The 177675-nt window shown below is 69.4% G+C and carries 161 protein-coding genes and 5 pseudogenes (1 of these 166 only partly in view); 95 read left to right on the plus strand and 71 right to left on the minus strand.

Features of this window, described 5'->3' with window-relative positions; translation table 11 throughout:
• Both PHA84_RS02065 and PHA84_RS02070 read left to right on the plus strand, forming a co-directional pair.
• Window positions 1-53, plus strand: partial view of a CDP-alcohol phosphatidyltransferase family protein gene (locus tag PHA84_RS02065; protein WP_270886424.1) — the final stretch only. 751 nt of this gene lie to the left of the window's left edge; only the last 53 of its 804 coding nucleotides appear in the window; the start codon falls outside the window, past its left edge; the stop codon is at window positions 51-53.
• Between the two features lie 38 nt (window positions 54-91).
• Window positions 92-943: a glycosyltransferase family 2 protein gene (locus tag PHA84_RS02070; RefSeq protein ID WP_270886425.1), complete on the plus strand. Its 852-nt coding sequence runs from the start codon at window positions 92-94 to the stop codon at window positions 941-943.
• Between the two features lie 80 nt (window positions 944-1023).
• Here PHA84_RS02070 and lhgO read toward each other — a convergent pair whose 3' ends face one another.
• Entirely contained in the window at window positions 1024-2217 is a 1194-nt protein-coding gene (lhgO, locus tag PHA84_RS02075; protein ID WP_270886426.1) for an L-2-hydroxyglutarate oxidase, read from the minus strand.
• A gap of 46 nt (window positions 2218-2263) precedes the next feature.
• Here lhgO and PHA84_RS02080 point away from each other — a divergent pair, with 46 nt between their 5' ends.
• From PHA84_RS02080 to PHA84_RS02095, 4 genes are all read left to right on the plus strand, one after another.
• On the plus strand, window positions 2264-3403 hold the full coding sequence (locus PHA84_RS02080) for a DegT/DnrJ/EryC1/StrS family aminotransferase (protein WP_270886427.1): 1140 nt from the start codon (window positions 2264-2266) through the stop codon (window positions 3401-3403).
• Between the two features lie 65 nt (window positions 3404-3468).
• On the plus strand, window positions 3469-4404 hold the full coding sequence (locus tag PHA84_RS02085) for an NAD-dependent epimerase/dehydratase family protein (RefSeq protein ID WP_270886428.1): 936 nt from the start codon (window positions 3469-3471) through the stop codon (window positions 4402-4404).
• Window position 4405: 1 nt separating this feature from the next.
• Window positions 4406-4894 (plus strand): acyltransferase, encoded by a 489-nt coding sequence (locus tag PHA84_RS02090; protein ID WP_270886429.1) that lies wholly within the window; start codon window positions 4406-4408, stop codon window positions 4892-4894.
• 3 nt (window positions 4895-4897) lie between these two features.
• Entirely contained in the window at window positions 4898-6088 is a 1191-nt protein-coding gene (locus PHA84_RS02095; RefSeq protein WP_270886430.1) for a glycosyltransferase family 4 protein, read from the plus strand.
• 17 nt (window positions 6089-6105) lie between these two features.
• On the opposite strand, the gene PHA84_RS02100 is transcribed toward PHA84_RS02095, so the two are convergent.
• Together PHA84_RS02100 and PHA84_RS02105 are read right to left on the minus strand one after the other, a co-directional pair.
• Window positions 6106-8118: a DUF6541 family protein gene (locus PHA84_RS02100; protein WP_270886431.1), complete on the minus strand. Its 2013-nt coding sequence runs from the start codon at window positions 8116-8118 to the stop codon at window positions 6106-6108.
• A 70-nt stretch (window positions 8119-8188) separates the two neighbouring features.
• Complete coding sequence (locus tag PHA84_RS02105) at window positions 8189-9163, minus strand: Gfo/Idh/MocA family protein (protein ID WP_270886432.1); 975 nt, start codon at window positions 9161-9163, stop codon at window positions 8189-8191.
• A gap of 366 nt (window positions 9164-9529) precedes the next feature.
• Between PHA84_RS02105 and PHA84_RS02110 the strand changes: the two genes are divergently transcribed.
• Window positions 9530-10612, plus strand: a complete 1083-nt coding sequence (locus PHA84_RS02110; RefSeq protein WP_270886433.1) for a lysylphosphatidylglycerol synthase transmembrane domain-containing protein — start codon at window positions 9530-9532, stop codon at window positions 10610-10612.
• A 46-nt stretch (window positions 10613-10658) separates the two neighbouring features.
• On the opposite strand, the gene PHA84_RS02115 is transcribed toward PHA84_RS02110, so the two are convergent.
• On the minus strand, window positions 10659-12494 hold the full coding sequence (locus tag PHA84_RS02115) for a hypothetical protein (RefSeq protein WP_270886434.1): 1836 nt from the start codon (window positions 12492-12494) through the stop codon (window positions 10659-10661).
• Between the two features lie 59 nt (window positions 12495-12553).
• Entirely contained in the window at window positions 12554-14653 is a 2100-nt protein-coding gene (locus PHA84_RS02120) for a DUF6541 family protein (RefSeq protein ID WP_270886435.1), read from the minus strand.
• Window positions 14654-14823: 170 nt separating this feature from the next.
• Between PHA84_RS02120 and PHA84_RS02125 the strand changes: the two genes are divergently transcribed.
• On the plus strand, window positions 14824-16476 hold the full coding sequence (locus PHA84_RS02125; RefSeq protein ID WP_270886436.1) for a CDP-alcohol phosphatidyltransferase family protein: 1653 nt from the start codon (window positions 14824-14826) through the stop codon (window positions 16474-16476).
• 37 nt (window positions 16477-16513) lie between these two features.
• On the opposite strand, the gene PHA84_RS02130 is transcribed toward PHA84_RS02125, so the two are convergent.
• A complete protein-coding gene (locus tag PHA84_RS02130; RefSeq protein WP_270886437.1) occupies window positions 16514-18265 on the minus strand; it encodes a hypothetical protein in 1752 nt (583 codons plus the stop codon).
• Window positions 18266-18282: 17 nt separating this feature from the next.
• Window positions 18283-20109 (minus strand): CDP-glycerol glycerophosphotransferase family protein, encoded by a 1827-nt coding sequence (locus tag PHA84_RS02135; RefSeq protein WP_270886438.1) that lies wholly within the window; start codon window positions 20107-20109, stop codon window positions 18283-18285.
• A gap of 152 nt (window positions 20110-20261) precedes the next feature.
• On the opposite strand from PHA84_RS02135, the gene PHA84_RS02140 reads away from it, so the two are divergent.
• Window positions 20262-21071: an ABC transporter permease gene (locus PHA84_RS02140; protein ID WP_270886439.1), complete on the plus strand. Its 810-nt coding sequence runs from the start codon at window positions 20262-20264 to the stop codon at window positions 21069-21071.
• Window positions 21071-21886: an ABC transporter ATP-binding protein gene (locus PHA84_RS02145; protein WP_270886440.1), complete on the plus strand. Its 816-nt coding sequence runs from the start codon at window positions 21071-21073 to the stop codon at window positions 21884-21886. Before PHA84_RS02140 ends, PHA84_RS02145 begins: the two co-directional genes overlap by 1 nt.
• Before the next feature lie 67 nt (window positions 21887-21953).
• Here the strand turns inward: PHA84_RS02145 and PHA84_RS02150 are convergent, their stop codons facing one another.
• Window positions 21954-23258, minus strand: a complete 1305-nt coding sequence (locus PHA84_RS02150; protein ID WP_270886441.1) for a hypothetical protein — start codon at window positions 23256-23258, stop codon at window positions 21954-21956.
• Window positions 23255-24301, minus strand: a complete 1047-nt coding sequence (locus PHA84_RS02155; protein ID WP_270886442.1) for a glycosyltransferase family 2 protein — start codon at window positions 24299-24301, stop codon at window positions 23255-23257. Before PHA84_RS02155 ends, PHA84_RS02150 begins: the two co-directional genes overlap by 4 nt.
• A 265-nt stretch (window positions 24302-24566) precedes the next feature.
• Here PHA84_RS02155 and PHA84_RS02160 point away from each other — a divergent pair, with 265 nt between their 5' ends.
• Both PHA84_RS02160 and PHA84_RS02165 read left to right on the plus strand, forming a co-directional pair.
• Window positions 24567-25265, plus strand: coding sequence for a glycosyltransferase family 2 protein (locus PHA84_RS02160; protein WP_270886443.1), 699 nt, complete (start codon window positions 24567-24569; stop codon window positions 25263-25265).
• Entirely contained in the window at window positions 25262-25681 is a 420-nt protein-coding gene (locus PHA84_RS02165; protein WP_270886444.1) for a DUF2304 domain-containing protein, read from the plus strand. Before PHA84_RS02160 ends, PHA84_RS02165 begins: the two co-directional genes overlap by 4 nt.
• Here the strand turns inward: PHA84_RS02165 and PHA84_RS02170 are convergent.
• Window positions 25653-26321: a class I SAM-dependent methyltransferase gene (locus tag PHA84_RS02170; protein WP_270886445.1), complete on the minus strand. Its 669-nt coding sequence runs from the start codon at window positions 26319-26321 to the stop codon at window positions 25653-25655. The two genes, PHA84_RS02165 and PHA84_RS02170, sit on opposite strands and share 29 nt — an antisense overlap.
• Window positions 26322-26591: 270 nt before the next feature.
• On the opposite strand from PHA84_RS02170, the gene PHA84_RS02175 reads away from it, so the two are divergent.
• On the plus strand, window positions 26592-28466 hold the full coding sequence (locus PHA84_RS02175) for a hypothetical protein (protein ID WP_270886446.1): 1875 nt from the start codon (window positions 26592-26594) through the stop codon (window positions 28464-28466).
• 32 nt (window positions 28467-28498) lie between these two features.
• On the opposite strand, the gene PHA84_RS02180 is transcribed toward PHA84_RS02175, so the two are convergent.
• A complete protein-coding gene (locus PHA84_RS02180) occupies window positions 28499-30490 on the minus strand; it encodes an FG-GAP-like repeat-containing protein (protein WP_270886447.1) in 1992 nt (663 codons plus the stop codon).
• Window positions 30491-30655: 165 nt separating this feature from the next.
• On the opposite strand from PHA84_RS02180, the gene PHA84_RS02185 reads away from it, so the two are divergent.
• Window positions 30656-32755, plus strand: coding sequence for a SpoIID/LytB domain-containing protein (locus PHA84_RS02185; protein ID WP_270886448.1), 2100 nt, complete (start codon window positions 30656-30658; stop codon window positions 32753-32755).
• 98 nt (window positions 32756-32853) lie between these two features.
• Entirely contained in the window at window positions 32854-33948 is a 1095-nt protein-coding gene (locus PHA84_RS02190; protein WP_270886449.1) for a DegT/DnrJ/EryC1/StrS family aminotransferase, read from the plus strand.
• A gap of 42 nt (window positions 33949-33990) precedes the next feature.
• Here the strand turns inward: PHA84_RS02190 and PHA84_RS02195 are convergent, their stop codons facing one another.
• The gene (locus PHA84_RS02195; protein ID WP_270886450.1) at window positions 33991-34629 is read right to left on the minus strand and encodes a CoA transferase subunit B; all 639 of its coding nucleotides are present in this window, start codon (window positions 34627-34629) and stop codon (window positions 33991-33993) included.
• Window positions 34630-34632: 3 nt separating this feature from the next.
• Window positions 34633-35502 (minus strand): CoA transferase subunit A, encoded by an 870-nt coding sequence (locus PHA84_RS02200; RefSeq protein WP_270886451.1) that lies wholly within the window; start codon window positions 35500-35502, stop codon window positions 34633-34635.
• A gap of 318 nt (window positions 35503-35820) precedes the next feature.
• Between PHA84_RS02200 and PHA84_RS02205 the strand changes: the two genes are divergently transcribed.
• Window positions 35821-37458 carry a peptidoglycan-binding domain-containing protein gene (locus PHA84_RS02205; protein WP_270886452.1) on the plus strand — a complete coding sequence of 546 codons (1638 nt, stop codon included), beginning with the start codon at window positions 35821-35823 and terminating at the stop codon, window positions 37456-37458.
• Here the strand turns inward: PHA84_RS02205 and PHA84_RS02210 are convergent.
• Both PHA84_RS02210 and PHA84_RS02215 read right to left on the minus strand, forming a co-directional pair.
• On the minus strand, window positions 37455-38165 hold the full coding sequence (locus tag PHA84_RS02210) for a TIGR03089 family protein (RefSeq protein WP_270886453.1): 711 nt from the start codon (window positions 38163-38165) through the stop codon (window positions 37455-37457). The genes PHA84_RS02205 and PHA84_RS02210 overlap by 4 nt on opposite strands.
• Window positions 38165-38599, minus strand: coding sequence for an adenylyltransferase/cytidyltransferase family protein (locus PHA84_RS02215; RefSeq protein WP_270886454.1), 435 nt, complete (start codon window positions 38597-38599; stop codon window positions 38165-38167). The genes PHA84_RS02210 and PHA84_RS02215 overlap by 1 nt, the downstream gene beginning before the upstream one ends.
• A gap of 133 nt (window positions 38600-38732) precedes the next feature.
• Between PHA84_RS02215 and PHA84_RS02220 the strand changes: the two genes are divergently transcribed.
• The gene (locus tag PHA84_RS02220) at window positions 38733-40847 is read left to right on the plus strand and encodes a hypothetical protein (protein ID WP_270886455.1); all 2115 of its coding nucleotides are present in this window, start codon (window positions 38733-38735) and stop codon (window positions 40845-40847) included.
• 148 nt (window positions 40848-40995) lie between these two features.
• Here the strand turns inward: PHA84_RS02220 and PHA84_RS02225 are convergent, their stop codons facing one another.
• Window positions 40996-41784 (minus strand): inositol monophosphatase family protein, encoded by a 789-nt coding sequence (locus PHA84_RS02225; RefSeq protein ID WP_270886456.1) that lies wholly within the window; start codon window positions 41782-41784, stop codon window positions 40996-40998.
• 110 nt (window positions 41785-41894) lie between these two features.
• On the opposite strand from PHA84_RS02225, the gene PHA84_RS02230 reads away from it, so the two are divergent.
• From PHA84_RS02230 to PHA84_RS02245, 4 genes are read left to right on the plus strand one after another with little or no spacing between them, the layout of a single operon-like run.
• Window positions 41895-42998: a glycosyltransferase family 2 protein gene (locus PHA84_RS02230; RefSeq protein ID WP_270886457.1), complete on the plus strand. Its 1104-nt coding sequence runs from the start codon at window positions 41895-41897 to the stop codon at window positions 42996-42998.
• 55 nt (window positions 42999-43053) lie between these two features.
• Window positions 43054-44994 (plus strand): glycosyltransferase family 4 protein, encoded by a 1941-nt coding sequence (locus PHA84_RS02235; RefSeq protein ID WP_270886458.1) that lies wholly within the window; start codon window positions 43054-43056, stop codon window positions 44992-44994.
• Window positions 44994-45998, plus strand: a complete 1005-nt coding sequence (locus tag PHA84_RS02240) for a lysylphosphatidylglycerol synthase transmembrane domain-containing protein (RefSeq protein ID WP_270886459.1) — start codon at window positions 44994-44996, stop codon at window positions 45996-45998. The genes PHA84_RS02235 and PHA84_RS02240 overlap by 1 nt, the downstream gene beginning before the upstream one ends.
• Window positions 45988-46791, plus strand: coding sequence for a class I SAM-dependent methyltransferase (locus PHA84_RS02245; RefSeq protein ID WP_270886460.1), 804 nt, complete (start codon window positions 45988-45990; stop codon window positions 46789-46791). The genes PHA84_RS02240 and PHA84_RS02245 overlap by 11 nt, the downstream gene beginning before the upstream one ends.
• A gap of 3 nt (window positions 46792-46794) precedes the next feature.
• On the opposite strand, the gene PHA84_RS02250 is transcribed toward PHA84_RS02245, so the two are convergent.
• Entirely contained in the window at window positions 46795-47496 is a 702-nt protein-coding gene (locus tag PHA84_RS02250) for a DUF3105 domain-containing protein (RefSeq protein ID WP_270886461.1), read from the minus strand.
• 88 nt (window positions 47497-47584) lie between these two features.
• Between PHA84_RS02250 and PHA84_RS02255 the strand changes: the two genes are divergently transcribed.
• Window positions 47585-48520, plus strand: a complete 936-nt coding sequence (locus tag PHA84_RS02255; RefSeq protein WP_270886462.1) for a DNA-3-methyladenine glycosylase family protein — start codon at window positions 47585-47587, stop codon at window positions 48518-48520.
• On the opposite strand, the gene PHA84_RS02260 is transcribed toward PHA84_RS02255, so the two are convergent.
• On the minus strand, window positions 48438-49601 hold the full coding sequence (locus tag PHA84_RS02260) for a coenzyme F420-0:L-glutamate ligase (protein ID WP_270886463.1): 1164 nt from the start codon (window positions 49599-49601) through the stop codon (window positions 48438-48440). The two genes, PHA84_RS02255 and PHA84_RS02260, sit on opposite strands and share 83 nt — an antisense overlap.
• Window positions 49602-49604: 3 nt before the next feature.
• On the minus strand, window positions 49605-50609 hold the full coding sequence (cofD, locus tag PHA84_RS02265) for a 2-phospho-L-lactate transferase (RefSeq protein ID WP_270886464.1): 1005 nt from the start codon (window positions 50607-50609) through the stop codon (window positions 49605-49607).
• Between the two features lie 232 nt (window positions 50610-50841).
• On the opposite strand from cofD, the gene PHA84_RS02270 reads away from it, so the two are divergent.
• From PHA84_RS02270 to PHA84_RS02280, 3 genes are read left to right on the plus strand one after another with little or no spacing between them, the layout of a single operon-like run.
• Window positions 50842-51057 carry a WhiB family transcriptional regulator gene (locus tag PHA84_RS02270; protein ID WP_153269213.1) on the plus strand — a complete coding sequence of 72 codons (216 nt, stop codon included), beginning with the start codon at window positions 50842-50844 and terminating at the stop codon, window positions 51055-51057.
• A gap of 30 nt (window positions 51058-51087) precedes the next feature.
• Complete coding sequence (locus PHA84_RS02275) at window positions 51088-54363, plus strand: glycosyltransferase (protein WP_270886465.1); 3276 nt, start codon at window positions 51088-51090, stop codon at window positions 54361-54363.
• Window positions 54364-54408: 45 nt separating this feature from the next.
• Window positions 54409-55899: a DUF5719 family protein gene (locus PHA84_RS02280; protein ID WP_270886466.1), complete on the plus strand. Its 1491-nt coding sequence runs from the start codon at window positions 54409-54411 to the stop codon at window positions 55897-55899.
• Between the two features lie 31 nt (window positions 55900-55930).
• On the opposite strand, the gene PHA84_RS02285 is transcribed toward PHA84_RS02280, so the two are convergent.
• Window positions 55931-56380 carry a metallopeptidase family protein gene (locus tag PHA84_RS02285; RefSeq protein ID WP_270886467.1) on the minus strand — a complete coding sequence of 150 codons (450 nt, stop codon included), beginning with the start codon at window positions 56378-56380 and terminating at the stop codon, window positions 55931-55933.
• A gap of 59 nt (window positions 56381-56439) precedes the next feature.
• Between PHA84_RS02285 and PHA84_RS02290 the strand changes: the two genes are divergently transcribed.
• The 4 genes from PHA84_RS02290 to PHA84_RS02305 are packed head-to-tail and all read left to right on the plus strand — an operon-like array spanning window position 56440 to window position 59762.
• On the plus strand, window positions 56440-56829 hold the full coding sequence (locus tag PHA84_RS02290; protein WP_270886468.1) for a DUF3499 domain-containing protein: 390 nt from the start codon (window positions 56440-56442) through the stop codon (window positions 56827-56829).
• A 19-nt stretch (window positions 56830-56848) separates the two neighbouring features.
• The gene (locus tag PHA84_RS02295; protein ID WP_270886469.1) at window positions 56849-58291 is read left to right on the plus strand and encodes a phosphomannomutase/phosphoglucomutase; all 1443 of its coding nucleotides are present in this window, start codon (window positions 56849-56851) and stop codon (window positions 58289-58291) included.
• A complete protein-coding gene (locus PHA84_RS02300; protein WP_270886470.1) occupies window positions 58291-58488 on the plus strand; it encodes a Trm112 family protein in 198 nt (65 codons plus the stop codon). Before PHA84_RS02295 ends, PHA84_RS02300 begins: the two co-directional genes overlap by 1 nt.
• Before the next feature lie 11 nt (window positions 58489-58499).
• Window positions 58500-59762 (plus strand): SIS domain-containing protein, encoded by a 1263-nt coding sequence (locus PHA84_RS02305; protein ID WP_270886471.1) that lies wholly within the window; start codon window positions 58500-58502, stop codon window positions 59760-59762.
• Between the two features lie 257 nt (window positions 59763-60019).
• On the opposite strand, the gene PHA84_RS02310 is transcribed toward PHA84_RS02305, so the two are convergent.
• On the minus strand, window positions 60020-60547 hold the full coding sequence (locus tag PHA84_RS02310; protein WP_270886472.1) for a YbaK/EbsC family protein: 528 nt from the start codon (window positions 60545-60547) through the stop codon (window positions 60020-60022).
• 18 nt (window positions 60548-60565) lie between these two features.
• On the minus strand, window positions 60566-62020 hold the full coding sequence (locus tag PHA84_RS02315; protein WP_270886473.1) for a hypothetical protein: 1455 nt from the start codon (window positions 62018-62020) through the stop codon (window positions 60566-60568).
• Window positions 62021-62145: 125 nt separating this feature from the next.
• Between PHA84_RS02315 and PHA84_RS02320 the strand changes: the two genes are divergently transcribed.
• Window positions 62146-63123, plus strand: a complete 978-nt coding sequence (locus PHA84_RS02320) for a cation diffusion facilitator family transporter (RefSeq protein WP_270886474.1) — start codon at window positions 62146-62148, stop codon at window positions 63121-63123.
• Between the two features lie 125 nt (window positions 63124-63248).
• On the opposite strand, the gene PHA84_RS02325 is transcribed toward PHA84_RS02320, so the two are convergent.
• Both PHA84_RS02325 and PHA84_RS02330 read right to left on the minus strand, forming a co-directional pair.
• Window positions 63249-64343: an acyltransferase family protein gene (locus PHA84_RS02325; RefSeq protein ID WP_270886475.1), complete on the minus strand. Its 1095-nt coding sequence runs from the start codon at window positions 64341-64343 to the stop codon at window positions 63249-63251.
• Window positions 64344-64490: 147 nt separating this feature from the next.
• Window positions 64491-64718 (minus strand): hypothetical protein, encoded by a 228-nt coding sequence (locus tag PHA84_RS02330; protein ID WP_270886476.1) that lies wholly within the window; start codon window positions 64716-64718, stop codon window positions 64491-64493.
• Window positions 64719-64941: 223 nt separating this feature from the next.
• On the opposite strand from PHA84_RS02330, the gene ahcY reads away from it, so the two are divergent.
• The 16 genes from ahcY (at window position 64942) to PHA84_RS02410 (ending at window position 82723) form a co-directional block, all read left to right on the plus strand.
• Window positions 64942-66375, plus strand: a complete 1434-nt coding sequence (ahcY, locus tag PHA84_RS02335; RefSeq protein ID WP_270886477.1) for an adenosylhomocysteinase — start codon at window positions 64942-64944, stop codon at window positions 66373-66375.
• 228 nt (window positions 66376-66603) lie between these two features.
• Window positions 66604-67851, plus strand: coding sequence for a hypothetical protein (locus PHA84_RS02340; RefSeq protein ID WP_270886478.1), 1248 nt, complete (start codon window positions 66604-66606; stop codon window positions 67849-67851).
• Window positions 67848-69329, plus strand: a complete 1482-nt coding sequence (locus PHA84_RS02345) for a hypothetical protein (protein WP_270886479.1) — start codon at window positions 67848-67850, stop codon at window positions 69327-69329. Before PHA84_RS02340 ends, PHA84_RS02345 begins: the two co-directional genes overlap by 4 nt.
• Before the next feature lie 87 nt (window positions 69330-69416).
• Entirely contained in the window at window positions 69417-70094 is a 678-nt protein-coding gene (gene mtrA, locus PHA84_RS02350; RefSeq protein WP_270886480.1) for an MtrAB system response regulator MtrA, read from the plus strand.
• A gap of 17 nt (window positions 70095-70111) precedes the next feature.
• Window positions 70112-71881 (plus strand): MtrAB system histidine kinase MtrB, encoded by a 1770-nt coding sequence (gene mtrB, locus PHA84_RS02355; protein ID WP_270886481.1) that lies wholly within the window; start codon window positions 70112-70114, stop codon window positions 71879-71881.
• Between the two features lie 18 nt (window positions 71882-71899).
• Complete coding sequence (locus PHA84_RS02360) at window positions 71900-73675, plus strand: LpqB family beta-propeller domain-containing protein (protein ID WP_270886482.1); 1776 nt, start codon at window positions 71900-71902, stop codon at window positions 73673-73675.
• A gap of 199 nt (window positions 73676-73874) precedes the next feature.
• Window positions 73875-74045, plus strand: a complete 171-nt coding sequence (locus PHA84_RS02365; RefSeq protein ID WP_270886483.1) for a Flp family type IVb pilin — start codon at window positions 73875-73877, stop codon at window positions 74043-74045.
• Between the two features lie 47 nt (window positions 74046-74092).
• Window positions 74093-74257 carry a Flp family type IVb pilin gene (locus tag PHA84_RS02370; RefSeq protein ID WP_270886484.1) on the plus strand — a complete coding sequence of 55 codons (165 nt, stop codon included), beginning with the start codon at window positions 74093-74095 and terminating at the stop codon, window positions 74255-74257.
• Between the two features lie 64 nt (window positions 74258-74321).
• Window positions 74322-74561: a Flp family type IVb pilin gene (locus tag PHA84_RS02375; protein WP_270886485.1), complete on the plus strand. Its 240-nt coding sequence runs from the start codon at window positions 74322-74324 to the stop codon at window positions 74559-74561.
• Window positions 74562-74580: 19 nt separating this feature from the next.
• Window positions 74581-75024 (plus strand): TadE/TadG family type IV pilus assembly protein, encoded by a 444-nt coding sequence (locus PHA84_RS02380; RefSeq protein ID WP_270886486.1) that lies wholly within the window; start codon window positions 74581-74583, stop codon window positions 75022-75024.
• Between the two features lie 29 nt (window positions 75025-75053).
• Window positions 75054-76400 (plus strand): TadE/TadG family type IV pilus assembly protein, encoded by a 1347-nt coding sequence (locus tag PHA84_RS02385; protein ID WP_270886487.1) that lies wholly within the window; start codon window positions 75054-75056, stop codon window positions 76398-76400.
• Window positions 76401-76429: 29 nt separating this feature from the next.
• Window positions 76430-77230, plus strand: coding sequence for a Flp pilus assembly protein CpaB (gene cpaB / locus PHA84_RS02390; protein ID WP_270886488.1), 801 nt, complete (start codon window positions 76430-76432; stop codon window positions 77228-77230).
• Window positions 77227-78417, plus strand: a complete 1191-nt coding sequence (locus PHA84_RS02395; protein WP_270886489.1) for an AAA family ATPase — start codon at window positions 77227-77229, stop codon at window positions 78415-78417. Before cpaB ends, PHA84_RS02395 begins: the two co-directional genes overlap by 4 nt.
• Window positions 78414-79790, plus strand: coding sequence for a CpaF family protein (locus PHA84_RS02400; protein WP_270886490.1), 1377 nt, complete (start codon window positions 78414-78416; stop codon window positions 79788-79790). Before PHA84_RS02395 ends, PHA84_RS02400 begins: the two co-directional genes overlap by 4 nt.
• Window positions 79790-81802, plus strand: a complete 2013-nt coding sequence (locus PHA84_RS02405; protein WP_270886491.1) for a type II secretion system F family protein — start codon at window positions 79790-79792, stop codon at window positions 81800-81802. The genes PHA84_RS02400 and PHA84_RS02405 overlap by 1 nt, the downstream gene beginning before the upstream one ends.
• 12 nt (window positions 81803-81814) lie before the next feature.
• A complete protein-coding gene (locus PHA84_RS02410) occupies window positions 81815-82723 on the plus strand; it encodes a type II secretion system F family protein (protein WP_270886492.1) in 909 nt (302 codons plus the stop codon).
• Window positions 82724-82834: 111 nt separating this feature from the next.
• Here the strand turns inward: PHA84_RS02410 and PHA84_RS02415 are convergent, their stop codons facing one another.
• Complete coding sequence (locus PHA84_RS02415; RefSeq protein ID WP_270886493.1) at window positions 82835-83482, minus strand: response regulator transcription factor; 648 nt, start codon at window positions 83480-83482, stop codon at window positions 82835-82837.
• Window positions 83479-85092 (minus strand): sensor histidine kinase, encoded by a 1614-nt coding sequence (locus tag PHA84_RS02420; RefSeq protein ID WP_270886494.1) that lies wholly within the window; start codon window positions 85090-85092, stop codon window positions 83479-83481. The genes PHA84_RS02415 and PHA84_RS02420 overlap by 4 nt, the downstream gene beginning before the upstream one ends.
• Window positions 85093-85365: 273 nt before the next feature.
• On the opposite strand from PHA84_RS02420, the gene PHA84_RS02425 reads away from it, so the two are divergent.
• From PHA84_RS02425 to PHA84_RS02440, 4 genes are all read left to right on the plus strand, one after another.
• Window positions 85366-85992 (plus strand): ComF family protein, encoded by a 627-nt coding sequence (locus PHA84_RS02425; protein WP_270886495.1) that lies wholly within the window; start codon window positions 85366-85368, stop codon window positions 85990-85992.
• Window positions 85993-86223: 231 nt separating this feature from the next.
• Window positions 86224-86874, plus strand: coding sequence for a ribosome hibernation-promoting factor, HPF/YfiA family (gene hpf / locus PHA84_RS02430; protein WP_270886496.1), 651 nt, complete (start codon window positions 86224-86226; stop codon window positions 86872-86874).
• An 86-nt stretch (window positions 86875-86960) separates the two neighbouring features.
• Complete coding sequence (locus PHA84_RS02435; RefSeq protein ID WP_270886497.1) at window positions 86961-87665, plus strand: response regulator; 705 nt, start codon at window positions 86961-86963, stop codon at window positions 87663-87665.
• Window positions 87662-88867, plus strand: coding sequence for a winged helix-turn-helix domain-containing protein (locus tag PHA84_RS02440; RefSeq protein WP_270886498.1), 1206 nt, complete (start codon window positions 87662-87664; stop codon window positions 88865-88867). Before PHA84_RS02435 ends, PHA84_RS02440 begins: the two co-directional genes overlap by 4 nt.
• Here PHA84_RS02440 and PHA84_RS02445 read toward each other — a convergent pair.
• Window positions 88848-90359 (minus strand): hypothetical protein, encoded by a 1512-nt coding sequence (locus PHA84_RS02445; protein ID WP_270886499.1) that lies wholly within the window; start codon window positions 90357-90359, stop codon window positions 88848-88850. The genes PHA84_RS02440 and PHA84_RS02445 overlap by 20 nt on opposite strands.
• A 140-nt stretch (window positions 90360-90499) precedes the next feature.
• On the opposite strand from PHA84_RS02445, the gene PHA84_RS02450 reads away from it, so the two are divergent.
• The 3 genes from PHA84_RS02450 (at window position 90500) to secA (ending at window position 95486) form a co-directional block, all read left to right on the plus strand.
• Window positions 90500-91957 (plus strand): MFS transporter, encoded by a 1458-nt coding sequence (locus PHA84_RS02450; RefSeq protein WP_270886500.1) that lies wholly within the window; start codon window positions 90500-90502, stop codon window positions 91955-91957.
• Between the two features lie 68 nt (window positions 91958-92025).
• Window positions 92026-92316, plus strand: coding sequence for a GNAT family N-acetyltransferase (locus PHA84_RS02455; protein ID WP_270886501.1), 291 nt, complete (start codon window positions 92026-92028; stop codon window positions 92314-92316).
• A gap of 224 nt (window positions 92317-92540) precedes the next feature.
• Entirely contained in the window at window positions 92541-95486 is a 2946-nt protein-coding gene (gene secA, locus PHA84_RS02460) for a preprotein translocase subunit SecA (RefSeq protein ID WP_270886502.1), read from the plus strand.
• Window positions 95487-95493: 7 nt separating this feature from the next.
• Here secA and PHA84_RS02465 read toward each other — a convergent pair whose 3' ends face one another.
• Together PHA84_RS02465 and PHA84_RS02470 are read right to left on the minus strand one after the other, a co-directional pair.
• Window positions 95494-96054 (minus strand): Rv3235 family protein, encoded by a 561-nt coding sequence (locus PHA84_RS02465; protein WP_270886503.1) that lies wholly within the window; start codon window positions 96052-96054, stop codon window positions 95494-95496.
• Entirely contained in the window at window positions 96054-96290 is a 237-nt protein-coding gene (locus PHA84_RS02470) for a LysM peptidoglycan-binding domain-containing protein (protein ID WP_270886504.1), read from the minus strand. Before PHA84_RS02470 ends, PHA84_RS02465 begins: the two co-directional genes overlap by 1 nt.
• Window positions 96291-96325: 35 nt before the next feature.
• On the opposite strand from PHA84_RS02470, the gene PHA84_RS02475 reads away from it, so the two are divergent.
• Both PHA84_RS02475 and PHA84_RS02480 read left to right on the plus strand, forming a co-directional pair.
• Window positions 96326-96487, plus strand: a complete 162-nt coding sequence (locus tag PHA84_RS02475; RefSeq protein WP_270886505.1) for a hypothetical protein — start codon at window positions 96326-96328, stop codon at window positions 96485-96487.
• Window positions 96488-97136: 649 nt separating this feature from the next.
• Window positions 97137-97673, plus strand: a complete 537-nt coding sequence (locus tag PHA84_RS02480; RefSeq protein WP_270886506.1) for a hypothetical protein — start codon at window positions 97137-97139, stop codon at window positions 97671-97673.
• 103 nt (window positions 97674-97776) lie between these two features.
• Here the strand turns inward: PHA84_RS02480 and PHA84_RS02485 are convergent, their stop codons facing one another.
• The gene (locus tag PHA84_RS02485) at window positions 97777-98010 is read right to left on the minus strand and encodes a helix-turn-helix domain-containing protein (RefSeq protein ID WP_270886507.1); all 234 of its coding nucleotides are present in this window, start codon (window positions 98008-98010) and stop codon (window positions 97777-97779) included.
• A 256-nt stretch (window positions 98011-98266) separates the two neighbouring features.
• Between PHA84_RS02485 and PHA84_RS02490 the strand changes: the two genes are divergently transcribed.
• Both PHA84_RS02490 and PHA84_RS02495 read left to right on the plus strand, forming a co-directional pair.
• Window positions 98267-98941, plus strand: coding sequence for a hypothetical protein (locus PHA84_RS02490; protein ID WP_270886508.1), 675 nt, complete (start codon window positions 98267-98269; stop codon window positions 98939-98941).
• Window positions 98938-100239, plus strand: a complete 1302-nt coding sequence (locus PHA84_RS02495; protein WP_270886509.1) for an AAA family ATPase — start codon at window positions 98938-98940, stop codon at window positions 100237-100239. Before PHA84_RS02490 ends, PHA84_RS02495 begins: the two co-directional genes overlap by 4 nt.
• On the opposite strand, the gene PHA84_RS02500 is transcribed toward PHA84_RS02495, so the two are convergent.
• Window positions 100229-101539: a hypothetical protein gene (locus tag PHA84_RS02500; RefSeq protein ID WP_270886510.1), complete on the minus strand. Its 1311-nt coding sequence runs from the start codon at window positions 101537-101539 to the stop codon at window positions 100229-100231. The two genes, PHA84_RS02495 and PHA84_RS02500, sit on opposite strands and share 11 nt — an antisense overlap.
• Window positions 101539-102027 (minus strand): hypothetical protein, encoded by a 489-nt coding sequence (locus PHA84_RS02505; RefSeq protein WP_270886511.1) that lies wholly within the window; start codon window positions 102025-102027, stop codon window positions 101539-101541. Before PHA84_RS02505 ends, PHA84_RS02500 begins: the two co-directional genes overlap by 1 nt.
• A gap of 40 nt (window positions 102028-102067) precedes the next feature.
• Here PHA84_RS02505 and PHA84_RS02510 point away from each other — a divergent pair, with 40 nt between their 5' ends.
• Genes PHA84_RS02510 through PHA84_RS02520 form a run of 3 tightly spaced genes read left to right on the plus strand, consistent with a single transcriptional unit; the run spans window position 102068 to window position 104915 of the window.
• Entirely contained in the window at window positions 102068-103492 is a 1425-nt protein-coding gene (locus PHA84_RS02510; protein WP_270886512.1) for a WS/DGAT/MGAT family O-acyltransferase, read from the plus strand.
• Complete coding sequence (locus PHA84_RS02515; protein ID WP_270886513.1) at window positions 103489-104496, plus strand: patatin-like phospholipase family protein; 1008 nt, start codon at window positions 103489-103491, stop codon at window positions 104494-104496. The genes PHA84_RS02510 and PHA84_RS02515 overlap by 4 nt, the downstream gene beginning before the upstream one ends.
• Window positions 104493-104915: a DUF6912 family protein gene (locus PHA84_RS02520; RefSeq protein ID WP_270886514.1), complete on the plus strand. Its 423-nt coding sequence runs from the start codon at window positions 104493-104495 to the stop codon at window positions 104913-104915. The genes PHA84_RS02515 and PHA84_RS02520 overlap by 4 nt, the downstream gene beginning before the upstream one ends.
• Before the next feature lie 58 nt (window positions 104916-104973).
• Here the strand turns inward: PHA84_RS02520 and PHA84_RS02525 are convergent, their stop codons facing one another.
• Entirely contained in the window at window positions 104974-105795 is an 822-nt protein-coding gene (locus PHA84_RS02525) for an alpha/beta fold hydrolase (RefSeq protein WP_270886515.1), read from the minus strand.
• 54 nt (window positions 105796-105849) lie between these two features.
• Between PHA84_RS02525 and pruA the strand changes: the two genes are divergently transcribed.
• Complete coding sequence (gene pruA / locus PHA84_RS02530; protein WP_270886516.1) at window positions 105850-107478, plus strand: L-glutamate gamma-semialdehyde dehydrogenase; 1629 nt, start codon at window positions 105850-105852, stop codon at window positions 107476-107478.
• A 9-nt stretch (window positions 107479-107487) separates the two neighbouring features.
• Here pruA and PHA84_RS02535 read toward each other — a convergent pair whose 3' ends face one another.
• The 7 genes from PHA84_RS02535 to PHA84_RS02565 form a co-directional block, all read right to left on the minus strand.
• Window positions 107488-107979, minus strand: coding sequence for a DUF2505 domain-containing protein (locus tag PHA84_RS02535; protein ID WP_270886517.1), 492 nt, complete (start codon window positions 107977-107979; stop codon window positions 107488-107490).
• Between the two features lie 60 nt (window positions 107980-108039).
• Window positions 108040-108945: a biotin-dependent carboxyltransferase family protein gene (locus PHA84_RS02540; protein WP_270886518.1), complete on the minus strand. Its 906-nt coding sequence runs from the start codon at window positions 108943-108945 to the stop codon at window positions 108040-108042.
• On the minus strand, window positions 108942-109628 hold the full coding sequence (locus PHA84_RS02545) for a 5-oxoprolinase subunit B family protein (RefSeq protein WP_270886519.1): 687 nt from the start codon (window positions 109626-109628) through the stop codon (window positions 108942-108944). Before PHA84_RS02545 ends, PHA84_RS02540 begins: the two co-directional genes overlap by 4 nt.
• Before the next feature lie 5 nt (window positions 109629-109633).
• A complete protein-coding gene (locus PHA84_RS02550; RefSeq protein ID WP_270886520.1) occupies window positions 109634-110404 on the minus strand; it encodes a LamB/YcsF family protein in 771 nt (256 codons plus the stop codon).
• Complete coding sequence (locus tag PHA84_RS02555) at window positions 110401-110847, minus strand: hypothetical protein (RefSeq protein ID WP_270886521.1); 447 nt, start codon at window positions 110845-110847, stop codon at window positions 110401-110403. Before PHA84_RS02555 ends, PHA84_RS02550 begins: the two co-directional genes overlap by 4 nt.
• Window positions 110844-111161 (minus strand): hypothetical protein, encoded by a 318-nt coding sequence (locus PHA84_RS02560; protein ID WP_270886522.1) that lies wholly within the window; start codon window positions 111159-111161, stop codon window positions 110844-110846. Before PHA84_RS02560 ends, PHA84_RS02555 begins: the two co-directional genes overlap by 4 nt.
• Window positions 111162-111267: 106 nt before the next feature.
• Window positions 111268-111423 (minus strand): hypothetical protein, encoded by a 156-nt coding sequence (locus PHA84_RS02565; protein ID WP_270886523.1) that lies wholly within the window; start codon window positions 111421-111423, stop codon window positions 111268-111270.
• Window positions 111424-111680: 257 nt separating this feature from the next.
• Between PHA84_RS02565 and PHA84_RS02570 the strand changes: the two genes are divergently transcribed.
• Window positions 111681-116582: an NAD-glutamate dehydrogenase gene (locus tag PHA84_RS02570; RefSeq protein ID WP_270886695.1), complete on the plus strand. Its 4902-nt coding sequence runs from the start codon at window positions 111681-111683 to the stop codon at window positions 116580-116582.
• A 71-nt stretch (window positions 116583-116653) separates the two neighbouring features.
• Window positions 116654-118147: a sensor histidine kinase gene (locus PHA84_RS02575; RefSeq protein ID WP_270886524.1), complete on the plus strand. Its 1494-nt coding sequence runs from the start codon at window positions 116654-116656 to the stop codon at window positions 118145-118147.
• A gap of 162 nt (window positions 118148-118309) precedes the next feature.
• Here the strand turns inward: PHA84_RS02575 and PHA84_RS02580 are convergent, their stop codons facing one another.
• Window positions 118310-118558, minus strand: coding sequence for a WhiB family transcriptional regulator (locus PHA84_RS02580; protein WP_270886525.1), 249 nt, complete (start codon window positions 118556-118558; stop codon window positions 118310-118312).
• Between the two features lie 360 nt (window positions 118559-118918).
• Here PHA84_RS02580 and PHA84_RS02585 point away from each other — a divergent pair, with 360 nt between their 5' ends.
• Entirely contained in the window at window positions 118919-119329 is a 411-nt protein-coding gene (locus PHA84_RS02585) for a hypothetical protein (protein ID WP_270886526.1), read from the plus strand.
• Between the two features lie 43 nt (window positions 119330-119372).
• On the opposite strand, the gene PHA84_RS02590 is transcribed toward PHA84_RS02585, so the two are convergent.
• A complete protein-coding gene (locus PHA84_RS02590; protein ID WP_270886527.1) occupies window positions 119373-123725 on the minus strand; it encodes an FtsK/SpoIIIE domain-containing protein in 4353 nt (1450 codons plus the stop codon).
• Between the two features lie 184 nt (window positions 123726-123909).
• Between PHA84_RS02590 and PHA84_RS02595 the strand changes: the two are divergent.
• The 3 genes and pseudogenes from PHA84_RS02595 to PHA84_RS02605 all read left to right on the plus strand — a co-directional run.
• Window positions 123910-124548, plus strand: a pseudogene (locus tag PHA84_RS02595) (ATPase, T2SS/T4P/T4SS family); the annotation flags it as partial.
• Window positions 124549-124648: 100 nt separating this feature from the next.
• On the plus strand, window positions 124649-126292 hold the full coding sequence (locus PHA84_RS02600; RefSeq protein WP_270886528.1) for an SIR2 family protein: 1644 nt from the start codon (window positions 124649-124651) through the stop codon (window positions 126290-126292).
• Between the two features lie 699 nt (window positions 126293-126991).
• Window positions 126992-127576, plus strand: coding sequence for a rolling circle replication-associated protein (locus PHA84_RS02605; protein ID WP_442952804.1), 585 nt, complete (start codon window positions 126992-126994; stop codon window positions 127574-127576).
• Between the two features lie 164 nt (window positions 127577-127740).
• On the opposite strand, the gene PHA84_RS02610 is transcribed toward PHA84_RS02605, so the two are convergent.
• Window positions 127741-129138 (minus strand): recombinase family protein, encoded by a 1398-nt coding sequence (locus PHA84_RS02610; protein WP_270886530.1) that lies wholly within the window; start codon window positions 129136-129138, stop codon window positions 127741-127743.
• A gap of 583 nt (window positions 129139-129721) precedes the next feature.
• Here PHA84_RS02610 and PHA84_RS02615 point away from each other — a divergent pair.
• The 4 genes from PHA84_RS02615 to PHA84_RS02630 are packed head-to-tail and all read left to right on the plus strand — an operon-like array spanning window position 129722 to window position 135681.
• Complete coding sequence (locus PHA84_RS02615; RefSeq protein ID WP_270886531.1) at window positions 129722-132484, plus strand: type I restriction endonuclease subunit R; 2763 nt, start codon at window positions 129722-129724, stop codon at window positions 132482-132484.
• 41 nt (window positions 132485-132525) lie between these two features.
• Entirely contained in the window at window positions 132526-133725 is a 1200-nt protein-coding gene (locus PHA84_RS02620; protein WP_270886532.1) for a restriction endonuclease subunit S, read from the plus strand.
• A gap of 32 nt (window positions 133726-133757) precedes the next feature.
• Complete coding sequence (locus PHA84_RS02625) at window positions 133758-134198, plus strand: hypothetical protein (protein WP_270886533.1); 441 nt, start codon at window positions 133758-133760, stop codon at window positions 134196-134198.
• Window positions 134191-135681 (plus strand): type I restriction-modification system subunit M, encoded by a 1491-nt coding sequence (locus tag PHA84_RS02630; RefSeq protein WP_270886534.1) that lies wholly within the window; start codon window positions 134191-134193, stop codon window positions 135679-135681. The genes PHA84_RS02625 and PHA84_RS02630 overlap by 8 nt, the downstream gene beginning before the upstream one ends.
• 413 nt (window positions 135682-136094) lie before the next feature.
• Here the strand turns inward: PHA84_RS02630 and PHA84_RS02635 are convergent, their stop codons facing one another.
• Window positions 136095-136790 carry a hypothetical protein gene (locus tag PHA84_RS02635; RefSeq protein ID WP_270886535.1) on the minus strand — a complete coding sequence of 232 codons (696 nt, stop codon included), beginning with the start codon at window positions 136788-136790 and terminating at the stop codon, window positions 136095-136097.
• 307 nt (window positions 136791-137097) lie between these two features.
• Between PHA84_RS02635 and PHA84_RS02640 the strand changes: the two genes are divergently transcribed.
• Window positions 137098-137469, plus strand: coding sequence for a hypothetical protein (locus tag PHA84_RS02640; RefSeq protein ID WP_270886536.1), 372 nt, complete (start codon window positions 137098-137100; stop codon window positions 137467-137469).
• A 310-nt stretch (window positions 137470-137779) separates the two neighbouring features.
• Here PHA84_RS02640 and PHA84_RS02645 read toward each other — a convergent pair whose 3' ends face one another.
• On the minus strand, window positions 137780-138664 hold the full coding sequence (locus tag PHA84_RS02645) for a hypothetical protein (RefSeq protein ID WP_270886537.1): 885 nt from the start codon (window positions 138662-138664) through the stop codon (window positions 137780-137782).
• 760 nt (window positions 138665-139424) lie between these two features.
• Between PHA84_RS02645 and PHA84_RS02650 the strand changes: the two genes are divergently transcribed.
• Complete coding sequence (locus PHA84_RS02650) at window positions 139425-139781, plus strand: Lsr2 family DNA-binding protein (protein ID WP_270886538.1); 357 nt, start codon at window positions 139425-139427, stop codon at window positions 139779-139781.
• A gap of 70 nt (window positions 139782-139851) precedes the next feature.
• Here the strand turns inward: PHA84_RS02650 and PHA84_RS02655 are convergent, their stop codons facing one another.
• From PHA84_RS02655 to PHA84_RS02665, 3 genes are all read right to left on the minus strand, one after another.
• Window positions 139852-140268 (minus strand): hypothetical protein, encoded by a 417-nt coding sequence (locus tag PHA84_RS02655; RefSeq protein WP_270886539.1) that lies wholly within the window; start codon window positions 140266-140268, stop codon window positions 139852-139854.
• A 259-nt stretch (window positions 140269-140527) separates the two neighbouring features.
• Window positions 140528-140827 (minus strand): hypothetical protein, encoded by a 300-nt coding sequence (locus PHA84_RS02660; protein ID WP_270886540.1) that lies wholly within the window; start codon window positions 140825-140827, stop codon window positions 140528-140530.
• On the minus strand, window positions 140824-141027 hold the full coding sequence (locus PHA84_RS02665) for a ribbon-helix-helix domain-containing protein (RefSeq protein WP_270886541.1): 204 nt from the start codon (window positions 141025-141027) through the stop codon (window positions 140824-140826). Before PHA84_RS02665 ends, PHA84_RS02660 begins: the two co-directional genes overlap by 4 nt.
• 132 nt (window positions 141028-141159) lie before the next feature.
• Between PHA84_RS02665 and PHA84_RS02670 the strand changes: the two genes are divergently transcribed.
• Complete coding sequence (locus tag PHA84_RS02670) at window positions 141160-141405, plus strand: hypothetical protein (protein ID WP_270886542.1); 246 nt, start codon at window positions 141160-141162, stop codon at window positions 141403-141405.
• Here PHA84_RS02670 and PHA84_RS02675 read toward each other — a convergent pair.
• Window positions 141402-142580, minus strand: a complete 1179-nt coding sequence (locus tag PHA84_RS02675) for a Fic family protein (RefSeq protein ID WP_270886543.1) — start codon at window positions 142578-142580, stop codon at window positions 141402-141404. The two genes, PHA84_RS02670 and PHA84_RS02675, sit on opposite strands and share 4 nt — an antisense overlap.
• 613 nt (window positions 142581-143193) lie before the next feature.
• Here PHA84_RS02675 and PHA84_RS02680 point away from each other — a divergent pair.
• The 6 genes from PHA84_RS02680 (at window position 143194) to PHA84_RS02705 (ending at window position 146802) form a co-directional block, all read left to right on the plus strand.
• Complete coding sequence (locus PHA84_RS02680; protein WP_270886544.1) at window positions 143194-144225, plus strand: DUF4192 domain-containing protein; 1032 nt, start codon at window positions 143194-143196, stop codon at window positions 144223-144225.
• Between the two features lie 161 nt (window positions 144226-144386).
• Window positions 144387-145259, plus strand: a complete 873-nt coding sequence (locus PHA84_RS02685) for a hypothetical protein (protein WP_270886545.1) — start codon at window positions 144387-144389, stop codon at window positions 145257-145259.
• A gap of 66 nt (window positions 145260-145325) precedes the next feature.
• A complete protein-coding gene (locus tag PHA84_RS02690; RefSeq protein WP_270886546.1) occupies window positions 145326-145595 on the plus strand; it encodes a hypothetical protein in 270 nt (89 codons plus the stop codon).
• Window positions 145592-145870, plus strand: coding sequence for a hypothetical protein (locus PHA84_RS02695; RefSeq protein ID WP_270886547.1), 279 nt, complete (start codon window positions 145592-145594; stop codon window positions 145868-145870). The genes PHA84_RS02690 and PHA84_RS02695 overlap by 4 nt, the downstream gene beginning before the upstream one ends.
• 146 nt (window positions 145871-146016) lie before the next feature.
• A complete protein-coding gene (locus tag PHA84_RS02700; protein WP_270886548.1) occupies window positions 146017-146283 on the plus strand; it encodes a hypothetical protein in 267 nt (88 codons plus the stop codon).
• 219 nt (window positions 146284-146502) lie between these two features.
• Window positions 146503-146802, plus strand: a complete 300-nt coding sequence (locus PHA84_RS02705) for a DUF6221 family protein (protein ID WP_270886549.1) — start codon at window positions 146503-146505, stop codon at window positions 146800-146802.
• Window positions 146803-147108: 306 nt separating this feature from the next.
• Here the strand turns inward: PHA84_RS02705 and PHA84_RS02710 are convergent, their stop codons facing one another.
• Entirely contained in the window at window positions 147109-147276 is a 168-nt protein-coding gene (locus PHA84_RS02710; protein WP_270886550.1) for a Flp family type IVb pilin, read from the minus strand.
• Between the two features lie 45 nt (window positions 147277-147321).
• Here PHA84_RS02710 and PHA84_RS20740 point away from each other — a divergent pair, with 45 nt between their 5' ends.
• Both PHA84_RS20740 and PHA84_RS02715 read left to right on the plus strand, forming a co-directional pair.
• Window positions 147322-147549, plus strand: a complete 228-nt coding sequence (locus tag PHA84_RS20740; RefSeq protein ID WP_442952815.1) for an ANTAR domain-containing protein — start codon at window positions 147322-147324, stop codon at window positions 147547-147549.
• 248 nt (window positions 147550-147797) lie between these two features.
• Window positions 147798-148307, plus strand: a complete 510-nt coding sequence (locus PHA84_RS02715; RefSeq protein ID WP_270886551.1) for a hypothetical protein — start codon at window positions 147798-147800, stop codon at window positions 148305-148307.
• 124 nt (window positions 148308-148431) lie between these two features.
• Here PHA84_RS02715 and PHA84_RS02720 read toward each other — a convergent pair whose 3' ends face one another.
• A complete protein-coding gene (locus PHA84_RS02720; RefSeq protein ID WP_270886552.1) occupies window positions 148432-148875 on the minus strand; it encodes a hypothetical protein in 444 nt (147 codons plus the stop codon).
• A gap of 375 nt (window positions 148876-149250) precedes the next feature.
• Here PHA84_RS02720 and PHA84_RS02725 point away from each other — a divergent pair, with 375 nt between their 5' ends.
• Together PHA84_RS02725 and PHA84_RS02730 are read left to right on the plus strand one after the other, a co-directional pair.
• The gene (locus PHA84_RS02725) at window positions 149251-149811 is read left to right on the plus strand and encodes a hypothetical protein (RefSeq protein ID WP_270886553.1); all 561 of its coding nucleotides are present in this window, start codon (window positions 149251-149253) and stop codon (window positions 149809-149811) included.
• Window positions 149812-150789: 978 nt separating this feature from the next.
• Entirely contained in the window at window positions 150790-151194 is a 405-nt protein-coding gene (locus PHA84_RS02730; protein ID WP_270886554.1) for a hypothetical protein, read from the plus strand.
• Between the two features lie 303 nt (window positions 151195-151497).
• Here PHA84_RS02730 and PHA84_RS02735 read toward each other — a convergent pair whose 3' ends face one another.
• The 3 genes from PHA84_RS02735 to PHA84_RS02745 all read right to left on the minus strand — a co-directional run bounded on the left by PHA84_RS02735 (window position 151498) and on the right by PHA84_RS02745 (window position 152984).
• Window positions 151498-151686: a hypothetical protein gene (locus PHA84_RS02735; protein ID WP_270886555.1), complete on the minus strand. Its 189-nt coding sequence runs from the start codon at window positions 151684-151686 to the stop codon at window positions 151498-151500.
• A gap of 592 nt (window positions 151687-152278) precedes the next feature.
• Window positions 152279-152485 carry a hypothetical protein gene (locus PHA84_RS02740; RefSeq protein WP_270886556.1) on the minus strand — a complete coding sequence of 69 codons (207 nt, stop codon included), beginning with the start codon at window positions 152483-152485 and terminating at the stop codon, window positions 152279-152281.
• A gap of 193 nt (window positions 152486-152678) precedes the next feature.
• Window positions 152679-152984 (minus strand): hypothetical protein, encoded by a 306-nt coding sequence (locus PHA84_RS02745; RefSeq protein ID WP_270886557.1) that lies wholly within the window; start codon window positions 152982-152984, stop codon window positions 152679-152681.
• A 457-nt stretch (window positions 152985-153441) separates the two neighbouring features.
• On the opposite strand from PHA84_RS02745, the gene PHA84_RS02750 reads away from it, so the two are divergent.
• The gene (locus PHA84_RS02750) at window positions 153442-153723 is read left to right on the plus strand and encodes a hypothetical protein (protein WP_270886558.1); all 282 of its coding nucleotides are present in this window, start codon (window positions 153442-153444) and stop codon (window positions 153721-153723) included.
• 1903 nt (window positions 153724-155626) lie between these two features.
• Here PHA84_RS02750 and PHA84_RS02755 read toward each other — a convergent pair.
• The 3 genes and pseudogenes from PHA84_RS02755 to PHA84_RS02765 form a co-directional block, all read right to left on the minus strand.
• The gene (locus PHA84_RS02755; protein WP_270886559.1) at window positions 155627-156223 is read right to left on the minus strand and encodes a hypothetical protein; all 597 of its coding nucleotides are present in this window, start codon (window positions 156221-156223) and stop codon (window positions 155627-155629) included.
• 1546 nt (window positions 156224-157769) lie between these two features.
• Window positions 157770-157931: a hypothetical protein gene (locus PHA84_RS02760; RefSeq protein ID WP_270886560.1), complete on the minus strand. Its 162-nt coding sequence runs from the start codon at window positions 157929-157931 to the stop codon at window positions 157770-157772.
• Between the two features lie 180 nt (window positions 157932-158111).
• Window positions 158112-158380: pseudogene (locus PHA84_RS02765) on the minus strand (transposase); the annotation flags it as partial.
• A gap of 156 nt (window positions 158381-158536) precedes the next feature.
• Between PHA84_RS02765 and PHA84_RS02770 the strand changes: the two are divergent.
• Window positions 158537-159160, plus strand: coding sequence for a hypothetical protein (locus tag PHA84_RS02770; protein ID WP_270886561.1), 624 nt, complete (start codon window positions 158537-158539; stop codon window positions 159158-159160).
• A 50-nt stretch (window positions 159161-159210) separates the two neighbouring features.
• Here the strand turns inward: PHA84_RS02770 and PHA84_RS02775 are convergent, their stop codons facing one another.
• Entirely contained in the window at window positions 159211-160038 is an 828-nt protein-coding gene (locus PHA84_RS02775; RefSeq protein ID WP_270886562.1) for an IS5 family transposase, read from the minus strand.
• Between the two features lie 991 nt (window positions 160039-161029).
• Between PHA84_RS02775 and PHA84_RS02780 the strand changes: the two are divergent.
• The 4 genes and pseudogenes from PHA84_RS02780 (at window position 161030) to PHA84_RS02795 (ending at window position 163925) form a co-directional block, all read left to right on the plus strand.
• A pseudogene (locus PHA84_RS02780) lies at window positions 161030-161583 on the plus strand (recombinase family protein).
• 920 nt (window positions 161584-162503) lie between these two features.
• A pseudogene (locus tag PHA84_RS02785) lies at window positions 162504-162748 on the plus strand (IS3 family transposase); the annotation flags it as partial.
• A 217-nt stretch (window positions 162749-162965) separates the two neighbouring features.
• Entirely contained in the window at window positions 162966-163295 is a 330-nt protein-coding gene (locus PHA84_RS02790) for a hypothetical protein (protein WP_270886563.1), read from the plus strand.
• A gap of 315 nt (window positions 163296-163610) precedes the next feature.
• On the plus strand, window positions 163611-163925 hold the full coding sequence (locus PHA84_RS02795) for a hypothetical protein (RefSeq protein WP_270886564.1): 315 nt from the start codon (window positions 163611-163613) through the stop codon (window positions 163923-163925).
• Here PHA84_RS02795 and PHA84_RS20745 read toward each other — a convergent pair.
• The 4 genes from PHA84_RS20745 to PHA84_RS02810 form a co-directional block, all read right to left on the minus strand.
• The gene (locus tag PHA84_RS20745) at window positions 163831-164154 is read right to left on the minus strand and encodes an ANTAR domain-containing protein (RefSeq protein WP_442952816.1); all 324 of its coding nucleotides are present in this window, start codon (window positions 164152-164154) and stop codon (window positions 163831-163833) included. The genes PHA84_RS02795 and PHA84_RS20745 overlap by 95 nt on opposite strands.
• Before the next feature lie 49 nt (window positions 164155-164203).
• On the minus strand, window positions 164204-164413 hold the full coding sequence (locus PHA84_RS02800) for an ANTAR domain-containing protein (protein ID WP_270886565.1): 210 nt from the start codon (window positions 164411-164413) through the stop codon (window positions 164204-164206).
• Between the two features lie 146 nt (window positions 164414-164559).
• Window positions 164560-164982 carry a hypothetical protein gene (locus PHA84_RS02805; protein WP_270886566.1) on the minus strand — a complete coding sequence of 141 codons (423 nt, stop codon included), beginning with the start codon at window positions 164980-164982 and terminating at the stop codon, window positions 164560-164562.
• A gap of 220 nt (window positions 164983-165202) precedes the next feature.
• Window positions 165203-165649 (minus strand): phospholipase A2, encoded by a 447-nt coding sequence (locus tag PHA84_RS02810; protein WP_270886567.1) that lies wholly within the window; start codon window positions 165647-165649, stop codon window positions 165203-165205.
• A 297-nt stretch (window positions 165650-165946) separates the two neighbouring features.
• Here PHA84_RS02810 and idi point away from each other — a divergent pair, with 297 nt between their 5' ends.
• Window positions 165947-166546 (plus strand): isopentenyl-diphosphate Delta-isomerase, encoded by a 600-nt coding sequence (gene idi / locus PHA84_RS02815; protein WP_270886568.1) that lies wholly within the window; start codon window positions 165947-165949, stop codon window positions 166544-166546.
• Here idi and PHA84_RS02820 read toward each other — a convergent pair.
• From PHA84_RS02820 to PHA84_RS02830, 3 genes are read right to left on the minus strand one after another with little or no spacing between them, the layout of a single operon-like run.
• Window positions 166543-167463, minus strand: a complete 921-nt coding sequence (locus tag PHA84_RS02820; RefSeq protein ID WP_333742192.1) for a UbiA family prenyltransferase — start codon at window positions 167461-167463, stop codon at window positions 166543-166545. The two genes, idi and PHA84_RS02820, sit on opposite strands and share 4 nt — an antisense overlap.
• Before the next feature lie 20 nt (window positions 167464-167483).
• Window positions 167484-168488: a hypothetical protein gene (locus tag PHA84_RS02825; protein ID WP_270886569.1), complete on the minus strand. Its 1005-nt coding sequence runs from the start codon at window positions 168486-168488 to the stop codon at window positions 167484-167486.
• Entirely contained in the window at window positions 168488-169453 is a 966-nt protein-coding gene (locus PHA84_RS02830; RefSeq protein WP_270886570.1) for a hypothetical protein, read from the minus strand. The genes PHA84_RS02825 and PHA84_RS02830 overlap by 1 nt, the downstream gene beginning before the upstream one ends.
• 269 nt (window positions 169454-169722) lie before the next feature.
• Between PHA84_RS02830 and PHA84_RS02835 the strand changes: the two genes are divergently transcribed.
• From PHA84_RS02835 to PHA84_RS02850, 4 genes are all read left to right on the plus strand, one after another.
• On the plus strand, window positions 169723-170598 hold the full coding sequence (locus PHA84_RS02835; protein WP_270886571.1) for an oxygenase MpaB family protein: 876 nt from the start codon (window positions 169723-169725) through the stop codon (window positions 170596-170598).
• Complete coding sequence (locus PHA84_RS02840) at window positions 170595-171524, plus strand: phosphatidate cytidylyltransferase (RefSeq protein WP_270886572.1); 930 nt, start codon at window positions 170595-170597, stop codon at window positions 171522-171524. Before PHA84_RS02835 ends, PHA84_RS02840 begins: the two co-directional genes overlap by 4 nt.
• An 11-nt stretch (window positions 171525-171535) precedes the next feature.
• Window positions 171536-172525, plus strand: a complete 990-nt coding sequence (locus PHA84_RS02845) for a diacylglycerol/lipid kinase family protein (protein ID WP_270886573.1) — start codon at window positions 171536-171538, stop codon at window positions 172523-172525.
• Window positions 172526-172709: 184 nt separating this feature from the next.
• Complete coding sequence (locus PHA84_RS02850) at window positions 172710-173483, plus strand: hypothetical protein (RefSeq protein ID WP_270886574.1); 774 nt, start codon at window positions 172710-172712, stop codon at window positions 173481-173483.
• Window positions 173484-173501: 18 nt separating this feature from the next.
• Here PHA84_RS02850 and PHA84_RS02855 read toward each other — a convergent pair whose 3' ends face one another.
• The 6 genes and pseudogenes from PHA84_RS02855 to PHA84_RS20750 form a co-directional block, all read right to left on the minus strand.
• Window positions 173502-174182, minus strand: a complete 681-nt coding sequence (locus tag PHA84_RS02855) for a CDP-alcohol phosphatidyltransferase family protein (protein ID WP_270886575.1) — start codon at window positions 174180-174182, stop codon at window positions 173502-173504.
• Entirely contained in the window at window positions 174179-174898 is a 720-nt protein-coding gene (locus PHA84_RS02860; RefSeq protein ID WP_270886704.1) for a hypothetical protein, read from the minus strand. The genes PHA84_RS02855 and PHA84_RS02860 overlap by 4 nt, the downstream gene beginning before the upstream one ends.
• 228 nt (window positions 174899-175126) lie before the next feature.
• On the minus strand, window positions 175127-175306 hold the full coding sequence (locus PHA84_RS02865) for an ATP-binding protein (RefSeq protein ID WP_270886697.1): 180 nt from the start codon (window positions 175304-175306) through the stop codon (window positions 175127-175129).
• Between the two features lie 28 nt (window positions 175307-175334).
• On the minus strand, window positions 175335-175601 hold the full coding sequence (locus tag PHA84_RS02870) for an ATP-binding protein (protein ID WP_270886576.1): 267 nt from the start codon (window positions 175599-175601) through the stop codon (window positions 175335-175337).
• Window positions 175602-175892: 291 nt separating this feature from the next.
• Window positions 175893-176867: a hypothetical protein gene (locus PHA84_RS02875; RefSeq protein ID WP_270886577.1), complete on the minus strand. Its 975-nt coding sequence runs from the start codon at window positions 176865-176867 to the stop codon at window positions 175893-175895.
• 204 nt (window positions 176868-177071) lie between these two features.
• A pseudogene (locus tag PHA84_RS20750) lies at window positions 177072-177542 on the minus strand (fibronectin type III domain-containing protein); the annotation flags it as partial.
• Between the last annotated feature and the right edge of the window lie 133 nt (window positions 177543-177675).

Here is a 177675-nt window from a genome sequence, read left to right on the forward strand (position 1 = left end):
CCATGGTCGTGATCCACCTGGCCAGCATCCTGCTGTCCCGGCGGCTGGAGTGAGCGGAGCCTCGACAGGGACGGCGCCGAAGGGGCAGTCGGTGAGCTGCGTCGTGCTCACCCTCGGTGACCGTTCGGCCGAGCTGCATCGGGCTCTCGACAGCGTCGCCGCTCAGGACGGCGATCCCGTCGAGGTGGTCGTGGTGGGTAATGGCGTCGACGTGCCTGATCTCCCCCCGCCGGTGCGGTTCGTACGGCTGCCGGAGAACGGCGGGATCCCTGCGGGGCGCAACGCCGGAGCCGCGGCGTCGTCAGGGGAGCTCGTGCTGTTCCTGGACGACGACGGCTGGCTCCCGCAGCGCGGCACCGTGGAACACCTACGCAGGTCTTTCGGCTCGCGGCCCGACCTGGGGATCGTGTCCATGCGCATCTGCGATCCCGAGACGGGCCGCAGCATGCGCAGGCACGTGCCGCGGCTTCGGGCCGGCGACCCCGAACGCTCGTCCCTCGTGACCACCTTCCTCGGCGGTGCCAGCGTGATGCGCCGCGAGGTCTGGCGGGACTGCGGGGGGCTGCCCGCCGGCTTCTTCTTCGCGCACGAGGAGACGGACCTTGCCTGGCAGGCCCTCGACGCCGGCTGGGCCATCGAGTACGACGCGGAGGCAGTCATGTGCCATCCCGCCACCGCGGCGTCCCGGCACGAGCTGTACTACCGGCTCAACGCCCGCAACCGGGTGTGGTTGGCTCGCCGCAACCTTCCGGCTGCTCTCGTCCCCGTTTACCTCGGGGTCTGGTGCGCCCTCACGGTGGCCCGGACCCGTGACGTCGCGGCCCTGCGGGTCTGGTGGCGCGGCTTCGCCGAAGGCTGGCGCACAGACCCGGGTGCGCGTCGTCCGATCTCGTGGCGCACGGTTCTCCGGATGGCTCGGCTCGGGCGTCCCCCGGTCGTCTGACCACGGAGGCTGTCGGTGGCCGGCTCCGCCGCAGCTCGCTTCGCGCCGGGCTGGCGCCGCGGGGCGGCGAGCGCCGGCCGCTAGGCCGCGAGCAGCCCGACGATGTGCTTGGCGATCTCCAGGGAGCTCGTGGCTGCGGGGGAGGGGGCGTTGAGCACATGGACGACGTTGCCGTCACGCTCGATGAGGAAGTCGTCGACCAGGCTGCCGTCGCGGTTCATCGCCTGGGCGCGGACGCCCGGCTTCGCACGCACCAGGTCCTCGTCCCGGATCTCGGGCACCAGCCGGCGGAGGCTGTCCGCGAAGAGCCGCCTGGAGGCGGAGCGCGCCACCTCCCGCGAACCGGCACGGTAGTTCTTGCGCGCGAGACGCCAGAACCCCGGGAAGGACAGCGTCTCGAACAGCTCGCGCGGACTGACCTTGCCCCAGCCGTAGCCTTCGCGGGCGAACGCCAGCACGGCGTTGGGCCCTGCGTGGACATGACCCTCGGTCCCTCGGGTCAGGTGCACGCCCAGGAACGGGAACTGCGGGTCGGGTACGGGGTAGATGAGGCCCTTGACCAGGTGCGACGCCTCAGGGCGAAGCTCGTAGTACTCGCCTCGGAAGGGGACGATCCGCGCTCGGGGGTGGTGACCCAGCCGGCGCGCGACGAGGTCTCCCTGCAGCCCGGCGCAGCTCACCACCAGGTCTGCCGCAACGTCACCGCAGGTAGTCTGCAGGACCGTGGTGTCGCCGCGTGGCACCGCGCCCAGCACCTCTGCCCCCAGGGTCAGGCGCGCTCCTGCAGCCTCGAGCCGCCGGACCAGGGCCAGGCTCACAGCACCGTAGTCGATGATGCCCGTGCTCCGTACGTGCAGCGCCGCCATCGCGTTGACGTTCGGCTCGTACTGACGGGCCTCCTGCCGGCCGAGCCGCGTCACCTCGAGCCCGTTCGCGAGCCCGCGTTCGTACAGCCTCTGCAGCCCCGGCAGCTCGTCCTCGGACGTCGCCACCACGAGCTTGCCGCAGATCTCGTGGGGGATGTCGTGCTCCTGCGCGAACGCGACCATCGACGAGGCCCCTGCCTTGCACATCAAGGCCTTCTTGGAGCCCGGCACGTAGTACAGGCCTGAGTGGATGACACCGCTGTTGCGCCCGGTCTGATGGGCCGCCCAGTTGTCCTCCTTCTCCAGCACGGTGACCCGTGCGTCAGGATGCTCGGTGCTGAGGCGGTCGGCGACGGCGAGACCGACGATGCCACCGCCCACGACGACGTAGCGGGTGGCGCGGCTCATGTGCCCTAGACTAAGGCCGCCTGGAACGCGTCCTGCAAGGAGACAGATGAACAACCCGATCGCCCTCGGTCAGCCCACGGTGGGCGCCGAGGAGCTCGCCCAGGTGCAGCGAGTGTTCGAGTCGGGGTGGCTCTCCGGTGCCGGACCCACCTGCCAGGCCTTCGAGCGGCGGTTCACCGAGGTGTCCGGTGTGGGGCATACCGTCGCCACGTCCAACTGCGGCTCGGCCCTGCACCTGGCGCAGCTCGCGCTCGGGATCAGTCGGGGCGACGAGGTGGTGGTCGGCGACTACACCTTCCCCGCCACCGGGCACTCGGTCATGTGGTCCGGCGCGACCCCCGTCTTCGCCGACGTCCGCCAGGACATCTGGAGCGTCGACCCGGACGCGGTCGAGGCGTCGATCACCGAGCGCACCGTCGGCATCATCGCGGTCGACCCGTTCGGCCAGCCTGCGGACTATGACGAGCTGCGTGCGATCGCCGACCGCCACGGCCTGTGGCTCGTCGAGGACGCCGCGTGCGCAGCCGGAGCCTCCTACAAGGGGCGCCCCGCCGGCAGCCTTGCCGACATCGCCTGCTTCAGCTTCCACGGTCGCAAGGGGATCACCGCCGGGGAGGGCGGTGCGCTCAGCACGGACGACGCAGAGCTGGCGGACCGGGCACGCAAGCTGCACACCTACGGCATCGCCCCCGCGCTGAGCCGCGAGGGTGCGGCGACGCTCCCCGTGCCGGAGTTCGACGAGCTCGGCTACAACTACCGCATGTCCGACGTCCAGGCGGGCATCATGCTCGCTCAGCTCGACCGGCTCGAGACCCTCGTCGCCAACCGGCGGGCGGTCGCCACGGCTTACGGCGAGCTCATGGGGGACCTCGAGCAGGTGGTGCTCCCGGTCGAGGCCGACGCCCGCGTGCACCCGTACCAGTCCTACGTCATCGGGATCCACCCCTCGCTGGACCGCGGGGCCGTCGCCCTCGAGCTCCGCGCCCGGGGGATCGGCTGCAACTTCGGCACCTACGCATCGCACGTGCAGCCGCTCTACGGCGAGCAGAAGCCGTTGCCGGTGTCCGCCGAGCTGTTCGCCCGCCACCTGGCCATCCCCATGCACGCCAACCTCACGCAGGACGAGGTGCAGCGCGTGGCGGAGGCGGTACGCGAGGTCGTCTCGCTCGACCTCGTCCGCGCCTGACCCGACCCGCCGGCCCGATCCGGCTCCCCTCACGGGGCCCATCACCCAAGGAGAACGAGAAACGCATGTCCGAGACCAAGACCGTCTTCTTCACCGGCGGCGCCGGCTGGATCGGCCTCAAGACCATCCCGTACCTGCTGGAGCGGGGGTACAAGGTCCGCATCTTCGACAACATGTTCCGGGGTGACCGCGACGCCGTCGCCTCCTTCGTCGAGCGAGGTGACGTCGAGCTCATCGACCAGGACGTGCGGTACGGCGGTGCGGTGCACAACGCGATGAAGGGCTGCTCGCACGTCATGCACTATGCGGCCGTGTCCATCAACAAGAGCCAGGCCGACCCGTACGAGTCCATGGACATCAACATGATCGGCAACCACAACGTCTTCGCGGCGGCCGCCGACCACCAGGTCGAGCGTCTGGTCTTCGCCTCCAGCGCCTCGGTCTACGGGCCGCCGAAGCAGCTGCCCATGTACGAGACGGACATGCTGGACCCCCAGACGCCCTACTGCATCAGCAAGCGCGCCGGGGAGGACCTGCTCGGCTTCTACCAGCGCCGCAGCGGCCTGTCGTGGCTCGCACTGCGCTTCTTCAACGTCTACGGTCCCGGCCAGAAGACGACGGCCTACTACACCTCCGTCATCAACCACTTCGTCAACCGCCTGAAGAACGGCGAACCGCCGGTCATCGACGGCCGGGGCGAGCAGTCCATGGACTTCGTCCACGTCGACGACGTGGCGCGCGCCGGCGTGCTGGCCCTGGAGTCCGAGAACGACGGACTGGCGCTCAACGTCGGTACCGGGGTCGACACCACCATCGCGCAGCTGGCGCAGATCCTGATCGACGCCGTGGGCGTCGACGTCCAGCCGCAGTTCAACCCCCGCGACGTGCTGGTCGACCGGCGTGCCGCCTCGACGAAGCTTGCGGAGCACACCATCGGCTTCACCGCGGAGATCGACGTCGTCAAGGGCATGACGGACCTGGTGCGCGAGAACCTCGGCTGACATGGGCAGCGTCGGAGGGGCGCAGGGACAGACCGGCGCGCCGGGACAGCCGAGCGCGCCGGGGCTGCCGCCGAACCCCTACAACGAGCACGCCTGGTTGGTGGGCGACCCCGAGATCGGCGAAGGGACCTGGATCGGCGCCTTCACCGTGGTCGACGGCTCGGGCGGCCTGACCATCGGCCGCGGTTGCGACATCAGCTCAGGGGTGCACGTCTACACGCACTCGAGCGCCAAGCGGTGCGTCAGCGCTCGGGCGTATCCCACGGTCGACCGGGCGCCGGTGACCATCGGTGACTTCGTCTTCATCGGAGCCAACGCCACCGTGAGCATGGGCGTGACCATCGGTGACCACGCGGTCGTGGGCGCCGGGGCTGTCGTCACCCGCGACGTCCCCTCCTACACCGTCGTCCAGGGCGTGCCGGCACGCCCCACCGCACGTGTCGTCCTCGATGGCGACGACGTGCGGTTCGCCCCCCTGACCGAGGACTGACCTGTGCGTATCGCCGTCGTCAACAACTTCTTCCCACCCCGCGTAGGCGGTAGCTCGCACCTCTCCGACTCCCTGGCACGGGGGTATGCCGCTGCGGGCCACCAGGTGCTCGTGCTCACCGCGGCGTACGAGGAGGCGCCTGAGGTGGAGGAGCGGGACGGTCTGCGGATCGTGCGCCTCCCCGCCGCGACGATCCCCAAGAGCCGACTCTCCGTCAGCTTCGACATCGCCTTCACCTTGCGGCGCGGGGCGTACCGCAACGTCGCGGCCGCTCTCGAGGAGTTCGCCCCCGACGCGATCCACCAGCACGGCCAGTTCTTCGACCTCACCTGGCTGACCGGCCTGTGGGCTCGACGCCACAAGGTCCCGACCCTCCTGTCCGTCCATACCCGGCTGGAGAACCCCGTCGCCGCCTACCACGGCGTCTTCCGCGGCCTCGACGCCGGCCTCGTGCGTCCCGTCCTGCGCGCCTACCGGCCGCGCCTGGTCGTCATGGACGTCCAGATGGAGGAGTACATCACGAGCCGGTACGCCGGCGCGTACTCCGGGCTCGAGTACATCCCGGTGGGGGTCGACGCGGAGTGGGTCAGGGGCGGCGAAGGCAAGCACATCCGGGAGCGTCACGACCTCCTCGACAACCCCATCATCCTGAGCCTGGGCCACGTGATCCCGCTCCGTGACCGGGTCACCCTCGTGGAGGCGATGCCTGAGGTGCTGCGGCGTCACCCGCATGCCCGTCTGGTCATCGTCGGAAGGGTCTACTACGACGTCTGCCTGGAGCGAGCCCGTGAGCTGGGGGTCGGCCATGCGGTCCTGGCTATCGGCGCCGTGTCCAAGGCCGAGGTTCCCGACTATCTCGCCGCGGCGGATGTCGAGACCCACGACCTGCAGGGCTACGGCCTGGGGACCGCGAGCCTGGAAAGCATGGCGGCTTCGGTGCCGACCGTCGTCGCGGTCCGTGAGGACAACTTCCCGGGCATCGAGCTGCACAGTGGCGAGAACGTCGTACTGACGCCCGTAGGGGACCCGAAGGCGCTTGGGCAGACGTTGGGTGACCTCCTCGACGACCCCGCGTGGCGCGAGCGCCTGGGCAAGGCAGAGCGCGAGCTGGTCGAGGCGCGGTTCTCGATGCAGACGGTGCTCCGCCAGCACCTCGACGTCCTCGCGGCCATGGCGGGTCGCTCGCGCGCCTGACGACCCTGCCGGCCCCCTCAGCGGCCCGTGCCGCAGAGGTGGTCCACGGCGTAGACCTTGAGTGGTCCGTCCGCATGCGCGAGCCGTAGGTAAGGGGACTCGTCCGCCAGGCGCTGCGGGCGGTACGTGCGGTGGCCGCCGGGCATGTGCAGGTCGCTGACGACGAGCCAGCGCACGTCGAACCGGTCCAGCAGGCAGGTCCCGTTCCTCCTCTTGGTCCACGCGAGCGCGTTCCACACCCGCGTCCGGTCGGTCCAGTCGGGGTTGCTCGCAGGGTCGAGCGGCACCATGCCCCGCAGGACCGGAAGGTCACTGTCGGCGTTGAGCCACGTGACGAAGTCGCGGTGCACGTCGTCGGCGACCACCCCGCCGCCGTGGGCTCGCAGCCAGCTCCCGACGCGCTGGTAGGCCGGGCCGGCCGGCAGGGAGCGACCGGCGAGGCGTGTCTGGGCCTGCCACGTGTCGGGGACACAGGCCACCAGACCGGCGATCGCCGTCGTGACGACCAGCGGGGCGACCCACGATCGGATGCGCGCCCGCGAGAGCCGGGGGATGCGCCGCAGAACCATCCAGGCGCCGATGCCGGCGGCGACCCAGCCGGCAAGGCAGAGCACGCCAGGTGCCGCGACATTGGACCACAGTGGCCGTCGGGGGTCGCCGTAGAAGAGCGCGCCCACCGCATTGCGCAGCGGTCCTGTTCCGGTGTCGATGGTCACAGCGAGGACCAGCGTCAGCAGCTGAGCCACGGCGAACGGGCGCGCCCAGACCAGGCGCGGGCTCGCGAAGCAGAGGAACAGACCGGCGACCCATCCGAGCGTGACGAGCAAGGACACGACCGCACCGAAGCCCGCGACGGTCGTGAGCGTGGTCTCCGCTCCGGGGACGGGCCGGGCCACGACCGTCGCCAGATACTGGCCCGGACTGAAGACCCACTCGGCCAGCGAGGACCAGACCTGCCCTGGATGCCTCGGCGGGGAGACCCCTCGCTCTCCTCGGGCGGCGAGCAGCCCCGGGCCCTGGGGAAAGAGGACGAGAAGCGCACCGAGCCCGATGCCGAGCACCCGCAGCACCCAGGTCCGCAGGCTTTGCCGTGGTGGCCGTGCGACGAGCAGCCCCAGAGCGACCATCGCCGCGCCGATGAGGTCGTAGGTGTGGGCCAGGGCCACGCCGGCGACCCCCACTGCGGCGACCGCTGACAGCGCCCGGGCCGCCGGGCTGCGGATTGCCAGCCACAGCAGCAGAGCGGCGGACGACGCCAGCGCGGCGCCGAGGAGGATGGTGATGCGCCCGGTGACGAGGCTCGGCCACATCGGCCCGACCAGCGAAGGCAGGAACGCGGCGCACGCGGCCAGGACGCTGCCTCCCCGACAGATCCGGACGATGGCGAAGACGCCGATGGCTCCCGTGACGGGCATGATGACCATCGTGGTGGCGAGCATGACGGTGGACAGGCGTAGCCCGGTCAGCTCGACGGCCTGGGCCCACACGACATGAGGAGCCAGCGGGTAGAAGGTGCAGGCCGGCGCGGGCAGGACGCTCCCCGTGACACAGACATCGCTGGGAGAGGCGCTGCCGGTGTCGATGATGCGTCGTGCCATGAAGGCGTGGTTCATAGAGTCCCAGCCGGGCGGTGACCCGAGCCTTCCCAGCACGAGCCAGGACACCGTGAGAGTGGCTGTCACCGACGCAGCCAGCGCGATGATGTCCCGGCGATGGGCACGCAACCGGTTGCCGATCGTCAGCGACCGCACGGCAGCACCGGGCGCTCGGCCCGCGGCTCCTGCGATCACGCGTGCGGACACCGCGAGAGCGGCGAGACCCACCTCGGCAGTCAGGACCCCCAGAGGGGGCCACGTGCGCCCGAGCAGGGTCGACCAGCCCACGGCCCCGCCCACGAGCCCATAGGTGACGGACGGCGAGGCGGCGACGGCGACGCGGCGCAGCCGCGAGTGCCGCGGCGTGGCGGCCAGCGCGACGATCCCTCCCGGACCGAACGCCAGCACGAGCAGGACCAGACTCCCCCAGAGCACCTGGCGCGGACCTCTTCCTACGCCGTGTCTTGCTTGCGCGACGCCGTGATGCGGTCGGTCCCTGGCGTCGTCACGCTCTGGCCGTTGCCCGGGCTCTGTCGCGAACCGTCTCGACGACCCGATGGGCCGGGAGGATCCCCTCTCGCTCCTCGGCGGCGTCGACCTCGCCCCGGGCCAGGGCCACGAAGCGGTCGAGCTGAGCTGCCAGTGGCTCGCGGTTGGTGACCAGCTGGGGGATCTCGATGATCGTCTGCTGTTTGTAGGACAGACCGTCCTCGGTGTTCTCGCCCAGCACATGGCGGTAGATCGTCACGGCGTTGCGCAGCATGTCGATCTCGATGAGCCGTTCGAGCTCGCTCACCACGAAGCCCCGGACCTTGCGCTGGCTCATCCGGCTGGCCGAGATGTTGGCCACCGCGTTGTTCTTGTCGAACGACAACATGGTCTCCGCCACGTCCTCGGAGCCCTCGGCAGACTCAGGGTGCAAGTAGCCCAGCGACCCTTCGACGGTGGTCGGCTCGGCACCCATCATGCGGATGACGATGTCCACGTCGTGGATCAGGAGGTCGGAAGCCACGCCGGTCCGGATCCGTGCCACATAGGGCGAGTGGCGCTGGGCGGTGATGTGCAACGGCTCTCCGAGCACCTGCATGGCAGTCACGATGCCGGGGTTGTAGCGCTCGAGGAGCCCGCACATGAGGGGTGTGTCCGACTTCGCCGCACGGAGGACGAGGTCCTCGCTGTGTGCGAGGGAGTCCGCCAGCGGCTTCTCCATCAGCAGGGGCAGACCGCGGTCGAGCACCTGCAGGCCGAGCAGGTGGTGGACCTCGGTAGCGGCAGCCACGACGACGGCGTCGACGTCCCCCAGGCCGTCCAGGTCGGCTGCCCAGGTGGCTCCGAAGCGGTCGGCCACCGCTTTGCCGGCGTCCGGGCTGGCGTCGACCACCGTGGTGAGGACCGTCGCCTCGTGGCCGCTGATCACGCGGGCGTGAAGCGAGCCCATGGACCCCGCTCCCACCAGGGCGACACGGAGGGGGGCAGCCATGAGGAATCTCCTTGCTCGGTGGAAGCCGCGCCGGCGGCGTCGAGGTCAGGCACCGACATACCACGGAGTGGGGTCGGAGCATCGTCGATGCTACCGTCACGGATTGCGGATCCCAGCATGGCCGTTGGCCGTGCCGCGCACCTGAGAGGACCCTGTGGACACGACGCCCCGAGCACCCTCGCCTTCTCGAAGGTCCGGCCCGGCGACGGTAGCATCGTCCCTCCCGCGTGGTGCCGCAGTACCGCACGGTCACCCGCGACACGACGACCGGTCCGCGGTCGGGGACGAGGACTACGGCATGAACGAGCACTCCACTGGTCGCCCACTGCACCCCGGACGCGACTGGTACAGGCCGGAGGTCCCGGCATGACGGCGGCCCTGCGGCGCATCGCCCCGCTGCTGCGTCCCCTGCTGGGTGTCCTCATCGTCGCGGCCGTCGGGTATGCGGTGGCCTCCCAGTGGTCCGAGGTCCGGGAAGCGATCGCGAACATGGCGTGGCAGAGCGTCACCCTGGCCACGGTCGCGGTGCTGCTCGGCACGATCGCAGGGGTGATGTCCTGGCGAGCACTGCTCGCCGAGGAGGGCCACCCGCTGACTGCGGTGGACGCAGGCCGGGTGTTCCTCGTGGGCCAGCTGGGCAAGTACCTGCCGGGAAGCGTCTGGTCGGTCGTGGTGCAGATGGAGCTGGCGACCCGCCTCGGTGTGCCACGTGCCCGCACCTTCACAGCGACGCTCTGCTGGATCGGCTTGTCGCTCTCGAGCGCCCTCACGGTGGGCCTGGTAGGCCTGCCGGTGATCGCCGACGCGAACACGCCATGGCTCTGGGTGCTGGTCGCCCTGCTGCCGCTGGCGCTCACCTGCTCGCACCCGAAGGTCCTGACCAGGATCGTCGACGTGATTCTCAAGCTGCTCCGCAAGCCGCCGCTGCCGCACCAGTTCACCTGGCGGGGCGTCCTGCACGCCTTCGGCTGGTTGCTGGTGACCTGGCTCTGCTACGGCTGCCACCTCTGGCTGCTGGCGAACTCCCTGGGCGCCCCGGGCCTCATGGGCTTCCTGCGCTGCCTCGGGGGGTTCGCTCTGGCCCTCGGAGCCGGCATCGTCTTCATCGTCGCTCCCTCGGGCGCGGGTGCTCGTGAGGCTCTCATCGTGGCAGCGCTCGGCGGGGTCATGACCGAAGGCCAGGCACTCGGCGTAGCCGTGGTCTCGCGGATGCTCTTCACCCTGGTCGACATCCTGCTGGCGGGTCTGGCGGCAGCCTCGGCGTGGCGGTTGCTGCGCAGGACCGCTGCTCCCCCAGGGGCGCCGACCGTGGTGACGACCACCACCACGACCACCGTCCGACCCGGCCCGGCCGGCTCGAGCGTCGCCACGCCAGCCGGTTCCGGGAGCGCCGCATCGAAGAGCGCCGGCGCCCCACGCGACCTACCGCGGAGGGCGTCCACCTCCTGAAGCGGGCGTCAGGCCGGCAGTGGCGCCTTCGGCGATACCACTGCGGTCAGGGCCCCTCGGAGCAAGACGTGATGGCGTCGAGCGCGGCCTCGAACCGTCGCCCTTCCGGGTCCGCAGGACCGAGCAGCTCCTCGCGGACCTGCGCCCGGCCCCGTTCCGTCGGGTCGTCGCCGCGAGCCAGGTCCTCCGCCAGCTCGCGCAGCCCCGCGCCACCGGGTCCCAGAACCAGGCCGGACCGGCTGCTGGGGAACCGAGACCGGAACTCAGCCGTGGGAAGCCCGCCGGGGTTCGCGACGGCGAGGGGACGGTCGAGCGCGAGCCAGTCGGAAAGGACCCCAGACACGTCGCAGACCAGCAGGTCCGCGTCCCGCAGGACGGTGGCGAGGTCGGGCCAGTCGCCGCCGGCGACGCGGTGCGTCCCGGGGTCGCGCTGAGCCCAGGACGACGCCATGGCCCGCGCCTCGCATCGGGACCCCCCTCTGATGAGGTCCACGTCGTCGAGACGGTCCGTCGGGTCCCCCCGCCGAGGACGCTGCTCGGCCGGAGCACCGGCTCGCCGCAGCTCGGCCACGACACGCTCGTGGGCTCGTCGCACACCGCGGTCCCTCGTGCCCGTCAGGGGATGCGGCCGGTAGACCACCCGTACGCCGGGGGTCTGGAGGAGGGCGCGCACGATAGGCAGGCCGTCAGCTCGCAGGGAGCTGTGGTGGGGGTCGTCGCCCCATCCCTCCCAGGTCGGGGCGTAGACCACCGTCAACCGGCCGTCCTCCCTCTCCGGCCAGGGCGTCCCGGGGGGCGCAGCCTGAGGCCGGCCCACCTCACGAACCAGGTCCACCACCGCCTGAGTCTGCGGACCGGCGTACCGCTGTCGCCCTGCAGGCCCGGCGACCCAGATCTCGTCGTACACCTTGACGAACGGGTTGCGGCTGGAGGCCTTGTCCGAGTCCCCGTGGCCGATGAAGGCCGTACGCATACCCCCCAGCCTGAGCAGGTGGATGTTCGTCGAGCCGTTGGCGACGAAGAGCGCGGCACGCACCGACCCCAGGTCGAGGTTCGTCAGGACGGTGTCGGCGGCCGCGCAGACAACGGGGAGGGTGGTGGGTGCCAGCCGGCGCCAGGACTCCCGATGGCGCATCACCACCAGCGTGCGGTGTGCGGAGCGCTCCATCACCGGCAGCCACATCTCCAGCTGGTAGAGCGTGCTCGGCGGGCCACCGTGGTACAGCACGACGTCGGGTGCGTGAGCCTTCACGGCGGCCTGGATCGCCTCTGGCAGGCGGCGGCGTAGCGTGCTGCGGCGCGCGGAGAGTACGGCGAATGCGGCCCAGCCCACGAGCGCTACCGACCCCATCATCGCCACGACAGCGCCGCCCACCGCGGTCCCACGGGGGAGCGCGCCGGCCAGGACCAGAGCAGCCGCACCGACCAGGGTGACCTGCGCCGGCCAGACCAACCCGCCGGCCCAGCGCAGCAGGGGCCGCGGCGATCTGGGCAGGTCGAGGCCTTCCAGGGCGAGGTTGCGGCTGAGCAGAGGGCTCTTGCGGAGGTGCGCCACCACCAGCGCCGCCCCCTCGAGCGCCGCGTAGGCCACCGCCGTGACGAGAGAGCCGGCCAACACCCACGAGCCGGTCGCTGGCGGCGTCCCGGGGATCGTGGTGCTGAGCAGGAGCAGCGCTCCCGTCATGACCGCCCACCGCCACACCGGCTGCAGGGTGAGCCTCGCCAGGCCCCACGACACGAGTGGGCTTCGCCGGGCGACCCAGCACTCGCCGACGGCACAGAATGCCAGCGCCACCGCGAACGCGTGGGGCGCGCCCACGACGGCCGACCCGACCAGTACCAGGTAGGCGGCCGCGGTGACGATGGCCGCGACGACGCCCATCGCGTCCGGCCTTCGTGGCACCGCTCCGGCTGGCACGGGTGAGCGATCCGGAGCCGTCATCAGCCGGCGCTCGGACACGCACGCCCGGCGTCGGTGACCTTGAAGACCCGGAGGCGGCCGTCCTGGTGCACCAGCTCGACGTTCCTGCTCTTGGCGAGGCGGGCCCGGCTGTAATGGGGGCTCCACCCCGGCATGCGGCGCTGACCGACAGCGAGGTACTCGATGTCGTACTTGCGCACCAGGCAGCCCGAGGGTTCGACGTCGGCGCTGTTGGCCAGCCACTCGAAAGCGGCGTACCGCTCGTCGTAGTTCCTCAGGCTCGAGGCCGTCAGCGGGGGGATCCCGAACAGCAGCGGCGCGTCGTAGTCCGCGTACGACCAGGTCATGAACTCCAGATGCCGGTCGTAGGCCACCACCCGGTCCCTCGCGGTGTGCTGGGCGAGCCACTGGTACGTCCTGGCGTAGCTCTGGCCCACGGGCGCCCGGGAGAGAAGGTCATGGCGCAATGGCGCACGCGACGGCGACTGCACCGCCATCGCGGTGAGGCTTGCCAGCATCAGCACCGCACTGGCGGCGCAGGCCCAGCGAGCGGTCCTGGCTCCGCGGGCAGCGTGAACCAGTCGGCTCACGAGCCACCACACGACGATGCCGATCGCGATGGCACCGGCCAGAGCGGTGAGGCCGTAGACCGGCATGATCATGTTGCGGACGCGCTCGCGGATGCCGTACCACAGGTGCGAGAGCGCTGTGGCGACAGGGTTCGTGGAGTAGGCCGTCCAGATACCGATAGCCGTCCACACCACGGCGGCTGCCACCCACGGGCGGGCCCAGCGCAACGGCCGGAGCACGAAGGCCAAGGGCGAGGCGCACAGCGCCAGAAGGGTGATGACGAGGGCGACGCGGATACTGGTGACGTCGAGGACGGAGTTCCTGGTCCCCGGGGGAGGGAAGCCGAACAGGACGTACCGGTCCACGTCCAGTACCCAGAACCGGAAGCTGGCGCCGAAGCTCGTGTACGTCGGTCTGCTCGCGGTCCGCTCCGCGTCCGCACCGAGGATCGCCCCGACGAAGGGCAGCAGGATGAGCAGACCCGAGACGAGCATCGTCGCCAGGCCCGATGCTGCCCTTCGCAGCCGGAACCGCTCCCGCACCACCAGCACCATGACGAGGGCGACGGTGCCCATGAACAGCACGTCGTAGCTGTGCGACATGACGATGCCGGCGACGGCGAGCGCTGCCAGCAGGCCCACCCGCACGGGGTGACGGCCTCGCAGCGCGAGGGCGATCAGCAGCGCCACGCCGGCGGCCATGCTGGGGGCGGCCTGTTCGGTCATCCGGCCCGTCCGCAGCGAGATCCACAACGGGCCCAGCAGGGTCGGCATCGCGGCCGCGCACGAGGCGACCACCGGCCGGCCTCCGAGGAGGCGCACGGCGGCATACACCCCGACCACCATCGCGAAGGGCGCCACCAGCATGCCCCAGGCGAGCATCGCGGTGCTCACCCGGCCGCCGGTCACGGCGACGGTCTGTGCCCAGAGCACGTTGGCGGCCAGCGGGTAGAAGGTGCACGACGGCTCCACGTGGGTCGGACCGGTCACGCAGACGTTCTGGATCGTGGTGCTGCCGGTGTCCAGGATCCGCCGGACGAAGTAGGCGTGGTTCATCGCGTCCCAGCCGGGCGGCGCCTGCACCCCGTGCAGGAAGGCGTAGCCGAAGCGCATGGAGAACGCGGCGGGCAGCGTCACGCCGGCAAGGTCGGCGAGCCGCGGTAGGCCCAAGCGGGCGAGCGAACGGTCGACCGGCCAACGGCGCGGCCGGTCCTCGGCCGGGCGGCCGAGCGCCGAGCCGGCGCTCGGCTCTGCCGCCGAAGCGTCCGCCGACCCCGGCCGGTGACGGCGGCTGCGGGAGCGCATGCTGGTGACGAGGCGGACCACGGTGACGGCAGCGGCGGCGCCGACGGCCTCTGCGACAAGCACCGCCAGAGCGCTCGTGGGCAGGCCGGCACGTGCGAGCCAGCCCATCGAGAAGGCCGCCAGGCCGAGTGTCAGTGACGGTGCCGCCGCCCAGGCCACCCACCGGTAGCGCCCGGCTGGGAGCATCCAGCCCAGCAGCGCCCCAGGCACGACTGCGAGCAGGAACGCAGCCAGGTAGGTCAGCACGCGGGTCCTTCCGGTCGGTGGGCGGGCACCCCGGGGATTGCCAGAGCGGCGCCCAGCCTAACCGTCTCGCCCGAGCGAGCAGGACGACGCGACCGGCGCGCGGGGAGGCAGGCGGGGGTCCTGGTCGGCATAGGGTGTGGCTGCCAGCACAGCCGACGCGCGAGGTGACGATGTCAAGGGCCGGAGAGCACCGCCCCGACCCCACGGTGGTCCTCCTCGTCGATGACGAGACCGCTCCCGGGGCAGTACGGCTCGTGGCGTCGCGGGCCTGCGCCGAGGCAGGGACGGTGCAGGCTGTGCTCGACCGTAGGCAGATCCGTGAGTGGCTCGGCACCGCGCCGGCCGCCGCGGACGTCGTGGTTCTGGACGGCGGCTGGCTGGCGCCGGCCACCGTCTACGGCGACCTCGTTGCGGACCCCCGTCCGGGTCCCGCCGTCCTCACCGACGGTGCCGGAGCACCCGTGGGCGTGCGCACCGGCTCCGCAGGGGCCGTGGCCCTGTCCGGGGCGGACTGTGGGACGGACCCGAGCAACGCTGCGACCCTGGCCCGCCTCGCTGCTTCCCTGCGGGCGCGTGGCCCGGTCAGAGAGGTGCAGCCAGGGCGGTTCCCCAGCGCGCGGACCGGAACAGACCCCGAGAGTGCGCGGGCGCTCACGGACGCCGTGGACGAGGCAGCCCTTCGCCTGCGCCGGGCCTCCCGCAGTGACGACGGGTTTCTCTCCGTCTTCCTGATCCGACCCCTATCGCGCCAGGTCACCGGGCGGCTCGTGACCACGTCCGTGTCTCCCGCCCAGGTGACGACCGTGTCCCTGGTGCTGGGACTCGCCAGCGCAGTGGCCTACGCCGGCGGGTCGCTCGCCTGGCTGGTACTGGGCTCGCTGCTCCTGCTCACCTCCCTCGTCGTCGACTGTGTGGACGGGGAGGTGGCGCGCTACACGCGGACGTTCAGTGCGCTCGGCGGCTGGCTCGACGTCGCCTCGGACCGGGTCAAGGAGTACGCCGTCTACGGGGGCTTGGCTGTCGGTGCCGCCCGCGCCGACGGGGGCGACCTCTGGGGCCTCGCCCTTGCGGCCATGGCCGTGCTCGTCGTGCGTCACTTCGTCGACTTCGGTTACGCGGCCTGGGCGGCGGGCGCTCCCGACCGTTCGGCAGTGGCCGCGCTCTCGGAGGCGACGTCGCGCCGCCCGCCGCTCCTGTGGGCGAAGCGCGCGGTGATCCTGCCCGTCGGCGAGCGGACCGTGCTCCTGGTGGCCGGCGTCCCGCTCCTCGGTGCCCGCGCGGCGCTGGCCGGGTTGCTCGCCTGGGGCCTCGTGGCTGCGGCGTACACAACAGCCGGTCGCCTCGCTCGAGCGTGGGCTGCCCGAGGCCGGACCGACGAGGAGGCCGCCGCGAGGCTGACCAGCCAGTGTGACGGCACACCGTGGAGACACTGGCCCGTCGGCGGAGTGCTGGGCTGGCTGTGTCCGGCAGCGTGCCGGTTGACGGAGGTGCTCGCCGTGGTGGGGGTGTGCGCGTGGGCGGGTGGAGACGGGCTGTTCGAGGGGGCGTATGCCGCCCTTGCGGCGGCCGCGTTCCGCGGGTACGACGTCGCCTACCGTCAACGGCTGACGGGAGTCGCCCAGCCCCGCGACGCCCTCACGTGGTGCGGCTGGCCGGTGCGGGTCGCAGTCGTGGCGCTGATCGGCGTCGGCGTGCGCGCAGATGTCCTGGTGGTCTCGGGCGACACGGTCCTCATCCTCGGCGCCGCCGCGTGGGGCCTGGCGGCGCTGGTCGTCAACGCCGTCTGGTGGCGGGCACGTCCGCGGTCAGCCACCGCTCCCTAGCCGTGCCACCTCGGCGGGGACGCGACCGGCGTGGCGGTCAGACGCGCCGAGCCGTGTCGGCTCGCTGGAGCGCGAGCACGGTGTCCACCGCGTCGATGAAGCGTTCCAGCGGCGGCTGGCTGGTGTCCCCGAGAAGGTACGCCGCGGTCCGCGCGCGGGCGACGCTGAGCGAGTCCCGGTGCCAGGCGTCCTGGAGAAGGCGCCCCAGCTCCGAGCCGTCCCCGCTGAGGATGTACGCGCCCTGCGCCGAGGGGAAGTGCGCGCGGAACTCGGCGTCGGCCATGGACGTCGGGTTGGTGACGACGTAGGGCTTGCCCGAGGCGAGGAAGTCCGTGATGACGCTGGAGACGTCGCTCACGAGCAGGTCGGCGCGGTTGAAGGCCGCGTAGAGCCCTTCCACCCCGGACACCACCTCGTGCGGTGGCCCGGCGGTCCGCACGATGCCCCGCAGCTGCTCGACCTCCTCGGCGAACAGCGGGTCGTCGGTCCCCGTGCCGGGATGGGGCTTGAACAGGACCCGCACGCCAGGGGTCCGGAGCAGGGTGTCCAGGATCACACCACCCTGCGAGACCACCGAGGAGTACTCCCAGCTCGCGAAGAAGCCCTCGCGGGTCGGGGCGTACAGGACCGTGTACTCCCAGGAGGACACCTCGTCGTGACCCGCGTGCGACTCGGTCAGGGGCGCCTCGTGCCTCTGGATCTCCCGAAGCTGCGGTCGGCCGACCTCCCGGACCTGTTCGTCCCGGACGCCCACGTCGGCCACGCGGTACCGGTCGCGCGCCGCCGGGCCGCTGACCCACGCCTCGTCGAAGATGCGGGTCAGGACCGTCGCGCTGCCGCCCTTGTCGCTGTCGCCGTGGCCGATGAAGACGTCGAAGATGCCCGGCAGCCGGATCAGGTGGTTGTTCTTCGCCACGTTCGACGGATACAGGGCCAGGTGCACCGAGCGTGGCAGCACACGCTCGATGTCGTTGGCGGCGCTCACCCGGACCACGGGGATGCTGTCGGTCTGGATGAGCGGCTCGTTATAGGCCTCGCGAACCATCACGACCGTGCGGTGGGGCAGGGCCTCGAGGGTGGGCATCCAGACGTTCGCGATGTAGCCGACCGCCTCCGGACGGCTGTAGTACAGCACGAGGTCGGGGGCGTAGGCCTCGAGAGCGCCCGCCAGAGCCCGGACCGCGGCGTCGGCGGTGGTGTCCCGGGCGGCGCGCAGGCCGTCGACGAGCGCGAGGCCGGCGACCGCACCGGCCAGGACGAAGGAGACGACCGCGCCGGCCTGCACCCAGCCGCTGGGGGCTCCCAGCAGCGACACCGCGACGCCCAGGGCCAACGGGAGCGAACCGCTGGACGGCCAGGTGGCGACGTCGGCGAGCGCGCCCACCCCCCAAGGCCGGCTGAGCCGGACGCCGGGGACGTCCAGGTTGCGCCACGACACGGGCAGCCGCCGCTTCTCGGCACTGCTGCGCTGCAGCAGCACCGTCACGGTGCGGAGGGCCCACAGGCCGGCCAGCGTAGGGGCCACCGTGTGGAAGGCGTCCAGCGCTCGTGTGGCTGCCGCCGCCGTCACGGCCAGCAGCATCGAGTCGCGCAGCCCGGCGCGCATGGTGGAGTCGAGCTGCAGCCGTCGCAAGGCCTGCCAGACCACGGGACGACGCCACAGCACCACCTCGGTCGCCACACTGCCGACGCTTCCCAGGAGGACCAGCAGGCCGGCCGCCCCGACAGCGGTGGCCGATAGGGCGATGGCCAGGAAGAAGGCCGCCAGGGAAGCGGCGAGTGCGGCCACCAGCGGCAGACCCTTCCTCACTCGTCGTCCCCGTCCGGGTCGTCCTGGCGCAGCGCGCCGGCAAGCACGCCCTTGGGTGCCCGCTTCAGCGCCCGGTCCACCTCGTCGGCGAAGTGCTCGATCGGGTCGGCAACCGGCTCGCCCAGGAAGTACGTGGCGAGCTGCTCACGGCGCGCACGGTGTGAGTCCGGACCAAGGGCGTCCACAAGAGCGGCACGGATGACGTCGCGGTCGGCGGTCACCAGACCGCCGCCCGCCGCAGAAGGGAAGTCGGCGTGGTACCGGTCACTGGGCGTGCCCGAAGGGTTCGTCACGAGGTAGGGCTTACGGCTCGCCAGGAAGTCCGCGACCACACTGGAGATGTCGGCGACGAGGACGTCGGCCTCGTTGAACGCCGCGTACAGCGCGTCAGGTGCTGGCCCCACCACCTGGTGGTCGCGGCCCGCCTCCCGGATGCGGCCCTCGATGGCGGCCCTGGCGTGGGCTGCGGCGGTCAGCCGGGTGCCGGTCGCGGGGTGGGCCTTGAAGAGCACCCGCACGTCGAGGGCGGGGTCGAGGAGCGTCTCGATGACCAGCTCGCCCATAGCCGCCACGGAGGAGTAGTTCACCCCTTCGAAGTTGCCCTCCCAGGTCGGGGCGTACAGCACCGTGCGGCGGGTGCCGGCCCGCGCGAGCGTGCGGTCGATGTGAGCCAGCTGCGGTCGCCCCACCGTCACCAGCTGTTCCGGCCGCACGCCCTCGCCCCGGTTGAGGTAGCGGTCACAGGCGGCCTGGCCGGCGACCCAGATCTCATCGAAGACGCGGTGCAGTGGGCTGTAGGTGACCGACTTGTCTCCGTCGCCGTGGTTGATGAAGACATGCCGTATGCCGCGCAGCCGGATCATGTGGTTGTTCTTGATGACGGTCGTGGGAAAGAGCGCGAGGCGGATGGAGGCCAGCTGGAACGCCTCGACGTCCTGAGCGCGGGGGAGCACCACCACGGGCGTCGACGTGGGCGGGAGCGCCTCCAGATGCAGGCGCTCGCGCAGGATGATGAGGGCCGGCTGGTGCAGCCGGTCGATGGTCACCAGCCACACGTTGAGCTGGTACGTCGTGTCGGCTCCGCCGCTGAAGTACACGGCCACCTCGGGGCGGTGGGCCTCGAGCGCGGCCCGCAGGTGCGCGTTCTCGAGCGCGGGCGTGGGGAGTCGGGCGATGAGGCGGGTACGGGCCACCACGCGTGCCGCAACCCACGCGAGGCCTGCCATGGACAGCGCAGCTCCGGTCACCAGGGGCCACGGCTGACGGGCCAGCCCGGAAGCCACGAGGCCGGCCACCAGGAACACGTCGAGCAGCAGCACGACGCGGGCACCCGTGACGGCTCCCGGTGCCGTGACCGTCGCGGGCAGCACCTCGGGCCCTTCCACACGCCCCTGGACGGACAGGCCCCTCCAGAAGACTCGGCCACGCCTCCGGCGCCTGTGGCGGCCCGACATCACGCGGTACCCAGCGTGGGCCGCCTGCAACGCTCCCATCGTCGCGACAGCGAGGACGATCAGGTCGACCGCAGGGTGCGTGATCACCAGCCACCCGAGCAGGCCGACGGACTGACGGAAGAGGGCGCGATCAACGGCCCCCATCTCCCGACGCCCGAGCCACAGGGCCATGAGCTGGTCGGGCGCCGCATACAGGCGGATCTCCGCGACATAGCCGGCCGCTAGCGAGGCGGCGAGCACCCACCCCCAACCAGCCAGCGCCGAGACGGCAGCGACCGCTGCAGTCGTGAACCACGCCACCGCCGCCCACGACTCGCCGCTGCGCAGCATCGGCCGCACCCGGCGCACGGTCGAGGCGAGGGCGGTCATGGCCCTCATCCAAGTGCGCTGCGGGCTGGGACCGCAAATTCGGCTGATGGCCACAGTGGCGTACTCTCGGCGCCGGGCGTCCCCACCGGGATGACCGTTGGAGACAGGCACCGCACGCGACCGTCGCGTGCGGCCGACGACCTGAAGGCTGCATGGAGCTCATCGATCGTTCGCGCGCGCTGACCGCGCGAGGAGGCGTCGTACGGACGCTCGTGGTGCGCGACCTCAGGGTGCGGTACGCCCAGAGCGTCCTGGGGTACGTGTGGACGATCCTGGACCCGCTGCTGATGTCGCTGATCTACTTCGTGGTCTTCGTGTACATCTTCCACCGCGGTGATGTCGGCCACCGGCCGTACTTCCTGTTCCTCCTCGTCGGTCTGCTGTCGTGGCAGTGGTTCTCCGGGACCCTGACGGACACCTCGCGAGCACTGATCCAGGAAGCCAAGCTCGTCCGGTCCACGAACCTTCCACGCGAGGTCTGGGTGGTGCGGGTCGTCCTCTCCAAGGGGGTCGAGTTCGTCCTGTCCATGCCTGTACTGCTGTTCTTCCTGGCCATCTACCTCGCCAAGGGTGACGCCCGGCTCAACGGCTGGCTGGTCCTCTTTCCGGTGGGGGTGGTCGTCGAGTTCGTGTCGCTGGTCGGTCTGGGCCTGCTGGTCGCGCCGGTGACCGCCCTGGTGTCGGACACCCAGCGGGTCATCCGGATCCTTCTGCGGATGCTCTTCTACGCCACACCGGTCATCTACGCGGGCAAGCTCGTGCCGCCGCCCTACGACAAGATCACCTGGCTGAACCCGATGACGGGCATCCTGGAGATGATGCGGGCGGGTCTGTTCCGTCACGACCGTTTCCCGATCGTGTGGGGGGCGATCGCCACGAGCGTCGTCATGTCGGTCGTGCTGCTGCTTCTGGGGACCACCGTCTTCACCCGGCTGGAGCGTGCCGTGCTCAAGGAGATCTGATGGCCGACCACTGGTCAGGAGTCCCCGACCCCGCGGACGACCGGGCGGGGGCCCCCCAGGACGCCACGGACAAGCCCGTCATCTCGGTCAGCGACCTCGGCATCGAGTTCTACCGGTCACGCCGTCGACAGCTGTCGCTGCGTGAGATGATCTTCCACGGTCGCAGCGGCGCGCCCGTCGAGACCTTCTGGGCCCTGCGGGACATCTCCTTCGACATCCATAAGGGTGAGGCCGTCGGGCTGGTCGGCGGCAACGGCAGTGGCAAGAGCACGCTGCTCAAGATGATCGCCGGAGTCCTCCTGCCCGACGCGGGGAGCGTCGAGGTCACGGGAGGTGTTGCGCCCCTCATCGAGCTGACGGGCGGCTTCGTGAACGATCTCACGGCGCGGGACAACATCTACCTGACCGCAGGCCTGCACGGGCTGAGCAAGGACCGGATCGAGGAGCACTTCGACGAGATCGTCGACTTCGCCGGGCCAGAGGTCCGCGCGGGTCTGGACATGCCTTACCGCCACTTCTCCTCGGGGATGAAGGTTCGCCTCGGCTTCGCGGTGATCACCACGCTCGACGAGCCGATCGTCCTCGTCGACGAGGTGCTCGCCGTGGGCGACCGGGCTTTCCGGGAGAAGTGCTATCGGCGCATGGAGGCGCTCCTGGAGACCGGCAAGACCCTCTTCCTGGTCTCGCACTCCGAAGGCGACCTGAAGCGGTTCAGCACCCGGGGGCTCTTCCTCAAGCGCGGCCTCCTCCAGCTCGACGGGCCGATGGACGACGTGCTGGCCGCCTACAACGAGGACCTCGACGGCGGGTCCTGATCCCTCACGCCGGAAGGCGCGGGAGGTCAACGCCGACGACCCGCTGGATCAGCGGCCTCTCACCCGCTCAGCGTTGCGCCTGGGAGACCGAGCCGGTGCCCGGCAGCAACCGCGGGAGGCCCCGCCCCGTGACGAGGAGAAGGAGCAGCAGCGCGCAGGCGCAGGAGACCAGGAGCGCCACCTCGACTGCGAGAAGGGGGTCGAGCGGCAACAAGCACAGCAGGGCGAACACGACGGCAGAGGCGGCCCACGCGGCGGCCGCTTGCCAGTGCATCGCCAGCGAGATGGCGGCCGGCTGGAGCACCAGGGTGCCGAGGAACAACGCCACGGACAGCGCGAGGAGCACCAGGTCGCGTTGCGAGACCTGGTAGTCGCGGCCCAGAAGGCCGAGCAACAAGGGTCCCGCAGTCGCGCAGACCAGGACGCCGAGGAGCCCGAGGCCGATCGTAGGGAGGAGGACACTGGTCAGACTTCGGACGAACGCCCGCCGGTCCCCACGGACGACGGCGCCGACGAGATGCGGGACGAGGACCGCCTGGACCGCCGCGAAGGCGAAGATGGGCAGCCTCGCCAGCAGGGCCGCCGCGAGGAACCGGCCGGCCAGAGCCTGCTGGGAGGGGCCGCTGAGCAGTCTCACCACCACGGGACCGAAGTTCACCAGCGACTGCGAGACCACAGTGCAGACCATCACGGCCGCTATGGACCGACCCAGCTCACGCAGCGGCAGCGCCGGCTCCGGCCGTGGGGTGAGCTCTCGCGCCCGAGACGTCACGGCGACGGCGAAGAGGAGGGCGAGCGGCACGATGAGCATCCATACCCACACCTGAGCCACCGCCAGGGCGGCCAGGGACAGGCAGGCCAGGACGCGCACCGCCCCTTCCACCCCCAGCTGAGCCGAGTACGCCGCGAACCGCCTCTGCCCCGAGAGACGGCCTCGCGAGATGTACATCGCGACGAGCCCGGCCAGAGCCGTCACGACGGCGCTCCACAGGCCGACGGCGTGCCTCAGGTCGCCGTGCGTCACCAGGGGAAGGGCGACAAGCATCACGACCGCCAGCACGACGACGACGAGGCCGCCGAGACGGTATGCCGTGGACATGATGGGGGCCGAACCACGGCCCGCTTCCCTGGCTTCGGACACCCTGCGGCTGAGCTCCTGTTCCAGCGGTAGGCAGGCTCCGAGACCCAGCCCGTACACCAGCCCCCAGAAGAGAGCGAAGTCCGCGTACCGGACGACGCCGAGGGTGCTCGCCGCGAAGCCGAGATACAGGTAGGTCGCGGCTCCGTAGAACGCGAGACCGACCGCGACGCGGACCGAGCCCGCTCGCAGAGACTGCGACCCCAGACGCTCGCGCACCGTGCGGCCGCTCATGCGGTCGACCGGACCGTGCCCCATTGGCGGATGGCGGACCGGGCGATGGCCCAGTACACGGACAGGGCCGCGTTGACGAACGACATCCCGGGGGGTGGCTCGATCATCGGTGGGTCGATCCTGGCCGACATCAGCCCAGCGATCACCTCGTCCGAGACCCGCAGGCCCTGCTGCACCTTGGCCCGTCGGGCGCGCAGGAGCGGGACGTTGCGCACGAGCCACCACCATGCTCGCAGTTTCTGGGGCGCCCAGCCCTGGAGCAACGCCATGACCAGCAGCGCTGGTTCGACCACCAGGAGCGCCGGTAGCACGGTACGGAGAATGACCGCCGGATAGTCGGTCAGCACGGTCAGCAGACGGTTACGCTCGACCAGGTACATCTTCCGAGGGTTCCGGGAGAACTCGTAGTAGTGGTCCGCAGTGGCCGTGGGCACGTACTCCACCGCCAGGCCGGACATCCAGCAGCGCAGGCTCAGGTCCGTGTCCTCGTGGTACGCGAAGTACGCGGGGTCGAAGCCCCCCAAGGCGTCCCAGACAGGGCGTCGCACCGCGAAGAACCCGCCAGTGGCGACGGGGATGGGGCCGGGCTGGGCGTGGTCCTCGGCAGGCTCGCCACAGCCCCCTGCCCACGTCACGCCGGTGAACTGCAGGGGGTTTCCCGCGGCGTTGACCAGATGTGGCTGGTCCGCGAGCCGCAGACACCCGCCCGCGATGCCCACGCCGTCCACCTCGAGGGCGGCGACGAGCGGAGCCAGCGAACCCGGCCGCACGATGGCGTCCGAGTTGACGAACACGAGCACGTCGCGGGTTGCCTTCTGGGCCGCAAGGTTGCAGCCCCCCGCGAACCCGAGGTTCACGCCCTCCCCGATCCGGATCACCCCGTCCGGGAGCTCGGGGCGATCCACCGTCCCCTCCTCGATGCCGTTGTCCACGAGGATCAGCTCGTCCTCCTCGCGCAGCTCTCGGTCGAGGGCGCTCAGGCACGCCGTGAGATGTGGCTCGACCCCGTACCCGAGCACGATGACGGAGATCGCGGTTCCCACGCGGAGCTCTCCTTAAGGTGACGGACTTCAGCAGCCTCAAGGGTGACGGACCTCGGCAACGCTGGCCCGCAGCAGCTCACTGTCGGCGCGCCGCGCGTCACGCCGGAGTGTGCGAGGGCAGAACGTACAGACTGTGGGCAGTCTGTAGGATACGTGCACACGGGCCTGGGCCGGAACCGGCGTCGCGCTGAAGGCGTGCAGTGGATGCCCACGGTCCACGGCCGGCCAAGGGTCCACGGACGGCCCAGGACGGAGACGAGGTTCGATGCAGGCGAACAGCGACACCTGGGTCGTTGTCCCCACCTTCAACGAAGTCACGGTCGTTCGTGAGGTCCTGCACGAGCTGCAGGAGTCATTCGCCAACGTCGTCGCCGTCGATGACGCCAGCACGGACGGGTCCGCCATGGAGATCCTGGCCTCGGGAGCGCATCTCGTGCGGCATCCCTTCAACATGGGTGCCGGCGGTGCCCTGCAGACGGGCGTGCACTTCGCGCTCCTGGACCCGCAGGCCCGCTTCATCGTCACCTTCGACGCGGACGGCCAGCACCGCGTCGAGGACGCTGTCAGCATGGTGGAGCGCCTCCGGACGGGCGAGGAGGACATCCTGTTGGGGTCGCGGTTCCTGGGCACGGCGACCAACATGAGGGCGAGCCGCCGGGCGCTGCTTCGGGCGGCACGCGTGTTCGAGCGCGCTGCTTCGGGCATCTCCCTCACCGACGCTCACAACGGCCTCCGGGCGTTCAGCCGGCGGTTCGCCGAGGTTCTCGACCTGAGCGTCCCTGACATGGGGTGGGCCAGCGAGTTCCTGGCGCGGATCGCCGAGAGCGGCCTGCGGTGTGCGGAGGTGCCCGTCACGGTGCAGTACACCGACTACTCGATGTCCAAGGGACAGTCCTCGATCAACTCGGTCAACATCGGGGTCGATGTGGTGCTCGACAGGATGCTGCGGGGGCAACGCCGATGACCTGGATCAAGATCGTCCTCATCGCGAGCTTCATGGGCATCTTGGTGGTGCTGTTCCGCAACAGGCATGGGGTCGCGCTTCGGGCTTGGTCCAGGCTGGCGGCCATCACGCTCTTCGCTGCGGCCGTGGTCTCCATTGCTGATCCGAACATCCCCCAATGGGCGGCCGAGAGGCTGGGCGTCAGCCGGGGGACGGACCTCATCCTGTACCTCCTGGTCGTCGTCTTCGCCATCACGACCCTGGGCCTGTTCTTCAGGATCCGGGAGAACGAGAACCGCGTTCGTCAGCTGGCCCGCGCACTGGCCATCTCGGAGGCCATCCGACGGGAGGAGACGAAGACCGATGGGCTGGCGGCCCGGGAGAACGCGACGCGGGACACGGAGCCTGTCACGCCGCGCGACCGCGCCGCCTCGTGAGGCCGCGCTCAGTCGTCGGCGAAGCGTCCGCTCGTCTCGCCACGACGACGAACTCGTTGTAGGCGAACACCTTTCCGACCGGGCGCGGGAAGGGGAACGAGTACGAGCGCGTGACGACGAAGCCCAGGCGTGCGGCGTGGTCCGCCAGCGTCGCGGCATCGACGAACCGCACGTGAGTGGCGTCACTGCGGTAGCCGACCTCCTGCGGCGTGATGAGTACGAGGCGCCCGTGCGTCCGCAGGAACGGCACGTACTCCCGAACCAGGTCCTCGGCGACGTCGCGCTCGAGGTGTTCCATCACGTGGGCCAGCAGGAGCGAGTCGAACGTGCCCTCTCGGGCTTCGGGCGAGGCCCGGAAGTCCTCCGGAAGGTAGGCGGTCACCCCACGGGCCCTTGCCACGGCGATCGAGTGGGCGTTGTGGTCGACGCCCACTCCGTTGCCATCGAGGTGCTGGAGGTTGCGACCGATGCCGCACCCGATGTCCAGCACCCGACCGAGGTTCAGACGCCGAAGGTTCCAGCGGTAGGGGGCCTGGACGTCGAGGGCGCGTTTCCAGGCCGCCCCCTGCAAGCGCTGCAGTCGCTCGGCGTACTGGGCGCCTGAGGTCTCCGAGCCGTGTCCTCTGTCGTTCGCTGCCACGCTACCCTCATCGGTCTTCTCGGCTGCTGGGCGTTGGGGCGCCTCGGTTGTCGCTGCTGCTGCAGAATAAGCCATCGCACGCGGCCATCGCCGACCGTCTGGGCGTGGCTGGTCCGAGCCGGCTGACCGTGTGCCCGGTCGTCCGTTCGGATGAGTGCATGGGCTCCGTTCGGTCGCGCTGGGCCGACAGCCGATCCGCGCCTGATCCTTCTCCCTAGGGTGGCAGTGTCTCACCGATCAGCTTTCGAACAGGGGAGGACAGGGACTCACATGGTGTTGTCGGCTACCCCGGCGGAGCTCGACCAGCTGCCTGGAGGGGGCGGTCAGCTGACGCTGCAGCATCAGAGGCGGCCGCACCTCGCGACAGCACGGCTGTCCAGGACCTGGTCCACCTGGCTGCTCACGGGTCTCACCGTGGCTTCGTGCCTGGCCGGCTGGGAGATCGTCACCCTCGTGCTCCTCATCACACTCGTGGCTGTCGCGTTGTCCGGGCGGCGCTCGGTCGTAGCGTGTGTGCCTTCGGCCCTGGTGTTCGTAGTCGTTGCCACGATCGTGGCGTGGTCCCTCGTTTCGGTGTGGGGCTATGGGCCGTTCTCGTCACGGACGGGCGCTCAGGTGCTGCTGGTGGCGATGACGGGCGCGTCCTCGCTGCTGTCCTTGTCACGGCGTTCATCGGCGCAGGTGCGGGTGGCGTCTCGGTCGGAGGCCGTGGTCTGCCTCCCTGCACTCGTCCTCGCTGGCTACTCGATGGCCGCGAACGTCCTGCTTCCCCTGCCCGCGGCGGCGGGGTGGTTCCTCAGCAGCATCGACAACACCTCCCACCTGCTCTTCGCCTCAGAGCTACGGCACGTCGGGAGTCTGAGCTATGACGGGTACCCGTACCCGCTGGGATGGCATGCACTCGTTGCCACCTTGATGAGCGCATCCGGGGCGCAGACGCAGGGGCCGGCCGGACTGCTTGCGTCCGTACGGCTCACCAGCGTGTTGGTGTGGGGGCTTTACGCCGTTCTGGTCCTCGCGATGTCCCTATGCGCCCTGCACCTCGCGCGAGGGCTGGGCCTTCGGGACAGGGCGGCGCTGGGTGTCGGCCTGCTCACTGGCGCCACCATGCTGACCCCCAGCTTCTTCGTCTTCACCATGGCACTGGGCTTCCAGACGACGATCCTGTTGGCGCTCGTTCTGGTCGTGGCTGCGCAGGAAGGGAGCAGGCGGGCTTCACACTGGCCGGCGTTCCTGACGGGGTGCGCTGCACTGGTGGCCGTGGCACACACGTGGCAGATGGCCCTCCCCATCGCGATGGTCCCATGGGTGACGTCCGGTGCGGCGCTGTGGCGCCGTGGACGCCCCGGCGTCCAGAGGCCGGGGATCCTCGCGACCGGCGCGGTGGCGGTCCTCCTGGCCTGGAGCCCGATGTGGGCTGTGTTGACGCAGTTCGGGCTCGGACATGCGTCCGTCCCCGGGGCGATCGCCAAGCCCCCCGTCTACTGGCTCACCGCGGGGGCTATCGGCGCAGTGGTCACCCTGAAGGGTCGCAAGCCTCAGGGGCTGGCCTGGATGCTGGCGGGTATGGCGGCGACGTCCTTGGTCACGGGGGTCCTCGTAGCGCAGGTCGTTCACACCTCCCTCGGCTCGTACTACCCGACCAAGATGACCTGGCACGCAGCTGTGCTGGCAGTCCCTCTGGCGTGGACAGCTGTCGCACAGGTGAGCGACACGCTCAGGGCCAGGTCCGGGCCTGCAGCGGGGACCTGGCTCACCCCTAGGCGTGCGCTCATCAGCGGGCTCGCGGCGATGTTCGCCGTGCTCGCGGCACTGACTCCGTTCCTCGCGGCCTTCGGTCAGGGACCGAGGGCGAACGGCGCGATACTTCGCGCGGTGACCCGCCCGGCCGCGGCTGATGCGCAGGTGACCTGGAGGCTGGGTGTGAGTCCGCGAGGGGAGGTCATCGCGCGCATGCTGCTCGACTTCTACCATGTCGGCACCGGACGCCCGAGGACGCCGGGCGCTGAGTTCGACGTGGCGCAGAGCTGCGCTGTGCTCACGCTCAGCCGCCGACCGGCAGTCCTCACTGCCGCCTCCCAGGAGGACGTCTCCGAGCACTTCAGCTGCGCCCGAGCGGTGCGGGCCATCGACGCGAACCGCTGAAGAGGGGCCCTGTCCCGGCGAGGCGCACGTCCCTACCAGCCGGTTCCCACCACCCGTCCCCGAGTCACGATGCCCTTCCCGGCGCCGTAGTAGATCCGCAGGGCGTTCGTGGAGTCGCTGCGCGCCAGCAGGTCGGGCTTGGCGTCGGGCGTCCAGCTGCCCGGCCCGATGATCGTGTCGAACTCGTTCATTCCTCTGGCCGCAAGGATCCGCGAGGTGATCCGGGTCTGGCTCGCGCCGGGGCCGGGGTAGACGTAGAGGTCTCCCGAGGTGGTGCGGCCCACGAGGTCGTCCCTGCCGTCTCCGGTGTAGTCGCCGCCGCCGGCGATCTCGTTGACGACGTACCAGCCGTTGCCGATCTCGAGGCGGGGGAGGAAGCCGCCGGTCCCGTTCCCGCCGAAGAGCCACAGGCGGCCGTCGTTGTCGTTGGCGACGATGTCGGGGAAGCCGTCACCGTTGAGGTCGCCTGCGGCCTTCACGTTGTCCATCCGGCCGAAGCCTGAGCCCACCTGGACCCGCGTCGCGTACGGCGTGTGGTCTCGCGCGGAGCCGGGGTACAGGAACAGGGCACCGGTCCGGCGCTCGCGCGCCATCAGGTCGTCCTTGCCATCGCCGTCGAAGTCGCCGACGCCCATGACGCGGTCCATCGACTGCCAGCCCCAACCCACCACGCGAGGCGGGAGGAAGCCGCCGCTCGCACGGTTGCCGGGGTACAGGCGCAGGGTGCCATCCCGGTCGATGCCGACGACGTCGCGGTTTCCGTCGCCGGTGGCGTCTCCGGCGGGGGAGAGCGAGTCGAAGCGGGGGAAGGGGCTCATCCGCGAGATCACCTTCGAGCGGATCGCGCCGAGCTGAGCGTAGAGCGCGTCACCGGGGCACTCCGTCGTTCCCATGTCGCGGTGACCGGAGATGGCGTTGTTCCCTTTGGTGTTGTAGTACGTCGTCCTGCGCGGGTCGACGCCGTGGATGGCGAACTTCCACGCGAACAGCTGGACGTAGGCCGCGATGACGACGTCCGGCGCCCGCGCCGTGTCATACGTGCCCAGCGCCGCCATGGCGAAGCCCTGGGCGTTGAACCCCGCGGTGTGCGCGCCGATGACGGCCCGGTCCACCCCGCCCTTGCGGCCCTCCCAGATCCGGCCGAAGCGGTCGACGATGAAGTTGTAGCCGATGTCGTCCCAGCCCCGGCTGTCGACGTGGAAGGCGTAGATGGAGCGGATCAGACCGGGGACGTCTGCCTGGCTGTACGTGTTGCTGTTGACGGTGTGATGGACGAAGGCGCCCTTGACGGTGCCGTACCCGGGCACGTCCCGGACCTTCGACTCGTCGGCGCCCCACGCGGCCCTGCTGCGGATCGGCGGCCGGGGCGAGGTGGAAAGGCTCGTGGTCGCGGTCGGGACCAGGGCCAACGAGGGCTCGGCCGTGGTGCGGGGTGACGCGCCCGGGTCGACGAGATCGAGGCGCAGGTCGCGCGGTACCGCGCCGGAGCGGGTGTCGACGCGGACCTGTACCCCGTCGGAGCGGGCGCCCAGCAGCGGTGCGGTCGCCTGCCGCGACCGCATCCCCTCGGCGGTGCCCGGGTCGGGGGCGTGTTCGTCGACCTCGCTAGCCAGCGCGAACCAGCCGGTCCAGCGGCCGTTGCTCCGTGTGCGCGCGTACGCGACGAGGTCGTGCTCGCCCAGCGCCTGGTCCCAGGTCACGGCCACGAGCGAGAACGGAGCGGTGTTCAGGGCGGTGGTGCTCACCGCGGGCGTCAGGCCCGCCGGCGCGCCGGCCAGGGTGCGGGCCCGGTCCGGCACAGCGGAGGGCCTGGCCCCGTGGCGCACGGACAGCGCCCGTGAGGTCAGGGGCACCGTACGCAAGGTCGTCCGGACGGGGGGTTGGGCGGTGGCGACGACGGCCTGGTGCTGGGCGCCGCCGCGCTCTGCCTGCGGTGAGGCGGTCGTCGCCGCCGCAGCGATGGCCACCGCCAGGGCGAGGAGGGAGTGCAGGGCACGTGCGAGGAGGGCAGACCTTTTGCTCATACGACGTCCAGGGGAAGCGGGGACTTGACGGCACGCCACCCTACGACGTTTTCGCATCAATCCTTGCGTTTGGCTCGGGTCACCTCGGCCATCGGCATACGATCACCGCATCACCCGCCCCCACGCGCCTGGCCTCGGACTCCGTCCGGGGCCGCCGGAGAAGTCATGTCACCTCACCCAGAGCCCGTCAGTCCCCTGCGCCGCCTCCGCCGCCATGGGATCGCCCTCGTCGCGATAGCGGGTCTGGTGGTGACCACCGTCGCGACCGCTGGCAGCGCGGCGGCGGTCGAGAGCTACGGCCGGCCCGCCTCCAGCACCATGGACCTCGTCGGACACGGCTATGGGCACGGCCATGGAATGTCGCAGTGGGGCGCCTACGGAGCGGCCAGCAGCGGGCTCACGTGGCGGCAGATCATGGCGTTCTACTACCCGGGAACCGCCGTGAGCGGGGCCTACGGGGACCCCACCCTCCGCGTCCAGCTCCGGATCCTCGGCAGCGCGGACACGGAGGTCGTGTGGGCGTCGGGGCTGACCCTCACCGACGGCACGCGGACCATCACGCTGCCTCACACCGCCGGTACCTCCACCATCGCCGCCTGGCGCATCACCGTGCCCAGCGGCGGAGGGTCGTTCCTGCTCCAGTGGCGGACGGCGACCTCGGGCTGGACGACGGACGGGGCCTTCAAGGGCTCCAGATCGCCCCTGACCTTCGCCACTCCCAGCGGCGTCCTGCGCGTCGTCCTGCCCTCGGGGAACCTGCGCGACTACCGCGGGGCCGTGACGGCGCTGCTGTCGGGCAGCGGTCTCATGAGCGTCAACCGGGTGCCGATGAACACGTACCTGAACAGCGTGGTGCCGAGCGAGATGCCGGCCGGCTGGGCCGTCGAGGCGCTGCGCGCGCAGGCGGTCGCGGCGCGCACGTACGCGGCCTTCGACAGGGCGTCCAAGTCCTCCACCGCGACCTACGACACGTGTGACACGACGGCGTGCCAGATGTACTCCGGCGTCGCCGACTACTCGCCCAGCGGCACGCTGACAGCGGCCCACGAGTTCGCCTCGTCCACCTCCGCGGTCAGCGCGACCATCGGTCAGGTCGTGACCTACGGCGGCAGTCTCGCCTTCACCCAGTTCAGCGCCTCCAACGGCGGGTGGATGTCGGCAGGCGTGCAGCCCTACCTGGTCGCGAAGGTCGATCCCTACGACGGCGTGCACCCGTCGAGCGCACACGACTGGACGTTGAGCTTCCCGGTCTCCTCGCTGGAGACAGCGTTCCCCTCGACCGGTCGGTTCGCCAGGCTGGAGATGCTCTCACGGGATAGTCACGGGGACCTCGGGGGAAGGATCACGAGTATCAGGGTGGTCGGTGCCAGCGGCTCCGAGACCATGACCGGCCCACAGTTCCAGGTGCGGCTCAACGGCGTTCTCGCCGGCCAGGGCCGGGCGACTCTGAGGTCCGAGTGGTTCGCGGTGACGAGCGCGCCGGCGGTGTCGAGCCCTGCCTTCCCACGGGACGTCTCCGACGACGGAATGGCGGACCTGCTGGCCGTGACGTCGGGTGGGACCCTGCAGGTGGTCAAGGGCAACGGCGCCTCCGGGTTCGCGTCGCCCATGTCGGCGGGCGGTGGCTGGGGCTCCTTCACCCTGGTCCGCGCGGCCGGCCCGTTCGGCGCGGACAACCGGGGAGACCTCGTGGCCCGGCGCAGCGACGGCAGCCTGTGGTACTACCCCGGCTCGAGCACTGGTGCCTTCACGACCGCGCCGGTCCCGCTGGGGACCGGGTGGAACAGCTTCGACGAGGTCGCCGCGCCTGGGGACTGGAACGGCGACCACCACAACGACCTGCTCGCCCGGGAGACCGCCACCGGGCGATTGTGGCTCTACCCCGGCACCGGGGACGGGCGGCTGGGCAGCCCGAGCGTCGTCGGGACCGGGTGGAACGGGATGCGCCAGATCCTGTCCAGCGGCGACTTCACCGGTGACGGCAAGAGCGACGTCCTGGCTCTCAGCACCACGAACATCCTGTACGTGTACCCCGGCAACGGCGCCGGCGGCTGGCTGGCCAGGCGGGTGGTCACGCGGGGCTTCGGCTCGTTCAACGCGCTGGTCGGCCCGGGCGACGTGACCGGCGACGGCAGGGCGGACCTGCTCGGCCGCCGGACCAGCGACGGGGCGATGGTGCTGTATGCCGGTAACGGTCTGGGCGGGGTCGCGACCGGCACCGTGGCGCTGACGGGTTGGGGCGGCTACTCGAAGGTCGTCCCGTAGGGCCGGCGCTGCGGGGATAGGGTGTCTGGCGGGTCCGGGACGGATCCGCCCATCCCACGGCGGCCAGGGGTCGCCACAGAGACGGAGGTCTCCGCCGTATGACCGACTTCATCCCTGCCGCCAAGCCCATCATCGGCGACGAGGAACGGGCCGCGGTGGACCGGGTCATGCGGTCGGGGATGCTGGCCCAGGGTCCCGAGGTGAAGGCGTTCGAGGAGGAGTTCTCTGCGCACTTCGGGCTCGGTCGCTCCTGCGTCGCCGTGAACTCCGGCACCTCGGGCCTCCATCTGGGCCTGCTCGCCAGCGGGGTCGGCGCGGGTGACGAGGTCATCGTGCCGTCGTTCACCTTCGCCGCGACCGCCAACTCGGTCGCTCTGACGGGCGCGACCCCGGTGTTCGCCGACATCGACCCGGACAGCTTCTGTCTGGACGCGGCGTCCGTCGAGGCGTGTGTCACCAAGCGGACGGTCGGCGTCATGCCGGTGCACCTCTACGGCCACCCGGCGCACATGCCCGCACTGCAGGCCGTTGCCGACCGGCATGGCCTGCAGCTGTTCGAGGATGCGGCGCAGGCCCACGGTGCCTCGCTGGGCGGCACGCCGGTCGGCGCTTTCGGCGCCTTTGCCATGTTCTCGCTCTACCCGACCAAGAACATGACGTCGGGCGAGGGCGGCATGGTCTCTGTCGCCACCCCGGAGACCGAGCGCCTGATGCGGCTCTACCGGAACCAGGGCATGGAGCGGCAGTACGAGAACGAGGTCGTCGGGTTCAACAACCGGATGACCGACCTCCACGCCGCCATCGGCCGCGTGCAGCTGACGAAGGTGGGCGCCTGGACCACGGGACGCCAGGAGAATGCCGCTTTCCTCTCAGCCCACCTGGAGGGAGTGACGCCGCCCCCGGTCGCCGACGGCGCGGTACACGTCTACCACCAGTACACGGTTCGCGTGCCCGAGGACCGCGACGGACTGGCGAAGGCCCTTCGCGCGGAGCACAACATCGGCTCGGGGATGTTCTACCCGATCCCCAACCACGAGCTGGCACCGTTCGAGCACTCGCCGAACGCCGTCCTCCCGCAGACCGCCCGCGCGGCGGCCGAGTGCCTTTCGCTGCCGGTGCACCCGTCGCTGTCACAGGGCGACCTCGAGCGGATCGTCACTGCAGTCAACGCCCTGGCGGCTGCAGGCGCCTGACCACCCTCGGCGACTCCTCGGCGGGCCGTCCAGGCGGTCTTGCTACGGCAGGTCGGTGCTGAAGCGCGGTTCGGTCCTGGTGCGGACCTCGTCCTCGGTGACGCCTTCGGCGAGCTCGCGCAGGACCAGGCCGTCGGGGGTGACGTCGAAGACGCACAGGTCGGTGATGATGCGTTGCACGACGCCGCGTCCGGTGTAGGGCAGCGAGCACTCGTTCACGATCTTGTACGAGCCGTCGCGGGCGGTGTGCTCCATCAGGACGATGACCTTCTTGGCGCCGTGGACCAGGTCCATCGCCCCGCCCATGCCCTTGACCATCCTGCCGGGGATCATCCAGTTCGCGATGTCGCCGGTGGCCGAGACCTGCATGGCACCCAGGATCGCGGCGTCGACCTTGCCACCGCGGATCATCCCGAAGCTGGTGGCCGAGTCGAAGAACGACGCGCCGCGACGCAGCGTCACCGTCTCCTTCCCGGCATTGATCAGGTCCGGGTCCTCCTCGCCGTCGACCGGGTACGCACCCACGCCGAGGATCCCGTTCTCTGACTGCAGGACGATCTCGACGTCGTCGGGCACGTAGTTCGGGACCAGCGTCGGCAGGCCGATCCCCAGGTTGACGTAGGAGCCGTCGGACAGCTCGCGGGCAGCCCGGGCCGCCATCTGCTCACGGGTCAGCGCCATCGCTCAGCCCTCCTGGCCGGTGCTGGGACGCAGGCTGTCGGTGGTGGCGGGGGTCTCGCTGCCCGCGCCGGCGCCAGGCGTCACGGAGGCGTCGACCGCGTCCTGACGGGGCCGGACGGTCCGGCGCTCGATGCGCTTCTCGCCCGCCTGCTCGGCGGTCAATGCCAGCACCCGGTGAACGTAGATGCCGGGCAGGTGCACCGAGTCGGGGTCCAGCTCACCGGGCTCGACCAGCTCCTCGACCTCGGCCACCGTCACTCGGCCGGCCATCGCCGCGAGGGGGTTGAAGTTGCGGGCCGACCGGTTGAACACCAGGTTGCCGTGGCGGTCGCCCTTCCACGCCCGGACCAGCCCGAAGTCGGCGACGATGGCCCGCTCCAGGACGAACTCCTTCTCCACCCCCTCGACCGTGAACACCTTCGTCTCCTTCGCCGGCGACGCCTTCGCCACGGTCCCGTCGGCGGCGTACAGCCACGGCAGGCCACCCTGCGCGACCTGCGTACCGGCCCCGGTCACCGTGTAGAACGCCGGGATCCCCGAACCGCCGGCGCGCAGCCGCTCGGCCAGCGTCCCCTGCGGCGTCAGCTCGACCTCCAGCTCCCCGGAGAGGTACTGCCGCTCGAACTCCTTGTTCTCCCCGACGTAGGAGGACACCATCCGGCGTATCCGCTTGTCCTTCAACAGGATCCCGAGCCCCCAGTCGTCCACCCCACAGTTGTTGCTGATCGCCTCCAGGTCGCCGACCCCCGCATCGTGGATGGCCCGGATCAGCACACTGGGGATGCCGCACAACCCGAACCCACCCACCGCCAGGGAGGAGCCGTCGACGATCCCTTCGATGGCCTCGGCTACCGAGGAGACGACCTTGTCCATGGCCGGACTCTATCCGCCGGGGGATCCGCCTCGTTGCCAGGTTGGCCGCTTTGCGGGAGCCGCGGCGCGTGAGAGCCCGCGACCACCTCGGGCCGTGGACCACATCGGCCGTTCGGCGGAGAACCGGCTAATTCCGCGGTTGTAGTTCACCCGAAGCCCTTGTGACTGCTGAGCACCGATGGGACAAATGTCCTGCCTGTTCCGGCGGTTGCCTCCTGTGACTGATGGTTCCGGTGCCCACTCGTTCCCCGCGCCGCGTGCCGGCGCCGTCCTCCACTGGAGAGCTTCGTGTCGCGTGTCGCCCGCGCTGTAGGGGTCTTGACGATCCCCGTCATCACCGTCCCCTTCGCCGTGACGACGGCGGAGGCGGCGGGGCTGCCCAAGCTCCCCTCGAAGTCGCTGCCCGGCGCGCTGGACGTCGCCCCTCCGTACGAGGCGCAGCGACTCTGCGACCCTGTCGCGAAGCCCGGTGTGGTGGCCTTCGCGAAGCTCATGACCTCCAACTACGGCGTCGGCAGCGCGGCCTGGGGGATAACCCGGAACTGCAACAGCGGCGTGACGGAACACTCTGAAGGCCGGGCCTGGGACTGGATGCTCAGCGTCGACAAGCCTGGCGAGAAGGCCATCGCCGACGCCGTCACGCAGTGGCTCTCGGCGCCCGACGCCCAGGGTCGGCCCGGTGCCATGGCGCGGCGGTTCGGGATCATGTACATCATCTGGAACAAGAGGATGTGGCGGGTCTACGACCCGGCTCGGGGGTGGGCGGCATACACAGGCCCGGTCCCACACACCGACCACGTCCACTTCTCCTTCTCCTGGGACGGCGCCTACGCCCGCACGTCGTGGTGGACCGGCAGAGCCCTGACCACAGTGGACCTCGGCCCGGCTGCCGCGCCGAAACCGACGACGCCACCACAGGCGCCTTCGGCCGTCTACTCGCTGCTGGTCGTGGGCTCGACCGGGGCGGACGTGGCGCTCGCGCAGCGGGTGCTGGGCGTCACGGCGGACGGCGTCTTCGGACCGAAGACGCTGGCCGCTCTCCAGACCTGGCAGCGGGCGCACGGCCTGAAGGTGACAGGGCAGCTCGATGCCGCCACCTGGGCGAAGATGGTGGCGCTCAAGCTGGTTCCGCCGCGCGGTGCCACTGCGCCGGCGACGCCGGTCCCGGCCCCCGTGACACCTGCGCCCGTGACCCCTGTGCCTCACACACCTGTGCCTCACACACCGACACCGGTGCCTGCCACGCCGACCCCCGCCACAGCCCTGGCGCCCTACGCCAAGCTGACGCTGCGCCACGGGTCGAGCGGCGCGGCGGTCACAGCGCTGCAGAAGGCGCTCGGCGTCACGGCCGACGGGCAGTTCGGCCCCAAGACGGAGGCGGCCGTCAAGGCGTTCCAGTCACGCCGCAACCTGCCCGCCACGGGCATCGTGGGGCCCACCACGTGGGCCGCCCTCATGACCGCGAGCTCGGCGGGGTCGAGCTCGACAGCCTCCCGGTCGACGACCACCCCGCGGACGAGCACGCCGTACACCGCGCTCATGTCCACGGTCCTGCGGGCCGGGTCACGCGGCGCGGCGGTCAAGACGCTGCAGCGCGCGCTCGGTGGCGTCGCGGTCGACGGTGCCTACGGTGCGCGCACCGTCGCCGCTGTGAGCGCCTTCCAGAAGGCACACCGCCTCCCGACGACAGGCGTCACGGACGCCAAGGTATGGCAGGCGCTGGAGCGACGCGACTACCCGCTGCGTGCGTACTACGCGACCGTGCTTCGGCCGGGGTCGCGCGGAGCAGCCGTCACGGCGCTGCAGAAGGGGCTGGGGATCACCGCCGACGGGAGCTTCGGGCCACAGACGCAGAATGCCGTCAAAGCCCTCCAGGGCCGTGCCAAGCTCGCTCGCACCGGCGTGGTCGCCACCTTGACCTGGCAGGCTCTCGAGGCCGAGCTCCGCCGCCGCTAGACTTCGAGCGTCACGCCCTCGGAGGCGAGCCTCGCGACCCGCCCGCCCTCCGGTTCAGGCCCTCGGGAGATCACCACTGAGCCGTCCACCGCCCAGGCGGCGAGGGCCGTGGACAGCACCTCGTCGAGGTGGGCCGCGGTGGTGTGCACCCGGGAGCCGACGGGCCAGTCGCGGTCAGGCACGACCGCGCTGTACGCCGTGCCCGCGCCGCGGTGCCGAAGCGCGACGTCGCCGGGGGCCGGCTCGGCCCACACACTGAGCTGGTCGCCATACGTGGAGAGCTCGCTCGCCTCGTCCATCACGCCGGCGGGCACCGGCGCGCCCGCCTTCCGGGCCAGGGCGGGCAGGGTAACCAGCACAGACGGCACGGTGGCCGCCGAGATGGTCTCCGGGTCGTCGCCGACCACAAGGTCGGACTCTGCCTCGCCGAGCACCAGCGTCGCGCCGACGGACCACACGGCGAGTGCCCAGTAGAGCGCGCGCCAGTGTGGCGGGAGGGCCAGCCGGACCAGCGAGCCGGGGCCGAGATCCCATTCCTCCTGCAAGGCGTTCGCTGCCTTGGCGACCCAGTTGGCCAGCACTTTGGCACTGAGCTCGATGCGCTCGCCCTTGGCGGCCCCGGGGCTGTCCTCGTAGAAGGTCACCCGCGGTCGACCCGGGTCCGAGCGCACCAGGGCCGCGAGGACCTCTGCCGGAGTGGCTGCCATCAAGCGGTGTTGGCGATGTGCTCGATGAGCTCTGTCGTCGACACCGAGGGGGTGCGCGGGAAGTAGACGACCTCGCAGAGGTCCGACACGAAGTCGAAGCGCCCCTTCCAGTCGTCGCCCATGGCCAGGACATCGGCCCGGTGCTCGACGATGTAGTCCCGCTTGAGCTCCAGGCTCTCCTCCACGAACACCTCGTCGACGAACGCGAGGCTGCTCACGATCTCGACCCTCTCGTCCTGGGAGAAGACGGGCGCACGGCCCTTCTTCTTCTCGTTGAGCGCGTCGGCCGAGACCCCGACGACCAGGCGGTCGCCCAGAGCCGCCGCGCGCTTGAGGATCCGGATGTGTCCCACATGCAGCACGTCGAACGTCCCGAACGTGATGACCGTGCGGGGGCGGGCGGCAGGGTCCGCGGACGTGTCGGCTGCAGGCATGGGCGTGAGGTTATCGCGATCACCTCACCGGCTCACCTCCTCGGATGGACGACGGCCCGCCCGCGGCGGCGGCTCAGCGACGACTTCGTACCGAGGACCGGCGACGGGGGACCGCGCAGTAGCGTTGCGGCCTGTGAGCAGCCGCGCGCCCCGCAGCTACCCGTATGTCCGCGACCCCGGTGACCTTCCCCTCCTGCGCGGCGAGGGGTGGGCGGGCTGGCTCGTCACCCGCACCGTCGTGTGGTCGGCGCTCGTGCTGGTACTCGGCTCTGTCGCTGCGGGCCTCTTGGCGCTCCTCGGGCTGTGGCACCCGGGGGTGGCCGTCCCGGTGCTGCTGCTGCTCGCCGTGGCGGCTCGGTACGGCGCCGCTGTGGTGCCCGTGCGGCCCCTGCCGGTCTGGTCGGCAGCGCTTCTCGTCACCTTCTCCCTGGCGGCGGCCACGTGGGCGGGAGTGACGCACTCCGAGCAGGTGCTGCCCCGCCGGGACTCCGGCTCGTACCTCCAGTCTGCGATCCAGCTCTCCTCCGGACATTCCCGGCCCATCACCGTCTCGCCAGACTCCGTCGGAGGGTCGGGCGTCCTCGCTGTCCCCGGCGTCACGCTGGCCAGCCCTGCGTTCTTCGCCACGGGCACCCCGAAGCACCCCACCCTCCAACCGCAGTTCCCGATCGGCGCCTCCGCCTGGTACTCCGTCGCCTGGTGGGGCGCGGGACGGGCCGGCGCGGCCTGGGCGCCGGCCATCCTGTTCGGGCTCACCGTGCTCGCGGTCGGGTGGCTCGCCTCGACCGTCGTCGGCTCCCGGTGGGGGCCGCTGGCGGCAGCCGGGACGGCGCTGCTGTTCCCCCTGGTGCATGTCGCGCGCTCGACGTACTCGGAGCCCCTCGCCCTTCCCGTCCTGGCTGCAGGGCTCGTGACCATGGGGCTGGCGGCTCGCAGTGCGCGGGTCGTGGACGTCGCGATCGCCCGGCGCACCGCGGTCGTCGCGGGCGTCCTCCTGGGCGGAGCGGTCGTCATCAGGATCGACGCTCTGCGTGAGGTGGTGCTGGTGGTGCCGGTGGTGGTGCTCGCCGCGCTCCAGCGCCAGGCCCACGCCAGGCCCCTCGGGGTGTCGACTGCAGTCTCTGCCGCCGTGGCCTTCGGCCTCACCTGGCTGACGTCGAGCCAGTACCTCGGCAGCATCGCCGGCTCGCTGCTCCCGCTGGTGGCCCTCGGGATGGCGGTCTGCGTCCTCGGTGCCGTCCTGCTGTTGGGGGCACGGCGACGGTGGGCCATGCCTTCGCTCGTCCAGGCGTGGCTCGCCCGCGCGCTGGCGGCCGCGTTCGTGGTGATCGGCCTCGTCCTGGCCAGCCGCCCCTGGTGGCAGGTCGTACGCCAGTCGGCCGCGGACCCCGGCGCCAGGGTTGTCGCCGGGCTGCAGGCCCGCCAGGGCTTGGCTGTCGACGGCGGCCGTACCTATGCCGAGCACACCGTCGTGTGGATGTCCTGGTGGGTCGGACCGGCCGCCCTGGTGCTGGCCCTGCTGGCAACCGCGGTGCTCGCGCACCGAGCGACGTCCGCGTGGGTGGACTCGCACGTGCTGCCGGCCTGGACAGGGGTGGCCATCGTGACGGTCGGGTCGACGCTGCTCACGCTCTACCGCCCGGGCATCACTCCGGACCACCCGTGGGCTGACCGACGGCTTCTCGTCGCGTTACCGACTGTGGTGGTGCTGACCGTGGCCTGCGCCGCGGTCGCGTCGCGGTGGTCCACCCGACGGCTGCCGTATGCCGTCAACGTCGCGGTGAGCGCCGGTGTGGCTGGTGCCCTGCTCGTTCCGACAGCGTGGGCCACGTGGCCGCATGCCACCGAGCGGGTGGAACGGGGCGAATGGTCGGCGGTGGACCACGTGTGTGCGGCCCTGCGGCCCGGCGACGTCGCGCTGATGGTCGACTCGAGGGCGGCGAACGAGTGGCCGCAGGTGCTGCGTGGCTACTGCGGCGTCAGCGCGCTGTCCACGACCTCGGCCCTGCGCGGGGACCCGACGCGGATGAGGGCCGTCGTCGACCAGGTCGCGCGGGCGGTCGACGCCCGCGGCGGGCGACTGGTCCTGGTGGCTGCGGACTCCCCGGACCTGGTGAGGCGGCTCGGCTCGGGCGCTCCGGTCGTGGTTGTGGACGTACGTGTCCAGGAGGACGCCCGGCTGTTGGAGCGGCGACCCGACTCGTTGGTGGAGCTCCCGGTCCAGGTGTGGCTGGGGCGCGGGGAGTGAGCCATGGGTTCGACAGCCGGGATGGCCGGGGCCGACGGCTCACCGGAAGGGCCGGCGCGCGCCTGGCCGGGCCTCGGTCAGCGCGGGAGTCAGCGCGGGAGTCAGCGCGCGGTCGGCCGGGGTCAGCGCCGGGCGAAGGCGTCGGGGGTCAGCGCCGGGCGAAGGCGTCGGGGGCCTGGCGGCGGACGGCGGCATACGTCGCGCGGTCCGCGGCCACGATGATGCCCGGTGTGAGCGACGTCGGGGCATAAGGCCTTCCGTCCGGGTGGCCGACGGCGCCGCCTGCCTCGCGAACCATGAGGGATCCGGGAGAGTGGTCCCACGGGCTGTTGCGCGCGTAGAGGATGTAGTCGGTGGCGCCCTCCATGAGGCGCGGGTAGTCGACGCCGCAGCACACCCACGACCCGACCAGGGGTGGCAGCGTCCCGAAGCTGTGCCCGCGCAGCGGCCAGATCGACGTCACGCCTCGGGGCTCGTCGGCGTCGGCCACCGGTGCCCGGGTCACGCGCTCGCCGTCGCGCCAGACGCCCGCGCCCTTCTCGGCGACCCAGGCCACCTCGTGCTCGGGCTGCCAGATCCAGCCGCGGACCGTCTCGCCACCCCTGACCTCACTCACCATGACGGCGTGGTCCGGCGAACCATGGACGAAGTTCTTGGTGCCGTCGACGGGGTCCACGGTGAAGGCATGCTCGGCCGCGACGAACTGGGCGATGGCGGTGCGGTCCGTCGCCGTGCGCTCCTCGCCGAGGATGAACGCGCCGGGGAACGCCGCCGACAGCTCCCGGGTGAGGATGACCTCCGACTCCTGGTCGGCGACGGTGACGAGGTCACCGGGGTTCTTCTCCATCACCTCGCCGTCGGCCAGCGATCGGAACCGCGGCGTGATGACCTCGGCCGCGACGTGCTTCATCAGGTCAAGCACCTGTTCGGTGTCCACGGGACCACCGTTCCATATGACCGCGGCCGTCGGGCGACTGGCCCGTGTCGGCCGGGGCCGCGGGCCGGCGAGCACGGCTCAGCGGCGTCGCCGGGTAGGCTCCTCGCGAGATGAGCGAGCACCCCAGCACCGGTCCTGATGCACCCGTCACCGAGCAGATTCCGAGCCCCTCCCCGGAGGCCACGGCGAGCTTCGGCGCCAGAGCCGGCACAGCTCCCCTGCATCAGCAGGCGCCGACGGGACGGTCCGCGCCACCGCATCCGGCCGACGCCGCGTACCTCCCAGGGCCGGCGCCCGCAGCACAGGCCTCGAGCTCCGACACGATGCATCCCTACGTCACCATCGTGCTGCCCTGCTACAACGAGGCCCAGCACGTGCTGCAGGAGATCGAGCGGATCACCGCGGTGATGAACGCCAGCGAGCTCACCTACGAGCTGCTGTGCATCGACGACGCCTCCACCGATGACACGCTCGCGGTCCTGCAGGACGCGGCGACCCGCTATGCCAACCTGCGGGTCATGCCGTTCCGGCGCAACGGTGGGTCGGGGACGGCCCGCCGGATCGGCACCCAGCAGGCCCTCGGCGACATCGTCGTCTGGACCGACGCGGACATGACGTACGAGAACGAGCGCATCCCGGAGCTGGTCCGCATCCTGCGCGACGACCCGTCGTACGACCAGGTCGTGGGGGCGCGGACCACGGAGGAGGGGACGCACAAGTGGGCCCGCGTGCCTGCGAAGTGGCTGATCCGCAAGATCGCCGAGAAGCTCACGAACCAGACGATCCCGGACCTGAACAGCGGGCTGCGCGCCTTCCGCCGCGAGGTCTCCCTGCCGTACCTGCGGCTGCTGCCTCCGGGCTTCAGCTGCGTCACGACCATCACGCTGGCGTTCCTGAGCAACCAGCACGACATCAAGTACGTCCCCACGAGCTATGCGAAGCGGGCGGGCGTCAGCAAGTTCCACTTCGCCCACGACGCGTACCGCTACATCCTCCAGGTGCTCCGGATGGTCATGTACTTCGACCCGCTCAAGGTCCTGATGCCCCCCGCCCTGTGGCTCATCGTCATCGGGCTCGTCAAGGGCGTCGTCGACATGGTGCGGCACCCGTTCTACTTCCCGGCGAGCACGGTGCTGCTGGTGGTGAGCGGCATCATGATCGGCTCCCTCGCGCTGCTGTCCGACCTCGTCGTCCGCTCCAGGGCCGGAGTGTGACCGCCCAGCCGTATGCCGCGCGGCCCGAGCGCGGCCTCCGCTCCAGGAACGCTCGGTGACCCCGGCCGCCGCGCTCAAGGTCGCCGTCGTCGGGCCCACGCATCCGTACAAGGGCGGGGTCGCCGCGCACACCACCACCCTGGCCCACGAGCTCGCTGAAGCCGGCCATGACGTCACCCTGGTCGCGTGGTCGCACCTCTACCCCAGCAGGCTCTACCCCGGCGAACAGGCGGTGCCCAGCGGCACGCCGGACGTGGCGCCGTTCCCGCGGACCGTGCGGGCGCTGAGCTGGGCCCGCCCGGACACCTGGGTCCGGACCGGCCGGCGGCTTCGCGGGTTCGACGTGGTCCTCCTCGTCCAGGTCATCCCAGCCGTCGTCCCGGCACACCTCGCCCTCCTGCGAGCGGCCGGGGTCGGCCGTCGGTCAGCGGTGGGCCGGCGCAGGCAAGGGACCCCACGCACCGTCGTCGTGGCGCACAACGTCCTACCGCACGAGCCGCACGCCGGGGAGCGCCAGCTGATGCGGCAGCTCTTCGAGCGGGTGGACTCCGTTCTGGTCCACAGTGACTCCCAGGCGCGGCTGGCCTACGAGCTGGACGCGGCGCGCGTGTCCGTGACGGAGCTACCGCCGCACCTGCCTGGCGGGGCGCCGCTGGACCGCGCTCCGCACGACGGCCCTCCCCGCCTGCTCGCGCTGGGGATGGTGCGGCAGTACAAGGGTGTGGACCTGCTCCTCGAGGCCCTCGCCCACGTCCCGGGACCGACCCTCACGGTGGCCGGGGAGATGTGGGGCTCCAGCGGTGAGCGGGTCAAGACGCTGGCCCAGGACCCGCGGCTGCGCGAGCGGGTCGAGGTCCACAGCGGCTACGTCCCGGCTGACCGCCTGGCACCGCTGCTCGCCTCGCACGACGTCCTGACGCTGACGTACCGCAGCGCGACGGCCTCCCAGAACGCCCTGCTCGGGCAGCACCATGGCCTGGCCGTCCTCGCCTCGGACGTGGGGACCTTCGCCGCGCAGGTCCGCGACGGCGTCGACGGTCTCCTCGTCCCGCCGGGGGACCGGGAGGCGCTCGTGGCCGCGCTGCGACGCCTTGCCGAGCCTGGGTACGCCGACAAGCTGCGGGCGGGAGTGCGCCCGCCCGACCTGTCCGGCCCCTGGGCACGGTATGTCGGGGCGATCGAGGCGCTCGCCTCCGTGGAGCCTGCGGCGGACGACGCAGTGGAAGCCGGCGACGGCGGGGCGACGGAGGGTGCCGCGGAAGGTGCCAGCGGGGCCGCTGTCGTGGTGGGGCACCTCAGACACCGTGCGGCCGGCCTGGCCCGCCGCGTGGTGGCCGCCTCCCGCCCGGAGGTCGTCCTGGGCCGGACGGACCTCCCCGACTGGGTGAGGGCCTCGGACATCCTGGCGGACGGGGACGACGCGGACGGGGCCAAGGACCTCGCCCGGCGCCTCGGTCTGCCGCGCTGCGGTGACGCCATCGCCGCCTGGGCCGCCCTCGGCGCTCTCGCCGCCATCGTGCGCGTGCGCGACGACGGCCGCAGGAGCGCCGTCATCGTCGACGAGTCCGGCGGCCGGTCCCCGCTGTCGCGGTGGGCCCGCGCCATCGGGTTCGCGCCGGTCGAGCTCGAGCTGACCGGGCACCGGTCCTCCGTGGAGGTCCTCGACGTGGACACCGCCTCCCTCGACGTCGTCGTCCGGCTCCATCCCGGCGGCTGCGATGCCGACGACATCGACGAGGCGATGAGCCAGGCCTCGTGGGCCCTGAAGTCGGGGGGTCTGCTGTGCGTGACCCTGCCGATCGGTCCTTCCGGCGCTGAGGGCGCCCTGGGTCCCGCGGACGTCCGTGGCGTGCTGGCGCGCGCCCACGAGCTCGGCTTCGTCCTGGTGGGGGACCTCGACGGGGACATCACCGGCAGGATGCGCCAGGCCTCGGACAGCTCGACCCGCACGGATGCGGCCTACGGGCTCCTGCGTCTGACCCTGCGGCGGCGCTGATGACGCGCGCCCGGCTCTTCACCCTCCTGCGCGTGCTGCTGGCCCTGCTCGTCGTCGTGGCCGTCGGCGTCGCGGTGGCCCGGAACTGGGCAGCCGTCTCCACGGACATCCGCCGGATCGACGCGGGCACCTTCGCCCTGGCTGTGGTCCTGGTCTGCATCCCGCCCGTCCTCACCATGCTGGGCTGGCGGGTCCTGCTCGCCGACCTCGGCTCGCCTCTGCACCTGGCACCGTCGGGTGGCATCTTCCTGGTCGGGCAGCTCGGCAAGTACCTGCCTGGCGCGGTCTGGAGCATCGTCGCCCAGGCCGAGATGGGAGCACGGCTGCACATCCCGCGCCGCCGCTCCGCCGTCGTGGCCTTCGTCACCGTCGCGCTCGCGGCCATCTGCGGGCTCATCGTCGGGTTGCCGGCGCTGCCCCTGCTCATCTCTCGCGACGACACCGCAGGCACCGGCTGGATGCTCGTGCTGGCGGTGCCGTTGCTGGCGGTCGTGCTGTGGCCCCCGCTGCTCAACTGGGGCGTCGCCACCATCCTGCGGGTGCTGCACAGGGAGCCGCTGGAGCACCAGCTCTCGGGCCGCGCCATCCTGCTGGCCACCGCCTGCTTCATCAGCGCCTGGCTGTGCTCAGGGCTCCACGCGTTCGTCCTGGCGCGGGCGGTCGGCTCCGGACAACACTCGTCGTCCCTCGCTCTGGCCACCATCTCCGGCTTCGCGCTGGCGTCGTCGGTGGCCATGTTCAGCGTCCTGCTGCCTGCCGGGGTGGGGGTGCGGGAGGGCCTGCTGGTGCTGCTGCTCGCGCCCCTGACCTCCACGTCGGCCGCCACGGCCGTCGTCGTGCTGTCGCGCTTCCTGACCGTTGCCGCCGATGTGCTGTTCGCTCTGCTGGGCTGGGGGTACGCGCGCTCCCACCACCTCATCACCTCGCGTGAGGAGCGGGCTCGGGAGGGCATCGTCGTCGGCGAGCCCGACGACGGACAGGTGGGGACCGCCCATGGGCAGTGAGCCACAGGAGCGGGCGGAGCAGCTGGCCTACTCCGAGCTCATGGCCGCCATGCTCGACGAGCGCAAGCGGCGCCAGAAGGCCCAGAAGATCCTCGCGGTCGTCCGGCATGCGCTGGGGCGGGAGAGCCTGGACGGGCTCACTGCCCTGGATGTCGGGTGCTCCGCCGGGTTCATCGCGGACGAGCTGGCGCTGGCGGGCGCGCGGACGACCGGTGTGGACATCGACGAGCCCGGGCTGGCCAAGGCGCGCGAGCGGTTCGGTCAGCGGGTGGACTTCCGGGTGGCTCGCGGTGAGGAGCTGCCCCTGGACGACGACTCCGTGGACGTCGTCGTCCTGAACCACATCTACGAGCACGTCGTCGACCCGGAGGCCGTGGTGGCCGAGATCCACCGCGTGCTGGCCCCTGCCGGCGTCTTGTACCTGGGGATCGGTCACCGGCACCAGCTGGTCGAGCCGCACTACCGGCTGCCGTTCCTGTCCTGGCTGCCGCAGCGGGCCGCCGACCGCTACCTGCGGCTGACCCGCAGGGGCGAGCAGTACTACGAGCACTACTACTCGCGCACGGGGCTGCGCCGGCTGTTCTCCGCCTACGACATCTGGGACTACACCCTCCCCGTGGTGGCCGACCCTGCGGCGTTCGCGGGAACGGACCAGATCCCTGCGTGGGTCTCACGCGTGCCGGGCAGGCTCCTCGGCGCCGCTGCGCCGCTGGCGCCGACGTACATCTGGGCCGCGTTCAAGGAGGGCGCACCGGCCGGACCGCCGTTGCGCCTGCCTCCCGCCCATCTGTAGGAGCTACGCGGCTCCGGGCTCCTGCGTGTTGGAGGCGGGGTACTTCTTGACGAAGTCGACGATGACCTGGCCGGAGAGGTCGCCGCAGAGCTGACGGTGGCCGGCATCCTTGGCCCAGTGCGAGAGCGCGTACACCTTGCCCGCCGGGAAGGCGCCGCGTGAGGCGTCCCACTCGACGACCTTGAACTTCCCCGTGCTGTCCTTGAGCTTGTTGCCCTGGTCGGCGATGTCCTTGAGCAGCGCGGTGTCCTTCACCTTGCTCCCGTCGTACCAGAGGATCGTGTAGCCGTGCTCGAGGTTGTGGACGAGCGTCTCCAGCGGCGGGCGGTCGCTCGCGGTGTAGAAGTCCCGGCCGCTGACGTCGGGGCTCACGAAGTGCGGCCCGCTGCTCGGCGGGATGGTCGCGTACTTGACCGAGGTCTGGTTGGGCTTCTGGGTCCCCGGGCCGACATGCTCACCGGAGCCGCTGCTGGGGTCCGTCGTGACCGGGTCGCACTTGGCTGCCGCGACCGAGACCCCGAGGTTGGGCAGCTGCTTGGACTTCGCGTCGCCGACCGCGAAGGCCACCACACCGCCGAGCGCGGCGAGCAGGACGAGGCAGCCGATGACGATCCCGATGACGACCTTGCGTTCCTTGGCCTTCTGCTGCTTCTGGATCTCGGCCAGTCGGGCCTTGCGGTCCTGGCTCGCACGCTTGTTGCTCACGGGGTCCTCGGGAGATGGGGGGCGGGTCCCGCCGAGTCTACGTGCCCCTCCTGCGGTGGTTGTCACAGTGGCAGGACACACTGGTCGCATGCCGTCGCTGGAGCTCTCCCGGGTGTGGTCTCCTGGCCGGCCGACGGCGGTGGGGCTGATCGTCTCCGCGTTCCGCCGTGGCGGGGGCGACCCGACCTTCCACGCGGATCGGGGTGCGGGGTCGTGGATGGGCCTGCCCACGGCGGACGGTCCTGCGACGCTGCGGCTGGTGCAGCGTTCCGACCTCGCAGAGGTGCATGCCACGGCCTGGGGGCCCGGTGCCGAGTGGGTCCTGGACCACGTACCGTCGCTGCTGGGTCGGGACGACGACGAGGGTGGCTTCGTGAGCCACCATCCGCGGGTGGCGCGGGCGCACCGCCGGTATGCGGCGTGGCACGTGCCCCGGTCCGCCCTGGTCCTGCATGCGCTGGTGCCGGCCGTGGTCGAGCAGAAGGTCACCGGCCAGGAGGCGTTCGGCGGCTACCGGATGCTGGTCCACCGGTTCGGGTCCAGGGCCCCGGGGCCCGGCGCCGCCCGCGGCCTATGGGTGGCGCCGACGGCCCAGGAGTGGGCGGCGATCCCGTCCTGGGAATGGCTGCGGGCGTCGGTCGACGGCGCCCGCTCCGGCACCGTCGTCCGCGCCGTCCGAGCTGCGGGCCGCCTCGAGGCGACCGCCAGGCTGCCGCTGGAGGAGGCGAGGAGCCGGCTGCTAGCACTGCCGGGCGTGGGCACGTGGACCGTGGCCGAGGTGGCCCAGCGGGCCCTGGGCGACGCGGACGCGGTGAGCTTCGGCGACTACCACGTGGCCAAGGACATCACCTGGGCGCTGACCGGCGAGGCGCTGGACGACGATGCGCTCGCCGAGCTGCTCGAGCCGTACCGCGGACACCGGTTCCGGGTCCAGCAGCTCCTCAGCCTCGACGGCGCGATGCGGCCGCGTCGGGGTCCCCGGATGCCGCCTCGAACGCATCTGCCGAGCCGAGTGACCCGCTGACCGGCCCCTGTCGCTCCTTCACCCTGATGGCGACCTCGGGTCCACCGGCCGCCGAGGGCACCTCGGCGTCCAGTCCCTCTCCCCACAGGGCGACCTGGAGCCTGCTGACCGCGACGCCCAGCTCGTAGGGCGTCTGCGCACACACCCGGACGAGGTCGGCACCGACGTCGCCACCCTTGTCACCGAGGTCGTCCATGCCACCAATGTCGACTGCGGCGCCCGGACACGCGCTCAGCGCCACGGCCACTGCCCTGGCCAGCCGGTCCCGTCGGTCCTCCGGGGCGGTGGACGGGATGCCCGCCTCGAGCGCTTCGGGGGAGCCGGGCGCGACGCCCAAGGCGGCCCGGACCGACTCCGCGGTGCCGAGCTCGAACCAGTCCTGGGCTCCCACCCGGACCAGTGCGGCGGCTCCGGCGCCACGCTGTGGCAGCGCCCAAGGCGTCCCCCGGAGCAGAGCGACGGGTATGGCGTCGGCCTTCCCCTTCACCAGGTCCGCAGCCGCAGCCAGCTCGTCCGCCAGCGCCCGCACCGTCACCGACAGCGGCCGGCCGTCGGCGTCGACGCCACCCCGCAGGTCGTCCAGGACCCCCACGCCCGACGCCCCGAGCGCGAAGTCCACCTGACCTGCTCGCCACGGTCGGCCCGCCGTGTCGCTGAGCACGACGCCGACGCGGCTCAGTCCCGTGAGCGCGAGGAGACGGACGCGGAGGCGGTCGGCCTCGCCGTCCGGATCGGTGGGCAGGAGGAGGACCCCGTCACGGTCACCGGTGTTCGACGCGTCGACGCCGGCGGCAGCCATGACCGGTCCGGCGGCCGCCTCGACGATCCGCGTGAGCCTGCCGCCGGAACGTCGCTCCGCCACGACGCGAGAGGTGTGCGCCTCGACGGCCGCCTCACGGGCGTCACCCTCTGCCCACAGGTTCAGAGCCTTCGACACGACCTTGCTGGACACCACGACGATGTCCCCCTCGCGCAGGGCAGCGTCGGCCGCCTGGGCGCCGGACACGACCAGTGCGGCGAGGTCCTCGCCGGCACGGACCTCGGGCAGGCCGAGCAGGGGTACTGCCGTGACTGCGGGCATGGGTCAGTCCCGCCCAGCGGAGCGCAGCTCCACACCGCCGGGCCGCAGCTCCAGGGCCAGCTCGAGAGCCGCGCCGGCCAGCCGTGCCGCGGCGTCCCGGTCGGTCATGAGCAGCGGCCGGCCCTCGACGCGGGCTCGGGGCAGCCTGACGGAGGCGGCATCCTGCTCCGAGACCAGCCAGCCGTCCAGGAAGTCCTCGTAGAGGCCCGCGACACCGGCGGCGGTCGACTCGACCCCGATGGCGGCGAGGCAGGCGTCGGCGTGCCCTCGGACCGGTATGCCGCCGATCAGCGGGGAGACCCCCACCACCGGAGCAGCGCTGCCGCGCAAGGCGTCTCGGACGCCGGGCACCCCCAGGATGATGCCGATGGACACGACGGGGTTGCTGGGTGGGAGCAGGACCACGTCCGCGGTCCGGATCGCGTCCAGTACTCCGGGGGCGGGCGTGGCGCGGTCCATCCCGACGGCCTGGAACCGCTGGGCGGGCACGGCTGCCTGCAGACGCACCCACCACTCCTGGAAGTGGACTGCGCGGCGTCCCTCCGCGTCCTCGAGCACGACATGGGTCTCCACGGGGGAGTCGCTCATCGGCAGCAGCGTCACCCGCTGCTCCGGGAGACCCCAGCGCTCTGCGAGCCGGGCGGTGACCTCGGTGAGGGAGTGGCCCTGCCCCAGCCACTGCGACCGCACGATGTGCGTCCCGAGGTCCAGGTCGCCCAGAGCGAACCACTGTGGCACGGCACCGTATGCGGCAAGCTCAGCCTGCACGCGGTGGCTCTCCTCCTCGCGGCCCCACCCCTGTCCCTCGTGGACTCCGCCACCGAGCGTGTAGAGCAGGGTGTCGAGGTCGGGGCAGACGCGAAGCCCGAACAGCGTGATGTCGTCACCGGTGTTGCCGATGATGGTGAGCTCGCTGCCCGCCAGGGCGGGAGTTCGGTCGAGGTGGGTCCGGAGGGCGCGAAGGAAACGGGCGCCTCCTACACCGCCGGACAGTGCCGTGATGCGCATGGGCGGAAGTCTTCCAGTTCGCCGCCCCAGCGGTTCAGGCGGTGTCGCGCAGTCCGTTATCAAGGCTGAGCGGATCGGGCAAATATCAGAGTTCGGCTTGACGAACCAGGTATGACACGCGTGTAATTCCCTTGTTGTGATCTTCCTGGTCACAGCAGCGGCGTACCGGGTCGAGGAGGAAGCCGTGCAGGAACTTCAGTTGGTCGCCCTTGACGGGGGCGACGAGGCGCAGATGTCCTGGCAGGAGCGCTCGCTCTGCGCCCAGACGGATCCAGAGGCATTCTTCCCTGAGAAGGGCGGCTCCACCCGCGAGGCCAAGAAGGTCTGTGTCGGGTGCGAGGTGCGGGCCGAGTGCCTCGAGTACGCCCTGGCGCACGACGAGCGCTTCGGCATCTGGGGCGGACTCTCCGAGCGGGAGCGTCGCAAGCTCAAGAAGCGTGCGGTCTAGTCGCCGCGGCGACTTCCGTGTGACCAGCGGATGACCCTTGCCCCGCCGCACCGCCTGACGGACCGCCCTGGAGCGGCCGCTCCGGTCGCGACCGTCACCGCCATGCTGGTGCTGCGCGGCTCCGCAGCGGGCCTGGCTCAGACCCTCGACTCACTCGCGCGCCAGACGCGGACCCCCGAGCGGCTGCTCGTCGTGGACGCCGGGCAGGACGGGAACGCCGTGGAGCTGGTACGCGCGCACGTCGCCCTGCAGCACGTCATACCTGACATCTCTTTCGTCACCGTCCCCGGCTCCTACTCGCTCGGTGGAGCGGTACGGGCGGCGCTGGCGCAGGGGCCCGACGCTGCGGTGGCGCCGGACGGATCGTCCACCGGGGCGTCCGACCGAGCTGAGACCCAGGCCACCGGCCCGGGCGCCGAAGCCCCCGACACCGCTCACCTGTGGATCCTCAGCTCCGACAGTGCCGCCGCGCCGACGACCCTGGCGCGGCTTCTCGACGCCGTCCGGCGCTCGCCCTCCGTCGCTGTCGCAGGGCCGAAGCTGCTTCAGTGGGACCGTCCCGGAGCCCTCCATTCCGTCGGTCTGCAGCTGACCCGCGCCGGACGGGTGCTCCCTGCTCCTGCCCAGGGGGAGCCGGACCAGGGCCAGTACGACCGCCGTTCCGACGTCCTCGCCGTGCCCGCCACGGGGATGCTCGTGGAACGGGAGCTGTTCGAGACGTTGCGCGGACCGGACCATGCACTGGGCGAGTTCGGCTCGGAGCTGGACCTCTCCTGGCGGGCGCAGCAGGCCGGCCGGCGCGTGGTCGTCGAGCCGCGCGCGACCATGCGCACTGGGGCGTCGGATGTCCAGGGAGTGGTGAGTCTGGAGGCGACCACCCGCAGGCGGCGCCAGGCCCGCCGTGTCGCGCTTGCCCGCTGTGCCTGGTGGGCCATGCCGTTGCTGAGCCTGTGGATCGCGATGACGAGCATCGTTGGCGCGCTGCTCCTGGTGCTCGCCAAGCGGCCGCGCGCCGCCTGGGCGGAGCTCTCCGACGTCGGGTCGCTGCTCACTCCCGGACGCGTGCTGGGCGCCAGGTGGCGCTCGCGGGGGACCCGCCGCGTTCGTCGGCGGGACCTGCAGGGCCTGTTCGTACCCTCAGGCGCCGTGCTGCGCCACACCGGCGACCTACTCCACGACCAGGTGCCGTCCGGGCGCGAGGGCGACCCCGGTTCCGAGCTCGGCAGTCTCGAGACCGGCCCGGTCCCGGACGAGGTCCAGGACCTCAACGTGCTGGGCTCGACGGTGGTGTCGCGGGCAGCCCGGAACCCAGGTCTCCTGGCGGCGCTGGTCATGACTGCCGTGGCCGTCGTCGCGGAGCGCAGTATGCGCGGCGGCTTCCTCGACCGGTTCCGCAGCGGCCTGTCGGGAGGCGAGCTCCCCGGCGTCCACGCCTCCGCGGGGCCTCTGTGGCACACCTGGCTCGACGGCTGGCACGGCTCTGGTCTGGGGCAGGCAGGCGAGCAGGGGCCGCACCTCGTCGTGCTGGCAGCCTTGGCGTGGCTCGTGGAGCACCTGCCCGTCGTCGCTGCGCCGGACTCATCGGTCGGGGCCGTCATCGGCCTTCTCGTCACCTTCGCCATGCCGCTCGCCGCAGTGGCGGCCTACCTGGCTGCCCGTGTGGTGACGGGCTCGCAGTGGCCGCGCGCCCTGGCGGCCGTGGCATGGTCGACCACCGCGATGCTGACCTCCGCCGTGGCCGCGGGCCGACTGGCGGCGGTCGTCGCGACGATCCTCCTGCCGCTCGTCGCCGCGGGCTTCGCGCTGGCCGTGCGTCGCTCCGGCTCCGCGACCGCCACTGCGGCGACGGTGCTCGGCGCGGCCGTCCTCGGCGCCTTCGTCCCGGCTCTGCTGGTCCTGCTCGTCGCCGCGGCGCTGGTCGGCGGGGTACTCGCGCGTGGCACCGGCAGGATCCGCGCGCTCGCCCTGGCCCTCGGTCCCGTGCTGCTCCTCGGCCCGTGGGTGCAGACCCTGCTGATCCACCCCTACCTCGTCTTCACCGGCCCCGGGCTCTCCGTCTGGGGCGCCTCCCAGGCGCTGCCGTGGCAGCTCGCCCTGCTGCATCCCGGCGGTCCCGCCTCTTACCCTGTGCTCCTGTCGGCCCCCGTGGTGGTGGCGGGCCTGCTGGGGCTGATGCGTTCGGGGAGGCGCGGGGCGGCCGGCACCGCGCTCGGGGTGGCCGGGCTCACGGGGCTCGGGTACGCCGTCGTCGCGCCGCGCGTCCGGCTGGGTACCGTCCCGCCCGGGTCGCCGCATGCGGGCGCGGACATCACCGCCTGGGCGGGTACCGGGCTGCTGGTCGCCGCCCTGGCCCTGCTCGCGGCCGCGCTGCTCGGCGCGGACGGGCTCGCGGTACGCCGTGCCCGCGGCGGCTGGCCCGCGGTGCTTCGCTGGCCGGTTGCCGCGGCCGTGGTCGTAGCGGTCCTGGGCGGTGCGTCGTGGACGGTGTGGCGCACGGTGGGCGACGCCTTGGGGAGCTGGCAGGACCCGCGCCCCGCCGTCGCCCTGGACCAGGCCGAGACCGGGCTGGGGAACCGCATGCTGCTGCTGCAGCCAGCCGGTCCGGACCTGACCTACCGGCTGCTCGGACGCGAGCCGGGGGACGTGGCGCGCGTGCTTCCACGCACGGCGTCCGTAGCTCCTGGTCAGGGTGTGCTCACGACTGCCGTCGGAGCCCTCTTCGAGCAGGGCGCTGCTCCGGGCGAGCTGGACGCGGCCGGTCAGCTGTCCGACCTGGCCGTCGGCTTCGTCGGCCTCCGTACCGATCCCACCGACCCGCGGATCCGCACCCTCGACGCCACGGCCGGCCTGAGCCGACTCGGTGAGCACCACGGTCTGCTGTTCTGGCGCGTCACGGCCGGCGGTGCGCGGGGGACGGACGACGCGCTGGCCCCGTCCCGGGCGCGCCTTGTCTGGAAGGCCGAGCAACACGGTCTGCCCGTCGTGGGAGACCACGGGCAAGTGCGTGCGACGGTGAAGGTGCCCCCAGGCGCCTCGCTCGTTCTCGCCGAGCCACTCGAGTGGGCGCGACATGCCCGCGTCACGGTCGACGGTGCCGTAACGGCCCCGGCTGCAGCGACAACGACACCGGGCGGGGCGGTGCGCCAGGCCGGGGCCGAGTACCCCCTGCCTACCGGCACGCATCTGGTACAGGTGACGGTTCTTCCGACGGACGTCGCGTGGCGGTACGTCCAGGGGCTGATCCTGCTCCTGGTCGTGTTCCTCGCCGTTCCGGTCGGGACTCGTGCTCCGCGGAGGCGGCGATGAGGCTGTCGTCCGTGAAGGTCTCGTGGAGATGAAGGTGTCGCGCAGATGAAGGTGTCGTGGAGCGGGATCGCCCGCGCCCTACTGGTCTCTGCGGCTGGGGCTGGTCTGGTCTTCGGAGCGACGCGGGCCACCGGGGCCGTGACGGTCGCGCCTGCGCAAGCGCAGCACTCGAGCGTCGCGGCGGCCACGAGCCCTGTGCGGGGCTCGCAGCTGGTGTGTCCTGGACCGGAGCTGAAGGGCGTGCCCGGGCTCAAGGACCTCGCAGTGCCCGTACGAGTCACCGCCGCAGCCGCCCCCGTGGCTGCGCTGGGCGGTCTACGCTCTGCGTCGACGGCCGGAGCGCTCAGCCTCACCGGGCTGCCGGGGGGTGACCTGGCTCCTGCTCTCACCTCGCGAGGAAAGGTCGGGTGGGCCGGCGTCGCGAAGGCGTCAGCCGTCCTGGTCTCGGGAACGCAGTCCATGGCGCCGGGCATCGCCGCGACCCAGGCGTGGCTCGTGCCCAGCGGGGACCAGCGCTCACTCGGCTCGGCGCCGTGTCAGCAGGCAGGCGCGGAGTTCTGGATCCTGGCGGGGGGCGGTGCGCCAGGTCGTCAGGAGCGGCTTGTCCTGACGAACCCGGGCGGAAACCCGGTGAGCGTCGACGTGACGTTGCACGGCGGGGAGGGCCCCGTCGCGTCGTCCAACGGAAAGGGAGTGGTGGTGCCGGCGCACGGGCGGGCGGCGGTGCTGCTCGACTCGATCTCCGGCGACCTCGGTTCTCCGGCGGTGCACGTGGTGGCGCAGGGGGGTCTCGTCTCGGCGGTGGTGAACGACCTGTGGCTCGACGGCACCCGGGCCGCAGGTTCCGACGACGCGACGCCGAGCGCGGCCCCGTCGCGGGTCCAGGTGGTCCCGGCGGTGCCGGTGGAGGGCAAGGCGGTCCTCAGGGTCGCCGTCCCGGGCAGCGGCGAGGCGGTCGTGCAGGCTCGCGTACTGACCGCGCAGGGACCGCGCGCCCTGCCGTCGGGTGCGGTCGTCCGCGTCGACGGTGGCTCGGTGGCGGACATCGACCTGTCGCGGCTGCCGGCGGCCACCGTGGGGATCCAGGTGCGCGCGGACGTGCCCGTCGTGGCGGCCGCCCTGACGTACCGGGTCAAGGGCTCGGCGCCCGGCGACCTGGCGTGGAGCGCGTCGACCGAGGGGCTGGCTGGTGTGGCGGGGCTGCCGTTGGACAGCCCTGGAGCGGGCTCCACGCCGCTCTCCCGGAACCTGTGGCTGACCGCGACCGGCGACTCCGCTGCCGTGCAGGTGGTCACGGTGGACGCACGTGGCGCGGTCCGCAGCCAGACGGCGCAGGTCGCGCCGGACACCACCAGCGCCGTGCCGGTCGCCGGCGCGACGTCCGTCTGGGTGCGAAGGCTGTCCGGGGCCGGTGAGGTCCATGCCGGCGTCGTGTCCTGGGTGAACGACGCCCAGGGCACTCTCTTCACGAGCACGCCCTTGCGGGACTCGGCGCTGCGCACCACGACGCCTGGTCTGCGCCCCGCGACACCCTAGGAAGGGCTTGGCGGACGCTGCCGGTGCCTGGTCAGTCGGAGTCGTCGCCGTACCGGGGGTCGAGGTCACCGGGCGCCATACCGAAGAGGGCTGCGACCTGCTCCACGACGACGTCCTGGACGATGAGGGCGAGCTCGCGCTGGTCCTGGGCGCGGCTCTCGACAGGGCGCCGGTACACCACGACGCGAGCGGCCCGGCGGCCCTGAGCGGGGAAGACGCGACCCAGCGGCGCGCCGTCCCGCTCCCACGGTGCCGGGTCGGTCGGAGGGACGTCCTCGACGGCGAACTGGACGTCCTGGTACCGGGGGCCGAGGCGAGCCTCGAGCCGGCTCGCACTGTCGAGCACCAGCTCGTCGAACTGTTCTCGGCGGGTCGCCATCGCCGGCACCGCCGGCCACGCCAGCGGACCTCGTACACCGCGGCCGTGCCGGTCCCGACGCGGTCCCGGTCGGCGTGGGCTGCCGGGTGCGGGTGCGCTCATGTTCGCAGCGTACGGCGTGCCGACGCACCGCCCTCCGTGCGCTGGCATAGAGTCCCCGCGTGAGTCTGTCGAGGAGGTGCTCCCGCACCGCGTGCCCCAAGGTCGCGATCGCCACGCTCACCTACGTGTACGGCGACCAGACGGCGGTCGTCGGGCCCCTCGCCACGTACGCCGAACCGCACACCTACGACCTCTGTGCCGACCACGCCGAAGGGCTCACCGTCCCACGCGGGTGGGAGATCGTCCGGCTCTCGGGGGAGTACGTCGAGCCGGAGCCCTCGCACGACGACCTGCTGGCCCTTGCCAACGCTGTCCGCGAGGCGGGTAGACCCCGGTTGGGCGAGGCGCCTCACGCGGGTCCGGCCCGGGTGCGCGCCGGCGACGAAGATGCCTCGGGTGCCGTCGAGACGGGCCGTCGTGGTCACCTTCGGGTGCTGCGCGACCTCTGACCCCGCTAGGGTTTCGGGCGTGCCCAGCCCCGTACTCTCCGATTTCGTCAAGGCCTACGACGTACGCGGTGTCGTGCCCGAACAGCTCAACGTCGACGTGGCGTGGGCCATCGGTGCCGCCTTCGCCCAGACGATCGCGCTGCCCGAGGACGCGCCCGGAGTGGTCATCGGCCACGACATGCGGCCCTCTTCGCCGGAGCTGTCGCGCGCCTTCGCGGCCGGGGTCAACGCCTTCGGACTCGACGCCACCCTGGTCGGGCTGTGCAGCACCGACGGGCTGTACTACGCCAGTGGGGCCCTGGACCTGCCGGGCGCGATGTTCACCGCCTCCCACAACCCGGCGCAGTACAACGGCATCAAGCTGTGCCGCGCCGGCGCCCGTCCGGTCGGGCAGGACTCGGGCCTGGGAACTGTGCGCGACCTCGCCCAGAGTCTCCTGGACTCAGGCACGAGCGCCGGCCCGGAGGCGACTACACCAGGACGGCTGAGCGAACATGACCTCGTCGTCGACTACGCCCGGTTCCTGCGCGGCCTCGTGGACCTCTCCGGGATCCGCCCGCTGAAGGTCGTCGTCGACGCAGGCAACGGCATGGGGGGCCATACCGTCCCGGTCGTGCTGGGCACCGAGGGCGGGCTCGACGCCCTGCCGCTGACGGTCGTGCCGCTCTACTTCGAGCTCGACGGCACGTTTCCCAACCACGAGGCCAACCCGTTGGAGCCGGCGAACCTCCGTGACCTCCAGAGGGCGGTGGTGGAGCACGGCGCCGACCTCGGCCTGGCCTTCGACGGCGACGCCGACCGCTGCTTCGTCGTCGACGAGACGGGCGCACCTGTCAGCCCCAGTGCGGTGACCTCTCTCGTCGCGACGCGGGAGATCGGCCGCGAGGTGGCGTCGGGAACGGCCGCGCGCGACGTCGCCGTCGTCTACAACGTCATCTCCTCGGCCGCCGTCCCACAGATCATCGAGGAGCACGGGGCTCGGGGGATCCGCAGCCGGGTGGGTCACTCGTTCATCAAGGACCGGATGGCGCGCGAGAACGCCGTGTTCGGGGGCGAGCACAGCGCCCACTACTACTTCCGTGACTTCTGGTTCGCGGACACCGGCATGCTCGCGGCCATGCACGTGCTGGCGGCGCTGGGGGGACAGGACCAGTCCCTGAGCGAACTGGCCGCCCAGTACAGCCGGTACGCCGCGTCCGGTGAGATCAACTCCACTGTCGCGGACGTGCAAGCGGCCACGGAGCGGGTTCGCCGCTGGGCACTGGAGCGGGAGGCCGACCTGGACGAGCTGGACGGGCTGACGGCGACCCATCCGGAACGGTCGAACGACCCCATGTGGTGGCTCAACCTACGAGCGTCGAACACCGAACCCCTGCTTCGGCTCAACGTCGAGGCGGCAGATGCAGACACGATGACACAGGTGCGGGACGATGTCCTTGCCCTCGTGAGAGGAGAAGGCTGATGGCGGACAACGGTGCCCGGATCGAACCGTGGCTACGGGACATCCTGCGCTGCCCGGCCTGTCGCTCGGAGCTGGCGGACGCCGAGGTCGGTGGACGTCCCGAGCTGCACTGCACCAACGGGGGGTGCGGTCTGCAGTACCGCATCGACGACGGCGTACCGGTGCTGCTGGTCGACGAAGCCCGCAAGCCGGCCTGAGCCCGCGCGCCATGAGCCCCTTCCTGGACGAGGCGCGGATCGACAGCGAGGCGGCCCTGGCGGCACTGGACTCCCGGGGCACGCTGCGCAGTCTCGCCACTGCGGGCGCTCAGGTGCGCGAGGCGGTCGACCTGTCTGCCGAGGGAGGCATCGCCAGGGTGGCCGGCGGGGAGCGGCCGCGGTCCGTCCTGGTCGCGTCCCTCGGGGGTTCAGCGGTGGTGTCCGACGTCCTGGAGCTGCTCGCGGAGCCGGGGTCGCCGGTGCCGGTGAGCGTGCGGCGCAACGTCCCGCTTCCGGGGTGGGTGGGGCCGCTCGACCTCGTCATCGCGGTGTCGCTGTCCGGACGGGCCGCAGGCCCCCTGGCACTGGCCGCCGAGGCGGCCCGGCGAGGCGCTGCCATCCTCACCGTGGGTGCCGCACAGTCACCGTTGGCCGATGTTGCCGCCCAGGCGCGCGGCGTGCACATCGACGTGGGCCGCGGACGCACGACCTCCAGGACGGCGCTGTGGTCGCTGCTGGCGCCGGTGCTGCTCGGGGCCGGGCGGCTGGGCATCGTCGACGTCGACGAGCGCGTGTTGATGGACACCGCCGACCGGCTCGACGAGGTCGCCGAGGGCTGCCGGCCCTCGTCGGAGTCCTTCGTCAACCCGGCGAAGGTTCTCGCATCCGACCTCGCCGAAGGCGTGCCCGTCGTGCTCGGCGACGGACCGCTCAACGGCGTCGCGGCCGCGCGCGCCGCCTCGATGCTGGCTCGGACCGCGCGCATGCCGGCCACCACCGGGGAGCTCCCCGACGACGCGGCCCAGATCGTGGCCTGCTTCGACGGGCCTTTCACCACCGCGTACGCGGCCGCTGTCAGGTCCTGGGACACGGCCCGGTTCTCCGACCGGGGCGAAGCTCCAGCTGACCCGCCGACGGTCGGGAGCACCTCCTCCGCCAGGTCGAGGGCGGAGGACGACATCTTCGCCGACCCCTACCTCGACGGGCCCGCTGCGCCGCGGCTCTCGCTGCTCATGCTTCGTGACGCTGCACCTGACCCGATGACTCGGGAGGCCGCCGATGCCCGGGCGCTGGCTGACGCAGTGGCAGACTCAGCCCGCGAGGTCGGGGTCCGGGTCTGCGAGGTGACCGCGCAGCCTGGGCATCCGCTGACGCGGCTGGCCGGTCAGATCGCCACGACCGACTTCGCGGCCACGTATCTCGCACTCGGGCTCGGCCTCGACCCCGCGGTCTCCCCACACGTGGCGGACCTTCGGGGACGCAGCGGCCGCTGAGTCGCCCACCGTAGGACGAGCGAGGGGGCGGCAGCCCCAGCCCCATCCAGGCAGCCGGCAGGAGCACCCAGCGGGCCGGTGGTCGGCGACAGCGTCGACGCCCCTCCCGGTAGGCCCCGCGATGGACGCGCACGGCGTGTTCCTACTGTGCTTCCGGCCGCGAAAGCCAACATGAGCTTGGGCCGCGGGGCTCCCCGGTGGGGTGCGCCTGGGACCAGGGCTGCCGGCTCGACAGTCGCTTCGTCCTTCGGCCGTGGCTAGAGCGTGAGGTCGAGCACCTCAGCCCGGGCGAGCGCCCCGAGGTCGGCGCCGACCACCAGCAGCTTGCTCGACCGCAGCCCGCTACCGACCACCACGTCACCGGCGGCGACGACGGCGGTGTCGACCAGCACCGGCCAGTCCGCAGGGAGCCCCACCGGGGTGATGCCACCGAACTCCATCCCCGTCAGTGCGACCGCCTGCGGCTGCGGCGCGAAGCTGATCTTGCGAACGTCGAGATGGCGACGGACAACCCCGTTGATGTCGGCGCGCATGGACGCCAACACGAGCACGGCGGCGTACCGCGCCTCTCCCGCGCGCTTGCCGGCCACCACCACGCAGTTGGCCGAGTGCTCCATCGCCACGTCGTACGCCTCGCAGAAGGCGGCCGTGTCGGCAAGGGTTGGGTCGATCGACGCCACTCGGGCGGTCGGCACCTCGGTGATCGCGTCCGCGACCACGGCCGCCAACAGCTGACGCTGCTGATGGGCGGGTCCCCAGACCAAGGTCCCTTCGGCGCTGCTCACAAGGCCCACAGTAGGCCGTCAGGGTGGGCTTACAGCCTCGAGAAGGACGAAGCCCCCGTCTCGACCGACCTCGTGCCAGCCACCACGTCGCTCCAAGCCGTCGACGAGCGGCGCTCCCTGTCCCACCAGGACGGCCTGCGGATGCAGCCGGTCGAACTGGGCTTCCCATCCCGGGCGCGCAGCGATGACCATCAGGTAGCTGCGTGCCGCTGCCACTCCATAGAGCTCGGCTCTGGTGTCGGCGGTCTGACGCAGTGAGGGATGAGAGTAGATCAGCCATCCCCCGAGGGCGTCGTCGTTCCAGACGACCGACCCGACGGGCAGGGCGTCCAGTGCGGGGGAGAGGCGTTCAGGGACGCCAACCGGGCCATGAGGGCCTGCTGCCGCCGCGGCGGCGCCGACGGCGAGAGCCAGGGCAGCGCCCAGGCCGACCACACGGTTCTGCCACCTCGACGCGCCGGCTGGGCGCCCGAGGACATGGCTCACGGCCTCCGCTGCGAGCGGAGCGAGGATGATGGCTCCCACCGGCACCGTGCGGGCGTAGAGGGCTGCCCACCCCACGCCCAGGAGCCACAGCGCCAGGCGGGACCAGGAGCGAAGCTCTCGTTGGCGCCACCACAGAAGGAGGGTTGATGTCGCGAGGGCCGCCACAGCGAGGGTCGACGGCGACGTCGGGGAGGGGTGCTGCCACTCCTGGATGTAGGGGCTCACCGCGCGGACAGCGGCGAAACCGGAGAACAGTGCCGGTCCCAGTGGCGTCAGTGTCGCGACCACCACCGACAGCATCGGCAGGAGCGCAAGCTTGACAGCCCCGCGAAGGTCGAGCCGACGCTCCAGCACGAGACCGCCGACCGTGGCGAGACCGACCATGACCCCGACGACCCACGTCCCGTGGCAGCAGGCCCACAGCCACGCCGTGCCCACGAGCCACCAGCGGGGCCGCAGGTCCGTCGCGGTTGCCAGCCAACCGCTCACCGTGACGGCGAGCAGGACGAAGGCCACCAGCTGCGGGCGAGGGCTCAAGCCGCCCGCCACGCCGACGACGGTCGCCGCCGTGACAACCGCGGCCGGGAGGCTGCCCGCACGGCGGACACATGCGGCGTACACCGCCAGGCACACGCCGATGCGGCCCACCGTCGTAAGCCAGGCCACTGCCGGCAGACCGCCCCACGAGTGCGTCACGGACATCAGCAGCTCGCCCAGCCACTGGTTGAGGATCCACCGACCGTGGGTGAACGTGCCGAGGGGGTCGTCCCCCGCGAACTGCCACCGCTGCCTCAGGACGTCGCCCGCACGGATGTGCCAGAGGGCGTCGGGGTCGCTGATGCCATCGCCCGCGTAGCGCGACAGGGCAACCATGAGGAGGGCGATGACCACGGGTGGCACGATGGTCAGCACGCGGCTGCGTGGCGCCGGCCGTGCCTCGCCGGTGCCCGTGGACGCCGCGCGCGTGCGTGCTGATGTCTCGGTCAATGCCACCACCTCATGGTGGGCCGAGGATAGCCGCGCCGTCCGGCTCCCAACGGGGCTCCACCGATGCCCCTCGTCCGAAGGGACGAGGCGGGCAGGGCCGGGACCCGCGCACTAGGGTATGGCGCATGTCTGCCGAGGGTGGGACCAAGGCGATCCTGGCGGCGCTCGCCGCCAATCTGGGGATCGCGGCAACGAAGTTCGTGGCGTTCATCCTGTCCGGCTCCAGCTCCATGCTCGCGGAGTCGGTGCACTCGGTTGCCGACGCGGGAAACCAGGGCCTGCTGCTCCTCGGTGGGAAGCGGGCGCAGCGGGCGGCGACGCCGGAACATCCTTTCGGCTTCGGACGGGAGCGCTACGTCTACGCGTTCATCGTCTCCATCGTGCTGTTCAGCGTCGGTGGGCTCTTCGCGCTGTACGAGGCGTACCACAAGTGGCACGAGGCCCAGGCAGGGCACGGGGCGATCGAGGGTCGCTGGTGGTGGGTACCCGTAGCGGTCCTCCTGGCTGCGATGGCGATGGAGGGGTTCTCGTTCAGGACCGCCATCAACGAGAGCAACCACGTTCGGGGCACACGGTCGTGGAAGGACTTCATCCGGTCGGCCAAGGCTCCCGAGCTGCCGGTCATCCTTCTCGAGGACTTCGCCGCTTTGGTGGGCCTGGCCTTCGCCCTCATCGGCGTCTCGCTGGCGCTCATGACCGGTAACGGCGTGTGGGACGCGGTGGGAACGGGTGCCATCGGGCTGCTGCTCGTCGGAGTTGCCGTGGTGCTCGCCATCGAGATGAAGTCACTGCTCATCGGCGAGTCCGCCACGGCCGCGCATCGGCAGCGCATCGAGCGCGCCATCGAGTCGACCGTCGGCGTGGAGCGGATCATCCACGCCAAGACGATGCACCTGGGCCCGGAGGAGCTGCTCGTCGCCGCAAAGCTGGCGGTGTCCCCAGGGTCGGATGCTCGCGGCATCGCCGACGCCATCAACCGCGCCGAGGCCGCGGCGCGAGCCGCGCAGCCGGACATGACCTTGGTGATGTACTTGGAACCCGACATCGACTTTCGGCACGAGCGCACAACGTCTCACGAAACGGCAAGCACCGGCCGTGAGTAGCTGACGTCATTTCGGCCGCACCACGACCAAGACGCCAAAACCCGAGTCGTCGGGGTGCGCATGGGTGCCCTTGGTGCCGGCACCTTCCGGCCGGTTTGGCGGTGTACGGCCCCGACGGTGCCATCTCACACGGAGCGTTGGCAGGCCCGGGCCTCCGAGGTGTCGGAACGGCTGAGGTGGGGGACGTCGGGATGGCCCAGAGAACGGCTGGGTGCCGATCGTCGCAGCCGCAGCGCGCGGCTTTCCACGATGGCCCACGAGGCCCAGGCGCACGGAAGGGTGGCGGCCAGACTGAGCAGGAGGAAGGCATGGCTTCCCAACGCCGATGCGCCGAGGAGGTAGAGCGTGGTCTGCACTGGCCACCCGAAGATGTATAGACCGTAGGAAAGGTCGCGCACCGCTCCGATCCGTATCGGAAGGGCTGCGCCCAGCGCGAGGACCAGATAAGCCAGCGGGAGCGCCGCGAGCTGGTTCGCTGCCCCGGCTGCCCCTACGACGACGAGGGCGCAGAACGACAGGGCTCCGAGGGACCACCTAGCGTGCACGTGCTCTCGCAACGCCCAGAGCAAGGCACCCGCCAGGAAGAACCCGAGCAGATGCAGCAGGTCTATGGCGCGTCGCCCGGTGCCCACGCCCAGCTCGTCCAGGATGAGGGAGGCGGCCGTCACCGCGGTCAGGGCACCGGCCGCGCACACGCCGGGGCGACTCCGGACGAGACGCCATGTAAGGGCAACGCCAGCCACGACATAGCAGAGCATCTCGTGGGTCAGGGTCCACAAGGGGCCGTCCCAAGCCTCGGGGCGGGCCGCTTGACCGATGGCATCTCCGAACGCCCATTGCACGGGCACGAGCACGTTGACGGCCACGAACCGAAGGCCCCCGCCCAGGTCAACCGGTGAGCCCGTCGCGACGGCACCGATCGGAGCGAAGCCGAGCGCCACCGCGCACAAGGCGCCCCAGTAACCGGGATAGATGCGAAGCATGCGCGCAAGCGCGAAGTCCTGCCAGCTGAGGCGCTCGCGTGACCCAGAGACCAGGTAACCCGAGATGGCGAAGAATCCGGCCACGGCCCACGCCCCAAGCGTTCCGCCGCCCACCCGCGGCTCAGGTCCGAAGCCTCCGATGGAGGGGGCATGAGAGGCGATGACGATCCCGGCCAGGAGCAGCCGCAAGGAGCTCAGCGCGTTGTCTCTCGAGCCGAGGTGATCGCCCAGAGTCATCTGTGCAACGTAGGCACCGGTGCGGGACCGACGTGGCGAACTGCTGCTGGCATCGGTCGAAGGTGCTATGGACAACGCTGCTGCCGGTGTGGCTTGGCTGAGTATGCCTCGATCCTCTGCCGTTTGGTGCCGTGAAGCCTGAAAGCCTCAGGGTGCGGCAGCCTCCGTGTCGCCGGTGTCCATGCTGTTCGGCACGGGCTTCCCGCCCGGTTCCACCTCGTAGTCGCCCTTCACCTCATCCCAGGCCGCCACCTGCTCCTCGTTCAGCTCGAGGTCCACGCCCTCGGCCTGGTCGTCCTGGCCCCCTTCGGCGTCACTCCGCTCGACCTCCGCGTCCGCGATCTCGCTCGGGACTGCGCTGCTCGGCTCGCTCATGGCTTCGCTTCCTTCCGTGTCGGTCGGTCCGGTCTATCACCTCGGTCGCCCCGGTGCGCGACAGCCGTCTCCGCACGCCTCCCGCCACCCGCCGCACTGGGGGAGCAGGGCGACCTCGGCTAGACTGGCAGCACCGCCGGCGCGGGTGATACCCCGCTCTCGTGAACGCCCAGATGGGCTGCGCCGGGTCTGCAGACCACACACTCAACGGAAGAGATTTCGCATGTCCTTTGACTACAAGGTTGCCGACCTGGGCCTCGCCGAGGCAGGCCGTCACCAGATCCGCCTGGCCGAGCACGAGATGCCCGGGCTGATGAGCCTGCGCGAGGAGTTCGGGGCGGCCCAGCCGCTCAAGGGCGCCAGGATCGCAGGATCCCTGCACATGACCGTCCAGACGGCGGTCCTCATCGAGACGCTCGTGGCGCTCGGGGCAGAGGTCCGCTGGGCCTCCTGCAACATCTACTCCACCCAGGACGAGGCCGCCGCAGCGGTCGTCGTCGGCACCGGCACGCCGCAGGCTCCGGCCGGCGTCCCGGTCTTCGCCTGGAAGGGCGAGACCCTGCCGGAGTACTGGGACTGCACCGAGCAGATCCTCACCTGGCCGGGTGAGGAAGGTCCGAACATGATCCTCGACGACGGTGGCGACGCCACGATGCTGGTCCACAAGGGCCGCGAGTGGGAGCTTGCCGGGCAGGTGCCGGCCACCACCGAGGACGACTCCGAGGAGTTCGGCGTCTTCAAGGAGCTGGTCCGTAAGACGGTGGCCGCCGAGCCGCAGAAGTGGACCAAGGTCGCGGAGCAGGTCAAGGGCGTGACCGAGGAGACCACCACAGGGGTGCACCGGCTCTACGAGCTGGCCAGGTCCGGCGACCTGCTCTTCCCTGCGATCAACGTCAACGACTCGGTCACCAAGTCGAAGTTCGACAACAAGTACGGCTGCCGTCACTCGCTCATCGACGGCCTCAACCGGGCCACCGACGTGCTCATCGGTGGGAAGGTCGCGGTCGTCTGCGGCTACGGCGACGTCGGTAAGGGCTGCGCCCAGTCCCTGGCCGGCCAGGGTGCGCGGGTCATCGTCACCGAGGTCGACCCGATCTGCGCCCTGCAGGCAGCGATGGAGGGCTTCCAGGTCGCGCGGATCGAGGACGTCGTCGACAGTGCCGACATCTTCGTCACCACGACCGGCTGCTACGACGTCATCACCGCCGAGCACATGCAGCAGATGAAGAACAAGGCGATCGTGGCCAACATCGGCCACTTCGACAACGAGATCGACATGGCGGGTCTCGCCAAGGTGCCCGGCATCACCAAGACCGAGATCAAGACCCAGGTCCACGAGTGGACGTTCGCGAGCGGCAGCTCGATCATCGTCCTCTCCGAGGGCCGCCTCATGAACCTCGGCAACGCCACCGGTCACCCGAGCTTCGTCATGTCGAACTCGTTCTCGAACCAGACCATCGCCCAGATCGAGCTGTGGACCAAGCCCGGCGAGTACAAGAACGAGGTCTACGTCCTGCCCAAGCACCTGGACGAGAAGGTGGCTCGCCTGCACCTCGACGCCCTTGGTGTCCGGCTCACCGAGCTCAGTAAGGGCCAGGCCGAGTACCTCGGCGTGGACGTCGTCGGCCCGTACAAGCCCGAGCACTACCGCTACTGACGCAGCCTGGCGGGCCCGTGCTCCGCGGCCCTTCCCGCGCAATACTCGTAGGCCGCCCACCTGGTGTGGGCGGCCTACGGCCTGCGCGGCTCCGTCGTGCGGGGGCTCCCGCGTCGGACGGCCGGGATCGGATGGGCCGAACGTACGAGAAAGAACGACTGCGCGCTCCCGGGCTCGCGGGCCCCGGCATACTCGTCGGGTCCGAACGAACGCCCGGAGGAGCTCACCTTGGCCGTCCTGAGCGCCGACGCGACGCCAAGCCGACCTCGTACCGCAGCGGTCGCGGTCCTCGGGTGGCGGTACGCGCTCGCGGTGCCTGTCGCCGTCTTCCTGGTCACCAGGGTCGTGGCGGCGGTGCTCGTGCTGGTCAGCTCCCGGCACCAGATCGCTCTGGGACCCAGCACGATCCCCGGTCTCTTCGTCTACGAGGGGACTCCAGCGGATCCGGGGTACCTTGCGGTCACGAGGAACTGGGACGGCCAGTGGTACCAGCTCATCGCCACCGAGGGGTACCACCACGTCGGTCCGGGTGAGGTGCCTTCCCACGCCACGGTCTGGGCGTGGGCGTTCCCGCCGGTCTACCCCCTGGTGGTGGGTGGACTCATGCACGCCGGCGGGCTCTCGTTCGCGGTGGCGTCCACACTGCTGAACCTCACGGCCGGTGCCGCTGCCATGGTGCTGCTCCACCGACTGCTGGAGGAGACCGGAGGCCGATGGGTGGCCACCAGCGGCGTCATCCTCTCGTGCTGCTTCATGAGTGCCCCGTTGTTCCAGGCGGCCTACAGCGAGTCCCTGGCGTTCCTCTTCCTTCTCGCCGCGTTCCACCTCGTGAGGCGTCGCGCCTACTGGCTTGCCCTGCTGCCGACCGGCCTACTGTCGTTCACCCGCCTGATCACACCGGTCCTGGCTGTCGTGGTCGTCGCAGCCCTGGTGCACCGGGTTCGGACGCACGGCTGGTCCTCGGTCTCGGGCAGCCAACGCCTGGGGGCCGCAGCTCTGGCTGCCTACTCCGCGGCCGGGGCCCTGGCCTGGCCCACGCTCGCCTCCTCGCTGATGGGTGACACGGCGCGGTTCAACCGGGGTGCCGACGTCGTTTCCGGACTTGGCGCCGACTGGTTCGCGACGAGCTGGGCCTCACTCGGTCTCCCGGGCATCGTCCTCGTGCTGAGCGTGATGGCGGTCCTGGTCATCAGCGCTGTCTCCTCGCGAAGTGCAGCATGGGGTTTCGAGCTGCGGGTGTGGTCGGTCGCCTACCCGCTGTACGTCATGGCTGTGACACCCATCACCGCCGGCGTTCTGAGGTACGCCCTCCTGGCGCCGACGTTGGGACTGCTGGCGGTCGGGATCCCGCGGTCCGGTCGTCCGACGCGTGGCCAGATGGCCCTGGTGGTCCTGGCCGCGGTGGTGGGGCTGGTGTGCCAGTGGCTCTTCGTGAGGTACCTGCTCGTGCTCGACCTGCACCCCCTCATGCCGTGACCGCGGGCCCCTCGACGGACACCGTGGCCAGCGCCGCACCGCGTCGCAGGACCGGGGCGGTGGGTCACCTGTGGAAGTCCCCGATCGCGATCCTGCTCGTCGTGGCCTTCATGGCGTGGCAGGCCACCCTCGGGGCGGACGCCTTCTGGGTGGTCGCGCTCGGCCGGCATATCCTGCGGACCGGCAGCATCCCTGAGGGCATCCCCTTCGCGACGGCGGACTCCACGGGGTGGCACAACGTCCCTGTCCTCGCAGAACTCGTCTTCGCGCTTGCCACGGCCCCTGGCGACCGCGGGCTGGCCTATCTTCAGCTGGTGCTCGGCGGTGGAGCGCTCCTGCTCTTGGGCGCCACGGCCCTCCGCCGGGGTGCCTCCGACGGGAAGATGGCCCGCGTCATCCTCCTTACAGCGCTCATGTCGCTCCCGGCACTCGTGGTCATCCGCCTGCAGATGCTCTCCGTGCTGCCCTTCGCCGTGCTGATGGCGGTGATCACCGGGGAGGCTCGCCGGCCCAGCCGACGAGCCTGGTGGGTTCCGGCCATCGTTGCGCTGTGGTCGAACCTGCACGGGGCGGTGCTCGTCGGTGTGGCCGTCACCGGGTGCTACCTCGTGGTGGAGCGCCTGCCTCGACGGCCTGCGGAGTCCGTCGCGCTGGGAGCCGCCACCATCGGGGCCCTGTTCCTGACTCCCGCCGGGCCGCGCACCCTTCACTACTATCTGGGCGTCCTCTCCAACCAGGCGGCCCAGCGTGGGTCGGAGCTGTGGGCGGCACCGGACCTCACGCGTCCGCTGGATGCGGTGATGGTGGCCGCGGGAGTGGTTCTGCTGGTGCTGGTGCTACGCCGCCGACGGGCCGCTTGGGAGTATGCCGCGGTCGGTTCCTTGTCGCTGGCGACCGTCCTCGCTGCACGCAACGGAGTCTGGCTGGCCTTCGCCTCGTTCCTGCTGGCAGCATCACCCGACCTGCGTCTGGCCCCAAGCGGTGCTCGCTCTGACGAGGGGCAACAGCCGCGTACGGACGCGACGCCGGGGCTGCGACATCCTGACGTCACGGCGCGCCCCGCCCTGCGGCACTGGGCCGTGACGGGGCTGGTGGCCGTGGCTCTGTCGGCGTCCATCATCGCCGCGAAGCCTCTCGTTGCGGGCTTCGTCCCGGCGGACGTCTCCCGGGCCGTCGAGGCGCAGGTGGTGGGGCAGGGCGTGGTTCTGGCCTCCGAGCCGGCGGTGGAGCAGCTCGCCGCGGACGGCATCACGGTGTGGCTCAGTGACCCTATCGACGCCTTCCACCCGGCCGACCAGGCGACGTACCTGGACTTCCTGCTCGGCCTGCCCTCCGGCCGCCGCGCCCTCGACCACGTCGATGTCGTCCTGGTGGACAGGAGTCGGCCGGCGCACCGTCTGATGGTCGGACAGCCAGGCTGGCGCTCAACTGGCGTGATGGGGCAATGGGAGGTCTTCACCAGAGACACCCCACGGTGACCCGGGGCAGGTGAGACAACCGTGCCTCGTCATATGTGATGATGCGAGCCGGAGGCTTTGCTCATTGCCGAAAGTGGGTTGACGCAGGTGAAGGGTCGCGTGCTCATCGTCGACGACGATCTCGCGCTGGCGGAGATGCTCGGCATCGTCCTGCGCAACGAGGGCCTCGACGTGTCGCACGTGGCGGACGGCAGCAACGCCGTGGCGGCCTTCCGGGACTCCCGGCCCGACCTCGTCCTGCTCGACGTGATGCTTCCCGGGCTGGACGGCATGGAGGTGTGCCGTCGCATCCGGGCGGAGTCCGGGGTCCCGATCGTCATGCTCACGGCGCGGACCGACACCGTGGACGTCGTCGTAGGGCTGGAGTCCGGCGCCGACGACTACGTGGTCAAGCCCTTCAAGCCGCAGGAGCTCATCGCTCGGATCCGCGCCCGCCTTCGGCGCGGGGACGAGCCGGAGCCGGAGCGGCTCGAGATCGGGGACCTCGTCATCGACGTGGCGGGTCACTCGGTCAAGCGCGAGGGCGAGCCGCTGTCCCTCACCCCGCTGGAGTTCGACCTGCTGGTCGCCCTCGCCCGGAAACCGTGGCAGGTGTTCACCCGCGAGGTGCTGCTCGAGCAGGTCTGGGGCTACCGGCATGCCGGCGACACTCGCCTGGTGAACGTCCACGTGCAGCGGCTCCGGTCCAAGATCGAGCACGACCCCGAGCGACCCGAGATCGTGGTCACCGTCCGCGGCGTCGGCTACAAGGCTGGCCCGAGCTAGCGATGTCCGGTTCGCCGGTGTCCGCCCGCCCCGCCACTCAGCGGACTCCGCATCCCCGGCTCCCCGACCGCCGGGAGCTGGCGCGCGGTGGTCGCCGCCTCCTCAGCCGCGCACGTGCCGTATCGTCGGCCTCCCTGCGCGGCCTGGTGCACGCGTGGCGTTCGTCGCTGCAGTTCCGCGTCGTGAGCACGACCATGCTCCTCGGCCTCGCCGTCGTGCTGATGCTCGGCTCCTACCTGTTCCAGTCGATCTCCAACGGCCTGGAACAGGACCGTATGGCGTCCGCCCAGGTGGAGGCGTCACGGCTCACGACAGAGGTGCAGGGCCGGTTCGACGAGAGCGACCGCACGAGCAACGAGCCGCAGCTCAACCTGCTCGCTCGCGACGTGATCAAGGGCGCCGCTGCCGCAGGTGGTGACAACGAGCGCTACCTGCTGCTCGTGCGAAGCCTCGCCAACACCTCACCCACGGTGGTCCAGACGGTGCTCAGCGGCAGCGTCGGCCTCACGAGCATCCCCAGCCAGATGCGCCAGGCCGTCTCGGCGGACCAGCGCCACCAGCAGGTGACCCTCATCGGCATACCGGACGCGCGGAGCGACCGCACGGTCCCCGCCGTGCTGGTGGGTTCCCAGGTCGAGCTCCCGGTGGCCGGCAAGTACGACCTGTACGCGGTGTTCCCCATGCAGCGGGAGCAGGCCACTCTCGACCTCATCACCCGGACGTTCACCCTCGGTGGACTGGCGCTCGTCTTCCTCGTGGGCGCGATCGCCTGGGTCGTGGCCCGTCAGGTCGTGATTCCCGTCCGCCGGGCCGCGGTGGTCTCGGAGCGCCTGTCCTCAGGTCGACTCCATGAACGGATGCGTGCGAGGGGGGAGGACGACCTCGCGCGGCTAGCGAAGTCGTTCAACGAGATGGCGGACAGCCTGCAGACCCAGATCCGTCAGCTGGAAGGCCTGTCCCGCGTGCAGCAGCGGTTCGTCTCGGACGTCTCCCACGAGCTCCGGACCCCGTTGACGACGATCCGCATGGCAGCCGACCTCATCCACGACTCCCGCAACCAGTTCGACCCCACAGTGTCCCGGTCGGCCGAGCTGCTGCACGCCGAGCTCGACCGGTTCGAGGAGCTGCTCGGCGACCTCCTGGAGATCAGCAGGTTCGACGCCGGCGCCGCCGCGCTCGACGCGGATCTCACGGACGTACGCGACACCGTGGCGCGCGCGGTGCATGCGGCGCAGCCGATCGCCGACCGCTGGGGCAGCACCGTCACCATGACCGCCCGTGGGTCCTGCACCGCCGAGATGGACGCTCGCAGGGTGGAGCGGATCCTGCGCAACCTGGTCGTGAACGCCCTGGAGCACGGCGAGGGCCGGCCCGTCGAGATCGCGGTAGCCGGGAACGAGACCGCCGTCGCCGTGACCGTCCGCGACCACGGCGTCGGGCTGCGCCCGGGGGAGGCGGCCCTGGTGTTCAACCGCTTCTGGCGCGCCGACCCTGCCCGGGCCCGGACGACCGGCGGCACGGGCCTGGGTCTGGCCATCTCGCTGGAGGACGCGCGGCTGCACCAGGGGTGGCTGCAGGCGTGGGGCGAGCCGGGGGAGGGGTCGGTCTTCCGGCTGACTCTTCCGCGGCGCGCGGGAACGCCGATCGTCGAGTCGCCGCTCCCGCTCCGCCCTGCCGACGTGCCCGCCGCGCAGCCTGGGTCTCCGGACCGGCGTGAGACCACGCTGCCTCCGGCCCCCGGTGACCCTTCGCGGGCCACGCCCGCTGCTCGTGGCACCGCCCGATGAGAGCCCGATGAGGGTCCGATGAGGGCCCGGTACGCCGCTGTGGCGTCTCTGCTCGCCGCGTCCACGCTGGCCGGTTGCGGCGGCCTGGCGACCTCCGCCCCGATCCAGCCGGGGCTGGACGTGGGATCCGTGCAGGAGAACGAGGTACGGGTGGAGGCCAACCCCGTGGCGCCGGGCTCGTCACCCAGCCAGGTGGTGGCAGGGTTCATCCGGGCGGCGGCAGCCAGCGACGACCAGTACCAGGTGGCTCGCTCGTACCTGGCACCCAAGGCGACCTGGCGACCCGACTCCAGCGTCGTGGTGTTCCGTGACGACTCGGTCCTCAACGTCCGGCAGTCCGGCGAGGGCACGGTCGAGGCCATTGCCAGGGCGACCGCCACGGTCGACGGGAGCGGCCGCTACCAGGAGGTCGGCGGGTCTCCCGCGCAGAAGGCCACCTTCGGCCTCGAGCGAGCCGGCGGCGAGTGGCGGATCAGCAGGGTGCCCGACGGGTTCGGCACGTGGCTGAGCGAGTCGGACTTCAACCGGCTGTACGACCCGTTCCGGATCTACTTCGTCTCCGCCGTCGAGCGCCGGCTGGTGCCCGACGTACGGTGGTTCCCGCTGGGCACCGGGGTCGCCACCCGCCTGGCCCGCGCACTCCTCGCCGGGGTGCCCGACTACCTGCGCGGCGCGGTGCGCACGGACATCCCGGCGGGCGCGAGGCTGGCGGTCGACGCCGTCACCATCGACTCGGGCCTGGCCACGGTGGACCTCAAGGCAGCCCGCCTGAGCAGCGATCCCGGCTCTAGGCAGAACCTGGGCGCACAGTTCTTCGCGACGGTGGGCCAAGCGCCAGGAGTCGACCGCGTGGCGCTCCAGCTCGAGGGTGCCGAGCTGGAGGTGCCCGGGGCTGACAGGTCGCTGGACTCCCTGGCAGCGCTCGGCTTCGGGACGCCTGACGTGGCTGTCGTCAAACCGCTCCTACGGCTGGGCACGAGACTGGTCCCCGTCGCACCGGAGCGGGTCGGCGACCTCGGTGACCCCGGCGAGCGCACCCCCACGGAGCCGTCGTCCGACCTCCCCGAGCTAGCCACGGGGTGGGCCTACCCGGCGTTGTCCGCCGATGGCAGGGAGGTTGCCGCGGTCAGCGGTGACCGTGCCGAGCTCGCGCGCTGGCGTGGCGCCAAGCAGGTCCAGGTCGTGACCCTCGGCTCGCAGCTCACGAGGCCGACGTACGACACCCAGGGGATGGTGTGGGTGGGCGGTCAGGACGCCGGTGGCGGTGCGGCGAGGCTCTGGGTGGTCAATGCGGCTGCGGACCCGGCCGACCCGACCAGGGCCAAGCCCCAGCCCGTGGCAGCGCCCTGGCTCGCGGGTCGGACAGTGGTCAGCGTCCGGCTCGCGCCGGAAGGTCAGCGGGTCGCCGTCATGACGACCAGCCGGGCCGGGACGGACCCCCGGCTCGACGTCGCCGGGGTGGTTCGCCAGGCCAACGGTGTCCCGACGGCGCTGTCCGGACGGTTGACGCTGGCCCCGTCCCTGTCCTTGATGCGGGACGCGGTCTGGGTGGACGATGCGACGCTCGCCGTGCTCGGCCGCAAGACCACCTCGCAGGTCATCCGGCCGTGGTTCGTTCCGCTGGGCGGCGAGATCACGGCGGGGCCGGGAGTCGTTGGGGCACAGTCGATCTCGACCATCAACGCGGAACGGGGGCTGGTCGTCACCACCGACGGGCAGCAGGTCCTCGTCAGGGCCGGGAACCTCTGGCGCCGCGTCGGCGAGGGCACTGACCTGCTCGTTGCCGGCCGCTGAGGCCCTCGCTCCGCGGAGCCGGCGGCGAGTGTGACGCCAGGAGACCGGTCGTGCACATCGGCCGTTCACCTGATATCCGCGGGTTCGAAAGTCCTACACCGGTGTGGCTTGACGGGGGATTTGGTGGCGTGCCGCGCTTGGAAGGCTATGGGTCGCAGCCAAAACGGTTGTCCTGTCGGTCTTGAAAGGATCCATCGCAATGATCAAGTACGTCGCCAAGTTCCAGTCCCGCCTCGCTCAGGAGGAGGGCGCCACCGCTGTCGAGTACGGCCTCATGGTCGCACTGATCGCGATCGTCATCATCGCCGCGGTCACGCTCCTCGGCACCAACCTCAGCAGCCTGTTCAACCGGATCGCCGGCAGCGTCTGAGCCGGTCCCGGCTCAGGACAGTCCACGCGAGACGAAAGGAAGAGCTCATGTCGAAGGTCATGGCACGAGTGCGCTGGTCCGACGAGGACGGTGCTACGGCGGTTGAGTACGGACTGATGGTCGCGCTCATCGCGATCGTCATCATCGCTGCGGTGACCCTCCTGGGTACCAACCTCAGCAGCCTGTTCAACAGCATCGCCGGAAGCGTCTGAGTCAGCCACAACCGCAGTAACCGCACCGACGGGTCGCCCCGCCGGGCAGAGAGGAAGCGTTGTCGTGAGAAGTCTCGAGAAGTCGAAGAACTGGGCTCTTCGGGGCGTTGGCATCGCCATCCTCAGCGCATGCTCGGTGCGCGGCGGTCGCGGTCGTCCCGGGGCATCCCGGGACGACCGCGGCGCCACTGCGGTCGAGTACTGCATCATGGTCGCCTTCATCGCGCTCGTGATCATCGCGTCGGTGACGGTCTTCGGCCAGAACGTCATCCGCTTGTTCCAAGTGCCCTCAAGTGCCCTCTGAGACAGTGCCCTCTGAGACGATGACCGCCCCCCGAAGGACGATGCGCGAGCGCGGAGCCGCAGCCGTCGAGATGGCCCTGGTGCTGCCCGTCCTGCTCCTGGTCCTCGGCGGGATCATCGACCTCGGGCGCATGTACCTGGGCGAGATCATCGTGACGAACGCCGCGAGGGACGCCGCCAGGATGGCGGGCTTCCAGACCTATACCGCTTCACAGGTGCAGACCCGTGGCGTGCAGTCGGCCTCAGGGGTCAACCCATTCGTCACCACGTCGACGCCGACGACGTCCACACCCACGGCCTGCGCGCTCTACGGCACGGAGACCACCACCACGACCAGCGTCACCGTGACCGCCCCCGGGTTCAGCTGGTTGGTGCTCAACGTCGTACCCAGTCTGTTCGGCGGCACCATTGCCGCCCCCACCATCGCGTCCACTGCCACCGTGCAGTGCACCCCCACAAGCTAGGACGAGCTGACATGCAGGGATTCCGTGTCATGACCCGTCTCGCTCGACTCACCCCGGCGAGCCTGTCACGCGAGCGGGGTGCCGTAGCCACGATCGTCGCCGTCCTTTTCGGGGGCGGTGTGCTCTTCGGCTTCGTCGCCCTGTCGATCGACGTCGGCTCGATCATGTTCGAACGGCGGCAGCTGCAGAATGGCGCGGACTCGGGCGCCGTAGCGCTGGCCCGGGCCTGCGCCTCCAGTGCTGCCGCGTGCGCTGCCAGTACCGGCACGGTGACCAACAGCACGCTGACGCGGCTCAACAACGTGAACAACAACAAGGACAGCCTCGGTGGCCTGGACCCCGCGTACCCCAACCCTTCGGGCGGTCTCGTCGGGCTGTGCGCGAGCTCCTCGAGCTTAGGCCTGGCGGCGTGTCCCGCGCCGAGCAGTGCGATCACCGACTGCAGCCCGGTCCCCACCGACTGGGTCACGAACGGTGTCCCCTACGTCGAGGTCCACACCATGACGAAAGAGGCTGGGGCCAACCCGACGATCCTGCCCAACCAGATCTCGCGCATGGTGGTCGGCGGCAACACCGGCGAGTCCGTGAAGGCCTGTGCGCGGGCAGGATGGGGCTCGCCCGGGTCAGGCGGTGGCTCCCTGCCGCTCACCGTCTCGGGCTGCGACTGGATGCACGCCACCGGCGGCAATGCCGGGGGCGGTGGGGGTGCCTACTACGCCAGCCCCGTCTACACCGCTGCCTCGCCGAAGGGCTACGGGGGCGCAGGCCAGCCGGCCTGGCCCGCCGCGGCCGCGACTCCGCCGGCACAGAACCCCGGAGGCGAGGTCATCCTCATGCTCCAGTCGACTTCGTCCGGTGGCAGCCATATCACGCCTACGTCGTGCCCGTCGTGGTCGGGCCATGCGTTGCCGGGAGGCTTCGGCATGCTCGAGACCGTGTCCAGCAGCAGCTGCCTGACGAAGGAGTTCAGCTTCAACTGGGTGCACACGAGCACGGGGCAGAACACCGCGTGTGACCTGAGCGCCTACGTGGGCAAGGTCGTCGCCTTTCCGGTCTTCGACTGCACGGCGCTATCTCTACCTACGACCTCCGCCATCCCGCCACCGGGGGGGAACTGCACCGAGGCCAACGGGAACAACGCCTACTTCCACCGCCAGGGCGTGGCGCTGTTCTACCTGAGCGGCTACGCGGTCAATGTCACGGGATCGGCCACCAACAAGGTGAAGAGCCTGGTCAGCAACACTTTTCCGTGCTCAGGTGGGGACTCGTGCATCTCCGGGTGGTTCGTCTCGGGCGAGCTCCAGAGCGGAAACATCACCGGGCCGCCAAGCGGCGGCGGCTACTTCGGTGCCATCGCCGTGGTTGCAGCCGGCTGACCCACGCAATACGACAAGGAAAAGAAACCATGGGACGCAGAGTTCTCGCCATCTTCGCCGCAGCCGTCATCGCCCTCGTCGGCGTCGTGTCGGTGCTGCTGTACGCCCGGGGCGCCGACGCCCGAGCGGTCTCGGCCAACCAGCCGACGACGGTGTACGTCAGCACGAAGCCCATCGCGGCCAGCACGATGCTGAAGGACGCTGTTCGTACGGGGCAGCTCGTCAAGACAGCGGTCCCCGCCAAGGGTGCGCCGGCCGGAGTGCTCTCCGAGGTCAACGCGGAGAACAGCTCCTTGGTGGCCGTGACCGACATCGCGCCGGGCGAGTACGTGCTCGCCTCGCGCTTCGGCTCGACCCCGCAGGGGACCAAGGCGATCGAGGTGCCGCAGGGCAAGGTAGCCGTTGCGGTCCAGCTCAGCGACCCCGCGCGTGTCGGCAGCTTCGTGACGCCGGGTACCCACATTGCGATCTTCGACTCCTACAAGATCAAGGCCCTCGGCGACTCCAAGCAGGCGAAGGAGCTCAACGACGGCGACATCAAGGGCACCAGCCTGCTGCTTGACGACGTCCTCGTCATCGGCATGGGCAGCAGCGCCCTCAACCCGGGCGGCCAGCAGGCGCCGGCAGGCTCCAAGGAGGTTCCCGCGCCGCAGTCGGCTCCGAGCTTCCTCGTCACCGTGGCCGTGACACCGACGGAGTCTGCACGGCTTGTCCATGCGATTGCCACCGGCAGCCTTTACGCCGTCCTCCGCAGCTCCGACCTCAAGATGGCCGGCACGCCCCTGGTGACCGACCTGAACCTCTTCGACCTCTCGGCGGTGGGCAAGTGACGCTTCTCTGGGACAACGACCCCACGTCGGGTGACCGGTACGCCTTCGCTCTGGGCGGTGACATCAGCCCGGTGGAGAACCTCGCCGCCGCCGCGCGGAGCCTGCAGGAGTCGGCAGACCCGCTGATGGTGATCGGGCCGGACATCGACATGCAGTCCGCCTGCGACCTCTCCGAGCTTGCGCGAGTGGAGCGGCCCGAGCTGGGCGTCATCCTCCTGCGTCGCCGCGTGGATGTGGCAGTGCTCGGCCAAGCCCTTCGAGCCGGCATCCGCGAGGTCCTGACGGCCGACGACCTGACCGGGTTGGCCGAGGGAGTCCGCCGGAGCCTGGAGCTGTCGGCAAAGGTCGCCGGTCACGTGACCGAGGGAGGGACAGCAGAGGGGCGTATCGTGACGGTCTTCTCCGCCAAGGGAGGCGTGGGCAAGACCACCTTCTCCACCAACCTCGGTGCCTACCTGGCCTCTCAAGGCTCCAAGGTGCTCCTCATGGACCTCGACCTGGCCTTCGGCGACGTCGCCATCAGCCTCCAGCTGCTCCCGCAGAACTCGATGTCGGACCTGATCGCCATGGGCGGGCACGTCGACGCGCAAGGTCTGTCCTCGATCGTCACCAAGCACGAGAGCGGGCTCGACGTCGCCGCGGCGCCATCGGAGCCAAGTGACGCAGACCGGATCCCCGGCGCCCTGGTGGGCGAGGCCCTTCGCGTGGCGCGACGTCACTACGACTACGTGGTGGTCGACACCCCTCCGGCCTTCACGGAGCACGTCCTGGCCGCCTTCGATGTCAGCGACCTCCTCATCCTCATCGCGACGCTTGACATCCCCGCGGTGAAGAACCTCCGGCTCAGCCTGGACACGCTCGACCTCCTGGGCAACCCCCGGGAGAGCCGGGTGGTCGTCCTGAACCGGTCGGACGCGAAGGTAGGCCTGCGGTCCGAGGACGTCGTGGCCGCCATCCGCCAGGACATCGCCGTCATGGTTCCCAGCAGCCCGGCGGTCCCGGCATCGATCAACCGCGGCGTCCCGATCGTCCTTGACGAGCCGAAACATCCGGTGAGCGGAGCGTTGCGCGAGCTCGCGGACCGCTTCGTGAAGGTTCAAGCCAACTCGGGGGCTCCTCGGGGCACTGAGCAGGCGCAGCCGGCCAAGCGGGAACGGTGGAGCCTTGCCCGAGGAGGTAAGCGATGAGTCTCGCCGACCGGCTGGACAGTGTCCGCCGACAGCAGCAGGCGGCCGCCGCCCCCCAGCAGCAGCGGAGCCCCAGTGCCCCCCAGGAGCGGCAACGGATCGTCGACCCGTTCGCGACGGTCAAGGCGAGCGTCCACCAGGCGCTGCTCGACTCGTTGGGCCCCCAGCTGTACGACCCGCATCTGGACCAGACGGAGCTGGAGACGCGGGTCCGGCACACCCTGCAGGAGGTCATCGACTCCGAGGAGACGCCACTCTCTCATTCCGACCGCACTCGCATCGCGCAGGAGATCTCGGACGAGATTCTCGGCCACGGTCCGCTGGAGCCCCTGCTCCGTGACAGCGAGATCAGCGAGATCATGGTCAACGGCGCCGACATGATCTATGTCGAGCGTGCGGGCAAGCTCTACCCGGTCGAGACGCGGTTCTCCTCAGAAGCGCACCTGCGGCGCACGATCGACAAGATCGTGGGACGAGTCGGACGTCGCGTCGACGAGTCCAGCCCACTCGTGGACGCACGGCTGCCCGACGGTTCCCGAGTCAACGCCGTCATCCCGCCCATCGCGCTCGACGGTGCGATGCTCACCATCCGCAAGTTCTCGACCGACCCCTTCACCGACCGGGACCTGATCGCCTTCGGTACCTTCAGCCCCCGTGTTCGCGACTTCCTCATCGCCTGCGTCAAGGGTCGCAGGAACATCGTGATCTCGGGTGGCACCGGCTCGGGAAAGACGACTCTCCTCAACGTCATCTCGAGCTTCATCCCCGACGACGAGCGGATCGTGACCATCGAGGACGCCGCGGAGCTCCAGCTGAAGCAGGACCACGTTCTGCGACTGGAGTCGCGTCCGTCGAACATCGAGGGCAAGGGCGCAATCCCGATCCGGGAGCTGGTCAAGAACTCCCTGCGAATGCGCCCCGACCGCATCGTCGTCGGCGAGATCCGCGACGGCGCGGCGCTCGACATGCTCCAGGCCATGAACACCGGTCACGACGGCTCCATCACCACCGTGCACGCCAACAGCCCTCGCGACAGCCTGTCCCGCCTCGAGACCCTGGTCCTCATGGCCGGCGTCGACCTACCGGTGCGGGCCATCCGGGAGCAGGTGTCGGGGGCGGTGGACCTGGTCATCCAGCAGGCGCGTCTGAAGGACGGTTCCCGCCGGATCACCGCCATCAGCGAGGTGGCAGGCATGGAGAGCGACGTCATCACCATGCAGGACCTGTTCACCTTCGACTTCGGCGCGGGGCGGGACGAGCAGGGGAGGTTCCGCGGCTCGCTGGTCAGCACCGGGCTGCGCCCCAAGTTCTCCCAGGAGCTGGTGGACCAGGGCATCGTCCTGCCGCCGGACATGTTCATCCGAGGAATGTGATGAGCCGGAAGCTTCGTGATCCACGCCTCGGTCGGGCTCCTGCGGTCCTCGCCGTCCTGCTATGCGTGCTCGGCGCTCTCACGGGCGTCCTGCTCACTCCTGTGACCGCCGGCGCTTCCCAGCCGCCCGTCGAGGCGACGCTGAGCGCTGTCCGTGCCACCAAGGGAAGCGTCACCGGTGTCCTCACCGTGCGGGAGGGCGGGTCACCGGTCGAGGTGAGTGCGGACACGGTGCGCAGCTCGGTGGGTGCCGTGGCGTCCCCGATCACGGTGTCCTCCGTCAACCGCACCAAGCGCGCCACCATGCTTGTCGTGGACACCAGTGGCTCCATGGGTGCCCAGGGGATGGCTACGGTCCGCCAGTCGGTCAAGGCATTCCTGGCAGATGCACCGAAGGACGTGGCGGTCGGCCTGATCTCCTTCGCCGGAACCGCAGGCGTGGACGTCGCACCGACAGCGAACCGCTCCAAGATCCAGGCTGCCGTCAACGGCTTGGTGGCGCGCGGCGAGACGACGCTCTACGACGCCGTGGCGCTGGCTGGTCCCGCCATGGCGGGTTATCAGGACCGAAGCGTCGTGCTGCTGAGCGATGGGGGAGACACCCGCAGCGCCACGGCGACCCGGGCCAGCGCTACTGCCTCGCTGACGCGCTACTCCGTGCGCGCAGAGGTCGTCGGCTTCAATACCGCGGACAGCGACAACGCCGTGCTGCAGGGCTTCGCCAAGGCGGGCGGCGGCAGCGTCGCGGCGGCGGGTAACGAGGCCGCGGTCAAGGCAGCGTTCGAGGACGCCGCGAAGACGCTCGACGCGCAGTCCTCGTTCACCATCACCACGGATGGGTCCAAGGTCGGCGTTCAGACTGTCGTCGTGACCGGCACGGCGGGCGGGGCGCCGTTCACCGCTCGGGCCACCGTTGACCTGGGCGCCTCCGCTGCCCCCGTCCCCACTCCATCGTCGAGCACTCCGGCGAACGTCGCCTCCGATGAGCCGGCGGCCTCCGACCCACTCGCAGCGCCCAAGGGGCTGAACCCTGTGGTTCTGGTCGCGATGGGCGCAGTCGCCCTCGGTCTGCTGCTGCTTGTCGCTGCTCTCGCGGCTCCCAGCTTCCGGTCTGCGAGGAGCCAGCGCGTCAGCTCGATCGAGCGCTACGTGACACCTGGCGTCACCATGTCGACGGACACCGCGGCAGTCACGGCGAGCTCGATCAGCAGCAGCCTGATCGACGTCGGAGAGCGGATCATGGAAGGGCGTGAGTCGACCGGGAAGACCATGGCGCTGATCGAGCGAGCGGACCTGCCGCTGCGCGCTGGTGAGTGGTGGGTACTGCGCCTGGTCGCTCTGGTCCTCGGCGTCACCGGCGGCGTGGTCCTGTTCAGCGGCGGAGTCGTCAAGACGATCTTCGCCCTGGTGCTCGGGACGATCGTGGGCTGGCTCCTGCCGGCCGTCGTGCTGCGGTTCCTCGCCAAGCGCAGGGCCAAGAAGTTCGAGTCGCAGCTGCCGGACGTGCTCACCCTCGTGGCGAGCAGCCTCAGCACCGGCTTCTCATTGCTCCAGGCCCTCGACGCGGTCGCCAAGGACGCCGCCGACCCAGCCGCCAAGGAGTTCAGCCGTGCGCTCGCCGAGACGCGGATCGGAGCCGATGTGGGCGACGCCCTGGACCACATGTCCGGCCGGATGCAGAGCGACAACATGAAGTGGACGGGTATGGCGATCCGAATCCAGCGCGAGGTCGGCGGCAACCTGGCCGAGACGTTGCGCACGACTGCCAAGACTCTTCGCGAACGCGAGGAGCTGGCCCGGCACGTTCGTGCTCTGTCAGCGGAGGGCCGCCTATCGGCCTACATCCTGATCGCGCTCCCCATCGGCATCTTCTTCTACACCATGAAGACGAACCACGACTACGTGCAGCTGCTGTGGACGCGTCCCCTTGGTCTGGCGATGCTCGCCGGCGGCATCATCTCCCTGGGCCTGGGCATGGCCTGGATGCGCAAAGTCGTGGACGTCAAGGTCTGAGGTGGCTGAGGCATGTTGATCTTCTCGCTCATTGCGATCTCACTGGCGTTGGTGACGCTCGTCATCGCCGTCGCGTGGGGCGCCGGTGAGGCCACTGGCGTGGCCCGCTCGCTGGCCCTGATCGAACGGCAGGTGGACACTCGCGAGGTGGGCCGCGCTGACCTACCCGCCATGGAGCGGCTGTTCGTCCCGCTCATGGCGAGGACCAGAGGACTGGCCTACCGGCTCTCGCCCAGCGGATCCTCGGAGCGGATGACGCGGCGGCTGGACCTCGCCGGGAACCCGGGGAACTGGACCGCGGAGCGGATCATGGGGGCCAAGGGCGGCCTGCTGCTCATGGTGGCGGCCGTAGGACTGCTCTTCGGTGGTATCGGGCTCAGAGGACTGCTCTTCGCAGTCGTGGGGGCGGTCGTCGGGTTCTTCCTCCCGGACCTCCTCCTGATGAACCTCGGCATGAAGCGCCAGGAGGAGCTGCGCCTCGGGCTGGCCGACGCTCTCGACATGCTGACGGTCTGCGTCGAGGCGGGACAGGGCTTCGACGCTGCGCTCCTCCAGGTTGCGCGAAGCGTGACCGGCCCCATCGCCGGCGAGTTCGCCCGCATCCTCTCAGAGATCCAGATCGGCAAGAGCCGTGGTCAGGCCTTCGCCTCGCTGTCCGAGCGCACGACCGTCCCGGAGGCCAAGAACTTCGTGAGCGCCCTCGTCCAGGCCGACCGGCTCGGTCTGCCCATCGGAAACGTCCTCCGTGAGCAGTCGAACCAGATGCGGCTCGTACGGCGTCAGCGTGCAGAGGAGAAGGCTCAGAAGGTGCCGGTCAAGATCCTCTTCCCGATGCTGCTGTGCATCTTCCCGGCGTTGTTCATCGTCATCATCGGCCCGGGTGCCATCCGGATGATCGACACCTTCAGCGGGCTCCACTAAGGGTCGGCCCGCACGGCAAGGGGGCCTGCGGCGGTCTTGCATCACCCAGCGCCTCTCGCGGACCTTGCCTTGCCTGCCGGGTGCACCTCGGCCCGGCAAGGCCCACCCGTGCTATCGGGCCTGACCGACCGACCCGGCCTTGACGAGTCCCAGCCGCAACGCCGCCATCACCGCGGAGGCGCGGTTGTGGGCCCCGAGCTTCTCGTACACCTTCGACACGTGCGTCTTCACGGTGGACTCGCTCATGTACAGACGCTTGGCGACCGCCGCGATGGAGTCGCCGGCGACCAGCCTGTCGAGCACCTCCGCCTCCCGCGGCGTCAGCTTCGGCTTGTCGCTGGAGTCCCTGCGGCGCAGGGCCTCCGCCAACCCCGTCGCCATGAAGGCGTCGGGGGCGACGGCGGCACGACGCACCGCCGCGATCACCTCGTCAGACGGGGCGGACTTGAGCACCAGGGCGGACGCACCCAGGTCGAGTGCCTCCAGGAGGGTCTCGTCGTCGTTGTGCATGGTCAGCACGACGATCCCCAGACGCGGGGACGCCTCCCTGGCGGCGCGGGCGAGCACCAGCCCGGAGCCGTCCGGCATGGAGACGTCCACGACGAGGACGTGGATGAGGGTCTGCGCGAGGACGGCCTTCCCCTCGGCGATCCCGCCTGCCTGACCGACCACCGCCAGGTCCGGCTCGCTGTCGATCATCCGGCATACGGCTTCGCGGACCAGGGTGTGGTCGTCGATCACCACGACGTTGATAGTCATGACGGTTGCGGGATCCTTTCGTTGGAGAGCGTGGCGGAGGGGGCGGCTCCGCGGGCGCGCAGGCGCATGCGAAGCGCGACCCCCTGGCCGGCGTACGGCTCGACGGAGATCTCACCACCCAGCGTCGTGAGCGGGTGGCTGCTGAAGTCACGGGGACCCAAGGCGCTGGTGCCGTCGTGGGCCACCCACATCTCCACGCGAGGCGCGGCGACGTTGAGCTTCACCTCGACGGTGGCGGCGTTGAAGGAGTGGCGGGCGTCGGCCAGCACCTGGAGGAAGAGGCGGTAGATCAGCACCTCGGTGTGGGCGGGCAGGCGGAAGCCCGTCTCGCTCAGGTCGATGCGGGTGGTCACCCCCGACGTGGAGCCGAAGTGCTGCAGCCGGGCCCCGATCAGGGCTCCGAGCCCTGTGTCGGGACGGACGGCGATGCGCAGGTCCGCGATGTGGAGCCGAAGGTCCGCCAGCACTCTCGACATCTCGGTCCGCAGTGCGTCGAGGTCCTCGGCCAAGGGGGAGCCCTGGTTGCGGGCCGTGCGGCGCAGTGAGTCGATGCCGAACCCCAGGGCGACCATCTCCTGCGCGATGCCGTCGTGCATCTCGCGGGCCAGGCGCTCCCGCTCCTCCAGTCCGGCCCGCTCGCGCAGTCCCGCGAACAGCACCGAGAGGTCGAGGTTGGCGGCGTGGCGGGCAGCCACCTCCGTGGCCGCTGCAAGGTTCTGGGCGCTGAAGGGAGTGACGAGCGGCCGGTCCGCCACGAGCAGCCCGAACCGGTCACCTCTGTTGTCCTTCAGGGGTACGACGATCACGGAACGGGCGACGAGGTCGTCGGTCCACTCGGCCAAGGTGGGCACGCCCTCGGACCACGTCGTTGCCAGGACGGAGCCCTGCTCCATGGGATCCGGCCACGGTGTCCGGTCCGCGCCCCGGATCGCGAGGGGGACCGCCGGGTCGGACCCGAACCCGACGAGCACGGCGCTGCGCGCGGAACGCATCTCTCCTGCGAGGTCCTGCAGCGCCATCTCGGCCGACGCCGGAGCGTCGAAGCCCGTGTCGAGAGTGTCCGCGAGCTCGTGCAGCCGGCGCAGCAGGGCGCCTGCCTCGGCCGCGTTGTTGGGGTCCGTGGACGAGGGCTCACCCTCCATCCGGTGGGACCAGGCGCCCAGCAGCCCCATGACCAGGGCCAGCAGCGCTCCGACGAGGATCCGCTGGCGCTCTCCCTCGCTGAGGCGTCCGAGCCACCACGCCACCGGCACCGCAGTGCCGAGCCCGACGGCGAAGGCCAGCAGTGCGCCACGACGCGCGAAGCGCAAGCCTGCATGGAAGGCGGGGATGAGCAGCAGACCCTTGGAGGAGGAGCCGGAATACCCCATGGCCACTCCGGCCACGAGACAGTTGGCGGCCAGGACGGCTAGCAGCTGGCGACGTTGGACGGCCCGGTTGTCATGCCCGACGTACTCGACGGCCGAGGCGGACAGGTCGAGGGTGACCACCAGGAGGATCCAGGGCAGCCCCGTGATGAGCTCCCCTTCGAGCGCCGCGAACATCGCCACGACGACTGCGAAGCCCAGCCGAAGACGAGTGGAGAGGGCAGGGCGAGGCAGCCACCGCATACTCGCCTCCCGTCTCTTACCCCGGCGCCCAGCGGTTGCTCCACAGGCCAAGGCCCAGAGTAGTCGTGTCCACCCGTTCCTGGCTCGTTATCGCAGTCAACATGCCGAGCCGGCAACATGAGCCTGATGACGTTCAGCAGCCCCGCCTTGACCGCGCTCGTTGAGCTGGTTCTGCCGGGTGCCTGCGCGGCCTGCGGGGTCCCTGGTGCGCCCGTGTGTGGGTCCTGTCACCGTACGGTCGCCGGGTGCCTCTGGTCAGACGGGCCGGCCCTCGTGAGCCCCGACCCGCGCCCGGCCGGCCTTCCCGCGGTGTACGCGGCGGGCCGGTACGAAGGCCCCCTGGCCCGGTTGCTCACTGCCTACAAGGACGAGGACCGCCGGGACTGCGCCGGGCTGCTGGCAGACCGGCTGGGCGAGGCCCTCGACGCCGCCCTGGCCCGCAGTCCTCATGCCTGCCGCCTGATGGCGGATGGTCACCGGCCGCTGCTGCTGGTCCCCGTTCCGTCGTCGGCGGCGGCGCGCCGACGCAGGGGTGACGCGCCGCTGACCTCGCTGGCTCGCCAAGCGGCTAAGGGCTTCGCCCCGACGGAGCTGGTGTGCGCCGACGTGCTGCGCCCACGCCGCCGGGTGGCCGACCAGGCGGGGCTGGGGGCAGCCGAACGCAAGGCGAACCTCGAGCACTCGATGGAGGTCCGGCGCCGCTGCGCGGAGACGGTGCGCGGTCGGCTGTGCGTCGTCGTCGACGACGTCCTCACCACCGGGGCGACCCTCGTCGAGGCCGCTCGTGCATTGCTGCAGGCCGGTGCGACCGGCGTGCTCGCAGCGACGATCTGTGCGACCCAGCGGCGTCATCCGGCTCGCGGCGAGACCGAGGGTCAAGACTCGCCAGCCTGCTCGTAAACGTTGCGCCAGCCCGCCTGTCGCAATCGTCTGGTGTGGTCTACCGTCTGGGTATGGCCCCCCTGGCCCTCGTGGAGACCACGAAATCAGGGCGCCCCGGACGCGGTCCGTCTGGCGCTCGGCGGCAGGGAGCGAAGAGGGTCCAACCGCTCCGGCGGGGGTGGTGCCGCGGTTGATCCGGGCTGCGCCGCGCCCGACTCTCACATTCGCCGTAACCATGGAGGGACCACCGTGGAGATTGTCGTCACCGGACGCCACACCCAGGTATCTGACCGATTTCGTGACCGCCTCGACGAGAAGCTGGCGAAGATCCCGCAGCTTGCTCCGCGCGTGCAGCGCGTCGATGTCGTCGTGAGCCACGAGCCCAACAAGCGGCAGGCCAAGGCCTGCGAACGGGTCGAGATCACCTGTCATGTGAAGGGCCCAACCGTGCGGGCCGAGGCATGTCTCGACGACAAGTACGCAGCGCTCGACGTGGCGATGGACAAGCTGATGGAGCGGCTCAGGCGGGCGCAGGACCGCAAGCGGGTGCATCGGGGCCGCCATGCGCCCGAGTCCGTGGCCCGGGCCACGGCCCGCATCGACTCCCTCGACGGTGTGCCCCAGCAGGACCACGTGCACGACGGAGAGGGCGATGGCGACCCGTTCGGCACGCAGGGGAACTCTCCCGTGGAGATCCGCGAGAAGGTGCACGCCACCACACCCATGGCCCTCGACCAGGCCGTCCGTGAGATGGAGCTGGTCGGCCACGACTTCTACCTGTACCACGACGAGGACACCGACAAGCCGAGCGTCGTCTACCGCCGCCGGGGGTGGTCCTACGGGGTCATCCACCTCGAGGTGTCGACCGAGGAGTCGGAGGACGTCCAGAAGGTCTCCTGACCAGCGGACACGACCGACGGCGTCTCATCTGGCGGCCTAGGGCCATTCCGAGGGGCGCCGTCGGCCGGTCGTGGCAGGATGGCCCGGTGAGCACCAGCGAGCTCGACGAGCAGGTGGACGCGGGGGACCGCATCCGAGTGGTCATCGCGGACGACCACGTGCTCTACCGGCGCGGCCTGCAGATGGTGGTGTCCCAGGAGGACGACATCGACATCGTGGGGGAGGCGGGCGACGGCAAGGAGGCGGTCGACCGTACCGTCGAGCTGCTTCCCGACGTGGTCCTCATGGACGTCCGGATGCCGCACACCTCGGGGATCGAGGCGTGCCAGACGATCAAGGCGCTGGTGCCCTCGACCAAGATCATCATGCTCACGATGTCGGACGAGGAGTCCGACCTGTACGAGGCGGTGAAGGCGGGCGCCAACGGGTACCTCCTCAAGGACGTCCCCGGCGAGGAGATCGCCGACGGTGTGCGCGCTGTCCATCACGGCGACTCCCTCATCTCGCCGTCGATGGCGTCCAAGCTGCTGGCCGAGTTCGCCCAGCTCAGCCGCCGTCAGGGCGACCGCCCCAGCGTGGTCGGCGCGCCGCGTCTCACGGAGCGAGAGCTCGAGGTGCTGCGCCTCGTGGCGCGGGGACTGGCCAACAAGGAGATTGCGCACCAGCTCTTCATCTCCGAGAACACCGTCAAGAACCACGTCCGGAACATCCTCGAGAAGCTGCAGCTGCACTCGCGGATGGAGGCGGCGATGTACGCCGTCCGGGAGAACCTCCTCGAACCTGGCGAATGACGGAACCCACTCCGGTGCGGCTGAGCCGCGCCCAGGCGCGCCGGATCGCGCTGGCAGCACAGGGGTTCCTCGACCCGCGTCCTGCACCGGGACAGGCGACCATGCGGCACCTCCAGCGCGTCGTCGACCGGGTCCAGGTGGTGCAGATCGACAGCGTCAACGTCCTGACGCGCAGCCACTACCTGCCCTTCTTCTCGCGCCTGGGGCCCTACGACCGCCCTCTCCTGGACCGAGCCCGTGACCGCGCCCCTCGGCGGCTCGTCGAGTACTGGGCGCACGAGGCGAGCCTCATCCCACCCACCACGTGGCCGTTGCTCACCTTCCGGATGCAGCGGGCGCTCTCCGACGCGTGGGGTGGCATGCAGCGGGTCGCCAGGGAGCACCCCGAGCTGGTCGAGGCGGTGCGGGCCGAGGTCGTGTCCCGCGGGCCGCTCACGTCTCGGGAGGTCGAGGCGGCCCTGGAGCACGACCTGCCGCGCCAGCGCGACGAGTGGGGGTGGAACTGGTCCCTGGTGAAGAGTGCCCTGGAGCACCTGTTCTGGGCCGGCCAGATCAGCTCCGCCGGCAGAACCAGCCAGTTCGAGCGACGCTATGCCGCCGTGGACCGCGTCCTACCGCTCGCCGTCGCCACCGCTGCCGACCCGCTGGCGCGGCCCTCCCCCGAGGAGGCGTTCCGTCAGCTCGTGATGCTGGCGGCGCGAGCCCATGGCGTGGGCACCGAGCAGTGCCTGCGCGACTACTACCGGCTCAAGCCGCACCAGTCGCGCCCTGCCGTGGAGGCACTGGTCGCCGAAGGGCGACTGTTGCCCGCGACGATCGAAGGCTCCAACCGCCGTGCCTACCTGCACCCGCAGGCGCGCCGACCGCGGGCCGTGCAGGCCCGCGCGTTGTTGAGCCCCTTCGACTCGCTCATCTGGCAGCGCGACCGGACGGCGATGCTCTTCGGTTTCGACTTCCGGCTCGAGATCTACGTGCCAGCGACCCAGCGGGTGCACGGCTACTACGTCCTGCCCTTCCTCTTCGGCGACCGGCTCGTCGCGCGGTGCGACCTCAAGGCGGACCGGGCGGAGGGTGTCCTCCGGGTGCGGGCCGTGCACTGGGAGCCGTCCGCGCCGCCCGAGGCACGCGATGCCCTCGCGCAGGAGCTGACCTCCATGGCGGGCTGGCTGGGCCTCGCGGAGGTCACTCGGCTGGCGTCCTAGGGGCCACGAGCAGAACGAAGCCCTGCTGGTCGGCCTGACGAGTCCAGTGCCACTGGCCCTCCAGCGCACCGGCGAGGGCGTTGGCCCCCGGCAGGAGCGCGTACCGGGCATGCGTGGCTGCCACAGTGCGCTCCCAGCCGGGTGTGGCGGACAGGGCCGAAACATAGTCGGCGACATAGCTGTGGGCGTACAGCTCGCTGCGACCGTCGATCACCGCCGCCACGTTGGGGTGCTTGTAGAGCAGCCATCCGCCGAGCGCGTAGTCGTTGAAGACGACCGTCCCGCTGGGAAGCCTGGAGAGCGCGGAGTCGAGGTGCGTGGGGACTCCTTCGGGCGCCGAGGAGGTCGCCGAGGCCACGAAGAGGGCCACGACTGCGGCCGAACCGAACCCTCCGGCGACGATCAGTCGGTGCGCGACCGCGGGCACGGGCGTCCGGCGCTCCCTCGGCAGAACACTGTCGACGGCTCCCGCGGCCAGCGGGGCCAGCATCACGGCGCCGAGGGCGACGGTGCGGCCGTAGGTGAGGGCCCAGGCCACAGCGAGGAGCCACACGGCCAGATGCGCCCAGCTGGTCTTCGTCTGCCGTCGCGCCCACACCACTAGGACGACGGCAGCCATAGCGATCGTGGCTGCCAGGTACGGCGACCTCAGGGAGGCCGGCGACCACTCCTCGACGTACTGGGTCGACTTCCCGATCTCCCGCGACGCCAGGAGAAGCCCCGGACCTGCCGGTGTGACCACGCCACCGGCGACGCTCAGCGTGGGGATGCATGCCAGCCTGAGCAGCTCGGGCGGGCGGTATGAGCGGTCGGCGACAAGTCCGCAGACGACCGCTCCGCCGACCATCACCCCGGCGGGCCACAGCCCGTGCGAACAGGACCAGAGGTACGACAGTGGCACCAGCCACCACCGTGGCCTGCCATCGGCGGCTGTCCGCAACCAGGCAGCCGTGGTGACGCCAAGGAGGATGAACGTGACCACCTGTGGACGCGCTGAGACGCTCGCTGACACGCCGAGCCACCCCAGCAGTGTGGCGATGGCAGCGGGGAGGGGGCGGCTGAAGCGACTGCAGCACCAGTAGAGGCTAAGCATGAGCGCGAGAGCCAGCGCGGTCTGTGCGAACGCCACACCGCGCAGGCCCCACAGGTGGTCCGCCGCCGCCAACGCAAGCTCAGGGAGCCACTCGTGCAGCACCCACGGGCGGTTGGCGGCCGGCGGCCACGGCGCCTGACCTGCGAACTGCCATGTGGACCACAGCTGGCGCCCAGCCACGACGTGCCAGAAGGTGTCCGGGTCCTGGATCGGAGTCGCGAGGCGGCGGAGCAGAACCAGGGGTGTCGTCGCGACGATGATGACCGGCACCCACTCCAGCAGGACGGTGCTGAACCGAGCCGTCCCGCGCGGCGAGTCCGGTCGGCTCGCTTCCACGGCTGGTCCGCTCTGGGCATCACGGGCAGGCGCGGTGCTCGCCCGACGCCCGAACCTGGCCATGTGCCCACTGTGAGTGCTTGTCGGGATGGCCGTGTACGAACGCCCACGTCATCGTCCGATCGTCCGAGTGGCAGGAACCGCGCGGCGCTTGATGGGGATCGACCTGTCGCGACGGACTCGATGGCACATACTCTCCGTCCGTGACCGTTCCTGCCACCCCTGTCGCCCGCCGCTCGCACCCTGCGTCGGCGGGGGGCGGCGCCCCACACATCCATCGCGCGTGGTTCGTCGCGGCCGTGGTTCTCGGAGCCCTGGTGGCGGCCGCGGGCTTCCGGTCCTCCACCGGCGCGCTTCTCGTCCCCCTGGAGGAGGAGTTCGGCTGGTCGCGTGCGGTGACCTCGGGGGCCGTCACGGCCAACCTGGTCGTCTACGGGGTCACCGCTCCCTTCGCTGCCGCGCTCATGGAGACCTTCGGTATCCGCCGGGTCGTCACGGGAGCGCTGGTGCTCGTCGCAGCGGGCAGCGGGCTGACCACGGTGATGACCCGGCCCTGGCAGCTGTGGCTGCTGTGGGGCCTGGCGGTCGGCGTCGGCACCGGTGCGATGGCCCTGGTGCTGGGCTCGGTCATCGCCAACCGCTGGTTCGTCGAGGCTCGCCGCGGGCTGGTCACGGGCATCTTCTCCGCCGCCGGGGCGGCGGGACAGCTCGTGTTCCTGCCCGGCATCGCGGCGCTCGCCACTGGACCGGGGTGGCGCTGGGCCGCCCTGGTGGTGACCGGTGCGGCCCTGCTGCTGGTGCCGCTCGTCCTGGTCGTCGTACGGGACCGGCCGGCGGACCTGGGCCTGCTGCCGTACGGCGCGGCTCCCGTTCCCGATGGCACGCTCGCGGGCTCGCCGACGTCGGTGGCATCTCTCGGTCTCACGGGTCCGGCGACGCCGGGGGTGCCGTGGGAAGGGGCGTCCACGAATGGACAGCCGCTGGCGCCGGTCGGCCGCCCACCCGGACCGGCGGGCGTCGCGGTCCGGACCCTGAGGCAGAGCCTGCGGTCGCGGACGTTCTGGATCCTCGTCGGCACGTTCTGGATCTGCGGCTGGTCCACCAACGGCCTCATCGGCACCCACTTCATCCCAGCCGCCCACGACCACGGCATGCCCGAGACCACGGCAGCCGGGCTGCTGGCTCTCATCGGGGTCTTCGACCTGGTGGGGACCATCGCCTCGGGATGGCTGACCGACAAGGTCGACCCCCGGTGGCTGCTCTGTGGCTACTACGGCTTCCGCGGTCTGTCGCTGCTCTTCGTGCCCGCCCTGCTCGGTCCGGACATCCGGCCGAACCTCTTCGTCTTCATCGTGTTCTACGGGCTCGACTGGGTGGCTACCGTTCCGCCCACCATCGCCCTGTGCCGGAGGCACTTCGGCGTGCAGCGCTCGAGCGTCGTGTTCGGGTGGGTCTTCGCCGCACACATGGTGGGCGCCGGGGTGGCGGCCTCGTATGCGGGGTGGGTACGCCAAAGCACCGGGGACTACTTCACGGCGTGGCTGACCGCGGGCGGGCTGTGCCTCTTTGCGGCACTCGCGTGCCTGGCCATCTCCGCGCCGGCCGAGGGTCGGCCGGGGAGCGGCGACAGCGAGAATGCGCAGGTCGCCGCTGTCGCGTGACGGCGACCGCGCCGAGATGACGTAGCAGGTCGTCAGGCACGCGTTGACACGCGTGCTTGGGTGAGCCCATGAGCACCATCGACGTGACCGACAACCCCGCTCTGCACCGCTACGAGGCCCGGGTGGACGGTGACCTGGCCGGCTTCGCCGCCTACCGGTTCAGGGGGGAGCACCAGATCGTCTTCACCCATACCGAGATCGAGGACGCCTTCGGCGGTCAGGGGGTCGGCGGCACGCTCGCGAAGGGTGCGCTCGACGACGTCCGCGCCAAGGGCGAGCGGAAGGTGGTGGCGCTGTGCCCGTTCATCGCGGCTTGGCTGGAGAGACACCCCGCCTACCAGGACCTCGTGGCGGCCTGAGGGCGACCACGGGGCGGTGCCGGGCAGGAGACGCAGCAGCAGGCGCGGGTGCTGTGGTGGAACGGTGCGCCGGTGCCGTCGTGGAACGCCGCACGGGTCCGGGGCGTTCGGCGTCGAGGGACAGGACCCCAGCCGCCGGTCCACAGGAGGGGGCGACTCGACTAGCCTAGGTCGGGCCGTTGCCATCCGGATGTCCACGGCCGCGAACTTTCAGGAGAGACTGCGTGTCCAAGATCGTCGAACGACTGCTGCGCGCCGGAGAAGGCCGCATCCTCAAGAAGCTCCACGGGATCGCCGCCCAGGTGAACGCCGTCGAGGAGGACTTCGCCAAGCTGAGCGACGCCGAGCTGCGTGCCGAGACCGACGTCTTCCGCCAGCGTCTGGCTGACGGCGAAACGCTCGACGACATCCTTCCCGAGGCCTTCGCTGCAGTTCGGGAAGCCGCGAAGCGGACCATCGGCAAGCGCCACTTCGACGTCCAGCTCATGGGCGGCGCCGCGCTGCACCTCGGGAACGTGGCCGAGATGAAGACCGGTGAGGGCAAGACGCTCGTGGCCACGCTGCCGTCATACCTCAACGCTCTCGAGGGCAAGGGCGTCCACGTCGTCACGGTCAACGACTACCTGGCCGAGTACCAGTCCGAGCTCATGGGTCGCGTGCACCGCCTGCTGGGCCTGGAGACCGGGGTGATCCTCGCCTCCATGACACCGGAGCAGCGCCGCGTCGAGTACGCCAAGGACATCACCTACGGCACCAACAACGAGTTCGGTTTCGACTACCTGCGCGACAACATGGCGTGGTCCATGGAGGAGCTCGTCCAGCGGGGCCACAACTTCGCCATCGTGGACGAGGTCGACTCCATCCTCATCGACGAGGCCCGCACCCCGCTCATCATCAGCGGTCCGGCGGATGCCGCCACCAAGTGGTATGTGGAGTTCGCCCGCATCGCCGACAAGCTCACTCGCGGGGAGCTGGAGTCCGGTGAGGGCGACTACGAGGTCGACGAGAAGAAGAAGACCGTGGGGGTCCTCGAGGCCGGGATCGCCAAGGTCGAGGACTACCTCGGCATCGACAACCTGTACGAGTCCGTGAACACGCCCCTGATCGGCTACCTCAACAACGCCATCAAGGCCAAGGAGCTCTTCAAGCGCGACAAGGACTACGTCAACCTCAACGGCGAGATCCTCATCGTCGACGAACACACGGGCCGCATGCTCGCAGGCCGGCGGTACAACGAGGGCATGCACCAGGCGATCGAGGCCAAGGAAGGCGTCGAGATCCAGAACGAGAACCAGACGCTGGCGACCATCACGCTGCAGAACTACTTCCGCATGTACGACAAGCTCTCCGGCATGACCGGGACGGCCCAGACCGAGGCCGCGGAGCTGCACTCGATCTACAAGCTGGGCGTCGTGCCTATCCCCACGAACCGCCCGATGATCCGCAAGGACCAGTCCGACCTCGTGTACCGGACCGAAGAGGCGAAGTACGACGCCGTCGTGGCCGACATCGCCGAGCGGTATGGCCAGGGACAGCCCGTCCTCGTCGGCACCGTGTCGGTCGAGAAGAGCGAGTACCTCTCCGAGCAGCTGCGCCGTCAGGGTGTCCCGCACGAGGTCCTCAACGCCAAGCAGCACGAGCGAGAGGCGGCCATCGTCGCCCAGGCTGGCCGCAAGGGCGCGGTGACAGTTGCCACCAACATGGCTGGCCGCGGCACCGACATCATGCTCGGCGGCAACCCGGAGTTCATGGCTGTCGCGACCCTCAAGCAGCGCGGACTGGACCCCGAGGAGACGCCCGAGGAGTACGAGGCGGCCTGGGACGACGCGCTCGCCAAGGCCGAGGCAGCCGTGCAGACCGAGCATGACGAGGTCACCGGGCTCGGAGGCCTCTACGTCCTGGGCACCGAGCGCCACGAGTCCCGCCGCATCGACAACCAGCTTCGGGGCCGGTCGGGTCGCCAGGGTGACCCGGGGGAGTCCCGGTTCTACCTGTCCCTCCAGGACGACCTCATGCGGCTGTTCAACGCTGCCATGGTCGACCGCTTCATGACGACGGCCAAGATGGACGACGACGTGCCGATCGAGTCCAAGATGGTCAGCCGCTCGATCCAGAGCGCCCAGGGCCAAGTGGAAGGTCGCAACTTCGAGATCCGCAAGAACGTCCTGAAGTACGACGACGTGCTCAACCGCCAGCGCACCGTCATCTACCAGGAGCGGCGCCGGGTGCTCGAGGGCGAGGACCTGCACGAGCAGATCCGCCACTTCATCAACGACGTGGTGGGCGGGTACGTCGACGCGGAGACGGCCGAGGGGTTCGCGGACGACTGGGACCTCGACCGACTGTGGACCGCCCTCAAGACCCTCTACCCGGTGTCGATCACGCCGGACGACGTCGTCGAGGCTGCCGGCGGGCGCTCAGCCCTCACCGCGGACCTGCTCCGCGAGCTGGTCACCTCGGATGCGCACCATGCGTACGACGCGCGCGAGGAGCAGCTCGGCGAGGAGGTCATGCGCGAGGTGGAGCGTCGGGTCGTGCTCTCCGTCCTGGACCGCAAGTGGCGCGAGCACCTCTACGAGATGGACTACCTGCAGGAGGGCATCGGCCTGCGGGCGATGGCCCAGCGAGACCCGCTCGTGGAGTACCAGCGCGAGGGGTTCCAGCTCTTCGAGGCCATGAACGAGTCCATCAAAGAGGAGTCCGTCGGCTACCTCTTCAACATCCAGGTGGACGTGGACGAGCCGGCACAGGAGCACGCGCCGGCCGTCCAGCCGATCAGCGTGTCCGACATGCTGGCTGGTTCAGGACTCTCCAGTGCCGAGGGGACGGCCGGCGAGGTGCCGGCGGCAGACGTGCCGGGCGTGGTGGAGTCTGCCGCTGCGCCGTCTGCGAACGGTTCGCCGGCCGCGGCATCCGAGGCGTCGGACGGCACCAGCGCCGAGGTGGCTCAGGCCCACCCGACGTTCCGCGCCAAGGGGCTGGAGCAGCCGGTCCGACGTACCCAGGAGCTCCAGTACTCGGCACCGGACGAGACCGGGCAGGCCGAGCACCGGGGCGTCGGGACGGTCCAGGACGTCCTGTCGCCGGAGCAGCTCGCTGGAGCCTCCCGCAACGGGCCCTGCCCCTGCCGGTCCGGGAAGAAGTTCAAGATGTGCCACGGCAAGCCCTGACGGTGCGTCAGCCGACCTGAAGCGCCTCGACCCGCCACCGTCCATCCAGACCCACCAGCCGGAACGCCAGCGCTCGCACGCGTCCGCCGTCGATGACCACGGCGCTCGCCTCGGCGACCCCGTCGGCAGGCTCGCAGACTCGTACGGCGCGTACGACGGTCCTGCGGGTCGGAGCCACGCCTCGACGGGCGGACACCGCCGCGCGGCGGGCCACGACGGCGTACACCTCGGTGGTCGTCCATCGGAGCACCTGAGGTGCCGGGCGCACGCCGGCCATGACCTCCACGAGTGCCTGAGCGATGTGGCCGGCCCACTCCCGCGGGTCGGGCAGGTCGTCGCGGCGGGTCGGGCGCTCACCGAACAGCCGCTCGTCGCTGACGAGGTCGAAGTCCACGGCGAGCGCGTCCTGGACGTACTGCGGGGAGTCCGGCTCGAACAGGTCCCAGTCGTCGGAGTCGGGAATCACGGGAGGGCGGTGGCGCGGCAGCGGCAGGATCCGCAGCGGGCGTAGCGCTGACGCGGCAGCCCCGGCGGCGGCTCCGGCGGCTCCGGCGGCTCCGGCGCTCATCACTGCTCGCCGTCCGCGGTGGCTGCCGGCGCCCGGACGATCTGGCCGGGCAGGACGCGGTCCGGCTCTGGTCCGATGACCCGCCGGTTCGCGGCGTACCACCGCGGCCACTGCGCCGCCACCTCCGCGGCGCTTGCCTGCGGACCGAGGTGTCGGGCGACGATCCCCCACAGGCTGTCTCCGCGCTGGACCACGATGCCGGCAGGCTCAGCGGTCCGTCCCGCCGGGGCGCTCACCAGGGAGGGGTCTGCCTGCGGTCGCTGGAGGGGACGTGACGGGGTCCACCCCGGAGACGGGGGCTCTGGCACTGGGCCTGTCGGCACTGGGCTTGTCGGCACTGGGCTTGTCGGCACTGGGGCCGCCGCTTCTCTCCGTGCCATGGCCGGTCGTGCCCATGTCCGGAGGCTCGGCGCCACAGCTGGACGCAGGGTGACCGCGAATCCGGGCGCAGGGGGAGCGGCGTCGCCCATGTGGAGCGGGAGCGCGACCTGCGCCCCTGCCGACCCGGACGGCCGGGCGTCGAACACTGCCGCGGCCGGCGCTGGCTGCGCGGCTGCCACGCCCGGGACCAGTGCCGAGCCGAGAGAGGCACCGACAAGAAGGGCAGCGACGCGTCGGGAGAGTGCGGGCGACCAGACCGCCGCCACCAGGCCTGCAAGCCAGCCGAGCCGGCCGGAGGCGTGCGCCAAGGTCGCCACCACGGTACTGAGCACCAGCCAGCCGCCGAGCACAGTTGCGGCGCCGCACGCCAGCAGCGTCAGGACCTCGTCAGGGGCTGCGGGTCCCGGAGCGGCGACCATTGCCCACTGGTGCGCCGCGCTTGTCGCCAGCGCCGTCTCGGCCACGGTCCCCGCAGCTGCTGTCGCGGTCGCAGCCGCAGCAAGGCGCCATACGTTTACCATCGTTTCCCCCCGGAAGCGTGCATTTGCCTTGTCGGCCCGGCGACGGTAACAGGAGATCCGTGAGGGCGGCAAGGAGCTACCCACAGGCGGCTTGCGGCTACGGCAACGGTGCTGCGGCTACGCTGGCCCCGCGGCGGGGCGCCAGGGGGACGCTCGGCGCGGACCGGGGCGGAGACATCAGTGCGGTGGGACGAGCTGTTCGACGACCTGGCAGCGCAGTGGGAGGCCGAGGTTCGGCGCGAGCTCGACGCCGAGGTCGCCGATCGCACCCGGCGCGAACGCGGTGTCATCGGGCTCTATGAGCGGCTCGCGGTCGGCGCCCGTGCCGCCGTCACCCTTCGGGTCGGCGGCAGGATCGAGGGCCGGGTCGCAGACGTCGGAGACGGTTGGCTCCTGGTTCTCACCCAGCAGGGGCCCGCGGCCCTCGTGCCTTTCGCGGGGATCGCGTCCGTGGTCAGCGCGAGCCCACGCGCCGTCGGGATGCCGGTCGGTCGCCGGTTCGGGCTGGGCTACGCCCTGCGCGGCCTGAGCAGAGACCGTTCGGTGGTCACGCTGACGGATACCTCCGGCGGGCTCGCGACCGGAACGATCGACGCGGTCGGCCGGGACGTGCTGGAGCTGAGCGAGCATCCCGCCGACCTTCCGCGGCGACCGCAGCACGTCACGGGGACCAAGCTCGTCCCCTTCGGGGCCATCGTGGCGCTGCGCCAGGCCTGAGGGGGCCCGGCGCACCGGCCCGCCCTGCGCCTGAATCGGCCGGTTCGGTGGTGCCGGTTCGCTGCGCCGCACTGCTCCCCGTGGTTCACGCCGGCTGGTTCCCTCAGCCCGTTCCCTCCTGACCCTGCCCGAAGGGGTGAGCGGCGACGAAGGTCTTGGTCTCGTTGTACATCCGCTGGATGTAGCTCTCGAGCTCTGCCACCTCGACGCGCCACTGCCCGCGGCCCCCCACCTTGATCGCGGGCAGCTCGCCCGACCGCACCAGGGCATAAGCCTGGGCCGAGGAGATGTCGAGAACCTCCGACACCTCCGACAGCTGAATAAAGCGCTTCACCACGACTTGCCCCTCTTCCCTTGATGGTCGCCTTGACTACGACCATAACGTCCCTTGACCAACTGTTTACCATGTTCTTGCGTCCAGGGACGATCGGTCGTCAGATTGCCGCATCGACAGCCGTTTGGGGGAGTTGGCATCCGGCACTTGTGGATGAGCGCCGACGCTGTGGACTGGAGACCACACGGGAGCGCTCCGTGCGTCATGATGGCCATGCGGCGGGGGGACGTCCGGCGCAGACACGGACCAGGGGGACACCGTGAGTGACGTAGCAGTACCCAGGGCGCAGCGGCTCAGACGTCCGGGGTGGGGCGATGTGAGGCTCCTCGTCGGGGTCCTCCTCGTGCTGGGCTCCGTGGTCGTCGGGTCGGTCGTCGTGGCCCACGCGGACGACCGCACCGCGATGTACGTGGCGCGGACGCCCCTGGTCCCTGGGCAGCCGCTCGGCGCGGAGAACCTGCAGCGGGTCGACGTCCAGCTGGGCTCACAGGTGGGGCAGTACCTGTCCGCGGCCGGTGAGCTGGGCTCCGGCCGGTTCGTGCTTCGGGACGTCGCCCCGGGCGAGCTCGTTCCGGCGAGCGCGGTGGGACGGCAGGACCAGGTGGGCGTGCAACCTCTGACCCTCACCGTGGATGCGGGCGCCGCCGCCGCCCTGAAGGTGGGGTCGAGGGTGGACGTGTACCTGAACCCGGCCGACCCGCATGCCGGCGCGGCAGCCAGGGCCTTCACCGGACCGCAGCTCGCCCTTCGCGGGGTCTCGGTGTCGAGCCTGCCCAGCACCGCCGGCGGCCTGGGCGCGTCGGGCAGCGGAGATCGGCCCATCCAGGTGATGTCTCCCACCGAGCAGATCAGGGACATCATCGGCAAGGTCGACGCCGGGGCCCGGGTCACCGTGGTGCCCGTGGCAGGCACGCCTCTCAAGGTGGACCAGTGACCCTTGCGGTCATCACGGCGTTGCACGGCAGCTGGGAGGCCGAGATCGTGGCCACCCTCGGCGGCACCTCTGGCTACGTCGTGTCTCGACGATGTGCCGACCTGGCAGAGCTGCTGGCGGCTGCCGCGGCGGGGATCGGCGACATTGCCCTCGTGTCCGCCGACCTGCGTGGCGTCGACCGGGCAGCGCTGCACCACCTGGAGACGCACGGTGTCGCCGTGGCCGGAGTCGTCGCTCCGGGGGACGAGCCAGGAGAGCGCGAGCTGCGCCAGCTCGGCCTCACCGTCGTCGTGAGAGCCGACGTCCTCACCCACGACCTCGAAGACGCCCTGGAGGTGCTCGCCACGCACCTGGAGGCGCCTGGCGCCGAGAGCCCCGAGCGGCAGGCGAGCGCAGGCGGTCCTGTCGACTCATCGTCGCGGGCCGGGGTCGATGCGCGGGTCATCGCGGTGTGGGGCCCAACCGGTGCCCCTGGTCGCAGCACGGTGGCTCTCAACCTGGCAGCGGAGCTCGCTCATTCGGCACCCACGATCCTGGTGGACTGCGACACGTATGGTTCGTCGACAGCGCAGGCTCTGGCCCTGCTCGACGAGGCCCCGGGCATGGCTGCGGCAGCACGGGCCGCCGACCACGGAAAGCTCGACCTGATGGCGCTGGCTCGGGTGGCGCCAGAGGTGGGCCCAGACCTGCGGGTGCTCTCCGGCGTGCCTCGCCCGGAACGCTGGACCGAGCTGCGCGCGCCCTCGGTGAGCCACGTTCTCGCGATGGCACGCCGGCTCTGCCGGTTCGTCGTGGTGGACTGCGGGTTCTCCCTCGAGGACGACGAGGAGCTCTCCTACGACACGGTGGCGCCGCGCCGCAACGCTGCCACGCTCAGCAGCCTGGAGGCCGCGGACGACCTGGTGGTCGTGGGCTCGGCCGACCCGGTCGGCCTGCAAAGGCTGGTCCGTGGCGTCCAGGACCTTGCCGAGGTGACCTCCCCGGCGTCCCGTCGCGTGGTCGTCAACCGGGTACGGGCCAGTGCGGTCGGCAGCCACCCGGAGCGACGGATCGGGGAGGCGCTGGGTCGGTTCGCCGGTCTGGAGGCCGTGACGTATCTGCCCTGGGACCCGGAGACGCTGGACGGCGCAATGCTGGCGGGCCGCTCCCTGTCCGAGTTCGCGCCTCACTCTGACCTCCGTCGTGCCATCGCGGGTCTGGCTGAGCAGTACGCCCACCGCGCGCAGGGCGGCGACGGCGGTCGGCGGAGCCGTCGCAGGAAGGCCCGCGTGCGAACCCGGCCACCCTTCAGGAGCTGAACAGCAGCGTGAGACCACCGACGGTGTAGCCGACCATGAGGGCCAGCAGGGGGACCTGACCAAGCACCGCGGCGCGGCGTGGGAAGAGGGCCACCGCCCTCTCGTGGGCCAGCACCACGCCGAGAACGTGGCCGGTGATGATCGCGACGACCTGGATCGCTGCGACGAGACCGGGTGCGATCAGGGTCGCGGACGGCTTCAGGTCTGCCGTGCCGAGCCAGTCGGCCCCTGTCCCGAGGGGGTCCGACAGACGCGCCAGTCCATTGGTCCCCTCCCAGACCCACAGTGACCAGTAGTGCGCGACGAGGTAGCCGGCGGCGATCGGGACGAGGGACGGTGCGAACGCGGTGGTCACTCCGCGTGGCGAGACGGCGGCGAGACGCGCCGACAGCACCGCGGCAACGTCGAGCGACCCGGCGACCGCGAGGCAGAAGGTGACCAGGGCCCCGGTCTCCCACACCCGCGCAGGCAGTGCCGAGGACTGGACGAACGAGTACCACCGCGTCTCACCGGAGAAGCCGTCGTACGCCGTGCTGCCCAGCATCACCGAGGTGACCGCTACCAGACCCGGCCTGGCCGGGATGGTCAGCGGTCCGTGCAGCGGCGTCCGGAGCACCCACCGCCCGTCGACCCTTCGTCCCAGGGGGCTCAGCGTCCCGTAGAGCGAGGACCACGCGGTGAACGGGTCTCCGTGGCGTAGGTATGGCGGACCGAAGACGAGCGACAGCAGCAGGCTGACGATGAGGAAGCCCAGGATCGCGACCCGCAGCGTGGAGAGGTCCGCGTTGTCCGGGGCGATGAGCTCCAGCCAGACGAACGCGAGCAGGCCGAGCGCAGCCGGCCAGTGGCCCCACCGGTAGTCGGCGAGGGTGAAGTCCTCGCCGACCCTGCCCAGCGCCAGGAGCCCGCTGCGCATCCACCGCACGGGGTTCACCAGCCGCCAGATGCCTCCGAACACGACGGAGATGAAGGCCAGCCCGACCCAGAGCCAGACGTACACGACCCGTGGTACCGGGTTGTTGGCATTGTCCGGTCCGGCGAGGAGCGCGAGCAGGGTCCACCCGGTGAGCAGGAGCGAGACCAGGACGAAGAGTCCCCGGACGGGGGCGGAGTCGAGGGCCAGCGAGACGACCATCGGCAGGAGGCGTCCGTCCTCGGCGTGGAGCCGCGGTTCCCGCCACAGCAGTCCGAGAGCCAGGAAGGAGACCACCAGGGCAAGGACCGCCCCCAGGAGAAGCAGCGAGAACGGCAGCGGCAGGTCCTCGCGCGCGCCGACGCCATGGGCCGGCAGCGCGACCATCACTGGACGGCGATCTTGAGCAGGCGCAGCTCGGGCTCGTGGGTCTCCACCTCGAAGACGCCAGGGTCCTTGCCGACCACCGTGACGGACAGCGGACGCCCGGCGACGAGCTTCTTCTCGATGTCGAAGCCATGGAGGTGGAGCTCGTCGTCGTGGTCGGCAGTGACGACGAGGGTAAGGCTCTCGCCGACCCTGAGGGGCACGGTCGCCGGCGCCGGCGTCACGGTCCTGCCCGTCACCGTGACGGTGAGCGTCCGGGAGGCCGTGGTGGAGCTCGACGGTGAGCTGGACGAGACGGCGGAGGATGAGCCGGCCGTGGAGCCGGCCGAGCTCGACGAAGTCGCTGAGGCGGAGCCGGAGGACGACCCGCCTGTCGCGACCGTGGCCGGGTCACCTGTTCCGCACGCTGCGGTTGCGGCCACGAGGCCGGCAGTGAGCGTCACCCACCAGACCCGGCGCGCCGTGCTCCCCACCGTCGTCTTCGTCACGAATCGCAGTCTAAACAGCGACTTCTGCCACGATGTGGGGGTGTCCGACCGCCTGAGCTCCCTCGACGCGTCGTTCCTCTATCTCGAGGAGTCGACGACGCCGATGCACGTGGGGTCGGTCATGGTGTTCGACCCCCCGAGCGAGGGGTTCGACTACGAGCGGCTCCTGCAGCTCATCGCGACCCGGATCGCGTTCGTGCCGCGCTACCGGCAGCGGATCCGGCCCGTGCCGGGCCGGCTGGCCAACCCGGTATGGGTGGACGACGAGAGCTTCGACGTGACCTACCACGTGCGCAGGTCGGCACTGCCGCGCCCAGGGACGGACGAGCAGCTCCAGGAGTTCGTCGCGCGAGTGCAGCCGCGGGCCCTGAACCGCAACCGTCCGCTGTGGGAGGTGTACCTCGTCGAAGGTATGGAGCAGGGCCGGTTCGCCATCGTCACCAAGTCGCACCAGGCGCTGGTCGACGGGGTCAATGCCGTCGACATCGCCCACGTCATCGTCGATGGCGACCCCGGGGCCGATGGGCTGGTCACTGACACCTGGCGGCCGTCCCGGGAGCCGAGCGACGTCGAGCTGCTCACGGGCGCCCTGGTCGACGCGGTCCGTCGACCGAGCGAGATCATCGAGAACATCCGGGGCGGGATCGTCGACATCAAGGCGGTGGGGAGTCGAGCCCTCGGACTCGCCACCGGACTGGCGTCGACGCTGGCGCGGACGGCAGCGCGGCCGGCGCCACAGTCCCCACTGAACGCCCCGGTCGGCGAGGCCCGCCGGTACGTCATGATCGGGACGGACCTCGAGGACTACCGCAAGGTCCGCAACCGCCTGGCCCGCGGCCCGTACGCCGACGACGTCAGCATCAACGACGTCGTGCTCGCGACGGTCTCGGGCGCCTTCCGGTCGTGGTTGCTGACGCGCGGCGAGTCCGTCCACTCCGGCACCACGGTGCGCGCCATGGTGCCCGTCAGCGTGTACGACGAGGACGCGCGGCACGTCGGCGGCCGGCTGACCGCCTGCTTCGTCGACCTGCCGGTGGGTGAGCCTGCACCGTCCATGCGGCTGCACCAGATCGCCTTCGCCATGCGCCAGCAGATGGAGGGGGGGCAGGCCGTCGGCGCGGAGTCCCTTGCGGGGCTCGCGGGCTTCGCGCCCCCCACGCTTCACTCCCTCGGCGCCCGGCTGGGCTCGGCCATGTCGCGGCGGCTGTTCAACGTCGTCATCACGAACGTCCCGGGCCCGCAGCACACCTTGTATGCCGCCGACGCCAAGATGCTCTCGACGTACCCGGTGATGCCGCTGGCCCGGGGACAGGCCCTGTCGATCGGGCTGACGTCCTACGACGGCGGGGTCTACTACGGGCTCAACGCCGACCGTGACTCGATGCCCGACATCGACGTCCTGGGCCAGAGCATCGTCGACTCCCTCGCGGAGCTGCTCGACAGCCACCGCTCGCAGACACGATGAGCGGCTCGGACACCCCGGACCGGGACGGACGCCGACGCGGGCTTGTCCTGGGGGGCGGTGGTGTGCTGGGCGCCGCGTGGATGGTCGGGGCGCTGAAGGCTCTGGAGGACGAGCTCGGCGTGGACGCGCGGGACTTCGACGCATACGTCGGGACGTCCGCGGGCTCGGTCCTCACCGGGCTGTTGGGTGCCGGTGTCGGCGTCGCCGACCTGCTGCGTCACCAGCTGGACGGCTCGATCGACGTAGGCCCGCTGGCAGGCTACGGGTGGGACTACGACAAGGACACGGGCGGGGACCGGCCCGGCCTGCCGAGAATGGGCCTGGGCTCTCGACAGCTGTTGCGCCGCAACGTCCTTCACCTCCGGTCCCTGCCACCCACCGCAGTACTCTCCGCCATCCTGCCCGAGGGCCGGGGCAGCATCGAGGCGGTCGGCTCCCTGATGAGCTTCGTCGTCCCGAAGGGTTGGGTACCTCGGCCCGGCGTGACAGTGGTCGCCCTGGACTACGACACCGGTGAGCGGGTCCCGTTCGGACGCCCGGAGGCTCCCGCGGTCGACCTCGCGGAGGCCGTCATGGCTTCCTGCGCCATTCCGGGCTGGTACCAGCCGGTCCGCATCGGTGACCACCGGTACATCGACGGAGGCGCCTGGTCGTCCACGAACCTCGACCTCATGGTGGGCCAGGGCCTGGACGAGATCTTCGTCCTCGCACCACAGGTCAGCTTCGTCCGGGACACCCCGACGCACTGGCGGACCCGCGTCGAGCGACAGTGGCGCAACCGCGTCACGATGCGGGTACTGCGCGAGCTGTCCCGCGTCCACGCGGACGGGGCGGAGGTCACCGTGCTGGGTCCCGGCGAGGAGGACCTCGAGGCGTTCGGCGCTAACCTCATGGACGTCAGCCGCCGGCCGCTGGTCATCGAGACCTCCTTGCGGACCTCGGCGGTGGCCCTGCGCGACCCCGCACCCCTGCCCGACCGCTCCGACTTCGAGGACGTGGGATGACCCAGACGCGGATCTACGTGCCGCTCACCGGAGACGACGTGCGCCGGCTGGCCGCCACGCGGCAGGTGGAGGGCGCTCCGGTGCGTGCGTTCGCGGTCACGGACAAAGTGGAGCGTGCCCTGCCGACCGGCGACGAGGAGGAGTGGGAGTATGCCGCCCTGACCGAGGCGGTGGAGGCCGCCGGAGTGCTGCAGGGAACCGCCGTGGGCAGACGGGTGGTCGCGGCCGCGGACGTGGACCCCTCCTGGGTCGCCGGTGACGGGCTCAGCGAGGGACTCTGCGCCGTGACGGTCGAGCAGCCGGTCCCGCTTCGCAGGATCGTGTCGTTCCACGTCGACGAGACTGCGGGGGACCAGGGCATGGAGGACCTGCTCTGGTACGACGTGACGGAGCTCGACGAGGTCCTTCGGCTCGTCTGAGCGGCTCCCCTTTCGACCGGCTCCCCCGTTCCGACGGCCCCCTGCGGAGGCTGCCTGCTCAGACCTGGTCGGCCAGCCAGGGGTCGACCACGGCGTGGAAGGCCTCCGGCTGGTCGCGGCGCACGCAGTGCCCAGCCCGCGGGACCACCACCAGCCGGAGCCGCGGGTTCCCGATGGCTTCCGCCCGCGCCCGGATGTCCGCGCTGAGCAGGACGCCGGTGTCCCCCGTGAGCGCCAGCAACGGCACGGTGGTCGCCAGGAGGAGCTGGTCCCAGGGCGCCGCCAGGGAGGCGACGCCGAGAGCCAGGAAGTCCAGGTCCACCTCGGTCTTGGCCTGCGCCCAGGCAGCGAGCTCCGACTCGGCCCAGCCCGGGTTCTCCCGGCGGCCTTGTGCGAGCTGCGCCTCGAGGTCCTCCACGAACGCGCGACAGTCGGCGATCCGCTCCTCGACGACCTCTGCCGGCTGGACGCGAAGGTACGGGTCTCGCCACGCGGGCTCCTCCAGGACTGCCGCCCGCACCAGGTCCGGTCGCCTGGAGGCGAGCGCTCCGGCGAGGCCGCCCCCCATGGAGTGGCCCACCAGGATGACGCGGTCACCCTGGCTGGCGACGACGGCCTCGACGGCCGTCTCGGTGGCGCTGTACATCTCCTCCATGGGGTCCGGAGACAGCAGCTGGGACGGCGTGAAGCGTGGTGAGCGGCCGTGGCCGAGGGCGTCCACGCCGACCACCCGGTACCGAGGCGACCAGCGCCGCACCGCGTCGGGCCAGCAGTCGCCGGAGTCTCCCAAGCCGTGGAGGAGCACCAGGGTCGGGGTTCCCGGCCGGGAGGCGCCCGCCCAGCGGTAGGCGAGCTCTGGGCTGTCGTGACCACCGCGCATACGTGACACCATAGGTGCCCTCCCACCAAGCGACCCTTGAGGAGTCCGCACGCCATGGATGCCGTCACCCAGGTGCCCGCCCCGGTCAACGAGCCCGTCCTGGACTACGCCCCCGGCAGCCCCGAGCGGGCTTCCCTCGAGGCGGCGCTCACCGAGCTCGCCAGTGAGCAGGTCGAGCTGCCCCATACCATCGGCGGCAGGCGGGTGAACGGTAGCGGCCGGACCATCGAGGTGCGCCAGCCGCATGCCCACCGCAAGGTGCTCGGCACGATGCACAACGCCACCGTCGAGGACGCCCAGGCCGCGGTGGCCGCAGCCAAGGCCGCCGCTCCGGCCTGGCGCGACCTGAGCTTCGACGATCGCGCCGCCGTCCTGCTGAAGGCGGCGGAGCTGCTGTCAGGGCCCTGGCGGTCACGCCTGAACGCGGCCACGATGCTCGGGCAGTCGAAGACGGCGTACCAGGCCGAGATCGACGCCGCGTGCGAGCTCGTCGACTTCTGGCGCATCAACGTGCACTTCGCCCGGCAGATCCTGGCGGAGCAGCCGCCCCTGAACGCCAAGGGGGTCTGGAACCGCACCGACCACCGCCCGCTCGAGGGCTTCGTATACGCGATCACCCCGTTCAACTTCACCGCCATCGCCGGCAACCTGCCGACGGCGCCGGCCCTCATGGGCAACACGGTCGTGTGGAAGCCCTCGCCCACGCAGCAGCTCGCGGCGCAGCTGACCATGGAGCTGCTGGAAGCCGCGGGCCTGCCCCCCGGCGTCATCAACCTGGTCACCGGCGACGGGCTCGACGTGTCCAAGGTGACCCTCGCCGACCCGGATCTCGCAGGCATCCACTTCACCGGCTCGACGCCGACGTTCCAGCATCTGTGGCAGGAGGTGGGCGCGAACCTCCCGAGCTACCGCACCTACCCGCGCCTGGTGGGGGAGACCGGCGGCAAGGACTTCATCGTCGCTCACGCTTCGGCGGACCCCGACGTGCTGCGTACCGCCATGATCCGCGGGGCGTTCGAGTACCAGGGCCAGAAGTGCTCGGCCGCTTCGCGCGCGTACGTGCCCGAGTCCCTGTGGCGCGGGATAAAGGCGGATCTCGTCTCGATCACCGCCGAGCTGCCCCAGGGCGACGTCACCGACCTGTCCAACTTCATGGGCGCGGTCATCGACGAGCGTGCCTTCAAGCGGCACGCCGCCGCGATCGACCGGGCGCACGCGACCGCAGGCGTCGAGGTGGTGGCGGGCGGCACCTACGACGACAGTGAGGGCTGGTTCGTCAGGCCCACGGTGCTACAGATCGACGACCCGACGGACGAGTCGTTCAAGACCGAGTACTTCGGCCCCATCCTGTCCGTCCACGTGTACCGGGACGACGAGTACGACACGGTCCTCCAGCAGATGGAGAGCTTCGCGCCGTACGGGTTGACCGGCTCGATCATCGCGCAGGACCGCGGCGTCATCGCGGGCGCCACCCGGCGGCTGCGCTTCGCCGCGGGGAACTTCTACGTCAACGACAAGCCGACCGGTGCAGTGGTGGGCCAGCAGCCGTTCGGCGGGGGCCGTGCCTCCGGCACCAACGACAAGGCCGGCGCCGCGCAGAACCTGGTGCGCTGGACCAGCGCCCGCTCCATCAAGGAGACGTTCGACCCGCCCAGGAGCCACGCCTACCCGCACATGGGCTGACCTCTTCGACTAGCGGCGCAGCCACTGCTTCGCGGTCGCCGCCTCGATGGCGATCGCCTCCTGGATCGGCGGTGCCGCGGCCTTCTCGATCTTGCCGCCGATCAGCGGCACCTTGGCCTTCAGCTCGGAGTCCAGGGTCTCCACGGTGCCGCTCGCGCCCGGCGCCAGGGACAGCGTGCCGGCCAGTGAGACCGGCACCCCGGCGACCGACATCTCGACTTTCCCGGTGCGGCTGCCGTCCGTCGCCGCAGGCCCCCAGGTCTGGGTCTCCAGCACCTTCAGGGTCTGCCCAACCATGTTCTTGGCGAAGTCCGGGAGCGCGTCGGCCGGCAGGACACGCTCAGTCCTGATCGTGGTCACGTCCGCAGTGCTGCTCACCTCGGCGGTGTACTTCACCGCGGCCGTGGCCGCGCACTTGGCCTCCTGGAACGCCTTGTCGGACAACACCGCGAAGACCTCCTGCGGGGTGGCGTCGTACTCCATCGTCGTGGCGATCTTCATGCGTCTCTCCTGGTGGGGGAAGCGGGGGGCCGGGGCTGCGCCAGCGTATCGGCGCGATCGTCACCCCAGCGAGGTGGCAGGACGGAGCCGCACCGGCTGGCCGGGCACGACCTGCGCGGCGGCATCTGCCGTCGGGCCGGTCAGTACGGCCACCACGGGGTAGCCGCCCGTCACGGGGTGGTCCGCCAGGAACACCACAGGCCTGCCGTCCGGAGGCAGCTGGACGGCGCCGCGCACCAGGCCCTCGCTGGGCACCTCCGCCGTGCGACGCCCGTCGTCGCGCAGCAGTCGGGGCCCGTCGAGGCGAACGCCGACCCGGTCACTCGTCGCCGAAACCAGCCACTCGGTCTCGGCGAGCTGGGCGGGGTCGGCGAGCCAGTCCCAGCGAGGTCCAGGCCGGGTGTCGAGGACCACCAGGCCGCCGCCTGGTGGTGCGACGGGCGCCACGTCGACGAGCAGGTCAGTGAAGTCGTCGCCTTGGGACAGGCCCACGGGAAGCCGGTCGCCGCTGCGGACCGGCGGCGGGCCGAGGCCCGACAGCGTGTCATGGCTGCGCGAGCCGAGCACCGGCGGCACGAGGAGCCCACCTCGCACGGCGAGGTAGCTGCGAAGGCCCGCGTCCGGGCGCGACATCCTTAGCACCTGACCGTCCCGGAGCAGGAACGGCGCCGCGTACCCCACCGCTCGGTCGTCGACCTGGACGCGGCAGCTCGCCCCGGTCACCACGACCGTCACGCTCCCATGCGCGCGCAGCGCGACGCCTCCGAGCAGGCACTCGAGGGCTGCCTGAGCGGGGCTCTGCCCGAGTAGGCGCGCACCGAGCTCGAACGCTCGGCCGTCGGCGGCACCGGAGGGGCTGACGCCCAACGAGCTCAGCCCGGGCCGGCCGCCGTCCTGCACCAGACACAACGGGCCGGTTTCGACGACCTCGAGGAAGGCGGCCACGCCGACCCCTTGAGACGTCATCGGCCCCCCTCGGGGGCCGCTTGGCCTCCTGCCGGGGCGGCGGCCACGTCGGTGAACCACACGACGCCTCGTGGTCGCAGCAGCGCCGGTGGGTTCCGATCCAGGCTCCAGAGCTGGGCGTCGGTCGTGCCGACGAGCTGCCAGCCACCAGGGGAGTCACGCGGGTAGATGCCACTGAACTCGTCCGCCAGGCCGACCGAGCCGGCCGGCACGGTGCTGCGCGGGGTCGTACGTCGGGGGACGCGCAGGCGGGGGTCCCCACCCACGAGGTAGGCGAAGCCCGGTGCGAACCCTGCGAACCCCACCGTCCAGGGGGTCGCCGTGTGCGCGGCGACGACCTCGTCTTGGCTGAGCCCCGTCAGGTCGCACACCTGCGCCAGGTCGGGCCCGTCGTACCGGACGGGGATCCGGACGGGGTCCGGAGGCGGTTCCGCCGTATCGGGGTCGCCGTGCGGGCTCTGCGGTGGCTGGGCGACCGCGGCCTGCGCGGCGGTCCGGAGCCCGGGCAGGAATCGCGGCTCGCGCGCCACGAGGAGCACCGTTCGGGCCCCCAGCACCGCGTCGCTGAGCCCCGCTGGCCGCCGGGGACCCGTGAGGACGCCGTGAAGGGCCAATGCGTCGTCCAGCGAGTCGAGCTCCACAAGGACGGCACCGTCGCCGTAGGGCAGCAGCCGTGCGTGCATGAAGTTCAGCCGGCGGTGGTGAGGAAGGCAGCGACACGCACCCCGGCGGCCTCCAGCAGGCTGCGAACAGCCGTTGCCATCGCCACGCCCCCCGGGCTGTCGCCGTGCACGCAGAGGGAGCCGGGACGCAGGCGCAAGGGGGTCCCGTCCGCCGCCGCGACGACGCCCTCCCTTACCAGCCGGACCATGCGCTCGGCGACCTCCGAGGCGTCGGTGAGCACGGCACCCGGCTCGGTGCGCGGCAGCAGCGAACCGTCGGACCGGTAGGCGCGGTCCGCGAAAGCCTCGGTCACGGTCCGCAGGCCAGCGGTCTCGGCCAGCTGCAGCAGGACTGAACCCGGCAGCCCGAGCACCGCGAGGCCGGGGTCTACCGCGCGAACCGCCGCCACGACCGCAGCGGCCTGCTTCTCGTGCCTGACGACCGCGTTGTACAGGGCGCCGTGCGGCTTGACGTAGCGCACCGCCGTACCGGCTGCGGCAGCGAGCCCCTGGAGCGCGCCGATCTGGTACATCACGTCCGCGGTGAGGTCCTGGGGAGCCACGTCCATGAAGCGGCGGCCGAAGCCGGCCAGGTCGCGGTAGCCCACCTGGGCGCCCACCACGACCCCGGCCTCGGCGGCCTGGCGGCAGACGGACAGGAGGGTGGCGGGGTCCCCCGCGTGGAAGCCGCAGGCGACGTTCGCACTTGTCACGACGCGGAGCATTCCGGTGTCGTCCCCGAGGATCCACCGTCCGAAGGACTCACCGAGGTCGGCGTTGAGGTCGACGGTGCTCATGAGACAGCGCGCAGCGTCGACGCGTGACGCTGGAGTACCTGGGTGGAGGTGTGCAGGAGCGCCCGCAGGCGACGACGGCGGCTGTCCAGCAGCGAGGTGACGTGGTCCAGCTCCTGCTGCAGGTCCGTCGGACTCTGGAACGGCGGCGCCGTGGAAGTGGCGCGCTCGATGGCCCTTCTCGCCCCGGCGATGGCCTCTGCCAGGTCGCCGGCGCGTGCGTGCAGGGCGGCGCCGACCATGTCGAGCTCATGAGCAGCCGCTGCAGTAGCAGCGTCCAAGGCCTCTGCGCCGCCGCGGGCCTCGATGGCCGAGGCGTCGGGGATGGCCGAGGCGTCGCGGGCGTCGTGGTTGGCGCGACCCGCGGTGCGAAGGCGAGCGGCGAGCCGACGCAGGCAGCCTCCCAGGTGCGAACAGGATGCCGGGTCGCCGGCGACCGTGCTCATGAAGGCGCCTCACGGCTGCCGATGAGCACCCGGAGGTGGGAGGGAGCTCCGACGGCGGCCGGGATGGGCTCGTCGGACGCGCATCCCGGGTCGGGTAGGAGCGCGGCGACGTGCGTAGCGAAGGTGCGCATCTCGTCGAGAAGCGCGGCGACGTGCTCCACGTACTCGTCCAGCGCCGCCTGGGTCTGCCGGTCACCCAGCGCGGGGAAGTGGTCGAGGACCTCCGTCGCGCCCGCTCCCGCGCACTCACGCAGCGACGCGAGCGCCTCAGCGGGCGACGGGCACGGCGTGGCACCGGCCGGGGCGAGCGGCATACGGCTCACTCTAGTGAGGTCACGAGAACGGCCCCCGGAGATTCCCACAGGGGGCTCTCCGGGGGCCGATCGCGCGTGCGAGGACGAGTACTCCGTCAGGGAGAGCTCAGTACCAGTGCTTCCTGCCACCGACCCCGTTACCCAGGGCGCCGATGAGGGCCAGGATCAGGCCGATGACCAGCAGGATGCCGCCGATCGTCGTGAGAATACCGATCCCGGCCACTAGACCGATGATCAGAAGGATCAGTCCGAGGATGATCACGTAGAGCTCCTTAGGTCGAAAACGTACGTTTCACTCCATCACACTTGCAGCGAAAAACTACTCTGACCAGGGTCCTTGTCAATTCTGACGCGCCCAAGGCGTCGGCATCCGTTTCAGAAGCGCTGCAGTCGCTGCGGTTGCCACGAGATGCGTCGAAGGGCGGTCCACGGCCGCTGCGGTGGGCGATAGTCTCGCTGGAGGTGCACACCGTCGTGCGCCCCACGGCACACCGTCACGTGAGGATGAAGTCGACCGCCATGTCAGCGTCGCTGGAGCAGTCCCGTCAGCAGCTTCTCCGTTCGGCCTCCGAGAGGGTGGACCACGGTAGGGGTGAGGCCGTCGAGGGGTTCCTTCGGACGTACTACCGCCACGTGGCCACCGAGGATCTCCTCGCACGGGCTCCGGAGGACCTCCTGGGGGCTGCGCTGGCCCACCGAGAGCTGGCGCAGAGCCGGCCCGTCGGAACCGTCAACGTGGAGGTGTTCAACCCCGAGGTCGCGGAGCAGGGCTGGGCGAGCGGCCACACGGTGGTGCAGGTCGTGACCGACGACATGCCTTTCCTCGTCGACTCCGTGACGTCGGAGCTCCAGCGGCTGAACCGGGCGGTCCACCTGGTCGTGCACCCCACGATGCGGGTACGGCGCGACGCCACCGGCGAGCTCCAGGAGCTGCTGCTCGGCGAGGCCGGGGGGTCCGCTGACGGGTCCGGTGACGGGTCCGGGGAGGGCCAGTTCGGGGTGGTCCGGGAGTCCTGGATGCACCTGGAGATCGACCGGGACAGCGACGTCGGTGACCGGGCGCGGATCGCCGAGGGCGTGCGGACCGTGCTGGGCAACGTCCGTGAGGCCGTGGAGGACTGGCCGAAGATGCGGGCGACCTGTTCGCAGATCGCCCAGGAGCTGGCGGACCACCCGCCGTACGGCATCCCGGCGCGCGAGGTCGAGCAGGCCCGGGGGCTGCTCGAGTGGCTCGCGGACAACCACTTCACGTTCCTGGGCTACCGCGAGTACGCGCTGCGCCGTGGGGTCGAGGCGGACCATCTCGAGGCGGTGCACGGCACGGGACTCGGGCTGCTGCGCTACGACCCCACGGGCGAGGGGGTGCGGCTGAGCGAGCAGGCCCGCAGCGTCGCCCGGACGCCGGAGCTGCTCATCATCACCAAGGCGAACTCGCGGGCGACGGTGCACCGCAACACCTACCTCGACTACGTCAGCGTCAAGCAGCTGGACGAGGCGGGGCAGGTCACCGGGGAGAAGCGGTTCCTCGGTCTGTTCACCTCCAGCGCTTACACGGAGTCGGTGACCCGAGTGCCGGTCCTTCGGGAGAAGGTCGCGGCCATCTTCGAGCGCACCGGCTTCCTGCCCGACTCTCACTCGGGCAAGGACCTGCTCGAGGTCCTCGAGAACTACCCCCGTGACGAGCTGTTCCAAGCCGACGAGGAGTCGCTCTACGACAACGCGACCGCCGTGCTGCACCTTCAGGAGCGACGTAGGACCAAGCTCTTCCTGCGACGCGACAGGTTCGGCCGGTTCGTCTCGTGTCTGGTGTACATCCCGCGGGACCGCTACAACACCGGCGTCCGGCTCAAGATGGACTCCATCCTGCGCCAGGCGTTCCCGGGCGCCACCGTGGACTTCACCACCCGGGTCTCCGAGTCGGTCCTGGCCCGGTTGCACTTCGTCGTCAGGGTCCCTCAGGGCGAGTCGATCCCCGAGGTGGACCAGACGCTTCTGGAGCGCCGGCTCGTGGACGCTACCCGCACCTGGGAGGAGGACCTGACCGAGGCGGCCCGGGTGGAGCATGGCGAGGAGGCGGCCGCGAGGCTCTCGGGGCTGTACGGGCGGGCTTTCCCCGAGGCCTACAAGGAGGACTTCACGCCCCGCGTCGGCGTCGTGGACATCCGGCACATGGACGCCCTGGACGCCGAGGGCTCGACCGGCCTGAACCTGTACCAGGAGCCGGGTGCGCCGAGCACCGAGCGCCGGTTCAAGCTCTACCGTCGCAGCCCCCTCTCGCTGACGCAGGTGCTGCCCATGTTCACGCATATGGGTGTCGAGGTCGTCGACGAGCGGCCCTACGAGATCTCGCGCGCCGACGGGGTGACGCTCTTCGTCTACGACTTCGGGCTGCGGGTCCGCAACGACAAGGTGTGGTCCGGGGACGGGGGGCGGGACCGGTTGCGCGAGCTGTTCCAGGACGCCGTCGCTGCTGTCTGGAGCGGCCAGGCGGAGTCCGACGGCTTCAACGCCCTCGTGCTGGGCGCCGGGCTCACCTGGCGGCAGGTCGTCATCCTGCGAACGGTCGCGAAGTACCTGCGCCAGACCGGGTCCACGTTCTCCCAGGAGTATGTGGAGTCAGCCCTGGCGTCGAACGTCGCCCTTGCCGGCCGGCTCGTCGACCTGTTCGAGGTGCGGTTCGACCCCAACCGGTACGACGGCCAGGCCGGGTCCGAGCGGGAGACCCGGGAGACGGCGGTGTCCGAGTCCATCACCAAGGGCCTGGACGAGGTGCGCTCCCTGGACCACGACCGCATCATCCGGGCGTTCCTCGGGGTTATCGCCGCAACGCTGCGCACGAACTACTACCAGCCAGACCCCTCCGGCGGCGTGAGGCCGTACGTCTCGCTCAAGCTCAACCCGAAGAAGGTGCCGGACCTGCCGGCCCCGCGGCCGCAGTTCGAGATCTTCGTGTACTCGCCCCGGGTGGAAGGCGTCCATCTCCGGTTCGGCCCGGTGGCCCGCGGCGGTCTGCGCTGGTCCGACCGCCGGGAGGACTTCCGCACCGAGGTGCTCGGCCTGGTGAAGGCGCAGATGGTCAAGAACGCCGTGATCGTGCCCACCGGGTCCAAGGGCGGGTTCTACGCCAAGCAGCTCCCGGACCCCGCGGTGGACCGTGACGCGTGGCTGGCCGAGGGCATCGCGTCGTACAAGATCTTCATCTCCGGGCTGCTCGACGTCACGGACAACCGCAACGGGTCGCAGATCGTGCCGCCTCCGGCCGTCGTCAGGCACGACGGGGACGACTCCTACCTCGTCGTGGCGGCGGACAAGGGGACTGCGACCTTCTCCGACATCGCGAACGGGGTGGCCCAGTCGTACGGCTTCTGGCTCGACGACGCCTTCGCCTCCGGCGGCTCGGCCGGGTACGACCACAAGGCCATGGGCATCACCGCGCGCGGTGCGTGGGAGTCGGTCAAGCGTCACTTCCGCGAGATGGGACACGACACCCAGAGCACCGACTTCACCGCCGTGGGGATCGGCGACATGTCCGGTGACGTCTTCGGCAACGGCATGCTCCTGTCCGAGCACATCCGTCTGGTCGCCGCGTTCGACCACCGCCACATCTTCGTCGACCCGCAGCCCGTGGCGGCGACCAGCTTCGCGGAGCGCAAGAGGCTTTTCGACCTGCCGCGCTCCTCGTGGGCCGACTACGACCGCTCCCTCATCAGCGCAGGGGGTGGGGTCTTCGAGCGCTCCCTGAAGTCCATCACCATCACCCCCGAGATGTCGCAGGCGCTCGGGCTCAGCGCAGGTCGCTCGACGATGACGCCGGCCGAGCTCATGAAGGCGATCCTCCAGGCGCCCGTGGACCTGCTCTGGAACGGCGGCATCGGCACGTACGTCAAGGCATCGACCGAGCAGAGCTCGGACATCGGGGACCGGGCCAACGACGCCATCCGCGTCGACGGCGCCATGCTCCGCTGCAAGGTGGTCGGCGAGGGGGGCAACCTCGGCCTGTCGCAGCTGGGTCGGGTCGAGGCGGCCCTTCAGGGCGTCCGGGTCAACACCGACGCCATCGACAACTCGGCCGGGGTCGACACCTCGGACCACGAGGTCAACATCAAGATCCTGCTGACCGCCCTGGTGCGGTCCGGGGACATGACCCTGAAGCAGCGCAACGCCCTGCTCGCCTCGATGACCGACGAGGTGGCCCACCAGGTGCTGCGGGACAACTACGAACAGAACGTCCTGCTGGGCAACGCCCGGGCCCAGGAGCACCCCATGCTCCCGGTGCACCAGCGGCTGATCCACTGGCTGGAGGAGCGCGGCGACCTCGACAGGGCGCTGGAGTTCCTGCCGTCCGACGCGGAGATCGACCGCCGGTCCCAGGCCGGCAAGGGCCTGAAGTCGCCCGAGTTCTCGGTCCTGGTCGCGTACGCCAAGCTCGCGCTGAAGGAGGACCTGCTGCCGTCGGAGCTTCCCGACGACCCCTGGTTCCAGCAGACGCTCACGGACTACTTCCCGCAGCCGCTGCGTGAGCAGTTCTCCGAAGAGCTGACGCAGCATCCGCTGCGCCGCGAGATCATCACCAACGCGGTAGTCAACTCGATGGTGAACCGTGGCGGCATCACGTTCGCCTTCCGCGCCATGGAGGAGACCGGCTCGACGCCGGAGCAGATCGCCCGGGCCTTCGTGGTGTGCCGGGAGATCTTCGACCTGCCGGGCTTCGTCAGGTCGGTGGAGGCGCTCGACAACGCCGTGCCCACGGCGGTGCAGAGCCAGCTGTACCTGGAGTTCCGCCGCCTCATCGACCGTTCGATGCGGTGGTTCCTGACCTCGCGTCCGTCGCGTCTGGACGTCGCGAGCGAGGTGGCACGGTTCGGCGCCGTCGTAGGCGACTACGCTCCGAGGATCCCCGAGCTGCTCAAGGGCGCGGAGCTGAAGCGGTTGCAGCGCAACACGGCCGCCTTCGAGAAGGCGGGCGTCCCCGCCGAGCTGGCGCTGCGGTCGGCGAGCCTGCTGGACCAGTTCTCACTGCTGGACATCGTCGACATCGCGACCGACACGGGGGAGTCGCCCGACGACATCGCCTCGCTGTACTTCGTGCTCTCGGAGAGGTTCGGGATCGACGCCATGCTGACCAGGGTGACGAACCTGCCCCGCGACGACCGCTGGGACGCCTTGGCACGAGGCGCGCTTCGGGACGACCTGTATGCGGTGCTGGAGAGCCTGGTCCGTTCCGTCATGGACGCCTCGACGTCCGGCGCCCCGGCAGTGGCCCGCTACGACCAGTGGGCACGGGCGAACGCCGAGTCGCTGTCGCGGGCCCGTACGGCCCTGTCCGGGATCGAGCGCCTGGACAGGCCGAACATCGCCGCATTGTCGGTCGCGCTCCGTACCCTCCGCTCGGTGATTCGGTCAGGGGCGGCCACCTCTTGACCACCGCAGGCACCCTGCGGGCAGCGAGCCCGCGCGGTGGGCACGCCGGGGGGCGAGGTTAGGCTGCGAGCGTGCCCACCCTCAACGAGGTGCTGCAGACCTCCACCGACCTCGCACCGGCAGAGGTCGAGTGGCTGCAGCTGCTCGTGGGTGACTGGCAGCTGATCTCCGACCTGTCCTTCGCCGACCTTGTGCTGTGGGTTCCCGGCGGTATGGAGGGCTGGCTGGCTGTCGCCCACGTCCGGCCCACGACGGGGCAGATGGTGTTCTTCGAGGACGTGGTCGGCCGCCGCACACACCGAGGCAGACAGTCGCTGCTCGACCAGGCGTACGGCGACGGTCGCATCGTCCGGGAGCGGGACCCGATCTTCCGCGACGACATGCCCGTCCGGGAGGAGGCCATCCCGGTCGTCCGGGCGGGCCGGGCGCTGGCGGTGATCACCCGCCATACGAACCTTGCTGCGATGCGCACCCCGAGCCGGCTCGAGCTCACCTACCAGGCGCTCGCTGACGCACTGGCTCGGATGATCGCGGCCGGCGAGTTTCCCAACATCTCGGCCCCCACCGGGCAGCGCCGGGGCGCGCCGAGGGTCGGCGACGGCGTCATCCGGCTCGATGTCAACGGCGTCGTCTCCTACGCCAGCCCCAACGCGCTGTCGGCGATCCACCGGCTGGGTCATGTCGGCGACGTCATCGGGGAGCTGCTGGCCAAGGTGGTCGCGGACCTGCTGCGCGACGAGTCGCCGGTCGACGAGTCACTGGCTGTGGTGGTCACCGGACGCGCACCGTGGCGGACCGAGGTCACCTCGCGGGGCGCCAGCGTGTCGATGCGAGCCATCCCGATCACCGAGGCGGGTGAGCGGGTGGGAGCCCTGCTCCTGCTCCGGGACGTCTCGGAACTGCGCCGGCGCGAGCAGGAGCTCATCACCAAGGACGCCACGATCCGCGAGATCCACCACCGGGTGAAGAACAACCTCCAGACGGTGGCCGCGCTGCTGCGGCTCCAGGCGCGACGGCTTCCCGAAGGAGAGGCAGGCAGGGCTGCCCTGGAGGAGGCGGTGCGCCGGGTGGGGGTCATCGCCCTGGTCCACGAGACCTTGAGCCAGGGGTTCGACGAGACGGTGGACTTCGACGACATCGCCGTGCGAGGGCTGCAGGCCATCACCGAGCTGGCGAAGATGGAGCACCCCATCTCCTCGACCGTCATCGGGACCTTCGGCACGTTGCGCGCGGAGGACGCGACGGCCATGGCGATGATCCTGTCCGAGCTCGTCCAGAACGCGGTCGAGCACGGTCTCGCGGAGACCGGCGGTGGCTCGATCTGTGTCGAGGCCAAGCGCACGGCCGACGACCGGGGAGAGGAGGTCCTGTCCGTGGCGATCGTCGACGACGGGGCGGGGCTGCCGTCGGACTTCAAGCCCGGCAGGTCGGGGCTGGGGACGCAGATCGTGGAGTCCCTGGTGCAGGACCTGCGCGGACGGATCATCTGGGAGGCGGCGGAGCCTCGAGGGACGAAGGTGCTGTTCCGGGCCAGGCTCCGGCCGTTGGCTCGGGATGGTGCCTGAGTCGCCGCCGCGAGGCGAGCGGCGCGAGCGGCCTTGCACCAGGGAGCAGCTTGCCGACACCCCGACGCACCGTGGGGCGGATCGCGACACGCGGGACACCCTCGGACACGGATGTGCCCCACAACGCGCCAAGGCGCGTCGCGGGGCACGCGACGAGAGAAGTCAGCCGGCGCGACGGGCGCGAGCGTTGCGGCGCTTCAGCGCGCGACGCTCGTCTTCGGACATGCCACCCCAGACGCCGGCGTCCTGGCCGGACTCGATGGCCCACTTGAGGCACACGTCGATAACTTCACAGCGTCGGCAAACAGCCTTGGCCTCCTCGATCTGGAGAATCGCGGGGCCGGTGTTCCCGATGGGGAAGAACAGCTCCGGGTCCTCGTCGAGGCAGGCAGCGCGGTCGCGCCAATCCATGAAGATCGTGCTCCTTGTGATGACAGGGGTACGCCCAGTGCGACGAGGTCCCCGGTTGCGGACCTCACGGCACGGACGCGTCATTGCGGTGTGTGCGGGGTCGTGCACCTGGGCAGTCGCGGGTCACCGGAGTTCCGGGTGCCATTTCCACACAGGATGAAACGCACGCGCGCCCCATTTTGAAGGGCTGCACGCTCCTCTGCCAACGGGTTGGCGCATGTTTCTGTTCCAGCCTCACAGATGGAAGGGCTTTTGGGCAGGTCCCAGGCCGTGAGACCGTCTCGCAAACGTGAGGCTTTGGTCACATTGCGAGACGGGGCGCCCCTGACTTGGCACGCACCAGGACCTACTGTGGCCGTCGTGAGCGAACCGCGCGGGACCGGGGGCGTCGAGCAGGCCCACCGACCCGGGAGGTTCCGTGCCGTCGCGGCTCTGGTCTGCGCTGTCGAGGCAGTCGTGCTGCTGGCGTTCTGCGCCTTCTACCTGTGGGAGCTGGCCCGGGGCGAGGGCGACGACCCCAGTCGAACCGTCATGTCCGCGGTGCTCATCGCCCTCACCGCTGTGGCTCTCGGCCTGTTGGGTCGCGCGTGGTGGCGGGGAGCCAGCTGGCCGAACGCCCCCACGGTCGTGTGGAACCTGCTGCTCCTGCCGGTCGCGTGGAGCTTGGTGCAGGGCGACCGGGCGGTCGTGGGGGCTCTCGTGGCTCTGGTCGCGCTGCTGGGGATCGTCGCTGCGGTGCGCAGCAGCCCCGGCAACGGCGGCACTGCCTGACCTCGCCATGCGAGGTGCCGACCACGCGGCCGGGTCTGGAACGTCAGCAACGGCGCTGGGCCTCCGAGGCCGTCTGGTCCGGCGATGCCACTTGGACTGGTATCGCGGCTCCCTGGCGAAGCAGATGCCCGCGGCCCGGCACCGGACGCGCAGCCGGGGCCAGCCGCAGCCCGAACAGCTCTGCGTCACCGGCGGTCCGTGGACCTAGCAGGATGCCGGTGCGATGCCGGCTCAGGTCGACCGCCAACCCGCGATACTGAGTCGCCATCCTGCTGGGATCTGCCCCGCAGATGACGACGCCGTGGTGCGCATCCACCAGCCTGGCCATCTCCTGCAGTGCCGGCTCGACCGGACTGTCCACCACGTCGTGGGCCAGGTCCACCACCACAGCCAAGGAGCTCACCCGGCGGCGGAGGTCGACGAGTGGCTCCGGCTGGTCGGGATGGGACCACAGCGCCACCCGTGGGTCGTCGCGCAGCCTGTCCAAGGCACCGGGTCGGCCGGCGACGACCGCCAGCGGGTGCCCTTGCTGCAACAGGCCACGGGCCAGCACCAGCAACGTGGTCGACACCCCACTGCCCGCGGCCCCGCACACCAGCCAACGCCGACCGTCGTCGACCAGCGACAGTCCGACCGGGTCACCACTGTCGCCGCCGACCCCTGCGAGAACCACGCCCGCCCGCCGGTGCGTCGACAGGCTGGTCTCGCTGACGTGGTCGGGAAGGTCGACCATCCTGAACGCCGTGGCGTATGCAGGCGTCACGGGTGACGTGGGAGCGGTGCCCGCTCCGATGGTCCCTCCGACGAGTGTCGCGGTGGTCGTCGGCGTGGGTTTCGGCGTGGATGTCGGGGTGGGTGTTGCGAGCTGGACCTCCGTGCCGTCGAGCAGGAGTCCCCGGCCGGGTGGCTGACGACGCGGAACCCTGGAAGGGGCCAGGCCGGCGAGGATGGCATCGGTCGGGTCGGCCAGACGGAGCAGCACCCTGCGCGAGAGTACCGAGGCGATCGGGCCGAGCAGGAGTGACCTGTCACCAGCGACCATTGCGCGCACGCCCACTGCCTCACCCTCGCGCAGGAGAGCGGTCAGCCTTCCCACGAGGGTCGGCTGAGCCTCTTCGAGATGGTGGCTGAGCAGCTGCCAGTCGTCGATCAGGACGAGCATGGGCGGACCCGCGTCCGAGCGCGGGACCGGGTGGTCGGCCTGCCGCGGGGCCAGCGAGCGGCGTGGACTCCTGGACAGCCGTCCTCGGCGCCCGGCGACCTCCTCGGCGAGTCGTCCCAGGAAGCGCTCGAGCCGGGCGATGTCGGCGGAGTCGACGTGCGTCCCACACTGCGGCAGTTCCGTGAGGGCCGCCAAGGAACCGCTGCTGACCGCGTGCAGATGCAGCTGCGTTGCATCGAGCCTCGCCGAGAACGCCTGTGCCGTGGTCAGCAGGGCCGTCGAGCGGCCGCTCCCGCTCGACCCTATGAGCCCCCAGTGTCCGGGCAGCCGCAGGTCGACCACCAGGGGCAGCTGCTTCTGTCGTTCCGGATAGTCGGCCAGCCCCACTGAGGCCGTGAGATCGCCGCCCTCGGTGGGTGGCAGAGAGTACCAGCGCACGTCCTCCGGCAGGACAGGAAGCCACGCGGGGCGGCTGCTCGTGGCCGCGAGCTGCGCTGCCGCCCCCCTTACTGCCGTGACGATCTCGCCGAGCTCGCTGCCCTCGTCGCTCGCCGAGGGCAGGGATGAGAGGACGGGGTCGCCGAACGTCACCGTGCGAACGTTGATGCCGTCGAGCCGGCGTGCCGGCTGCCCGCCCACGTGGGCGGCGTGGAACAACGTCAGGCCGCCGTCACCCGTGCGGGCGAACCCGCGCCCGGGAGTGTCCTGCGCCAGGCCGGCCGCGTCGGGAGCGTCGATGACGTCGGACGAGTCGGCCGCGTCCCTGACGCGCAGCGCGACGCGAAGGTTCATGTTCGCCCTGATGTCCCAGGTGACCACCCCGGCCGGACGCTGCGTCGCCAGGACGAGGTGGACGCCGAGCGAGCGACCCAGGGAGGCGACGCGCACCATACCGTCGACGAAGGAGGGGAGCTCCTCGGCGAGTGCCCTGAACTCGTCCACGACGACGACCAGCCTCGCCAGTGGAGCCGCGGCACCGTGCGGGCTTCCCTGGTAGGCAAGGAAGTCCGTCACCTCGGCACCTGCGAGGATCCGCTCCCGCCGCCGGAGCTCCGAGCGCAAGGACGTCAAGGCACGCTCCGCGAGGTGCTCGTCGAGGTCGGTGACGACTCCGGCGGTGTGCGGCAACACTGCGCAGTCTCGGAAGGCAGCACCTCCCTTGTAGTCCACCAGGACGAACGACAGGTGCTCCGGCCGGTTGTGAAGGGCCAGAGAGGCCACCAGCGTCCGCAACAGCTCGGACTTGCCGGATCCCGTCGTCCCCGCCACCAGGACGTGCGGCCCGTCCGCAGCCAGGTCCAGCCACCACGTGCCGTCGACAGTGAGGCCGACCGGTACGCGGGTGGCGTGTGGTCGCGCTTCCCAGCCGGCCGCCACGGATCTGGAGCCCGGCCGCTGACCCAGGAGCTGGCCCAGTGCGACAGAGGCGACCAAGCCCGCGCCGGTGCGGGCGGCGGCCGTGGTGTCGCGCAGCGGCGCCAGCGCCCGGCTCAACCTGTCGGACCACCAGTCGCCGGCGGCGTCGAAGCCCTCCAGCACCTCAGGTTCGCGGCCGGCCCCCACCAGCGTCGGATGCTCGGACTGCGTTACGTCGAGCACTGCTGCGCACTCCGTCGGAAGCAAGGCGCCCGCCTGGTCCAGCGCGATGGTGCATACCCCTACCGCCAGTCCCTTCCGGAGGACGACAGGCAGGCCTGGGAGACGTCGTAGTGCGGCAGCGCCGTCCAGCACGAGGACCGTCCAGGGCCCGCCCCAGGGCTGCGTGGGTCCGGGACTGGCCTGCGTCCGCCCCCGGACAACCTCGGCGAGCCGGCCGATGGTGGACCGGGCGACGGCTTCGTCCCAGTCCAGCACGGCCGCGGTGCCAGACCGCCGAGCTCCGTTCGGGCCTCGTTGATGAGGCAGCCGTTGGAGCCACTCCCAGCGCTGCTGAGTCCCACTCTCGGCGCCCACGACGACGAAGTCGACCTCGGTGGGAGGGTGCAGGGTAGCAAGCTGGCCGAGGAGCAGGTGAGCCACACCGGCCACTCGGCGACGATCGCCGCAGATGCCCAGCACTCCCACGGCGGCGAGGGGTATGACGCAGGGCACTCTTCCCATGAGCACGTGGTCGGCGCTATGCCCTTCGGCTGGCGCCAGCAGCCGAACCGGGGAGGCTCGGGTGCAGAGCCCGACGCTCACGGCGAGGGCGTCATCGTCACCTGCTCCACGCTCCCACAACCGGGGCGACGGCCCAGTCGCGATCTCGAGCAGCTCAGCAGCATCGGGATAGGCGTGTCGTAGCGCTGCGGCCGACTGAGCCGCGGTCGCTCGAGCGCTTGCCATCGCCGCGTCGTACGCCCGTCGATGCTCGGCCAGCTCCGCGGCATAGCGGCGTCGAGACCCCCATCGGTCACTCACCGCAGTCCCGCCCATCATGAGCGGCGTCATCAGCGCGAAGGCCATCATCGCGGGGCTGACGGCGAAGGCCATCACGGCGGCCACCGGGAGGGGAAGGAGTATGGGCAGCCAGGGCAACCGCACGGGTTGCGGCGCCCTGGGTGGGCTGGGGAGAGCGACGGAGAGCGCCGGGGGAGCGGATGGCAGGCGTGGTCGGCGGTTCACTCCTCGCGTCCCGTCACCCCGCTCGACCGTGGGGGCCGGCAGCGCATGCGGTAGGCGCAGGACGAGCATGGTGTCGCCCAGGGTGATGGGAGCTTCGGCCTCCAGGCGGCAGGGGCGTGAGTCCACCGGCTCGCCGTCCAGGCGCGTCCCGTTGAGCGAGCCGAGGTCTCGAACCGTGACACCGTCGGCGGTGACCACGACCTCGGCATGGAGCCGAGACAGTCTCGCGTCGGCGAGACACAGGTCGGCCTCCCGGGACCGTCCGATGGTGTACCGACCGCTGACCATCCAGAGCACGTGACCAGCGTCCGGACCATGAGTGACCGCGAGCGCCACTGGCGAGGGCCGTTGGGGCTGCTGCTGCTCCGTCCGCCGCCCTGACGCGAGCGCCACGGCGGCGCCGTCGAGCAGCGGCGCAGACCCTGGACGAGTGAGAGGTCCAACCGCCTGCCCGCCGACCCAGATCGTCCGGTCGGGGGAGTCCGGAAGGCCCAGGTGTCGGCTCAGGGCATCGGCGAGCTCCTGGGTGGTCGTGCCCTCCGGCGCTTCCACCTCCACCTCGGTGACGGTTGTGGAGGGCTCGGCGGCGGTTGTCGGGTGCTCGGTGACGACGGACAGGCGAAGCAGCACGGAGGAACGCTAGGGGCGCGGAGCCTGGCTGTGCCGGTTGTCCACTGGTCTCGGGGTGCCAGGACTCCTCCCGGCCCCGTCCAGTGATTCGACGCAAAGTTAAGTGAACCGAAGGTAACGGGGGAACCTAGCCGCGGAGTGCGTCGGGATGGCAGGGTGATCGTGCTACCAGGGGGGTGGGCGCATGACTGCAGTGGCGACGGTGGAGTCCGAGGTTCGGGAGCTCATTCGCCGCTCGGGTCTCGATCCGGCGAAGGACGGTCGAGAGCTCGACCGGCTGGTGCGCGATGCTGTGGCGGACTACGAGGAGCGCTCCCTGCACGGGGGACTTCCGGTCCTGAGCGACGTGGAGGACGCCGTCAAGTCGGTAGTCGACGCCGTAGCGGGGTTCGGTCCGCTGCAGCGGTACTTCGACGACCCGACCGTCGAGGAGATCTGGATCAACGAGCCGACGAAGGTGTTCGTCGCCCGTGCAGGCGTGGCAGAGCTCACGACGACGATCCTGACCGCCGACGAGGTACGGGATCTGGTGGAGCGGATGCTCAAGTCCAGCGGCCGGCGGGTAGACCTGTCCAGCCCCTTCGTCGATGCCGTGCTTCCGGACGGCTCGCGGCTGCACGTCGTCATCCCGGACATCACCCGCACGCACTGGTCCGTCAACGTCCGCAAGTTCGTCGTCAAGGCTTCGCATCTCGAGGACCTGGTACGGCTCGGGACGTTGACGCCCGCCTCGGCCGCCTTCCTCAGCGCAGCCGTCGCGGCCGGACTCAACATCCTCGTCGCGGGCGGCACCCAAGCCGGCAAGCCGACGAATCGTCAATGCAACCCCATCTGTTGGGATGGGGTGAACACGAGAAAATGTCGTCACCCTGGGACATACTGACGCGGTGGTAGATGTCATCAGACGCAGGCGGGCCTTTCGTATGCCCGAGGAGCTCGTTGCAGCCGTCTCGGAGCGACGAGTGATCCCCTTCGTTGGAGCGGGCTTCTCGCTGACCTTGGGGCTCCCAGACTGGGGTCAGTTGCTCGCCAATCTGTGCAAGGAGCTCGACGTGGGTCTGAGCTTCGAGGAAATCAATGACTATGCGAACAGCGACTTCCTGCAAATTGCGGAGTACCTGTACATCAAATCCGATCGACGCATTGGTCCCCTGCGCCATGTGATCGAGCAAGGCATGGTTGGAAGGGACATTAGGCCTGCGACGTCAACGCCTCACGTAGAACTGGCAAACCTAGGTGCCCCTCAGATATATACAACGAACTACGATGACATGCTTGAAAAAACGTACCGCGCGCTGGGACTGTCATTCTCAGTTGTTGCGCTACCAAAGGACGTTGCTCAGGTAAATACGCGAGACACGCAAATAATTAAATATCACGGTGACTTGCGTCATGAGGGAACGCTGGTTCTAACAGAGTCCGCTTATTACAAACGACTTGACTTTGAGTCGCCGATGGATCTTAAATTCCGATCAGATCTGTTGGGTAGATCGGTCCTGTACATGGGGTACTCGTTCCGCGACATCAATATCCGGCTCATTTGGTTCAAGTTGATGCAGATGATGCAGGACATTCCTGAATCGGATAGGCGGCCCTCGTACATCCTTCGCCTAGGGCCCAATCCTGTCCTCGACGAACTCTATAAGGACGTCGGTCTGCGGACCATCGTTCTCGACCCGGCGTCGAAGTTCAACGATCACGACCGGCGCGAGTTGCTGGGGGACTTTCTGGGGGAGCTCGCTACGCAATCCAGCCAGGCAAGCCCCCCTTCGTCCAGAGGTAAGCAGTTCGCATCTGCGGGCTTCATTCAAGAAATTGCGTTGCGCATTGGCGCAGACACTAACCCTGCGGATGAGTTCCTCCAATTTGACCTGCCCGGCTCAAATTCGGTGACGATGGCTATCCGGCGTATGGTGGTGAAGGATGTGCCCCAAGATCTTGAGGACGCGTATCGGGAAGCTTTGTATGACGGCATGGCGCACGTGACTTTCCTGCCGCCTCCATACGTGATCCCTCTTGGTCGAAAGATAAAGCAGTTCGGGCCTCACCAGAACGTTACGGAGTTCTTCCTGCGTATGCTGCGTGGCGGCAGCGAGCAGGTGCATAGTGTGCGTCCGATCTTAGGGACAGCCAGCCTCCCTTGGCAGACGATCTGGGGTGCGGAGGTCTCTGAGGCCGCAGTCCGGCGACTGGTGCGCGAAGCGAGGCGTGAACTGGCATGGACGAAAGCGGGAAACGCCGACGATGACCTCGTGTATTGCGTTGATCTGCTGAAGCGCGTCGTGTCCGGCCAAATCTTCGGTCCTACGCCTGACTCAAAGCTGATGGCGCAAGCTGCTTCGATCATCTCTGAGTCGGAACAGATCTATCCGGCAATGACATCGTATGAGCCGCCAGCCGACGGTGGTCCTTTGTTGGATGGGGCCCTGGCTCAGGTTCAAGCTCGTCGTGAGGCGATCGAGGCGGGAGAGATCAAAAAGGATCCGGAGTACGAAGGGACACGCGGGGTCCGTTTCGCGTTTGACCTTGAAGCCCCGGACGATGGAGAGGATGAGAGTACTGGCTAGGGTCGGCCAGTTGCTTGGTGTCGTGCGTGGCGGCTCTTGACTTGAATTAGCAACACAACTCGTCGGGCTGCTGGACAGGGGTGGGCGTCGTCCCATAGCGGCCGTCGTCGGGCTGCGGGGGAGCGTGTCAAGGGCGCGCAGCGGCGTAGCGGACCCTTGACGGCGCGGAGGAGCGGGCCAGAGAGTGGCGCGGCGGGACGGCGACCGCATAGGTGACCAAACGGCTGATGTTGCTGCCTGGGTATGCGCTGCTGTGATGTGCGTGCGGCGCCTCTGACCGGGGGCGAAGACAAACACAACAAAACGATGCCCTTGCCCGAGGGCGCTAAGCGAGCCAGGAACGACGAGAGAGCGTTCACGCAGACATCGCAGGGTGACGGGACCACGACTGACTGCTCATCCGCAGGGGCACAGGTCGCCCTGATCAACTAACTCACACAGGACCGGTCGAGCCAATGGCTCCCGGTCCTTTCCGCGTACCGGGGGCTCCGTTCTCGTTGCTGTGGAGTCATCGTGTCGTCGTCGGTCCGTGTGCCGCCTACCTTCTCGGGATGGTCGTTGTCGTTATGTGCCGCTGCCGGGGAGGCGGGGGGCTGCTTCGTTTCCTCGCGCCAGGAGCGGAGGGGTGGGGGGAGGCGCGGGTCGGCAGCTGATCCTGCGCGGGCCCGATTAGAGGCGGGTCGTCGCGCCCGTTCGCGGATGCGCCGGTACTGCGCGGCCAACCGGCTAAACCGGCTGGGAACGCTGACGTATCGCGGTGAGGGGTGTCACGACCCAAGGCAGGCGCGGCGCGATGTGGGTCTGTTCTTCCGAGGGCTGCGGCAGTCGCTTGGTGGGGAGTCGTTCCCGTACGTGTGGGTGCCCGAGTGGCACAAGTCCGGTCATGGGCTGCATCTGCATTTCGCGGTCGGCAAGTTCGTGCCGCGTGGGCTCATTGAGGAGGCGTGGGGTCACGGCTTCGTGCACATCAAGTTGCTGGGCGATCTCCCGGCGGGTTCCGGCTCGTTTGCCGAGGCTCGCAAGGCTGCGGGGTACCTGTCGAAGTACGTGGCGAAGTCGTTCGATGATGACCGTGATGGGGTGCTGCGTCCTGCGGGGCTGCATCGCTTCGATGTGGCGCAGGGCTTCACGCCGCGCACGATCCTGATTCGGGGTGCTACCCGTGCGGAGGTCTTGGAGCATGCGGCGGGGGCCATGGGCGGGCCACCAGATGTGTTCTGGTCGTCGGCTGAGGTTGAGGGCTGGCAGGGTGCGGCTGCGGTGTGGGTGCAATGGCGCGGCTGACCGGAGAGGAGTTGGCGGCGTGGGTCGCTGCGTCCTGTGCTCGGTCGGGGGTACCGGTGTTCGTTACCGATTCCTCGACGCTGAGCCAGGTGGGCAGGCTGGTGGGCGGTGGTCGGGGAGGGCCCGCACGGCGCGCCAGCGCCGAGGACCCGCCGCGACGGCGCTCACAACCGCCAGTGGATCTCGACGCGGGACGGGTCGATGCTGCGGGCTCCCATCGTGCCGGGACGGATGATCACGTGGTCCACGAGGGCTCGGACGATGGCGGCCTGTTGGCCTAGCGGCATGTCGCCGCTGCCCCATGCGGCGCGTAGGGCGCTGGCGTTTCCCATGTGGCCGGCGATCACGGTCGAGCCGGCCTGCTGGACCTGTCTGCGGCGGTTCGCGATGAGTCGCGCGTCGAGGGTTTGTCGGGCGGCTCGCCACTCCGGTCGGGTGAGTTCGCCTGCGGCCCACATCTCGGCCAGCTCCTCCAGCTTCGCGGCGTCGGCGGCGATGGACTCGCTCAGGGCCGCGCTGCTCTCGTCCGCCCGATGGCGTCCGTCGATTGCCGCCGCAAGTTCCGGAGTGTCGAGCCGGTACAGGATGGCATCGACGACCAGTTCCTCAACGGTTGCACTGATCATGGTTCCGCCGCAGCCCCCGAAGTCCGGTCCGGAACGGCACATGTACCGGCGACGGTTCCGGCTCTGCCCGGTGACCATCTTCGCCCCACACCTGCCGCAGCGACAGAGACCCGAGAGCAGGTAACGGCGAGGGGTTCGGTTGGTGCGCCGCGACGGGTCACTCAGAAGCGCGAGGATCTGGCTGTGTTCCTCCTCGGTGATGATCGCGGGCCACACCGCTTTGCCGATGACCTGCCCTTGGTGCTCGCGGAGCCCGGCAATCCGTGGCGACTTCAGCAGATTCCGCAGGGTCGGCGTGCGCCATTCCTTGCCCATGACGGTTCGCACGCCGCTGTCCTGAAGCCAGGTCGTCAGGCTGGTCAGCGGCTCACCTGCTAGGAGTCGCGATGCCAGGTCGCGAATGACTGCCGCCTCGGCCTCGTCCAGGGTGACTCGATCTGCTTGGTACCCGTACGCCCGAGGTCCACCACCGGACGGCTTACCGGCTTGGGCGAGTTCCAACTGCTTGCGCTTGGTCCGGCGTGACTTGGCGTCCGACTCGTTAGCGGCCACAGCACCCATCAAGCGCGCCACAAACAGTCCGTCGCTGCTTCCCAGGTCGAACTCCCCGTGCAGGGTCACCACGTCACCGACCCCGGCTCTGGCGCAGACGTCGGCGAACTCTTCAAGTTCGATGGGCCTTCGGTGCAGCCGGTCCATGTGCCAGACCAGCACCGCATCGGCTTGCCGGTCGCGGATCGCGTCGAGCATCGCCCGGTACTGCGGACGGGTCTTGCCGTTGTAGGCCGACACGTCGTCGTCGACGAACTCGGCAACGACGGGCCATCCACGTCGCTGAGCCTCCGCTCGGCAGTCGGCGAGTTGGCGCGTGACGCCGCCCCCTTCCCCGGTGCGGTCCTGGGAGATGCGGGCGTAGATGACTGCATGCTTGGGCATGGGGGCAGACTAGCAATTAGCGGGCAAGACCACCCTGCTGAACTGCATTGCCTCGGCCATCCCGCCGCGCGAACGCGTCGTGACGTGCGAAGAGGTGTTCGAGCTACCAAGGGCGAAATAAACACAGATGTGCCTCGACGGGCTTAGAGCTGTGTTGTGGGATCTGTCGGCAGCGGCAGCGTAAGGCAGACGGCACTAGTAGATCCAGAACTACCCCCGCAGCGTCGGTCATCGTTGGTGACGTTGGCTGAGGGGCTGTGGCCTGCAAAAACGGCTCGCGAGGCGTCGGTCAGCGTTGGCACCCGCTGGTGGTCTTGCGGACTTTTTGCGGACTGCTCAGGAGTCCGGCTCCAAGACGGGGCCATCGTCCCGAGGTAAGCCGCTCGTCGGGACACAGTCGGTGGCTCCGCCCAGCGGTCGTTCGGATCCAGGTCTCCAACCGAGGAGGCCATTCGCTCCGCCAAATTCCCGGCGGTTGCCTTCGGCCCGTGGCCGGCGCAGTCATGCGTGGAGGCTCAGAGTTTTCGTCGTGACGGAGCGATATGTCCTATCTGGCGTCAGCATGCTGGCTATCGTGACTCCCGTGGGGGAACTCGACGGCGCGGCGAGGCTCGCAGCTGAGCAGCGGGCCCGGGTGGTCATCGACCGCCAGCTGACCAGCGCGGGCTGGGCGGTCCAGGACAAGAAGGACCTGAACCTGTTCGCCTCCGACGGCGTGGCCTGCCGGGAGGTGGTCATGAAGGCCGGCCACGGTCGGGCCGACTACGTCCTTTACGTGGACAAGAAGGCCGTGGGCGTCATCGAGGCCAAGCCGGAGGGCACCGCTCTTTCCGGGGTCGAGTGGCAGTCAGGCATGTACGCCGAGGGCCTTCCGACGGACGTGCGGCTCCGCGCGCTGACCGTCGACGGACGTCTCCCATTCGTGTTCGAGGCAAGCGGCACCGAGACCCACTTCACCAACGGCTACGACCCCGACGCCCGAGCACGACGACTGTTCAACTTCCCCAGGCCGGGCACGCTGGCCAAGATCCTCCGCGACGCGGAAGCCGACCCAGACCAGCCGACGTGGCGCGCCAGAGTCCGCCATCTTCCCGAGCTCGACACCCGGCCGCTGCGCCCCGCTCAGATCACCGCCATCGGCGGCATCGAGAACAGCCTCATCAACCAGCAGTTCGACCGGTCGCTGGTGCAGATGGCCACCGGCGCCGGCAAGACCTTCACCGCCGTGACCACCGCCTACCGGCTGCTGCGATTCGGCGGGTTCCAACGGATCCTGTTCCTCGTCGACCGCAACAACCTCGCCGAGCAGACTCTCGCCGAGTTCCAGAACTACCGGACGCCTGGCGACGGCCGGCGGTTCACCGAGATCTACGGCGTCGACAAGCTGTCCTCCGCCGGCATGCTCCAGTCCTCCAGCGTCGTCGTTTCGACCATCCAGCGCGTCTTCAAGGCCTTGGAGAACGAAGAGGTCACCACTGGCGATGACCCCGGCCTCGATGACTACGTCCCCGACGCACCGGTAGCGGTCGCGTACAACCCCGCGATGCCGCCGGAGACGTTCGACCTAGTGATCGTCGACGAGGCGCACCGCTCCATCTACGGGGTGTGGCGCGGCGTCCTGGAGTACTTCGACGCCCACGTCGTCGGCCTCACCGCCACCCCCGGCAAACAGACCTTCGCGTTCTTCCGCCAGAACCTCGTCTCGGAGTACACCTACCCCCAGTCCGTCGCCGACCGGGTCAACGTCGACTTCGACCTCTACCGGATCCGCACGAACATCTCAGAGAAGGGCGCCACGATCGACGCGGGCCTGTTCGTGCCCAAGGTCGACCGCCGCACCCGGAAGGAGCGCCTGGAGCAGCTCGAGGAGGACTACGAGTACACCCACAAGCAGCTCGACCGGGCCGTCACCGCGAAATCCCAGATCCGCCTCGTCCTGGAGACGTTCCGGGATCGGCTGTTCACCGAGATCTTCCCCGGCCGCTCGACCGTGCCGAAGACGCTGATCTTCGCCAAGGACGACGCGCACGCGGAAGAGATCGTCACCACCGTCCGAGAGGTGTTCGGCAAGGGGAACGACTTCGCCGCCAAGATCACCTACGCCGCCCGAGACCCCAAGGGGCAACTGCAGGCCTTCCGCACGTCACCCTCCCTGCGGATCGCGGTCACCGTCGACATGATCGCCACCGGCACGGACGTCAAACCCCTCGAGTGCGTCTTCTTCATGCGCGACGTCCGCTCCGCGCAGTACTTCGAGCAGATGAAGGGCCGCGGAGCGCGCACCATCGCACCGGCCGACTTCCAGTCCGTGACCCCTGACGCCACCGCCAAGACCCGGTTCGTCATCGTCGACGCCGTCGGGGTTACCGAACATGACTTCGTCGAACCACCCCTTAACCGAGACAAGGCGGTCCCGCTCAAGAAGCTGCTCGACAAGGCGGCAGCACTGTCCCTGACCGAGGACGAGACCGCCACCCTCGCCTCCCGCCTGGCCAAGCTGGAGCTGGAGCTCACCCCGCAGGAGCGCGCCGAGCTCGACGACGTGGCCGGGGCACCGGTGCGCGACATCGTCCGGGCCCTGGTCGATGCAGTCGACCCCGACACCCAGGCGCACATCGCCGAGGAGGCGACAGATCGTGAGGCCGCTATCCAGGACGTGCTCGATGAGGCGATCAAACCGCTCGCCGCCAACCCGGAGCTACGGGCGCGCATCCTCGAGCTCAGGGCGACCCACGACCGGGTCATCGACGAGGTCAACCAAGACACCCTCATCGACGCGCACGGCGTCGTCGACACCACGAGGGCCAAGTCCATCGTCGCCTCATGGACCGCCTACTTGAAGGAGCACCGCGCCGAGATCACAGCCATCCAGCTTGCCACGGAGGCCAAGGAACGGCGTCTCGCCTTCGCCGACATCCAGGAGCTCGCCGACCGGATCTCCCGGCCGCCGTACAACTGGACGCCCGATCTCATCTGGGATGCCTACGCCGCCGTCGACGTCGACCGGGTTCGCCACAGCGACCACCACACCCTGACCGACCTGGTCTCTCTGCTGCGCTATACCGTCGGAGTCGACAAGCAGCTCGTTCCTTACGCCGACCAGGTCCGGGAGCGCTACGCCGCCTGGCTCGCGCAGCAAGCACAAGCCGGAACGACCTTCAGTCCCCTCGAAAGGTGGTGGCTCGACCGCATGGTTGGAATAATTGCATCATCCGCCGGCATCACCGCCGACGACCTCGACCAAGCACCCTTCACCGACAAGGGCGGCATCGACGGAGCCCTACGTGATCTCGGCAATCATGTCGACGACCTCCTCGATCAGCTGAACACGGAGCTTACCGCGTGAGGTCGTGCAGGGCCGGCTGGGAGCAGGTCCCGCTCAGTCGCGTGGCGCCGGAGGTCAAAGGCTCGATCACATGCACTCCCGGGGTCGCCTATGAGCTGTGGAGCGTTCCAGCGTTTGCGGATGGTCGCCCGGAGATCGTGGACGGCGAACAGGTCGCGAGTGCAAAGCGACCGGTTGAACCTGACGACGTCCTGATCTGCAAGATCAATCCCCGCATCAACCGGGTCTGGCAGGTAGGCCCGGCGCGTGGGCGCCCACAAGTGGCGTCGCCCGAGTGGATTACCGTGCGTCCCGGCGCTGTCGGCAGCGTCGAGCCCGCTTACCTACGCCACTACCTCTCAAGTCCATCGTTCCGCGACTGGATCGTTGGCGAGGTTTCCGGTGTGACCGGTAGCCACACTCGGGCGAAGCCCGCCCAAGTGCTGAGCCGGTTGATCCCGGTGCCACCCGTTCTCGAACAGCGTCGGATCGTCGACATCGTCGAAGACCACCTCTCCCGACTCGATGCCGCGGTGAGCGGGATGAGTACAGCACAACAACGCGTGGTCATGCTTCGTGCAGTCGCGTTCTCGACACTGTTGTCGAGAGGGAAGGCGTGCGAGGGATCGACCATCGTGTCGCTCGGCAGCATGTCAGACATCGGAACTGGCACTACCCCAAGTAGAGGCACGAAGGCGTTCTACGAGGGTGGAACGATCCCTTGGATTACCAGCGGAGACCTCCATCAAGGAGTCGTGACGGATGTCAGGCAGTTCGTCACTAAGAAGGCGCTGCGTGAGACCAGCCTTCGGTTGTATCCCAAGGGCACGCTGCTTTTGGCCATGTACGGCGAGGGCAAAACACGTGGGACGTGCGCCGAGCTTGGAGTGGAGGCAACGGTGAATCAGGCATGTGCAGCGGTTCAATTGAAGGACCAATCGACTGCGCCGTGGGTTCGTGCCGTGTTGGACGCTCAGTACGTCGGGATGCGCGGGATGGCAGCCGGCGGCGTTCAGCCGAACCTGAACCTGCGGTTGGTTCGCTCGATCGAAATTCCGATGCCCGATTTGACTACTCGTGAGCAACTGTTGGGAGAGCTCAGCGCCATTCTTGACGCCTCACGGCGCCTCGAGTCGGCCACAGCACCACTCAGATCACGCGCTGGCACGTTGCGCCGAGCGGTTTTGTCGGCCGCCTTCGCGGGCAAGCTCTCTGGGCGAAGTGCTGACGTAGAGGTCATCGAGGAGTTAGCTGGTGTTTGATTTGCGCTCCACGTCGGGTGAGCCGAGGCTCCATGACTGCTGAAGGGCAGCCGCTTGTTTCGCCGGCTTCGGCGCAGCAACTATCTCCGGACAAGGATTTCGACAACATGGTCGACAACCTCTACCACCTCTACGGCGCAGGCGAAGACGAGGAAATCTGGGAGCCGAAGACCCTCAGCGCTGACCTCATCGACCCCTCTCAGCTGATTAACGACCCCGATGACGAAGAAGGAGAGGCAAAGGGCGAGGCGATTCGCGGGGTGCGAGCTGGGACGTGGACGCCACCCTTGTTCTTGATGCACCACACCGACAATGCGCATCCGTTCGTCCTGATCGAGGGCATGCACCGCTACACAGCGGCCCACCACGAGGGGGCCGACACCATCGGCGCATGGGTCGCTCATTCCTCCTGTGGCGTCGCAGCCACGGATCCCATTGGCGCAAACACCTCTGACTGGCAACCGCATGAGTGACGCACGCAGGCTTGTGGACAAGCTGTGGTCGTACTGCGACGTGCTGCGTGACGACGGTGTGGGCGTCATCGAGTACACCGAGCAGTTGACATACCTGCTCTTCCTCAAGATGACTCATGAGCGGGCCACCCGCAGGCTCAAGCCTGAACAAATCGTGCCGGACGAGTACTCGTGGCAGCGGCTGCTCGACGCGCAGGGCGACCAACTCGAGCTCACCTACACCCGCATCCTCGTCGGGCTGGCACGCGAGCCGGGCGTGATTGGAACGATCTTCCGCAAGGCACAGAACCGGATCCAGGACCCGGCCAAACTCAAGCGCCTTATCGTCGACCTGATCGACAAGGAGAACTGGTCGCAGTCGGGCACCGACATCAAGGGCGACGCCTACGAGGAGCTCCTCTCCAAGGGCGCCTCAGACAAGGGGTCCGGGGCCGGGCAGTACTTCACCCCTCGTGCGCTCATCCACGCGATCGTTGACGTGATCCGACCGACGGTGGCAGATACCGTGGTCGACCCGGCCTGCGGCACGGCCGGGTTCCTCCTCGTCGCGCACGAGCGTGCCTCCCTTGGGGCGGAGTCCATGACCCCAACCGAGCGGGACAAGCTGCGGGACGGCTTAGTCCGCGGGTACGAGCTCGTAGACAACACTGCCCGCCTTGCCGCGATGAACCTGCTCCTGCACGGGATGGGCACAGCGAACGGCGACTCTCTCATCGAGGTTCGCGACTCTCTCATCGCTGATCCGGGACAGCGATGGTCGGTGGTGCTGTCGAACCCGCCGTTCGGGCGCAAGTCCTCACTGACGATGGTCGGTGCTGACGGCCGTGAAGTTCGTGAGGACCGGGAGATCGAGCGACAGGACTTCGTCGCCACGACGAGCAACAAGCAGCTCAACTTCGTCCAGCACATCATGACGATCCTCGACACCAACGGCCGTGCCGCCGTTGTCCTCCCCGACAACGTCCTCTTCGAGGGCGGCGCCGGCGAGACCATCCGCCGCAAGCTGCTGGCGGACTTCAACCTGCACACGATGCTCCGGTTGCCGACCGGGATCTTCTATGCCCAGGGCGTCAAGGCCAACGTGCTCTTCTTCGACAAGAAGGTTGCTCGCCCGGGGCAGCCCTGGACCGAGAAGCTCTGGGTCTACGACCTACGGACGAATATGCACTTCACCCTCAAGCAGAACCCGCTCCGCCGTGCCGACCTCGACGACTTCGTCGCCGCGTACCTGCCCGGAGAAGCGAGCGAGAGGACGGAGTCCGAGAGGTGGAAGGCTTTCACCTGCGACGAGATCATCGCCCGGGACAAGGCGAACCTTGATATCACCTGGCTGCGTGACGAGTCCCTCGAGGACCTGGACAACCTGCCCTCACCCGATGTGATCGCCCGAGAGATCGTCGAGGACCTCACCGGCGCGCTGGCCGAATTCGAGGCCGTGGCTTCTGCGCTGGAGGCACAGCTGGACACGGCAGGCGAGAGGTAGGCAGGCTGATACGGGCTGCGCTTGCGATGCCTCCTTGCGCGCGAGCAGGGCTGCTCCAACATCAAGCTGTCTTCCGCAGGATGGACACCATCGTGGCGTCCGGAGGTGACGACCGTGTCCAGCCATCACTGCAGTTCAGAGCGTCGTGGACGCAGTCGGACATGGTCGGACACCCCCGTGGGATAGACGCCGGCCCGTGCATGCATCACCGAACGATCGCGCCTGGTAGAGACCGTGACGAGGCGTGCTGTCGTTCCCACCGTCCCAAGGCGTCCGTGGCGCCCGCGGCCGCCGTGAACTGCGTAGATGCGCGGACGCTGTCACGCAGTCCGGGCCCCTTGAAGGTGTCCGGCGCTTCGTCGCCGGCCCTCCAAGCGGCGCCAACGGAGTTGTAGCGATAAGCGCTCTCAGCTTCAGCGGGCGGCCTTCCCGACGTCAGTGAAGGTGTACTCGGGTGCGCTAAAGGACAGTGCCGGAATGACAGTGAACGTCGCGAGTTCGGCCTTCGGCACCTTGAACGTCATCCACACCTTCGTTGAGGACGCAGGCCCGACCTGGTCGGGAACAGGGTCCATGGCCAGAACGTCGTCGCCGGCCCAGCTGAGGATGTCGGCGTCAAACTGGTTGGCGCCGTACCGGCCCTTCATGAAGATGTTCTGGCCCTCGAACTTCAGCGGCTGCGACGTCGGGTTCTGGAGGCGCAGGGTCACTTTGATGGCAACTTCGTTGGGGAGGACGTCGGGTCCGCTGCCCTTCTCGACGTTGTATGAGCCCGGAATGACCTTCTCCACCTGTGCGCTCGTGTACAGCTTGGCTTCGGCGAACTCGACGATGATCCCTTCGGGTGTCGTCATCTTGCGACCGGCCGTCTGCAGGACCGAGCTACTCGTTGGGCTCTCCGAGCCCGTGCCCGTCTGTTCGTTCAGGGGTGTGCCGACGGGCGCGGGGCTGGAGGGGGTGCTCGCTGCGCTCGTGGGAGTGGCCGCCGACTGCGAACTGTTCGAGGCCGCCGGCGAGGTTGGAGGCTGCGGACCGGTGGATCCGCAGGCGGTGAGAGCGAACAGTGCAGTGGCGCTCAGGGCGATCGCCCCCTGTCGATATGCCGTCATGCTCTCGTTCTATCCCATAACTTCATCGTTGCGTCGGGAGTGGACGCCCGTGGCGGAACAGACTGACACGCATCGGTAGGAGGGCGACGGGGCCGCGCTGAATGCTCGGCTGCAGATGTGCCGCGCCCACCTGCACACGGCCCGGCGCCCGGTCTGTTGAAGCCCTCTCGGGCGCTACGGCCCGCAACGGCACCCGGCGTCATGGCCGAGGTCGAGAGGGCGCTCGGGCGCTTGGAGTGTCGGTGCTCGCTGAGAGGCTGTTCGCATGCAGGTTGAGCGAGCTCCGTGCCCGATCTGTCGTGCACCGATGACGGACGACGATGGCGCGAGGACGAAGAAGGGTCATCCGGTTCACGCCCTGTGCCTGGAGCAGGCTCGCATGGCAGGCGCCCGGATCCAGGCACCCAACAACATGCAGCACTCCGGGCCGAAGAAGGAGCGCGCAGGTCTCACGGCGAGTCGGCCCGGCCGCTGCCCAATCTGCATGCGCCTCTTTGGTGCGGGCACGCCCATTGGTCCCTGCCTCGACGGGCAGTGGGGCCATGCCTCGTGTGCCGGGGCGCAGCAGGCGGCGGCTCGGAACAAGGCCGAGATCCTCGCCGGTGAGACCTACCGCTCGCGTCGGGAGAGCACATGGCGTCGCGGCGTCTCGCCGGGGAGTTCACGTCGCAAGACGTGACCGGGTCACGCGAGGATCGGTGCCCTGAAGAGCAGCCCGAGAGAGTTGCCCCGATCCCGCCCTGGGCGGTACCACCACGGTCGGGGCTTTTCCGCTCGGTCGCGATCCGCTCGTAGGTCAGCCCTCGGTGTGCATCGCGGTCGCGAGGGCGCGGTGCCGGCCGTCCACTCGGGGGGGCGGCGACGCGCATGGCCGCCTCCGACCCTGCCCGGCGTCGCTGCCGCGCAGGCCCGAGATCCGCCGCGGACCCGCAGGCATAGGCATGCTGCGCCAGAAGCGCAACGCGGGGTGGACCGAGGCTGGCCGTGCCTCAGGTGAAGCAGGGACCGCCGCCGAGGCGGCGCAGGCCTTCCAGGTCGCCGTCGGCGAAGGTCAGCTGCCGGCTGTTCCGGGGTGCCATGAGCTGGCTGGTGTCGTCGATGTGGGTGAGCCCGGCGAGGTGGGCCAGCTCGTGCAGGACGATGGCCTGGCCCTGCCACCAGCCGTCGCCCGGGCGGTTCAGGATCTGGGTGAACGACGGCCCGTCCAGGTACACGGTGCCGCTGACCCAGTGCTTGTCTCGCTCGGATGTGTATGGTGCCCCCGCCGGTCCGGCAAGCCCCGCGACGGAGCCGGCAAGCTCAGGAACTCGGGTGGGGTCCGTCCAGGCGACGAGCACCGGAGACCAGCGGTCTCCATACCGTCCCGGATCCGTCGGCGGACGCTGCGACGCGGGTGGCTCGTCCGTGGCCCCGTCGAGGACGAACCGCAGTCCTGTGACGCGGCTGACCTCACCAAGCCCGGTCGACAGGAGCTTGGCCGCCCCGGGTGGTGCCGACGCCGAGTTGACGACGACGTGGATGGGGCGGCAGGGGTCCCACCGGACCGGCTCGCTGCCCGGGCCGCTGAGGGTGTCCATGAACGCGTAGGCGAGTGACCGGCTCCGTGGGGCACTGGGGGCGCCGAGCGGGTGGTTGGAGGCGTCGGCGGGGACCGGCGGCCATGACGCTCGCGCACCGGCTCCGGTCACCGGGCTGCCGAGGGGCCCGGTCGCGAGGTCGCCGAGCGGAGCGACCGGAATGCCGGCGATGCTCCTGTCGGTGGACTCCCCGACCACCTGGTCGCGCAGCCACAAGGCACCGACCACCAGTGAGAGCGCGACGACCAGGGGGACCAGGGCGGACGGCGACCGGCGTGAGCGCCGGGGCCTTCTCATTGCGGGCTGCGGGATCGGGGGTGCCGAGACCGCCGGCATGCGATGCCCGCTGGACTGGCGACGGCGAGGCCGGGCCCGGCCGGCCTGCACGTCGGCGAGGCACCACAGGCATAGGGCGCGCCCAGTGCCCGGGTCCACGCCGACTCGTTCACCTGCCACGAGCAGCTCTCCGCACGCGCACCGCACGTTGTCGGGCAGCGTGGTTACCCCTATGCCGTTGCCGATGTCCAAAGCCCTGCCCTCTGCCGCTCACCTGTGCGGAACACCGTGGCCGACCCACACGCGAGATGTGGCGTGACCTCGTAAACGGCCGCGAAAATCAGCCGTTCGGCTGAGGCTGAACGCGGTCGCGGGAACCCCCGTGTCAGGCAGTGCCTCTACGCATCTGCTCAGCCCGAATGAGGGCGCTGCGCCGCTCTCGCGCAGTGCGATCGAGGGGTGGACGCGCGCCACGAAGACGCATGTCGTGATGCCTCCTTCGCCATGCAGCACAACGAAGGAGGAGAACCATGAGTCGGTCACCAGCAGGGTGGTACCCGCGCAGGATGACGCCCGTCAGTTGTACCGGCACGGGCAACGCTGGACGGAGCACTTGACTCCGGCAGGGCGGCGTCACGGCCATCGCCCCCGGACCCTTAGGCGCAAAGCTCCACCAGCGCCGCAGAGGGGCCCTTGGCAGTCGCAGTCGGCGAGGCTGAACCTTTCACCTGTGATTGGATGCGCATTGCCCGCGGTTTCGAATACTTGGAGAGGTGAAACGTTGAAGGTCACGATCGACTCGACCGAGCCGTTGGATGATGCCCTTCGCGTCATCGGCGCCGTGTATAAGGTCAGGCTGAATGTTGTGGACGACACTGCTGAGGCCCAAGGGCCGGGCGCGGTAGCGAGCCCGCTGGTTGCGGCGCCCGAGGAGGGCAAGCCGTCTCAGCGGTCCACGCCGAGACCATCACGGCGCCGTCGGCAGAACACCACATCGAAGCGGGATGGCCGAAACGTGTTGTCTGTCAGCGTTTCCGAGATGCGCAGCTGGGCACTGGCCAACGGTCACCGGGTCAGCGCCCGGGGCACGCTGCCGACCTCGGTGACGGCTGCCTACGCGGACGCCCACAGCGGCTGACGGCAGACCCCAGCGGAGCCGCCTGACGCTCTCTTTGTGCTGGCGACGGAGGCGTCGGCCACGTCACTGGTTATCGGGCGTCGTCGGCGGTCGGCGGCACCACCACGGTGCGGGGCTTTTCTGACTGCGCCACCCCATGAGTCCCCTCCAGGCCGAGCAGGCGGCACCGCGCCTCGACGATGCGCAGAATGGCCAGCGCGGCGGCCACGTCCCCGGCCATGGCGTTCTCCCAGAGCGCGGCTTGGACGGCGTCCAGCCGCCGGGTCTCCTGGAGCCGCAGCTGGCTTATCGCTTCGGTCTCGTGGGTGGCGAGGGCGTCGCTGACGATGTGACAGACGGTGCCGCGGTTGGCGTAGCCGAGCTCGGTGGCGATGCTCTCGTAGGTCCGGCCCTGGGTGCGCAGCTCGATCGCCCGGGCGCGGCGCGCGGCCGCAAGAGCGCGGTTGCGGTGTCGACCGTCCACCGGGGGGAGCGCGGCGACGCTCATGGCGACGCCCGTTCATGCCGGCGCCGCGGACGGCGCTCAGGAGTGACCTCAGCGGCGGTCGGTATCAGGGCGTCCTGCGCCGCGGGGTGGCCCGCAACGGCTCGGCACGCCGCTCCGCCTGCGTGGGGCGGCCGCGTCTCCACGGCAGGGATGAGGAAGTGGGCGCGGTCGGTGGTTAACACCATGCTCCCACAGTACGCAGCCGGCCTGACAACGCCGCGCGCCACTCCGCGCGAGGAACGGTGCGATGGGTAGTGGGTCAGTTTGAAGGCCGCCTCGAGGCAAGCTTCCAAGACGCCCAGGCGAGCAGAAGTCCGATGATGAGGACCGCAGTCGCCAACCAGTAGGGCCGCTTGGCGACCAACAGGGAGATGCACCCGGCAAACCCCATCACAGTGAAGATGCCTGCGAACGCCAGCCGGACGAGGTGCCATAGAGAGGCTGCACCCCTCAGCCGAACCCTCGCACCGGGTGCCTCGACCTCGACCTCACTGATCTTTGAGAACTCTTCGATGTGGGCTGTGGTTTCAGGCTCTTCATCCGCAGCCCCACCGCTCATCGGACGAGAAGCTCCCGAGTCTCGCCGTCTGCCTTCTCGACAAGTAGACGGCCTCCGTCTCGCCGCGTGTCAGCAACGTACTTCTCCAAGGTGACGGCATCGCGGAGGACTGCGCTCACCGTCTTGCCTTGTTCCTTGGCGATTCGGCTGAGTTCCTCGTACACCTCTTCAGAGAACTTTACGTTGATGCGCTTCGCCATGTTCGAGTCCTTCGCGACGGCAGTGTGGGTGGGCGTCCTTTGTACAGACGATCTACCCATCCTGTGCGCGCAATATACACACGTCAAGAACTACTGCCGTGTAGTTCATCCCGCCAGGCCTAGACTTCAACCATGCTTGAGCGCTCACGCAAACGTCGTCCAGTTGACCTCAACTCGCTCGCCGCGTCCATCGTCGCCGACTCCGTGGACGAGGACAAGGACGAGCCCGCCGACGACGGCAAAGACCCGGCCGCTGTCGCGCTGGGCCGCAAGGGCGGGCTGAAGGGGGGCAAGGCACGAGCGGCCAAGCTCACGCCTGAGCAACGGTCACAGATTGCCAAGAAGGCTGCGGCCGCTAGGTGGGGCGCTCGGCGCTAAATTGAATCTACGATGTTCATTACGGCGGTACTTCCAAAGACTCGCCCATAGGACTTTCCTGTAAGCTCTTGCATAATGCCAGCTTCAACTAGGTGATCGACCATCTTGGTTGCGTTGCCGACGCTAGTGCCGTACCTCCTGGCCGTTTCGGCTATTGTCGTGAGCGGCCATTCAATCAAATCTTGCAACAGCAGGTGGATTTTCCCCGCCCAGCGCTTGTCATGCAGAGTTTGACGTGACTCTTCCAGCCAGTCGCGGAGATTAGTCGCCCCTTGAATGAGCGACTCCGCCTGTTGACAAATGGCTTCACAGAAGAATTGGATCCACGGGTCGAAATCGCCTGTACAACTTACCCGAAGCAAATTGTCCTGGTACTCCGTACGATGTTTGAGCAACCAGGGGGAAAGAGTAATGGCAGGCTGACGGATAGTGCCGTTGCGCAGCAATTGCAGGACAACGACAAGCCGCCCGAGGCGACCGTTGCCGTCTCCAAACGGGTGCAGCGTCTCGAACTGATAGTGGGCGAGGGCTGCTTGCAGAACCGGGTGGAGCCTCTGACTATCCGTCTCAGACACCCACCGCTCCCAAGCCTCCAATTGGCTTTTTAGTCGATCATCGCCGGGGGGCGGAACGAATCGTGCTTCGTATATCGGTCGATGCTTCGGACCGATCCAGACTTGCTCCTCTCGGACTGAGCCGAGCCCCCGGGGTTGTTGCCGTGAGTACTGAAACAATTCTGCTTGGAACTGTGCGAGCATGCTGATAGATAGGGGGCGGTCGCGAACTACGTCAAACGCCTCCGTGGCGACCCGCACATAGGCATGAATCTCGCGAGCTTCCGGCGACAGATGGGCCGCTCCTAGAAGCTGAGCCTCAAGGAGATCCACGAGAGGCGCGACTGTGCCCTCCAGCGCTGACGTGTCCAGTGCCTCACGATAGAGTGCCGGACGAATCAGTAGTTTGGGGTCAGGGAGTTGAGTGCATGCCTGGTCCAGTTTCCCAAGCGCATTAGCTGCCCGCGCAATAGCTGTCCAAGACGGCGACGCAAGGGGAACATCGTCAGACAGCTCGTTAGGCATGAACGCGAAGTACGCGAAAGGCCCGTGCCGGACATCCTGCCCCTGAATGGGGATCAAGCGTCCGGCTGGGCTCTGACCAAGTCGTTCGATGTCCACAACGTCACTCTATGGTGCGATCGGTTAAGTTACAAGCGTGTGATGTGAACTCCTGTACCGGTTGTACTGGCGCGTAATATCACTAAACAGCCAGAGGAGTGGCATTTGGTCAGGCATGATGGTCGGTATGGCGGACAGGTTGAGCACTGAGCATCGAGTGCGGATCGTCGGCTGTCTCGTGGAGGGCATGAGCATCCGCGCCACCGTGCGCGTGACCGGTGCCGCGAAGAACACCGGGACCAAGTTGCTCGTGGACCTCGCCGCGGCGTGTGCGGAGTACCAGGACGGTGCGTTGACCGTCTGCCGTCCACGCGCATTGAGTCCGACGAGATCTGGTCGTTCTGCCACTCCAAGGCGAAGAACGTCCCCGCCGAGCATGAGGGCGAGTTCGGCTACGGGCTCGATACCCCGGCTCAGTCAAGTGGCGATGGATTCCCTGTAACCGCAAGGCGATTCAGGGTACAATGGGTACCACGAGGTTGGGATAACCACGTCCAGATCAAGGGCTGGAGAAACCCCCTCGCAACTGCAAGCCCGCCACCGTCGTGGCGGGCTTTCTTCATGCCCGCGCACTCGCGCGCCAGCACACCACTAAACCAGAGGAGTTGTTGTGATGACCCATGCCCTGAGACTGGCCAGTCCCGGCGACCTGATCGCCGTCGTGCCCTACCTCCTCGGCTTCCACCCCACTGACAGTGTCGTCGTGCTGTGCGTGCACGACGGCCGCCTGGGCCTGCTGCAACGCCTCGACCTGCCCACCCGCGGCCAGGAGGACGACGTCGCCGACGCGCTCCTGCCCGCGCTGGTCCGTGAACGCCCCGACGCGGTGCTCGTCATCGGCTACGAGGACTCACCCCGCCAGAGCGTGCCGGTCCTGGCCGCGGTGGACCGGGCCCTGCGGACTGCGGGCATCCCGGTCAAGGACCGCCTCGTGGTCCACGACGGGCGGTGGCGGTCCCTGGACTGCGACAACCCGTCCTGCTGCCCGCCGGGCGGCACGCCGGTCCCTGATCCGGTGAACCTGCCGGCGATCGCCGCGGAGTTCGTCGGCCACGAGGTCGCGCCCCACCCGGACCGGGCCAGTCTGGCCCGGCAGCTTGAACCCCACGACGACGCACTGATCGTGGCGGCACTGATCGAGGGCCGGCACACCACCGATCGGTCCCAGGGAGTGTCGGATCCGTCGTCGGTGTGGGCGGCCGTTCTCGACGCAAGTGATACGGCTCTGCCGCTGACCGCGTCCGATGCCGCCAGTGCCGCGCTGTCGCTGGGTGATGTGCGGGTCCGTGACGCCCTGGTCGCGTGGCTCACGCCGGGCACCATCGACCCCGCGGTCTTCGCACCGGACGTGCAACGCCCTTTCTCCGGCCTGGAGCGCCCGTGGGACGAGCACGACAGCGACGCCACCGCGGTGGTCGCCCAGAACCGGGTCCAGGCCCGCCTGGTGCGGCTGTGCGCGATGCTGCCCGACCAGCACGCCGCCCCGGCGTTGACGGTGTTGGGATGCTTCACCTGGTGGCGCGGCAACGGCGCCCTGACCCGGGCCGCGCTGGACCGGGCGCTGCGCTGCCAGCCCGAGTACCGGCTGGCGCTGCTGTTGGAGGCGATGGTCGACCTGGCCATCCGCCCCCGACCGCATTCATAACGCGAGCCACCACACCGGATCACACCCTGGCCTGCCGCGCTGCGCGGCGGGCCTTTGCCATGCCCGTGCCCGTGCCCGTGCCCAGAACCTCCTGCCGCCACCCGGTGCCAGGACAACCCGTCCGCATAGGGCGGTCCAACATGAAAGCGAGAACACCCATCATGAGCACAGCCACCTACACCGCGCCGCTGCGCGCGGTCCCCGCCCCTCCCACCAGGGAACGGTTCGCCTTCCTCCTCGCCCTCCGCCGCCGGGCCCACCAGGCCCTCGACGCCGCACTGGCCCTGCCTCGCGGCGCCGCCGGCTGGGCGCTACGCCACCTGCGCGCCCTGCTCGACGGGGCAACCGACCGCCGGGGCCTGGCCTGGGCCGGCGCCCGCCTGACCGACACCCTCCGACTGGTCCGCGGGATCGGCCTGGTCCCGCTCGCCGCATCCGTGCTGAGCACGCCGCCGGTCTGGCGCACCGCCGTGCGGCTGGCCGGCGCAGCCGGGTCAGGCCTGGCGGCCCTGGGCCGCGGCGCCTGGGCCCGGATCAGCAGCCTCCTGCACCGGACTGGCAGCACCGGGGCACGGATCGCCCGGGCCCTGTCCAGCGCCGGCAGCGCACTCGCCCAGGTTGTCGGCGCGGCGGCGGCGCACCCCGCCGCCCAGCCCGTCATCCAGGCCGTCGAGTGCCTGGGCGGCCTGGTCCGCCCGGTCAGCCACGGCGTCGTCACGCACCGCCTCCTGGGCTTGCTGGTCCCGACGACGTGGCTGCGGCTCGCGGTCGAGATCGTCGCCCTGCCGCTGCTCCTCGTCCACGCACTGCCGGGAGAGGCTCGCTCCGACGCGGCCGGCACGCCACCGCTGGCACCCGTGCAGCCGAGCCCGACCGAGAACCCGACCACCCCGACCGACGCACAGGCGGCCGGGGACGGGCACGGCACGCCCCTGGCCGACTCGGCTGACGCCGACGAGCCCCTCAACCGGGCCGAGCGCCGCGCGCACCAGCAGGACCAGGCCCGGACCCGCCGGGCCCAGACCCGCCACTGACCACCCGCGCCAAGGGGTCCTCATTCGTGAGGGCCCCTTGCCGCGCCGATTGGAAGGACCAACACCGTGTTGATCGTCATCAGCATCGCCGCGGCCGCCGCCCTGACCGTGGTGGCCTACACCCACGTCCGCAGGCACTCACCCGAGGCCGGCACCGAAGGCCTGCGCGCCGTCCGCGAGCTCGCCGCCATCGTCGTGGTCTGCACCAAGGCCGTCGAAGGGATCGTCGACGTCCTCGCCGGCGCCCAACGCCTCCACCCCGCCCCGACCCGCTGGGGCCAGTCCGATCCCTACGACCGCGACTACGACCCGGACTACGAGCAGGACGAGCCATGACCGCCGCCCCGCACCGGCTCCACGCCGTCACCGGCCACGCCCACAACAAGGGTGGCTGCTTGGTGGTCTGCCAGGCCACCCTCCACGGCCCCCAGGACACCAGCGTCCGCACCCTCATCCCGGTCACCGGCACCGGCGGACCGCACGTCGCCGTGCGGATCGGGCCCATCCTCCTGCTCGTCGCAGACCGGCAAGCCATGACATCCCTACTCGACGCGTGGGTCCACGCCGACCGGCTGGCGGCCGCGGCATTCGAACAGACCACGTCGCACTGAGGTCGCAGGGGCGGCACCCGGCAAAGGTGCCGCCCCAGCACTTCTTGCGGCAGCCTCCATATCCGGCGCCCCTCTGCGGCACCTGGCGTGCCTGGGCGCGCCAGGTGGACACTGCCCCGGAGTGAGTCGTCGTACAGTGCTGCCGCATGGACGAATCAACCAGAGCCAGCACGCGAGCGGCGCTGGCGCTTGTCACGGCTTGGCTGGAAGACCCCATGGGTGAAGCCGAGTTCCCGACCGGGACGATGATTGAGCTCATCGGTGAGATTGGCCGGGGCGATGACATCGAGGGCCTAGTGAGCCTGGTCATCGGTGCCGTCACCCTGTCCGGGCACCTGCTCGAGCGACTCAGGGAGGCTACCGGCGTTCCGGTGCAGCAGACCTTGCGTGACGTCGCGCTCGCGTACACCTGAATCCCGCCGCCCCGCCGCCGATGCTCTGGCCGTGCCGTCGGGGCCCCCTCCGCGTGGTTCGGGAGGCGCAACGACAGATTGCTCAGGCAATCGGTCGCCGGCAGGACACGGTCAACGAGGGTTGGAAAAGCTGGAAAGGCCCCGGCTCGGTGCGCTGCCGTTCTCCAGGTCTCCCTTCGACGCCTGGCCGTATCGGGGCTTTTCGGGCGAAGGGGCGCCATGAGTGACCTGCGGCCGGTCAGCCTCGTGTGCGAGCGTGGCGACATGACGCTCACCGAGTTCCTGGAGGCTCGGATCACCGAGCAGGAGATCCGCTGCCGGACCATCCTGGACACCGAGGACGTCAGCCCCTGGGTCCGGCGGGCGCTCGGGGTGGCCCTGGCTGACTGCACGGCGAAGCGTCGGATCATCGAGATTCAGACCGGTCTGTCCGACGACAGCGAGCCCAGCTGGGAGCTCATGGCGTTGGCCGAGGTCTGGGCCGACCACCCGCACTACCGCCAGGAGTGGCGTCCGTAAGAACGGCGCGCGCCCTCGACCTCGGCGAGGAGCCGTGGACGACGCTCCGAGGGTGCTGCCTTGACGTCAAGAGCGTCCGACACCGCCGAATCGGGCGCTATCGTCCCGCCATGGCTACACCGACGGGACTCAGAAGCAGCGGCACGGCCTCCCAAGGTGCGGGACCGACCTGCATGTCGTTGAGCAAGGCGCCCTGTTGCCGAGTTCACGCAGCCGAGTTGAAGTCGGCTCCGGTGCATCGCTACCGCCCGAACCGCTGTCTTCTGGACGTGCCCGCCGAGTAGGAGCCGCTGCGAGCCGCTGGCTTTAGACGCTGGTGGCGATGTTGTTGAAGAGGGTGCTCAGGTTGCCGCCCAGGAGGGTGACGGCGGCGATGATGACGATGGCGATGAGGGCGACCATCAGCCCGTACTCGGCGGCTGTCGCGCCCTCTTCGCGCGGAGTGAGGCGCAGCTTGGCGAGGAGGTTGGTCATGGGGGTGCTCCTTGTGCGGGAAACGGTTGCAACACGAAACTAGGCATTTCCTGTCGGTCCCCACATCGCGCTGACCATGTCCGTGGCCACCTCGACGAACGTGCTCTGATTGAGCGGGCCACCGGGTACATCGCTGAAACGCGCGGCCTGGACACGAGCCAGGCCCACAGCGTCCTGCGAGCGGCAGCAGCCGAGGCGGGCGTCGCGGAGGTCGACGCCGCCCGAGCCGTTCTCAAGGGGCCTTCCTTGGCGTCACGAGAGCCGCGGAACTGACCGACGGGCCGACCTCCTCGAGATGGCGTGGCGGAGGACGCGCAACGCCCAGCGGTTGCCGCCCTCATGCCGCTTGGCCATACCCTTCCGAGCCATCTATTGAGCCCAGTGTCGCCCCATGGCATCCTGCTGCCGCGCGCCCCCTCGCCTTCCCCGGCGTTCAGGGGGCGTGCGCCAAGCCGCAGCGACAAGGTTGCTGGCCCATGAGGGTCCGCCCGTTGGGTGATACCCCCTGGCATACTCGCGTCATGGACCACGCCCGCGCGGCGTACGTGATCGGGCTGGACGGCCTGGATGAAGGCCGGGCTGTTGCCGCCTGTCGATCAGCTTTGGAGATGGTCGCGCCCGAGATGCGCCACGCGGAGACGGATATCCCCTGGGAGTCGCGCGACACATGGCCGGCAGAGGTCGTGGATTCGGCATCGAGGCTGGTCGATCGGTTCGGGAACAAGTCGAAGTGGCCCGACCGGTACATGCAGACCGGCGTTAGGTCGGTGGCAGACGCCCAGGTGCGGTCCGATTTCATGGCGGTCGCCCCCTACGCGTTCGATGCCGCGTTTTGGGGCTGCGACTATCGGGAGGTCGCGCAGCTCAATGACGAGGCGATGTCGTTCGTGATCTGGCTGACCGAGCCGCAGCGTGAAGCTCTCGTTGGGGTGGTCGGGGCACAGCGAGTGACCCTTAGGGGCGAGTGGAATCGCTCTCATCCCTCGCGCTGGCGGCGGTGGCTGCACGGTCTTGCTCCGCGTTCGGGGTAGGCGCCTGGTTGGACGGCCCGGGACAGACACCGCATCAACCGGTGGGGTGATCGATCAGATCACGGTGCCCACCGATGCCCTCGGGTACCACCGACTTCGAGCGCTTGCCGACCAGCACGCTCTGTTACGAGGAGCGGTGTTGCTGCGATTTCGCCCGGAAATGGGCGTCCATATCCCCACGTCTGGTGGTCCGTGGACGCGGCTCCATAGGTTCGCTGATGACACGAGTGAGGTCACCTTGGACGAAGAATAGTTCAGGGTGATCGACGGCCGTCTTCCACAGCGTGGTGTACCCGTGGCTCGCTTCCTTCTTCTCCTTGGCATATCCCCTGATGCCCCAGACGACTCCGATGGTTAGGCACACGAGGACGATCGAGCCGAAAAGCAGAGCCCAGTACCACCACTGGCCGGGCAAGGCCGCCTCGGCGCTTGTGGCCAGAACCGCCAAGATAGCAAGGATCTCTGCGAGTCCGCCACGCGCCAGAAGTTGCTTAGCCGACCACCCGGGCAACGTTTGAAGTGGCAAACCGTTGGACTCTTCCCTGGAGTTTGACGTGTCACTCAACACTTTGCGGGCTCCTTAGACGGTGCCATGCCAAGCCCCATTACAGCAGAGCCGAGTGCGCCCCATCCGAAGACGGCGTCGCCTACTCAAGGTCTCCTTCCCCGGGGATGCCGAACTTCGGGGCAGGCGGAGAGGCTAGCGAGCGAGACGCCAGCCGCCTCGGCGATCTGGGGCGGGCAACTGCGTCATGCGCGGCAGCTTGCCGCACCGGCGACCGCGTGGCGTGAGTCATCCACCCGGACGGAAACATCCCTTCGCTCACGCAGCTCCGCTGACGCCGCTCGCCCGGACACTCGCACCCAGCGACTTCCAAGCAGGACGCTGGCGGAGCGGTTCTCCATCGATGTTTACGACTACGGCAGCGCTCATGTCGCTAACATGATTGGCTCCTACCTGAAATCAAGGATGATTGCGAGGAAAAGACACTTGAGCGGGCACCGAAGCGTTCGCCTCGCGGGCGTCGGACACGATGAATTTGAAGCCTTCGCCGCTGCCGCGTTGGCTGATCCAACTGCCACGCGGACGAGGATCCTCGTTGCTAGGCATGGAAGCCAACTGCGGCTGAGGTTCCTCGACGACCAGTACCGTGGGCCCCAGGGCACGTTCTCCGTTCAAAGGGTTGAAGAAGAGGGCGGAGGTCTTCGGCTTGAGGGAAAGATGAGCTGGTCGGCATACGCGGCACTCGTCGCTGCTTTCACGGTTCTCGCTCTGTTCGGCGCCGGTGTGCTCATCTTTGGTGATGGGACAGCGGACGCGCTCGTCCTTGGGTGGTCGATGCTGATCTTGTTTGGGCTGGTCGCCGTGGCCGGGTGGGGGGTATACCGAAAGCAACTGGACTACCAGCAGGAGAAGCTAAGCGCAGCTCTCGCCTCAGCAGTCGGTTGGAACCGATCACCGTCTTCTGGCAAGGGGTCTGCTGCAGGGATAGGTGACACCTGATTTGCGTCGATGTGTGTCGGCGCTGGAAGGATGTGCACAATGCCCAAGGCGTTTCCCAAGGAGTTCCGGCAGGACGTGATCGGGGTCTACAAGGACTCCGATGCCTCGGTCGCCCAGGCCGCGAAGGGCTTCGGTATCTCGGCTTCGTGTTTGGAGCGGTGGCTCCGATCGACGAGCGCAGCTCGTCGGTCTCGTCTGGTTCGAGCCGGCGCGGGGCGATGAGTGGGATGCGTTGCCTGGGGCGACCAAGCGGATCAGGCTGCTCGAGCAGGAGAACGAGATCCGGCGACGGCGCGCACGAATACGTGCGGTTCCCCGCCAGATGCTGCTCACCCAGTCCGTGGCGATCTGCTGCACCGTGCCGGCGTCGTCCGGAACCTCCACGTTCGCCTCGGCGACTAAATCGGCGAGCAGTTGTTCCAGCGCCCACGCATCGTGTCGATCCTGGCCCGCGAGCGTGCGGACCGACTCGGTATCCAAAAGGTCAGAGGCAAGCCATCGCGCTGCGAGGTCTGGGAGTTCGTCGGACCGGACAAGCCCCAGCCGATGCAGCACCACAGTCTCCACAAGGTCGGGCAGGGCTGCCCCATCAGAGCGCACGGCATTAGGATGTCAGGCGCTGCCGATCCGGGCAGACAAACCAACCATCTCGTCACTGCCGAGATACCTTCCTTTGAGCCGCCGACCCGGCGCTCCACTCTCCGCCGACGTAGAGCCGGGCATCCAGGGCCCAAAGCCCTGCCCTTCCTGGCCCAGCGCTGGTCGCCGCCGGTCGGCTGACCCGGCAGGAGTGGGTGGATGCGTCGGCAACGGCTTGATCAAGCAGGATGGCGAACGTGCCTGAATCCGCCCGCGGACCTTTGCCAGGCTTCAGCAACGCGCCGCTTCCCGTGCTGCACAATCCTGAGCGTGCCACCTTTGAGATGCTTGCAAATTCAGTAGTGTGAGGCGTGGGCGAATAACGGGAAGGGCGTGGGGATGAGCGAGGGAGGACGGGCATCGTCCATCGCGGCTCTGGCATTTAGCGTTCTGCCAGGGTGGCTTGTCGTCACCGGCACGGCGCTTACCGGCTGGCTGGATGAGAGAACACCCTGGAGCCCAGCGCCCTTCGGGGTCGGAGGCTTCGCGGCCATCGCGATCCTAAACCTCGGCAAGATCGCATTGAGCGAGTTCCCGAGTTCCGAGGATGTCGGTCGGATTCCTTGGTTCTCGGGGGTCGCTTCGGACATCTATCTTTCCCGCTCGTACCTTGCTCGGCGCGCAGACGCCGCAAGGTTACCCGCCAGCGCCGTGATCGCCGCGGCGTGGTCACCGTGGTGGGTGATGGCTGGGTTCTGGGTCTACCTCGTCATCCACGCGATCGCCGATTTTCTACCTTTGTGAGTGCTGAACAGCGAAAATGGTCGTTGGTCCTTAGGTCGCCGACATAAGTCGTCGGCTTCTGGCGTGGGCCCACGAACCGGGACAGGCATCAGGGGGGCGAGCCCCCTTCGGCCCGATCAGTGGCCTAGCTCCGACCGGGCGAAGGATCTCCGCCGTGCCGGATCCGTGCCCATTCGGGGCATGTGGTGGCCTCTGGGGGTGGCTCAGGGTCACTGTCTGTGAGCACGTCCAGGCGTAGGTGAGCCCACGTCCCAATCTGGACGTCCGCGCGGACTGCGGCAGTTGACGGCGAATCAGGAGCGCTCAGAGCAGGCCTGCCCTCTTGAGCTCCTGAATCGACGGCCAGGTGGTGTACCCGAGTTTCCGCTCCTGCATGTATGGCTTGTAGGCGAAGGCAGCGCCGACGATGACAACGGCGCCCTCAACGACGGCGGCCACCATCACCACCGTCACAGCGGTGTTGTTCTGCCAGAAGAATCCCAGCGCGAACATGACTGCCGCCGTTGCCAAGATCGCCCCAACGGGGTAGCGAAGCCAGCGTCGGTACTGTCTGGCAGGGGGCTGGATGGGAAGGGACATCCATTCGTTTGGGCTGGGGATCCGAAGGATCGTGCTGCCTTGGGCCATGCGCTTTCGTCCTCCACCTTCTCCGTTCCGGGCGAGACTCTTGGCGTCTCCGACGTAGGCAACATACCGACCACTGTCGATACAGACTCAGAAACCATCAGAAGTCACCCGAGTCGTATACGAAGGCAAGCGCCTCTGACATCGGCGGGCCGCGCAGATCGCGGCATGACCGCACCCCGCGGACTGCGGTTTGGAGGATTCTCCCGCGCCAGGGCCGTCGTCGCCCACCAGAGCAGACCCCCGACCAAGAGAACCGGGGCCACAACCATCCCGGCGAAGGCCACCTTCAGGCGACGTCGCTCAAGCTCTCGCGTCATCCCCTCGGACTGAACTGCCTGTAAGTGTTCGGGGTGGCTGGCCTGGGGCTGGCTACCCCGAACATCTCGCACGGTCGCCGGCGGAACGCCCGCATCGCGTCCGCCTGGGGCGCGCGACGGAAACTACACCGAACCTTTGGTCAGTCGGCGATCCATCGAAGGACCGCCCCAGAACTGTGGGCGCACAGCTCAGCCATCACGCGCAATCGCTGCAGGCCTCTCAGCTCCGCGCCAGGCGTGGCGAACGGCAGGGCCTCCCAGATGTCGGCCAACAGCGGCGCCATGTCATCCCTGCTCATGTCCGTGGTGGCGTACGGGTCCACAGCTCCCAGTACCGGTAACCCCACGACGTTGAGTCGGCCAGGTAAGTCTCGTCGAAGAACCGATCAAAGTCCCCAGTTGTGTCGAAGGTACCTGCGGAGGGGTCCGGGAGTTGTCCGATCTGTCGGCCATCTCCGGCTCGAAGCTCGACGCACATGGGCACGTGGACATCCTCCCCGGTGATCGACGCCGACGCGCTCCGCTGCCGCGGAGCGGCCGTCAGTCGAGACTGCGCACGTCCAGCCCGGTCGGGGTGGACGTCATCACTCCCCGCCGGCCGCTGAAGGTCAGCAGGGCCTCCCGCACATGCTCGGCTAGCAGCCATTCCCCGCGCGCCCTCACCGAACCATGAGCCGACCGGGCCGCCGCACGCCGATCGGCAGCGAGCCGACGCAGGTCGTCGCGCGCCACCGACCAGGTGACGACCTGCTGGCCGTCATCTGAGCTCGTGAAGACAACGCGCCGGTCATCTCGCCTCGTCTCGAAGCCCGGTACGCGCAGGGCCTCGTCGAGCTGGTCGTCCACCCGAGTGAGTATGCCAGTCCCTTCGTCCCCTCATCCCGCGATATCCGGACATGCCGACGACAGGCCCGAGCTGGTCGGACTCTCGCAACCTGGCCCCCGAACACTCGCCTTCGGGGCTACGGTCGGATCGTGTCGAGGGGAAATTGAGGTGGCGGGGGTTATGTCGCCGGACGACGCGCGCCGGCTTCTGGGGGCCCGTGCGTCGCGACGCGTGTCTGCGGTGGTTGCCACACTCGGCTCAATCAACATCCTGTTGGCGGTCGGATTGGACCTCCGCACGTTTATCGCTCCTATTGGCCCCAGGTACGAGGGGGCATTCCTGCCGTCGTTCCTACTTGCCTTTGCGCTCTCGTGGTGGACCGTGCTGCTCATGATGGCCCTGGCGGGAGGGACCCGCCGGGGCTTCCGCTCAGCAATGCCCCGGTGGGCGGATACCTTCGGGCGCCTACCCTCCTTCGTGCCTTGGACACTGGCGGCGGCGGCCCTGATCGGGCTGGTCTCCGCCGGGACCGGGATCTCCGCCACGGCGGAGGGCCAGCCGACCTTCGTTCCGGCCACGGGACAGTACACGCTGAACAACCACGGATCGGTCCGCACAGTGACGCGAGCCGTCTACGAGCAGGCCCTCGCCGGAGTGACTCGGCTGTTCCTCTGCGGGGCGATCCTCTTCAGCTGTCTCGCGGTCGCCGTGGCGCTGAACCACTGTCAAATGCTGGGGCGCCCACGCGGCCGTCGATGACACCTACCTTGGTGAACGTGAGACAATGGCCCTCGCTAACAGCGACGGTGAACAGCGACGGTGACGGCGTCCGCCGAGGTGATGACCAGCCCCGTGCGAGACGCGCCTTCTCGCATGGCCAGATGATCCCGACGACGAGTGTGCTTGCCCGAAACGTCTGCTCATCATCTTCCTATGCCGCGATCCGGACATGCCGATGAGCGGTAAACGTCGATCGCTGTGTGCGATGATCCCAAAGTGAGTGACGGCCCTGCTCCCCGGGGCACTGGGCTCCTCACGGCGACAGGGGGAGTCAACCTGCCCGAGGGGCTGAACCTGACCCGCCCGCTCGTGCGGCTGGAAGCTACCCCAAAGCGACTTATGCTCACTCCGCGATTTGGCCTGCGCCGGCTGCTCGGTCCATGGCAAATACCCAGGGGTAGCGTGGAGACCGTTCGCCCAACCAGCGGCCGGTTCCGCATACAGCTGTTCGGGGGGGATCTCCTCTCGGGGATAGAGATATTGGCGAGTCGCGGCAGACTTTGGATCTTCTGGTGCGCGGACCCTGCCGGCGTTCTCGAGGGTTTGGACGCACTGGGTTATCCGGTAACCAAGACGCCCTTGAGCCGCGTGTGATCTCGGCATTGGCCTCGGTCCAGGGCGCCCGCCCTCAGCATGACGGCTGCCCGCGCATGGATCTCATTGTGGCGTTCTGCTGATGGGGCTTCCGCGCACCCTCAAGACGGCGCCGATGATCCAAGAGGCGCACATCGAAGTTTGCACAACGAGCGAAACGGACGATCATGCCTGAGGCAAGGCGTGGGAGGCCGCGGGGCATGCTTCACTTTCGCCTGCGGTGCGTCGGCAAGTGCAAGGCGATTGCCGCCATGGGGTCAATCTCCAGTGTGGGGTTGATGCGGCAGCCGCAGGCCTCGACGCAGGGGGATGGCCATGCGTCTGGCGGGCTGGGGGGTAAAACTGGACAGGAGACGGCGGAGCAGCGCGATGCAGTGCCTGGCATGGACGCCGTCCGGTTCGGCACCATGGCTGCTGGCATAGCACTAGCGGGATCAGAACCATCGGGAGCGGAAATGGAATCCGGAGAACCAGCGTGTCGAACAGACCACATCCGCCGAAGGCTGTTTCGGAAGGGCCTGAGCCACTGAAGACGTTACCTGGGTGGTCCGCAAAGAGACTTCTCTTTCGTGGGGTGGCGCTCGAGTTAGTCTGCTTTGGGGCCACGCTAGTCGTTGTGTTAGAGAGCAAGCTTCCTGGGCCTTGGTACTATTGGGGATTCAGTTTCCTGCTTATCGGGCTCGCATGCTTGGCAGTAGGACTAACACTGACCTTCCGCGGCTATGCTAAGGCGAAGCGGGAGCAGCTGTCGGGCTACACGACGTCATGGCGGACGGCGGTCGGCTTCCCGGCCCTGTACTACCTGACTGCCGACCTCACCACGATCATCAGCGCTCCGCACGAACCCCGGCCCAGGACTGGGCGCGCAGCGGACGAGCGCGAACATCTCAGAGCCAGAACGTCTGGCACCTAAGTTGCCCGCCCGTTGTACCGCTCTCCATCATGGCCTGGAGGGCGGCCATGTCCGTGACGTCCGCGCTCAGCCCGACGTGGCTTGGGCCTGTCGGATCGGCGAAGGTACGAAGGCCGGTCGCCGGCGCACCGAAGTTGTCTCTTGCGCTGTGGCGCCGTGTGCAAGTGGATGACACGACTGGCGAGGCTCCGGACCCTACTACGATTAGGTGGTTTCTACGTCGGCCGGGCTGAGACGCGGGGCTTACACCCGCTGACCTGTACGTGGTTCCCCGGCTCTCAGCGGTGCTCCACAACGTCGTCAGTCCGAGATAGCAAGGCTATGAGCTGTGCCGGATCAGCACGAAAGAACGCCGACATCGAACACCGGCATGAGCTAGTCACGGGTGATGCCGAAGGGGTCGTCGTCGAACGTCTCGTCGTCCTCCCCGTCGTGGACGACGAAGACCGTGGCGTCGCGCTCCAGCCGCAGGCCGTCTGCGCGCTCAAGCCCCGCCAAGCCGTCTGAGTGCATCAGCTCCGCGGCTGCATCGCCGACCTGCTGAACGCGGGTCACCGCGTCCTCCTCGGTGTCGTCCGGCCACGCGCGCAAGTAGGCGATCCGTCCGGCCGCAATCGCGGCGGCTTCGTGCGTGATGCGGAAGTCCCAGCGGCCCAGGACCGACAGGATCGAGCCGCTTGCCGGCTCGTCCTCCCACTCCTCCTCCTCGTCCTGGTCGTCCTCGTCGTCAGGGCGAAGGCCGAGTGGGAAGGAGCCGCACCAGTCGAACTCCGCCTCGTTGAATGCCCGGGTGGCGGCCATCAGCCTCTTGCCAGATTCAAAGTACGGCTGAAGCTCCTTCTGCCGCCCGGAGCGGGTGAGGGTGGACGAAACGTGATCGCGAAGAGCGGCGATCAGTTCCTCGACGCGCGTCGCGTACGCGTCCTTCGCCTCGGGGGTCCACTGGGTCTCCACGTACTCCTCGTCATCCACGACCCAGACGGTACATGCCGTCAAGGGGGTGGACTTGGTGGAGCCGGGGCGGTGCCGTTCGGCTCACCATGCTGGGACCACGTGGGGGGTGGCACCACACCCCTACCCAGCGGCCGGCCCGGTAATTCCACCCGCGAGACAGCCCGCGTCCAGACACCCAACACCTGATGGTCCCGCTGCTGGTCATGGCCCCGCCATGGCTCTCCTGAGCCATCATTTGCGCGCACCCCGGGCCTATGGCGCGCTGCTGGGCGCGCCTTCGCCTTCCCTCGGCTCTGAAGGGGCGCGGCAAGCCTCCCATCCGGTGGTGCCCATCACGATCGGCCCTTGCGGGCTCACCCTTTACTCCGCCCAGTCCGATCAGATCGACCCGACGTCCAGCACGTCGCCCACATGTTCGCCTCGCCCGCGGCGCTCGCGTTGGGCAAGGCCAGGCTCGAGGAGAACCTGGGCGCGGGCATGACCACCCGTCAGGGGGATTGGTCAGGCCGTCGGGATCATCATGGAACGGTACGAGCTCGATGGGGACCGGGCCTTCGCCTATCTGGCGGGGGGGGTCGCAGAACTCCAATATCAAGCTGCGGGACATCGCCGACCAGGTGGTGTCCTCGGCCATCCAGCACGACCGCCTTCCGCAGAACCGGCCCCAAGAGAGCGGCTGAGCAACATGTCCGGCGCCGGTCAGGATCACGGCCCCTGCGACGTCACGCTGGAGCAGGCCCTCGGCGTTGTCAGGGCCTGGCACGAGCTCGGCGCCGGGCCAGCCCTGCCGCGGCTAAGAATCATGGGCATGAGGCATGGCGCTGGTCTGGTGGCCTTCTCGGAACTAGTCATCAGCGTCGCCGTCGACCAAACTAAGGATCTCGATGCACTGATCGCCTAACGAGGCTGGGAGGCGCCTTCGCGCATCCTCATCGACTTGGCGGCCCCCCGGTCCTGCCCTTGCGGCCAGGACCGGGGCGACCAGCCGATTCATACCCCGGCGGTTTCTGACCCATTCGCATCAGGACGTGGCAACATGGCGCTTTCGCGCGCCAGTCCCCCATCCCTCGAGGGTCGGAGGGGCGCGCAACTACTCGTGGGCTGCCACTCCTCGCGGTGGTGCGCGGGGTCGGTCCAGAGCTCGACCAACGCCATCGCCTCGACGTTTGGCTCGCTTTTCCGCGGCGGAGTGCCCACTGGGCTCCTGGCAGTTCTGGCCGGGCCGGCTTGGCCGGATGCACCGCACATGACCGCATGACCACGTCGTGAGCTCGATCGTGACTGGACTCTTGGTGGCGGTCTCAGTGGCCCGCATCGCCTTCTGGGCGCGCGGGGTTGGGGCAGCGCAGTTTGGTCACGACCCACACCCACCTGGTTCTCTGCAAGGGAGAGGTGGCTGCTCTGCAGTGGGTCCTGTGGGGTGATGTAGAAAGGGTTCTCATTGTCCTGAGCGACCTGAGCGCATCGTCCAGCCAAAGCTCTGCTACCGCGCGGTCGTACCCCTCAAAGCGAGGATCCTGCGGCGCATCCTTCGGCCAGTGTTCTCGCCACCAGGCTCTCCGTCTCACAGTGGCATTCTGACCCACGAGGAGAAGCGCTGTGATTGCCTCGCCGTTGCGGGCGGCCTCGACGGCGGCGGCGACGCTCCCGGGGGAGAAGACCCGTCGTAGGAGTACGCCAGGTCTTGGACGATCGCGGCGTAGGGGTCGGTGGCGTAGACGGTCATCGGGTACTCCTGGGCGTGGAGTGGGCGGGACGGGGGATGACCACGTCATCGGCGGTGGCGCTCCCGTCCGGGAAGTGCCCAAGCGTGACCGCTACTCCGACGTCGAGGCCGACGAACTGCGCGGCGATGAACGCGACGGCAGACCCCGGGGGCACAGCCCTCGGGTCCACTCGATGGTGGTTAGGCGCTGATCGCGCCGATGATGTCGGTGTTGGTCTCCTTGTCGGTCGGGGTGCTGATCAAGGTCAGGCGGCTCTTGGCGAGGACTTCGAGGCCGAGGTAGCGACGCCCGTCGGCCCATTCGTCGGTCTGCTCGGCCAGGACGGCGCCGACGAGGCGGACGATGGCCTGGCGGGTGGGGAAGATGCCGACGACGTCGGTGCGACGGCACCGAAAGCGTCGGTGCGACGGCGGATCTCGCGGTTGAGCCGCTCGTTGGGGTTGTTCGCTTCCGCTATGACGGGGTGTGCGATGTCACCCTAACTGGGTGTGTCCCTATTGAGGCTGCGCGCCGCGGCGTGCGTTTACCGGATCTGCCGAGATGAGGACGCTCCCGACACGGTGGTTTGCTCCCAGCGCCCAACCCCGACGGATACGATCCGGACGTGACGGGTGAGGAGAAGTGGCGGCCACGGTCGCTGCCGAGCCCACTTGAGCAAGCCCGTCTTGACCGGCTGAACCCGCGCACGGGTGAGCTCCAGCTGCGAAATGGCTCCAACATGTTCTGCGGACACGTGCTCGCATGGGGCCTCGTGGGCGCGGCAGCTCTCGGACTGAACAAGTCGATCCTTACCGACTCCGATCCGATGACGCCCGCGGAGGTGCTCGCCTACGCGACGGGCATCTTCCTGGTCTCGGTCACGGCGCTGTGTGTACTGGGAAGGCCGTATGTGACGGTGCGCGAAGGAACGGCCCTCGTGCGCAATCCGCTGCGGACCTACCGAGTCCAGTTGGCTGACGTGGAATCTCTCAAGAGCGGTTTCTGGGGGTTCCCCCAACTGATCGTGGCCGGCCGAGGAATCCGCGTGATGGGGTTAGAAGAGACGACCCTTGACTACCTTGCCGGCGGCTCTGACGACATGGCGGTCCTTCATACCGAGCTTGGTAAACAGCCCAGTAAGACGCCATCCACCCAAGGCATTCGTGCACGCTGGGCGATCATGGATCGTGGACTCGCACTTCTCCTTGCAGCGTGGGCGGCGTACGCGTTGAGTTTTCTCATACTGTGAACGTGAACGTCCGCTCATGCCGCATTCCGCGCGGGTCGCTGCGGGCGCGCTCAGGCAGCAGGGGCAACGGCAGAATGGTTCTGTCGCGTACGTGACAGGTGGCGCAGGGTGGTTGCGATGCAGGCGACCTGAAGCCAGCCGGTCGCTGAGCTGGTGGTGTTCTCGAACGACTTCGCCAACCGTCGTGAACGTCCGAGCTGCCCGTGGGCTACCTCGACGCGCCAGGCGTGCCGGATGGGGCGGAACACCGGCTGCTTGTCGTGCCACCCGACCCGGCGCAGTTCCAAGTCGTGGTGTCGACCGAGCGCCCGGGCGGCGGCCGCCGTGACTCCTCGGTCCACCATGACAAGCTCGAGGCGCTCGGTGACGCCCTGTCGCGTCAGGTGCTCCAGCATCAGCTCCGTGGTCCGGTTCTCATGCCACGAAGCAGGCACGACCAGAGCGCCCAGGGGGAGCCCGGTCACGTCGACAGCCACGACACGCTTGGCGCCCTTGGTACGGCCGTACGGGCCGCCGCGGTCGTGGAAGGTGAACCCTCCGTTGGAGGCTCCGAGGGCCAAGTGGGTGTCGACGACCACCATCGACGGCGTGGGCTCGCAGCGCCCCGCGACCTCGCGTGCGGCCGCGTGAAGCACGGTCAACGCGCGCGCCCACGTGCCGTTGCGCGACCAGCGTCGGAACTGTGACCAGACCCGGGTCCAGGGTCCGAACGACCCTGGCAGGTACCGCCACTGGCAGCCGGTGTGCGAGACGTAAAGCATTGCGTCCACCACTGTGCGCAGGTCACCGCCGTGCTTGCGGCCGCGCTTACCCGGAACGTTGAACACCGGCGCCAGCAGCTCCCACTGCTCGTCGGTCAGGTCACTTGGATACGACATGCCGCGGATGGTGCCTGCCCCGGCACCCACGGCAATAGGGACACACTCAGTAAGTGATCCGTCCAAGACCGCGGACGTGTTGCCCCTATTACTAGTAGGTGTCCCGAACCGGGTACCCGAGTGTCCTCAGGCCGGCAAGGACCTCGACGTGGCGGAGGCTCCAGAAGATCCAAACGCGGGAAGCATCAACAATGATTTCAACACCGGTGAAGAACCCCAGACTTGTGCTTGCGGGGCGAATCTTCGTGACTTGCGCTCGAGGAATCAGCCACGGTCCCAAAAACTTCCCAAGGCCGAAACGTGCCGAGAGTTGGATCTCGTTAGGCGTTGCTTCCAGCCGAACTAGAGGACCTGTGAGACCCATGCGGCCCTCTGGGTGATTCAGCCCACCGATGGCGGTGAAGCTCGCGGTCATGATAGCCGTCCCATCAAGTGGTGGAAGACGTCGATAGCGTCGAACGAGGCAAACGTCTAGCGTGCCCAAGCGCGACGACCCACTGGCGCTCCAACCCGGCCCAGATGGAGGGAAGCTGACCAAGGTCCATCAGTTCGCCCGTCCGGTCTGCGTCTCTGACCACAAGGTGAACTTATCTGGTGGTCCGGACACCCGGTTTGTGCGCTCTTTCTGCACCGGCACCATCCGAGCCGCTCACTCTGTGGACCAAAGGCGACCTCCGAGAGGGGCCTACGCCGGGAAGGCAACGGCCGAGCCGGGCGTGCGGCCTGGCGGCCGTTCCCGGCTCGGCCGGGGCGCCGCAGTAACAAGTGGACATCATCTCCGGACAACCGACATCAGCGCCGTTCCGCCGGCCATGTCGGAAGCCTGGTCGCGTCATTCTCATGTGCTGTCCATCTGAGGTAGACCCCATCCAGACATCACACCACAGGGCTCCGGACGTCCGTCTGGGGCACTTCTTCCGTTCGTTGGACACATCTGCAAGGAGGTATAGACATGCCCGGACAAGTCATCGGCTACGTGCGCGTCTCCACCATGGACCAGAACCCAGAACGCCAGATCAACGCCATCCGAGCCGCAGTCGGGGTTGACGCTGACCGCTGGTTCACCGACCAGGCTTCCGGTAGCAGCGCGGCCCGTCCCGCCCTGGCCGCCATGTTGGACCACGTCCGAGATCAGGACGTCATGGTCATTGCCTCCATGGACCGCCTCGCGCGATCGGTGGTCGACCTCGACCAGCTCGTCACCCGACTCACGGACGCGGCGTCACTGTCCGCTTCCTGAAGGAGGGCCTCACTTTTCAGACTTCCGGGCAGGCGGATCCGCTGGCTGTCTTCCAGCTCCAGATCATGGGCGCCTTCGCCCAGCTCGAGCGCGCGCTGATCCGTGACCGACAGCGGGAAGGCATCGAGGCCGCCAAGGCCCGCGGCGTGTACCACGGCCGGTCTCGTCGGCTCACCGCAGAGCAGGTGGCCTTGGCACGAGCGGACATCGACGCCGGGGTGCCGAAGACCGTGATTGCCCGGCGCCTGGGGGTAGCTCGGCAGACTCTGTACGACGCTCTCGGCGGCACGACCCATGCCACTTGATCTGAGAGTCAGGGCGGTGTGTGCCAGCCCCTGCGTCCCCTCATCCCGCGATATCCCGACTTGCCGATGTGCGTGCTCTTGGTCAGGCGTGGGCCTCCAGCGCTGCGCCCGCCGCGGAGGCCGCAACCCTGGCGGCCATGCGCGACCGGGCCGACGTGATCTACCAGGCGACCTTGTTCGATGGACAGTGGGTGGGCCACGCGGACTTCCTGATCCGTACGGATCGGCCTAGCGCGTTGGGCGACTGGTCCTATGACATCGCCGATACCAAACTCGCCCGGCGTCTCAAGGTCCCGGCCCTGCTGCCGATGGCCACGTACGCCCTTCGGGTGACCGAGCTGCAGGGCATAGCCCCGGGGCGCCTGGTGGTGGTGACCGGCGACAAAGTCGAACACCCATGGCGCCTGTCGACGTCGCTCCCTACGCACAACGCCGCCGCGAGGCCCTGGTCCACGCCATCGAGACACAGGCAGTCACCGAGTCCACGCCCAGCGCCCAATGTCCCCAATGCCGTTGGACCAGAAGTGTGAACAGGAATGGCTCGACGCCGACGATCTGGTACAGGTCGCGGAGCTAGGCACAGATCCACGGGCCGCGCTCCGCGCCAACGGAATCGCCACCATGGCCGCCACAACACCTGGGGGCCTCGTAGGCGTGCTCAGCGTGGCCACCGGCGCGTGGCTCCAGCAGCAGGCCGGGCTTGAGGTCGCCGAGCGAGACGGACATGGCCCCGCCTACGCGCTGCCGCCACCCGAACCGGGCCGCGGACTGCAACGACTGCCCGAGCCGAGCCCCGGCGACGTCTACCTCGACTTCGAGGGCAACCCCTGGGCCAACGAAGGCCAGGGACGGGAGTACCTCGCCGGGACGTGGGAGCGAGAACAGCACTTCACCGGGTTCTGGGCTCAAACCGTCACACCATGGTCGGGTCCATGGGTCGCGTCGGCGCGGCCGGAGACAACGCCGCCATGGAGGGCTTCTTCTCCCTGCTGCAGAAGAACGTCCTGAACAGGCGCACCTGGACCACCCGCGAAGAGCTCCGCATCGCCATCGTCACGTGGATTGAACGGACCTACCACCGCCGACGCCGACAGGAGGCTCTCGGTCGTTGACCCCCGTCGAGTACGAGACCATCATCACCACGCGAGCCAGTCTGGCTGCGTGACTAACCTCTGTCACCTAACCGTGCAGCAGACCCGAGCGGCCTCCGGAACTTAGTTGTCCTAGCGGTCGAATGCGCTGTCGTACGGACCGGGTAGGCGATGAAGGTCAGGAGGGCCGGCATGGTGCGCGAGTCCGCCTCGTCCCTCGCACCGCCGCCATGGTCATCCATATCTTCAGATATCGCCGCCAGGACCCACGCCAGCCTGCACACTGTTGTCGTGTTCTTCATCGGAGTCATCATGCTGTGGGCCTTTCTGTATGCGGCGAGCCTTGGACACTGGGCCTTGGGGATCTTCGCAATTGCCGGAAACCTCGGCTTCCTTTTCCTCATGACGCCGAGAGGGCACAGGATGCGCTCACCTGCACAGGGCGTAAGCGCTCGCCTGCTGGCGAGCGCCGTGGCGATGGCGGCTACTTTCGCCATCGTCCGCTGGATGTGGGACGATAACTCAATCGGCGCGAACGTGATGGGCGTTATCCTGTGCGTAGGGACGTGGTACGCAGGTCTGATTGTTTTCGGTACGATCTCGGGTGAGGGGAAACCTTAAGCCTCAAGGCGCGCGCTAAAGTCGTCAGTGCAGCCGGCTCCTAGCGAGTTTCAACGTTCGGATCGACGCTGGCCGCAAGGACCCTGGACAGCCACGGTAAGACCCTGCGCCGCCACCACCAGCGGCTTGAGGCGCTGCCGGGGCAGATCCATCAGCGGCTGCTGAGGACTGCGCCATCGCGACGTGATGCCCACCTGGAGACCCACCCTGGCACGGCGAGCCCTGCGCCGACGCCCACGCAGAAGCAGGCGACCAACGGGCCTGGACGCTGAAGCGGTACGCGACGAAGCGCCGCCGCCCTCTAGTTGGGCGCCGGTGAACCTAGCCGACGTCCTGGCTGGCCCGCTGGAGCCGCTGACGGGATCGCTGCTGCGCAGGTCCGACGGAGCAGCGTTGGTTTACCGCGGCATGGTGCACTCCTTCTTCGGTGAACCCGAGTCGGGCAAGTCACTGCTCATGCAGTGGGCCTGCGTGGTCGCCATGCATCAGGGCGAGCACGTGCTGTACATCGACTTCGAGTCCGATGAACGCTCCGTCATACGCCGGCTCGTGGCGCTCGGCGCCACGGCCAAGCAGCTCGGGCCAGGTACTGAAACGCCGCGTCGTCGTGGAGCCCGGACTGCACCATGAGGATGCCGATCGCCTCCCCGATGGATCCCCGCGTCGCCACCGCCGTCTTGAGATGAACAAACCTCCAGGACCCGTCCCAGCGCCAGGGCCGCATGGTCGCGAACAGCACGGCCATCTCCCGGGTCTCCACCGGGAGCCGGGTTCGTAGCCAATGACGTGGAAGGGCGTTTGCCCTCTGGACCGTTGCGTGTCGAGCGTTGCTAAGTGGGCCTGCGTGGTCGCCATGCATCAGGGCGAGCACGTGCTGTACATCGACTTCGAGTCCGATGAACGCTCCGTCATACGCCGGCTCGTGGCGCTCGGCGCCACGGCCAAGCAGCTCGGGCCAGGTACTGAAACGCCGCGTCGTCGTGGAGCCCGGACTGCACCATGAGGATGCCGATCGCCTCCCCGATGGATCCCCGCGTCGCCACCGCCGTCTTGAGATGAACAAACCTCCAGGACCCGTCCCAGCGCCAGGGCCGCATGGTCGCGAACAGCACGGCCATCTCCCGGGTCTCCACCGGGAGCCGGGTTCGTAGCCAATGACGTGGAAGGGCGTTTGCCCTCTGGACCGTTGCGTGTCGAGCGTTGCTACATGGGGGCCCGGGCGCACTGCCCTCGCGCGGGTGCACCCCGACTACCGTTGCGGCGGTCATCCGCCGCCCGCCCCGAAGCTTCCCATGCTGGCTCCACCGGTCCACTGTCCACGTTCCTTGAGGCAGTGAGCGCAGCGGACATACCGCTGCCCATCTCGGGTGGTTGCCCACTCCCAGCTGTGGTGCACGTTGGTCTTGCACAGCAGAGGTTTCGTCGGTCTGGTCATCTCGTGCTCCAAGGGGGTTGGCTGGCTCCCGCGCAGGGCGGAGCCCAGTGCCAGGGAATGGCTGAGGATGCCCGCCGCGTGCCGGGCCTGGTGTCGCTCGGGCATCCATGCGAGCTCGGCGAGAAACTCCTGCCGGTACCGGTCGCGGGTGGCGCCGGCTGGGAGCGCGTGCGTGGCCAGACGTACGGCGCGCGACGGCCAGGGGGCGGCGGGTGTCCCGTTCCGCGCTGTCGACGGCTGCCAGGCGTTCATGCAAGGCCGCCCTGGGGAGGCGCCAGTCGCAAGGATGGACGACCATGCAAGGCCCTGGCGAGGGACTGGCGCGCGCTGTCGGCGCCGCAGCTGTCAGTAGGTAGTAGCGGCGGGCTGGACGTCCCTCGACGCGGGGGTCGATGTCCTCCCAGCTCCAGCGTTGCTTCGAATCCTCGGCCCCCGCAACCTTACTGCTGGGGGGGCCGAGGCGTGGGGGTACTTACCCCACGTTCATCGGCGTGCTGATGCGCGTCAAGGTGCCATTTGAGTCGTAGAACTGCTGGCCCAGGATGCGCACTCCGGTCCAGTAGCCGGTAGCGATGACAATGCAGCTGTTGTACAGAAGCCCATTCCACCGGTAGGCGTTCCAGCAGGCCCCGTACATGTCGTTCCGGAACCATGCGTCGCAGGTCCCTCGGTCCGCCCAATGGTAGGCGTAGCAGCCGTCATGGTGGTTGCAAGCGTAGGTGAAGCTGACCGAGGGCATAGGGTAATCCGTTACCCTCGTGCAGCCGTTGTGCGGCCACGGGTACTGAGTCGTCCATGCAGAGGAGGACTCGGCCGAGGCCGGCGTCGCGGACGCGAGCATGATTCCCGTGAGCGCCAGCAGCATTATGAGCGCAGCGGTGACGCGTTTTCGTCGGGGCTGGCCGGCAGGTGTGTGCATGAATGCCTCCATCAAAGTGCTGTCGCTCCGGTAGCAACGGGTCCGAGGACTCTCTCAGTGCTGAGTAGAGGTGGACTCCGTCAAACAGATGAGCCCCGGGGGGGGCCTGCTGGACAACTGCCGATGATGGCCCCTCTGAACGGCGAGGACAAGGTTGGCTGCATTCCAGCTACCCCGCGAGAGCCGGGCAGGTGGCCAGGCTCGTCACTTTGCATAACCTCCCAGCCTCGCACGTGGGGATGCACCACATGGTCACGCTTGGTCGCTATACTCAAGACCGGTTCGACTAGGGGGGAAATGGCAAACCACGGCGTCTCAGATCGCGAGCTCGTGGTCCTTCTTGACGATCAGTGCCAGCCTGTCGGGACGGCACCCAAGTCCACGGTGCACGGACGGACAACTCCCCTTCATCTAGCATTCTCGTGTCACGTCGTGACTGAGGACGGGTATGTCCTCGTCACGCGTCGTGCCTCGACGAAGGCAGCCTTTCCCGGGGTCTGGACGAATGCCTTCTGTGGACACCCCTGGCCAGGTGAGGATCTCGCCGACGCTGTCCGTCGACGTGGGCAGCAAGAGCTGGGTCTTGCGGTCGACAGGCTGCGGCTCGTGATGCCGCAGTACCGGTATCATGCTGTCGACGATCAGGGGATCATGGAGAACGAGTTGTGTCCGGTCTTTGTGGCGGGCGTGCGTTCTAGGGCGGTCGCGCCTGCCCGGTCGGAGGTCAGCGATCACGCGTGGATCCCGGTACGGCACCTCGGGGAGGTGGCACGGACCTCCCCGTTCCTGCTTAGTCCGTGGTCCGCAGAGCAGATCCGTTTCCTGATCGACCTGCAGCAGCCGTCGGAGTCCTTCTCTGGCCTTCTTGGCGGTAGAGGGGCGGTTCCGGACCACTAGGACGCGAGGTGGACCCAGAGGGCGGCAAGCCCGGGAAGCCACGCGAGAACCATTGAACGCAACATCCGCGTCACCGCTTCAGCCGACGTCGTGACGGGTAGAAGAAAGGCTGCGGCCGCGACGGGGACGAGGCAGCCGGTTAGCATGACGACAAAGTAGGCTGGATGTTCGTGGAAGCGCAGCGGGACGGCGACCGCAACGCAGGCATAGACAACTACGAGGAACCTGAAGAGGTTGCCGGTCTTCAGCTGGCCTGCCGCGGTACCGACCGTGACGCACCCGACCGCGCGGTCCCCTTCGATGTCACGGATGGTCTTAAGCACTTCGTAAGCGAACATGTACAAGAGAATCAGTAGCGATCCCGACAGTGCCCGTCCCAAGGCGCCGTGAGCGATCGCCACGCCGTAGGTCAGTGGAAATGCGGCGAGCGTCGCCACCGTGGCGTTGCCAGCGAGAACCGTGCTCTTGATCGCCAGCGAATACACGACGGATACCAGGAGTAGCGCCGTCCCGAGAGCCATGCCGCCCGGCCCAACGGCCGAGGATGCTATTCCGCCCACGGCACACAAGACGGCGAGGACGACGGCATCGCGGCGGTCGACGGCACCGGAGGGCAGCGGACGCGCGGGGCTGCTGATTGCGTCGGCCGCCTGGTCGACGAGGTCGTTCACGACGTTGGCCACGGCGATGATGAAGAAGATGCAGGCGGCGCCTGCGAGCACGGACGCCATGTGCAGTGCCCTAGTACCAGCGGTGCATGCACCACCGACCACGACCTGCGCCGCGCCAGCGCTGGCTGCGACTGGCCGAATTAGAGTCAACAGACCGCGTACACAGGCGCTGCGTGACCTCGGACCTCGCGCCCCAGATGCCACGATCACTTGACACGTCCTCATAGAAGGGTCGTCGACGGGCATCGAGAGCCGAGGCCACCCGCTCAGCGCCCAGGCTCGCCTGGAGGATTGCTTACATGACGTACCGCTCGAGGATCGGACGTCCCGCTCCGACCCCTAACGGATCTGATCATGGTGAGGTCCGCAAGCAGGCGCAAGTCCAAGGATGCGACGTGGTAATAGTGGGCCAAGAATCCGTCCATGAACTCGTCGAAGGTGTCCGGCGCGTGACGGATCCACCAGTCGACGCTTAGACGCTGGCTGGTGCCGCCGACGGACTCGAAGGCAGCCCGTTCGGTCGGTCGCTCCGAAAGCAGTGCGAGGAGCAAGTTGTACCGGCCCTCGGTGTGATCCGCCGTGACGTCGATCAACTCGTCGGCGTACTTGGCCGCGACTCCCAAGTGGAAGCTGTCCCTCAGTGCATTGCGCGGTGCGCGGACGTCGTGGACTTCGCTGACCAGCCGACAGAGTCGTTCGAGGTAGCCGCCAGAATCTAGGAGGATACTCTGCGCCTGGGTCCGCGGCGTGACGACGAAGCCAGGCGACGTCGCCAGGCGAACGTATCTAGCGTAGTCATCCAGGAAGTCGGGGAGGTCCATGAATTCTGCGACTCGCGACGCGAACCTGCGACTGGCCGCGAGCCGCTGCCAGCTGATCACGCACGAGCGTACGAGGTGCTGATCGAGGATCACGTCGAGGTCGAGCGGAGCGCCGAGCGCCAACCGGTGCTCGAACTCCTTGTTGAAGGCCGCCATCAGCCGGATGTAAGCGACCGCTACTAGTCCGGCGTCCCTGGTTAATCGTGTGCCGAGCAGCCGGCTCAGCCCGGACACGTAACCGTCGATCCATAGATCCAGAGCGGCTGCGGAGTGCCGACCGACCGCGCCGACGCAAAGGCGCGTCGGCCGCTCCAGTGCAAGATCACGCCGGTAGGGGCGACGGAAAAGGTGCTCGAGGTACTTGGGCGCCAGCCGCAGGGCGAGACCCACCATCGACCGCGAGGTGAGGTCTGACCAGTAGGCGGCCGCGCGATCGGCATCGGTGCGCATCAGACGGGCTCCGGAGCTCTTCGGATAGGCTTGTCCCAATACCGCCTACTTCCGACCAGGGCCCAGTTCAGGTCCAAGGGCAGCCTGAACGCGGGCGTCTCGAGGGAGCTGTAATGCTCGAGCGTCAACTTCACATACTCGTCGTGACTGCGCGGGCAGTGGGATTCAAGCCACGCCAGGGACAATCTTGGATTCTCACTCGCGGCCGCCGTTAGTCGCTGGCGCTCCAGCGGGTGGCACTCCGTTGCGGCGTGATACAGATTGGGGACGCCGGCGCGGAGGTCCTCACCGACGTCTCGAAGGTCATCGAGGAACTTTCCGGCCAGGCCCACGGACCGGAACTGCGCCCGGCAGCTTACGGTCGGCTCGTGCTGATTCGCAATAGCCAGGATGTCGTGGAGCGTCTCGAATACCATTCCCGAGTCGAAGTCTACGAGTGCCGCCGTCGACGGGAGGTCCAGCAACTGGCTGGCGGCCTCCTCCCGTCGCCTGAACTCTTGGTAGTACCTGCGGAATCGGTCTTCGACAAGGGCGACGACGGCCGCGCCATTAGGCAGGCACTGGCAGTAGGAGACGAAGCCGTCCCAGACGTCGGATACCGCTCTGTGGCCGCGAACCGCTTCGAATTCTGCGGACTCGGGCCTGTGACGAAGTCGCTCGAACTCTTGATCGAAGGTGAAGATGTAGATCATGAAGAGCGTCATCGCGAATCCTGTTGCGGGCGAGACCGTCAGGCCCGTGAAGCCTGTATAGGCTCGGATCATCATGTCACAGTAGATGTCGTGAGTGCACGTACGGATCTCCTCGGCGGTGCACTCACGCCACAGGCGGTCGGCGATCGACGAGCGGCGGAACGCTTTCACGACTTTGTGCCGGTATGCGAAGGGCGCGGTCTTGAGGTAGGCGCGGTAGCGAAAGGAACGAGACAAGAGTGTACGGACGTCCGCCTCCGCGCGACCGCGCATATGTCCTCTCCGTCGGACGTCTGCAGGGCGATCGTCTCCCAAGTCTCTCCAGTGCTGCAATCGCGCTCGTGCTCCCGAGGTCTCGATGATTCACGTGTCAACGTCCAGCCCCTTCGGCAGTCGAGGGCGTCGACATCGGCATTCGCGATTCTCCACCACACGTCATTGTGAGGTTATCGCGGTTCTGGGTCGAGTTAGTAGAAGACATCCGGGTACGCTGGGGATCGACCATTTCGCCCGCAGGTCGCGTACTGGCTTGGAGAACCGTGATGATTCACGCCGCCGACGGTGACATGCGCGTGTCATCATCCGGTCTCTTGCCCGCGGACGGGCCTGCACTGTCGATGCTGTGTCGCCGTTCAGTGTTGTACGGGGGTGGGTTACGGGCGATGCTTCTTCAGGCGGTCCATCCTGACGTCGCTGCTGCCGTCGAGAGCACCGGCGAATACCTGCAAGAGCCCTGGGCGCGTCACGCGAGAACTGTCGAGACGACTCTGCGCGTCCTCCTGGGGGAGCGCCAGGACGCCCTTGCGGCCGTGCGTCGCGTAAACGCCCTTCACGCTGCGGTGAGCTTGGAGGATAAACTCGGAAACCGCTCCTTCCCCGCGAAGGATTCCGATCTTCTCCTGTGGGTCCACGTCTCTCTAGTCTCCAGTTTTCTGGTCTTCGAGAGCCTGACCGTGGGCCGCCTGTCACCTCGGGAGCGCGACCTGGTGTGCGAGGAACTTGGTGTCGTGGGCCGCCTTCTCGGCGTGGATTGCGCGAGCCTCCCCAGAACCGTGGCGGACATCGACGAGTACGTCTCTGCGATCGTGTCCACCGGCGACCTCTGCGCCACCGCCAGTTCGGACATCCTGTGTAGAACGCTGACACGCGAGGCGCCGCTGCGGGTCCGGATCCTGATGCGCCCCCTCTTCGACACGGCCCTGGCGACGCTGCCGGATCAGGTCCGGCTCCTCTACCCGTCCGACCTTCAGGGTCTCGTCGGGCGATGGACTCGTCGCCCGTCTGCGTCCGTCCTTCGAGGAGCGAACCGAATCCTCCCTGGCCGCCTCACGGCCGTGCGTCGTCCTTCCGCTCGGCGCGGCAGTTGGCAGGGGGCGCGGTCGCCCGCCGACGTGAGCCAGGGGCCGGATCATTCGTGATCCACTCGCCTGCCCGGGACGCACTCTTCCTGCCGCTACTGCTTCGCGTCTCGTTGGCTCTGGCCGTCCTGCTCGTCTTGGCTGTGTTCCGGGAATGGCGTCGACGCACGTTTCCTGAACGCAGGTCGCTTCTGGTGCCGGTGCTCGTGGCAACCTGCCTGTCGCTGGGCATCCTGGTCGCTCTCTTCTCCGGTGATGCCGCAGTCGTGCTGTTGGTCGGCCTCTTGTGCTATCTGTGCAACCGCGAGTACGCCGGGATCACTGGCCTCCCCCTGCACTGCGACATCCTCCTCCACGGAGGTGCTGCGTGTGGTGTCGTAGCGGCAGCCTCGGGCCGTGGACAGTTGTTCACGAGCATCCCGTTCCTCGTCTTCGTCATTGCCGTCGTCGTCCGGGTCGCCACGGACACTGTCGAGGGCAGCGAGCAGCACATCGGGCGATTGCTCATCGGGACGTGTTACGTGACGCTCCCATTGTGCTCCTGGGTCTACGCAGCGAACCGGCTACCGGGCGGCCGGAGCCTGCTGCTCCTGGTGCTTCCCTGCGCTTGGCTGTCTGACATGTGCGGTTATACGATCGGAAGGACCTATGGTGGTCCGCGACTGGCGCCTCGGACCAGTCCGAACAAGACTTGGTCGGGAGCGTCTGCTAGCGTCGTGGGCGCTGCGGTCGGCGCGCCTATGATCGGCGCGGCACTGCCGTTGCACGCAGGCGTCGTCACGCTCGCGGCGTTTGGCGCGGTCGTCGGCGTTCTCGCCATCGTCAGCGATCTGGTGGAAAGCTTGGTCAAGCGCTCGCACGGTGTCAAGGACGCGGGCACTCTCCTGCCCGGCTTCGGGGGAGTTCTGGACCGGTTCGACTCGATGCTCCTGCCAGTGCCGCTGGCTATTCCGCTCGCCGCAGCGCTACACGTCCTCGGACCGTGAGCATGGTGACAATGCCACGACGGGTGGCGGTGGTGGTGAACCCCGCGGCGGGAAGGTGCGCGGCTGACTGCCTGGACCGCGTGCGGCGGGCCTTGTCGGCGAGGACAGAGGTGACGCCTCACGTGCTGCGAACCACGGTCATTCAAACAGGAGCCGCGGTGACGAGGGAGGCGCTGGCGGAAGGCGCCGATCTGGTGATCGCCTGTGGCGGGGACGGAACAGTGATGGCCTGCGCCGATGCTTTGCTGGGTTCTGGCATCCCACTCGGGATCATCCCGGCGGGCACAGGCAACATCCTGGCTTCCAGCCTGGGCATCCCCGCGCAGCCGGAGGCTGCGCTCGCGGTGGCACTTGGCGTCGGACGCGTCCAGGTGGACGTGTGCCGAGTCGGAGCCGGCGCCCCGTTCTTCGCCGGGAGCATCGGGGCCACCGCCCTCGTGATGCGAGATGCGTCCCGGCGATCGAAGAAGCGGTTTGGGATGGCGGCCTACGGACTGTCAACCGTCAGGCATCTGTTCGACGGCCCGCGGGAGTTCAGGGTTACGTGCGCCGACGAGGCCGAGCGCCTGGTCTGTGCAGACGCCGTCCTCGTGGGCAACTACGCGAGACTTGTGCGCAGCGTCCGTCTAGCGACCCCGCGAGTCGACGACGGTGTCATCGAGGTGGGCGTTCTTCGTTTCGACGCAAGGTGGCGGCGATCGGCAGACCAGTCGGCAGGGCGCCGCCACGTGATCGAGTGGCAACAGTGCCGCGGGAGCGTCCGCGTGGAGTGCGCCTCCGGCACGGCTTTCGAACGGGATGGGGACTGGGCAGGCCCTTGGCCCGGCGGGGTGGTCACGGTGACGTCCGGTCAGCTGTCGGTGTGTGCGCCCACGTGGGCGCAGGAGCCGGGACCGCGGACGTTGGCCGGCATGCTCTTCGCCGACCTGCGGAGTAAGTTGCCGCGACCGCCAGCTGATCGGCTCTCGTCACGATCACGCGACCGCACGACGGGGGTGTGACGGCTTGTCTCTGGAGCCCTTCCTCACGCGCCGATTCCGGTACTGGACAGCGCTGCGCGCCACCCCATACATCTACACGTACGGGATGCGGCGGCGATTTCGTACCTACCCGCAGGCACATCGTGCGCTGGAAGGCGTACAGAACCCGGAGATGAAGCGAACGGCGCACGACGTGTACTGCGCCATGTTCCTGCGCGCCTACCATCAAGCAACGAAGATGCGGCTGAACCCCTTGACCGGCTTGGCAGTGACGCTGTTCACCGCGTTCATGTACGCCTTGGACGACGAGTACGAGACCCGGCAACTCAGGACGCAAGAGCCGACAGACCTCCGATCCGTGATGTCAGGCGCCGGCGTGAGCGAGGTCTGGGAGGCATTGAGGCGCTACTGTAGCGAGGCGGGTTGTTGGGAGGCGGTTCGCAGGGAGATCATCGACAACTTCCTCGACCGCTGGTTCGAGGATTACCGCAAGCATGTGGAAACGCTGCGACGAAGCGAGGGAGGGTTGGACTCGGCCCTGGCCCTGGTCGAGATCGACTCGGGCCACTCACTTCGGTGCGCGTATCGAGTGATCCGTGCCTTCAACGGTCACGAACACGACAGCGCTTGTGAGGAGCAGTTCGGAGTCATGGGCGTTGGAGGGAAGTTCATGGACGACCTCTCGGACTTCAGGGAGGACGTCATGGCCGGCGCGCCGAACCTGCTCTGGTCGTTCCTGGCTGAGGAGCCAAGGGAGCGGAACATCGCGGACGCCGCCGTGACTGGTGCCGACCTGCTGACACCGGCGTGGTGGCGCACCAACTGCCCGATGACGTACCGACGCTACAGCGAGGCGATCATCCACTACCGGCGTAGGGTGGTGGTCCCGGGTCTGGTACTGACCCTGGACCTCTTTCTGGCGCTGCTCGGGACGGATCGCTTCTGGCGGACCTCCACAGTGCGCACGCGTGGAGGCTAGGGCGGCCGCATGAAGAGGCTACGCCGAGCGAGATGTCACCTGTTGCCGCCCCGCCGGCACGGACAGCATCGCGTAAACGTACTGGCCGAGGGACACGTAGTAGAGGATCAACCCGATGCCGATCAGTGCCAACGCGCCGATGTGGACGATGCTGCTCCCGAAGGTGGCGGACCGGTCGAGAATGAGGAACGGGAGCGACACGAGCAACGCCATCGTGGCTAGCTTACCCGTTTTGCTGACCGGCACGCGCCCGGTCGGCAGGGGCCGTCCGAACTGTCCGACGACCGTCACCATAGCGAAGAGCAGGACGTCGCGCGTGAGCAGTAGCACCACCACCGACACGGGGATCACCTTCGCCGCCAGGAGTGTCAGTGCGGCCACCGCGACGGTCGCCCGATCCACGACGTGGTCCATCATGCTACCGAGCTTTGTCACTTGGTTGAAGCGGCGTGCGACGTAGCCGTCGATGGAGTCCAGGAAGGAGACGGTGCTCAAGACGAGGCACGACCCGAACCAGGCCTGCCTGGCCAGCGCCAAGTAGGCGAAGAGAGGTAGCCCGATCAGCCTCAGCAGCGTAATGACGTTCGCCCACGTGAGCACCCGCTCGTGAACGACGATCGGTGCGTCGAGGTCTATACCCGTCCTGAACATGCGGTGTCGCAGCCACGGCACTGCCCTCGTGAAAATCCATTTCCTCACTCGTCCCCCTCGCTCATGCCAGAGCTGCGGTGATTGTGCCTCTTGACGCCAACGGCAAGCACGGAAATCCAAAGGACTGACGTCGCGAGGAGCGTAATCGTGGCGAAGGTGGTGTGCGCTTCGAGTTGGGCGATCCAGGGTTTCACAACGGTTTGACTCGACCGAGCCAGCATTGTCGCGGCCCACACGCGAAGGGCAGTTCCCGGCAGGTGTAGTGCGACGAACCGGGCAGGGCTCATGAGCGCCGCACCGGCAAGCACGGCCACAGGACGGTCGGAGAGTATCAGGACCGCCATGTTGCCTGAACGTGCGAACGCTTGCTCAGCCCTTCTCACCAGTCTCGCTAACCACCCGGAGCGCTGACGGACGGTGCGGAGCGCGGACTCTCCGGTCCACCGGCCTAGGAAGAAGTACAGTAAATGTTCGGTGAACCGGCTCACCATCGACGTGACGAGAAGGACCACCTGCGGCAGCGTGTCGGCGACCAAGACCATGTTATGGAGCCGAGCATCGAGGGCCAGGAGGACGACCGGATGCTCCTGCGCGAGGACGATGGCAAACGATCGGCTGTAGACCTGGGCCGTCCAAACACAGACCAGCGTCACGAGCAGACAGACGATCCGGATCTTGTGAACGCGCGAGCCAGAACGGGAGGCTGCTGCGACGGCCGCTTCGAGGTCGTAGCCCATCACGCGGCTCAAGGCCGACAGGAACATCGGCCGCCCACCCTCCACGCTGCTTTGCATGTCCACTGCACTTGCACCGCCAGCCTACGAATGCAGGATCGCGAGGACAACTGGAGCGCGTGGCAAGAGCGCCGTCCCGGTGGCAGACGCTGGACTGGACGAGGCGGTCAATCACGGCGGCGGCGACGGTCTCGTCGCCGAAGAAGTCGCCCCAACGGCCGAACTCCTTGTTGGAGGTACGATCGGCGAGGCTCGTTCCTAGCGGGCGGACACGAGCTGGAAGAACAGGTTCGCGGGTTCGTGCTCGAACGGGATGTAGCCGACCTGGTCGATGACCAGTAGCGGGCAGCGGCGCAACCGGCGCAGCTCGGTTTGCAGGCGCCCGGCGTGGTGGGTGTCGACGAGCCGGTCGACCCATTCGGCGGCGGTTGCGAACAGGACTCGGTGCCCGGCCTGGTAGGCGCGGCTAGCCTAGCGATCCCGTGGCTAGGTGGGTCTTGCCGGTGCGGGGCGGGCCGAGGAACACGACGTTGTGCCTGCCGGCGAAGTCTAGGGTGCCCAGGTGGGCGATCAGGTCGCGTTTGAGTCCTCGGGCATCGTCGAAGTCGAACTCCTCCAGCGACTTGCGCGCGGGGAACCGCGCGGGGCGCGGATCCTTCTCTCGCCGCCGTGGGACTCCCGGGCGGACACATCGGCCGCTTCCACCTTGACGAGGCGCCCACGGAGCGCTCACCGCACCGCAGAGTGCTTCTGGCTAGGCGCCCCGAGGCTGAGGTCGCACCGTCAGGGGGGCGCATCACGCGCCCAGGCTCCGCACCACGAGGCTCAAGGCAACCCCCGAGCGCTGCGCGGCGGCCCTAATGCCGCGGCAGCCCGGCCGCGTTCACTCCGTCAAACCGCGGCGTGCCAATCAAATCTGTAAAGTTGAACGGTCAATGAACGAGCTACTGCGCGTTGCCTTTCCAGCCTTGCCCTCGAGGACCCGGCCTCGTTCGATCCATGTCTCTGGTGCGCGCCTAAGGCATCACTTGAAGTAGCCCGAGGCGTCCGCTATGAGCTGTACGTTGCCCTGCGAGCCGTTGAAGAGGTCGATCCTGCCGTTGGCTCCAAGTCCGGTCACGACGAGGTTTGGCACCGTCTGTCCAGACCCGAAGTTCAGGCTAGACGTCGATGGTGGCGATTCTCCATCGGGATAGACGGTGACATAACCGGGGGCTGCTGGTTGGGTGACTGTCAGGTTGAGGACGGCGGCGCTGGCCCCTGAGGGGACGGCCGTGCTTCCGGATATCTGAACCGCTGCTCTTTCGAAGGGAGCAAACGGTCCTGGGATGGCCAGTCCGACACGGCTGTCCATAAGCCGAGTTGGCTCCACAGCGTGGAATGCGCCGGGATTCGTCGCGTCGCCAGACAGAAAATATCCCGACACGTCTGCCACCAGTTGCAGACCGCCACTCGAGCCGTTGTAAATCGTCATGGCCCCGTCTGTTCCCAGAGGAACTATTGCTGCGTTCGCGACGGTCTGTCCTGCAACGAAATTCAGGTTGGAGGTTGCTGGACGCCCAGTCCCAGTGCCGTAGGCACTCACCCATCCGCCCGTAGTGGGCTGTGTGACTGTTATGTTCAGCACTACAGCCGAGACCCCCGAAGTCGGGACGCCGTCGTGCCCTTCCACGGTCAAGGTGGTCGAATACCCGGGGCCAACGGCGCCCCGAGAGGCCCCAGTGCCACTGCGAGTGTCAAGGACACGGCTGGGAGTCAGTGCGCCAAAGGCGCCGCCGCTTGATGGGGATCCTGCGACGAAGTAGCCTGTCACGTCAGCAAGCAGTTGCACGGTCCCGCTGGACCCGTTGAACAAATCGACGTCCCCGTTCGCGCCAACGGGGACGATTACCAAGTTCGGTACCGTCTTCCCGCGTACGAAGTTCAAGCTGGAGGTGGATGGGCGTGCCTTACCGTCCGGGTAGACGCTGACCCACCCAGTTGCCGTGGTCTGGGTCACGGTGACATTGAGTACCACGGCAGACACGGCTGCGGGCACACCGCCCCGCCCAGTTACCTGCAAGGCGATGCCTTCGCCGGCCGCCAAGGGTGCGCGTGCCGCCCCGTTGCCGATGCGTGTGTCCAGTAGGCGAACCGGGGTTAGTCTCCGGAACATCCCGGCGATCGGCGACCCAGGCACAACAGGAGCGGAAGCCACTGATGGGTTGCTGGACCCGGCGCTGTTCACCGCGGTTACTGTGAACGTGTAGGAGGCTCGGTTAGCGAGGCCAGTCACGACGCAAGACATTGCAGCCGTCACGCATGACGCGTCCCCTGGACTGGCGGCAGCTCGGTATGAAGTGATCTGGGCTCCGCCATCGCTGCTCGGTGGGCTCCATGAGACTGTGGCTGCCGCATCGTGGCCCACGGCGACAACACCCAACGGTTGGCTTGGCGCGGCCGGTGGGGGGCCGAGCGTTACCTGGTTGCTGTAGTAGTCGTGGCCGTCGGTGGCCTGGATGCCGATCCAGAAGTTGCCGGACCCTGAACACAACCCCGACGACCACGACTGGTTGGCCGACGTAATGGTGATCTGGCCGTGGTTGGGTACCGTCCCACCGGTCGGATAGCCGGTTCCGGTGTGACAGAAGAAGTAGGACACGCCGGTAGGGAAGTCGGCCAACTGCACGGCCATCTGCCCGTTGTTGTTGGAGACGCTCACGGAGGGCGTCCCCGCGCCCAAGGGGACTTGGTTGCTGTAGTAGTCGTGGCCGTCGGTGGCCTGGATGCCGATCCAGAAGTTGCCGGACCCTGAACACAACCCCGAC

The sequence above is a fragment of the Pedococcus sp. 5OH_020 genome, assembly GCF_027812955.1.
In the GTDB taxonomy this organism is placed as follows: Bacteria; Actinomycetota; Actinomycetes; order Actinomycetales; family Dermatophilaceae; genus Pedococcus.

Coding starts and splice junctions, on each gene's coding strand:
- lhgO (WP_270886426.1), bottom strand. CDS start 2,217: ATGAGCCGCGCCACCCGCTACGTCGTCGTGGGCGGTGGCATCGTCGGT.
- PHA84_RS02080 (WP_270886427.1), top strand. CDS start 2,264: ATGAACAACCCGATCGCCCTCGGTCAGCCCACGGTGGGCGCCGAGGAG.
- PHA84_RS02085 (WP_270886428.1), top strand. CDS start 3,469: ATGTCCGAGACCAAGACCGTCTTCTTCACCGGCGGCGCCGGCTGGATC.
- PHA84_RS02090 (WP_270886429.1), top strand. CDS start 4,406: ATGGGCAGCGTCGGAGGGGCGCAGGGACAGACCGGCGCGCCGGGACAG.
- PHA84_RS02105 (WP_270886432.1), bottom strand. CDS start 9,163: ATGGCTGCCCCCCTCCGTGTCGCCCTGGTGGGAGCGGGGTCCATGGGC.
- PHA84_RS02110 (WP_270886433.1), top strand. CDS start 9,530: ATGACGGCGGCCCTGCGGCGCATCGCCCCGCTGCTGCGTCCCCTGCTG.
- PHA84_RS02115 (WP_270886434.1), bottom strand. CDS start 12,494: ATGGGCGTCGTCGCGGCCATCGTCACCGCGGCCGCCTACCTGGTACTG.
- PHA84_RS02125 (WP_270886436.1), top strand. CDS start 14,824: ATGTCAAGGGCCGGAGAGCACCGCCCCGACCCCACGGTGGTCCTCCTC.
- PHA84_RS02135 (WP_270886438.1), bottom strand. CDS start 20,109: ATGACCGCCCTCGCCTCGACCGTGCGCCGGGTGCGGCCGATGCTGCGC.
- PHA84_RS02140 (WP_270886439.1), top strand. CDS start 20,262: ATGGAGCTCATCGATCGTTCGCGCGCGCTGACCGCGCGAGGAGGCGTC.
- PHA84_RS02145 (WP_270886440.1), top strand. CDS start 21,071: ATGGCCGACCACTGGTCAGGAGTCCCCGACCCCGCGGACGACCGGGCG.
- PHA84_RS02150 (WP_270886441.1), bottom strand. CDS start 23,258: ATGAGCGGCCGCACGGTGCGCGAGCGTCTGGGGTCGCAGTCTCTGCGA.
- PHA84_RS02160 (WP_270886443.1), top strand. CDS start 24,567: ATGCAGGCGAACAGCGACACCTGGGTCGTTGTCCCCACCTTCAACGAA.
- PHA84_RS02165 (WP_270886444.1), top strand. CDS start 25,262: ATGACCTGGATCAAGATCGTCCTCATCGCGAGCTTCATGGGCATCTTG.
- PHA84_RS02175 (WP_270886446.1), top strand. CDS start 26,592: ATGGTGTTGTCGGCTACCCCGGCGGAGCTCGACCAGCTGCCTGGAGGG.
- PHA84_RS02180 (WP_270886447.1), bottom strand. CDS start 30,490: ATGAGCAAAAGGTCTGCCCTCCTCGCACGTGCCCTGCACTCCCTCCTC.
- PHA84_RS02185 (WP_270886448.1), top strand. CDS start 30,656: ATGTCACCTCACCCAGAGCCCGTCAGTCCCCTGCGCCGCCTCCGCCGC.
- PHA84_RS02190 (WP_270886449.1), top strand. CDS start 32,854: ATGACCGACTTCATCCCTGCCGCCAAGCCCATCATCGGCGACGAGGAA.
- PHA84_RS02195 (WP_270886450.1), bottom strand. CDS start 34,629: ATGGCGCTGACCCGTGAGCAGATGGCGGCCCGGGCTGCCCGCGAGCTG.
- PHA84_RS02200 (WP_270886451.1), bottom strand. CDS start 35,502: ATGGACAAGGTCGTCTCCTCGGTAGCCGAGGCCATCGAAGGGATCGTC.
- PHA84_RS02210 (WP_270886453.1), bottom strand. CDS start 38,165: ATGGCAGCCACTCCGGCAGAGGTCCTCGCGGCCCTGGTGCGCTCGGAC.
- PHA84_RS02215 (WP_270886454.1), bottom strand. CDS start 38,599: ATGCCTGCAGCCGACACGTCCGCGGACCCTGCCGCCCGCCCCCGCACG.
- PHA84_RS02230 (WP_270886457.1), top strand. CDS start 41,895: ATGAGCGAGCACCCCAGCACCGGTCCTGATGCACCCGTCACCGAGCAG.
- PHA84_RS02240 (WP_270886459.1), top strand. CDS start 44,994: ATGACGCGCGCCCGGCTCTTCACCCTCCTGCGCGTGCTGCTGGCCCTG.
- PHA84_RS02245 (WP_270886460.1), top strand. CDS start 45,988: ATGGGCAGTGAGCCACAGGAGCGGGCGGAGCAGCTGGCCTACTCCGAG.
- PHA84_RS02255 (WP_270886462.1), top strand. CDS start 47,585: ATGCCGTCGCTGGAGCTCTCCCGGGTGTGGTCTCCTGGCCGGCCGACG.
- PHA84_RS02260 (WP_270886463.1), bottom strand. CDS start 49,601: ATGCCCGCAGTCACGGCAGTACCCCTGCTCGGCCTGCCCGAGGTCCGT.
- cofD (WP_270886464.1), bottom strand. CDS start 50,609: ATGCGCATCACGGCACTGTCCGGCGGTGTAGGAGGCGCCCGTTTCCTT.
- PHA84_RS02270 (WP_153269213.1), top strand. CDS start 50,842: ATGTCCTGGCAGGAGCGCTCGCTCTGCGCCCAGACGGATCCAGAGGCA.
- PHA84_RS02275 (WP_270886465.1), top strand. CDS start 51,088: ATGACCCTTGCCCCGCCGCACCGCCTGACGGACCGCCCTGGAGCGGCC.
- PHA84_RS02280 (WP_270886466.1), top strand. CDS start 54,409: ATGAAGGTGTCGTGGAGCGGGATCGCCCGCGCCCTACTGGTCTCTGCG.
- PHA84_RS02285 (WP_270886467.1), bottom strand. CDS start 56,380: ATGAGCGCACCCGCACCCGGCAGCCCACGCCGACCGGGACCGCGTCGG.
- PHA84_RS02300 (WP_270886470.1), top strand. CDS start 58,291: ATGGCGGACAACGGTGCCCGGATCGAACCGTGGCTACGGGACATCCTG.
- PHA84_RS02305 (WP_270886471.1), top strand. CDS start 58,500: ATGAGCCCCTTCCTGGACGAGGCGCGGATCGACAGCGAGGCGGCCCTG.
- PHA84_RS02320 (WP_270886474.1), top strand. CDS start 62,146: ATGTCTGCCGAGGGTGGGACCAAGGCGATCCTGGCGGCGCTCGCCGCC.
- PHA84_RS02325 (WP_270886475.1), bottom strand. CDS start 64,343: ATGACTCTGGGCGATCACCTCGGCTCGAGAGACAACGCGCTGAGCTCC.
- PHA84_RS02330 (WP_270886476.1), bottom strand. CDS start 64,718: ATGAGCGAGCCGAGCAGCGCAGTCCCGAGCGAGATCGCGGACGCGGAG.
- ahcY (WP_270886477.1), top strand. CDS start 64,942: ATGTCCTTTGACTACAAGGTTGCCGACCTGGGCCTCGCCGAGGCAGGC.
- PHA84_RS02360 (WP_270886482.1), top strand. CDS start 71,900: ATGAGGGCCCGGTACGCCGCTGTGGCGTCTCTGCTCGCCGCGTCCACG.
- PHA84_RS02365 (WP_270886483.1), top strand. CDS start 73,875: ATGATCAAGTACGTCGCCAAGTTCCAGTCCCGCCTCGCTCAGGAGGAG.
- PHA84_RS02370 (WP_270886484.1), top strand. CDS start 74,093: ATGTCGAAGGTCATGGCACGAGTGCGCTGGTCCGACGAGGACGGTGCT.
- PHA84_RS02380 (WP_270886486.1), top strand. CDS start 74,581: ATGACCGCCCCCCGAAGGACGATGCGCGAGCGCGGAGCCGCAGCCGTC.
- PHA84_RS02385 (WP_270886487.1), top strand. CDS start 75,054: ATGACCCGTCTCGCTCGACTCACCCCGGCGAGCCTGTCACGCGAGCGG.
- cpaB (WP_270886488.1), top strand. CDS start 76,430: ATGGGACGCAGAGTTCTCGCCATCTTCGCCGCAGCCGTCATCGCCCTC.
- PHA84_RS02400 (WP_270886490.1), top strand. CDS start 78,414: ATGAGTCTCGCCGACCGGCTGGACAGTGTCCGCCGACAGCAGCAGGCG.
- PHA84_RS02405 (WP_270886491.1), top strand. CDS start 79,790: ATGAGCCGGAAGCTTCGTGATCCACGCCTCGGTCGGGCTCCTGCGGTC.
- PHA84_RS02410 (WP_270886492.1), top strand. CDS start 81,815: ATGTTGATCTTCTCGCTCATTGCGATCTCACTGGCGTTGGTGACGCTC.
- PHA84_RS02415 (WP_270886493.1), bottom strand. CDS start 83,482: ATGACTATCAACGTCGTGGTGATCGACGACCACACCCTGGTCCGCGAA.
- PHA84_RS02420 (WP_270886494.1), bottom strand. CDS start 85,092: ATGCGGTGGCTGCCTCGCCCTGCCCTCTCCACTCGTCTTCGGCTGGGC.
- PHA84_RS02440 (WP_270886498.1), top strand. CDS start 87,662: ATGACGGAACCCACTCCGGTGCGGCTGAGCCGCGCCCAGGCGCGCCGG.
- PHA84_RS02445 (WP_270886499.1), bottom strand. CDS start 90,359: ATGGCCAGGTTCGGGCGTCGGGCGAGCACCGCGCCTGCCCGTGATGCC.
- PHA84_RS02455 (WP_270886501.1), top strand. CDS start 92,026: ATGAGCACCATCGACGTGACCGACAACCCCGCTCTGCACCGCTACGAG.
- PHA84_RS02465 (WP_270886503.1), bottom strand. CDS start 96,054: ATGAGCGCCGGAGCCGCCGGAGCCGCCGGAGCCGCCGCCGGGGCTGCC.
- PHA84_RS02500 (WP_270886510.1), bottom strand. CDS start 101,539: ATGGTCGCGCTGCCGGCCCATGGCGTCGGCGCGCGCGAGGACCTGCCG.
- PHA84_RS02515 (WP_270886513.1), top strand. CDS start 103,489: ATGAGCGGCTCGGACACCCCGGACCGGGACGGACGCCGACGCGGGCTT.
- PHA84_RS02520 (WP_270886514.1), top strand. CDS start 104,493: ATGACCCAGACGCGGATCTACGTGCCGCTCACCGGAGACGACGTGCGC.
- PHA84_RS02525 (WP_270886515.1), bottom strand. CDS start 105,795: ATGCGCGGTGGTCACGACAGCCCAGAGCTCGCCTACCGCTGGGCGGGC.
- pruA (WP_270886516.1), top strand. CDS start 105,850: ATGGATGCCGTCACCCAGGTGCCCGCCCCGGTCAACGAGCCCGTCCTG.
- PHA84_RS02535 (WP_270886517.1), bottom strand. CDS start 107,979: ATGAAGATCGCCACGACGATGGAGTACGACGCCACCCCGCAGGAGGTC.
- PHA84_RS02540 (WP_270886518.1), bottom strand. CDS start 108,945: ATGACGTCTCAAGGGGTCGGCGTGGCCGCCTTCCTCGAGGTCGTCGAA.
- PHA84_RS02545 (WP_270886519.1), bottom strand. CDS start 109,628: ATGCACGCACGGCTGCTGCCCTACGGCGACGGTGCCGTCCTTGTGGAG.
- PHA84_RS02550 (WP_270886520.1), bottom strand. CDS start 110,404: ATGAGCACCGTCGACCTCAACGCCGACCTCGGTGAGTCCTTCGGACGG.
- PHA84_RS02555 (WP_270886521.1), bottom strand. CDS start 110,847: ATGAGCACGGTCGCCGGCGACCCGGCATCCTGTTCGCACCTGGGAGGC.
- PHA84_RS02560 (WP_270886522.1), bottom strand. CDS start 111,161: ATGCCGCTCGCCCCGGCCGGTGCCACGCCGTGCCCGTCGCCCGCTGAG.
- PHA84_RS02570 (WP_270886695.1), top strand. CDS start 111,681: ATGTCAGCGTCGCTGGAGCAGTCCCGTCAGCAGCTTCTCCGTTCGGCC.
- PHA84_RS02580 (WP_270886525.1), bottom strand. CDS start 118,558: ATGGATTGGCGCGACCGCGCTGCCTGCCTCGACGAGGACCCGGAGCTG.
- PHA84_RS02600 (WP_270886528.1), top strand. CDS start 124,649: ATGCCCGAGGAGCTCGTTGCAGCCGTCTCGGAGCGACGAGTGATCCCC.
- PHA84_RS02605 (WP_442952804.1), top strand. CDS start 126,992: ATGCGCCGGTACTGCGCGGCCAACCGGCTAAACCGGCTGGGAACGCTG.
- PHA84_RS02610 (WP_270886530.1), bottom strand. CDS start 129,138: ATGCCCAAGCATGCAGTCATCTACGCCCGCATCTCCCAGGACCGCACC.
- PHA84_RS02625 (WP_270886533.1), top strand. CDS start 133,758: ATGACTGCTGAAGGGCAGCCGCTTGTTTCGCCGGCTTCGGCGCAGCAA.
- PHA84_RS02630 (WP_270886534.1), top strand. CDS start 134,191: ATGAGTGACGCACGCAGGCTTGTGGACAAGCTGTGGTCGTACTGCGAC.
- PHA84_RS02635 (WP_270886535.1), bottom strand. CDS start 136,790: ATGACGGCATATCGACAGGGGGCGATCGCCCTGAGCGCCACTGCACTG.
- PHA84_RS02640 (WP_270886536.1), top strand. CDS start 137,098: ATGACGGACGACGATGGCGCGAGGACGAAGAAGGGTCATCCGGTTCAC.
- PHA84_RS02645 (WP_270886537.1), bottom strand. CDS start 138,664: ATGAGAAGGCCCCGGCGCTCACGCCGGTCGCCGTCCGCCCTGGTCCCC.
- PHA84_RS02655 (WP_270886539.1), bottom strand. CDS start 140,268: ATGAGCGTCGCCGCGCTCCCCCCGGTGGACGGTCGACACCGCAACCGC.
- PHA84_RS02660 (WP_270886540.1), bottom strand. CDS start 140,827: ATGAGCGGTGGGGCTGCGGATGAAGAGCCTGAAACCACAGCCCACATC.
- PHA84_RS02665 (WP_270886541.1), bottom strand. CDS start 141,027: ATGGCGAAGCGCATCAACGTAAAGTTCTCTGAAGAGGTGTACGAGGAA.
- PHA84_RS02670 (WP_270886542.1), top strand. CDS start 141,160: ATGCTTGAGCGCTCACGCAAACGTCGTCCAGTTGACCTCAACTCGCTC.
- PHA84_RS02680 (WP_270886544.1), top strand. CDS start 143,194: ATGACCCATGCCCTGAGACTGGCCAGTCCCGGCGACCTGATCGCCGTC.
- PHA84_RS02685 (WP_270886545.1), top strand. CDS start 144,387: ATGAGCACAGCCACCTACACCGCGCCGCTGCGCGCGGTCCCCGCCCCT.
- PHA84_RS02695 (WP_270886547.1), top strand. CDS start 145,592: ATGACCGCCGCCCCGCACCGGCTCCACGCCGTCACCGGCCACGCCCAC.
- PHA84_RS02700 (WP_270886548.1), top strand. CDS start 146,017: ATGGACGAATCAACCAGAGCCAGCACGCGAGCGGCGCTGGCGCTTGTC.
- PHA84_RS02705 (WP_270886549.1), top strand. CDS start 146,503: ATGAGTGACCTGCGGCCGGTCAGCCTCGTGTGCGAGCGTGGCGACATG.
- PHA84_RS02710 (WP_270886550.1), bottom strand. CDS start 147,276: ATGACCAACCTCCTCGCCAAGCTGCGCCTCACTCCGCGCGAAGAGGGC.
- PHA84_RS02715 (WP_270886551.1), top strand. CDS start 147,798: ATGGACCACGCCCGCGCGGCGTACGTGATCGGGCTGGACGGCCTGGAT.
- PHA84_RS02725 (WP_270886553.1), top strand. CDS start 149,251: ATGATTGGCTCCTACCTGAAATCAAGGATGATTGCGAGGAAAAGACAC.
- PHA84_RS02730 (WP_270886554.1), top strand. CDS start 150,790: ATGAGCGAGGGAGGACGGGCATCGTCCATCGCGGCTCTGGCATTTAGC.
- PHA84_RS02735 (WP_270886555.1), bottom strand. CDS start 151,686: ATGTTCGCGCTGGGATTCTTCTGGCAGAACAACACCGCTGTGACGGTG.
- PHA84_RS02760 (WP_270886560.1), bottom strand. CDS start 157,931: ATGACCGTCTACGCCACCGACCCCTACGCCGCGATCGTCCAAGACCTG.
- PHA84_RS02775 (WP_270886562.1), bottom strand. CDS start 160,038: ATGTCGTATCCAAGTGACCTGACCGACGAGCAGTGGGAGCTGCTGGCG.
- PHA84_RS20745 (WP_442952816.1), bottom strand. CDS start 164,154: ATGCATGGCGACCACGCAGGCCCACTTAGCAACGCTCGACACGCAACG.
- PHA84_RS02800 (WP_270886565.1), bottom strand. CDS start 164,413: ATGGCCGTGCTGTTCGCGACCATGCGGCCCTGGCGCTGGGACGGGTCC.
- PHA84_RS02805 (WP_270886566.1), bottom strand. CDS start 164,982: ATGAACGCCTGGCAGCCGTCGACAGCGCGGAACGGGACACCCGCCGCC.
- PHA84_RS02810 (WP_270886567.1), bottom strand. CDS start 165,649: ATGCACACACCTGCCGGCCAGCCCCGACGAAAACGCGTCACCGCTGCG.
- idi (WP_270886568.1), top strand. CDS start 165,947: ATGGCAAACCACGGCGTCTCAGATCGCGAGCTCGTGGTCCTTCTTGAC.
- PHA84_RS02820 (WP_333742192.1), bottom strand. CDS start 167,463: ATGCCCGTCGACGACCCTTCTATGAGGACGTGTCAAGTGATCGTGGCA.
- PHA84_RS02825 (WP_270886569.1), bottom strand. CDS start 168,488: ATGCGCACCGATGCCGATCGCGCGGCCGCCTACTGGTCAGACCTCACC.
- PHA84_RS02830 (WP_270886570.1), bottom strand. CDS start 169,453: ATGCGCGGTCGCGCGGAGGCGGACGTCCGTACACTCTTGTCTCGTTCC.
- PHA84_RS02835 (WP_270886571.1), top strand. CDS start 169,723: ATGATTCACGCCGCCGACGGTGACATGCGCGTGTCATCATCCGGTCTC.
- PHA84_RS02845 (WP_270886573.1), top strand. CDS start 171,536: ATGCCACGACGGGTGGCGGTGGTGGTGAACCCCGCGGCGGGAAGGTGC.
- PHA84_RS02850 (WP_270886574.1), top strand. CDS start 172,710: ATGTTCCTGCGCGCCTACCATCAAGCAACGAAGATGCGGCTGAACCCC.
- PHA84_RS02860 (WP_270886704.1), bottom strand. CDS start 174,898: ATGTTCCTGTCGGCCTTGAGCCGCGTGATGGGCTACGACCTCGAAGCG.